Below are 230,686 nucleotides of genomic sequence, written 5' to 3'. Positions count from 1 at the left end.
CTTCAACTGATCCTGCAGCTCAAGATCTTCGACCAGGTGTATCTGATGACGGAGGGCGGACCATTCAATTCGACCTACGTGCTGCTCCAGCTCGTCTACCGCGAGGCTTTCCGTCTCAATCACGGCGGGCTCGGTTCCGCGGTCGCGGTCTTCCTCTTCGTGATCATCGCCAGCGTTTCGGTGCTGCAGTACCAGCTTTTGCGCGTGAGGGAGCGCTGATCCATGCAACGGAAATCCATCGGCAACATCCTGCTTCTGGTCCTCACGCTTTGCGTTGCCTGCATGTGGGCCTTCCCGATCTATTGGGCGGTGATTACCTCGGTGAAGCCGGAACAGGAGGTTGTCAGCAAGACGACGTTCATTCCTGACGTCTTCAATTTCTCGGCCTATTACTTCGCCCTGTTCGAGACCAAGCTCGCCACCTGGTATGTGAATTCGATCGTCACGTCGATCGCGGTCACCGTGGTGGTGATCCTGATCAGCGTGATGTGCGCCTATGCCTTGTCGCAGATCGTTTTTGCCGGGCGCAAACTGCTCTACGGCATCATTCTCGCGAGTTTCATGGTGCCCTCGCAGGCGCTCGTCGTCTCGCAATTCGTGCTGATGCACCGGTTCGGCCTGATCAATAGCTGGGGCGGCATCATCCTGCCGCAGCTAATCATTCCGGTCGTTGTCATCGTCTACAAACAGTTTTTCGATTCCGTACCGAAGGAACTCCGGGAAGCGGCCAAACTCGATGGCTGCGGCGATGTCCAGATCCTTTTCCGGCTCTATTTGCCGCTGAACTGGGGGATCACCACGGCGCTCGCCATCATCACCTACATCATGGCCTGGAACGCCTTCCTCTGGCCCTTCCTGGTGACAAGCTCGGAGGAAATGATGACGGTTACCGTCGGGATCACCCAGGTTGGCGATGCATTCGGCGTTAAATACGCCCGCGACATGGCGGTTGCGATCCTCGCGGCAATGCCGGTCGCGGTCGCCTACCTTCTGTTCCAGAAGCGTGTGACGCAGGCGCTGATGCTGTCCTCCGGGATAAAAGGATAATTGCGCGAGGGGGCATGCCGCTCCCTCGACAAGGAAAACAATGCGACAACTGGTGAATTTGCATGATATCAGCAGGCCAGCCAGCGCCGAGCCGGAGTTTCAGTAGCTAAGAATGGAGACGAAGCTTTTAACCGTGGATCCAATCAAGGATGTCGAGGTCGTGCAGGCCCTCGGCTCGGCCACGCGCATCGAAATTCTCAATCTCCTGCGCCTGAAGGGCCCGTTGAACGTCAACGACATTGCCGCTCATATGGCGATGCCGCAATCGACGGTCGCAACAAACCTCAAGTCGCTCGAGAAAGCCGGGCTGATCCAGACGCACACGATGAAGGCCTCGAAGGGCAACCAGAAGATCTGCTCGAGCATCTATGGCGAAATCCTGATCCGGTTCGACAACCGCACCAATCATTCGCCCGATATCGTCACCGTCAGCATGCCGATCGGCCTCTTCACCGAATTCGAGGTCGAGGCGCCCTGCGGTCTTTGCTCCGTCAACAATGTGATTGGCATGCTCGACGTTCAGGAAGTCTTCCTTGACCCGCAGCGCATGCAGGCCGCGCTTCTCTGGTTCACCCGCGGCTATGTCGAATACAAATTCCCGAACAATGCCAAGGTCAGCGGCCGGCCGGTCCGCAAGATCGAGTTCTCGGCGGAGCTGAGTTCCGAGACGCCGGCCACCAACGCCAACTGGCCGTCGGACATCTCCATCTGGATCAACGGTATCAAGGTCGGCTACTGGACCTCGCCGGGCGACTTCGGCGATCGCCGGGGCATCTATTCACCGGCCTGGTGGAAGCTCAGCGGCTCGCAATACGGCAAGCTCAAGACCTGGACCATCGACGACCGGGGGACCTGGATCGATGGCGCCATGGTATCGACCCAGACGATCGCGTCGCTTGGAATTCAGGATCATCACTCGATCCGGTTTCGCATCGGCATCGACGAGAGGGCCGAGAATCCCGGTGGGCTGAACATATTCGGCAAAGGCTTTGGCGACTTCGACCAGGACATCGTGATGACCATTCACTTCTGAGCTGCCGACGCGAAGCTCAACGTAAAAGAGTTGAGCATTCGCGGGAGCGGTCAGAGAACGCGGCCGCGCGCGATAATGGGCCAGATCGCCTTCGCCTGATTGCCTTCGACAATATGCACCGCATCGACCATGTTGGTCACCACGCAGGCGTGGTTCGGGACGATGCGCAGCTTTTCGCCGACCTTCAGCTTGATCGGACCGTCGGAGACGAGCCTGCCGTGCTCTTCCGAAAGCTGGTCGATCCTGATGTCGTCGCGTCCGAGCACATGGCCGTAGCCGGTAAGGCCGAGAAGGTCGGAAGTCAGGACCTTGCTGCCGGCATCGATGATCGCCCTGTTTTCGGCCGGAACCGAGACGACGGTCGCAAGCACCGTCAGCGCGCAATCGTCCCATGTCGCAACACCGCGGGCGACGAGCGAACGATCGTTGTAGATATAGGTTCCCGGACGGTGTTCGGTCGCGACGGAAGCACCAGCCGCTTCCATCATGCTCGGGGTGCCGCCGGAGGTAATGGTCGGGACGTCGATGCCGTCCGCTTCGATCAGTCGCTTCGCCTCGCTCATGAAGGCCTGAACGCCTTCCGTTCCTCCGGCCGGCGGATAGGTCATCAGTCCGCCGAAGTGCAAGCCGGGCGCATCGGCTATGCGCCGGGCGAGGCCTGCTGCCTCGGCCGGTGTCGCCACGCCGCAGCGATCGGCCCCGGTGTTGCATTCGACAAGCACTGTCAACGGTTCGGCTTCGCGGGCGAAACGGCCCGACAGGCCGTCGATGACGGTCGGGTTGTCGGCGACTACGCTGAGCGTCACGCGTTTGTTGAGCTCCGCGAGGCGCGCCAGCTTTTCCGCTCCGAGAATGTTGTAGGTGATCAGCACGTCCTTGATCTGCGGGCTGCCCTCGACCATCGCCTCGGCCTCGGTGACCTTCTGGCAGGTTATACCGACCGCTCCGGCTTCGAGCTGCAACTCGGCCATCTGCGGGAGCTTGTGCGTCTTTATGTGCGGCCGCACCCGAATGCCGTGGCGATCCGCGTAGTCCTGGAACGCGCGGATGTTGCGGCGGGCGATCGCGATGTCAACCAGCACCGCGGGCGTTTCGATCGGCAGGGTCATGCGGCAGGTTTCCTCTAGAGCAGTTCCAGGAAAGGTGTGTAACGGTTTTCCGTCCGGAATTGCGTGAATTCAGACGATCTACGGCAAATCATGGGTTGTGGCGAACTTGGAGCAATTCCAGGAAAAGTGTCAAACAATTTTCGTTCGGAATTGCGTCGTTTCCAGCTCATCCCGAGCCGCCTTCATGCAGGCCGCAGAGACCGGCCGCTCTCGGGATCGAACAGATGCAGCGCCGCCTCATCGAAGGAGAAGAGCTGCTGCGAACCGGTCCCAAAACGCGTGCGCGGCGGAAGGCAGGCGGTGATACGCTGTTCGCCGAGCTTTGCCGTCGTGACCAGTTCCGGCCCGGTCAGTTCCACGACCTCGACCTGCGCCTTGATGCCGGGAGCCGATGCGTCGGCGCTTGCGAGCCGCAACGCTTCCGGGCGAATGCCGACTTTGACGCGCCGGTCCTCCGCCGCAGTATTTTTGAGATCCGCCGGCAGCGGTAGCGTCTCCTCCGAGCCAACGAGCCTGAGAGCGTTACCGACAACGTCCGCGTCGAGAATGTTCATCGGTGGCGAACCGACGAAGCCGGCGACATAAAGGGTTGTCGGCCGGTCGTAGATTTCCTCCGGCGTACCGAGCTGTTCGATCCGGCCGTCGCGCATGACGGCAACGCGCGTCGCAAGCGTCATCGCCTCGATCTGGTCATGGGTCACGTAGACAACGGTCGTCTTCAGCATCTGATGCAGGCGCTTCAGTTCGGTGCGCATCTCCATACGCAGCTTGGCGTCGAGGTTCGACAGCGGCTCGTCGAAAAGAAAGACCTGCGGACTGCGCACCAGCGCCCGGCCGATGGCAACACGCTGGCGCTGGCCGCCGGAAAGCTGGCTCGGCTTGCGGTCGAGAAGATTTTCGATCTGAAGCAGCCGAGCCGTGTCGCGCACTGCCCTCTCGCGCTCGGCCGCCGGCACCTTGCGCATCTCGAGGCCGAAGCCGATGTTGCGGGCGACGCTCATGTTTGGATAGAGCGCGTAGGACTGGAACACCATGGCGATGTCCCGATCCTTGGGATGCAAGCCCAGGATCGAGCGTTCGCCGATAAGGACGTCACCGCCGCTTGGCTCCGCAAGCCCGGCGATGATGTTCAGGAGGGTCGACTTGCCGCAGCCGGACGAGCCCAGGAGCACCAGGAACTCGCCGCTTTCAAGCGCGATGTCGATGCCCTTCAGCGTTTCCACCTCGCCATAGCGCTTGTGGATGTCGCGGATTTCGAGTGCGCTCATGTCCTGGTCTCCTCAAGGAAGGCCGAAAGGGGCTTGCCATAGCTGCGCGGTAACGTGGAGATGGCTTCGGATGCGACAGTGACGCCGACCCCGAGACACTGTTCGAGCGGTAAATCCGCGGTAAGTGCGGCCAGGAAACCGGCGTTGAAGACATCGCCGGCGCCGATCGTGTCGACGACGTTCACACGAGGCGCGGGAACCGAGAACTGGGCTCCGGTCTGGTCTAGGGCAAGCGCACCATGGGGTCCGCGCTTGACGACGACGATCGCTTCGGAAGGCATCCGTGCCTTCAGGTGGCGAGCGGCCTCGCCGGGGTCGGTCTCTCCGGTCAGCGTCGTCGTCTCGACTTCGTTGAAGAGCGCGCAATGGCAGCGTTTCAGCCAGTCGAGAGTCTTGCGCTTGTTCGCCTCGGTCCAGCCCTCGAGCGGCCAGCCGGTGTCGAGCGCGACCGCAATGTCATGCGCGTCGGCCCAGTCGAAGAACGCGTCATAGGCATGCGTCAGCGCGTCGGTCAGGAATGAGCCGGCGAGCAGCGCACATCCGCCGCGAAGACGTTCGCCGTCAAGCATCGTGCGGACCTCGTCGAAGCTGAAGAGCGGCAGGTGGCCGCGCGTGGTGAAGAATGTGCGCTCGCCGTCCGGGTGGGTGATCCCGACCGACAGCGTCGTGCCCACGGCTTCGACGGGCCATTCCCGCGCCCGCCCGCCGAAGGCATCCTTCAGCCAGATGCCGAACTGGTCGTTGCCGACATTCGCGGCAATCGCGTAGTCGACGCCGAGCGAATCCCACGCAAGCGCGCTGTTGCCGGCGCAACCGCCGACGCGCAACTCGTCATGATCGACAATGATTTCCGTGCCAGCCTTCGGCCACGGCTCGGCCGGCCCGAGGATCAGGTCGATGTTGACGTTGCCGATGACTGCAAGCGGGCGCATGGCGTCACTCGCTCCGGGTGATCTTGGTGGAGCGTACCGGCGTGCCGGCATTGTCGACGCGCGCATCGGCAAAGGCGAGCATCAGCGACTGCGCGACGGGTAGCATGGCAAAGATGGCCGCCAGGCCTGCGGCCCGCCGGAAGCGGATTGTCGTGGTCCTTTCGACCGGCGGCTCACCGGAGGCATCGAACACGACCACCGGGGAGCCCGCCTCTGCCGCGGAGGTCGCCATCGCGGCGACGAGACCTGCCGTCGGATCGGCGGCGCGGAAAAGCACGACGCCGACATCCGGGCCGAGCATTTCCATGGGGCCGTGGCGAAGTTGTCCGCCCTCGAGCGAGAAGCAGGGTATGCGCGCCAGTTCGGTGAGACCGAGCCCGATCGCCTCGGCAAGGCCCTGCAGTCTGCGGCCGGAAGTAACCACGGCGCGCACTCCGGCGAGCGCGTCAAGCGCATCGTCAATCGCCGGGGTTTCCGGCTCGCGAAGGGCTTGAAGCGCGCCGGCCGGTTCATCACCGAGGGCGGCAAGGACCGAAAGGTGCAGCGCAAAACTGATCGTCAGGCTGCGGGTTGCCGCGAAGGCCTGTTCCGTGCCACCGGCGCCGATGAGCGATGGCGCGGTGCGCGCCAGAAACGAATTGCCTTCCAGCGTCAGGCCGAACGTATCCGGTGTGCCATTCGTCTCCTTGAACCAGCGCAGCACCTCGGCGCTTTCGCCCGATTGGGAGGTGATCAGAACGGTCTTTCCCTTGATTGCCAGCGGCTGGCCCAGCTGTTCGGAAAGCGGCAGTGCCACGGCCTCGATGCCGAGCGCCCGGTAGAGCGGTTCGACGGCGCGACCGACGGCGTGCGACCCGCCCATGCCCAACAGGAGTAGGCGACCCGTCGATTTCAGCGACGTGGCAATCTTCTGCGCCGGCGTCGCCGACTGTCCATAGGAGGTGATGGCATCGGCATGCTGGCGCGCCATTTCCTTGTCGATCGCGATGAGCCCGGCGGGCCTTTGCTTGGAAGCCTTCATGATCATCCTTTGACGCCGCCGCTTGTGAGCCCGGAAATCAGGGCCCGTTGCATTACGAGACCGATCAGCACCGGGGGCAGGGCGGCAAGCACACCGGCAGTAGCGATCAATCCGTAGTCGGAGACACGGCCGCCGGCGAGGTCCGCAATGGCGACGGTAAGCGTCTTGGCGCGCAGGTCGGAGGTGAAGAGCAGCGCGTAGAAGAATTCGTCCCAGGCGAGCAGAAAGGCGAAGAGCGCGGAGGTCGCCATCACCGGGGCGGCAAGCGGTAGCGTCAGCAGGCGCAGGATCTGGTCGAGCCGTGCGCCGTCGATCATCGCGGCGCTCTCGATTTCCCTTGGTATGGAATCGAAGCCCGATTTCAGCAACCAGGTGGTGAAGGGTGCGAGGATGGTGAGATAGACGAGCGCCAGGCCGAAGACGGAATTGAGCAGGCCGAGATAGGCCAGCCCCATATAGAGCGGCACCGCGAGCGCGACGGGCGGCAGCATATAGGTGGCGATCACCGCATAGAGCGACCAGGAGACGGTAGGCGTTCGCGAAACCGCCCAGGCGGCAGGAATGGCGACGGCAACCGCGGCCAGCGTCGCCATGCCGGCGACCTTCAGGCTGTTGAACAGCGAGGCGACGAAGGCGGCGCCGGCACTGTTCTCGACCGTAGAAAGCAGGGCACGGTAGCGCGAAAGATCGATTTCGTCCGGCCACCAGTTGAGCGGCTTGGCGGAAAGGTCCGCGGCCGACGAGATGCTCATGACGAAGAGCCAGGCGAGCGGCGCCAGGATGACGATCGCAAGCAGCAGCGCGCTCACATAGACGAAGGCGGTGAAGAGCGGGTTCTGGCGTTCCATCACGATGCTCCCGCGGCCTTGCGAAGCAGCGCCGCATAGGCAACCGCGAGAAGGGTCACGAGCAGCGTGACGATGAGCGCGAGTGATGCCCCGGAGCCTGCCCGCTGAAAGGAGAAGGCCTCCTGATAGACGAGGATCGAGAGCGTGCGCGTGCTGTTTGCCGGTCCGCCGCGCGTCATCACCCAGATGATGTCGAAGACCTTGAACGCCTCGATCGTGCGCAGCACCAAGGCCACCAGCAAGGGGCCCGCGAGATAGGGCATGATCACGTAGCGAAAGCGATTGACCGGGCCAGCGCCGTCGACAAGCGCTGCCGCGGTGATGTCGCGGGGAACGGCCTGAAGCGCGGCGAGCGCGATCAGCGCCACCAGCGGAAAATTCTTCCAGCAATCGGCGACGATCAGTGCGGTGAGAGCCAAGCCAGGCTCGCCGAGCCAGGAGCGATAGCTGTCGATAAGCCCGATCTGGGTAAGTGCGGCGTTGAGGGCGCCGTATTCCGGATTGTAGATCAATCGCCAGAGCGTGGCGTTGACCACCGTCGGCAGCGCCCAGGGCAGGATCATCAAGGCTCTGAGCGCCGTGCGGCCGCGAAATTGCTGGTTGAGCAGCAGCGCGGCGAGCACCCCGAGCACCATTTCGGCGGCGACGGACACGACCGCAAACCAGGTGGTCGTGATCAGCGCCCGCCGGAAGTTCGACCCGCCGAGCATTTTTGCGTAGTTGTCGAGGCCGACGAAACCGCCAGCGGTGCCGACAAGCTTGGCGTCGGTGAAGGAGAGCCGCACCGTGTCGACCAATGGCCATCCGATGACGGCGATCATGACCATGAGCAGCGGCAGCATCAAAAGCCAGGCGCGCGTTGTTATCCAGGTACCGGGCATCGGATGAGGACCCTTGCGGCCGTCCGGGCCGTTCATGCGATTCATTATGGCTCGGCCATGCCGAGGATTCGAAGAAGCCGCGGGCTTCGTTCACGTTCCGAGCGGCCGGGCCGCCCGGAACGAGATTTCGCCTATTCAGAGGCCGCTGTTCTCGGCAGCCGTCTTCAAGGCGTCTTCGGCGGAAGTCTGCCCGAGCAGTGCTTCCTGGATAGCCTGCTGCAGGGCAGTCGAGAGCTCCTGATATTTCGGCGTCGTCGGCCGCGGATACATCGCCGCGAGGCCGCGTTTGGCTGCCGCGATCAGTTCTTCCTGGCCTTTCGTCACGTTGGCGTCCTCGTAGGACGAGGCCCAGATCGGCAGGCTGAGCTTCGCATAGGCGTTCTGCGTCGGCTGAGAGGTCATGTGGACGATGTATTTCCATGCTTCGTCCGGATGCTGGCTGGTCGAGGTGATGCCGAGGCCCATCGAGCCGTTGACGGCCGAAACCTCGCTCTTACCGGCGACGCCCGGAGCCGGCACGACGCCGACCTTGCCGGCAACCTTGCTCTCCTTGGGGTCATTGGCGAGGTTGTACATATAGGTCCAGTTGAGCGCGAAGGCCGCCTCGCCGTTCTGGAACACCTTGCGCACGTCCTCCTCCAGGAATTCCTTGGAGTTCGGATTGGTGATGCCGGAGGTGTAGCTCGAAACCATGTAGTTCAGTGCATCGAGACCGCCGCCGGTGGTAAAGGCGGGCTTGCCGCCGTCGATGAACTTGCCGCCATAGGCGCTGACCAGCGTCGTATAATCGCAGATCGCGGCTTCGGCCTGCGACCAGCTCCAGGCGATGGGTGTTGCGAGCAGTCCCTTGTCCTTGATCGTCTTTGCCTGTTCGGCAAGCTCGTCCCAGGTCTTCGGCGGCGCGGTGATGCCGGCCTTTTCCAGGATCTCCTTGTTGTAGAACAGATATTTGGTATCAAGGATCCACGGCATGCCATAGCGCTTGCCGTCGTACTCGACCGTGGTCCAGGCACCCGGCAGGACACCTTTCTGCATGTCGTCGGTGATGCGGTCGGTAACATCGACCAACACCTTGTTGGTGGCGTATTCGGCTGGCCAGATGACGTCGAACAGGACGACGTCGTAACCGCCGCCGGAGCCCTGCGCCAGCACGGTCTTGTCGTGCAGTCCTTCATAGGGGACGAATTCGAGGTTGACCTTTACATCCGGGTTGGCCTTGGTGAAGGCTTCCGTCATGGCGCGAACATCGGCCTCGCTATAGGCGGCCTGAGCCATGAACAGCGCGTTCAGCGTCGTTTCCGCATAAGCCTGGCCGCTGAAGGATATTCCGACAAGGGCAGCGCCGAGCAGTGCATTGCGCGTCGATTTCAACATTGTTGCCTCCAATAACCGATCGTTTTCAGTTCCCGGCGCGGCGCATCGGCGCACCGGATGCGAAGAACCCGCCACTGCAGCGCCGCGCGTCAAACGCGCAAAGGACGCTGTAGCACTTTGCATTGCTGCATGTTTTTACCCTTAGATCGGCTACGATTTAAGGAAACATGCAGTAGCGCGGCGGCCGTCGACAAATCAATCGGAGCGTTTGCGACAGCATATCACCGTCGCCTTCGTTCCCCCGAGGTTCTTGCGACCCCTCAATAAGTCAATTGTCTTGACTTATTTCTTCGCCAATATTCTAACAGTGTCAAGCGGGATTTGTGGATGAACGAGATGCGCCCCATCCGGGCCAAGAGCGGGACCAATCAGGAAGGGACCAGCGCGCACAACCGCCGCGTGATGATCGACGCTTTGCGGTTGAACGGGCAATTGTCGCGCGCCGATTTGGCGCGGGCGACGGCGCTCACCAAACAGACCGTATCGAACATTATCGAGGAGCTCGAAAGCGACGGCCTGGTCACGTCTCTCGCCGCCGTGCGCAGGGGCCGGGGGCAGCCGTCGACGCCTTACCGGCTTGTTCCCGAAGGCGCCTTCGCGATCGGCCTGCAGATAGACCGGCATGTCACGCGCACGATCGCGGTCGATCTGATCGGCACTGTGCTCGCACGCGGCGAGGCGAACCTGCCTGCCGGTGGCCCGGCGACGGGTGTCGCGACCATTCTGGACTTGATTGCCAGGACGCGCCGCGACCTGACAGGGATCGCGCCGCAGTCGAGGGACCGCTTCGTCGGCCTCGGCGTTGCCATGCCCGGGCCGTTCGGCATCGAGGCGGACGCCGACGATCCCTGGATGATGGCGGCCTGGCAGAACTTTCCTCTCCTGGAAACACTATCGGTCGGCACCGGTCTCGACGTGCGTTTGCAGAACGACGCAGCCGCAGCCGCGACGGCCGAGAAGATGGTCGGCGCGGCGCACGGCGTCGACCAGGCGATCTGCATCTACCTTGGCTATGGCCTCGGCGCCGGGCTGATCCTCAATGGCGAGCTCTATCGCGGCGCCAACGGCAATGCCGGCGAGATCGGCATGATCTTGAGCCAGCCGCGCGCGGCGTCCGGCATCGAGCGAGCGCCGCTCGAACACCGGGCTTCCATTGCGTCGCTGAGCAAGATCCTTGGCCTTGATCCGGCCGATCCGGATCTTTATCGCCGGATCGACGAGATCGCGGGCGGACCGGACGCACGCGTCACCGCCTGGGTCGAAGACGTGGCATTCGAACTGCAGGCTGCCATTCAGGCGCTGGAGAGCATTTTCGATCCGCAAACCATTGTCCTGTGCGGCGGCATGCCGCCGGGCCTCGCCCGCCTGCTGATCGAGGCCATCCATCCGTTGCTGCCTTCGATCGCCGAGCATCGCGCAAGAAGCATGCCGCGCCTGCAACTGGGCTTTACCGACCCTTGGGCCGTGGCGATCGGTGCCGCCGCGGAGCCGATCAGCCGGACTTTTGACCCTCGTTTTTCCGCAATCCTGAAGACGCGCATCGCGGGTGCAGTCTGAACCGGCAGGTGTGTTGCTGGCCGGGATCGCCAGCGTAGCGCCTCGCGCTTCAGATATCACCGCAGCGGATCGCTTCCCCTCCATGGGATCAAGCAGGGGCAATCCTCGGGCGGTCAGCGCGCTGGGAAAAGGCTTCTAGCCGAAGGTAGCTGACGAGAATCATCTTTCGTGATGCTTGAAATATTAGCGATATAGCGTTTAAATGCTCCATCGTAATGCTCCGGCCTTATTTTTGCCGGTTGCAATCAATTAAACATTTAGACCACCGATGCCTTCAAGCGCGGCTTACTTAATCATTGCACGTATAAAAATTTAAATTTTGATAGAGGGATTGCGATATGTCTCTTTCCCATCTTCGGCGACTTGAAGCTGAAGCAATTCACGCCATTCGGGAAGTTGTTGCGACGTTTTCAAATCCGGTTGTACTTTATTCTATCGGAAAAGACTCTTCGGTCTTGTTGCATCTGGCGATGAAGGCGTTTTTTCCGTCCAAGCCACCTTTCCCTTTCCTCCATGTGGACACCACATGGAAGTTTCGCGAAATGATCGAATTTCGCGACAGGATGGCGAAGGAGCGCGGCTTCGATCTTCTGGTCCATACCAATCAGGACGGCTTGGACCAGGGCATCGGACCATTTTCGCACGGGTCGAATATTCACACGCACATCATGAAGACGGTTGCCTTGCGGCAGGCGCTCGACAAATACGGATTTGATGCAGCGCTCGCGGGCGCCCGGCGCGACGAAGAGAAGTCGCGCGCCAAGGAGCGCATATTCTCGATCCGCAATGGCCAGCACGGCTGGGATCCCAAACACCAGCGTCCCGAACTTTGGAAAACCTACAATACGCGCATTCGTCCGGGCGAGACGATGCGGGTGTTTCCGCTTTCGAATTGGACCGAATTCGACATCTGGCAATACATCATGACCGAGGACATACCGATCGTGCCGCTTTATTTTGCGGCGAGACGCCCGGTGGTTGAGCGTGATGGCATGCTGATCATGGTCGACGACGATCGCATGCCTCTTCAGCCGGAGGAGAGCGTGACCGAACGGCTTGTGCGCTTCCGCACGCTCGGCTGCTATCCGCTCACGGGCGCGATCGAGTCGGAAGCCGCGACCGTCGCCGACATATTGCGCGAGATGCTGACGGTGCGCACCTCCGAGCGACAGAGCCGGCTCATCGACCGGGACGAGGCCGGCGCGATGGAGAAGAAGAAGCGGGAGGGCTACTTCTGATGTCCTATCTTCCTACTCTTGCGCCGCTCGACATCCAGGCGCACCTGGCCGACCAGGACAACAAGTCGATCCTTCGATTTATAACCTGCGGTTCGGTGGATGACGGCAAGTCGACATTGATCGGCCGGCTGCTGTTCGATGCGAAGCTGGTCTATGAGGACCAGCTTGCCAATCTGGGGCGCGTCGGCGCGCAGCGCAGCGCGAACGGTGACGACATTGATCTCGCCCTTCTCCTGGACGGTCTCGAGGCCGAACGCGAGCAGGGCATCACCATCGATGTGGCCTATCGTTATTTTTCGACCTCGAAGCGCAAGTTCATCGTGGCCGACACTCCGGGACACGAAGAATATACCCGCAACATGGTCACCGGGGCCTCGACCGCGGCTCTTGCGGTGCTGCTGATCGACAGCCGCCAGGGGGTTCTCTCGCAAACACGACGCCACTCATACATTGCGTCGCTGCTCGGCATCCGCCATGTCGTGCTGGCAGTGAACAAGATCGACCTTGTGGGCTACAGCCAGACGGTGTTCGAGGGGATAGCGGAAGACTATCTGCACTTTGCGCGCGAACTTGGCTTTCAGAGCATCAAGCCGATACCCATCTCGGCGCGCTATGGCGATAACGTCATCGCGAACTCGGAGAAGACGCCCTGGTACCAGGGTGCCGCCCTTCTCGAATATCTCGAAACGATCGACTTCGATCGCCAGGAGGCGCAGAAGCCGTTCCGCTTTCCCGTTCAACTGGTCATGCGGCCCGACGCGAACTTCCGGGGATATGCGGGGCAGATAGCGTCCGGCAAGATTTCGGTCGGCGACCAGGTGATCGTCGCCAAATCGGGGCAGCGTACCTCGATCAGGAGCATCGTGACCTATGACGGCGAAGTTGAGAAGGCCGTGGAAGGCGAGGCGGTCACGCTGGTGCTTTCGGACGACGTCGAGGTCTCCCGCGGCAACATGTTGGCCGCGCCGGGCGCCCGACCCTTCGTCGCCGATCAGTTCCAGGCCCACATGATCTGGTTCGATCCGAGCCCGATGATCCCCGGGCGAAGCTATATCCTGCGCACGGAGACGGACAGCGTGAATGCGACCGTTACCGCGCTCAAGCACCAGGTCAACATCAACAGTTTCGTGCGCGAGGCGGCGAAGTCCCTGCAGATGAACGAAATCGGCGTCTGCAATATCTCGACCCAGGCGCCGATCGTCTTTGACGCATACAAGGACGACCGGACGACGGGGAACTTCATAATTGTCGACCGGATTTCAAATGCGACGGTCGGTGCAGGGATGATCGATTTCCCGCTGCGTCGCGCCGACAACGTCCATTGGCAGGCGACGGACGTCAACAAGGGCGCACGCAGCGCGATGAAGAACCAGCGGCCCGCGGTCCTCTGGTTCACCGGGCTCTCCGGTTCGGGAAAATCGACGATCGCCAATGCCCTCGACAAGGTTCTGCATGCGCGTGGCAAGCATACCTACCTGCTGGACGGCGACAATGTGCGCCACGGTCTCAATCGGGACCTTGGCTTCACCGACGAGGATCGGGTGGAAAACATCCGCCGCGTGGCGGAAGTGGCGAAGCTCATGGCGGATGCCGGCCTGATCGTGCTCGTATCCTTCATTTCTCCGTTCCGCGACGAACGGCGGATGGCGCGCGAACTGATGGAAAAGGGCGAGTTCATCGAGATATTCGTCGATACCCCCCTGGAAGAATGCGCACGCCGCGATCCGAAGGGCCTCTATGAAAAGGCGCTGGCGGGCAAGATTACGAATTTCACCGGCATTTCTTCGCCCTATGAGGCCCCCGAAAATCCGGAACTGCATCTTCACACGGTTGGCCACGAGCCGATCTCGCTGGCCCTCAAGATCGAGGAATATCTCGACCAGATGACGGAGGAGAAATGACGTCCTTGTGTGAGGTGCTCGAGCGCATCGCCATCGATGCCGGCGAGGCGATCCTTGGCGTCTACGACGCCGGTCCCAATGTTTGCTACAAGGCCGATCAGTCGCCCGTCACCGAGGCGGACGAAAGGGCCGAAGTCATCATTCTCGAACGGCTCTCACGATTGTTCCCCCTTGTCCCGGTGATCGCGGAAGAAGCGGTTTCCTGCGGCAGCGTTCCCGACATCAGCGGCGGTTCCTTCTTTCTGGTCGATCCCCTGGACGGCACGAAGGAGTTCATCAATCGAAGGAACGACTTCACCGTCAATATCGCGCTGATAGAGCGAGACGTCCCGGTTGCAGGCATCGTCTACGCGCCGGCCCAGCGCTGTGCCTATGTGGCAGCCAATGGCAGGGCTGAGAAGCTGCTTTTCGGCCAAGGCGGTACGATCGAGAAACGGGAGCCGATAAGGGTCAGGCCAAGGGGCGCAGTGCTGACGGCCGTTGCCAGCCGCTCGCACAACAGCTCCGAAACCGAGGCATTTCTGGTCGGGCACGGCGTCAAGGACTGCATGTCCATCGGGTCTTCGCTGAAGTTCTGCCTGGTTGCCGAAGGCAAGGCCGATGTCTATCCGCGCTTTGGCCGCACGATGGAGTGGGACACGGCCGCCGGCGACGCGGTCCTCAGGGCTGCGGGCGGTTCGGTCGTCCGCCTGAACGGCTCACAGCTGGCCTATGGCAAGAGGATGCAGGCGGATGACTGTGATTTCGCGAATCCACATTTCATTGCCTGGGCGGAAAATCCCTCGGTACTGTGAGGCCCGCTCCGCAAGACACGGTGATGGCTTCGCATCTCCGATCGGTCGCAGCGGCGTGCGCTTTTTAGGCGCCCCGCGGAATGATTTTTGTCGCCAGGTCAACGGCGCGGCGCAATTGGCGGTAGTGCTCCGGCAACTTTTGCGTTGACGAGGTGAAAGGCTTCGTTCAGTCTCGGGCTTTAAGATCATCGACGCCTCGAAGAACTTTCGCATTAGAGTTTGGTGCTGATACGAATTTTCGAAAGCACCGACATTTGGATGAGTGTCAACCCGATCGCTCAAAGGCTATTTTCATTCGTGCGAGAGTTGACGGCGCGCTTTCGGTTTTCTTTCAACGAAATGCTTATTTGGCCAGGAGGGACTCACCCAGTCGGTGACAGCCCGTTACCTGCCACACGAGATCCCAACTTGATCGGCGCATTGATGGCCACGTTCTTGAAGTACTTGCGATGTGCGGACTTGCAGGGCTGATAAATTACAGGCGCGGTCACCGCGAGGAATTGGTCGCTATCTTGCGGCAGATGGCGTTTGCCCTGGCGCATCGCGGCCCCGATGATGCGGGCATTTGGCTCGATCAGGACAACCGCGTCGGGCTTTGTCACCGCCGATTGTCGATCATCGACCTCTCCCCGTTAGGGGCCCAGCCGATGCAATCCGCCAGCGGCCGATACTCCATTGTCTACAACGGCGAGGTCTACGGATTTCTCGAACTGCGTGATGAACTGGAGGCACGCGGCTCCCGCTTTCGCGGACACTCCGACACCGAAATCCTGCTGGAGGCTGTCGAGATCTATGGCTTGGAAGGTGCATTGCGCCGCTGCAACGGCATGTTCGCCTTCGCTCTTTATGACAAGGTAGAGCGAAAGGTCCTGTTTGCACGCGATCGAATGGGAGAAAAGCCGCTTTACATAGGCGTGCACGACGGCGCTGTCGCCTTCGGGTCTGAACTGAAGAGTCTCAGAAAGCATCCATCCTTTGCCCATCCGGAATTGGATCGCGATGCCCTGGCGCTTTATCTCCGGCACAATTACGTGCCGACGCCCTATACGATATACCGGGGCATCTTCAAACTGCCGCCTGGCTGCTGGCTGAGCATTTCCGTTGATGAACCACCGCTCTCCATGGCTGCTGCCTTGGGATCGGTCCGGCCTTATTGGGATGCCTTCGAGGTCGTGGAGCGAGGCTATGCCGATCGGATCGAGTCTGCGGAAGAGGCCTTGCTGCTTCTCGACAACACCCTGAAGGCAGCTGTTCGCGAACGCATCGTCTCCGATGTGCCGGTCGGCGTCTTGCTATCGAGCGGCATCGACTCGTCCCTGGTGTCGGCGGTGATGCAGGAAGTGTCGCCGACGCCCGTAAACACTTACACCGTTCGCTTCCTCGAAGAGGACTACAACGAGGCGGATGCGGCGGCGGCGGTGGCGGGTTATCTGAAGACGGACCACACGGAAATCACGGCCGAGCCCGAAACTGCCTTCGGAATCATTTCCAGTTTGCCGGATATCTATGACGAGCCTTTCGCCGATCCGTCGCAAATTCCGACCTTAATGGTCGCAAAGCTCGCGCGAAAGACCGTGACCGTCGCACTTTCCGGCGATGGCGGCGACGAATTTTTCGGCGGTTACAAACGCTACCAGCAGATGATGGCATTCGATCGCCTTGCCAAGACAATGCCTTCGGTCGCCCTTCACGCAGCAAAAGGCGCACCGGACTGGTTGCTCGATATAGCATCAAGCCTTAGTCGATCGATGATTGCCGCGCCGCTTCGGGACGAGGTGACCGGCGGTCGCCTCCGAAGGCTCGCGGAACTGCTGCAAATCCAGGATCCGGACGACAGGTATTTGAACTTCGTGTCCCAATGGACCCGTCCAACCGATGTGGTGCTTGGCGGAAAGGAACCGAGCACGGCGTTCTCGTCGAAGAGAATTCCAGGCGGTCTCGGCTCGGTGGACAGAATGATGTTTCGCGACATGGTCGCGTATCTTCCCGACAATATCCTCGTGAAGATCGATCGCGCGTCCATGGCGGTCGGCCTCGAGATGCGGACACCGCTGCTTGATTATCGATTCATAGAATTGGCCTGGCGGTCGCCGCGGACACTTTGCTTCGCAGACAATCATAGCAAGCCGGCGCTGCGCAAACTGCTGTCGCGACGGCTGCCTGACAAGCTTATCAGCGCCAACAAGCGAGGCTTCGGCGTGCCGTTGAACGCGTGGCTTCGCGGCCCATTGCGTGAATGGGCCAGCGACATGCTATCGCCATCCCGCATGCGCCGAGACGGCATGTTCAAGGTGGAGCCAATAATGAACCGTTGGAAGGCGCATCTTTCAGGGAACCGCGACTGGGGACCGCAGCTCTGGACCGTGCTGATGTTCAATGCCTGGCTTGAACGGTGGATGGGTCTTTAGGGGATACGACCCATTCGGCGGCGCGAAGCTGTCGCTGTCCGCTATGGCGAGAGCTGCAGCCAATCGCCATCGGCCGCGATCTTTTCCACGCACGTCAACACTTAGAAAGCCGTGCGTTCGTGCGCACGCACGGCTTTCTAACACTCTGATTCTAGCCGATTTTCACGTTTTTCCGTGATGCCACTTGAAAGCGGGACGCTCTACAGCGCCGTGCGTCTTTTCAGACGCACAAAGGTCGCTGTAGCCCTTTGAATTGCTGCATGTTTTTGTTCTTAAATCGGCTACGATTTTAGGAAACATGCAGTAGAACAGCTGCCTGGTTCCGCATCGGTGCCGACGCGCGAAGCCATGCAGCTACGGGGCACGTCGGCTTACGCGAAAACGAAGTCCGCGCTGCTGAAGTTCGACACGCTCAGGTGGTTGGAGGGATCGTCGATAAGCACCGAAATGGTGCCGCCCGAGCCGTGTCCCTTGATCAGGATATCGCCGCCGGATGTTTCATAGGCGTACACGGTACCTGCCGCCCCTGAATTCGAATACTTCGTTATCCCGAGGTTTTCGAGCACGAGGCGATCAACACCGTCCTGGAAGTCCATGACGGTATCCTGTCCGGAATAGGCGGCCGCTCCCTTGAAGGCGAAGCGGTCGGCATCGGCACCACCCCAAAGTGTGTCGGCGCCGGCTTCGCCGATGAGAGTGTCCTGTCCGGCGTCGCCGCGCAGGGTGTCATTGCCGTCGCCGCCATAGAAACGGTCGTTTCCAATGCCGCCCCAAAGGATGTCGGCGCCGGCTTCGCCGCTGATGTTGTCGTCGCCGGCATCGCCGTACGCCACATCGTTTCCGCCGCCGACTTCGATCTTGTCGTTGCCGTTTCCGCCATGGGCCTCGTCGATGCCGATCTCGGAATCGAGGACGTCATTGCCGTCGCCGCCGTCGAGATAGTTGTTGCCATCGCCGCCGTCGACCTTGTCGTGGCCGATGCCGCCGTAGACCCGGTCGTTACCCGACTGGCCCTTCAGGGCGTCATCGCCGGCTTCGCCGTAGATCGTATCATTGCCGGCGCCACCGCTGACGGCCTGCTGGGTCATCTTGCCGGTGGCGGGGTCGATGCGGTTGTTGAAGCCGTCATTGCCGTCGCCAGCATAAATGATGTCGTCGCCGAGGCCGGCGTCGATCCATTCCTCACCAGCGCCACCGTAGATCTTGTCGTTGCCAGCATCGCCCTGGAAATGATCGTGGCCGTCGCCGCCTTCCATGATGTCGTGGCCGTCACCACCCTCGAGGATGTCGTTTCCGAGGCCGCCGAGAAATCTGTCGTCGCCGGCACCGCCGTCAAAGCTGTCATTGCCGTCGCCCCCGTCGGCGAAATCGTTGCCGATCGACATTTTGAAGAAGTCGTTACCGAGCCCACCGTAGAAAGTGTCGTTGCCGGCACCACCGTCGAGGTAATCGTTTCCGGCGTAACCCCAAATGAAGTCGTCACCATCGTATCCATTGATGGTGTCCACGGAATTCGTGCCATAGAGCTTGTTAGCCGCGCTGGTTCCGTTGATAGCCATAAATAACTCCTCTAGCTGTTAGCGGGGGGAGCGGGTAAAGTCGGAATAAGGCACAAAGGTGTCCCGCGACCGATCTAAATAGTATGGCGTTGATCTGATTAAGGAAAAATTTGAACATCCGGTAAAACGCGAAATTTATATCGCGGATTCAACCGATTATCGGAATTGGCGGCAAGGGGAGTTACCTTTTTGGGTGGCGGTCTAATGTTCCTTCGCCGGCGTTTTATTGTCATAACTCGGCGCCAGAGCTATTTGTAAGCTCCTAGGAAACTTGAATATTTTCGTTCGATCGCGGCGAGCGTGTATTCACTCTCGATGCGTTCGCGGGCGTTGCGAGCATAGCGCGCATATTCATTAGGGGAGAGATCGAGGATTGCGCACATCGCCTCGGCGAGGGCTTCGGGATTGCGAGCCGGCACGGCGATTCCAGCGTTTCCCGCGACGACGGCGGCATCACCGACATTCGTGGTGACGATCGGTTTGGAATAGCTCATCGCCTCGGCGATGACGTTGGGGAAGCCCTCGGTCCTGGATGACAGGACCAGGAGATCAATGCCGCGGTAAAAGCCGGCCATATCGGAGACCTCGCCTCTGAGATCCACCGACTGCGGCGGAAGCCCTGCTTCCGTCATGATCCTCATGACCTCCGGATTGTCGCGGGAAAGCCCGAAGCCGGCGGCCGCAAAGGTCGCCTGCGGGTGCGTCTCAAGCACGCGAGCGGCCGCGCGGAAGAATGTGGCGTGGTCCTTTTGTGGGTGGAAGCGCCCCGCGATACCGATCCGCCTGGCAGACGTCGCCTCGCCGGAAACGAGCGGCGGCAGTTCGAAGCCGTTTGGAATGACCGCGACGTGGCGATTGCGATAGCCGTAAGCCTCATGCAAGTCACGGGCGCGCGAACTGTTGTAGATCACGCCGGATGCCCTGGCTGACAGCAGCCGGCCCGCAGCGATCGCGATGCGCGAACTGCGTGACAGGCAAGCGGGATCGTCGAGCGATTGTCGAATATTCCAGAACACCGGCGCCCGGGTGCGCGCGATTCCTGCCGCGATCGTGCCGGCGATCATCGCGTGATACATCCAACACAGAATGACGTCGGGTTCTTCCTTGCGGATCAGTTTCGCAAGCTTGACCAGGGCGCCGGGCAGGCCGGCGGAGGACGCTGCCCCCAGCGGCGCGTAAACGACCCTGGGATTGTTGGCGAGACCGCGGTTCCGTTCCGATATGCCACGCAGAGAGGCAACGATGATGCGTTCATCGCAGGAGATCTTGAGCAGTCGCGCCAGCATCGTCTCCGCGCCTGCGCTGGCGGTGAAATTGGTGATGACATGCATGATCATGGCGGCGACCTTGTTGGCGCAGCGGGTTCGCTCCTCGGAAGCTGGCTCGTTCGGCTTGGCGGACCGGGCCATCCGGAGAGGTCCAATCGGGCTTTGGCGTACCAGGGGCGAGGGGGCAGCGGCGGCACTGGGACAGCCCAGGTTCAGTCCAGACGCATGCGATCGAGCAGCATCTGGTTGACCATATGGACGTCAAACCGGGCTTGCGCGATGTAGCGCGATTGCCGGCCCATTTCCGCGGCCAGTCTCGTATTGCGGGCAAACACCGACATGGCTTCGGCCAGGCCGAGCGGATCCCGAGGTTTGACGACCAATCCGTTCACGCCGGGCTGCACCGTGTCGCGGCAGCCCGGCAAGTCGGTCGTGACGATCGGCCGGCCGGTTGCGAGGGCCTCGAGTATGCTTCGTGGAATGCCCTCCCGGTAATAGGAGGGCAGAACGAAGACGCTGCACCCCGCGAGGTAAGGACGCACGTCCTGCGTATATCCGAGGTAGTCCAAGATGCCTTCGCGGACCCATCCGTCGATCTCGTCACGGGATATGGCGGCCGGATTGCTGTCGAAGCTGCCGAGCAGTTGGAATTTCGCGTCCGGGAAGGTGCGACGCACGATCCGGGCCGCCTCGACATACTCCACGATACCCTTGTCGCGCAAAAGGCGAGCGACGAGAAGAAAGACCGGTCCGCGCTGAGGTGGCGACGAAAAAGCGAAATGCTCGAGGTCGACCCCCGATCCCGGGATCAGACTGAGCACGGCAGTGCTGTCGAGCATCTGGTATTTGCAAATGTCTGCGCGATCGGCCTCGTTGTAGACGAATACGGCCTTCGCGCCGCGGAAGGCAATGCGGTACAGCCGGACGCACAAATGCCTGACCAGGCTCGACTTCAACGTGGCGGGTGTCTCGTTCGAAAAGACATGCCCGAGGCCGGTGACGAGGAAGCAGCGGTCCTTGATCCCGAGCATCCGGGCGGCAATCCCCGCGTAGATGATCGGCTTCATCGTATAGGGCAGGATCACGTCCGGCTTCAGCCGCTTGAAATGTTGCCTCAGCGACCAAAGCGTGCGCAGGTCATCCAGAGGATTGAGTCCGGTGCGAGCCATCGGGATCTGCACGAAACGGACGCCGAGCTGCGCGAGGTGCCGTTCGACGCGTTCGTCGTTTTCCGGAGCAAAGGCAACGACCTCATGTCCGGCCTTGACCAATCTCTTCAGCAGCTCCAGCCGGAAATTCGTCAGCGAAGCCGTCAGGCTCGCAACGACCGCTATCACGCGCTTCTGCGCTGGCTCCTGTCGCGCGTGGCAGGAGTCGGCGGGGAAGGCGAGCCGGATGTCGCCGCGTTCAACGTAGGGGCGCGAAGTAGACATGGTCGGGTTCAAGGCCGTCCCCCGCAAGAGCTTCTTCGTGACGCCGCGGGGAACTGCATCGAGCGACATGTGTCGCCAGCCTGGAGTGATGGAGTTCGGTTGTGCATCCCAGTCTCCGCGCTCGGCCTGCTATCAGACCACAAACAATGTTGCAGCTCTGCGCCTCGTACGACCGCTCATCCTGACCTACGTCTTGCCGCTCGACGCGAGCCACGCATTGCGCGCGATAGCAGGCCAGATTTCGCGGCTTATCGGTTCAAGATCCCGGCAGGCCAAGCTCCTTGCGCGCGCCCTTGTCGTAGCCGTTGCGCCGCGGACCTCCCTTCGCGAAATTCCGGCGAAGTGGCGTACGCTCCTGGAGCGGATGGCCGTTCGTGTGCACCGGTTCCGGCTCATAGCGGGGAAGCAACTCGCGCATGACCGCCTTCAGGCCCTTCTCGTTGCCCCGCTCGGCATGACGCTGCAGCCGGGTAAATGCATCGCTCAGCGTCGGCAGGGGTATCGGGTCCGGAACAGCCCCGAGGACGCCCGGCACCGGCGAATTGATGCGCTTGTCCGTTTCGTCGAACAGTTCCTCGAAGAGCTTCTCTCCCGGCCGGCATCCGATGATCTTGATCTCGATCTCGCGATCGGGCGTGAACCCTGCCAACTGGATCATGCGACGGGCGATATCGATGATCTTGATCGGCTCGCCCATGTCGAGAACGAAGATTTCCCCTTGGCCGAGCTGCTTTTCAAAGCCATATGCAGAGGCCTGCAACGTCAATTCGACCGCTTCGCGAATGGTCATGAAGAAGCGTGTCATGCAGGGGTCGGTGACGGTCAGCGGGCCACCACGGGCAAGCTGCCGTTTGAAAAGCGGGATCAGCGAACCGCTCGATCCGAGGACGTTTCCGAAGCGCACGGTCATGAAACGCGGACCCTTGGCGGTTTTGACGCCGTCCAGGTCGAGCGCCTGACAGTAAAGTTCCGCCAGGCGCTTGGTGGCACCCATGACGCTTGTCGAATTCACAACCTTGTCGGTCGAGATCTGAACCATTGCAAGCGTGCCGAATTTCTTCGCCGCATTGGCAACGTTCATCGTTCCGATGACGTTGGTCAGCACGCCTTCGCACGGATTCATCTGCACCATCGGTACATGTTTCAAGGCAGCCGCATGGAACACCAGTTCCGGCCTGTGCCTGTCGAAGATTTCATCGACGCGCTGGCTCCGTCTGACGCTGCAAAGATAGCTGAAGCGGGGGACGGTCGCGAAATTCTCGCTGAGCGTCATGTCGATCGCGTAGAGATTGTATTCGGTGTTGTCGATCAGCACGATCTCCGCTGGCGCGCAGGCGGCTATCTGGGAGGTCAACTCACTGCCGATCGACCCACCGGCTCCGGTTATCAATACGCGCCGTCCGCTGACGAGACGCCGAATGGCCTCCTTGTCGAGCGCCGCCTGCGGACGCTCCAGAAGGTCGGTCAATTCGATCGATCGAAGCTCGTAGGGATTTTCCGTTTTCGCACGCTTGAGCTCCGTCATCTGAGACAGGCGTGACACCGCGATCCCCAGCCTCTCGGCCGATTTCAACAGTTCGTCGGATGCTGCGTCCCCGAACGTCGAAGGCGCTTCGGTGAAGACGACGTGCCGCGGCTGCCGGTTCACCCGTTGCAGTTCGCACACGACATTCTCGAAATCCTCGATCCGGCCGGCAATCGGAACGCCGCGAAGCGTCATGCCGATGTGGTCGGCAGTCTTGTCGAGGCAGGCCACCGGCAAGTATGTGGTGTTTGGATCCCGAGCGAGGGCCCGCAGATAGAGATCGGCCGCGTCACCCGCCCCGACGATCAGCAGCGGTATGCGGTGGTCCGCCTTTCCCGCGCCATTGCGCGCAATCCTGAAAGCCGGTCGCGCCAGCGAAATCTCATCCGCGCGAAAGCTCAGGCGAGAGGCGGCGAGGCAGGCAATCAGCAGCAGCGATTGCAGCGGGACGACGGTTCTCGGGATCTCGCTGAGACGCGTCGAAAAGAACAGCAGCGAGACAAGCAGCAAGGACGTCAGCAAGGCTGCGCGCAGAATCGTGAACAGATCCGAAATGGAGCCGTATTTCCAGTTTCGGCTGTACAAACCGGACAGCGGGAAGACGAAGGCGCAGATTGCCACATATTGCAGGCCCGACCACATCAGAACGACGGTGGTATCCGGTCGGGCGCTGAGGCCGGCGATGCCATAGCGCAGCACCAACGCCAAGGCGAGCGCGATCGCCGCCGACCCGAGGTCTACAAGGTAGAGCGCTGAGCATTTTTGAGCGCTGCGAGCAGCTGTCGTCAGGCGCCGCCGACCGATATCGAGAGCGGCTTCTGCAATCGCCCAAAGCATTTTTCCGGAGGATTTGGCTGCTTGGCCCTTCCGCGACAGCGGTGGCCACTCGAGGAAATTGTCACGAAACGCCTTCGCGGCGGCGTATATACGCAGCATGACGGCCCCTTCCTAACAAGTGCAAGCCTTACCGCCCAGCCGCGCGACGACCACAGTTGCCCTCGCGCCCCATTACTGTGAGAGGGTCGTCGTCTATGAGTTTTGTCTGGTCGACAGGGTCGAAAGGCTAATATTCATTTTCAACAAAAAATGGTTGCCCCGCGATGGTCAAATCTCGGCGCAAAACTATACAGTCATATTCGAATTCCGTAATAAAAAAGCACGTAATTAACGAGTTGTAAATAGGTTTCGCGTGTCAAGCTAAATATAATTTCCCATTTGATTGCTAGAGTTTAGCGGTTACGACCGGTGCATCGATAAGTTGTCAAGCAGGCGAAATGCGCCTAAAAGGTTGATATGAGAGCGAATTCCGACTTGGCCCCTCCTTCAACCGGATTGCAGTCCCGCTAGGCCGGCTTCCAGCGCGTCGAGATCCGGCAAAACAATGTGCGGTTTGTAGGCCTCCTCGGGGGCTTCACCGCGGTGAACTCGATCGGCACGAGCCACTTGAACCGTCCACCATCCACGCGCACGGGGGGTCACGAAATCCTTGCGAGGATTGTCCGCCACGTAGGCGATACGTGAAGGGGGCGATTCCGACCACGCCTCGATCGCCGCAAAGGCGCGCGGGTGCGGCTTCCAGAATTCGGCGCCCCAGGCATCTGTGTAGATGATGTGTTCGACTAACCGATCGAGGCCGAGTGCCTGCACTTTCGCCAGTTGTGTGGCAGACGGCCCATCCGTAATCATGGCAAGCCTTTTCCCGGGGCGGCGTCCGCGAAAGAAGCGCTCGGCATCGGGCGCGAGCGCGATTGCGGGTGTGTGACCACGATAGACGGCAACGAGTTCGCCAACGAGAGCCTCGTCGACAGCCACGCCGAGCCCGCAGAGCGCCTCATCGAAGATCTTCGTCCTGCGACCCTCGTTGAAAAGCGCCTCGCAACGCTGTGCCAGCCCGTGCAAGCCGCTCCGACCGGCATACCAATCGCCGGCGGCCCTGAAGCCGCTGAAGGCGAAGTCCCGCTCGAGATAGAGTGTGTCGTCCAGATCGAATACCAAAACGCCTTCGCCGCCGGACACTGCCCTATCCTCCATAGACCGCTGCATCGTAGCGCAGCATCAATACGCCCTCGCGCCATTCGTCGTGGGCGCTGCTCGGCAGACCGGCGACTTCTTCGAGAAGCCAGCGCGCAAAGGTTGCACCGGCACGATCGACCAGCGGGTAACCGCCGCCGAACCGGGCATTGATTTCGATGACCTTCGGTCCGTTCTGGCGGTCGGCGATAATCTGGAAGCACAGGACACCGCGCGCTTCCGGCAGGGCTTCGGCAAGCCGGTGGGCGATTTCGGTGAAACGTGGATCGCGGACCGTCCTGCCCTTTTCCACCTCGCCCGCCCGGATGCTCAGCCGGTGATGGGCGACGGCGGCTTTCAACCTGCCTGTCGCATCGATGAAGGCATTGATCGTGTATTCCGGCCCGTCCAGAAACTCCTGCACGATCATCGGTTCCTCGATGTCCTGGGGCAGTTCGTCGGGTGTGCGCACGAGGCGGATAAGCCGGCTCGCGCTTCCATTGCGCGGCTTCATGAAGAGCGGCCATGGCCATTCGGCGGGCCGCGCGCGCACATCCTCGTACGTGCTTGTGGCCGGCACCGGCACACCGGCCGCGCCGAGCACGCGCATGGTCTCCGCCTTGTCGCGCGCGACGTTGATGACCGACGGCGGACTGACATGGACACGGGCGCCGATCGCCTCGAATTCACCGGCCGCAAGCGCGAGCGGCAGCAACTCCGGATCGATCGTGGGCACCACGAGCCGCACCTCGTGGCGAGCCGCGATGTCGCGTAGGGCGTCGGCGAAGTCCGGGTGGTCGATTCTGGGCACCTTGAAGGCCCTGTCGGCGACCTGGCAGGCCGCACTTAAATCGGGGTCGGCGTCACAGGCCAGTACTTTGAGGTCGAGACTGATTTCCAAGGCCGCCCGGCGGAAGCATTCGATCAGGCCGACGCGTCTGCCGGCGGAGGAAACCAGTATCGCTAACGATGCGCCCCTCATCTATGCGCCTCCGCTGAACTTGCTGTGGACCGGTGGGCGTTTGCCCGACGGGGACGTCCAGGCCGACACCTCGATGCATTGGTCGTCGCCACAAAGAACCACGAACCCATGTTCGGTATGGGCCTGGACCTGGCCGACGAGACCGATATAGCGCCCGCGATTGTCGAACACCGTGGCGGCGTCGATGCGGACTTTCTCGCCGTTTAGAAAGGTGAAGGCTCCGGGATAGGGTTCGCCGACGGCGCGGATCAGACGCAATACCGCTGCGGCCGGGCTGCGCCAGTCGATGAGGCCGTCTTCGGCCGTGCGCTTGGCGCAATAGCTTGCCTGCCCGTGGTCCTGCTCGGCCCGAGGCGCGTCTCCGGCCTCGACAAGTCTCACGGCTTGCACAACCATTTCGGCGAGGTTCGCAGTGTGTTTGGCGTAGAGACTGCGCGCAGTCTCGTCGGGCGCTACCGCGAATAGCCGCTGTAACACGATCGGCCCGGAATCGACGCCGTCATCCAGCCAGAACAGGGTCGAGCCGGTGGTGTCTTCCTGGCGCAGGATCGTCCAGGGAATGACGGCGCGGCCGCGAAGCCGCGGCAGCGCGGCCGGATGGAAGCCGACGGTGCCTTTTGCCGCAATATCGCGAAATGGCTGCTTGCAGATCTGCGACCAGCCGATGACAAGTGTCAGATCGGGCGCAACCGCCGCCATCGCTTCGAGGGTCGCGGGCGCGTTGATGCTGGTCGTGTGATGAACCGCACTGCCGGCGGCACGCGCAGGGCCGGAGATGTCGACGAAATCGGAATGCCTCGCCGCGGCTTCGGGCGGGAGGGTTATCGTCAGTGACGGCGCGCGACCGGCCCGGATCAGAGCATCAAGAGCAATACTGGAGCCTTCGACGGCGCCAACGAAAACAATACGCATCTTCTCTGCACCACAATAAAACGGGCGACTGATGCATTTTCCTTAAATCGTAGTCGGTTTAGGGAAAATGCCGCATTCAAAGTGCTACAGCGACCTTTGCGCGTCCGATAAGACGCGCGGCGCTGTGTCACGACAACGATCGGTAGGGCAAGACCACAACAAATGGTCGGGAAACGGAAAGCAGTGATTCATCCATTTTGCGCCTCAAGTGCGAAAGACCCATAGGCGGGCCATCAGATAATTCCAGACGAAGACCAGCGGAACGCTCAAGATCTTGGCGATCACCGCCGGCATGATCGTCGCGAACAGCGCGACGAGGCAGGTCGAGATCAGCAGCCCCGCCAAAGTCGAGGCAACGAATTTCAGCGCCAGAACGGGGCTCCCTCGCGCACCGAATGTCCAGGACCGGTTGAGAAGGTAGCTCACCAGTATGCCGCACGAGTAGGAGAAAAGGTTGGCAAGCGCGGGTATTGCGCCGATCGCCACAAGCGTGGTGAATAGGACAAAGTCCAACGCGGTCGTCACCGCTCCGACGACGGCGAACCGCGTCACGGTTCCGAGGCTCCCGCGTGCTCCGGCGCTCTGGCTGGTCGGCGGGTACTGCATCAAGGCGAACCCAATTTCGTCGCGACCAGATCACGATTGAGGCGGGCCTCGCCATTCAGGGTTGCCTCGATAATCGGCGTCGGCCGCCGCTTCGACTGCATGAAGATGCGGCCGAGATATTCTCCGATGATTCCGAGAAAAACAGCATTCAACGTGATCGAGAGCAGGATCAGAATCGTGGTCGTGGCAAAACCGGCCGGCCAATCCTGTCCGAGGACCAGTTTGCCGATCACATAGCCCATCAACAGCAGAAAGGTCGCGGTCCCCATGATGAGGCTTGCCATCGATGCGATCCGGAGCGGGGTCAGCGAATGGTTGAGAATGCCGTCGACGGCCAGCGACAGCATCGCTTTGACCGGGAATTTGCTCTCGCCGGCAATCCGCGCCTGGCGGTCATATTCGAAACCGATCTGGGAAAAGCCCATCGCGCTGATCAGGCCGCGCAGATAGGGGGAAGTGTCGTCGACCTGGCGCAATTCCTCCAGAATGCGGCGGTCGACGAGGCGAAATTCACCGGCATTGAGAGGGAGATCGTCCTCGCTCAACGCATTGATGCACCAGTAGAAGGCGCGTCGCATGAAGGCGGTCACCGCGTCATCCTTGAGCGAGCGGCGGATGCCGTAGACCACCTGATGGCCCTGTCGCCAGAGTGCGAGCATGTCGGGAATGAGGTGGGGGGGATCCTGGAGATCGCAGTCGATCTGCACTGAACAATCGCCGGTCGCCGCCTTGTAAGCGACCAGGAGGGACCGTTGGTAGCCGATGTTGCGGCTAAACCGGATGACGCGAACGCGAGGATCATCGCGCGCGATCTCCTGCAGGAGCTCGAAGGTGCGGTCGGTCGAATGATTGTCCGTGAAGATGATCTCGTAGTCGTAGCCTGGGAGCTCGCGAAACGCGTCGACAATGGCCGCATAAGCACGACCCACGTTCGTCTCTTCGTTGTACGCCGGCACCAGCACCGAGACCCTTGTTTTCATGTCGCTCACTGTCGCACTCCAGTCCTGTTCTCGCACGCACCGTCAAGGTACCCGGCCTTGCGGGGCGAGCCGCCAGCGCAAGTGTGTTTTCGGTACCATGCAACGGTCCGCGCGACGCCTTCCACGAGCGGAATGTGTGCCCGCCATCCGATGAGTTCGTGTGCCTTGTCCGCGGAGCCTCTAAGGTCCACGATGCCAGACGATTGATCGTCGGCGCCATACTCGATCAGGCGAGGGTCGGCACCGGTCTGTTCGACGACCATTTGCGCCACTTCGCGCATCGTGGGGGCGATGGTGCTCGCGATGTTGACGATCGTCGGGCCCGGCAGTCGGCTTTCTCCCAGTCGAAGGAGCGCGTCGACAACGTCGTCAATGTAAAGCAGATCACGCCGGTCCCGCGGGTGGCGTACTATCGAAGGCTCTCCGGTGAGGCATCGGCGGATGAGCGACGGCATAAGGTAATCGGTCGCTTGCGACGGCCCGTAGACAAGCGCCAAGCGCGCGGTGATCACGGGAAACGGCAGCCGCGTCTGGAGCCCGCCAATCAAGTGCGTCGCGGCCGCCAGCTCTGCACCGTAGGTGGTAACGGGCGTCTCGCGGCTTGTTTCGTGGTAGGGCGCCGGCGCCAGTCCGTATTCGGCGAGCGAGCCGGAGCGAATGAAAACCGCTGGTGGACGGCGTGTCGTTGCAGCAGCGCCGAGCAGGCTGACGAGCGTCTGCAGATGCTCGCGCACGCCCTCGGCGGCATCGGCGAAATCGGGACTTTCGCGCCGGCGCGGACGAGCCGCCAGATGAAAAATTCGATCCGGCTGCACCTCCGACAGGCAATGCTTCAGAGCGGCTTCGGACTGAAGGTCGAAGCCGTGGCGGACGATATCGTCGCCAAGCGGCCGCAGCCGCTCGTCGTCCGAGCCCGGACGCAGGACCACATGCACCTCGTGGCCGGCCGCAACGCAGACCTTGGCGAGGTGGGCGCCAATGAACCCTGCGCCACCGGTAATCAGAATACGCGACATCTTGTCAGCCCACTCATCGTCGTGCTCTCCGCCGGCCGTCTTGCGGCGGCGGAGAGAGCGTTCGTGTCACTTCGCGCCCGGTTTGCGGTCCGGAAGGCGACGCCTCGCTTCAGTTGACGAGGACCGGCCGCGGCAGCGGAACCAGGAACCGCCCTCCGCTGGCCGCGAAGTCGCTCTGCTGCGAACGGATTTCATCGAAGAAGTTCCATGCCAGCACGAGCAGCACCGCGGGCTTGTCCTCTTCCTTCAGTGCCTCCGGCGAGCGAATGGGAATCTTCATGCCCGGCGAATAGAGCCCCTGCTTCAAGGTGTTGCGATCCACGAGGTAATCGAGCAGCTCGGGACCAATCTTGAAGTAATTGAGGAGCGTGTTGCCCTTGGCGGGGGCGCCGTAGCCGGCGACCGCGACGCCGTCGGCTTTCAGTTGCTCCAGCATGGCGATCAGGTCGCGGCGGATTTCGTCCACACGTGCGGAAAAGGCCTCGTAGGTTTCGGCCGATTGCATGCCGGCGTCGCGCTCTTCGGCGAGCATCTCCTTGACGATCGAGGCCACCGCGGGAGCGCCCGCAGCCCGCTTGAGGAAGACGCGCATGGAACCGCCATGGACGCCAAGCCGCTGGACGTCCGTCACAGTCAGCCCGAAGAACTCGCCGAGCCGGACCAGCGACAGCAGGCTGAACTCCGAGACGTGCTCGTGATAGATCGTGTCGAATTCGTTGTTGTCGAGAAGGTTCTTCGCCCAGGGAACCTCGATCACAAAGACGCCGTCGTCGGCAAGCCAACGCACCACGCCCGCCATGAAGTCATGCAGGTTGCCGATGTGGTTGAAGGTATTGGTGGTTACGATGGCCTTGGCCGGACCGCGCTTCTCGACAAGCGTTTCGGCCGCCGCCGCGGAGAAATATCCGACGTCGACGTCGACGCCCCGGGAGCGGGCGATCTCCGCAAGATTGGCAGCCGGATCGACGCCGAGGGTTCGGCAGCCGATCTTGTTGCAGGCGGCGAGCAAGAGTCCGTCGTTGCAGCCGATGTCCACGATCAGTCCGTCACCCGCTTCCTTCTTGAGCACTTCGGCGAGCCCGGCGAAATGGCTGTGCATCGAGGTCGCGGCGGAGGGCACGTAGAGATAATGCTCGAAGAAGCCGTCCGGAACCTGGTCGGAGACCTGTATCAAGCCGCATTCGAGGCAGGCCTGTGTATCCAGCGGATAGACGGGTTGCTGCGCCTTGATGTCCTCGGGCCGCACGAAACTGTTGGCCGGCGGATGGTCGCCCATGCGGAGGAATGTGTAGGGTGTGGCTGCTAGGCACGCGCGGCACTGGGTGAGAAGGGCCATCGTCAAACTCCCGTAGCTTTTGCTGCGATTGGGGACTGAAAGGCTTGTCGTGCCGCGGGTCGCGTGGCCGGGAGGCTCGTGACGAACTCTCGGAACGAATTGTGTATGTGGTCGAGCTGCTCTTGCGTGAGGCCGTGATGGCACGCGAGCAATATGCCGCCGCGGGTGACATCATCAGCAACAGGATAGCCGCCGTCGGCAATGCGGCATTTGACGCCTTTCATCGCCGGCTGGCGCAGGATGTTGCCGGTAAAGACCGGGCGCGTCTGAATGTCCCGGCGCTCGAGGAAAATCTGCATGTCGCGCCTTGTGAACGGTGCGTCGGGCCGGATCGTGAGCGGAAACGCAAGCCAGCCCGTCTTCGAGCCGGGCAGTTGCCGCGGCAGCAGGAACCAGTCCTCGTATTCCTCGAAGAAGGCATACTGAGCCGCGAAGTTGCGTTCCCGCGCGGCAATGTTCTCCTTGAGCCTGTTGAGCTGGACGAGGCCGAAGGCGGCTCCCAGTTCGGACGGCTCCAAATTGAAGCCGAGCATCTCGAACACGAATTTCGCATCGTAGGAGACGCCATCAAGATCGATGTTGAAGCGGTTTTCGATGAGTTCGGAATCGACGAAGAGCGACGAGGTGCGCCCCCAGGAGCGCAGTAGCCGCGCGCGGCGCGCCAGTTCGTCGTCGTTCACGCAGAGCATGCCGCCGTTTCCGGCCGCGGTGATGACATGTGAGCCGTAAAAGCTGGTCGTGCTCACCTCGGAGCGGTTGCCGGTGCTCGTGCCATGAAGCGTTGCGCCGAGCGTGTCGCAACTATCCTCGATAACGACCAGGCCGTGCGCGTCGGCAATCGAGCGGATGCGATCCCAATCCGGAAGGTTGCCGATCAGGGAGGGGATCATCAGAGCGCGCGTTTGCGGCGAGATCATCCGCTCGATGAGATCGACATCGATGTTGTAGGTGGCTTCCGCCGCATCGACGAGGACCGGTACCAGACCTGCCCTTACGAGCGGCGCGATGGTTGTCGCGAAGGTCAGTGCCGGCGTAATGACCTCAGCGCCCTTTGGAAGGTTCAGCATCTCGATCGCGATATAATTCGCGGACGATCCGGAGTTCACCATGATGCCGTGTCGCTTGCCGAAGTGCGCTGCGACGCGCTCCTCCATTTCCCTGACGGCCTGACCCATCTGGGTCGATCTGCGCATGGCGTCGGCGACGGCTGCGATCTCTTCCTCGCCGTAAACGGCCTGCCCGTAGTTAACACGCATTTCACACTCCCCATCCACGGTTCGTCGGGCGCCAAACTCAGACTGTGTGGCCCCAGGCTGCTGCGTATTCGTCAAGCTGCTGTTGTGAAAACCGGCGTATCTCGCCTGGTTCTTCCAGATATTTCCGGTACCAGGCGACTGTCATGCCGACCGCGTCGTCCAGGCAAAGCAAGGGCCTCCAGCCGAGTTCAACGTGCGATTTCGTGCTGTCGAGCCGCAAGACGATTGATTCCTTAGGTTCGTCGGCACGGCGCTCGATGACATATTCAGGCGCGGCCGCGCCCCAGTGGGCGACAACCAGTTCGGCGAGCGTGCCGACATCGACGGTTGCCTCCTTTTCGGGGCCGAAGTTCCAGCCGCCGGCAAAGCGCGGACCGGCTTCGATCAAGCCGGCGGCGAGCATCAGATAGCCGCGGAGCGGCTCCAGCACGTGTTGCCAGGGCCTGATGTTCTTTGGGTTTCGCAGCCGCGCTGGCGTGCCCGTTTCCACGGCGCGCACCAGATCCGGGATCAGCCGATCCGCGCCCCAGTCGCCACCGCCAATGACATTGCCGGCACGTACCGTGGCAAGCTGCGGTCCTTCGGGATCGCTGAAGAAGGAAGCGCGATAGGCGGCAGCGACGAGCTCGGCGCAGCCCTTGGAAGAACTGTAGGGATCACGCCCGCCCATCGGGTCGCTTTCGCGGTAGCCCCAGACCCATTCGCGGTTTTCGTAACACTTGTCGCTGGTGACGACGACGACTCCCCGCAGCGAAGGCATGCGGCGAGCCGCATCCAGCACGACAGCCGTCCCGACGACATTGGTCAGATACGTGTCGACGGGTGTCTCGTAGGACGCGCGGACGACTGCCTGGGCGGCCATGTGGATGACGAGGTCGAAATCCTGGCCGTCGATGCTTTGGCCAAATCCGGTCTCGGTACGGATGTCGCCGATGCGCCCATCCACAAGGCCATCGAGATCAACGGCTTTGCAGAAGGAGGGCGCCACCGCCGGCAGGGCGATACCCACCACGTTCGCGCCGAGACGCCGGAGCCAGAGCGACAGCCAGCCGCCCTTGAAACCGGTATGTCCGGTAACAAGCACGCGGCGGTTGCGCAGTACCTGTGAAAGATAGGACTCGTCCACGGCGACCTCCGCGCTCTAGGCCGTTGCCTGTGGCTGCTGGGGCGAAGCGGTCGTGGAAACGGGGCTCCGTTCAAACTGCAGCCACGGCGGGTCGTCCGTTTCGGCGAGGCCGTTGAGGTAATCGCGGTCGCGCACCGTGTCCATCGGATGCCAGAAACCCTTGTGCTTGTAAGCGAAGAGCTGGCCGTCCTTGGCAAGGTTCGTCAGGGGCGACATTTCAAGCGGTTCCGCTGCACCGGGAATATAGTCCAGGACGCCGGGCTCGAAGACGAAGAAGCCGCCATTGATCCAGGTTTCGTGCTTGCGCACTTTTTCGGTGAACTCCACGACCTGGTCGCCTTCGAGCTCCAGGTTGCCGAAACGCGCAGGCGGTTGCACGGCGGTCACGGTTGCCAGACGACCGTGCGAGCGGTGGAAGGCGAGGAGTGCCTCGATGTCGATATTACCGACACCGTCCGAATAGGTCACCATGAACGTATCGCCGTCCAGCCAGTCGCGCAGGCGCAGCAACCGTCCGCCTGTCATGGTCGACAGCCCCGTGTCGACAACTGAGACGTTCCAATCCAACGGATGAACGGGGCGAAGAACCATCGAACCGCTTCCAAGCGCCACCGTGAAGTCCGCGGTCGACAGATGGAAATTGTGGAAGAAGTTCTTGATGGACATGCATTTGTAGCCGCCCGCCACGACGAAATCGTGGTAGCCCCAGTGGCTATAGATATCCATCACGTGGAGAATGATGGGCTTTCCGCCGACCTCCACCATCGGTTTCGGAATGCGAGTGGTTTCTTCCGCGAGGCGCGATCCAAAGCCCCCGGCGAAAAGTACGACTTTCATGACGGCCTCCAACAGGTCAGTAGTGGAATTCCGGTTGGGTCATCCAATCGGTGCCGTGCACGTGTTCCTTGAACACGCGCGCAAAGACGCCTTTATCGGCAAGTAAGTCAAAAGCAGCTGAAAGCCGGAAAGGCGCGCAGATTTTTGTATAAATACGACTGTACTTAAGGTAAATTTCGCTGAATAATACTCGGTAATTTGATATATGATGATTATGCTATCTGACCTTCCGTAAATCCGCAAGCCGCAGAGATGTCAGGATAAACCTTGCACACGTGTCAGGATTACTCCGGAAGGCGTTGAAACCAGCCATTTTCGATAATTGAAAACGCGAGCCGTGTTCACTTGTATAACATGAGTTCGCCAAAGATTTTTCTGTCCGGAGTATCTTTATGACAAATGTTGAAGAGATTTCCGTTTCAAAGATCGTTGGGCAATCAGTAAGGCCGAGAGCGCTGTTGTTTAGCGCCGGGATGGTTGTTCTTTCTGGTCTGCTTTTATTCTGCCTGCTGCTTCGCGTCATGAACTACGAAGTGCGCAAGGACGAGCAGCTCTACGTTCCACCAATCCGGCTGCTTGATCAATATCAGCTTTACACGGACTTCTTTTACAATCATCCGCCCGGTTCCGCGTGGTTATTCTACGGGATCGGCAAGATCGTCGGTTCGGATCATCTCATGCTCGCAGGCCGAGTTTCGATCTTCCTGACCTGGATTCTGCTCCTGGCTGTTATCGGCTGGATCACCTACGCGCTCACTCGATCGGCGCTTGTCGCCTGGTGCGCCGCGGTCCTGACGGTTACGAATGAGCTCTTCCTGTCGCAGACCGGCATGACTGCGACAAACAATTTGTTGCCGCTGCCTTTCTCGCTTCTCGGCGTCGGGCTCTTCGTGCTTGCCGTCAAGGATCGGCGCGCCTTGCCGCTGGTGGTTGGGGCGGCGGGTTTCTGCTTGTCGATTGCGGCGAGTTTCAAGATCAGTGCCGTCGCGTTCATCCCTCCTGTCGCGATCGCCGCCTTTTTCCTGCCGCGCGGTTACCAATTTCGCCAACGCCTCCTGCGCGTCGTCCTCCCGCTTGCGCTGGGGGGATTGCTCGGTGGACTTCCGATCCTCGTTCCGCTGGTCTCCGACCCGCAGATGTTCCTCGCCCATGTGCTCGGCTACCACACCGGTCCGCATCTGCAATACTGGCAAGACCCGGCGGTCGAATCAGAGGGCGCTTCGGTCTCGTGGGCTGCCAAGTTGCTGCTCGCGCAAAGTGTCTGGCTGTCGGCGACGGTTGCCGTTGCGATTTCCGCCGTCCTCACGCTATTTCTTGCCTGGTTTTTGTCGCCGGCCGGAAATGAGCGGCTGCTGGTTGCTCCGCTGCTCGTGGTCGCGGGAGCCTTTGTCTGCAGCGTCGCGCTGAGTTTGATTCCGACGCCCGGCTTCCCGCAATATTTCGGACCGCCGCTGATATGCTTGCCGCTGACACTCGCGCTGCTTTACGCGGGCCTCGGTCACGAAACGCGCCGTTACATGCAACCTGGTCTCATTGCTGCAACGATTGTCGTGCTCGCGGTCGCAGCGCCTCGCCTTGCACAGTATTTGCCGACCGTTTCGCATCCGGAGCGATGGACCGTGCTGCGGGTCCATGAGGCGGGCGAGACCGTTGCCGAGCGCCTTGCTGCCGCCGGCGTCAGTGGCAAGGTCGCGACGCTGTCGCCCATCTATCCGCTTGAAGGCGGGCTTCCGGTCTACCAGGAGCTTGCCACCGGGCCTTTCGCCTATCGGATTGCGGATATTGCCGACCCGAAACTTGCCGCTTTCTACAAGATGACGTCTCCGACGACGATTGGCGCGCTCTTCGATGCCGATCCGCCTGCGGCGCTGCTGCTCGGCTTTGACGAGGTTCTGGAGCGGCCAATGCTCGCCTATGCACAACGCAACGGCTACGTGGTTTCTGCCGACCTAGGGATCAAGGATCGATATGGGGCGCCAGTCCTGTACGTCAGACCTCAGGCAGATTGAAATGGCGATCATGTAGAAACTCAAATCTACAGCGTCCTTTGCACGTCTGATAAGACGCGCGGCGCTGTAGGTGACGGACGGCGTGAAACCGATGCGGCGATGGTGTCGTCCCAGAGCTGCAGTACCGACGACGTTGCGTAGCGCGTCGTTGCGGCGACGGCTCCAGCGCTTGCGAGCTTTTCCCTCAATGTTCCGTCCATGATCAAGCGGCGAATTGCATCGGCGAGCCGTTCCACGTCTGCCTCAGGCACAAGCAAGCCGGTATCGGGGCTGCTCAGGATTTCCGATGGACCCCAAGGGCAGTTGAACGCGATGACGGCGAGCCCGGCCGTCATCGCTTCGAGAAGCACGTTCGGAAAGCCCTCGAAACGGGAACTGAGGACGAAGGTATCGCCGGCGCTGATCCAATCAGCGGGGGACTTGGTGACGCCGGGCATCCGGACGCGGTCGCCGAGGCCGAGGTCGCGCACCTGCTGTTCCAGGGCAGGGCGCTGCGGCCCCTCGCCGAAAATCGTAAGCGTCGCAGCCGGCGCCACCGCCGCGACGCTTCGAAAGGCCTGGAGCAGGAGATCGAAACCCTTCTGCTTGTCCAATCGCCCGACGGCAATAAGCCTCGTGCCGTCGCCGGGAGCACGCGCGCAGGCCGCCGGCAGGGCGACAGGATTTGGGATGATGACGGCCTTGGCTTTCAGCTTTTCCGGCAGGCAGCGGGAGGCTTCGTTCGTTTGCATGACGAGGCTTGTTGCAAGACGCGCGGCGAGCGGCCGTGCAAGCCGCCAGAACACATGCATCTCCTGCGACCTGAAATTGTTGCGCTCCGACATGATGACCGCTGTGTTGAGGCCCCACGTCGCCAGCCCGACCAATACGTTGATCTTGGTCAGAAACGAGATCACGAGATCGGGCTGAAGGGCCTGCAGGCGGCGGCGAAGCGCCAGCAGCCGCCGGCCCATGCCGGAAGCTGGCAGGGGCTGGCGCTTCTCGTCTACAAGGGGTTCGACGCTGATCGCACCGTCGTATGGAAAATAGGACTCCGGGCCGGTCGCGTTGACGGCGATCACGTGGACGGTGTCCCCGCGAGCGAGCCGGTGATGCGCCACGAGGTTGACGATTTTCTCGGCGCCGCCGGCGCCCAGTCCGGACAGGACGAACACTATTTTCACAGGATCCCCCTCGTTTCGGCGACAGCCTGCCAGCGAGCCCTCGAGCGAGGCGAGCGTGGTCGCCGCCGCTGCCTCGCGTTGACGGCGCTGGGCCATCGCGCCAATTCAGGTGAAGTGCGGCCGCCGGACCGCAACGCGCCGATCGTGCATTCAGTTGACGCTCATCCAGCCATGCGTCAGGGCAAAGTGAACGATCTGCGCGCGTGAATGCAGGTTCAGTTTTTCGATGGCACGCGCCTTGTACGTTTCGATCGACTTGACGCTGATATTGGCGCGGGCGCCTATTTCCTTGTTGGAGTAGCCGAGCGCGACCAGCCTCAGCACATCCCGCTCCCGTGCGGTCAGCCCCGAAGCGTCGGCGGAAGTCGAACGGGTGGCATGCTGTTCGGTTGGCGGCGCGGTCATCTCCCGCGCCGTTGGCGGATCGAAAAACAGGCCGCCCAGCATGACCGAGCGAATGGCAAGAAGCAGGTTCTGTCCGGCCGAGCATTTCTGAACGAAGCCCTTTGCCCCGGCCTGAAGTGCTTGCTGGACATAGGAGCGGTCGTGGTACTGGGTCATGATGACGATGCGGCCCGAATATCCGCTCGCTATGATCTTCTCGGCGAGTGCGAGACCATTCATGTCCGGTAGCGAGACGTCCAGAACGGAGACGTCCGGCGCCTGTTCAGCGATAATCGCCAGCGCGTCGGCGCCGGAATTCGCTTCGCCGACGCAGATGATGTCTTCGCACGTGTCGATCAAGGCGCGGACGCCCGCTACGATAATTGGATGGTCATCGACGATGACTGTTCGAATTGGCGAGGTCATGCCAGCCCCCTCTCGCACTGCTGAACGTTCGAACGCTCCGTCGGAACTGCCACGGTGAGACGCGTGCCTCGCGCGGTTCGCTCCAGCGTCAGCGTGCCGCCAAGCTCGGCAACGCGCTCCCGCATGCCCGCGATACCGGAGGGCCGGTGGAAGCCCCGATCCTCTGGCACTGGCTGTCGCCCTTTACCAGTGCCATCGTCCTCGATTGTCAGAACCAGGCACGCCGCCACCTGCCGCAGACGAATTGTCACGAGCGATGCCGACGCGGCATGCTTGGCGATATTGGTGAGCCCTTCCTGGGTGATCCGGAAGAGCGTCTCCGCGGTCGCGTCATCGATCCGAAAATCCCTGGCCGCCTCGTGCAGGAAGCGCGTGGCGATCCCTATGTGATCTTCCCATCGCCCGATTATGCCCGACAGGGCCGTAATCAGATCGGCCCCACCCGGCGCTGCGCTCTCTGTACCGGACGTCACTGTCTCCAGTTCTCGGCTGAGTTGCACCAGCATCTCGCGAACTTCATTGCAGTGGCGCGACAGGGCTCCGTCCCCACTCGCGCGTTCCAGCGCGTCCAGGCGAAACAGGGCCGCAACGATATACTGGCCAGAAAGATCATGGATGTCGCGCGCCAGCCGCCGTCGCTCCCGCTCCACGGCACTTGCCGTCGGACGGTAGTCATCGAGTTCGGGTGCCGCGGAAATGTCGCGCCTCCCGGGGATTTCCATGTGATGCTTCGGGCGGACGTCATTTTCGAACGCGACAACCGGAAGGCGATCTGCAACACGGCTTGAAAAGTCTTTTCGTGACTTAGTCATGCAAGAGACCTCGCCAGGATATACAACAGGTGACAATCGCCCGGCAGGAGCGGGTCGGCTAAAATATTCAGGTCCCGACAATCAGGATCATTAAAAAATCAAAGTAATGCCAGTTCTTTTCAGAAGCCTAAAATAACAGATAGCGCCTAGGCGTCAACTTGGCCGCTCCGTGGCTTGTCGCGCCATCATGACGGGTGCAATGCGCCCGCGTTGCCCCGGTGAGCGCCTTCGTGGGGACGGCCCCTCAACCAGCCTGTGAGATCCCTGCCGACCAAGGCACCGAGCTTCTCCGTTTCGGCGGCATAGTAGTCGGCCATTCTGTCGCGAAGCTCTGTACTCAAAGGTGCGTATTGAACCTCACCGACAAACAGCGACCTCAGGTTCTTAAATCCCGTATTGTCTCTGAACCGGGCAGCGACCGGTTTCAGGGGGCGCAGGAGGCGCCGCAGGGTCGGATGGACCACCGGCTCGGCCTTGTCCTTGACCTTCGTGGGCAAGGGGGCCGATGCCACATTTGCGTCGAGCTTCAGGAAGTCGCGCACACGGGAAAGCTGCACATGAGCATCGACCTTCAAGTCTTCATAGAGCAGCACGAGAAGCTGGTCGCTGGGAAAGCGGTCAAGGTATCGTTGCAATTGCTGGAAATAGAGTCCGCCATTCAGGAAGCGTCCGCCGGCTCCCTGCCTGGGGTCGAGGTAACGCGCGATGTCGCGACCAGCCTCGCCCCGGCGATAGAGCATGCAGTAATCTGAATAGGCGCGGTCGACAGGATTGCGCAGCTGCGCGATCAGCAGTGCCCTGGGGAGCTTTTCGCTTATACGGCTGCAGGCTTCCGGCGTGTCCATGTAGGAGTTCGATTTTTCGCCGACGAGCCGGCCGTTCTTTTCGCCGTGGAAGTTCGACAGATACCATTGGTCGCCGCGATCGTAGTGGCGGCTGAAATAGTGCAATTCAGGACTTGGCATGTATATCCTCGGATCCTGCACCAAGGACTTCTGGAGCCAAGTTGTTGCGCTCTTGGCGGCGCCGATGATCAGGAAGTCAATCTCATCCATTTCCATTGTCGACCTCTTTGCCTCAAGCTCTTAGCGAACGAATGTCCAGGGCCGCTCCGGCGGCGTGCTCTAGTGTCGAGAAACCAATTGCCCGTGCATGGCCGGCGATTGCCGGGGTACGAGCGTCTCGTAGAGTCGGCTGATCCCTTCGACATGCGCTTTGTTGCCGTATCTGGCACGCGCATTCTCCAAGGCGGTCGAGCTTATTGTCTCCCACTGACGGCCATCGAACAGAAGTCGTTCCAGCGGCCCCACGAAGGCTTCCGGACATTCGGGCTTCACCAGATAGCCCGTCTGTCCATCGTCGATTGCCTCCGGATTCCCTCCGTGATTTGTCGCGACGACTGGCGTTTTCAAGAGCATTGCCTCGATGAGCGTGCGCCCGAACGGCTCATTGACAGCCGTTACGAGCAACGCATCGAGCGCGCCCATGCAAGGGGCGATGGGCGTGCGAAAGCCCATCAGGTGAATCCGGTCGGAAATCCCGAGCTCCTTGGCTCGCGACTTCACCGCACCATCGAGGTCCGGCCCATTGGCGGCGTTCGTTCCGAACAGCAGGCCCGCCAATGGGAAATCCGGATGGTGTTGTAGAAACGCGTGCACCGCTTCGACAAATTTCACCGGCCGTTTCCGCTCTATCAACCCGCCGACATAGCCGACAAAACGCGTGTCCGGCCGAAGCCCCAGTTCCTCGACGAACTTCCGTCGGCAGGCGTCGCGATCCGGAAGGTCGCTGGGATGATCGAACGGGCTGTGCAAGACGGTAATCTTGTGGGTCACCGGCACGATCGGCTTCGCGGGCCGGACGAAGTGCGAGACCGTCACGATGTGATTGGCCAGCAACGGCGCCATGATGTTCACGCCCCTTGCCATCGGGTCGCCCCGGTGATGCCAGAGAAGCTTTGCACCCGACATCCTGGCCGCCAACGCCCAGGTCGCATGCATGCGGCCGTCGTTGGTATGAACGATATCCACCCGATGGCGCCTCAGGAATGGGACGAGTTTCGCCGTCGTCCGCACCAGGCGCACGCCGTTCGCTACACTGGCTGCGAATCCGAGTTCGGAATCCGCTGAAAGAATACTGACGTTGGGGGCAAGCGTGAAAGGCAGTCCGAGCTTCTTTAGGTATTCCTCAAGTATTAGTCCGTTCTTATGAAGAATAATTATCGGTCTGAATTTGTCCCGGTCGAGCCCGCAGATTAGTCCTGCCGCAGAAATATGACTGCCGCCCAGTTCTCCACCAGTAAATGGAAACGCGATAACAATCTTTTGGGAATCCATTGCATTATTCCCTGCTTTTGCTATAAATTTAAATTGTGTTTCATTCTCGAAAATATAAAATATATTGATTAAAAGACGCGGACGTTCCGTTGGCTCAATTGCTATGGTTGCTTCAGGACAATCCCCGGTAGCGGAATTGCGGAATTTGCGCTAAAAAAATCCACGCGCGGAACCGCTGTCCATATGTCTGGCCAAGCACAACTGGACGCCGAGCTTTGTGGGAGATTTCACATGAAAAAGTGGTCCGAGGCAAGATGTTCCGTTTCTCAACACGGTTTCTTGAAATGGAGAGACGCTTCGGCGGGGCAGGCGTGCCTTTCGAAAGTCTTCTCTGCGCTGCTTTTACTTGCTCTTTCCCCGATCGCCGCCGACGGAGCCCGGGTTCACGCCGACGATACGGCTCAGACAGCGTTCCCAGGCGCGCAGGGCCACGGCAGATATGCTGCCGGCGGCAGGAACGGGGCGGTTGTACCGGTTACAAATCTCGATGACGCCGGTCCCGGCAGCCTGCGGGCCTGCGCGGAAATGCGGGGGCCGCGCACATGCATCTTTCGCGTTTCCGGCGTCATCCGGCTGAAGAAGTCCCTGGTCATCGGCCGGGGAAGCGGACAGGTTTCGATCCTCGGCCAGACCGCCCCGGGTGGGGGAATTCTCCTGACGATCGATGAGCGCAATGACGAAAAGAAACACACGCCTCTCGTCGTGAAGAGAGCCGACGACGTCATCATTCGCCACCTGCGCGTCCGTCCGCGCCTGCCCAACACGATCTCCAACATCGATGGCGTGACGGTCGAAGACAGCAAGAAGGTCTACATCGACCACGTGTCCACGTCCTGGGCCACAGACGAAAACTTCAATTCGCATTCCAATACCAGCGATCTGACGGTTGCGAATTCAATCTTTGGCGAAGGGCTCAACAAGCACAGCAAATGCGCGCTCATCGGCTCCGACCCGCGCGTGCCCCAGAACATCACCTTCATGCGGAATGCCTGCATTTCCAATCGGGACCGCAATCCCGACAACAATCACTACGCCAAATCGTGCGTCGAGATCGTCAACAACCTGTTTTTCAACGCTTTGTCCGAGTGGGGCGAAATCTTCTCGCAGTATCCGGGCGGCACGCCGATCGCGTTTGTCGGCAACTATTTCAAGGCGGGAGCAAGCACCAACGACCTCACCTATGCGATGGCCTGGGACCAGGCTGCCAGTGTCGACAAGCCGCACATCTATCAGACCGGCAATGTGACGTGGAGCCCGAGCAACAAGTCTGTCGTTCTCCTCTCTCCTGAGACGGAAGATGTCCTCGTCGACAAGCCGCCCTGTGCCCTGACCGTTTCAGAGATCTTGACGGCCGAGCAGGCCTACCAGGAGATAACCCGGAGTGCCGGCGCCTTTCCGCGCGATGCCGTAGACCAAAGGCTCATCAGTGAAGTGGGGCAAATGGGCGCCGAAGGCGGTGGAGAAATGGTGAAGGAGCCCGGCCCCTTGCCTGATATCGCCTCTGCGGAGCCCTACATCGACGACGATGGCGACGGGTTGGCCGATAGCGTCGAACCCCGGTTTGGTGCAAATCCCGAGAAGAGCGACGCGTGGGAAGATTCCGATGAGAACGGCTGGTCCAATTTTGACGATTTCATGCAATGGCTGTCGGAGGAACGTATTGCCGGACGCTATCCGCAGTAGGCCCCTGATCCGTGCCGTGAGCACTCCTGATCTGACGGTGCACTACAGCGCCGCGCGTCTTATCAGACGCGCAAAGGTCGCTGTAGCACTTTGAATTGCTGCATGTCTTTGTCCTTAGATCGAGGTCGATTTAAGGAGACATGCAGTAGGCGCTATTGTTTCGGCTGGCGGCGATAAACGACCATCATCGCCGAAAGCCAGATTGTCGCCATGACGATATGAGCCACGTTGGCGCCCATGGCGCCCATGACGGGGACCAGCAGGAGAGCGGTTGCGTGGAATGCAGCGGTGGCGATCAACACGCCGCGAAGAACCTGATCCTCGCGTCCCATGGCAAGAAGCGCCGATCGGAGGACGGTGCCGCAAAGCGTCATCGTCACTGCGATGGACTGGACGATGACCAACGGGGCAGCGGCAACAAACTCCGGACCTGCCGCCAAGCGCAGCAGCGGCTCGATCGCGATATAAAGCCCACCGGTCAGGAGCAGTCCGAAACCCAGCAGAAGCGTTTGCGTCTGCGCGATCGCGTGGCGGAATTCGTCCATTGCCTTTGATGCCCAGGCCCTGGCGAGTTCCGGATAAACGACGGTCTGAAGCTGGTCGCCGGCCTGTTGCGCTATCCGCCCGATGCGTTTGGCGATGTGGTAAAGACCCGCCGCGGCGGGATCGGCCAGATAACCGACGAGAAGGGTGTCGACCTGGTTGGCGCTCGAGCGGATGGTCAGGGATATGTTCGTCGAGATCGCGAATCTCCAGATGCCCGGAAATTTCGATGTCACGCCCTTGAGCGGAGCGGAGAGCAGTCCGGCGAGAAGCCCCTGTCTGTGCAGTTCCGCGCAGGCGAGACCGAGCACGGTCAGGGGGCCGACGATCTGCGATGTCATCCAGATCAGCATAAACTCAAAAAAACCGCCGCCGGTCATGATGCCGATCGCGCAGAGGACGACGCGCAGGATGCTCGTCGCAACATTGCCGTAGGCAATTGTCCTGAACCGGCCGAACAGCCGCAGCACCGCCATCGGCATTCCGGAGATCTGGAACGGCAGGACGGCGCAATAGAGCATGACCAGCCCGGACATCTCATCAGACACACCGAACCAGGGAGCGCCGATCAAAAGGAGAGCAACCGCGATCGGCCAGCCGGCCGTCGCCGCCGAAATATCGAGCAGCAGGCCGAACTTGAAAAGGGACTGGAATTGCGCAGTCTCGCCCGCATTCTGCGCTTCCGCGCCATACTTGATCAGCGGAAGCCACGACTGGAAGCTGATGAGCCTTTCGATAACACTGACGTAGGTAAAGCAAAGGGCGAGGGCCCCGTAATCCGACGGGCCGAGCGCCCTTGCCGTCAGCGCAAAGCCGATAAGCCCGAGCACGGAGCTCAGGACGTTCCCGGTCAGCAGATGCGCGACATTCTCGAGGCGCGTCCTGAGATTCTGTTCGCGGTCGAGGAACTGGTGCAGGATGCCGAGTTTTTTGCCAAGTCTTTTACTTATCGTCAAAGGAACCTTCCTACATCTCAATCGTGGGAGCAGGACTATGAATTCGTTTGAGAAAAAGCTGTTGCCGGGTTGCCCCGCGATTTTTTATCGATCGTAAATCAAATGCATTGCGGTGGGCGCCGCCCTGAAAAGCTTTGAATACCACGCACCTTGGTGGCGAGCCTGAACGAGACTGCCTCCAGACAATGTCAATCGACGCTTGCCCCCAGCGTTGAAGAGTACTGCCAATTTCCTTTGACGCGGCAGTGGCAGGGAGAATATAGTTGGCAAATATTTTTTGGTAGCGTTTTCTTAATTTGTTTTTTTGGGGGACTGTTTGAAGATGAGGACCCTCCGCGCAACAATGAGAATGAGTGCGTCGCTGTCCGACTGGGGAGCGCGCCTGGTGATCGCACTTCTGCCTGTCGCTTTACTGGCGATCATGTTCGTGGTGATCGGGCAGCCGCGTGCGCATGCGGCAGAGTACCGGCTTGCGGTCGGCGATGTGCTGACGTTCGACTTTCTCGATGACGCTGAACTGCCGGTCAATGCGACGATTTCCAATGATGGCGAGGCACCGTTCCCGCTGATCGGCGCCGTCAAGGTAGTCGGCCTCACGGTGACGGAAGCGGTGCAAAAGCTGAAAGACGAATACCGCCAGCGTGAGATACTGGTCGATCCGAAGGTGGCGTTAAACATTGCGAGTTTCAGGCCGATCTTCGTGCTCGGGGAAGTGAAAGGGCCTGGTTCATTTCCTTTCTACAGCGGCTTGACCGTCGAGCAAGCCATCGGTTTGGCGGGCGGCACGCAGGTCATCTCACAGAACCCGTCGGATCGGATCATAGCGCGCGCGCGCCTTCGCGCAGAGATAGAGGGTGCCGAAGCAGAGATCATTCACGAGGGCATCTATGCGGCGCGGCTGGTGGCGCAACTAAAGGCCCAGCCCAAAGTCGACCTGAACGATGTGCCTGAAATCGCTCGGGACTATATCAAGGACGCTTCGGTGGCGGGCGTGATCGAGCTTCAGGAGAAAATTCTCGCGGCCGACCTCGCCGCCAGAAAGTCTCAACTTCAGATCCTGTCGGATGGGATCGTGCAGGCCGAGGGCGGCGTCGAGATCCTGAACGAACTGGTGGCGCAGCAGAAAGAGGTTGTCACGAACAACGAGAAGGACCTGGAACGCATCAGTTCCCTGCGAAAGCGAGAGCTAAACACGGAAAGCGACCTTTCTCGCGCTAAGAACAATGCCCTTGCGGAGAAGGCCCAGCTTCTTCAGACGTTTGCAACGCTTGCGCGGTCGCGCCAGGAGTTGAGCGAACTGAAGCTGCAGCTGTCGAAACTCAGCGCCGACAGGGAGAAGGAAGTCCTGACCCTGCTCCAGGAGCGCGAAATTGCCATCAAGAAACTCATTGCAGAACGGCAGTCGGCCGAAGAGCAAATGCTGCTTATGGCCGCGGTGGACGCCGATGCATCGAAACAAAAGAAGATTTCATATTCTTATGAGATACGACGCAATCCGGTGGCAGGCACGCCGACCAGCATAAAGGCGTCGACCTTGACCGAAATGCTGCCTGGTGACGTCCTCGTCGTTGCCATTGCCGGAATTTAGCGACGCCGCGTTCGGCGTCGCCTCACAACTTTCAGTTGCGCTCTCATCCGTCCAAAGGAATTATGAGTTGAAGGCGAACCTTGATCGCGTGGTTTCCGTTCCCGCCTGGCCGTCGTTGCGACGGTCGGCAGCCTTCAGGCGCGCCATCGAGTCCCTGTTTGCGGCTGTCGCTCTCGTCCCGTGCCTGCCCCTGATGGGCCTGACGGCGATCGTCGTCTGGATCAACCTTGGCCGGCCGCTGCTTTTCACGCAGGTGCGTGCCGGCGTCGGGATGCGCGTCTTCACGATATTGAAGTTTCGCACCATGACGGATGCGCGAGGCGCGGACGGCGAATTGCTGGCCGACGAATTGCGACAAACGAAGCTGACAGCCCTCCTGCGGCGGCTGCGCTTCGATGAATTGCCGCAGCTCCTTTCGATCCTGCGCGGCGACATGTCATTGGTCGGGCCGCGGCCGCTGCCGTTGGCAACCGTTGCCGCATTCGGAGAACTCGGCCGTCTTCGTTGCCTCGTCCCGCCGGGGATGACAGGCTGGGCGCAGGTCAACGGCAACACGCGTCTGTCGGATGACCAGAAGATCGCTCTGGATCTCTGGTACGTTGGACATGCGAGCTTACGCCTTGATGGATTTATTCTCCTGCTGACACTGAAAACGATCGTCCTTGGCGAAAAAGTGCACCGCGCGCATCTGAAGATGGCGGAGGAGTACGTGGCAAGGCGCACCAATTTGCAAGGCTGACCGGAGGGGTCCGCCGCGGCCCGATATGGCAGTTTCAGCGATGATAAACCATTGAATCTAGCGGAGTAATTCTGATGAAGGTCATCAGCTTTGCCAAGGAGGTGCGATGCACGGGTTGAGATTGGCGTTTGGACGCACCCTGGTGATCGCGCCTCATCCCGACGATGAAGTGCTTGGTGCCGGCGGGACGATCGCAAGGCTTGCCGAGGAAGGCGAGGATGTGTTTGTTGCGATTGTCACCGAGGGCAAGCCGCCAGCATTCGCGGCCGATGCGGTGGCCAGGGTCCAGGCAGAGGCAAGCGCAGCCCACGCAGTTCTTGGCGTCAGGGATACGTTCTGGCTCGGGCTTCCGGCGGCCGGGCTGTCGGAGACGCCGCATACGAGCTTGAACGGCACGCTTTCCGACCTTGTGCGCCGCCTTGCGCCTCAGACGGTTCTCGTGCCGTTCGTGGGCGACATGCACATCGACCATCAGCTGACCTTCGCCTCTTCGCTGGTGGCCTGCAGGCCGCACCAGGCCGAGTTTCCCACGCGCATTCTCGCCTATGAAACCCTGTCTGAGACGAATTGGAACGCGCCCTACCTGTCGCCGACCTTCGTACCAAATGTCTTCATCGATATCGCCGCGCATATCGAAACGAAATTGGAGGCGATGCAGGCATTTGCTTCTCAGTTGCGCCAACCACCGCACGAACGATCGCTGACCGCACTGCGGGCGCTCGCCACCCTGCGCGGCGCAACGATCCTTCGGCAAGCGGCGGAGGCATTCGTTTTGGTCCGCCACGTCGCCTGAAGCCTTGCGGTGCGATCTGGAAAACGGGCGGTAGAGGAGTCGGCATTGGCGGGAACGCAATGCCATGGAACCGAAAGCGGTTTGGAGAGACAGAATGGGACGCTGGCCAGTTTACGACGAGGAACAGATCGAAGATGTCGTGTCGGTCTTGAGATCGGGCGAGGTGAACGCCTGGACAGGACCGCACGTGCGCAACTTTGAGGCCGCCTATGAGCGGTTCCTGGGGATGAAGCACGCCATTGCGCTGGCGAACGGAACCGTTGCGCTGGATCTTGCGCTCTACGCGTTGGACCTGCAACCGGGCGACGAGATCATCGTGACGCCGCGCAGCTTCATAGCATCGGCCTCCGCCGTGCCCATGGCAGGCGGCGTCGCAGTATTCGCCGATATCGATCGCGACAGCCAGAACATCACCGCCGAGACCATAAGCGCCAAACTCACACCGCGGACGAAGGGTGTCATCGTCGTCCATCTTGCCGGTTGGCCATGCGACATGCCGGCGATCATGGCGCTGGCGCGGGAGAAGGGCCTTTGGGTTATCGAGGATTGTGCTCAAGCGCATGGCGCCGAAATCGATGGCCGGCCGGTCGGCAGTTTTGCCGATATCGCAGCATTCTCCTTCTGCCAGGACAAGATCATCACCACCGGCGGGGAGGGCGGCCTTGTAGCCATGAACGACGAAGGCCTCTGGAAGCGTGCGTGGAGCCGCAAGGACCATGGGAAGTCCTATGACGCGGTCTTCAACAAGGAGCACCCGCCCGGCTTTCGCTGGCTGCACGAGTCCATCGGAACGAACTGGCGAATGACGTCCATCCAGGCTGTGTTGGGCCTGCGCCAGCTTCAGCGTCTTTTGAAGTGGCGTGATATACGTGCCCATAACGCGGCAATTCTCGCAAGGGCGACCGAGGGCGTTGAAGCCTTGCGGACACCATCGCCGGCCAGCCACCTCCAGCACGCCTGGTACCGCTTCTATACTTTCGTACGGCCTGAATATCTCAAGTCCGGGTGGAGCCGGGACAGGATCATCAGCGAGATCAACGCCGCCGGCGTCGCCTGTTTCAGCGGAAGTTGTTCCGAGATCTATCTGGAGAAGGCGTTCACCGAGATCGGCATGGGCCCGACCGAGAGGCTGTCCAATGCACGGGAACTCGGCGACACGAGCCTCGCCTTTCTCGTCGATCCCGCCCTCGATACCGTGGCCATGGAGAAGAGTGCGCATGTGCTGCGTGCCGTGCTTGCAAACGCCAGTGCGGAGGAAACGAGGCAGGTGGCATCGGCGCAGCGATAGCCGCGGCGACTGGCCCGTGCCTGAAATGACGGGCAGGATGTCCGGCTTTCTCAAGCGGGCTTGGATGAGCGATGAAGCGCGCGATATTGAGCCCGTACTACGGACCCTAATTGATCCTCATGAGTTTACAGCGCCGTGCGTCCTTCAGGACGCACAAAGGACGCTGCAAGTCTTTGAATCTACGCATCGTGCTTTCCGAAAATCGATTCCGATTTTCGGGCCGATGCGCTACTGCATGTCGCCTTTAATCGTAGCCGATTAAAGGACAAAGACATGCAGCAATTCAAAGTGCTACAGCGTCCTTTGCGCGTCTGAAAAGACGCGCGGCGCTGTAGACGCGGGACGCGGACCGCGCGCACTTTCCTTATCCCGCTCTATCTACGCTCCGGCCCGAAGAAGTGCGGCTGCGAGAACTGGCTATGCCAGCTCCGACAGTAGGCCTGCGCCAATGTGATCGAAAGGATGATCGGTACGGACCAGAACCGGCCATAGACATGTGTGAAAGCATTGACCGCCAACAGGAACATGCTCACGCAAACGAAACCGCATGCCGCGAAGGGAAGCCCTCCCGGTAATTTGAACGCTCGAACAATCGGCCCCAGGCCTGCAAGGAGCATGATCAGAAAGCCGCTCACGGCCACGATCCCCCCTTCGTTCCACATGAGGAGATAGACGTTGTGCACTGGCCGCCCGATGTAGCTTACGACCATGTATTGATCGGCGCCGAGTCCGACCCAGAAATTGGACTCGACCAGGCCCATGGCCTCGTGGATGAGCTCAAGACGGTGGTCGAAGGTCCCTGCCTGGCTCAAGTCGCCTGTTTCCAGCGCGCCAAGCACCCGTTTCTGGAAGATTGCCGGCAGATATTCGCGACCGGCGTCCAGCATGACCGCTGCTGCCGCAAGGGCGACGCCGCCGACCGCCAACAGCCGCTTCCAATTGGCCGTAATCAACAGGAAGACCATCAGTCCGTAGGCAAGGCAGGCGAGGCCGCTGTTGGATCCGGTCAACATGATGCCATAGCCCATGACCGGGACCGCAATCAGGACGTAGATCTTCCTCAGCTTGCCCGTTGTGGCGACAAGCAGCAATATCGGCACAGCCAAAGCAATCAGTGCCGCGCATTCGTTTTCTCGTTCGACAAAGCCTGTAAATCGGCCGCTGCCGCTTACGAAGGTCGTGTTCTTCTGTCCATCCCAGTGGATGAGATAGACCGCGTGGACGCACATGAGAAATACGGAGAGGATATAAAATTTCGCGAGTTTGATCGTCTCCTCCACCGGGCGCCCGGCGATGATAAGAAGGACGATGAAATACGCAAATATGTACTGACCGGGGACGACCAGCCCTCTTATCGGGTCTGGACTGACGAGGCTGCTGATCAGGAGGCCGAATGCGATGCAGCAAAGCCCCGACAGCCACACGACCGTGCTGACGCGGCCGAGCGGTCGCAATGGGATGCGTCCATTGATCAGGCCGAGGATCAACGCCAGGCTGAACAATGCATCGCTGAGCGTGAAATAGAATTGATTTAGGCGCAAAACATTGACCGGCGAAAAGAAGATCGCGGCGCCCACAGTCAGGAATTCGATGCGCTGCCAGACCTCTCTCTTGGATTTGGCCGGGACTGCGAATCTGGACTCAACCGCACTTATCATTGTCGGCTCGCGTAAACTCTTGCTTTTGTCCCCGGACGTCCGCTAACATCCGCTAAAATGTATTCGCGCGAAGAAAGCCAATATGGCAAAATCGCGCGAGCCGCGATTTTACGAGTTATAAAAATTTACTTGCTCATCCGGCGGATGAGATGTGTGTTAAGTACTTCAAGCTTTCTAACTTTGCACGCATTTGGCCGCCGAGTAAATATTGCATAGTAGCAACCTTTTCACATTAGGAATTTGACCCCAATTTTCAGTCTGGGCTTCGATGTCCGACGGGGTTGGAAGAGGGGCATGATGCTTACTTTTGATCGGGATTTCGAAGTTCGCGAAGAAGCCAGGAGGCTTGCAAACCTGGGCGGCGCGAGCCAACGAGAGGCGTCGATTCAGAGCCTCCATGACGTTTTGGACCTCTTGAGGCGCTACGCCAGGCTGATCGCTTCTGTGGTCGTCGTCGGCACGCTGCTTGCCACCATCGTCACCTATTCGCTCGACAAGGTTTATACGGCGTCGTCGACGCTGGTGTTCGACCGCAACGACACGCGCCCCTACGAGTCCGTGCTTGAGTTGCAGAAGCTCGAGCGTGACAAGTCCGCGATGGACACGGAGATGGATCTGGTCCGCTCGCGCGAATTCCTCGGCTTTGTCGTCGACGACTTGAAACTTCAGGAAGATCCTTATTTCAACCCGCGCCTGGCTGAAAAACAGGCTGCCTCCGAAACGACCTGGAGTTCGCTGACGGCTTTCTTCGGAGGCTCTTCCGATACCAGCAGCGCGCGCGGTCGCGAGGACCGGCGGGCAAACATTGTCGCTGGAGGGCGGTCGAGGGACCGTGCAATTACGAGGCTGCAGGCTTCCGTCGCTGCTGACCGCAGAGGCGACAGCTTGGCGATGACCATCTCCGTCCAGCACGACCTTCCGGCCCGAGCGGCCGAGGTCGCCAACGGCGTAGCGTCAAATTACGTAGCCTGGACATCGCGCCTGAAAGAGTCCGCAGCGCAAAACACCGTGAATTATCTGCGCCTGCAAGCCGGCGGCCTTGCAACTTCAATCGCGAAAAAAGAGCGCGAGATGGCGGAGTTTGCGGCCAGGAGCGATCTGGCTTTCGACCCGAGGGACGATGTACTGCGTGCCCGTACCGAGCAGTTGAATACCCAGTTTACCGTCGCGCGCGTCGACGAGGCGGGCGCATGGGCCAAATACAACGAGGCCAAGCAGCTGCTCGCTTCGACTGGTATCGATTCTGCCGGAAAGGTCCTGACCTCGGAATTACTCGGTACGCTCAGAAACGAGGAAGGACGTCTTCTGCGCGAAAGGGCGCAGCTCACCGCGAAGTTTGGGCGAAACCATCCCCTCGTCGTGGAATCGGACGCGCAGATCGTGTCCAATCGCCGCCTGATCAATGAGGAGGCAAACCGAATTCTGCGGGAGCTGGAGAACGACGCGAAGGTTGCGACGGTAAGGGCGAAGAAATTCCAGCAGGAAGTCAGCCAACTGCAAAAGGAGATGCAGGTCCGAAATCTTGATGAAATTCGCCGTCGTGAGCTCGAGCGAGACCTGCTTTCGGAGCAAAAGCGATATGACGAAGTTGTGCTGCGGCTGGGCTCTTTCGATCCGGAGCAGGAGGAGGTCAAGGCCACGGCGCGGATCGCGTCCTTTGCTGAAATCCCCCGCCAGCCGTCCTTTCCGCGGCCTGCACTTATAATTCCAGTGGCGGCAGTAGCTTCTCTCCTGTTGGCGGTCGTCGCGATGTTCGTCATGGATGGCCTGGACACTCGCATTCGCACGACGCGAAAGGTGGAGAGCATCATCAAGCGTCCGAACATCATCACGATCCCGGACGTGGAAGGGATTCTGGAGCCGGGACAAACCCCTTACCAGCATATGCTTGCCAGTCCCCATTCGCCGTTTGCGCGCTCGATGCGTTCCCTGTGCCTGGCCTGGCGCGCGCTGGAATTTGGCGCGGACGTAAAGGTCGTCATGTTCTTCTCCGCCGGTGCGGCTGAAGGCAAGACCACCTGCGCCCTCGGGATGGCGGCAACGGCCACTCTGAGCGGCCTGCGGGCCGTCATTCTCGATATCGATCCCAAGCCGAACGGCGCGGCCGGCATGCTCGGCATCAGCAACAGAAATCCAACGCTCGGCATGTTTCTGGACGGCACGACCGACCTTGAGTCGATCATAAGCGTCGCGCCTGAATATCCATTCCTGCGTGTCATCAACTCACGCCTCGGCCTGCATGACCATGAACGGCTTTTCCAGGAACTGCGCCGCCGCTTCGACCTTGTCATAATCGACCCGCCGGCGATCGCACACGACGACGACTCCGTGTGGCTGTCTTCCCAAGTGGACGCGGTTCTGGTGATGGTGGCGGCTGGAAGAACACAGGAGACCGAATTGCTTGAATCGGTCGAGCGCCTGAACATTGGCCGCGCGCCTATCGTCGGCAGCATCCTGAATTTCGCCGGGCGCCGCGGCGCAGGTCTGAAAACCTGGCGGCCCGAATCCCTGAAGTCCCTGTGGTCACAAATTCGCAACAAGTTCCGGCACATGCCCGCGGGCGGCCTGCCGGCCTTCAAGAAGCGCGATCGAGCGAGGGTGTGAGAGCCCTCCGGTCCTTGTCAGATCGCACCGCGGCCGTTGCGTCTCTTGAGACGCGGAATGCAACTATCTGCCTTTGATCTGGGTGAAGGCGACAGCATCGATCTTGCCGTCCTTCAAGCGATAGACCAGCGACTGCGATATTTGCGCGTCTGCGCCGGCTCCTTCATGAGCGTAGCGGACCAGGCCGCTCTCCGGTGCGTTGCCGAAGCGCTGTTGGAGGGATGCCTTGTCGTCGCCGAGCGTCGGGACGGGAATTGTCCAGTCCTGAACATCGAACTGCCCCTTGTCGCAATCGGGTTGATCCTCGGACGTCTCCTCGATCGCAATCATATTGACGACTTGTTTCGCCGCAGATGCTGCCTGCATGTCGTTGGCAATGAACCAGACATCCCGCTGGACCGATTGCGAGGCAAAGGTGTAGCACAACCACCCGACTGCAATATCCCCGGCCGAGCGCATCCGAACTTCACCGCCGAATGCAGCTTTGATGTCGTCGAGCGTCGTCTTGTCGAGGGCGATGGTGATGGTCGGCGTCTTGACCTCCTCGACGAATGGCTGCTCGAAATTGTACGTCTGCGCCTCGGCGGTCTGGCCGCCGAGGATCAGGGAAGGCAGGCCTGAAAGCCTGCCGTCCTTGGCCGACATGCCGCCGGCAGAGAAAAGGAGGAGGGCCGTCGCCAAGGCGCCGGTCAGCAGCCGCGTCGAGGCGATGTGGCCTCCATGGATGGCGCCCGTCTTCGCAATATTCTTCGGCATCGCGACTTCCCCTCTTTGCTCGGCAAATTCCCTTCCGGAAAAACTATGCGTGCAAGGGCCGGTTTCAAGTCCCCGACGGCTACACGCAGCGGGGACCACGGATATCGCATTGCATGCGAGCGAAACGCAGAACTGCTTTGCACGAGCGCATGCCCGAATTCGATCAATAACAGATCAGATCGCGCAGGATGGCGTTGCGCTGTGACACTTTTATTAGTCATCTTCTGTGTAGGATAGGGTGTAGACTAACGGCCTACTGCATGTTTGGTTAAATCGTAGCCGATTAGGACAAAAACATGCAGCGTTTCAAAGTGCTGCAGCGTCCTCTTGCGTCTGACAGGCGCGCGGCGCGGTTGGGGGTCGTCGTCGCGACAGGGAGGGCTGGTCTTATGCGTGCGGCTTCAAGTCATTGCAGGAAAGGCGTCATTCTCGCCTTCCTTGTCCTGTTTCTCCAGTTGATTTTCGCGCTCACCGGCCCCCTGGCCGCACAGGAACCGACGGCGGCGCCGCCGCCGGACAAGGTGCAGCAACTGATCAAGTTGCTCGACGATCCAGAGGTTCGTCAATGGCTGGCATCCAAACCGACGGCTACGCCCGCGGCGCCCGCGCCGTCGACCGGGCTTGCCTCCCAATGGGTCGCGGAAATCAGGAAGCACCTTGGCGGCATGCGGGACGCGGTACCACGCATGGCTCCCGAATGGCGGGCCGCGAAAGACCGCATCGCCAGCGATATGGAGAACCAGGGAACAATGCCGATTCTGCGGGGGTTCGCCTTCCTATTGCTCGTCGGCTACGGCGCCGAATACTTGCTGCGCTACTTCCTGCGCCGCAATGCGGAGCGCAATGCGGCCCAGTACGGAGGCGGCCTTGGCGCCTTCATCCGCATCGCACCTCTCGTCGCCTTTGCAATCGCCGCAATCGCCACATTTGTGCTTTCCGGTTGGCCGCCCCGACTGGAGGCCGCGATCGCGCCGCTGCTCATTGCCTGGATCGCGGCGCGCCTGCTTATTGCCGTCGCATCGGCAGTTTTCAAGTCGGCCGCCGAGGCCGCCCCGACGCCGGATGCAGAAGGGGAACAGGCGACGCTCGCCCCCAGCGCCGCCAGGTTCTGGTTCAATCGATCGGTGCTGTTCATCTGCGCATTGGCATTTGTGTGGGCGGTTACCGATGTCATGCAGGCGCTCTCGGTTGCGGAAGACGTTCGCAAACTTGTTGCCGCCACGATCGGGCTCGTGATTCTCGGCATGGCGATCGATACGACGCTTCGCCGCCCCGTTGAGACCACGACGGCGGCGCGGCGGATGTTCCGCAATGCGATGATTATCGCCTTCCTGGTACTGCTCTGGCTCCTTTGGGTCGCCGATATGAAGGTCCTGTTCTGGATCGGTATCTATGTTCTCGGCTTGCCGCCGCTCTTGCGTTTCACAAGCGCGACCACGAGGGCGGTGCTCGACACCTCGGCAACCGACGGCATGCGCGTGTTGCGCAACGTGTTGATCGAACGGGGCGCCCGGCTGGTGATCATCGCGTTGGCGGCCGCCTGGCTCGCCGTCGTCTTCCGTGTCAACGGAGCCGCCATGATGCAGGACGATGTCTTCAATCGCATCTTCCGCGGCGTTCTTGCCGGGGTGGTCATCCTGCTCGCCGCGGACCTCATCTGGCAACTGGCGAAGGAGTTCATCAATCTACGCATCAACCAGGCCAGTGTCGACGTCGCGGATCCGGTGCAGCTTGCGCGTAACACGCGGCTGCGCACACTACTGCCTATTCTGCGCAATTTCCTTGCAGTCTCCATCGCGGTGGTCGCCGTGCTCATGGTTCTTTCCGGACTTGGCGTCGCGATCGGGCCGCTGATTGCCGGTGCCGGGGTCTTCGGGGTCGCGCTCGGCTTCGGCTCGCAGAGCCTAGTTAAGGACGTTATCAGCGGCGTGTTCTACATGATGGACGATGCGTTCCGGATCGGGGAATACATCCAGAGCGGGAGCTATATGGGGACGGTCGAATCCTTCAGCATCCGCTCCGTCAAGCTCCGCCACCACCGCGGACCGGTGTTCACCGTACCGTTCGGCTCGCTCGGTGCAGTCCAGAACATGAGCCGCGACTGGGTGATCGACAAATTCAAGATCAACGTTTCCTACGATACCGATGTCGGCAAGGTGAAGAAGGTGGTGAAGGGCGTCGGCGCCGCGCTGCTCGAGGATCCGGAGCTCGCTCCCTTGATTATTGAAACGGTGAAGATGAAGGGCGTCGAGCAGTTCGGCGACTACGGCGTCACGCTCAGCTTCGCGATGAAGACGAAGCCGGGAAACCAGACCCAGGTGCGGCGGCGGGCGCAGGCCCTGATCAAGGAAGCCTTCAAGACGAACGGCATCTCGTTTGCTTCGCCGACGGTGCAGGTCGCAGGCGACGAAGGGCAGTCGACGACGGCCGCAGCCGCCGCGACACGCGATGCAATCGCCAAGAAGAATGCGGCCTTGGCGCAGGGCGGCGAAGCGGCGGCGGAATAAGCCGCGACAACGCGGAACGAGAGCCGCTCACGGCCTTCGAGCCCGTGCACGTGTCGATAATGCCAGCCGCTGCGCAGCCCGTTCCGACGTAGGTTGACATCCGATCGCGGAGGCGGGATAGCTCGCGTCGAATGAAGATCGCCTTTTACGCGCCTTTGAAATCGCCTGATCATCCCGTCCCTTCCGGTGACAGGCAGATGGCGCGCCTGCTGATCGAGGCGCTTCGGCTGGGCGGTCATGACATCGGCATCGCATCGCAACTGCGCAGCTTTTCACGCGAGGCATCCGACGAGCAACTTTCGTCGCTTCGAACGGAAGCCGATCTCGAGGTTCGCCGCCTTCGACGCCTCTGGCGCACCGAGGGGCCACCCGACACGTGGTTCTGCTACCATCCCTACTACAAGGCGCCGGACCTCATCGGTCCCCGCATTTCAGCGGAATTTTCCATTCCCTACGTGACCGCCGAAAGCTCCTACTCGTACCGGCGCAACGTGGGCGCCAGGAAGCCGGCCCAGGATGAAGTTGCGGCCGGCGCCAGGCATGCCGCAGTCAACATCTGCTTTACGCAGCGCGACCGCGAAGGGCTGGAAGAGGCCATCCCGGGTGGCCGATATGCGATGCTCGCACCCTTCATAGACGTGGCGCCGTTTCACGAACCTCGACAAGCCGATGCCGACATGTGCCGGCTACTGGCCGTGGCGATGATGCGGCCGGGCGACAAGATGGAGAGCTACCGGATGCTCGCCAAGGCTCTGGCGCTCGTGGTCGATCTGCCCTGGAGAATGTCGATCGTCGGCGATGGCCCGGCCCGGGCAGAAGTGCAGGAAGCCTTCGCCGGACTTCCCGCCGAGAGGCTGGATTGGCTCGGCGAGAAAGAGCCCGGCGCGATCGCCGAGATTCTTGCGCGCGGCGATGTCTATGTCTGGCCGGGCTGCGGCGAGGCTTATGGCCTCTCCTATCTGGAGGCGCAGGCGGCCGGCCTGCCGGTCGTCGCGCAACGAACTGCCGGCGTCCCGGAAGTGGTCAGGGACCGAGAAACGGGACTGTTGACGGAGGCGGGTGATGTCGAGCTGTTCGCTGCGGCGATCCGGCGCCTCATCAGCGACGGGGGCCTGCGCGCCCGGTTTGGTGCAAGCGCGCGCCGCTTCGTTGTCGAACAACGCTCGTTGCAGGCGGCCGCAATGCGCCTTGGCGAGATCTTCAAGGATTTCGTGAAGGGGGCGGCATAATGGACATGTCGATCTGGCAGCCGATAGTCGACAGGCTGGATCGTTTGCGCGCGGCCGGGCGGCGCGCCGATTTCTGGCTGCGCGACGACGATGCCGTTGCGCCGACGGGGGCGCTCGACCGGCTGGTGGAATTGGCGGATCGTTTTTCCGTGCCGATCACCTTGGCCGTTATCCCGGCGCACACGAGCGGCGAGCTCTCGCACTACCTCGCCAGCCGTGACGATATCAGCATTGCCGTTCACGGCTGGACGCATCAAAATCATGCGCCGCCGGCGGAAAAAAGGCAGGAGCTTGGCGGCCACCGGCCGCGAGAGGTCGTTCTCGACGAACTGGACAAGGGGTACTCCCGTCTCAGCGCGCTCCATCCGTCCTCTTTCGTTCCGCTTCTCGTCCCGCCATGGAACCGGATAGATCCAGGGCTTCTCGCGGGGCTGCCCGACATCGGCTTCACGGCCCTTTCGGTCTTCGGCGCCGAAAGGAGCTCGAGCAATCCGGATGGTGCAAAGACCATGAAGACCGGCTCGATCGCATCGGCTTTTCCCCGACCCGGTCTCAGCCTCGTCAACACGCATGTGGACGTGATGGACTGGCACGGAACGCGCGGCTGTCGGGATCACCTGGAAATCATTCACGACATCGTAAGGCGCCTGGACGAGATGAACCTCGACGAGGAGACGGTCGGCATCCTCACGCACCATCTGGTCCATGACGAGAGCGTATGGCAGTTTCTGTCGCGATTGTTCGAGCTCACCGCCGTCCACCCCGCCTGCCGCTGGCGCAGGGGAGGCGACCTCACAGCTCGATGATCTGGTGGTCGCGGGCTGCGAAGGCCCCGTCGAAAAAGGCCTGCACCTCCTGTTCCATCGCCGCGAGCTCGAGATCCGTCCGTGACGGATCGTGGTGGAACATTGCGAGGCGCCGCACGCCGGCCGCTTGCGCCAGCTTGGCGCCGTGCATTCCGGTCGAGTGCCCATAGCCTCGATAGGTTGGCATTTCCGACTCGAGATAGGTGCAGTCGTAGACCATAAGATCGGCGCCGGCGATGAACTCCAGGAGTGCGGGATCGAGAATGCCGGCCTCGTGTTCGGTGTCATAGATCAGGGCGACGGCCCGGCCGCCCCAGTCGATCCTGTAGCCCACGCACCCGCCCGGGTGATTGAGGCTCGTCGTGCGGATGGTAACTCCCTTGCGGGGTGCGAGCGCGTCTCCCGGGCGGAAGTCGACGGTCTCCATGCTCGCCTGACAGATGCCGGTATCGACCGGGAACCATGGCGGCCGCATGAACTCGCCGACCATTCGCTTGGTGCTCATCCGGCCGTAAAGATGACCGGACCAGAAACGTACGGCCGTGCTGCAATTATAGATCGGTTTGAAATAGGGGAGGCCGATGATGTGATCGTAGTGGCTATGCGTGAAGAAGAGGTCGAATGCCGAGACGCCCTCCAATGTGAGCGCCACGCCGGCTTCGCGCAATCCTGAGCCGGCGTCGAAGAGCAGGACTTCGCTGCCGCAACGGACTTCGATGCAGGGTGTATTGCCTCCATAGCGTAGAAATTGTTCGCCGGATACCGGCAAACTACCTCGCACTCCCCAGAACCGCACTCGAAAGGTGTTTTCCTGCATTCCCGTTTTGGCTTCGTCCTGCTCGCCTCGGCGCTTTTGCCTGCGTGCATTTCCTTAGACAAGCACAGATCATAAGGGTCCTGCAACGGCATAAGGTCCAATTAGATTGTAGGGGTTGCTTTATTTCTAAGTCATGCTCTCCAAAGGCTGTTTTGAAACTTTATCTTCCGATCTAACGTGATTTAGAGCGCAGTGAAGAAGAATAAAGCGATTCCCGGGCGCATTGGGCTAAAGTCGGAAAGGTTGGACGCGGTCATGGCGCAGGCAACTGGTATGCAGTTCTACGACAGCCTGCCCCTTTTCGAGGCATTCGAGGGGGTTGCCGACGAGGCCAACTATCGGCCCTTGCCGGATGGATGGGTGCTGGCGGTCGCGGACATCGTCGATTCGACCAGCGCCATTGCGGAGGGTCGTTACAAGAGCGTCAACATGGCGGGCGCAAGCGTCATATCGGCGTTGATGAATGCGCTTGGCGAAAGAAACTTGCCTTTCGTTTTCGGAGGCGACGGGGCGCTTGCGGCAATACCCGTATCAATGGCGCCTAAGGCGCGCGCAGCATTGGCCGCCGCGAAGACCTGGGTCGCGGAAGAGCTTGGCCTCGAACTGCGGGCAGCCCTTGTTCCGGTCGCCGACATCCGCGCCAGCGGGCGCGACATGCGCGTCGCGCGCTTCAAGGCGAGCGAGGAGGTCTCCTACGCGATGTTTTCCGGCGGCGGTGCCAGTTGGGCAGAGGCGGAAATGAAGGCCGGGCGCTACCAGATCGAGGCCGCGGCGGCCGGAAGCAGGCCGGATCTGACGGGGCTGTCCTGTCGTTGGAATCCGATTGTCTCCCGCCACGGGGCAATCGTCTCGATCATTGCTGTCCCGGGCCTGCTTGGCAATGGTCCGGAATTCCAGGCACTTGTCGGCGACATCGTGGCATTGGCCGAAGGCGAGGAACGAGGCGGGCATCCGGTGCCGGAAAACGGTCCCAAGCCTCGGCTCTCGATGCAAGGGGTTGCAGTCGAATCGCGCGCCGTGGCGCGGAAAGGCCGACGCCTTATCGCCTGGTCTTGGATCACCCTGCAGAGCCTGATGCTGTTCGTGTGCTTCAAGCTAGGTTGGAACATAGGCAAGTTCGATACCACGCAATACAAGCGCGACCTGGTCAGAAACTCCGATTTCCGCAAATTTGACGACGGGCTGAAGATGACGATCGATATCGGCATCGAGCGGCTGCGCCAGATCGAGGAACGGCTGAAGAGGGCTGCCGAGGCCGGCGTCTCCAGCTATGGGCTGCATCAGCAGGATTCCGCGCTGATGACCTGTATCGTACCGGCGGCCATGAGCCGCGATCACGTGCATTTCATCGACGGAGCAGCCGGCGGCTACGCCATGGCGGCAAAAAATCTCAAGGCGGCGTTCGCCCCGGTTGGCTGAAGGCGCCCGACCGCTCGCAACGGAGGTCAGGCCTTGACAACGTGGTCAGCAACGATGCCGAGCCGGGCAAAAACGTTGCGCGTATCGACGATCAGGGGCGCCCAATCCGCCAGGGACTTGTAGTCGATCCCGTCATGGTCGGTCGCGATAAGCACGGCATCGTACCGGCGCACGCTTTCCGCGTCGAAGGGGATCGATCGCCGGCCCCTCAAGGCGAGATGCTCGCGGGTCGAAGGGATCTCTTCGACATGCGGGTCATAGAAGGCAGCGCTGCCGCCGCGCTCCTCGATGAGCTCGATCAGCCTGAGAGAGGGGCTTTCGCGAATGTCGGGCACGTTCTTTTTGTAGGCGAGACCAATGACGAGAACGTTCGAGCGGCTGAGCGCCTTGCCCTGCCGCCTGTCGAGTGCCTCGGCGAGCCGGCTAACGACGTGGCGCGGCATCGCCGAATTGATTTCCCCGGCGAGTTCGATGAAACGGGTCGGCAGTTCGTATTCGCGGGATTTCCAGGTGAGGTAGAAAGGGTCGATCGGGATGCAATGGCCGCCGAGTCCCGGTCCCGGGTAGAAGGGCATGTAGCCGAACGGCTTCGTCTTGGCCGCTTCGATGACTTCCCAGATGTCGATCCCCATGGCCTCGTAGACGACCTTGAGCTCGTTGACGAGGGCAATGTTGACGGCCCGGAAGATGTTTTCGGTGAGCTTGACGGCTTCGGCCGTGGCGTTCGAGGAGACCGGGACGACGGTCTTGATCACGGCGCCGTAGAACTGCTGCATCAGGGCCGCCGCCCGCGCGCCGTCACCGGCGACGATCTTCGGGATGCTCGCGGTTTCAAAGGCGCGGTTGCCCGGGTCTTCGCGCTCCGGCGAAAAGCCGACGAAGAAGTCCTCGCCGGACTTCAGCCCCGTCTCTTCCAGGATCGAACGGACAATGCCGTCGGTGGTGCCGGGATAGGTGGTTGATTCGAGAACGACGAGCTGGCCGGGCCTCAGCGTGGCGGCGATCGAGCGTGCCGTTCCTTCCACGAACGAGAGGTCGGGATCGCGATGTTTGGTCAAAGGCGTCGGCACGCAGATGACGATCACGTCGCACAGGGCAAGATCGGAGAAGTCGGTCGTCGAGCGGAACCGGCCCGCGGCTATCTCACGGCCAAGCGCCTCATCGGTCACCGCCTCGATATAGGATCGGCCGTCATCCAGGGCGACGATCTTCGCGGGATCGATGTCGAAACCCGCCACCGGAAAACCGGAGCGTGCCACCGCGACGGCGAGCGGCAGGCCGACATAGCCGAGGCCGATGACGCCGACGCGTGCCTGGCGCGCTTTGATCGATTCAAGCAGCCTGTCGTGAGGAAGGGAGGTCAAGATAGGGTTCCATCTGTCAGGGGCAGGGCGGGCGATTGCGACGATCCCGATTGCCGGAAAATGTCGCCGTTTTGTTGGCGAGAAAGGCGTCGCAAGTCAAGCGCAGGGCCGACGCGTCGCGGGCGACCCCAACAATTGCAGGATTGCAATTATGCGATCAATCCCGTGTACCATCGATGCATGATCAAAAATTTCGAACGTCTCTGGAAATCGCGCCCGCCGGTGAATATCTCCAGGCAAGAAGATGCTGCGATTCAATCGCCGCAACAACTGCCGCCAGGCGCGGCAGACGCCGTTCGTTACAACGGGCATCACAGGTGGACGCGGCCTTGATTGCAGGGCCCGCGCGATAGCCGTCGGTGTTGACCGTCATGCCGATAGTGAGGAATGCCATGGGCCCGATCAACAACAGCGTTTCCGAGATTCTTCTGGACAAGGTCGCAGCCTGGCTCATGCGAGCCTCCTTGAGCGACGAGACGCTCGAGACCCTCGTGCGAGGCTTCTGCGAACGGTTGGCCGCCGCCGGCCTGCCGCTCATGCGCGTCCATCTATCCTTCTCGATGCTCCATCCGCTCTATGACGCGCTCGGTTTTACCTGGTGGCGCGGCAAGGGCGTCGAGGTCAGCGGTTTGCGTCATGAGGAACTGGCTCTCAATCCTGACCGGTTTCTGCGCAGCCCCTACTATTATCTGCTCAACAACAACCTCGACCACGTGAGGCGGCGCATTGATCTGTCGGAGCCCTCGGAGTTTCCGATTTTCGATGAACTGAAGGAGCACGGGGCCACCGATTATCTGGCCTTCATGCAGCCGCTCGGGACCGACTCCGAGCACGGAATGGTGGGGTCCTGGACGACGGATCGCCATGGCGGCTTCACCGACGACGTGATCGCGGCGCTGCTCAAGCTTCAGAACCATCTGGCGGTTGCGGCCAAGGTCGCCGTACTCGGCAAGCTCGCCGACAACATGCTGACGACGTATCTCGGCGCCAATGCCGGACGGCGCGTGATGAGCGGGCAGGTGCGGCGCGGCGACGGCGAGACGGTTCGCGCCGTCCTGGTGATGGCGGACATGCGGGGATCGACCATGCTCGCGGAGAAGGAGGGTCGCCAGGCCTATATCGAGACGCTCAACGGTTTCTTCGATGCGATCGCGACGCCGTTCAATCGAAACGGTGGGCAGATCCTGAGCTTCGTTGGAGACGGGTTCATCGCCGTCTACCCATGCGGCCGTCACAAGGAGCCGTCGGAAATTGCCAGCCGCGAGGCGCTCGCGGCGGTGAGCGCGGCGACGGCGCGTGTGGCGGCGCTGAACGCGGAAAGAAAGAAACAGGGGCGTGATCCGATCGGCTATGGAATTGGCCTCCATGTCGGCAACGTCATGTTCGGCAATGTCGGGCTTCGCGACCGGCTGACCTTTTCGGTCTTTGGCTCGGCGGTGAACGAGGTGCAGCGACTGCAGAACCTGACGAAGAAATACGCCCACAACGTCGTCGCAAGCGAGGCCTTCGTCAATTATTGCGGCGGCGATTGGGCGACGCTCGGACAGGAGAAATTGCGCGGCGTCCGGCAGAAGTTCACCATCCTCTATCCCAAGGATGCGGCGCTTGCGGCGATCGCGGAGGAGCGCGCCGACGATGCAACTCAGGATGGACTTTCCGAGGCGGAGCATGTCATGTTGCTCTATCGCAATACGAAGCAGTCGCCGGGGCCACGCGGCCTCATCGACAAGATGCTGCAATAGCTCGACAAGATTGCTTGGTTTAAGGAGGTTCGATGTTCCGCGTGGTTTTTCTGGCCGCAGCCCTTGCTGCGACAAGCGTTGCGCATGCCCAATCGACGGAACAGCAACCGACCCCGGGACCGACGCTGGTCGACGGGTTCGAGGGGAAGGATTTCGCCCCCGAAGGCGGGCTCTACTATCGTGACAACTTCGAACAAAGCGCCGGTTCCTATGTGTTCCAGAGCGACGTCAAACGCACCGGAAATGGCGGTCTGAAACTGTCCATCGTGCCGAAATGCCCGCCGTCGGACGACGGGTGCAGCGAGCGGGCGGAGATCTGGGAGAAGACCGCGTTGCGCGTGCCTTACGACAAGGGCGTCTGGTACGGCTTTTCGGTCAAGTTCGCCGATCCGGTCCCGAGTGGGGACCATCGCTACCTCATTGCGCAATGGAAACGCGAAATTGACAACGGCGCTAACGGGGACTTCAGCCCCTTTCTGGCGTTCCGCATGAGTCTGGGTAAGCTCTTCGTTACCGTTGAGACCAATTATCTGCCGCCTGCGTCGACCGGCCCGGCGGGCGTGGCGGCGCGCTGCGCGCCGGGAGAGGTTCCCGTCTGGCTGCGGCCCGAACTCAATCAGATGCGCATGCTGGTCGCGGCCGATGCAAACTGGAAGCCGGAAGATGGCCGGCTCTTCAATTCATGCACAACCGGGGTTACCGTCACCAATCATGGCAATCCCCTTCCCGATCCGAAGTCCGGCTGGATCGACTTCGCTGTCTTTACCAAGCCGGGTCCCGACGGGTCCGGACATATCGAGCTGTTTGCCAATGGTCAGCCGGTGATTACTGTGAAGGGACACATCGGCCATGCGGATAAGGGGCTCGGCCAGAATCAGTACTTCAAGTTCGGGCCTTATCGGGCGGCAGACACGACCGACTGGACGCTTTACTACGACGATTTCCGCCGGTCGACGCGGTGTGCCGACGTGCTGACGAACGGCATTTGCCCGTTCTCATAAGTCGCCTTGGCCGTGCAGCAGCGGCCCTTCCGACGCTTCCGGGGGCGTGCTGGACAGCCTGCTGAAGCTAGGCTACTCTTTTTTTGGTGTCGGACGCTATAGCATCGCCGAAGTGCGGAAACGCCCTTCGATGGAAACGATGCGTAGAACCAAAGAAGGAGAGCGTCCATGTGCGTTTTGGGACAACGTACGGCGCTCTGGGGTAGTGAGGGAAGCGTGCTGCAATGACATCAGGGGCGGACCTGCTGCGGGTTGAGGGTCTGCGGATCACATTCTCGGTGCTCGGCGGTGAAGTGGAAGCCGTCAGGGGAGCAAATTTCAGGATTCTTCCAGGGAAGGTCACTGCGCTCGTCGGTGAGTCCGGATCCGGCAAGTCGGCGATCAGCCAGGCTATCATGGGCATTTTGCCAAGCGTCGCGAAGGTTGGCGGGCGAGTCCTGTTCAACGACCCGGCGGTCGCGGGCAAGCCTGTCGATCTGCTCTCGCTCGAGCCTGACGGGCGCGACATCCAGGCCATTCGCGGCGCGCGCATCAGCAAGATCTTCCAGGAGCCGATGACCTCGCTGTCGCCGCTCCACACGATCGGGAACCAGATTTCCGAGGTGCTGACGATACATACGGACGCGGATAAGGAAGAGCGGAGAGCGAGGACCGAGCAGCTTCTTGGCTACGTCGGATTCTCCAACCCGCCGCGCGCTTACGACATGTACCCGTTCGAGCTTTCCGGCGGGATGCGCCAGCGCGCGATGATCGCAATGGCGTTGATCTGCCGGCCGGCGCTCCTGATTGCCGATGAGCCGACAACTGCACTCGACGTCACGGTGCAGGCGCAAATTCTGCAGCTCCTGCGCGAGCTTCAAGCCAAGCTCAACATGGCCATGCTGCTGATCACGCACGACCTCGGCGTCGTCGCCAATATGGCCGACGAAGTCGTCGTCATCTATCACGGCGATATCGTCGAGGCGGGGCCGGTCGATGCGATCTTCCGCAACCCGCAGCATCCGTATCTGAAGGGACTGATGGCTGCTGTGCCGCACTTCGACATGAAGCCCGGCGAGCGGTTGAAGGCGCTGCGCGAGGTGCCGGTCAAGGCTGAAAACCTTCTCGGAAATCGACCGGTGCGCAAGACTTCCAACTCCGACGTTCTCATCTCCGTCCGCAACCTGTCGAAAACCTTCACCACCCGCAGCTCGGGTTGGTTCGGCGGCAAGGGCGGCGCTTCCCAGCACCGCGCCGTCGACAACGTCAGCTTCGATATTCGCCGCGGTGAATGCCTCGGCCTCGTCGGCGAAAGCGGCTGCGGCAAGACGACAGTGAGCAAGATCCTGATGCGGGCGGTGACGCCGGATTCAGGATCGATAACCTACAATGACGGTGGCGGAGCGGTCGACGTCCTGAACCTCGAGGGCACGGCGCTGAAGGAGCTGCGCGCGAAAATCCAGATGGTCTTCCAGGACCCGGTCTCGTCGCTGTCGCCGCGCATGACGGTCAAGAACATTCTCAGTGAGCCGCTCGAGATCCACGGGCGTGGAACGGCGAAGTCGCGCATCGAAACCGTTCGCTCGCTGCTTCAGGCCGTCGGCCTCGATCAGCGTTTCATCAACCGCTATCCGCACAGTTTCTCCGGCGGTCAGAGGCAGCGCATCGGCATCGCCCGCGCGCTTGCGCTCGTTCCGGAGCTCTTGATCTGCGACGAGCCCGTTTCGGCGCTCGATGTCTCGGTGCAGGCCCAGATTCTCAACCTTCTCAAGGATTTGCAGAAGGAATTGGGGCTGACGTCGCTTTTCATCTCGCACAATCTGGCGGTGGTGGACTATATGGCGGATCGGATCGCGGTGATGTGCGCCGGACGGATCGTCGAGCTCGCGCCGCGTGAGGCGCTGATGCGCAATCCCGTACACCCCTATACGAAGTCCTTGCTGGCGGCGGTGCCCTATCCCGATCTCGACCGGAAGCTCGATTTCGACGCCCTCCAGGCAAGCGGAGGCTCGGACAAGCGCCGGTGGGGAGCACAGTTCTCGGACGATGGCGAGGAAGACGCCCTCTTTCCTGCAAATCTCGGCGGCGAGCATTTCGTCCTTGCCCGAAAGTCGGTGGATGCAAGGGAGCTACGCCCATGATCACCCGAAGAACCGCGCTGGCGATGCTGGCTTCCACGGTTCTGCCGCCGCGGTTGCTCGCGGCGGGGACCGAGGCTGAGGCGCTCGCGCCGCTGGTCGCGGAAGGTAAGCTGCCTCCGCTCAATGAGCGACTGCCGAAAACGCCGCGCGTGATCAATGTCGCGGCCATGGGGCGCAGGCCCGGCAAGCATGGTGGCGAGATCCGAAGCCTCATCGGCAGCGCCAAGGATATCCGCCTGATGACGGTCAACGGCTATTCCCGGCTGGTCGGCTTCGACGAGCAGCTGAACCTTCAGGCCGACGTTCTCGAAAGCTACGAAACGGTCGAGGACCGCATCTTTACCCTGCGTCTGCGCGAGGGTCATAAGTGGTCGGATGGAACGCCGCTTACGACGGAAGACTTCCGCTACTGCTGGGAGGACGTGCTGCTCAACGAGGACCTCTCTCCGGCGGGCCTCCCGACGGCGCTGGTGATGGATGGCGAGGCGGGCAAGTTCGAGATCGTCGACGACCGGACGGTGCGTTATTCCTGGACAAAGCCGAACCCGGATTTCCTGCAGAAGCTCGCCGCTCCGCAGCCGTTGGTCATCGCCATGCCGTCCGCTTACCTCAAGCAGTTCCACAAGAAGTACCAGGAAGAGGACAAGCTCAAGGCAACGATGAAGGAAGAGCGGGTCAAGAAGTGGAGCCAATTGCACATGCGCATGGCACGCTCCTATCGCCCGGAAAACCCCGACTTGCCGACGCTCGACCCCTGGCGGAACACCACGCCGCTTCCCGCCGAACAGTTCATCTTCGAGCGCAATCCGTATTTCCACCGGGTCGACGAAAACGGCCTGCAATTGCCCTACATCGACAAGTTCGTGTTGAACGTCAGCTCCTCATCGCTCATCCCGGCGAAAACCGGCACGGGTGAAAGCGATCTCCAGGCGGCGGGCATCGATTTTGTCGACTACACTTTCCTGAAGGATGCCGAGAAGCGCTATCCGATAACGGTCAAGCTGTGGAAGAAGACGCAGGGGTCGCGTCTGGCGCTGCTTCCCAATCTCAATGCTTCCGATCCGGTATGGCGTCCGCTGCTGCAGGATGTCCGCGTCAGGCGAGCATTGTCGCTGGCGATCGACCGGCGCGAAATCAATATGGCGGTCTTCTACGGCCTGACCAAGGAGAGCGCCGATACGGTGCTGCCGGATAGCCCGCTGTTCCGTCCCGAATTTGCAAGCGCCTGGGTGGCCCACGACCCGGAACAGGCCAACAGCCTGCTCGACGAGGCGGGGCTGGCAAAGCGCGGCGGTGACGGGATTCGCATCCTGCCCGACGGACGGGCGGCGCAAATCGTCGTGGAGACGGCGGGCGAAAGCACGCTCGAAACCGATGTTCTGCAGCTGATAACCGACTACTGGCAGAAGGTCGGCATTTCGCTCTTTATCCGCACCTCCCAGCGCGACACCTTCCGCAGCCGCGCGGTCGGCGGCGAGATCATCATGTCCATGTGGTTCGGCATCGACAACGGCGTTCCGACCGCGGACATGAATCCCGGCCAGCTGGCACCGACGGCGGACGACCAGCTGCAGTGGCCGGTCTGGGGGCTCAATTACCTGTCGCACGGCGAAATGGGAGAGGCGCCGGAGCTGCCGCCTGTGGTCGAGCTTCTTGACCTGCTCAAGCGCTGGCGGCATTCGAGCACCGACGCGGAGCGGACAGAGATCTGGAAATCGATGCTGTCGATCTACACCGATCAGGTCTTCTCGATTGGTCTCGTCAATGCATCGCTGCAGCCGATCGTCGCCTCCACGAAACTTCGCAATGTGCCGGAAAAGGCGCTCTTCGGCTTCGACCCGACGAGCTATTTCGGCGTTTACAATCCCGACACCTTCTGGCTTGAACAGGACACCTGAGATGCTGCGATACATCCTCTGGCGTATTGCGGCGATGGTCCCGACCCTCCTCATTATCTCCGCACTGGTGTTCACCATCATCGAACTGCCGCCGGGAGACTATTTCGAGAGCTACGTCGCCGAGATCAGGGCGCAGGGCGAAGGCGTCAACATGGAGCAGATCGAAGCTCTGCGCAAAGAATACGGCTTCGATCAACCACCGCTGCTGCGCTACATCTATTGGGTCGGAGGCATGCTGCAGGGCGACTTCGGCTATTCGTTCGAATATGAACTGCCGGTGAGCGAAGTCGTCGGAGACCGGTTGTGGCTGACGATCCTTGTCTCCTTCTTCACGATTATTCTGACCTGGATAATAGCCTTTCCGATCGGCATCTACGCCGCGACGCACCAATACAGCTGGGGCGATTACGGGCTGTCGCTGATTGGTCTCATCGGCATCGCCGTGCCCAACTTCATGCTGGCGCTGATTCTCATGTATTTCGCCAATATCTGGTTCGGCACCTCGATCGGCCATCTCATGGACCAGAGATTTCTTTCGGAGCCCATGAGCTGGGCGAAGGCCAGGTCCATGCTCGAGCACATGTGGATACCGGTGATCATCATTGGTGCGGCCGGAACGGCCGGCATGATCCGACGGCTGAGGGCCAACCTGCTCGACGAGCTTCAAAAGCAATATGTCGTCACGGCTCGGGCGAAGGGGCTCTCGCCTACACGGACTTTGCTCAAATATCCGTTGCGCATGGCGCTCAACTTCTTCATCTCCGATATCGGCTCGATCCTGCCGGCAATCATCTCCGGCGCGGAAATCACGGCGATCGTCCTGTCGCTTGAAACGACGGGACCGATGTTGATCAAGGCGCTGCAGAGCCAGGACATGTATCTCGCCGGCTCGTTCCTGATGTTTCTCGCATTTCTCACAGTCATCGGCGTGCTGATATCCGATCTTGCGCTCGCCGTTCTCGATCCCAGAATTCGTCTGCAAGGCAGGAGTACGAAGTGACGTCACCGATTCCGGCGCCCGGCGAACCCCTGCCGCATTATGTGTCGACCGCCCCGTTCGATCCCTATTCCGTCGAGGTGATGACGGAGGAGCAGGTGCGCGTGAACCAGGCGTCGCAGCTGCGACTGATGTGGTGGAAGTTCAAGCGGCACAAGGTGGCGCTCGCCTCCGGCATTTTCCTGGCAGCTCTTTACGTCATGATTCTCTTTTGCGAGTTTCTGGCGCCTTACAACCTGCATACGCGCAACGTAGATTTCATCTACGCGCCGCCGCAGGCTGTCCGTCTTTTCCATGACGGCGCATTGGTCGGCCCCTTCGTCTATGGCCGGACGATGACGCTGGACATGGAGACGCTCAGGCGGAACTATGCCGACGATCCTTCTGACATCCAGCGGATCCGATTCTTCTGCCGGGGCGACACGTATCGTTTCTGGGGACTCTTCGAGAGTAACCTGCATCTCGTCTGTCCTGCCGAGGGCGGACAGCTCTTCCTCCTGGGGACCGACAGGCTCGGACGCGACGTGCTGTCGCGTATCATCTACGGCGCGCGGATCTCACTGACGATCGGCCTTCTCGGCATTACCGTGAGCTTCGTGCTCGGCATCGTCATCGGCGGGCTTGCCGGCTATCACGGCGGCGTTTTCGATCTGTTGGTCCAGAGGTTGATCGAGGTGCTGCAGTCGATTCCAAGCATTCCGCTATGGCTGTCGCTGGCTGCGATCATGCCGGCGACATGGAGTCCGCTGCTCATCTATCTCGGTATCACCGTGATCCTTGGGCTTCTCGATTGGACCGGGCTCGCGCGTGCCGTCCGCTCGAAGCTGCTTGCGCTCCGCGAGGAGGACTATGTGCTGGCGGCGCAACTGATGGGCGCAAGAAGCAGCCGCATTATCGGGCGCCACCTCGTGCCGGGCTTCATGTCCCATCTTATCGCAACGGCGACGATCTCGATTCCCGGCATGATCCTCGGCGAGACTGCGCTGAGCTTCCTCGGGTTGGGCTTGCGTCCGCCGATAACGAGCTGGGGCATCCTTCTGACGGAAGCAAAGAGCGTCAGCGTTATTGCTTTCTATCCCTGGCTGCTGTTTCCGACTATACCAGTCATTCTTGTGATTTTGGCGTTCAACTTCCTGGGAGATGGGTTGCGCGACGCCGCCGATCCCTACAAATAAGGCCGGCACCTCCTTTGACTGCCCGCGGGCGCTGCATCCTGTTGCAGGCCCTTCCAATAATGAGCGAAAGGTTCTTCGCATGGTACGGCGTTTCGAGGATGCCCGGATCCTCATGTACAGCCACGACACTTTCGGCCTCGGTCACCTCAGGCGTTGTCGGACGATCGCGCATGCGCTCGTGGAAGACTACAGCGGGTTGCAGGTCCTGATCATCTCCGGCGCCACGATCGCCGGGGCTTTCGATTATCGTGCACGCGTCGACTTCGTGAAGATTCCGAGTGTCATCAAGCTCAGAAACGGTGAGTACACCTCGCTCGACCGGCATATCGAACTGCACGAGACGCTGAAGATGCGCCAGTCGATCATCCGCTCTACGGCCGAGACGTTCAAGCCGGACATCTTCATCGTCGACAAGGAGCCCATGGGCCTGCGCGGCGAGGTCGAGGATACGCTCACCTACCTGAAGACCCATGGGACGAAGCTGGTGCTCGGGCTTCGGGAGATCATGGACGCACCGCACCTGCTCGAAGTCGAATGGAAGCGCCGCGACACCATGCGCAAGATCGAGCAGTTCTACGATACGATCTGGGTCTACGGCCCCCCGGATTTTTACGATCCGCTGGTGGGCCTTGACGTGCCCGCGGCGGTCCGCGAACGCATGAACTTCGTCGGTTTCCTGCAGCGAAGCGTACCGCATGACGGACTGCCCGATCACAGGCCGGAGGGCGACTATATCCTCGTTACCACCGGTGGCGGCGGCGACGGCGCCGAACTCATTCATGATGTGATCCACGCCTATCAGCAGGATCCCGAATTGACGCACAATGCCCTCGTGGTGCTCGGGCCCTACATGCCGGCCAAGCAGCGCAACAAGCTGATCAAGAAGGGCGGTCGCATTCCTTTCATCAAGATAATCGAGTTCGACAATCGCATGGAGGAGCTGATCGCCGGTGCGCGAGGGGTCGTCTCGATGGGCGGATACAACACCTACTGCGAGATTCTCTCCTTCGACAAACCGGCCCTGATCGTGCCGCGTCTCGAGCCGCGCGAGGAGCAGCTGATCCGGGCGCGACGCGCGTCCGAGCTTGGTCTCGTCCAGATGCTGCTTCCCCATGAAGCCGAGGATCCGCTGCGGTTCGCGGCGGCGTTGAAGGCTTTGCCGGGACGTGCGCCCCCCTCGCGCGCCGCCAATGGCCTGAGGCTTGAAGGCCTTGTCCACATCTCCGAGCTTGTCGGCAGCTGGCTCGATCACAGATCGAAAGAGCACCTGAGCATCGTGAAGCAGACGAGCTGAGCCAGTGTCGCCAAATCGCAAGATTGCCGTCATCCTGAAAGGCTACCCGCGCCTGTCGGAAACCTTCATTGCGCAGGAACTGCTCGGTCTCGAAAGGGCCGGGCACGAACTCGTTCTCGTCGCGCTCCGCCGTCCGACCGATGGCAAGCGTCATCCCGTGCACGACGAAATTCGCGCCGACGTTCACTATTTGCCGGAATATCTGCATGAGGAGCCGTCGCGCGTGCTTCGCGCCGCGCTCCGGTTGATTGCGAAGGCCGGCTTCTGGCGCGCGCTTGGCCCTTTCCTTGCAGATCTCGTGCGCGATCCGTCGCGCAACCGCGTCCGGCGGTTCGGTCAGGCGCTGGTACTGGTCGCCGAGTGGCCGGGCGCGGCGACCTGGCTTCACGCGCATTTCATCCATACGCCCGCTTCGGTAACCGACTATGCCAGCATCATCGCAGGCATCCCGTGGACCTGCTCCGCGCATGCGAAGGACATCTGGACGTCGTCCAACTGGGAGCTTTCCGGAAAGCTCGACCGTGCCCGCTGGACCGTTACCTGTACGCGCAGCGGCTTTGAGCACCTGCAAACCCTGACGCCAGAGAAAGCCCGGGTGCATCTGAGCTACCACGGCCTCGATCTCGACCGCTTCCCGGTCTTTGGCGGCGATCACTCCCGCCGCGACGGCTCCGACCCGGCCGATCCCGTCAGAATTGTCAGCGTCGGACGCGCCGTCACCAAGAAGGGCTACGACGTCCTGCTGAGGGCGCTGTCGCTGATGCCGGACGATCTCAACTGGCGCTTCGATCACATTGGCGCAGGCGAACTGGCCGCCGACCTCAAGAAGCTTGCGACCGAACTTGGTCTTGCCGAACGGATCCACTGGAAGGGAGCGCTCGACCAGACCGACGTGCTGCAGCATTACCGCGACAGCGACGTCTTCGCGCTGGCGTGCCGGGTTGCCGCCAATGGTGATCGCGACGGCTTGCCGAACGTTCTGGTGGAAGCGTCGAGCCAGCGGCTGCCTTGCGTCTCGACATCCGTTTCCGGCGTTCCGGAATTGCTGACGGACCATCAGAACGGTCTCCTCGTGCCGCCCGACGACCCGCGGGCGCTTGCCCTGGCGCTCGAACAGCTGATGCGCGATCCCGATCTCAGGCGGCGGCTCGGCGATGCTGCCGAACAGCGCGTTCGCGCCGAGTTCGACCATCATTCGAGTGTCAGCCAACTGATAGGGCTCTTTCAAAGCGAGTGGAGCAAGGCCTCGTGAGCAAGCGTCGCGTCTTCTTTTACGTGCAGCATCTGCTTGGCATCGGGCATCTGGCGCGGGCAAGCCGCATCGCGAAGGCGTTGTCCGTCGACGGGTTCGATGTAACGATGGTAACGGGCGGCGCACCCGTCCCCGGGTTTCCGGGCGAGGGCCTGGCGACGATCGCGCTGCCGCCCGTAACGGCCGGGGACAAGGGCTTTTCGGGTCTCAGCGATGCCGACGGCAATCCGGTCACGGATGCATTCCAGCAGCATCGCAAGGACCTGTTGATCGAAGCGCTGCATGCCTCGAAGCCTGACGTCGTCATCATCGAGGCCTTCCCGTTCGGCCGCAGGCAGATGCGCTTCGAATTGCTGCCGCTGCTCGATGCCATCGCGGCAATGGAGCGGCGGCCGCTGGTGGCGACTTCGCTGCGCGATATTCTGCAGGAACGGGTCAAACCAGGCCGTGCCGAGGAGACTGTGGAACTGGTCAAGGCGCATTTCGATCTTGTGCTCGTCCACGGCGATCCGGCCTTTGCCCGTCTCGAGGAAACCTTCCCCCTTGCGGGCGAGATCGCCCAAAAGATTGCCTACACGGGTCTCGTCGCCCCACCGCCGCCGGCTGAAGCGAATGAGAAATTCGACATCGTGGTGTCGGCGGGTGGGGGTGCTGTCGGTAAGGATCTGATCAGTGCGGCACTTGGGGCCGCAACGGTGCTGCCGAAGACGCTTCGCTGGTGCCTCATAACCGGGCCCAACCTGCCGCAGAGCGATTTCGATGCTCTCGCCGCCGCGGCGCCCGACGGGGTCAGCCTCTTCCGCTTTCGCCAGGATTTTGCAGGCCTGCTCGCGGGCGCCAGGCTTTCCGTCTCGCAGGCAGGTTACAACACCGTGTGCGACATTCTTCGCGCCCGCTGCGGCTCGCTGCTCATTCCCTTCACCGCGGGCGGTGAAACCGAGCAGAGCACACGCGCGGCACGGCTTGAAAGGCTCGGCCTTGCGGGCGTTCTGCCGGAAGAAGGCATCACGTCCAAACGCCTCGCACGGGACATAGAGGCGATGCTGGTCCGGCCAAAGCCGGAGATTCCGCCGCTCGATCTCAGCGGCGCTGCCAGGACGGCGACGATCCTCAGGGAAGAGCTGCAGCAGCGGGAGTTCAGACCGTCCCGATCAGCATGAAGCGGTTGTATTTCTTCATCGGCAACGCGCCTGCGAAATCGAGCTTCGCAAGGCCGGCCCGCGTCTGGAATTCCTCGAGCGAGGAGACGCAGCTTATATGCGTCGGCTCGCTGAAATAGTCGTTTGACTGAAGCAGGACGCGGGTGCCCGAAGGAAGGAGCTCAAGCCAGCGCTTGAGATCACCAATGTGTTCGCAACTCGTGTTGACGATCAGGTCGGCTCCGATTGTCCGATAGTCGAGCGCATACATGTCCGCCGTGATGGCGCGGAAACGGTCACCATGCGCCGAATTGAGCGTGCGTGCGACCTCCTCCACGGCAGGATCGATGTCGTAGCTGTCGATGGCGCCGATGCTGAAGCGCGCGTCTTCGAAAAGCATCGCGGCCAGAATGCCGTACCATCCGCCAAGCACTGCGATTCGGTCGAAAGCCGAACCGGCGCTTTCGAGCAGCTTGTCACGTGCCCAGATCTTGCAGCCGACCTGCTTGTAGTTGAACGCGTTGGCGATGTCCGCATCCCGGTGTTTGGCGATCACCATGCCTATGCCCGCCACGACGGCGCTGCCGGAATAGGCGGCAATCCCGCGGACGAGATCATAGGCGTTCTCGTGCCAATCTTCGGGGGGCGTATGGGTGGCATGCATCATGAGGCTGTTGTAAGCTGACGGGTAGGCGAGTGCAAGCCACGCGCGAGTATGCCTCAAGCCGAGGATGCTCGCCACGTCTGCAAGGAACCGTCGGGCCTTGCCGAAGGGGCGATCTGTTCGAGGATGTTATTCGTGGTTCGTGTCCGCTTGACATGGGGCAGGTGTCTGCTCTCATGCCAGGCAGTCACGATTTCGTGGATCAAGCGCGAGTCCATTGACGATTTGATGGACTGAAACCATTTGCGACAGGGGTCCGTCGGCCGGATCGGCGATCCTGTATTTTAAGTTAGGTCACATTGCCAGAACATGGAAGCACGTCTTTCCCGCTACATCTGGACTCACACGAGCAAGCAGCAGCTTTGGATCCTGCTGGTCGTTGCGCTGTCGATGGTCCCTTATTTTCTGTCCTTCGATCTCCCCAAACAGATCGTCAACGGACCGATTCAGGGCGAGGGTTTCGAAGGTCCCGAGGCGACTCAGGCCTTCCTGCCGATTTCCTTCAACCTGCCAGGTTTCGGCGAGGTCAATCTGTTCTCGGGCTTTCAACTTGAGCGAGAGGGAATGCTGCTTGCCCTCAGCCTTGTCTTCCTGCTGCTCGTCATCATCAACGGACTCTTCAAGTTCTACATCAATACCTACAAGGGCCGGCTCGGCGAGCGCCTCCTGCGGCGCATCCGCTTCGAACTCGTCGACCGCGTGCTGCGCTTCCCGCCGAGCCACTTCAAGCGCGTGAAGCCCGCTGAAATCTCGACCATGATCAAGGACGAGGTCGAGCCTCTTGGCGGGTTCACCGGCGACGCCTTCGTGCAACCGGCGCTCCTCGGCGGCCAAGCTTTGACGGCGCTGGTTTTCATCCTGCTCCAGAGCCTGTGGCTGGGTCTCGTGGCGGCCTTCATAGTCGCGATACAGGCGGTGATCATTCCACGTATGCGCCGGCGCCTGATCGTTCTCGGGCGCGAACGCCAGCTGACGGCGCGCGAATTGTCCGGGCGCGTCAGCGAGATCGTTGACGGCATCGGGACCATTCGCGGGCACGACACGTCCAACTATGAAAGAGCCGACATAGCCGCCCGGCTCGGCCGCATATTCAAGATCCGCTACGACCTCTATCAGTGGAAGTTCCTGGTCAAGTTCCTGAACAACTTCCTGGCGCAGGTCACCCCATTCCTGTTCTATTCGATCGGCGGCTACTTCGCGCTCCAGGGCCGGCTCGATATCGGCCAGCTCGTTGCGGTGATCGGTGCCTACAAGGACCTGCCGGGACCGCTGAAAGAACTCATCGATTGGGATCAGGCGCGTCAGGATGTGCAGGTCAAATATGCGCAGGTCGTCGAGCAGTTCAGCGTCGAGCCGCTGATCGATCCGAGCGTCCAGGCGATCGCGGTAACCTCCGTGGCGCCGATCACCGGGGCTCTTGCGGCCGTCAATCTTTCCGTGTCCGATGACGGCGGTTCGAAGGTCGTGGAACACGTGTCGCTGCAGGTGCGTCCCGGCGAAGCCGTCGCGATCACGGGCGGCTCTACCGGCGGAGGAGAGGCACTCGCTGAGGCCTTCGGGCGGCTGACGTGGCCCGAAACCGGCAGGATCGTCGTCGGCGACGACGATATCCACGACCTGCCGGAATCGCTCGTCGGACGGCGAATCTCCTACGCCTCGTCGGAGGTCTACATCTTCCACGGGAGTCTGGGCGACAATCTGCTTTACGGCCTCAAGCACGCGCCGCTCACTGAGGTGGTTTACGAGGGCGACAAGGCTGCCCACCGTCGGTGGGAATTGCTGGAAGCAAAACTTGCCGGCAATCCCTCGCTCGATGTCAACAGTGACTGGATCGATTACGGGGCCGCAGGTGCGACCGGCCCGGATGATCTCTTCGCAAAAGTCAGAGAGGTGCTCGACACGGTGCTTCTCACAAACGACATCATGGCGCTTGCCGTCCGCTCGACCATCAATCCCGCGCAACACGAAGCTTTTGCGGGCGAAATCGTGGACTTGCGCGGGGCCCTTCGCAGGCGCCTCGAGGCCGAGAAACTCAGCGATCTGGTCGTGTTTTTCGAGCCTGGCTCCTACAATGTCGAGGCGACGGTCGGCGAAAACCTGCTGTTCGGGACGGTGACCGATCAGGCACGGTGGGAAAATGCACTTGAAAGCCACCCGTTCTTCAAGACGGTTCTGAAAAGGGCCGGCCTGCACGAGACCTTCTACCAGATGGGGCTGGAAATCGCCGGCAACGTCGTCGAACTGTTCCGCGATCTGCCTCCCGACCACCCGTTCTTCCAGCAACTCACCTTCATGGCGGCGGAAGAGATCCCGGTCTATGAAGCGCTTCTCCAGAAGGTGAGGGGACGGGCAATCGACGACGTTTCCGAGGATGATGCCATCAAGATCATCCGGCTGTGCTTCGGCTATATCGAGCCACGCCATCGCTTCGGTCTGCTGTCCGAAGATTTGATGTCTCAGATCGTCGAGGCGCGGCGCGAGTTCAGCGAAGGCCTGCCCGAGGATCTCGTCGGTATCATCGAGCACTATCAGCCGAACCGTTATATCGCATCGGCCAGCATCATCGATAACGTGCTCTTCGGCCGTATCGGCCACCGCCACACCGACGGCTCCGAGAGGATCCGCGCGATCGTGCGCGATCTCTTCGAGTCGCTCGGACTTTACAACGATGTGCTTGCCTTCGGACTCGACTTCAACGTCGGCGCCGGCGGCAAGCGGCTGACGGCTGGCCAGCGGCAGAAGCTCAATTTTGCGCGTGCATTGATCCGCATGTCCGATTTCTACATCTTCAATCAGCCGCTGCTCGCTCTCGACCAGCGTGCACAGGAGCAGATCACCCGCAACGCCTTCGCATTCTTGAGACAGGAGGATCGCAAACCGGCAATCGTCTGGGTTCTCGCCAATCCGGCTCTCTCCGAGTTGTTCGACCGGCAGGCGCACTTCGAAAACGGCCATCTCATGAGTGACGAAGCTGTGGAAACAGCTGCGAAAGACAGCGACTACAAGGAACTGGCATCTTGATGTAATATTAATGTGAGGGCGCAAGCATATTTTCCCGTTCGCACGGGGAGGGAGGTGCTTATGCTCGCGACACACTCGGAGAAACGGACTGTCATGCTCCTAAAAGACGAAGTGGAAATGCTGCGCCGGATCACACTGTTTTCCGGCTTGCCGCCAGCCAAGCTCAAACTTCTGGCATTCACCTCCGACAGGGTAATGTACAGCGCGGGAGAAAATCTGTTTCATCAGGGCGATATCGGCGATGCGGCTTACGTGATCCTCTCCGGGAGAGCCGATGTCTTGGTTGCGACGCCAACCGGGCAATTGAAGGTCGCCGAGGTAGAGCAGAATTCGATCGTCGGCGAGATCGCCATTCTCTGCAACACGCCCCGCACAGCGACGGTCAAGACCAGCACGGCGCTTGAGGCGTTGCGCATTCGCAAGGACGATTTCCTGAAATTGCTGGCGGACTTCCCGGAGATGGCGGTGGAAATCATGCGCGTGCTCGCCGATCGTCTCAGCCAGACAACCTCCGAACTCACCGAAGCGCGCAGCCGCGCCCAGCGGGCAGAGGCGTAAGCGCTATTGGGCCGTTAACCTCACGCCGGGCGGTGTTGCCCTAACACTTTGTTTACCCGCGTTCCGAGCCGCTTCACACGCCGCCCCGAAATGCACTAAAGAGGCGCGATGCGTGCGATAACCTATTTTCAGAAAACCGTTTATTTCCCCGACAAGCCGGAGAAGGCGCGCTTCTTTGCCCGACTGCAAGGCGGACAATGGGAGCCCGGCACATTTCGCAACATCGAGCGACTCGTCGACGCTACGACCACCTTCATCGACATCGGCGGCTGGATCGGCGTAACGCCCTACTGGGCGGCGCAGATCGCCGACAACGTCATTACCGTCGAGCCTGATCCGGTGTGCTACGAGATCCTCACCGAGATGCAGCGCGAGAATGCGGGCGACGTGAAGCTCCTCAACGCGGCGCTTTCAGAGGACCAATGCCTGGTGCTGCACTCGGTCGGCGGCGGTTTCGGCAGTTCCGAAACCTCTGCGCTGATTGCCGACGACACCGGCCTGGCGATCACGGCGCAAACGGTCACCATCGCGAGCCTTCAGGAAATGGCACGGACGGAGCGACTCTGCTTCAAGATCGACATCGAAGGCTACGAATATAAGGCGCTGGACCAGTTTCGGGCGATCGACCGCAAGAGAACCGCGGGCGTCCTGCTCGCGGTTCATCCGCAGATACTTGCCGCCTCGCTCTCCGGTCCGCCTTTGGTCCGCGCGCTTCGAACGATCTCCGCTACGGTGCGCCTCATCCGGAGCTTTCGCGGCTTCAGGCTCGAAAATCGGTCCGCCATTTGGGCGGCGATCCGCAAGTCGGTATCCCGGCGTGAGTTCAGGGGCTTCGATCTGCTTTTCGTTGAGAAATGATCCTCCTGCCGGGCCGCGCGTCTAATTAGACGCGCGGCGCTGTTGGGGCAGGTTTTTGGGTGGCGGGCTCTGCCGCCCTGGCGAGGGCTAAGCCTCGGTAACGAGAGGCCGACATGCTCCGAGAAATCCCTCCATTATCTTGATCGTCGCGGCTCAGTTTGTGGCCGTTTAAAGGAACAAGGACGGTCGCCTCACCGTTAGACAGGGAAATCCTGCGGCGAGGCACACCCGATGAACATGCGCTCCCAAGTCGCTCCGCGAATCTCGCTTTCGCGATTGCCACCGCGGATTTACTACGTGCATCCTTTGGTGCTGAAGGGGCTCGACGCGTGGAGAGAGGTCTTCACGCATGCGAAAGACCTTGGTTTTGATACAGTCCTGGCGGCGCCTCTTTTTGAACGTGGCCACTATGCCAGTGTCTTCGTCACCAGGAACTTCGATCAGCTCGATCCGGACCTGGAACTGGGTCGATCTGTAGAGGATGGCGTCAAGGCGCTGGTAGAGGCGGCTCGGGAAAATGATCTTGAATTAATGCTCGACCTCGTCGTGGATCGGGTGGCCGTCGATGACAAGCCTGCCAGTTCCATCATCGCCGACCCGCGCGTGGCACCGCAGGAAAGCCGTAGCCGTCCCGTCGATTTCAGGGGCGAAGCCAGGTACATTGAAGACTGGCGCAACCGCATGACTCGGCTCACGGGCCTCGGCATTGCTGGTTTTCGCTGCTTGGGCATCGGTCGCCTGGCGCCGGAGGCCTGGTGCGACCTTATCGTCGCGACCCGTAAGTCGGCGCCAGAAACGACCTTTCTTGCGTGGACGCCTGGCAGCGCCTTCGAAGACCGAAAGGCTCTCGACGGGACAGGGTTTGACGGCAGCTTCTCCTCGCTTGCCTGGTGGAACCTGGAGGAACGGTGGATCACGGATGAATACCAGATCCAGCGCCAGATCGGATATCAGGTTACCTTCCCGGAGGCGCCGTTCGGTAAACGGATCGCTCACGGCACCGACGGTTGTGAGGTGCTGCAGCGTAAGGCTGTCCGCGCGCTGAAGCTTGCTTCTACATTTGCCAGCGGGCTGATGATTCCAATGGGGTTCGAATACGGTGCTGCCACGCCGCTCGATCCGACTTATGGCGATGGAACCGGCCTGCTTGGCCTTCGTAAACAGGGCTCGTTCGATCTTTCCGATGATATCCGCGCCGTGAACGGCTGGACCAACAAGACGGCCGCCGGCTTCGCGCGGCAGCCGCTCAAGCTCATCTCCGCCAGCCAGACTCCGGCCGTCGCTCTGATGCAGACGGACGAGGAGGACGTTCGCGCCTCGCAGAAAATCCGCGTCGTTGTCCTCAACCGCGACCTGCGGCGCGTCGTCAATGCACCGTTCAACGTCTTGCGGGAGGCGGCGTCGCTGTTCCTTCCGCTCGTCAATCCGCAGGCCGAAAGCGAGGTTTTTGACGCCCGTCTCAAGCTGAAGCCAGGCGAGTTGCGCGTTTTCGAAGGACAGGCATCCGTACCGATCGTCGATACGGTTCCGGTACCCGATGCCAGCGAGGCCGCCGCGTCTCCGAGATTGGCAATCGAGAAGATCACGCCCGCGGTCGATGACGGTCGTTTTGTCGTCAAGCGCGTTGTCGGCCAGACAGTGAAGGTCGAGGCAGATATTTTCGGCGACGGCCACGACCCCCTTTCGGCTGTCTTGCTCTGGCGGGCGATCGACGAAAGCAGCTGGAACGAAGCGCACATGGAGCTGATCCAAAATGATCGCTGGTGTGCGGAATTCACGCCCAAGCGCCTGGGCCGGCACGAGTTCGCGGTCGAAGCCTGGCGCAGTCCCTTTCAGATCTTCCGCTACGAGTTCGTCAAGAAGCACGAGGCGCGGCTCGATCTCAGGCTCGAAATCCAGGAGGGCATCAACTTCGTGCTGGATGCGCTCGATTACGCGGAAGGCCGGGTCAAGACGCAGCTCAAAACGCTTTTCGACAAGCTGACGGCGGCGCAGGATGCCCAACGTACCGAAATCCTGCTGGCGACAGAAACAGCCGAGCTAATGGCGACGGCAGATCGACGCCCCCATCGTCTCCGGTCGCAGACTATCCCTCTTGATGCAGAGCGTCCGGCCGCCGCCTTCGCAAGCTGGTACCAGATTTTCCCACGCTCACAGAGCGGCGATCCGGCCCGCCACGGCACATTCGACGACGTCATCAAACGGCTCCCGGCCATTCGCGCCATGGGCTTCGACGTGCTCTATTTCCCGCCGATTCATCCAATCGGCACGACAAATCGCAAGGGCAGGAACAACAGCCTACGCGCGGCGCCGGAGGATCCAGGCAGCCCCTATGCTATCGGTTCGGCGGATGGCGGTCACGACGCGATCCATCCTGACCTTGGCACGTTCGAAGATTTTCGACGCTTGGTGGATGCCGGCAAGCAAGAGGGCCTGGAGATAGCGCTCGACCTCGCCATCCAGTGCTCGCCCGACCACCCGTGGCTGAAGCAGCATCCGGGCTGGTTCGACTGGCGACCGGACGGAACCATCCGTTACGCGGAAAATCCGCCGAAAAAATACGAAGACATCGTCAATGTGGACTTCTACAGCTGGGACGCGATTCCGTCGTTATGGATCGAGTTGCGCGATATCGTGCAGATCTGGGTCGACAACGGCGTGAAACTCTTTCGCGTCGATAATCCACACACCAAGCCTTTCCCGTTCTGGGAGTGGCTAATCGCCGATATCCGGTCGCGGCATCCGGACGTCGTCTTCCTGTCGGAAGCTTTCACGAAGCCGAAGGTGATGTATAGGCTCGCCAAGGTCGGCTTTTCTCAATCGTACACCTATTTCACCTGGCGCAACACAAAGTGGGAGCTCGAGCAATATATGCGCGAGATCACCACGCAGGAACCGAAAGAGTTCTTCCGCCCACACTTCTTCGTCAATACGCACGACATCAACCCCGATTTCCTGCAGAACGCCCCGCGTCCGGCCTATCTGATCCGTGCGGTGCTTGCCGCGACGCTGTCGGGACTTTGGGGTGTCTACAATGGTTTCGAACTCTGCGAGGGTCGGCCGGACGCCAAGCGCAAGGAATATGCCGACTCGGAAAAATATGAGATCCGCGCTTGGGACTACGACCGGCCGGGCAATATCAAATCGGAAATCACGATGCTCAACCGGATCCGAAAGGAGAACCCGGCCCTGCACTCGCATCTCGGTCTCCAGCTTCTCACCGCCTGGAACGACAACATCATCTTCTATGAGAGGATCAGTCCCGGGCGTGAGAACGCTTTGCTGATCGCCGTCAACCTCGATCCCTACAATGCTCACGAAGCGGACGTGGAAATCCCGCTCCGGTCATGGAACCTCCCGGACCATGGCACGCTTGACCTCGAAGACCTGATCGCAGGCCACAAGTTCAGTTGGACCGGCAGGGCCCAACACCTGCGGCTCGATCCGCACGCGGGTCTGCCTTTTGCGATCTGGCGCGTGAGATAAGACAGGAGAAACAAATGGACATGGTGACCACAAGCCGCGACCAGGAGGAGGATCAGACCAACCTGCAAGAACCTGATCCCCTGTGGTATAAGGACGCGCTCATCTACCAACTTCACATCAAGTCGTTCTTCGATGCCAATAGCGACGGTATCGGGGACTTCAGGGGCCTTCACGAGAAGCTCGATCATATCGCTTCGCTCGGCGCCAATACCATCTGGCTCTTACCCTTCTTTCCGTCCCCGCGTCGGGACGACGGATACGATATCGCCGATTACACCAATGTCAGCACGGACTACGGAACGGTGGAGGAGTTCAAGTCCTTCGTGGAAGCGGCGCATCAACGCGGCCTCCGGGTAATCATTGAGCTCGTCATCAACCATACGTCCGACCAACACCCATGGTTCCAGCGGGCGCGGCAGGCGTCCCCCGGCTCGCCGGAGCGCGACTTCTACGTCTGGTCGGATACAGATCAGAAGTTCCCCGAGACCCGCATCATCTTCCTCGATACCGAAAAGTCCAACTGGACATGGGATCCAGTCGCCGGCGCTTACTATTGGCACCGGTTCTATTCCCACCAGCCCGACCTCAATTTCGACAATCCCTTGGTAGTCGACGAACTTTTGGGTGTGATGCGCTTCTGGCTGGAAACCGGCATCGACGGTTTCCGGCTCGACGCGATCCCCTACCTGGTGGAACGAGAAGGCACGATCAACGAGAATCTGCCCGAGACGCATGCGATCCTGAAGAAGATCCGCGCGGCCCTTGATTCCACCCATCCAGGCAAAATGCTGCTTGCCGAGGCCAACCAATGGCCGGAGGATACGCGCGACTATTTCGGCGATGGCGATGAATGCCACATGGCCTTCCACTTCCCGCTCATGCCGCGCATGTACATGGCGATAGCCAAGGAGGACCGCTTCCCGATCACCGATATCATGCGGCAGACGCCGGAAATCCCGGAGACGTGCCAATGGGCGATCTTCTTGAGGAACCACGACGAGCTGACGCTGGAGATGGTGACCGACGAGGAACGCGATTACCTCTGGAACATCTATGCCACCGACCGTCGAGCCCGCATCAACCTCGGAATCCGGCGCCGTCTTTCGCCGCTCATGGAGCGCGATCGCCGTCGCGTCGAGCTGATGAACGCGCTGCTGTTTTCCATGCCCGGCACGCCCGTGATCTATTACGGCGATGAGATCGGCATGGGCGACAATATCTATCTCGGCGACCGCGACGGTGTGCGCACGCCCATGCAGTGGTCGCCGGACCGCAGTGGCGGCTTTTCCAAGGCCGATCCGGCACGGCTCGTGCTGCCGCCGATCATGGACCCGCTTTACGGCTATGAGGCAGTCAATGTCGAAGCGCAGGGCGCCGATGCGCATTCGCTGCTCAACTGGACACGGCGGATGTTGGCGCTGCGCAGCAAGCATTCGGCATTCGGGCGTGGCTCCCTAAGGTTCCTCTCGCCCGGCAACAGGAAGATTCTTGCCTATCTGCGTGAATATCGTGACGACACGATCCTCTGCGTTGCGAACCTGTCGCGCCTGCCCCAGGCTGTCGAGCTCGACCTTGCGAACTTTGCCGGCCGCGTCCCCATCGAGTTGACCGGCATGTCGCCATTCCCGCCGATCGGCCAGCTCACTTACATGCTCACTCTGCCCCCCTATGGCTTCTTCTGGTTCCTGCTTGCCCAGGAGGCGGAGGGCCCGGCCTGGCGCGCCGAACCACCGGAACAGATGCAGGACATGGTGACCATGGTGGTGCGTCGCGATCTGCAGGAACTGGTCGACGAGCCACGGCTGTCAGGCACGCTCTCGAACGAGATACTGCCGGCCTATCTTGGTAAACGGCGGTGGTTCGGCGGCAAGGGCGAGACGCTGAGGCATGCCTCGCTTGTCGCCGCCACGCCGCTTCCCTTCGCCCGCGACCTGTCGCTCGGGGAGCTGGAAGCTGAACTCGACGGCCACAAGGACATGTATCTGCTGCCGCTTGCGGTGTCGTGGGATGACAGACAGCCAACGGCGCTTGTGCAACAACTTGCGCTTGCCCGCCTCCGCCAGGGCCGTCGCGTCGGATTCCTGACCGACGGCTTTGCGGTGGAAGAGCTGGCACGCAGCGTCATCCGCGGGCTCCGCGAACGTTCGGTGATCTCCGACCGAGCGGGTACGCTTGAATTCCTCGGGACGGACCAGCTCGACAGCATGAGCATGAATGACGAACTGCCGGTGCGCTGGCTCTCAGCCGAGCAATCCAACAGCTCGCTCATCATCGGCGAGATCGCGATGGTGAAGCTCATCCGCCACGTCCTCCCGGGTGTCCATCCGGAGGTCGAGATGACCCGCTATCTGACGGAAGTCGGATATGGGAACACTGCACAACTGCTCGGCGAGGTCGCACACACGGCGCCGGATGGCCGCCGTAGCACATTGATTGTCGTACAAGGAGCGATCCGCAACCAGGGCGATGCCTGGAACTGGATGCTCGGCAACCTGCGCCGCGCGATCGACGAAGTGATGGTGACCGGTGTCGAAGTAGACATGGCGAATGAGTATTTCAGCCCGCTGGTGCAGTTCGCCGCGACCATCGGCAAGCGGCTCGGCGAATTGCACGTGGCGCTGGCTCAGCCGACCGAAAACGAAGATTTCAAACCGGTGCACATGTCCAACGAGGATGCCAAACGGTGGGGCGATGCTGCGAAGAAACAAATTCAGGAAAGCCTCGCCATTCTCGAGGAGTCCCGGGAGGGTCTTGCCCCTGAGTACGTCCAGCAGACGGGCGCACTGCTCGAAAGACGCGATGAGCTTTTGAGGGCGGCCGGGCATCTTGCGAAGGCCGCGGTTGGCACCTTGATGACCCGCAATCACGGCGACTTCCATCTGGGCCAGGTCCTTGTTGCGGAAGGCGATGCCTATATCATTGATTTCGAGGGCGAACCCGCCCGCGATCTCGCCGAACGCCGCGCCAAGACCAATCCGCTCCGGGATGTGGCAGGGTTGCTGAGATCACTTAGCTATCTTGCGGCGTCCGCCGATCTCGACCGGGAACTCGTAAGCGAGGTGGTTGATCAACGACATGCCGCGCTGGTGGTGCGCTTCATCGAAATGGCGGAACCCGCCTTCCTCGAAGGATACTTCGACGCAGTCGGCAAGACGCGAGAACTCACCTCACGTGCGGTTTCACGCGGTCGCATTCTCGACCTGTTCCTGCTGGAGAAGGCGGCCTACGAGATCGCCTATGAAGCGCACAATCGCCCCACCTGGCTACCCCTGCCGCTTGTCGGCTTCTCGGCCATCGCATCGAGACTGCTGGAGAACGTCGCATGAGATATGAGCGCACAGATCTGATGATCGGCACTGTCGCTGAGGGCCTCCAGGCTCTCGTCGAAGGCCGGCATGGCGATCCCTTTTCGATCCTCGGACATCATCGATATGACGATCTCGACGTCGTAAGGGCCCTGTTGCCAGGCGCGGTCTCCGTGGACGTGGTTGAGGCTGATACCAACCGCACCCTGACGCGGCTGGAGGTGATTCATGCGGGCGGGCTTTTCGCCGGTGCGATCGGGAGCGCGGCACGTTACCTCTTTCGCATCCATTGGCAGGATGCGGTGCAGGAGACGGAGGATCCTTATTCCTTCGGCTTGCTGCTCGGCGACCTCGATCTGCATCTGATCTCTCAGGGCACGCATTACGATCTCGGCCGCACACTGGGCGCCGTTCCGATGGAGGTTGATGGTGTTCAGGGCGTGCGTTTTTCCGTTTGGGCACCCAATGCGCGGCGCGTTTCCGTCGTCGGCGATTTCAACAGTTGGGACGGCCGCCGACATCCGATGCGACTTCGGCCGTCAGCCGGCGTATGGGAAATCTTCATTCCGCGCCTCACGCATGGAGAGCGCTATAAATTCGAGTTGCTCGATGCCCACGGCGATCTTCTGCCTCAAAAAGCGGATCCAGTGGCCCGCGCCAGCGAAGCCGCGCCCTCGACAGCTTCGATCGTCGCCTCGTCGAGACCTTTCCGCTGGAACGACGAGGACTGGATGCGTGCCCGCCGCGCCGACCGGGCGGGCACCGGTGCCATCTCTGTCTACGAGGTACATCCCGGTTCCTGGTTGAGGATCGCTGAGGAGGGAAACCGGCCGCTCGACTGGGTCGAGCTCAGCCAGCGGCTGATACCCTATGCGCGGGATCTCGGCTTCACGCACATCGAATTTCTGCCGATCATGGAACATCCTTTCGGCGGCTCTTGGGGCTACCAGCCGCTCGGCCTTTTTGCTCCCACCGGTCGCTACGGCATGCCGGAGGATTTTGCCTATTTCGTCGACCGCTGCCATGCCGCCGGCATCGGCGTTATCCTCGACTGGGTGCCGGCGCATTTTCCCACCGACGTCTGGGGGCTCGCCCGCTTCGACGGGACCGCGCTCTACGAGCATGAAGATCCGCGCGAGGGCTTCCACAGGGACTGGAACACGCTGATTTACAATCTGGGCCGCAACGAGGTGAAAGGGTTCCTGATTGCCAGCGCACTGGAATGGCTGGAGCATTATCACGTGGATGCGTTGCGCGTGGACGCGGTTGCCTCGATGCTCTACCGGGACTACAGCCGCGAGGAGGGCGAATGGATACCCAATCAATACGGTGGTCGCGAGAACCTTGAAGCAGTGGAGTTCTTCAAGCACTTGAACAGCATCATCCATGAGCGCTGCCCGCATGCCCTTACCGTCGCGGAAGAGTCGACCGCCTGGCCTGGCGTTACCAGGGCGCCCGAGGAGGGCGGCCTCGGCTTTGATTTCAAGTGGAACATGGGCTGGATGCATGACACGCTACACTACATGCAGGACGACCCGGTCCACCGCAAATATCATCACGGCGCGATGACCTTCGGCATGATCTACGCCTATTCCGAACGGTTCATGCTGCCGCTCTCCCACGACGAGGTGGTGCATGGCAAAGGTTCTCTGCTCGGGAAGATGCCCGGCGACCATTGGCAGAGGCTCGCGAATCTGCGCGCTTATTACGGCTTCATGTGGGGACATCCAGGCAAGAAACTGCTCTTCATGGGCGGTGAGCTTGCGCAGGAAGGCGAATGGAGCCATGACGGCTCCGTGCATTGGGACCTGCTTGACCGGCCCGACCATGCGGGCATTCTGCAGTTGATCCGCGATCTCAACAGGCTCTATAACCGAGAACCAGCGCTGCAGTTCAGCGACCTTGAGCCGGGGGGCTTCGAATGGGCGGTCGCCGACGACGCGGAAAACTCCATCTACGGCATGCTCCGCAGTCCGCAAGACCGCTCCTCATATATCTTGATAATATCCAATTTCACGCCAGTTCCGCGGCACGATTATCGCGTTGGCGTGCCGATGGAAGGGCGCTTTGAGGTGGTGCTCAACACCGACGCGGCGATCTATGGAGGATCCGATCTCGGGCAGGTCGAAGCCTGGGCTGAACGCCAGCCGGCGCATGGCAAGGACTTCTCCGTTCTTCTCACCCTGCCGCCGCTCGCCACGGTATTCCTGCGGTGGAAGCGGTAGGGCTTGCTCTTGCCGTTATTGCCGGCGTCGACTTTCGCAAATCGCAAAAACCGGTGGCACCTTGGGGGCGGCGGCCACGCTCATTAGCGCATCCGCCACGCGACCCCAGGCAAGCCTCAACGACGGCTGGCAGCTAGAGCATCGGCCCGAAAATCGGAATCGATTTTCGGAAAGCACGATCCGTAGATTCAAAGACTTACAGCGTCCTTTGTGCGCCTGAAGGACGCACGGCGCTGTAGGTGGTCGGTGTCACGTTCCAAGCCAACGTCGCCGACCTGATCGCGGCTGAGGCATTCAGCGGCTATCGGCCCAAAGCAGAAATTATGGCCGCGCCCGCTAGACTGGAAGGGAAAATCTGCTCTTGGCGCGCGTGGGTACCGAAAAGTGAGACATGAAGCCCCGACGCAGGCATCGCATTGCTTTGCACGAGCCAGTGCTAGAGCATCGGCCCACAACTCGGAAACGATTTTCGGAAAGCGAGGCTTCTAAGGGGGCGGCGACGTTGGTCCGACTGACAGCCCCAAAAATACCAATAGCGATGTACCACGAAACAAGTAGCTGACCCGATTTGCCTCCTGAGAGGAACATCTCGCCCGAAGCGCACCGTTTACCGATGCCGTTGTCGGCTCCGCATCGATGGACCAATGACCGCAGCACCCAACTCGATTTCGGTCCCGGCACGCCGTCCTAGTATGGCCCCGGCGTTTACCTGCTTTGTTCGGTTCAGATAACGAGAAATCCCTCGGGACTTCACGGATTGACATGAACGGTCACTTAAAATGACTTCCCATTACGCGCCAGTGCGGTCATGTGACTATCTGAGTTCGTCTGAGCCTTCGCTCGACGACCAACGGACCAAAGGGCCTGACAGCATGGAAAACCTCATCGCATTGAATCGCGTTGCGGAAAACAGCGTCTTTCGTAAAGGCGATGTTTTCGTCCTCTTCGGCGAACTGTTCGGTCGCGGATACGCGACCGGCTTGCTCCACGAAGCCCGGCGGGCTGGGATGGAGATCGTGGGGATCACGGTCGGACGGCGCGACGAAAACAACGCCCTGCGGCCTCTGGACCCGGACGAACTCTCTGCCGCCGAAGCCCGACTGGGCGGCCGGATTATCAACATACCGCTCATGGCCGGCTTCGATCTTGACGCTCCAGCCGGTGGCCCAACTCCGACCGATCTCCTTGCGACAATGACGCTGGAGAGCTGGCAAGATGACAAGCTCGACTGGGACTACATCCAACAGTGCCGCAACATCGCCACCGCGCGGTTCACAAGTTCGCTTTCGCGGGTCATGGCCGTCCTCGACGGAATGATCGCCGACGGCCGCAATGTCTTCTTCGCCCATACAATGGCCGGAGGCATCCCCAAGGCGAAGGTCTTCCTGGTCGTTGCCAACCGAATCTACAAGGGGCGTGGTCCCCGCCACATGTCGTCGCAAGCCCTGGTCGACAGTGATATGGGCAAGCTCATCCTGCAGAATTTCGACGAAGTCTCCGCAATCACCTTTCGACACCTCATCGACTTCAGCGCGGCGATCCGGGAGCGCGTCGAGGCATCGGGTGGTCAGGTCCGGTATACGGCCTACGGTTACCACGGAACGGCAGTGCTGATCGACGGGAGCTATCGTTGGCAGACCTACACCAACTACACCCAGGGTTACGCCAAGATGCGGCTTGAACAGATCGCGGAGGAAGCCTGGGCATCGGGTGTCAAGGCGGCAGTCTATAACTGTCCCGAAATCCGGACCAATTCGTCCGATGTATTCACGGGCATCGAGCTTCCACTGATACCGCTGCTGCTTGCGCTAAAGAAGGAGAACGGCGGCCAATGGGCAGAGTACCAGTGGCAGGCCTGCCAGCAGCTTCTGGCGCACGGCTTCACGATGAAGGATGTATTCCAGAAAATTACTGACATGCAGGCCAACGAGGTCATGCGCCCATTTTACGACTTCTCCGCGTGGCCCATGGCGAACAGTCAAGCCCAGTCCGATCTGACCATCGGCACGTCCAACGAGATCACGCAGATGCATCGGGACAGCAAGGCAATGATCAGCGACCTGCTGAGCGCTCTCGTGGTGGAGGCGACGGGGCAGCTGATTTTTGCCGAGTCCTCAGACCCCTCCGGTCCTGTCCAGTGGCTCAACCATGATATAGTGGCGCGCCGACTTAACGCTTCCCACGTGCAGTGGAAGCCCCCCGCGCTGCCGATCACCCACGGGGCGAAAGACCCACACCTTGAGGTGGCCTGACAGCTTTCGAGCCATGGAAGGCCGGCTCAACGATAGCTTCTGAAGGCGCGAAAGCTCCAGGCGGCTGACACTCCCGGGTCCACGAAAGGATCTTTCGCGGCGCGGTTCGACTGCCAGACGGGCTACCGGTGACTTCGTTCGACCTGACCACACCCCATTGGCTTGATGTTCTGGTTCAGGCAGAAGATATTCATCGGGTCGTACTTTGTCTTCAATTCGACAAGCCGCTGATAGTTCGGCCCGTAGGCCGCTTTCACGCGCTCCTGACCCTCGTCCCCGAGATTGTTCACATAGACCGCACCCGTCGAAAAAGGCCGTATTGCAGCCCATACCTCGCGGACCCAGCCGATGTTTTTCTCGTCACGGGCCGGATCGTCCCAGATGGCGATCGGGAAGCAGTCGAATTCCGCGTTTCGGCACGCATAGGCCGTTTCCGAAACCGGGACGCGCGCTATCGCTCCGCCGACCTGCTGAAGCACGAACAGCGCATTATCGCTCGGTGCCTTCCGGTAGACGTCCAGGAGAACGTCGATCGCATCGTCGGTTAGTTCGCGCATGAACTGCGCCTTCCACGCGTAGCGGCGTCCACGCGGGAACACGGCGTCGCCGGCCGACTGCACCGTAAGGTAGGATGTCCGCGCGAGACGCTCGTTCACCGTCTGGCGTCTGGCATATTCGAGTAGCGGGGCGACAGCCTTCGCAGCCTCCGCAGGTGGGCCCGAATGGAAGATCGAGATCGAGAACGTCCATTCGCCTGCCGATGTGACCAAGGCCGCATCGAGGCTGAGTTCATCCGGCGCCGTTCTCGCGAACTCGTCATAGAATCTCAGCGCGTCGCGCGCCTTTGCTTCCGGGAAGACGAGACCACCGGCGACGACCTCCGTCCCGATTGGATGGAGCCCGTACTCGAAGCCGGTCACGATACCGAAATTGCCGCCGCCGCCGCGCAGCCCCCAGAAGAGATCCGGGTTCTCGTCGGCACTCGCGCGAAGCACCCTCCCATCTGCCGTAACGACCTCCGCCGACAAGAGATTGTCGCAGGCGAGCCCGAAGCGCCGCCCGAGCTTGCCGAAACCGCCGCCCAGAGTAAGCCCGGCAATACCCGTGTCGCCGTTGACGCCCATTGTCGTCGCGAGGCCGCGAACCTGCGTCGCGCCGTCGAACTCGGCGAGTGTCAGGCCGGCCTCGGCCCAGGCGACGCACCGCTTGTCATCGACCGACCTGTTCTTCATCCGGGACAGATCGATGACGAGCCCGCCTTCGCACACGGAATTGCCCGCAACGTTGTGCCCGCCGCTCCTAACCGAAATCGTTAAGGCATTCTCTCGCGCGAAGGAGAGCGCGGCGACCACATCGTCCGTCCCGGCGCAATAGGCGATCGCAGCTGGCCGTTTGTCGACGAGGCCGTTCCACACTTGTCGTGCTCGCTGATAGCCGGGATCGCCCGGCAGCACCGCCTCTCCACGAAGCGTGCGACGCAGTCGGGCTTCATCCCGCAAGTTGCCTTTCGCGGCGAACGTCATATCGTCGGGCTGCATCTTCGCTCCCCCGTCCAAGTGTCTGCGCGTGAGCCTCTCACAAGGGAAGTGCAGTTGGCAAAATCGAAGAAATCACGTGATGGATGAACCGAATTCATCTACGCTCGAAGGATGAGGAAATTGCCTCCGCTCAACGCGTTGCGATCCTTTGAGAGTGCCGCCAGGCATCTGAGCTTTCGGCTCGCCGCGGCGGAGCTCGGTGTCACGCCGACCGCAATCAGCCATCAGATCCGCCTTCTGGAAGACATTTGCGGTCAGCCCCTGTTCCTCCGACGACCGCGTCCCCTTCGCCTCACGGCCGCCGGAGAGTTGCTCTTTCCGGTCCTGCGCAATGGGTTTGACTCCTTCAACGCGGCACTCGCGAATCTCTCCGAGGCTGTGACACGCCGGGCCCTGCGCGTCACCACGCCAAATGCTTTCGCCAGCAACTGGCTGGTGCCGCGGCTTCCGAAGTGGCGAAGCGTCCAGCCCGGGATAGCGCTTGAGGTCATCGGCACCGATCGCCCGTTGAATCTCGCGAGCGGCGAGGCCGATGTAGCAATCCGCTACACGCGGCGCATGCCCGCCGAGCACGTCGCGCAGGAGCTGTTTCGCGATACCTACTTCGCTGTTTGCCGCCCTGACCTGCTTCCCGACGGAAGGCCTCTCGCCGCGGCGGCCGATATGTACCGGCTGCCGCGCATCCACTACGACTGGATGAAAACGGATGCCGAGACCCCGAATTGGCGGCGCTGGTGGAGGGCGGCGCGCGAGCTGGACCCCTGCCTGCCGCGCGACGCGGAGACCTGCCAGCTGAGCTTTCGCGAGGAAGCGCATGCGATCGCGGCCGTGCTGGCCGGACAAGGCGTGGCGATCTGCAGCGATATCGTTCTGGCGCCCGAGCTGGCGCGGGGCGAACTCGTGAAGGCGCACGAGCTTTCGCTGCCTGGCCTCGGCTATTACCTGCTGCATTCGCCCGAGCACCCTCGCAAGCGCGCGATCGTGCTCTTCGCCGACTGGCTGCGCAGTGTGATTTGATGAGCCCGATGCCGCCCTTTACATTCACGCGGTTTGGGTGGAGTCTTCGCAAAACCAGTGCGCACAGGTCAGTTCGCTGCATCTCATGGACTTCAATTCGTGACCGCGCCATTCACAACGGTGCATACGAACGGCTGGCTTTCGTCGCCGAAGGAGAAAGCCAATGACGACAGCGTCCAACTCCCTTGGCGAAACCGACTCCGTAGCGACGCGCGCGCTACATGATCTGGAGCGATCCGATCCGGGATTGCAAGCAGATCCTCGACCTCTCGTCTCAGGCGAACTGAGCTCAGGCCACGAAAATAAGACTACGGAACTTGAAAGAAGCTGGTGGTCTTGCGTCTGGTCGCACCGCCCCAAACTCCTGTACCTAGGGCTTTTTGCTGCGGCCTACGTCTTGGGCGCCGGAGTTGCGCAGGCGCTCGCAATCGTACCTGGAACGGGCATTTCCATTTGGCCCCCGAGCGGGCTCTGCATTGCTACGCTTGTCTACACCTCCAGGTACAGCTGGCCGTGGTGGTTGGTGGCAGGCTGTCTGGCTGAAATGTTCAGCAATTCCCTGTGGTTCTTCAGTCCGCTACCTGCGGCCTTCCTGATCTATACCGGCAACGCTCTTGAGGCGGTGGTCGGCGCATGGCTCGTGAACTGGGCGTGCGGGCGCCCGGTTCGACTGGAAACCTTGCGTGAGGTTCTGGCACTGGTCGTGCTCGGCGCCGGAATAGCGCCGGTTGTAAGCGCGACCGTGGGAAGTGCGACACTCGCGTGGTTCGGCATAAAATCGCAAACCTTCGCGGCGGCCTGGCCTCTATTCTGGCTCGGGGACGCCACCGGGGTCTTGATCGTGGCCCCACTGGCGCTGGTCCTGTTCCAGAACTGGGGCGACAGGACCCAGCTCTCGGCCACACGTTGGATTGAAGCCAGCATCCTGGGGGTGATCTTTCTCGGTGTCGCCGCCCTTTCCCTCAGCGGTCACCTGGCCTCCGCCTACGTCGTCTTGCCACCGCTTCTTTGGGCCGCGGTCCGCTTCGAGTTCAAGGGGGCTGCCGTCGCCTTGACCCTCCTGGCCCTCATCACGGTGGTGTTCACGATATCGGGCGCCAGCCAATTTGTCGGCGATCCTGAGTTCCAGAGGCAATTGCAGTATGCGCTGCAGCTTTTCTTGGCTATCTCGGCATTTTCCGTGCTCATCGTGGCCGCCATCTCCCGCCAGCACCAGCAGGCACTGCTCACGCTGGGGCAAAGCGAGCGGGAACTGCGAGAACTCGTCGACGTAGTCCCAGTTGCCATCGCGCGTCTGGCGCCCGATGGCAATCCGATGTTCTTCAACAAGCGCCTGATCGATTTTCTCGGGCTGGACATTACGGATCTAGAAGAGCCAGGTAGGAGCCGACTGGCGGCAGCCGTCGCGACCGCCGTCCACCCCGATGACACAGCCGGGTATAAGGAAGCGCTTAACCACTCTCTCCTCACCGGTGAGCCATTTTCCAGAAGATATCGCCTGCGTCGCGCGGACAGCGTGTATCGCTGGGTGGAAGGCCGTATCGAGCCGCTGCGAGGTCAAGACGGAGCGATTCTGCAATGGTACGGGGTTTCTCTCGACATAGACGATCAGATGCGCCTTTACAGTGACATTCAGGAACGAGAATCGAAGATTCGGCGACTGGTCGAGTCAGATATTATCGGGATCGTTATCTGGGACCTGGACGGACGGCTTATCGACGCCAATGATGCGTTTCTCCGCATGATCCAGTACGACCGCCAGGATTTGCACGCCGGGCTTCGATGGTTCGATATGACGCCTCCCGAATGGCAAGAAGCGCATACGCACGAAGAGGCTGAAGAGCTCAAGACGACGGGCAAGATGCAGCCCCGCGAGAAGGAGTATTTCAGGAAGGATGGCAGCCGGGTGCCTGTACTGATCGGGGCTGCTTGCTTCGAGGGGGAGTCGAGGCAAGGGGTCGCCTACATTCTCGATTTGACCGAACGCAAGCGCGCGGAAGCGGCACAGCTGCGCGCCGAAGCGGCGCTGCGGCAAGCTTTCGACGGGCTCGCCAAGGCGGCACAGGCCGCCAGCCTCGCGGAGCTCTCGGCTTCGATCGCCCATGAGGTGAACCAGCCGCTGGCGGCTGTCATGGCGAACTCTCATGCCTGCCAGCGTTGGCTCACCGCCGAACCACCAAATCTCGAGCGTGCGCAAAAGACGGCGGAGCGCACCATTAGCTACGCGAAATCCGCCGCCGATGTCGTTAGCCGAATCCGCGCCCTGTTCAAACAATCCGTAGGGACGAGGAGTTCTACCGCGCTCAGCGGCGTTATCGCCGAAGCTTTGAAATTGGTGGCCGACGAAGCGGCGCGGCGGCGTGTCCGCCTGGATATCGACATCGAAAGGGACCTTCCGCCCATTGCACTTGATCGCATCCAGATTCAGCAGGTCCTGGTCAACCTTATCCGCAACGGCATGGATGCGATGACCCCTGTCATGGGCGACCGAGTTCTGCTGATGAGGGTAAGATCGGTGGATGCTGTGATCCAGACGGAAATCAGCGACTGCGGCCCGGGCATCGAGTTTCCCGACAGAATATTCGAACCGTTCTTCACGACCAAAGAAGACGGCATGGGCATGGGATTGGCCATCTGCCGTTCGATCATCGAATCGCACGGCGGTCGCTTGTGGGCGGAGAAAAACGAGCCGAATGGAGCGACGTTCGTCTTCACATTGCCGGTCGAAGCGACGGCACCGCAATAACGACGGACGACCATCGTACTCATTGTGGATAGCCTCCAACCTGAGGCGATCGAAACAATCGCGCCTTGGGAAGTGTCTGACCAACGTCGTGTCCGTCGTGAAGATAGACCGACTCCGGTCGAGGATTTCCCCCGAACGGGATAAAGCCGACCGCAGCCGCAACGCGACGCATCCGCGCATCGATGACCTGGTTGACGGGATCGCCAAGATCGAGGCGGTGATCGGCGACACGTGAAAGACGAGCGAAGTCCGATTGCAGGAAGCGGGCTTCGCTGCCGCGTCGATTGGCACGCTAGGTACGGGAGCAACGATCAATCAGGCGCGCCGAATGTTACTTCACCGGCGTGAGAACCGGAGCGTCCTTGTTCTTAAGAAGCACGACGATAAACTTCGCCGGTTCGGACGTGCTCGCATTGCGGCCGACAACGTGAACGTCGGAAGGACCTTCGTAGAAGGTCTCTCCCGGAGACAAGGTGACCTCCTTTTCTCCCTTGACCTGCATCACGATCGATCCCTCCAGAACATAGACGAACGCATGGGCGTCATGTGTGTGAATAGGATCGGAGGCTCCCGGCGCATACTCGACCGATATCATCAGCCCCTCCTTGCCGGGGTAGTCAGGAAGGTCCTTTTTCATCAGCGATGTGACGGTTACAGCGTCCGCGGCGACCGCCAAAGTGCTGAGCAGGCAAACCGTAGCCGACGCACAGAGCGATAACAAAGCTGACTTCATTGTCGTAATCCCTTCGTTTGTTGAACACGCGTCCTATGTTCACTGTTCCGCGCCCGCCGTCATGCTATCTGTGCGGATACTGGTAGGGCAACAAGCTGCGGGACCTGATCTGGGAAGGCTAAGCAGCGACCTCGCAAACAACCTTCTGACAGTCGAACTTACCCGATTGCCAGACACCCCGGGTCGAGACCGGGGTGTGCGATCTCTGAGACTTTGTGGCTTACAAGGGGGTCCAGCCTGGCGGCGAATCTCGCAGCACAGTCGGCCGCTGAAATCGCTTCGCCTGCTTCAGGGGCTAGCCATATTGGTCGACTCGACAAATCGAAGCCTTGTGGCATCGTGTTTGCTGCCTATATTGCTGGCAACAAGCTGAGCCCGCTCTGGGTCTCTCCCTCTCCGGCGGGCTCTCTTTTATTATCCATCGCTGAACTCACCTGACTTCCTTCCACTAGAGTGGTGAAGTCAGCAGTCCGGGACGGTGGGTAGCGGAATAGGCCTCTGGAATGTGCGGTGTAATCGCTTCCAACCGGGATCGTGCATATGGGCGTGCAAACCGGCCCGTTCCACGAGCGCCTTTGCTTCGGCTTCCCCGAAAGCGAGCGCTTCATACATGTCGGCCGTCAGTACAGTGCCTTGCTCCATGAGAACCCTGCCGTCGACGATCACCGTGTCGACATCGCTGCCGAGAACCTGATGGATCAGCCGGTGGACCGGCATCCAGTTCGGCGTCAGATGCGGCTTGCGCATGTCGATGATGACGATATCCGCCTTCTTGCCCACCTCGAGCGAACCGATCTCGTGATCCATGCCGATGGCGCGGGCCGCATCGATGGTGATCATCTCGAAGACCTTGCCCGGCGGCAGGATGTAGCGGTCATGATTGTGCAGGATGTGCTGGGTAGTTTGCGCGATGCGCGCGATCTGGAGCATATCGAAATGACGGCTCGGAGCCGCGCCGTCCGAGGTGATCGCGACCGGCACGCCCCGAGCCATCATCTGCATGATCGGGGTGTGGCGTCCGGGTGGCGCGTGGGTCACATGGGTGCCGGTTTCGGCCAGAATGTCGATCTCTTCGTGGGAAATACCCCAGCAATGCTGCAAGTGCACATCGGGGCCAAGCAACGCATTTTCCTTGTCCTGCCACGCCATGCGTATCTGTCCGGCGAAGGCATCGGAATGAATGCGCACGCCCCATTTGCGCGCAGTTTCGCGGATGCGCCGCGCCTGCATCCGGTCGTTTTCCGTGAGATTGACGGCAAGATCCGGCGTTGAGGCATTCGACGGTTCGACCGAGGGCACGATGGTGAATGGCGTCAAAAAGACCTTGATGCGCCCGTCGGCCGTTCCGTTCAGGCTTTCGATGATGGCTTCGGCGCCCTCGATCATCTCCTCGAAGGAAACGCTGCGCCGCTCCGGCTTGCCGCTTTCCCACCGCGTAACCGATTGCGGCCAGGGCAGGCCCGCGGAGCCGACGCAGATTATCTCGCGAAGACCCAGTCCCGAATAGGCACGAGCATGATTGATCGCAAAGACCGGATCGTCGCTGCGCGGCATCGACGTGATTATGCTGGCCGAGGTGGTTACGCCCGCGCGAAGTCTTTCCAGGCCGGAGACGAGGCCATCCGCATACCAGTAATCGCGGGTGACATAGTGATAGTAGGCCGGCGTCACGATGCGCATCCAGAGCGAATTGGTGTCGGCGCCAATGCTGCGGATCAGTGCATGGCCGGCATGTCCATGGGCATCGATCAGCCCGGGAATGACCATCTTGCCTCGGCAGTCGATTACTTTCTTTCCGGCATGACGAGGAGCCAGCGCCTGTGATGTGCCGATGTCGACAATCCTGTCGTTCTCGATCGCCAGCGCACCATCGTCGATGATCCGCCGTGTCTCGTCGACGGTGACGATCGTCCCGTGAAGCAAGAGCAGCCCATCCATTTCATAACCCCTTCATATTTCTTGTTGGCAGTATTCGATGCGCGGTTTGTGGAGCGCGGTCTTGTTTCAGACTGTTGATGTTCTGAACGATAATTGTCAACAATATCATTGACAATATCACGGCGGGTTACGATACTGCCCAAAAAATTCAGACCAACGAGCCTATCGTCATCATCAGGGGAAGAGCATGTCGCGTTTAAACAGGTTTCTCATATCCGCGCTGACCGCAGCGACGATTGCCGCACCGGTGCTGGCCACTTCGGCAAGTGCCGCCACGCTGCGCTGGGGCAGCCGGGCAGATATCTATTCACTCGATCCGGATTCCGTTCCCTCGACATCCAATCTGGCGTTCCTGAACCACATCTATGAGGGCCTGATCCGTTATGGCCCGAACTTCGAGATCGAGCCGGCGCTCGCCACCGAGTGGAAGCTGGTCGACAACAAACACTGGCGTTTCACGCTGCGCAAAGGCGTGAAGTTCCACAACGGCGCAGATTTCACTGCCGACGATGTGGTCGCCTCGATGAACCGCGTTTCGGACCCGACTTCGCCCCTACGCGGCAACATTCCGCTCTATGTCGGCGTCAAGAAGGTCGATGATTTCACCGTTGATATCGAGGTTTCGGCGCCGACCGCGCTGTTCCTGAACGACATGACCAATATTTTCATGTTCAGCGCGAAATGGCTGAAGGACAACAACGCAGAAAAGCCGACCGATATTGCGTCCAAAACCGAGAACTATGCTACGCACAACACGAACGGCACAGGCCCGTTCAAGCTTGAAAGCCGCGTTCCGGACAGCAAGACCGTTCTGGTCGTCAACGATCAATGGTGGGATCAGAAGAAGCACAATCTGGACCGGATCGAATATATTCCGATCTCGTCGGCGGCTACGCGTGTTGCCGCGCTTCTTTCCAGCGAAATCGATCTGCTCGATTCCGCACCCATTCAGGATCTTCCCCGTCTGGAATCCTCGCCGGGCATCAAGGTAAGCAAGCGCACGGAGCTGCGCACGGTCTTCATCGGCTTCAACGGCAAGGAGAAGCTTGAAGACGGGCGCCCGAACCCGTTCCTGGACGTTCGCGTGCGCCAGGCTGTGGATGCAAGCATCGATCGCGATCTCATCAACAAGAAGATCATGCGCGGTCTGGCGCGGCCCTCCGGCTCGCTCATCGCACCGGAAATCGCCGGCTACGCGAAGTCGCTCGACACTTATCAGCCTGTCGGTTCCGAGCTTGCCCTGAAGCTGCTCGAAGACGCCGGGCAAAAGGATCTCGCCTTCACCTATCTATGCATGAACGACGAGAGCATCAACGAGGAAGACTTCTGTTCGGGCATCGCCAACATGCTGAAGCGTGCCGGCTTCCAGCCCACCATCGACATGGGCCCCCGCGCCGTGCAGCAGCCGAAGCGCACCAATGGCAAGGCCGACATGTTCAATCTGAGCTGGGCCAACGAGCCGACACTCGATGCCTATTCGCTGCTCTCTCAGGTTCTCTCCACGCGCGGCGGTTCGACGGGCGTGTCCAACTACGGCGGCTGGTCCTATCCGGAGCTCGACGATCTCGTGAAGAAGGCGGCACAGGAACCTGATACCGCCAAGCGTCTCGCGCTGGAAGAACGGGCACTGAAAATCGCCAAGGACAAGGCGATCCTGATCCCGCTTCACCAGCAGCCGATCGCCTGGGCCATGCTGGATAGCGTCGAGAACGTGGATTTCCGTGCCGACAACAAGCCCCGCCACTGGCACACGCAAATGGCCGAGTAAGGCCTGACCTTCACCAGCCCGCAGCAATGAGAGCGTTTCACCCCCGGTGAGACGCTCTTTTGATATGCAGCGGCACCGAAATTCCATGAAGTCTGATCTTCCGGCCAGCTGTTCCGAGTCAGCAGCCCGAGAGCGAACCCTGATAAGCGCACAATGGGCGCTCGCCTGGCGCGATATGCCGGCCTGATCGCCAAATATCCGGATAGCAGTTGGCAGCATCCTCCTGTCAGGAAAATCGTCTCGCCGAGCTATCCGGTATGAATGGTCGAGTGGGAACCCAGCTTTTATAGTACTTTTGTCGACATATATGGCGTCGCCGATTGACAAATATTGTCTACAATCACGTTGACAACTTTTTGCCGATCGCCATACTACCCGCACGTGACCCGGGAGGCAGGCCATGTGCGGGGAGACAAATCACACCCAACCGGGTGCGCGCACATCCGGCGCAGGCACTTGAGAATGCCGCATCGGCGACGGATGCGGCGATGCATGACAACAGACCTCCGAAAAGGAGGCGCAAATTTCCAGAAGAGGAGCAAACGCATGTTGAAGAAACTTGGCCTCGCGGCCACGATGCTGGCGGGCCTTACCTTGTCCAGCCATGCCGAAACACTGAAATGGGGCGCGGCGCGCGATATCTACTCGCTTGATCCCTATTCCTATGGCGACAGCTATACGCTGTCCTTTCTCAATCACGTCTATGAAGGGTTGGTGCGCTACGACGCCGATCTGAAGATCGAACCGGCCCTTGCCGAATCCTGGGAAAATGTTTCCGAGACGGTCTGGCGATTTCACTTGCGCAAGGGTGTGAGATTCCATGATGGCGCGGATTTCAATGCCGACGACGTGCTCGCGTCCCTGAAGCGCGTCAGCGATCCGGTTTCGCCGCTGCGCGGCAACCTGCCGGCCTACAAGTCCTCCACGAAGGTGGACGACCATACCGTCGATATCGAGCTGAGCGGGCCGTATCCGCTGCTTCTCAACGACCTCACCAACATCCACGTATTCGATGCGGGCTGGCTGAAGACCAACAATTCGGACAAGCCGACCGATGTCGGCGCGAAGATCGAAGGCTACGCCACCTACCACACCAACGGCACCGGCCCGTTCAAGCTGGAAAGCCGAGTGCCGGATTCCAAGACGATCCTCGTGAAAAACCCGGTGTGGTGGGACAAGACCTCGAACTCCAACATCGAGCGTATCGAGTTCACGCCGATCACCTCGGCGGCTACGCGCGTGGCCGCGCTCCTTTCCGGCGAAATCAATTTCACGGAAAACGCGCCGTCGCAGGATCTGCCGCGGCTGCTGGCGCAGCCTGATCTGAAGGTCATGGAACGCACCGATCTGCGTACCGTGATGATCGGCTTCAACCGCAAGCAGCAACTCGCCAACGGTTCGGAGAACAAGTTCAACGATCTGCGCGTGCGCCAGGCTTTCGCCCATGCGCTCGACCGGGACCTGATCCAGAAGCGCCTCATGCGCGGCAAGTCGCGCACGGCGGGCGCGGTGGTCGCGCCGGAAATTCCGGGTTACGTGCCCGAGCTGGACACCACGCTGGGTTACGATCCGGCCCTGTCGAAAAAGCTTCTGGCCGAGGCAGGGGCTTCGGACTATCCGTTCACGCTGGTCTGCACGACCGACGCCTATGTGAACGAAGAGGAGCTGTGCCAGGGGCTGGTGAACATGCTGAGCCGCGCAGGCTTCAAGCCGCAGCTCGACATTGCGCCCACCGCAGCACAGGCGCCGAAACGTACGGGCGGCAAGGCCGACGTCTATCTCATCGGCTGGGCTACGGAACCGATGCTCGACAGCTATTCGATCCTTCTCCAGATGATCGAGACCAAGACGGCCAATGCCGGCGTCTTCAACTGGGGCGGCTGGAGCTATCCGGATATCGACAAGCTGATCGTGCAGGCATCGACCGAAATGGACCGCACCAAGCGGCTGGCGCTGCAAACGAAGGCGCTGCGAATGGTGAAGGACGAGATCGTGATGCTGCCCTTGCACCAGCAGCCGATGGCCTGGGTCATGTCGAACGAGATCGATAAGGTCGTGCAGCTGCCGGACAACAAGCCGCGCCACTGGCTGACGCACTTTGCCGAATAGTTCAATCAGGACGCTTCGGGAGGATTGCCCGAAGCGTCCTGTTATCGAGGAATTCCTATGCTGGTTTTTATCATAAAGCGTCTGGCAAATGCCGTCATGGTGATGTTGGCCGTCGCTTTGCTGGCCTTTCTGATTTTCCGGCTGGCGGGCGACCCCGTCGAGATGATGGCCAACGAGCAGATGACGCAGGCCGATCGCGATGATCTGCGCGAACGTCTGGGTCTCAACGATGGCCTCATGACGCAATATACCCGGTTCGTGGTCAACGCTGCGCAGGGCAATTTCGGCATTTCCTACCGTAACGGTCAGGACGTGTTGAGCCTGATCGCCGAACGATTTCCGGCGACGCTCGAGCTGGTGCTGGTTGCCACCCTGATCTCCCTGCTGCTCGGCCTTCCGCTCGGCGTGCTGACCGCGATCAAGCGTGGCAAATGGTATACGGAGGGCTTGCAATTTCTCTCCATTGTCGGCGTCTCGCTGCCGAGCTTCGTCGTCGGTATCCTGCTGATCCTCGTCTTCTCGGTTACGATCGGCTGGCTCCCGGCCTTTGGTCGCGGCGATGTCGTGCAGCTCGGCTGGTGGTCGACGGGCCTCCTGACGTCTTCGGGACGCGCGGCGATCCTGCTGCCGTCCGTCGCGCTTTCGCTTTATCAGGTCACGCTGGTCATGCGTCTGGTGCGCGCTGAAATGCTGGAAGTGCTGCGATCGGATTACGTAAAATTTGCCCGCGCGCGCGGCATTCCGCGCTGGCGTATCTATTTCCGCCATGCGCTGCGCAACTGCCTGATGCCGGTCGTGACCATGACCGCAATGAATGTCGGTTCACTGATTGCCTTCGCGCTCATCACCGAAACCGTGTTCCAGTGGCCGGGCATGGGAATGCTGTTCATTCAGGCCGTCACCTTCCTCGATATTCCGGTGATGGCGGCGTATCTCTGCATCATTTCCTTCATCTTCGTCGTGCTCAACACGCTGGTGGACATTGCCTATGCGGTAATCGATCCCCGCTTGCGTACAGCCCGCTGAAATGCCCGTTGAACCGACTGTGGGGCCAAGACCGATGAGCATCCAGACCTCTCAAACTCCGCCCGTCACCCGTCCTTCGCTCTTCCAGCGTATCCGCAAGAGCGATGTGTGGTGGTCGTTCACGCATAGCAAGACGGCGATGTTCAGCGCCGCGCTCCTGGCGATCCTGATCCTGACGGCACTGTTCGCCCCGCTGATCGCGCCGCAGAACCCCTATGACGGCGCAGCACTCGATATGTGGAAGGCGGAGCTGCCGCCGCTATGGGACGAAGGGGGCGAATGGCCCTATCTTCTCGGCACCGACACGCAGGGCCGCGACATGCTGTCGGCCATTCTCTACGGTACGCGCATTTCCATCGTCATCGGCATTGCCTCGGTGGCGCTCTCGCTGCTGATCGGCATGAGCGCGGGACTGATCTCCGGCTACTTCGGCGGTTTCATCGACAATCTGCTGATGCGCTTCGGCGACATAACCCTGTCCATTCCGACCATCCTCGTCGCCATTCTGGTCTCGGCAGTCGTGCGCCAGATGCTGCCCGTCAGCTTGCGTGAGGTCGGCGCGTCGGGGGTGCTCATTCTGGCCATCGCACTGTCCGCCTGGGTACAATATGCCCGCACGGTGCGTGCGCAGGCCATCGTCGAAACCGGCAAGGACTATGTATCGGCGGCGCGGCTGATCGGTGTGCCTGCCCGACGCATCATGGCCAAGCACATCCTGCCTAACACGCTGACGCCGATCATGGTGGCGGCGACGCTCAACTTCGGCATGGCGATCCTCACCGAAGCTACGCTTTCGTTCCTTGGCATCGGCATGCCGCCGAGCCAGCCGTCTCTGGGAACGCTGATCCGCATCGGCAACCAGTTCCTGTTCTCCGGTTCCTGGTGGATCGTGCTCTTCCCCGTCATTCAGCTCTGCCTGCTGGTCGTGGCCGTCAACATGCTCGGCGATTGGCTGCGCGATGCTCTCAATCCGAAACTGAGGTAAGTCCTATGAACGATCTTTTGCTCCGCAACGTCCGGCCCATGGCAGGCGAAATCCGCGATATTCTGATCCGGGACGGAAAGATTGCCGGTTTTGGCCGTTTCGAAGCAGAGCCTGGCATGGCCGTGGAAGATGGCGGCAACGCAATCGTCGCGCCCGGATTGATCGATGCGCATACCCATCTCGACAAAACCACCTGGGGCATGCCGTGGCATGTCAACAACCGCGCCGCGATCCTGCGCGAGCGCATCGATTTCGAACGCGAGCAGCGTCTGGTGATCGGCATCGATGCGCATCGCCAGTCGATGCGCCATGCGATCGGTCTGGCTGCCCATGGCGGAACGCATGTCCGCAGCCATGTCGATATCGATCCGGTTCACGGCCTGTCGCTGGTCGAGGGCGTCTGGGAAACGCGCGAGAAGCTCAGGGGCGTCATTGACATAGAAATCGTTGCATTTCCGCAGTCGGGCGTGATGGTCATGCCCGACACGAAGGAGTTGCTCGAAGAGGCGCTGCGTCAGGGCTGCGAAGTGCTGGGCGGGATCGATCCGTGTGGCATCGACCGCGATCCGAAAGGCCAGCTCGACATTCTGTTCGCGCTCGCCACCAAGCACGGCGTACCGATCGACATTCATTTGCATGAGACGGGCGACCTCGGCGCCTTCACAATGGAACTCATCTTCGAGCGCATCCGCGCCAACGGCATGGAAGGCAAGGTGGCGATCAGCCATGCCTTTGCGCTCGGCATGAACGATTATCTGCGCGTCGGCCAGCTGATTGAACAGCTCGCCGTTCTCGATGTCGCCATCCTCACCACGGGCGCGCCTTCGGCCACGGTGCCGTCGATCAAGCGCCTGAAGGAAGCGGGCGTGCGCATCGGCGGCGGCTGTGACGGCATCCGTGACACCTGGGGTCCATGGGGCCAGCCGGACATGCTGGACCGCGCCAAGGTTATCGGCATGAAGAACGGTGTGCGCTCGGATCACGATCTGGAACATGTGCTGCACATCGTCTCGCGGGGCGGTGCGGACGTCATGCGGCTTGAAAATTACGGCCTTGAGGTCGGCTGCAACGCCGATTTGACCCTGCTGACCGGTGAAACGCTGGCGCATGCGGTGGTGGACATCGCTCCGCGCCCGCTGGTCGTCAAGAGCGGCCGCGTCACGGCACGTCAGGGCGTCGCCGTGGTGGAGATGCCGTAGTGAGCGAAGCTTTCGATACTCTTCCCCTCGGCCGTCGTCCGGAAGGACGCACACTGATCACCGCTCGCTGGGTCGTCGGACATAAAGACGGCAGCCACCGGCTTCTCCGCAACGGCGAAGTCGTTTTCGAGGATGGCGAAATTCTGTTCGTCGGGCACCGTTTCCCTGGCGAAGTGGCCCGCCGAATCGACTTCGGCAATGCACTGATCAGCCCCGGCCTGATCGATCTCGATGCGCTGTCCGATCTCGATACCACCATCCTTGGCATCGACAACCACCCCGGGTGGGCCAAGGGCCGCGTCTGGCCGCGCTCCTATGTCGAAGCTGGTCCCTATGAAATGTACACGCAGGAGGAACTGGCCTTCCAGAAACGATTCGCTTTCGGCCAGCTGTTGTTGAACGGCATCACCACTGCCGCTCCCATTGCCTCGCTGTTTTACCGTGAATGGGGTGAAACGGTCGGCGAGTTCGATGCGGCTGCGGAAGCCGCGGGCGAACTCGGTCTGCGTGTCTATCTCAGTCCAGCCTACCGTTCGGGCGGCATGGTGCTGGAAGCACCCGGCAAGATGGTGCCTGTCTTTGACGAGGAGCGTGGTTTTCGGGGCCTGAACGACGCCATTGCCTATATTGAACGCCAGAATGGCAGCCATGGCGATCTGGTGCGCGGCATGCTGGCGCCGGACCGTGTCGAAACCTCGACGATCGGGCTTTTGCAGCGCACCGATGCCGCCGCACGCGATCTCGGCTGCAAATTCCGGCTGCACATGGCACAGGGAGCGATGGAAGTCGACACGGTGCACATGCTGCACGGCTCGACCGCACCGGTCTGGCTTCAAAAGCACGGTCTGCTGAGCGACCGCCTCATCGCGCCGCATGCCACCAACGCCACGGATGAAGACCTCGGTCTTTACGCGGCGAATGGGGTTTCCATCGTCCATTGTCCGCTGGTCTCGGGACGTGGTGGTTCGATCCTCAACTCCTTTTCGGCCTGCGCCAAGCGCGGGATCAATATTGCCATGGGCACGGACACGACGCCGCCCGACATGCTGATGAACCTGCTGGCGGGGCTAATCGCGGGCCGCATCGCCGACGGAGCACCGGACCGCCTGCGTTCGGCCGACCTGTTCGACGCGGCGACGATTGGGGGCGCGAAGGCACTGGGCCGTTCCGATCTCGGTCATCTCTCACCGGGGGCGCGTGCAGACATCGCGGTCTTCCGTCTCGATGACACCCTAATGGCTCCGTCCATCGATCCGATCACCACGATCGTCACCGGGGGGTCGGGCAAGATCACGCATGCGGTCTTCGTCGACGGCCGCGTCTCCATGCTCGATCGCCAACTGGCCGGCTTCGACATGCAAGAGGCGCGCATTCAGGCTCAGGCTCAATATGACGGGCTGATCGCCAAATATCCCGAGCGGAGCTGGAACAATCCTCCGGTCGCCGCAATCTTCCCGCCCAGCTATCCGATAGAGGGGGACGCAAATGGGTGACATACAGGAACCGGTCGTTGAAGTTCGTAATTTGCGCGTGGATTTTCCGGGCCGCCGCGGCACGGTAACTGCGCTGTCGGATGTCAGCCTGTCGATCCGCCCGGGTGAAATTCTCGGCGTTGTGGGCGAATCCGGCGCAGGCAAGTCCATGACCGGGCTCGCCATTCAGGGGTTGCTCGAAGCGCCGGGCCATATCGCCGGCGGCGAGGTCTGGCTCGGCAACAGTCGCATCGATACGCTCGATGACCGCGCCATGGAGAAAATTCGCGGCCGCGAGATCGGTGCGATTTTTCAGGACCCGCTTACCTCGCTCAATCCGCTGTTCACCGTTGGCGCGCAACTCATCGAAACCATCCGCCGGCATCTCCGTCTCAGCAAGACCGAAGCCCGCGTCCGCGCCGTGCAATTGCTGCGCGATGTCGGCATTCCTTCGCCTGAGGAGCGGGTCAACCAGTATCCGCATCAGTTCTCGGGCGGCATGCGCCAGCGTGTCGTGATCGCGCTTGCGCTTGCGGCATCGCCGAAACTCATCATCGCCGACGAACCGACCACGGCGCTCGACGTGTCGATCCAGGCGCAGATCATCTCGCTCCTGCGTAAGTTGTGCAAGGAGAAGCAGACCGCCGTCATGCTCGTCACGCATGACATGGGCGTGATCGCGGAAGCTGCCGACCGCATCGCCGTTATGTATGCCGGGCGGCTGATCGAGATCGGGCCTGTCGAGCAGGTGCTGCACCAGCCGCGCCATCCCTATACGCAGGGTCTGATGGCTTCGATTCCGTCGCTGGGCGCGCGCGTCGAGAGGCTCAATCAGATCGACGGCTCCATGCCGCGTCTGGACGCGATACCCAACGGCTGCGCCTTCAATCCGCGCTGCAAGATGGCGGGGCCGCGCTGCCTCCGCGAACGCCCGGAACTCATTTTTGCCGGCCAGAGTGCAAGCGCCTGCTGGCTGAACGCAGGAGGCACCGCATGACGAAACCGTTGCAAAAGGCCCCGGCCTTGACCGTTGACCGGCTGGTCAAGACTTTCGATGTGTCCGCTCCGTGGCTCAACCGGGTGGTGGAGCGCAAGCCCCGGCAGGATCTGCAGGCCGTCAACGATATCAGCTTCACGGTGCCCGCCGGCGGCTGTCTCAGCATTGTCGGCGAGAGCGGCTGCGGAAAATCCACCGTAGCGCGCCTTGTCACCGGCCTCTATCGCCCGACGAGCGGCGAAATGCGCTTCGCGCCAGGGAGGAGCGGCGTGCGTCTGTCGGCGCAGATGATCTTTCAGGACCCTTACGCCTCGCTCAATCCGCGCTGGCGGGTGAGGAACATCATTGCCGAACCGCTGCGCGAACTGAAGCTGCGCAAGACCGCTGCCGAAGTGACGGAGCGCGTCGAAGAGCTTCTGCGCACGGTCGGGCTATCGCCATCCGACGGCGAGAAGTTCCCGCACGAGTTTTCGGGTGGGCAGCGCCAGCGCATCTCGATCGCCCGCGCGCTGGCAAGCGAGCCGGAATTTCTGGTCTGCGACGAGCCGACCTCGGCGCTCGACGTATCAGTACAGGCGCAGGTGCTGAACCTGATGCGCCGTTTGCAGGACGAACTGGGGCTGACCTATCTCTTCATCAGCCACGACATGAGCGTCGTTCGCCAAATGTCGGACCGCATCGCGGTGATGTATCTGGGCCGCATCGTGGAGGAAGGCGACACGGAAGAGCTGTTCGCTCGTCCGCGCCATCCCTACACGCAGCTCCTGCTGCAGACGATTCCGAATATCGAGGCGCCGAACCGCAATCGCGAGCCTGCCAGCGGCGAAGTACCAAGCCCGCTGAAGCCGCCTTCCGGATGCGCCTTCCACCCGCGCTGCCCGGTCGCCAGCGCGCGCTGCTCCGAGGACGTACCGAAGATACGGATCCTGCACAACGGTACCCGCGTGGCCTGTCATCTGGCTGAGGACGCGATAGCGGAAAGCTGACCTGCATGGGCGGGAAGCCGCCTGCCGCGTCTCCGCCACGTCACGCCAGTGCTGCGCGCAGATCGTGCGAAAAGTCGCGTATCTCGCTCAAATCCAGCTCGGACTCCACATGCTCCAGATGATGCGACATGAGATGTACGGCCTTCTTGGCTTCTTTCGCCGAAATCGCCTTGACGATGTCGGCGTGCTCGTCCGGGCCGCAATTGAAGCGCGTGGTGTTCCGGTAAACGGCGGTAATCAACGAACTGCGAGCGATGAGGTCGCGCATTGTCGTAAACAGGAAATCCGATCCGGTCAGTTCGGCCAGCAAAAGATGGAAGCCGCCGGAAAGCTTGATGATATCCGTGGTGCTATCTTCGGCATTGGCGATCCGCTCTTTCTTGACATGATCGCGAAGCCGTTTCACGCCATCCTTCGACATCGAAGTGCAGAGACGCTCCACAACGCATCGTTCCACCGCCTGGCGAACGAAAAACACATCGCGAGCCTCTTCCACGGATGGCTTGCAAACAAAAGCACCGCGATTGGGGATGATCGTTACAAGGCCGTCACGTGCGAGAACGGTCAGTGCCTGACGGATGCGTGCGCGACTAACGTGAAAAATCGAGGCCAGTTGTTCTTCTTTGAGCTGCACGCCAGGACGCAATCGCCGTTCGGCGATGGAAAGCCATACCCTTTCTACTATCTGCTCGACCGACATCGCGGCTTGTTCGCTCATACCTGTTCTCCTTGCTGAAGAAGACAATCGCGAAGCGCGTGAAAAAGTCAACTCGCGGATTCAATTGGCTTGCAATATTGTAGATAATATGAAAGATTATTGTAGATGATAAGATCGACATTTTGGGACTGCGATGGAATTCGATTTTGAAGAGATTGAGCCGCAAAGCCGCTACAGGCTGCTGACGAATTTCATCGGCCCCCGCCCGATCGCGCTCGTGACGACACGCTCCGAACGCGGGCACAGCAATGCTGCGCCCATGAGCTTTTTCAACGTGTTTTCACACGATCCGGCCATCGTCGGCCTGGGTATCCAGCCGCGTCTTACCGGCGAGCCGAAGGACACGATGGTCAATATTCGCCGTACCGGCGAATTTGCCATCAGCATGGTCGACATGGAGTTGTCGCAACAGATGCTGATCTGCGGGCTCGGCTTTGACAGCGAGGTGGACGAACTGGAAGTGGCCGGGTTGAAGGCCGTCCAGTGCCGGAAGATCGATGTCGCCTATGCCGAAGAGGCGCCTTGCATCTTCGAATGCCGCGTCGAGCGCCTGATCGACTATCCGCGCCGCACGCTGGTGCTGGGCGAGGTGGTGCACATGCATGTGCGCCGCGATTGCCTCGATGCCGGAGGGCGTTATGTGGACCCGGAACGCTATCAGCCCATCGCCCGGCTTCATGCCGACAATTATATTACGTCTGACCGCCAATTCGTTCTCAAGGCTCCGCCGATCGCCGATGTCGTAACGCCGAAGAAATAGCTGAACGACAGGCAACCGAGAGTTTCACCATGCACATCCATCTCATCAATCCCAATTCCACGGCCTCCATGACCGCGCAAGCACTGGAAAGCGCCTTGTCCGTCAAGCACACCGACACACGCGTGTCGGCCTCCAATCCGGCCGATACGCCGGTCAGCATAGAGGGTGGCGCCGATGAAGCCATGTCGGTGCCGGCAATGCTGGCAAAAATACGCGAGGGGGAGGTGCAGGGCGTCGACGCCTATATTATAGCCTGTTTCGACGACCCCGGACTGCACGCAGCGCGCGAAGTCGCCAAAGGCCCCGTAATCGGCATTTGCCAGGCCGCGGTCCAGGTAGCTATGACGATCAGCCGTCGGTTCTCCGTTATAACGACCCTTCCACGTTCGGTTCCGATCATTGAGGATCTGGTAAGTGATTATGGTGCGGTGCGCCATTGCCGGAGGGTACGTGCTATCGATCTTCCGGTGCTTGCTCTCGAGGAAGATCCGAAAAGAGCCGAGTGGCTGTTAATCAAGGAAATCGAGGCCGCTAAGGCAGAAGATGGTGCCGAAGCGATTGTACTTGGTTGTGCGGGAATGTCATCGTTGTGCGACCGCCTCAAGGAGGCGACAGGAGTGCCGGTAATCGACGGAGTGAGTGCTGCGGTCAAGATGGCGGAAGCACTGGTTGGCGCAGGGTTTACTACTTCAAAAGTTAACACTTACGACTATCCGCGGATCAAAACCGCGATGAGTCACAGGGTTTGTGCTTAGAGAGCAATCCGCGTTCTTGTTGACAATGATGTAGCCGTTAAGCTGCTCCATGGTTGCCATAAGGTGAGATCCATGCTCCCGAACATGTCTGACGCGTGTCACGCTAGGCTGCCGTGGTACGGCATTAGGGGTGCTGCGCTCCGTTCGCCTTCACATAGATCGAGTAAAGCGACTGGGTGGCGGTGATGAAGAGGCGGTTCTTCTTCGGACCGCCGAAGGTGAGGTTTGACACCGTCTGTGGCACAAGGATCTTGCCAAGCAGCTTGCCATCCGGTGCAAAGCAATGGACCCCGTCACCGGCGCTGCACCACAGGTTTCCGGCAACGTCGAAGCGGAAGCCATCTGGATTGCCGTTGTCAATGGAGCAGAAATAGCTGCCGTTTCCCAGTGTGCCGTCTTCGGCCACATCAAAAACGCGGATATGGCTCGGGACCTCATGCTGGGCCGAGCCCGAGTCGGCGACAAAGAGCCGCTTTTCATTCGGGGAGAAGGCGAGGCCGTTCGGCTGAATGAAATCGGTGACCACCGCAAGGATTGCGCCCGACACGGGATCGATGCGATACACATTACGCGTCCCTTGTTCAGACTCTGTTTTGTGGCCTTCATAGTCCGAGATGATGCCGTAGGTCGGGTCGGTGAACCAGATCGAGCCGTCGGAGCGCACTACAACGTCATTTGGTGAGTTCAGCCGCTTGCCCTGGTAGCTGTCGGCGAGCACGGTAATGCGGCCGTCATACTCGGTGCGGGTCACGCGCCGGCCGCCGTGTTCGCACGAGATCAGCCGCCCCTGGAGGTCGCGGGTATTGCCGTTCACATAATTCGAGGGTGAGCGGAAGACCGAGGCGCCGCCGTCCGGCGACCAGCGCATCATGCGTTCGTTCGGAATATCGCTCCAGATCAGGACGTTGAGGTCGGAAAACCAGACCGGCCCTTCCGCCCACCGGCAGCCGCGATAGAGCTCTTCGAGTGCGGCGCTGCCAACGATCAGGGCACCGAATCGTTCGTCGCGAATCTCATAAAGCGGGCTTTCGGCCATAGCGCTGTTCCTCCCACGTTCTGCTGCCATTTCGTAGCGTCAAATCGCACAGGGTGCTACCGGCCCGGCACACAACAATTGTCTTAGAGGAGTATCAATCTGATTGCCGACACTCAAGCAAGCGCGTGCTCGCCGCGCCTGCTCGATCGTTTAAGCCGCGGAACCGCGCGAGAGCCGCCCTATGTAATGATCGCATCAGTGAAGCGTTACCGTCGAAAGAGACTGCGGAGTGATCGACATTGTGCAATGACTATGAACAACACATCCGGTATGCCGAATACTGCAAGACAATGCAGGACTTGGCGCTCGGCATACCCGCACATCAGGGCGAGGCTGACCTGCCGCAAGCCGATGACATCAGGATCGGTGACCTCGGTCCGGTAATGCGGGCGAGCGGCAATGTAATAGAACTCACCCAGATGCGGTTCGGCTTTCAACCCAAAGGCCGTGGTGGTCCGGTCTTCAATTTCCGCTCCGAGGGGCGGGACTTTTCCGATAGCAGGCGTTGCCTGATCCCGGCGAGCGCCTTTTTCGAGTTCACCGGCAAGAAATATCCCAAAGCCAAACATCGTTTCACGCTCGCGGATTACCCGATCATGGCGATTGCCGGCCTGTGGCGCGACGGCGAGGCAAACCAGCCGCCCGCTTTCACGATGCTGACGACCGCGCCGGGGCCGGACGTGGCGCCGATCCATGACCGGCAGGTCGTCGTTGTTCCACCTCAGCGATGGGCAGACTGGATCTATCTTTCAAGACCTGAGGGTGAATTGCTGGCACCTTCTCCGGCTGGCATTCTTCGCGTCGAAAAGGTCCGGGCCGGCAGCGATTGAAACAATGATCTTTTTGACTGCCGGCCCTCCTTGGCGAAGGGCAAAGCCGGAGACAGTGCATCTTTTCGACAGAGCGTCAGGCCTGCGACTAAGCTGCCGCCGGCTGCGGCTTGGCCGCCCGGCTGAACTGCGCCAGAGAGCGGACGTCGGCAGCTACCAGGTGCAAAGCGACCGCGACGTCGGTGTCAGGCGTGCGACCTCGATGCTTCGCCAGCACTGCCCGTCCATTCGTGGACAGACGTCATCGGTCCATTTGGGGTTCCGTCCCAAGCGCTCTCGATGGTGTGAAAAACTATCGCCGTCCTCATGGCATTCGAACCAGACAAGTACCGCCTCCCCCTCACGGACGGGAAGCCTCGGAAAGCCATTTACGCTACTCTCGGTGATGAAAACGGCATCAACGCGAGCGCCGGTATCCTGCAAAATCGGCAGCGCATTCTGGATGAAGAACTTGGCGAATTCGTCCTCTGTTCTGAGGGCGAGCGAGCAGATATTCACGACGATGAGACCTCCAGTATTGAGCTCCTCGCCTTTCCTCGGCAGATTGTGACTGAACGGTTGCACGCCGCGAACGGGTTTCAGGAGCAACACGTTATCCGAGTTGAGCATCGTGTCGTTGGCTGCCGGTCCATGTTCCTTCCAGATCGCGCTCGTATAGAAGGACTTGAGCGCTTCCGTTCGGGCTTCCATGTCCGCAAAGGACCGAACCCAGACGAAGGCATCGGGATCTTCGAGGTCGCGGAACTCGCCGACGATGCGCACACCCAGCGCTTCCTGTGGTTCAACGAATTCGCTGTCAAACAGTCGGATTAGAGGTTCCCTGCCGCCTGGACGGAGGCGGTAGCGGCGGAGTTCGAAAACGGTATGCGGTTCCATGATACCTCCAAACAGGTCGATTGTCCTGTTTTAATAACAGGATGATTGACCTGTTTTGTCAAGGCGCTATTGTTGCTCGAGTTTGTAGGGTGGCGACCGTGATCGGAAACAGAAGAACCAATGACCCCCAGGCAGTGCGTCGCAGGATTGTCGATGCAGCCTATGATGCCTTTGTTGCTCAGGGCTATCTCGCAACGGGAATGATGGAATTGCGTGAAAAGGCCTCGGTATCTGGCGGGGCCATGGCGCATCATTTTCCCGCAAAGCGAGAACTCGGATTGGCGGTTATCCGCGATCGGGTGGCCGACGCCGTTCGGCAGACCTGGATCGAGCCGCTTCAAGCCTGCGCGGACGCGCCAACGGCCATCGATCTCATCTTTGAAAACATCATCGGCGACCTGTCGCGTAAAGGCTCGGTCTCCGGCTGCCCCCTCAATAACATGGCGATGGAGGTTTCGCCGCATGATGAAGAGATGCGCGAGGCGCTCAGCGGTGTTTTCACCGACTGGCACGAGGCGCTGTCGGCAAAGTTTCAGGCGGATGTCGACTTGAAACGCGCTCTCGGCATAGATCCGGGCAGTCTTGCGACGCTGGTAGTCGCCGCCTACTCCGGGGCCATGGCGATTGCAAAAGCCAGCCAAGCGGTTCGCCCGCTCCTCGACTGCCGGCAGGAACTCGCGGTGCTCCTCGCATCGAAATATACCTTGGCGGGATAAGGCGGCTTTCGCTGCAACCACTCGCCGTCACGACGACGTTCTGTGAGGTGGGGCGGCAATGATGATGCGACCCGTTACACTCCCGGTCCGACCCCGAGCACTGATAAGGGGCGCTGGAACGGCACGGGCGCTCAACGAAAGCGAGTGATTAGAAGCTCGGAAAGCGAACCGCCCGATCGGAGAGCGGTCGCCGCGCTCATGCTTGCCACCCGCAGTTCGACGCGCGCGTCCGCCGGCGCCAGAGCAGGGCTTAGTTTGTTGCTCTCTTGATCGGCCCGCTCGCCGCGGCAGCAGGGTAGGTCTGCGGCGATTTTCGATAAGCTTCCTCGCAAAGCGGCGAACAGAACCACGGCCCCTGCGGGGCGGACCGTCTATAGGATGAATAGGGTGCATGCATTTTGCACACCGGGTCAATCCAGGCCGAGTCAGTCGACGGAGCAAGCTCGATCTCATAGAGATCGACTTCCCCGGCAACCGACCGAAGTGCGACCGGGCCAAGATCTCGGACTAGAATGCCCTTGGCGTCGGCCGCCTCGGCAATCGGACGAGTGGCGAGCAGTTGACCCGGGGATGCGAGCGCCGCAACCCGCGCCGCTATGTTGACCGTCGATCCAAAGAGGTCGCCTGCTCGGCGGACGACCGGCCCGTGATTCAGCCCCGTCCGTGTGAGCGGGAGCAGCGGTTGCTTGCGGCATGCCTGCAGCAGCGTGCCGAGTACCTGGATCGCAATTTCGGGCTCGGGAAAAGCGAGCATTGCCTCATCGCCAATCCATTTGATCGGCGATTGATGGCCGCTAAGGTTTTCATGGACCATGCCCTCGAACACCTCGAGAATGTCGACAGCAACGGCGTCCCCATAAACGTCCGCAATCGCGCTAAATCCGGCAAGGTCTATGAAAGCAACTGTGGCCGATGCGTTGGCGGAATTCTGCTTCGGCCTCATATGGCTCTCCACTGCTGCATTGTTTCAGCCTCTCTCCCCTTAACCTAACTCAAGCAAAGGAGGAAAGAACAGCCTTTTGCTGTCCCCCGTCGCACTTGCCCGGTCGCGCGAAGCATAACAATAAACCCTGACTTACCACGTCGTTGCGTGCTGACTCTCGACGCAGTGAAGGCCAATGCCCGACCAAACCAAGGCGGCGAATTCGGAACTGACGGCAGGCGCCAATGACCCCATTCAAAGAATGAATTTGAGATTTATCAAGTCGTCAAAAAGATTGGAGCGAACCTAAACTGCTGACGAAGCGAAGATAAGCGAAAGAACGTTATGAGTGAGGAGAATACCAGCGTAACCGCCGCTGAGTGGGTCATGGCGGTAGAGGCGAGCGCGTTGGCATCGGAGGATGCAATGCGGTTTACCCACAAGGGAAGGTGCATCGCTGTCTATAACTTGTCCGGCGAGTTCTATGCGACTTCCGGAATCTGCACACACGAGCATGCCTTCATGTCCGAAGGATACATCGATGGCGAAACCGTCGAGTGTCCGCTGCATCAGGGGCTGTTCAACATTCGCACGGGTGCCGCGCTTTCGCCGCCCGTCACCAAGAACCTGAAAACCTTCAAGACTAAGATTGAGAACGGTCAGGTCTACGTGTTGGTCGACTAGACGACACGTAGGGGGAGGTCGGTTCGTGCCCGGAGGAAATGGCACGACCGAATGGGACAATATTGTCCAATCATGGGAGGAAATAATGCTGAAATTCACAAGGCGCGCCGCCATCGGTGGCGTGATGAGCGTCGCTGTCTTCGCCGCAACCCAGGGCTGTCTGACCGCCCAGGCCCACGCGGACGGCGTCCATGACGTGCTGAACGGCCTGATCGCGTCCTATTCCGAGCATGCCAAGGAAGGAATGAGCAACAAGAGCGTTGGCGAACTCTTCGAAAAAGATGGTTTCCGCGACTATCTCGACGCCTACCCGGTGGGCGGGCTCGCCGACGGCTTCGTCTGGAAGCCGGGTATGGGAGCCACCTTCACCGGGCCCTATAGCAAGCTCGAGATCAAGGCGCCCTTCACCGACTACATTCCGCTTCCCGAGGGACCGGTGCTCGATCCCAAGAAGACCTACAAGATCGGCTTCGTCTTCCACGGGTTCAATCATCCTTGGCTGATCAGCCTTGCCGATGCCGCCGCATGGGAGGCCGCCCGCCATCCGAATGTCGAGATCGAGGTGATTGACGCCGAATTCGACGACAACAAGATGGGCCAGGTCATCGATACCTGGGTCGCCAAGAAATACGATGGAATTGTGCTCTGGCCGTCGCGTGAAGCGCCGATGGGGCCGCCGGTCGACCGCGCCATCGATGCCGGCATTCCGGTCGTCAGCGTCGACCGCCGGACTTCGTCGGAAAAGATCAGTTCCGAAGTTCTCGGAAACTTCTACGCCAACGGCCTGCAGGAGGGCCTCTATCTCAAAGAGGTACTGAAGGCCGGCAACATCGTACTCAACCGCAAGGACCTCGGCAGCACGGCGGACTCGATCCGGACGGGTGCCTTCCTTGAGGTGATCGGCAATGTCGATGGTTTCAACATCCAGGGCAACTACCATACCAACAGTCAGCGAACGCTGGCATTCCAGTCGACTGCGGATGCCCTTCAGGCCTTCAACGACATCTCCGTCAGCTTCAATACGGGCGGCGAGGAGGCGATGGGCGCTCTCGACGCCATCCGCGAGGCAAAACGGCTGAATTCCGCGCCGGACGGGAAGAAGATCGTCATCCTCGCCAATGACGACGCGAAGGAAGTTCTGAAGGAGATCGCCGACGGCAACATTGACATGGTCTCGCCCTATACGCCGCTGATCGGCGATATCGGCATCCGCGCCGTGATCAAGCATATCGGCGCGAAGGAAGGTCTCAACGACGCTCCGCCCAAGCTGATCATGACACCCAATCTGCCCATGATCACGAAGACCAAGATGGTCATCGAAGGGGTGGAGACGATGACGCCGGACGAATGGCCCTATGCCTACGGACCCGCCGTCAACTGATCGGTGATCTGTCTTCAAGACCGTGGCCCGCAGCCTTCATCGGCTGCGGTGCGACCGCCAGACATTCCGACTGGATCGTTCAATGACCATCATAGAAGAGAAGTCCTCCATCAACGCCGCTGGCGGCTGGGCGCAGATGCGTTTCCTGCCCGAGATCGGCGATCTCAGCCGCATCGTCGTCCTTGGCGTACTGGTCGTCGCAGGCCAGATCCTTTATCCCGGCTTCCTGTCGCCGGAAAATCTGCGCGTGGTGCTCACCGCCGTTGCAGGAATCGGGATCCTCGCTTTCGGGATGACGATGGTCGTCATAACCGGGGAAATCGATCTTTCGGTGGCTGGAGTCGCGGTGCTCTCCATCGTCATCGGCGGCTTGCTGCTGCCCACCGGTTCCCCCGCCTTGATCATTGGCGCCACTTTGCTTTGCGGTCTCTGTCTTGGGATCGTCAACGGGATCTTCGTAGCGAAACTCGGTGTTTCATCCCTGATCTCGACGCTCGCGATGCTGGGGATCGCCAGCGCACTCGCCAATATCTTCTCGGCGGGTCAGGCGACCTACCCGGAGAAGATCGCGGAATATATGTGGTTCGGGCGCGGAGCACTCCTCGGCGTGCCGGTGCCGATCTTCCTTCTCGCTGTCATGGCACTCGCCTGCGTTTTCATGACGAGAAGCTCGACGTTTGGCCGCAAGCTCTACGCTACCGGCGGCAATGCCCGCGCCGCGCTGCTGTCAGGCATCAGGATCGATCGCGTGAAGATCGTGGTCTTCGCATTCTGTGGCCTGTGTGCGGCAATCACCGGGCTCATCGAGAGCGCCAGGCTCGGCTACATCAATCCTGCCGCCTTTCCCGGTCTTGAACTCAAGGTTCTGGCGGTCACCGTTCTTGGCGGCGCGGCGCTTGCAGGCGGCACCGGCTCGGTATTCGGGACGCTCGTCGCGACGCTCATCATCGGCGTCGTCAACAACCTGCTCAACCAGATGGGTGTCAGTTTCTACATGCAGCAGGTCGTCACCGCACTTGTGATCCTTGTCGTCGTCGTGCCCGGCATGCGCAATCGGAGGTTCGTGAAGTGATCATTGCCGAAGCAACGTCTGCGCCGGCCGTTCGGGCGTCCGGACTCGCGCAAATCATCAGAGAGCCGATCCTGTGGCTCGTCCTGTCCATCCTAGTCCTCGGAGCGCTGACGTCGCCGCATTATCTCTCGGCGCTCAACATCCAGAACCTGTTGCGCAATGCTGCGCTCGTCGGACTGCTGGCGACCGGAATGACCATCGTCCTGATCACCGGCCGGATCGACCTGTCGGTCGCCGCGAACATGGTGTTCTCGGTGATCGTCGCTGTCGTAGTCACATCCTGGGTAGGTCGCGAGCTGGGATTACGGTGGATCGTAAAGGGCAATACGTTCGCAGGATCGCCTCTGATTTTCGTCGCCGTCTCCTTGTTGACCGGCACCGCCATCGGCGCGCTCAACGGCGTAGGCGTCGCCTATTTCAAGGTGGCCTCCTTCATCATGACCCTCGTATCGCTGACGGCGCTGCGCGGCTTGAGCTACCTCGCCACCAACGGCGCACCGTTCTATCTCAAGGGCGCGTTCTTCAATTGGCTGAGCGACGAGCTCTGGCTCGGCGTACCCGTCAGCTTCGTGCTTCTCGTGGTCCTGGTCCTGTTCGCGCATGCCTTCCTGTCCAGAACTGTCGCCGGGAATCGGCTGTTCGCGATCGGCGGCAACGAAACCGCGACGCTCTATTCCGGCATTACGACGAACAGATACATTGTGGCGTCATTCGCGTTGAGCGGGCTGTTCGCGGCGGTGGCCGGGTTGGTTTTCACTGCGCGGCTGAAGTCGGTCGAGGCAGCGCTCGCGCAGGGCTATGAACTGACTGCGATTGCGATCGCAGTGCTCGGAGGCGTGGCGCTCGCGGGCGGTACGGGATCGCTTTGGCGCGTCCTGACTGCAGCCGTGGGCTTTTCCGCGGGGCTCAACCTGCTGGCGATTTGGGGCGTGCCGACCTGGTACCAGAACCTCGCAATCGGAGCGGTATTGATCCTGGCGGTAAGCCTGACCCGCCTTAACCACAAAAACTAGTTACAAAAATCGTCTGGCATGGGAGGAAATTTTGGCTAGACATCTCACACTCGGAATCGACATAGGCACCACCAACGTGAAGGCCTGCGTGCTCGACACGCAGACGGGGAAGGTTGTGGCCTTCGGATCGCAGGAGCATCCGCTCTTCCACCCCAAGCCCGGTTGGGCGGAGCAGGAGGCAGACAACTACTGGCAGGCCGTGACTTCGTCCATCCGGCAATGTCTCGAGCAGGGCAATTTTGCCGACCAGATCGCCGGCGTCGCGATTTCGGGGCTCGTCGGCGTCACGCTTCCGGTCAACGACAAGGGCAGGCCACTCCGCCCCGCGATGATCTGGATGGATTCGCGTTCCGAGGAGGAATGTACCGACATCCGCAACACGATTGGCGAGAAGGAAATCAACCGCAACAATGGCAATCGCGTCGCGCCCTGGTTCATTGACCCGAAGGCGCTCTGGATCGCCAAGCATGAACCGCATGTCTTTGCCGCGACCCACAAGTTCCTGTCGCCCGCCGGCTACTGCACCTACCGGATGTGCGGCAACTTCACGATGAACACCGGCGATGCGGGCCTCGCTTATGCCTATGAATACCAGAAGGAGGCCTGGAACCCCGCGGTCGCCAACGCCATCGGCATCCCGATCGAGAAGTTCCCCAGGCTCTACAGGTCGCACGAAATCGTCGGCGAGATCACCAGCAAGGCTGCCGAGGAGACCGGCCTGCGCGCCGGCACCATCGTGGCCGCAGGCGGCACCGACATCAGCTCGGCGGCGCTGGGCGTTGGCGTCACGAAGGCCGGGGAGGCTTTCTACTCGATGGGAACGGGATCAAACCTCGGCATCATGATCCCGACGGAACAGACGGTGGACGAATACCGTATCCTGAAATGGCCGCACGTGCTGCCGGGCCTGACCATGTTCGACGCTCCGATGGCGTTCACGGGAGCCTCTCTCAAGTGGTTCCGGGATCAGTTCGGCGATGGCGAGTTCCGTCTTGCCGAGCGCATGGGCCAGAACGTATTCGATCTTTTCACGGAACAGGCAAAGCACGTACCGGCATGCTCGAACGGACTGCTCTACCTGCCCTATCTCGGCAATTCGCTGGCGCCCAACTGGAACAGCAGGGCGACCGGCGTCTTCTTCGGTGTCCAGCCGACCACGACGCGGGCGACGATGATCCGTGCGCTGATCGAAGGTGTCGCGTTTGATCTCCTCTCCAACTTCCGCATCGCCGAGGCGGCCGGAGCCAAGATCGACACGCTGGTTCTGAACGGCGGACCGACCAAGAGCCGGTTCTGGAACCAGATCACCGCGAACGTGGTCAACCGGCCGCTGAAGGTTCCGGATATCGGAGAGGCGGCCCCGATCGGCGACGCTGTTCTGGCTGCTGTGGCCGCCGGAATATATTCCGACCCCGTCACTCCGCTCGCGGATATCGTGAAGATCAAGGAAACGATCGATCCCGACCCCGTCGCAAACCGTCGCTACGTCGATTTCTTCGAGGAGTGGCGCGCCGTCTATCAGAGCCTGGTTGGCTCAATGGACCGACATCGCAGTCTGCTCGAGAAATATTCGGTGAGCTGAGGATATGGAAAACAGCGCGCCAATTCTCGAACTTCGCAACCTCAGCAAGAGCTTTCCCGGCGTCCGAGCCCTATCGAACGTGTCCTTTGACCTCAAGGCCGGGGAAGTCCACGCGCTCGTCGGTGAAAACGGCGCGGGCAAATCGACGCTGCTGTCCTGCATGAATGGATTGCAGCAGCCGAACGAGGGCGAGATCCTGATCGACGGCCGGCAGGTCACGCTCGCCACCCCTAGCGTCGCAATCGAACACCATCTGGCAATGGTCCACCAGGAGCTCGTCCTCTGTTCGAATCTCACTGTCGCGCAGAATATGTTTCTGGGGCGCGAGCCGCGCGGCGGCCTTGGCACGATCGACCGTGCAACGATGAATCGCAAGGCAAGCAAACTGCTCGAAACCATCGGAGTGCGCATCGACCCGAACCGGAAGGTCGGGACGCTCAGTCTCAACGAGCAGCAGATCGTCGAGATCTGCCGGGCCCTGGCAACCGAACCCAAGGTGATCGTGCTTGACGAGCCGACCGCTTCGCTGAACGACGACCAGGTGGCGCATCTGCTCGGCATCGTCAAAATGCTGAAATCGCGGGGCCTGGGGATCGTCTATGTATCCCATCGCCTCACTGAGGTGCTGGAGATTTCGGACCGCATCACGGTTCTCAGGGACGGCCGGGTCGTGACGGTGCTTCCTGCGGCGGGTTTGACCGAACCGGTACTGGTCTCTCACATGGTCGGCAAGGCCAAGGCCAACGCACACAGCGTCTATCGGCCCCGTCGGCAGGGAGAGGTACTGCTCAAGGTCGACGGCCTCTCCAAGGCGGGGAAGTTCAAGGATGTCTCCTTCGAACTCAGGAAAGGCGAGATATTGGGGGTAGCCGGGCTCCTCGGCTGCAATCGCGAGATCGTCGCCCAGGCCCTGTTTGGCGCGACGGAGACCGATGGCGGCAGGATTGTCATCGGAAACGCGGCAGTGAAGCTGAAAACTCCGCATGACGCGATACGGCTGGGCGTCGCCTATATGCCGGCGGACCGGAAAAACGAAGGCCTCGTTCTGGGCATGAACGTCGCGGACAACGCGTCGATGACCACCCTCCGCTCGGTCGGAAAGTGGGGCGTGCTTCGTCGAGGACAGGTCCGCCGCCTGGCATCGGATCTGGTCCGGCTGCTTTCCATCAAGGTGAGCGGGCTTTCGCAGAAGGCCTCCCAGCTTTCGGGCGGTAATCAGCAAAAGATCGTCATCGGAAAATGGATCGCCAGAAAGAGCGGGATCGTCATCGCCGAGGATCCGACCCGCGGCGTGGACATCGGCGCAAAGGCTGAAATCTGGGATGCCCTGCAGACGTTGGCGGAAGAAGGCAAGGCGCTCATCCTGCTGACGACGGAGCTGCAGGAAATGCTGCATGTCTGCGACCGCATCATCGTTATGAGCCGCGGCCGCATCACCGGGGAGTTCCAACGATCCGAGTTCTCGGCCGAGGCCATTACACAGCGGTTCTTCGCGTAAGCGACGAACCGCGTCGCCCGGGCAGGAACACTCCCTTGGGCCTGCCCGGGCCCTACCGGCAAGTCGCACGGGCTTTTGCAATGACCCTATCGGAACAATGAATTTTTCCCGCCGCAGATCAACCGGTAAAATAAGGTGAATATAACTCCGAGGTAGAGGACATCATGGAAGGAAATTCTTCAGCTAGTTACGCTGGCATCGGTGGCGTTGGAAGTAATATCTGGCCACTGACGGGGCCGGAAGTCGTTTCTCGCGAGAAACTCAAGGAACTGCGCGTACGGACGAATGGACCTGGACTTTATAATCTTGCCGTACATGTTCTGGCCCTAGCGGCGACAGCGTCTCTCATTTATTTAGCGTCAGATAATATTTGGCTGCAGGTGCCCGCGATGCTGCTCTACGGAACGGTCATCGTATTGATGTTTGCCCCGTTGCACGAATGCTCGCATGGCACCGCTTTCCGGTCCCGCTGGCTCAACCATGTCGTCGGATTCGCGATCGGCGCGATCACCATGCGCCCGTTCCTCTACTTCAAGTACCGGCACGCGGCGCACCACACTTATACCCAGCACGACGAACGTGACCCGGATATCGTGCCGTTCCCGACGAGCCTGAGGGAGTATTTCTCGATGATTGTCGGCGCGTCGTTCTGGCCGAAGCTTGTCGGCACGCTCGTCCGCGGCTCCACGGGCAATTACAACGAAGAAGAAAGGACGTTCCTGCCCGCATCGGTGCGGGGGCAGGTGTCCCTCGAAATCCGATTGCTGGTCCTGCTCTACGTGGTCACCGCCGCCGCCTCGGTCTATTTCGCGAGCCCGATCGCTCTCATCTACTGGTTTCTTCCTCGGGTTATCGGGGAGCCGGTTCTGCGTGCGATCCGCATGGCGGAGCATACCGGTGCGGACGAGAGCCCAGATCTTCTCGCCAATACGAGAACGACTTTGGTCAATCCCATTATCCGGCAGCTGTACTGGAACATGCCTTTCCATGCCGAGCATCATCTTGCATCCTCCGTGCCGTTCCATGCACTGGGCAAGCTGCATGACCATGTCGAGCCGCACCTGAAGCACGTCAGCAAGGGCTATATCCAGGTCCACCGGGAGATCCTCGGCGAGGTGCTGCGTCTCCAACGCGAAGCGCGGCGGGCGGCATGACAGGATCAAATCTTCCTGTCGTGATCGTCGGCGCCGGACATGCCGGCGGCAGATGTGCCGAACGACTGAGGCATTTCGGCTGGCAGGGCAAAATCATTCTCGTCGGAGACGAGCCCTGCCTTCCCTATGAACGCCCGCCGCTTTCCAAAGCGGTGCTGGTCGAAGAGGTCGAGCCTTCACCCTCCTTCGTGATCGATCCCGAAATGCTGGCGGCGCTCGACATCGAGCATGTGGCGGGCCAGGTCGTCCGGTCCATTGATCTGCGCAACAGGACAGTGCGTCTCGCTGACGAAAGGCACCTCGGCTATTGCAAGCTCGTTCTCGCGACGGGGCTGACCCCGCGCCGGCTGCCCATGCTGGATGTGCTTGGTTCGCGGGTCTGCTACCTCCACAAACTCGAGGAGGCGCGGACGCTCAGAAGCGCCATCAGGCCAGGTGCCAAGCTGCTGATCGTGGGAGCCGGCTTCATCGGTCTGGAAGTGGCCGCGAGTGCCCGCAAACTGGGCGCCGAGGTGACCGTCATTGAAACTGCGCCGCGACCGCTCGGACGTGTTCTGCCGGCGCGCATGGCCGATCTGGTAACGGAGCGCCATACGAACGCCGGCGTCAAAATACTCTGTAATGAGGCCATGGACGAAATCGTCCAGACGCCGGAGCGGATCTCCATAACGTTGCGCAGCGGCGAGACGATCCACCCTGATCTGGTTCTTGTCGGTATCGGCGGCTTGCCGAATGACCAACTCGCCCGGTCAGCGGGATTGCAGGTGGACAACGGTATCGAAGTCGATGATCGTTGCCGCACAAGCGACCCGGACGTCTATGCGATCGGCGATGCCGCCTCGCACCGGAATCCCCACTACGGCGGCCGCTGGCGGCTCGAATCCTGGATGAATGCCGAGGAAATGGCGTCGAACGCGGCGAGAGCGATATGCGATCAGCCGCGGAACGGGGCCTCCGTGCCGTATTTCTGGACCGACCAGTTCGACCGCCGATATCAGATCGCCGGGCTGCTGGAGCCGCAAGCGGAAATCTACGAGCAGGGCGTCGCCGGCGAAAGCGGCTATCTCGCCTGTTTCGTGGTGGGCGGAAAGCTGAGAGGGCTATTCGGTATCGATGCCGGCAAAGCCTTTCGAAAGGCGCAGAACCTGTTCCGTGGCGGCGCCGTAGCGACCCGCGACGAATTGCGCGCCGCCGGATTCCTGGCTGCCCGTGAAACTGCCGATGCATGAGGTGAACCGATGATCAATTCGCAAGCGGCGATCTGCGTGGCGCCCAACGAACCGCTCGAAGTCGATACGGTGACCGTCGATGGCCCCCAAGCGGGAGAGGTACTCGTCGAGATCGTGTCGAGCGGGCTCTGCCACACGGACTTGACTGCCCTTGAGGGAATCAATACGAGCAGTGTTTATCCGCTGATACCGGGCCATGAAGGTGCAGGCCGCGTGGTGGAAGTCGGTAAGGGCGTGACGAGCCTCGCGCCCGGCGATCACGTCATCCCGCTCTACGGCCCCGAATGCGGCGAATGCAGCATGTGCCGTTCGAAGCGAACCAATCTCTGCTGGACCATCAAGCCGACGCGGGACCGTGGCGTCATGCCGAACGGGTCGCCTCGCTTCCGGCGCGGACGGGAACCCGTCCATCACTTCATGGGGACGTCTACGTTTTCGCGCTATACGGTTGTGCCTGAAATCGCGCTGGCGAAGATACGCAAGGATGCGCCGCTCGACAAAGTCTGTCTGTTCGGCTGCGGCGTGACGACCGGAGTCGGCGCCGCGCTCGCACATGTGCGCGAAGGCGATGCTGTCGCAGTGTTCGGACTCGGCGGCATCGGTGTAAACATCATACAGGGCGCAAGGATCGCGGGTGCCTCGCGGATCATCGGCATCGATATCAGCCGGAGCAAGACCGAGCTCGCAAAGATCTACGGGATGACCGACTTCATCGTCCCCGGGGAGGACGCGCCCGATCCGGTCGCCGCAATCAGGGACCTGACTTCAGGTGGTGTCGATGTCGCGTTCGAATGCACCGGCGTGCTTAAGGTCATGCGGCAGTCTCTGGATTGCTGCAAGCCGGCCTGGGGCACCAGTGTGTTGCTCGGTGTCGAGCCGGCGGGTGCCGAATTGTCGTTTCCTCCCGTACAGGTGCGGTACGGAAAGTCTATCCTCGGCAGCTATTTCGGCGGGATAAGGGGACGAAGCGAACTGCCCGCACTCATCGATCGCTTCATGCAAGGCGAAATCGACATCGACAGGCAGATTACTCACCGCTTGACCCTTCGGCAGATCAATGAAGGCTTCGACCTGATGCGAAACGGCGTCTCGGTGCGAAGCGTCGTGATGTTCGAGTAAGGCGCCTGGCGTGGCACGGCTGGACGAACCCGATTACGTTTTCCGCGATCGCCATCCGGAGCGCAGCGATGTCTATGCGCTCTACGATAAAGAGAGCGAGCGGATGCGCCGAGAGGCTTTTTGCCTGCTCGATCTGCCCTATGGGCGTCATCCGCGCATGACCTTCGACCTCTTTCCGGGCGAAAACGATGCGCCCCTGGCGGTATTCTTCCATGGCGGTTATTGGCAGAGCCTGGATAAGCAGCGCTTCAGTTTTGTCGCAGGGCCGCTCCTGGCACGAGGTTTTTCAGTCGCCTTGCCGAACTACCCGCTCGCGCCAGAGATGTCGCCCGAAGCGATCGCCGCCGCCGCGAGGTCGTGTCTGCCGGCGATTTTCGCGGCGGTCACTCGACAGACGGGGTCGCCGCCGTCGTCATTTATGACCACCGGTCATTCGGCCGGCGGCCACCTTTCGATCTGGGCGGGCATGCAGGCCCCGGAGGACCCCGTCGTCGCGTCCGTTCCCTTCGCGGGGATGGTGCCGATCAGCGGCATCTTCGATGTACGACCGTTGGTCGGCACCAGTCTGAATAAGGCACTCAAGCTGACAGTTCGCAGGGCCGCACCGCTCAGTCCGATCCACCATGAGCTGCCGCCAAACCAGTATCGTATTTTCGTCGGTGCGGACGAAACGCTCGGATTTCTCCGGCAGGCGGCGCGCTTCACTGGCGGGCTGAAGGCTGCGGGACGCGATGCAGCCTTGTTCGAACTGACTGGACTGAACCATTATACAATTCTAATGGATCTTCTTTCCGCGAACTCGGCTATAGCTCGAGTGCTTGAAGGGATGGTTGGCATGGGGGGAGATTGTGCCGGCAGGCGAGACGATTACAAGAAACAGAATAAACTACGTCAACTTTAACCAGCTGCGTTCGTTTTACGCGGTTGCGCGCGAGCTGAGCTTCACCAAGGCGGCCGAACTGCTTTGCATAGGCCAGCCTACCGTGACTACGCAGGTGAAGGCGCTGGAGGAGACCTACAATCTTCAGCTTTTCGTGCGCGGGCCGAGCGACCTCACACTGACCGATGCAGGGGAGGCGCTGCTCACGGTCGCCAGACAGATATTTTCCCTGGAAGAGCGGGCGCATTCGCTGCTGAACACCGTCGGCAACCAATTCGCAGGTCGCCTCCACATCGGTACGGTCGGCCCCTTCTTCGTGATGAAGCAACTGTCCAAATACATCGACCGCTATCCGCTCATGCATGTGACCGTGGAGAGCGCCAACTCCGACTCCATTTACCAGAAGCTGCTGAATTACGAAGTCGATGTCGGCATCATCGGCAGCGACTACAGTGATCCGCGTCTGGACCTGGTCTGTCTCGGCAAGCACGAAGTTGTCATCGCCGTTCCCGTCTCACACCCCTGGGCGCATCGCAGCCAGGTCAACATCGAGGAACTCGATGGCCAGCGGCTCATCATGCGCGAGAAGGGATCGATGACCCGGCGTGCGCTCGAGGAGGTCCTCGCCGCAAACAGCATCCGCCCGAACGTCGTCATGGAATTGCCGCGCGACTCCGTGCTGGAGGCGACGGCGGCTGGATTGGGCCTCGGCATCATCTCGAATTTCGAGTTCTCGCGGGACCAGAGGCTTCGCACCTTGTCGATCGCAAGATACAGCCCGTGCACGCGCTCGTTCGCGGCCTGTCTGAAGGAGCGGCGGACGCTCCCTTCGATCGATGCGTTTATGAAGATGTCCTCGGAGTTGGTGGCCCAGTCACTGGATGCGGACTGCTCGAACAACAAGTCATAGACGACGCCGGATCGGCGGCGAACACTGGTTCGCCGTCGCGACGCCGCATCTTTGCTTGATGGGCGCTGCCGCTTCCGGTTTTTCAAGCCGGTCCGCGGACAGACGTATGGGCCGAGAGCGTGCGGGGAATGACGTGGTCAACGGCGGCAGGTCCGCCGACTACCGATATCGAAGAGCAGCCCGGCTCTGTACGACGGCGGTGCGCGACAGCGGGATCGACATCATCCTGCCCAGGGCCATCTTGGATAGCTAAATACCAAGCGGCGGCGAACGCACATCGGCAAAAACTAGCCTCCGCTTTCACACCGGATGATCGTGGCGCGGGTGCATCGGGGAAGGGCGTTGGTCCAAGAAAGGGTCGGCTTAGCAATTGTCTATGGCCAACCTGCCGGAATGCAGTGGCTGCGAGCGTGCTCATTAACCCCAGACTCACGTGCGGCAGCACCGTAGCTGCGATAGGTCAAGTTGTATGCATTTTCTGCACGGCCATTTAAATCGTCTCATCTACCGTTTGCGCATGAGTTTCGGAACCGGGAGTTCTAGCCATGAAAGCGCAAACAAGAATTTCGGTCGGATCAATCGACAGCCGTAGCGGCATAGTGCGGGGCGTTCTTGCACTGCTCCTTGTAGCAGCGGTGTCGGGATGTTCTGCCACCGTGGATCAGAGCATCCGCACATCGTCGCTAACGAAACAGGTCGGCTACCCGGCGTTAAGCAGCAAGCCCGTCGCGGCAAAGCAGGTCGTCGTTCAACGGGCAGCCAAGCTCGAACGGGCCGCCTATCTCGGGCGCGCGCCATATATTTGCACGCCGAGCGGTTTTGGCAGCACCTCGCGCTGCTTCCTTCGATAATGGCGGAGTTGCGCGCCGATTGGCGACGGGCTCATCTGCGGAGCCTTTTTGATGCGCTGACGCCAATAGGCTGCGCAACCCCTTCACTCGGTCAAGATCATTCGACCTTGCCGAGCCTGGCCTCGAAGCGGTTCAGCCGCGCGCTCACATAGTTGCCGCGGCGAAGTTTGGCGAATTCGTCATCAGGCTTTGCCGGCGTGTTCCTGAAGACATACCATTCGCCATTCGGTTCTCGTTTCTGGAGAATGCGGCTACCTTGCTTGCGATGGCTGAAGCATGTCGTTGCGGGGGCCGAGCCGTCCTTGCCACGCCAGTCGGCCTTGAAGCAGAGTTTTCCCGGCCCAGTGATGAACCAGCGGCCGACGCCGTATGAGGGCGTTCCGTTCTCGCGCGACCAGGCCGTAAACCGGCGCTGCCGCACCGAGAAGTAGCCGGCGCCCGCTTTCCAGATCCACGATTTCTGACCGTAGAGCTTGTAGAGCTCCTCGTGCGTCAGCGGCGTCGCTTTTTGAGCGTTCACGCGTCCGGTAGCGGCCTCGGCAACCGATCCCGTCGCACCGATGGCCGTGGCGATTGCGACAAGCAAAGATATTGTGCGTGGTGCTGACTTCATCTCATGTCTCCTGTCGGAATGCTGGCTAGTTGGTAGCTTCCCGGACCACCCGCCAATCGGGCCGTCCATAACCCCCAGGCCACGGGTAGATTTCGCGGTCGTTGAAATAAACAACTGCCGTCAGTTCCGGGAATTCGGCATGGCGCGTGGCCACGTTTGTCGCCCAGCTCGCCACATAGGATGCATCACCTTCGTAACCGAGCTCGGCGACCATGATTGGCTTGCCGTAGCTCTTCACCCGCTCATATCCGGGGGTCAGACGTTCAGAAAACGACAGGTCGCGGCCAGTCATGGCTCGATCGTATTGTTGATAGCCGAACACCGACAGCCCTACGATGTCGACGACGTCGTCCCCGGGATAAAACGCCTCCAGCCCTTGGTTCCCTTTGGGCGACCACATGAAGTTAGCGCTTTTCAGATGCGCCCGGCACACGCCCACCATGCGTCGGAAGGCCGCCTTGAATTCCGCACCCTGCCAGTGAGACCAGGAGAATTGGTTATCCGTTTCGTCCATTTCCTGGCCCCACCTTATGATGATCGGGCTTTTCAGCGTGGCGGCCGTCGAACACACCGCGGCCATGTTGTCATCGCGCTCTCCACTCAGAATGCTGCGCAGCAATTCCTGATCCGAAACGCGCCAGTCGGGTGACCAGGACCACGGCTCGATCGTGATCATCAGCGTGCGTCCGCGCGCTTGCGCATAATTGTCTGCAAGCGTCAGCGTCGACAGATCGACGTCTTCCCAAGGGAGGAAGAGATGTTCGATCTTGGATTGCGACTGCTCTCCAAAGTCGCCATGCGGATCATAGGCGCCGAAATCTATCGAGTCCGGCGTCAGCACCGGACGCTTGTCCGATGGTACTGCCGTGGTGATGGAGTTCGCGTCTGGAATTCCGCGAGGCATGCTGGCTGCGAGGACGGTACCCGACAGCAACAAGCCAAAAAATGTGAAGGCAAACGCCTTTGATCTCTTGTTCATTGCACACCTCCAACTTCGTTCGCCTTGGTTTGCGGGCGAACGCTATCCGTTTTTGCTTCCGCTTGGGCATTGAGGACCTCCCGGATGATCGGGAGCTTCGTTTCGACCAGATCCTCAACGATCAGACGATTGAACTCGTCATCGGCCGCCGACTTTGCGTGTCTGAAGACGTACCAGTCGCCGGCGGGCTCCCGTTTCTGATAGATCGTGCCGTCGAGGATCCGGTGCGTGAAGCAGGTCTTGTCGCGAGCCGCGGCGCTCTGGGTGTGCCATACGGCTTTCAGGCAGAGTTGACCGCCATCAGTTACGCTCCAGCGGCCTTCCGCCCATGTCGCTCCCGCCTCAGACTGCGCCCAGGCTCGGAAAACGCGGCCTTCGCCTTGCATTCGGCCGGCGCCATGCTCCCACTTCCACGTTTTGTCGCGGAAGATCATGTAAAGCTCCAGCCCGGTCATGGCCCGTGCTTTTTCGGGAACGACGATCTCCGCCGACGCCGGCGATTGGCTGAGGAGAAGGGCTGCTGGGATGACGCCAAGAGCAAGACGCCTGACGAACATCGCATAGCGGGCACCCCAGCGTTGTTTCCGATGAAATACGACTTTTTCTGTCATGGCTTTATCCTCAGTGTGCCCCACCGTTTCCCTGTTCCGCCGTGACGGAAATCCAGTGCGGCCGAAAGACGATCTTTCGCGAGTTGCTGCCGTTCTGCCCGGCCCCCGCTGCCGCATAGCGCTCCTCGAAGAGGCGGAGGTGTCCGGCACCCCATGCGAGCGCCTCAAGCCCGTCTTTCCCGTGTTCGGCGGTCGCAATACCGGGCAATGCGACGAGTGCCGAAAGACCTGCCGCCATCGCCGGGCGGTGAAAACGGGAGGGAACGGCGACCGCGTTCTCCTTCGAATGCCGGGCGACGATGACCAGCAGAAGCAGGCAGTACATCGCGGCATTCAGGATCGCGAAGAGGTAGAAGCCCTTGGCGTTCGCAGCATCGCCGACAAGGAGGACCGGCAGCACGGCTGCAATGGCCAGAACGACGTAAGGCGCGAGAACGCGGAACGGCAGCGGATCGACCTCGGATGCACCTTTCGGTGTGACGCGGAAATCCACGAAGGATCCGGTGAGCCAGTCGCGCACCGCGGCCAGCGTGCCAGCGAGAGCCCAAGGCCACCGCGCAAAGAGGAAGAGCGTGCATTCCCAACTCAGGATCTTGGCGTCATACGGCCGGAACGAACTGCTGGCGCGCCAGCGATAGGCCAAAAGCACGAGGATGGTCGAAAGCGGCGCGAAATGCGCGAGAAAATCAGGATAGGTCACCGCGACAAAGGTCTCGCCGCGCGCCAGCGCCATAATCGGCATCGCGAACATCAGCGCCATGAAGCACGCGAACAAAGGGTACCAGAGCTGCGAGAAGAGGAACTGGAACTTCAGCCGCAGCGGCAATCTGCCAACCAAGCGTGGCGAATACTGCAGCAGGAGCATCACGAGGCTGCGCGACCACTGGAATTCCTGGGTCACGAGGTCCCCAAAGGTGCGCGGCCCATCACCATGCGCGATCGCTTCGAGCGCGTGGACGCCGCGCCAGCCGGCGGCGTTCATCATCAGCGTCGTAGAATGATCTTCGGCCAGTTCGGGCCCGAGTCCGCCGATCTCCTCCAGCGCCGCCGTGCGGACCGCATAGTGCGATCCTATGCACAGCGGCGCCAGCCCCCCATTATAGCCAGCCTGAAGCGAGCCGTGCATGCTCGCCTCGGCATAAAGCCTTCCGCGCGCCGCCCAGCTCTCCGATGCGTTGCGGTCACAGATGCTTGGTGCGGAGACGTAACCAACCCTCGGGTCGGCAAAAGGCCGCAGCATCTCGAAAAGATAACCAGGCTCAGGAACATGGTCTGCGTCGAGCTGGGCCACGAAATCATAGCGATCATAGCCGTAATGATCGTAGAAGAAGGCGAGATTGCCTTCCTTGCAACGCGTGCGTCGCGGCCACGAGGTCCGATGATAGTCGGCCCGTCCTTTGCGGGTCGAGACGAAGACGCCATGCCTGCGGCACCACTCGAGCGTCGCCTCGGAGGGATCTTCGTCTGCGAGCCAGGTGTCGTGCGGGACATCCTGCGCGAGCATCGCCTTCAGTGTCTCCGACACGATCGAAAAGGGTTCCGATGGTGCCTTGGTCACGACCATCGCGACGCGGCTGCCGACCGGCAACCGCAGAGGTCCATTTGGTTTTGCCGCGCGGTAGAAGACCGCAATGAAATAGCCAGGCAGGAGGGTGACCCACGCGAGGACCGCGGTCACCGTAACGCTGCCCAAAGTGTCCAAGTGGTGGCGCGGCTCTAGCCACCAGGCCCAGAAATGAACGAGGGCGGCTAGCCACAGGCCGGCGCCGAGGAGATATTCCGCCCGGCGATAGCCGGTGAGCACCGGGACGAGCAAGGGCTCGTCGCTTTGCGACGTGTTCGTCCGGTCATCGGCAGAAAGGCGAGTCATGGCCGCGCCTCCAGTCCGAAGAATGGCGCAGCCGTTCGCACGATTGTCTCAAGATCGGAATAGCGGGGCAGGAAGCCCAGTGTCCGGTGGGCAAGCGCAGCATCGGCATAGAGCGCCGGCGGATCTCCGCAACGTCGTCGGCGAAACATCACCGGGACGTCGTGACCTGTAACCTCGCTGATTGCTTGAAGCACTTCCTTGATGGAACAACCACGGCCGGTGCCGAGATTGAGCGCAAGGTTCGCTCCACCGCTGGCGAGATGTCGATAGGCCAGCGCGTGAGCGCGCGCCAGATCGGCCACGTGGATATAGTCGCGCACGCAGGTCCCATCGGACGTGTCGTAGTCGTCGCCGAAGATCTCCAGATGCGGGATTTTGCCTGCCGCGGCCATGAGTGCCCGCGGAATGAGGTGCGTTTCCGGGTCGTGCCACTCCCCAAGATCACCCTCCGGATCGGCCCCGCAGGCGTTGAAATAGCGCAGCGATACATAGTTGAGTCCGAAGGCCGCCGCGTAGTCCGCAAGCATGTTCTCGGCCATCAGTTTCGTCTTGCCGTAGGGATTGATCGGTGCCTGCGGCGTGGCCTCGTCGATCGGCAACACCGCCGGTACGCCGTAGGTGGCGCAGCTCGACGAGAAGATGATCTTGTCGAGGCCCGTCTGCCGGCACGCATCGAGGAGCGACAGCGTTCCGCGGACGTTGTTGTTGTAGTACTTCGCAGGGTCTGCGACGGACTCACCGACATAGGCGGATGCTGCGAAATGGATGATGGCGGCCGGCTGATATTGTTCCATCACTTCGACCAGACGGGCCGTGTCCAGGATGTCTCCCTGGACGAATGGTCCCCAGCGTACCGCGGAGCGGTTCCCGGTCGACAAATTATCGTAGACGACAGGCTCGATGCCCTCCAGGCGGAGAAGCTTTGCCGTGTGGCTGCCGATGTAGCCGGCCCCACCCGTAACGAGAATGCGTGGCGCGTTCATCAGACCAGCTCCATCACTTTCCGATCGGAACCGGAGAGGAGGCCGTCGAAGTATTGGATCGTGCGCGCAAGACCTTCCGACAAATTGATCGTCGGGTGCCAGCCGAGCGCTTCCGTTGCAAGCGAAATGTCCGGGCGGCGCTGACGCGGGTCATCGACGGGCAGGGGCCGGCGGATGATCTTCGAGCGTGAGCCGGTCAAGTGGATCACCTGTTCAGCGAGTTCACTGATCGTGAATTCTCCGGGATTGCCGAGATTGACGGGGCCAGTGAGCGACGATGGCGACGCCATCAGGCGGGCGAAGCCGTCAATCAGATCGTCGACGAAACAGAAGGAGCGCGTTTGCGATCCGTCGCCATAAATGGTGATGTCCTCACCTTTGAGTGCCTGGACGATGAAGTTCGAGACGACGCGGCCATCGTCCGGACGCATCCGGGGGCCGTAGGTGTTGAAGATGCGAACGATCTTGATGTCGACGCCATGGACCTTATGGAAGTCGAAAAACAGGGTTTCTGCGCAACGCTTGCCCTCGTCGTAACAGGAGCGTGGACCGAAGGGATTGACGTTGCCCCAGTAGCTTTCCACCTGCGGGTGGACCTGCGGGTCGCCGTAGATTTCCGACGTCGACGCCTGGAAGATGCGCGCCCCCTTGCGCGCAGCCAGATCCAACAGATTGAGCGACCCGACCACACAGGTCCTCATGGTCTGGATCGGATCGGCCTGATAGTGCGGCGGCGATGCCGGGCAGGCGAGGTTGTAGATTTCGTCGACCTCCAGGTCGATCGGCTCCACGATGTCATGGGCGATGACACGGAAGGTGTCGAAGCGCTTCAGCTGCGCAACGTTGCGTCTCAAGCCGGTCGAGAAGTTGTCGATGCAAATGACTTCGTGACCGGCGCCAAGAAGCAGCTCGCAGAGATGTGATCCCAGGAAGCCCGCGCCGCCAGTGACGAGTATTCGCTTCAGATTCTTCGGGCGCCGCGAGAAATCATTGTCTTCGTTTGCATTGGTCAAAGTGTTTCTGAAATCATTACGAAAATAATTCACGGATAATCTCCACGCCACTTATCAAAAAACTAAGCACTGTTCGCCAACGGAAGGAATAACTAGGTAATTCAAATACTTTCGTTCGAAAATACCCTGGCTTTTGCCTCGCGCTATTTGAAATCGACTGTTGTCTCTTGATACAATCGCAGCGTGGTGAATGTCATTATCACCCAATCCGGATAGTTATCTTGCCGTGCATTTCTACTCAAAACGAGGTATAACTATCACTCTTGGGTGTACTCCGGCGGAACCGTTCCACTTTGGGGCGAGTTGCACCGGGGCAGAGATGGCCGTCTCAAAGCATTCGATCGCCTGCGGTTCACGCTCGAGGAGACCATTCACTGGAGGAGTTGCATGAGTAAGGAGTCCGGGTCAGGAGATAATCCGACGGAAACTCCGGCGTGGCCGGCGCATTTGGAGCGGCGCCGTTGGCCCCGTGAGCCGACCGTGCGAAGGGAAGCCGCCAACCACCCGGGACTGGTGCCCTCGCACTTCTCCACGCTCGCACTGCCGCCTGCCGAGCAGTTTGACGCTTGGCGCGGGCACATGGCGCCGCTGGTCGATGTTCGGTTGCCGGACGGCAAGTCTCCGGATGAGGGTTTCCCCGCAGAGCAGATAGGATGGCACCTTGGTGATTTGCTCGTCGTTCAACAGCGTACGCCGGGATACAGCTATGAGCGATCTCGCGCGATGCTGCGCTCCAGCCCGATCGACCATTGGAATGTTGGACTGTTCCGCAGCGGTCGGGCATGGACCGAAGTCGACCGCCGCGTTACGGAGACGGGGCCAGGAGAACTCTTTTTCCGGTCGCTCGGCTATCCATATCGCGGGCGCATGACGGAGTCTGCGGCCGTCTTTCTCTTCATGCCATATGAATTGCTGGCGGAGGATGCGAGCAAGTTCGAGGGCGCTAATAATTCCGTCTTGTCCGGCAGCCTGGCGGATCTGCTCATCAACTACATCAATGGCATGGAATCAAATCTCAGCAACATTACCGCGCCTGAAGTGCCGCGTATCGTGCGCACGATACGTGACATGATCGTCGCTTGCGCCGCATCGTCCACGCGGCCGGACGCGGCAGGGTCCCCGGTAAACATGGGAATGATGGAACGGGCGCATCGGTACATCCATCATAACCTTCATTCGGGAGAATTGTCCCCGGATGCCATCTCCCGGGCACTGGGCATTTCGCGAACACGCCTCTATCAACTGTTCGAGCCGAGCGGCGGCGTCCTTAATTATATTCGCCGACGCAGGCTTCTGCAGGCCTATGCGGACCTCAGTGACCCGACGAATAATCGGCCTATCTCCGAGATCGCGGAAGCCGCGGGCTTCGACGTGGCCGCAAATTTCACACGCGCCTTCAATCACGAATTCGGCGCGAACCCGCGCGATATCCGCAAGATGGCAGCCACCGAACGGCATGTCGCACCGCTCGCTCATTCCGAGCGCCATCGCGGAGCCACCATCGGCGACTGGCTTAAATCCCTTCAGGGCTGAGGCGTCAGCAGGCAAGCAAGCCCCAGCGTTGTCGTGCGGGCGCAATCGGCTGAACGGCAACCATCGCACTGGTCTACCGCGGCGATGCGCTTTGTCGGGGCAGGGCTTTCGTTGAGTGTCCCCTCAGGTCAGCCTGAGATCGACGCCCGGATGCAGTTTCTTGAGGTTTGGCAAAGACTTCGATTGCCAGGGATACTCCGAACTCCCGCGGACGGTGAATTGGATATTCGGCCGCTTGCGCGCTTCGATCGTGAGTTTTGCCAGCAGGTTGATCCCGGATGAATTGAGAAACTGCAATCCCGTGAGATCAACGGTCATGCGATCGGGATCGGTCTCAAGTACGCTCATCACCAAGGAAAAAATCGGGGCGTAGGCCTCCGTGCTGGGCAAGCGCATGCTCCCATCGAAATAGATGTCCTTGCCTTCCAACCAAACGCGATACTCGTCTTCTTTGATTTCCATATTTTTCGCTGTTCCATCAGTTCGAGAGATCAGGGACTGTAATCGAGGCGTAGGTTTCCAGCGGGATCTTGCTATCCTGTCTGTCGGATCCAAAAACCCAAGCGAAGTGGGCACCATAATCGCTCATAAGGGTCAGAAGTCCAAGACCGGAGCCAGCACCGGAGCCGGTCGCATTCGCTTCTATCCGTTCTATGAGCAACTCGCCCGGATCCCCCGCGGTTATCTCTGAAAGCAAGTGCTGGAACCGCTCGGCCGTATCAACGTCGATGAAATTGGAGACTTTTGTCCGAAAGGCGTTGGTCGCAATCGATGCTTCGACGACAATTTCGCCGGAAGTCCGAAACTTGACCGCGTTTTCTATAAGCTCATTAGTCAGGTAGCCGACATTGTGCCGCACTTCCTTGTAGAGGCTGCGGGACGTTCGATAGCGCAGCGCAACGAACTCGGCGACGAAATCCGACGTCATTGCGCAGTGTTTCCAGCTGAGATCGAGCGGTCCCTCGAAGAGCCGAAGCCTCGTCACATCTTCGCCCGTTCCAATCGCCACGTCTTCCAGTCCGTATAAGGTCGTCATCCGTTCACCTGTGTCTCATCACCACCAGCGTGATATCGTCATGGATCTTCTGCGTGCCGATATGTGTCATCAGATCTTCGATGATGCCGGATTTGACATCCTCGGCGCTTCGGCCGTAGTGCCGACGGGCGCTCTCGCAAAGCCTTTCGATACCAAAGAGTTCGCCGTTCCTGTTCTCCGCCTCCGTTACTCCGTCAGTGTGGAGAATGATCATATCCCCGCGGCCAAACGAGATGTCGCGGGTTGCCACGAAGGGTGAAATGTCTGGCTCCAACCCGATCGGCAGCCCGAGGTCGAGGGTGTCTATTCGCTCCACGTTTCCAAGATTCCTGACCACAATCAGCTCTTCGTGCTGGCCAGAGAGCGTCATGCGCGCGCCGTCGTAGTCAAGGAAAGCCAGCGAGAGATGCTTGTCGGTGCTGGTCCTGACGAGATTCTTGTAGATGGCGCGATTGACGCGGTTGAGGAATTGGGAAGGATCCATCTCGCCGGCTTCCTGCAGTGCCCGCGCGACAGATTGAACCATCAGCATCAAAACGCCGCTCTCGAGACCGTGTCCGGTCACGTCGCCGATCCCGATCTTCAGGCGCTTTCCGTTTTTCAAGACGTCGTAATAATCGCCGCCGACCTCGTCCGCCGGCCGCATGTAGGCGGCGATCTCCAGATCCGCGATCTCCTCAAGTTCACCGGCCTTCGGCAAGACCATCATCTGGATGCGACGGGCGACCGCCAGTTCGGCGCCAAGGCGCAAATTTTCACTGCGCAGCTGTTGGTTCAATGCTGAGATCTGCAGGTTAGCGTCTTCGATCTCCTTCGTTCGATCCTCGACGAGTTGCTCGAGATTCTCGGTATGGAAGCTGATCTGCTCCGCCATCCGGTTGAAGGCTGCGCCCGCCTCTCCGACCTCGTCGCGCGTTGGGATATCGACCCTGACGGAATAGTCCTTGGCTTGGATGCGTTTGGCGGCATCGGCAAGTGCACTGATGCCACCGGTGATCCGTTTGGATATGGCGAATACGGCGGCGATGACGAAACATAGTGACACAAGGAGCGCCAGGATCTGGTAGATCACGATCCTGTTCGTCGCCTCGGAGATTCCTGCTTGGGCAGCAAACAGCGACGCATAGATCTCCCGTTCCGGTACGACGATACCGAGCATCATGTTTTCGCGGCGAACCGGTCCGGAAACCCAAAGATTCGTCGGCTGCAACTGTTTCAAGACGACGAGGTAGGGCACCCTTTCGCCGTTTTCATCAAGGAGGATGTGCCTGAGCAATCCGTCCTCGCCCAAGGGCAATTGCGCGATCGCCGGCTGTATGCTTCTGCGCAGCGAACGATCGAGACCCGTTACACCTTCGCTGCCTGCAGCGCTCGATGCCCGAAGACCGATGACTTTCTCTCCGACCGGATTGATTGCCACGACGTTGCCGTCCGACATTGTTAGGAAACCGAAGCCGTTGTCGGCGACCTTGACATTCTCGACGATCTCCGCCAGCTGGTCGAGCGTGATATCCGCTCCGGCGGCGCCGGCCACCCGCATCCGGTCGCGTGACCACAGCGGTTGGAAGAAGCTGACGATGAGCTTGCCGGTGATTGCGTCCGTGTAGGGCGCCGTCTGGGTGGTGTCGAACCCCACAGGACGCGTTTCGGGATCGCGCGCCCATCCGTCCCACGATTCGTAGAGACCGGGAAAGAAGAACGACCAGAACTCCGAATTGTTGTGGCCAGGATAAAGCTTGTCGAAGGTCTGGGCCTGATCCGTGTAGGGCGCCGTCCTGAAGATCGGCCGCTCCTTGGGGCCGATGTAGTACATCTGCAGCTTCGACTGACCGTTTGCAAGAAGGCTTGGCGCGACGAGATCAAGGACCGCGCTGTTCTCGATATCCGTCTGTACGTCGGGAAGGGGAACGTGGTTCGCGTCGAGGAGATATCCCCAGACGCTTACGACCGACAAAGGGCCAGGCAGATTCTGAGCCCACCCGCCCTTCTGGTCGTATGCGACCGTAACGGCCCCTGGCGCCCCGCGCGCCATTGCGTCGCCGATTTCGGATTTTCTCACCGGTCGATCGATCTGCTCCTGGAGGACGCCTGCCAGTGTGCCGACGTCCGAGTGAACCTGATTAAGAAGCAGGTTGACGCGGGCCGCGGTTGTCTCGGCGTAGGAGCGGATAAAGTCCTGGCTCGCGTCTTCCAGGCCACGCCCGACCTCCGCCGCGGCGTCGCGGGAAAGCCTCTGCACGTTCCAGAGCGCCAGCCCGCCGGTGACGAGCAGGTCGAAGAGCACCGCCCCGCCGACGACGAGAACGAACTTGGCGCGGAACGAGCGAAGACCCAGGCGCTTGGTCTGATCACCGAGATCACTCATAGTGGTTTGCGCCCTGAAGCCGCCCAGATCGGCCAACCGGCGTAACCCTTCGGGTGAAGAGCCGCGAAGATGTGATCCCGGAAGCCCTGGCGGAAACGTTCGATGAACTCGGGAGGATCGCCGCGTTTCACTGCCATCTCCCCGGCATAAACATTCTCCCAGGCGGCAATGATGTCGGCGAAGTCCTGCGCGTCTCCGTCGAGATTGGTTACCATGAACGATTCGACGATGATATCGTCGAATCCCGCGTCGGCAAGATAGCGCCTGCTCTTTGGGCCGAGTTCGACATCCATCTCGAAATGGCTGAACAGCCTGGCAACTTCCTCATAAGTCCACTGAATGCTTTGTGATCGCGGTTCGCCGAGGCAGTGCGAATTCTTCTCGTTGGTGACATACACGCGTCCGCCTGGCTTCAAGATCCGATGGAGCTCCTTCAGGAGCACGTCCGGCTGGTTGAATATCTGCAGTGAATGCCGGCAGGTCACGAAATCGAATTGATTGTCCTCGAGCAGCATCTCGGACGCGTCGCCGTAGGTGTATTCGATATCGGTGATGCCGAACCCTGCAGCGACGTCGCGTGCATAGGCAAGGCTTGCCCTCGAATGGTCGAGGGCGACAATGCGCGCTGGCTGGAATTCTTTGCGGACAAGCATGGCAAAATCGCCGATGCCGCAGCAAATGTCAGCCATGGCGATCCCAGATCGCATACCGTGGCGAGGCAGGATAGCGCGCTCGTGGCGCCAGGTCATCTTCGTCTGCGTGCGCAGTATCGGAATGAAACTCGTATCCTCTACGAAGCTCTGGCCGGGATAGAACTTGGAGTCGTAAACCTCGACCGTGACCTGCGGCTCGATCTTGTTCAAGTGCCCGAACATGCGTTCGGTCCAACCCACGACACTTGAGGTCACGACCACGAAGCGGATGTCCGATCTTGAACGGCATGCGTCGAGAACCACGCGCGCGAAAGCATGAAAGGCCGTGTTGTTCATCTGAACCAGGCGTTTCACGTTAACGTAGAGGACGCCCCGCACCTCATCGATCACCTCTCTCAGCATCGAAATGCTCGCGGCGATTTCGTCGACCGAGCGAGGTCGAATTACCCCGGAAAGCGAAAACTCCTGGCTGTTCGGGTCGAATTCCACCTTGAAGGGGGCGGAAAGGGCTAGGGCTGCGGTGCTCAACTCACTATTCCCTCGAGAGGCAAGTCTACGACCAGCGTAATCGACGGCGGATCGTTCTCCTCCAGCCTGACCTCCGCATCAAAGTTGATCGCCAGGTCCAGAAGAACGGCATCCCGGCTCGGCGCGAGATCCGTCGAGATGGCATCGAGATACCGTGCGTAGGCGTTGCCTTTTCGGGTTTTCGACACCGCCTCTCGATAGAATTGCCTCTGACCAGGCGGGCACGGGAAAGTGAGCTTCACCCGCTCCGTCGGGCCGCGCCTATAAACGGCGCAGCCGATCCGCCCGTCAGGAGAACCGCCGCGGAATGACATCTCCAGGAGCTCATTGAGAGCGGAAGAAAAGAAATTCGAATGGCGGACTGGATCCGTCCGATTGTGGCTGATCATCCGCGCCATGAAGCTCGCCAACTGATCGCAATGGTGCCAGTCCGAAAGAAAGGCTCCCATCTCCATGTCGAACTGAAGCAGGGCTTCGAACGCGGATTCTGGCGCCTCCTTCTCAGCTGCGTCCATCTAACTTCCTCCTCCGCATGCAAAACCTGACGTGATGTTCCAAGGCAGTTGAGCCGCTTCTCGTGCTTATCCACTCACGTTCGCAAAACGCCTGCCACAGAAGCCGACGGCGACTTGCGGAGAAACTCGCCGATTGCCTCTGCGGGCATGGGGAAACCGAGGAGATGCCCCTGCAGGCGATCGCAGCCCTCGTTCTGGAGCCAGGCGGCCTGGCCCCTGGTCTCCACCCCTTCGGCTGTAACGTGCATGCCGAGGCCATGGGCGAGCGCTATGATGGAGCGCACGATCGTCTGGCTCTTCTCATCTCTCTCGAGATCTTTGATGAAATACTGATCGATCTTGATCGTGTCAAAAGGGAAATTCTTGAGGTAGCTGAGTGAGGAATAGTAAGTGCCGAAATCGTCCAGCGAAATCTGCACACCCAGCACGTTCAGGGTGTTGAGCGTATCGAGATTGTTGGTTGTTCGCTCCAGCAGCACCGACTCGGTAATTTCGAGCTCAAGACGGTCGGCGCGGATTCCAACCAAATCGAGCGTTTGCGCCACGCGATCCGTAAGACCCTCGTGCAGGAATTCGGCCGGTGAGAGATTGACCGCGACTGTGAAGTGGGATGGCCAGGTCGCTGCTGCCCGGCAGGCGCGCTCCAGCAGCCATTGACCTATTTCGCTCATCAGCCCGTCCGCTTCCGCCATTGGAATGAAGACATTCGGCGGGATAATGCCGATCAGCGGGTGCCTCCATCGCAAAAGCGCTTCGAAGCCCGCGACCGAAGACGATGACCTCATGAGCGGCTGGTATTCGATGAAGAATTGCCCCTCGGAGAGGGCGGTGCGCAGGCTTCGCCGCAGCATTTCGCGCTGCTCGAGCACAATGAGCATGGAGCGGGTGAACGTCCGCGCCCGCCCGCGGCCGTCCTTCTTTGCCGCATAGAGTGCAATGTCGGCAGCCTTCATCAACTGCTCGATCTCGTTTCCGTCTGCCGGAGCGACGGCAATTCCAACACTTGCCCCGACGAAGACATTAATGCCCTCGACAGTGAAGGGTGCTTGGAAGGCATTCACCAGCGCGTCGGCCAAACGCTCGGCCTCTTTGGGTTGATCGGTCCTCCATTGAATGACGGCGAATTCGTCGCCGGCCAACCGGTAGGCGAGTTCCCGTTCCCCGAGCACCCCCCTGATCCGTTCCGCCGCCATTTTGAGAACGGCGTCGCCGGCGCCGTGTCCTAACGTGTCGTTGATTGGCTTGAAATCATCGAGATCGATTTGCATCAGGGCCAGCCGCGCACCGTTTGCCACCGGCAGTGCGCTGCGTAGCTGATCGCTGAACCGTCGACGGTTCGGCAGACCGGTCAAGACGTCGTGTGTTGCCTGGTGCAACAGGAGCGCCCGATCGCTCTCGCTTTGGTTGGACGCCTGGTGGTACCTCCTTTCGGCTTCGATGATCCCGATACCGTGACCACTGCGAAAGATCATGAGTGTACGGCGATTTCCCGTCGCCGCATCGGCGATCTCGACGGTTCGCGGCAGTCCGCTTCCAACGACGAATTCGACGGCGGACTGCGGACCGGGCGCCAGCAGCTCGGGATAGATGTGCCAGAGCGTTGTCTCGATGAGCGAGTCGATGGCGTATGTCTTCCTGTGTTCTGCCGAACAGTCGACGAGGTGGAAGCTCTCATCGTACAAAGAGACGAGCTCGTCGGTATTGGCGGGAAGGTGGCTCTCAGCGGAAGATGAAACAGACATCGCCGCATCCGCGTCCGGCATCCTTGTCCTCCTCTTGTGTCTCACTCAAAATGGTCTGTCGTCTTGACTGAGCGGCAGACGGCCGATTCTTACCTAGCACAACTTCGACCAGCTCTGTGTCACCCTCCAACGGAGCGTTCGCTCACAATTATCGCGGAAGGTGTCTCGGTCAATGCCGCTCAGCCGGTGAGACAGCCCCGATTTCCACAGAATCACTATTGAAACAGTCAATTTTAAGGGTTGCTCGACGTGAAGGGGGGATGAATCCTGAACACGTGGTAGGTGTAAAGCGAGGAGGCGGCTTTAGTTCGAAGTGGCATGACGCTAGTAACGGTTGTGCCACTGGCAACGGAGCACCGTCGCAATCCGCGCCGCCGAGGCAGTGAGTAGAGGCGGTCCATATGATCCTGAATCATCGCATCACACGCATCACGGTCGGCATTCTGCTGCTCCTGCTTGTCGCCATCGTGCTGCTGCCGGGATTGACCGGCTTCACCAGCCTGGATGGCACCGTCAATGCGCGTTTCGCAACCATAAATGCGCCGATTGACGGCGAGATTGCTGGGGTGCCGCCGCGGATCGGGACGCCGGTAGCCGAGGGCGAAACACTTGCAAAAATTCGCAACGAACGCGTCAACCGGACCGTTCTGGCGTCGCTGCATGCCGAACACCGGACTGCCCTCGATCGCGTCACGGCGCTGGAGCAGGAACGCGATGAGCTTATGGGCCTGCGTAATCAGCTTGCCGAACGGCTTTCGGTCTTCCAGAGCGCCACCATCTCCAGCCTGGAAAGGGAGCTTCGAATACTGCGGAAGCGTGTCGAGGTATCGCGTGCCCAGGATGTGGTGGCAAAGGTGGATCTCGACCGTCGGCAAGAGCTGGAGTCGAAGGGAATATTTACCCGTAAGATGGTCGAGGCTGCCGAGGCGGCCGGCGCTGCCACCGGCGGCGAACTCGAGATCAGCAATCTGACCGTGGAATTGCTGCAGCAACGCCTGGACGCCGTGCGGCAGGGGATATTTGTCGTCGGCGATGGCCAGAACGATGTTCCATATTCCCGTCAGCGCCAGGACGAGGTGATTGTCCGCATCAATGATCTCAATACCCGCATTGCCGAGAACAGGACGCGAGCAAGTCAGACCGAACAGCAAATGATCGAAGAAGACAAGCGCGTTCGCAGTCTCGAATCGGCAACAATTCCATCACCGTTCGACGGCGTTGTGTGGGCGAGGAGTATCGTAGGCGGATCGAATGTCGTCTTGAACAACGAGATGATGCGCGTCCTTGATTGCCGCGAACTGTTCGTCGACATTCTCGTTCCCGAGGTCGATTACGACGAGATCTATCCCGGCCGCGCGGCGGAGGTCCGGCTCTTTGGACGCGGCGAAGTCTTCAAGGGACAGGTGCAAGCGCTCAAGGGCTCGTCGGCCGTCGCCGAAAAGGATTCCCTTGCTGCCAACGAGCCGGAAACGGACGAGCGCAACGCCCGGATTCGCATCCTGCTTCAACCGTCGGCACTGAACACGGACTTCGGCAATTTCTGCCAGGTGGGGCGCTCGGCGCAAGTGCGCATCGCCAAACACAACGTCCGGCTCACGCAGTGGATCAAAGGCCTGTGGTTCAGTCTCTTCTAGCGCTCGCCCCGACCTTTCTGGTCATCGCCTTCTTTCTTCTCGGGCCGTCCAACTGGTCGCGCCATCGGACGTGGGCGCGAGCGACCACCTGCGCCTTCGTTGCCGCCGTCGCTTTGCGTTATCTGGCATGGCGTTTTTTCGAGACCGTTCTTCCCCATCCCAATGATGGCGCCAACTTCTACTGGGTCTGGTTTATGTTCACCGTCGAGGTCCTCGCTTTCTCGGAGGTCCTGCTGTTCCTCGTCCTGATGAGCCGCTACGTCGACCGCAGCACCGAGGCGGACAGGCTGGCACGCGTGTTCTTCGCGGGAAGTGCAAGGCAGCTACCGACTGTCGACGTTTTCATACCAACCTACAATGAGCCTCTGGACGTTCTGGAAAGGACGATCGTCGGGGCGCTGGCGCTCGACTATCCAAAGGACAAGCTCACCGTTTATGTGCTCGACGACGGCCGCCGCGAATGGCTAAAGTCCTTCTGCGAAGGGCGCGGCGCGGTCCATGTGACCCGAAGCGACAATGCCCACGCCAAGGCCGGCAACATGAACAATGGCTTGCGCGTCAGTTCCGGCGATTTCATCGCTGTGTTCGACGCGGATTTCGTACCTTACCGCAACTTCCTCAGGCGGACATTGCCGTTCTTCTCGGATGAGGCGATCGGCATCGTGCAGACGCCGCAGCATTTCTTCAACGTTGATCCGGTACAGTCCAACCTTGGCCTGGAAAATATCTGGCCGGACGAGCAGCGCCTGTTCTTCGATGAGATCGCGCCAAGCCGTGATGGCTGGGATGTGAGTTTCTGTTGCGGTTCCTGTTCTATCGCCCGCCGCAAGGCGATCGATGTCATCGGGGGATTCCCGACCGAGTCAATCACCGAGGACCTGCTGACCACGCTCTCGATGCTCAACAGAGGCTATAAGACCCGCTACCTCAACGAGCGGTTGTCAATGGGCCTGGCGGCCGAGAACCTGGCCGGCTATTTCGTTCAACGCGAACGCTGGTGCCAAGGCGGCATCCAGACACTCTACCTGCATAATGGCCCGGTGCGCGGGCCTGGACTATCGCTCTTCCAGCGGATCATGTTCCTCCCCATGTCCTGGCTGGTACAATATCTGGTCCGCTTTAGCGTACTCGCGGTGCCAATCGTCTACCTTTGGTTCGGCGCCCTGCCGCTCTATTTTACGGACGTCACCGACTATGTTTCCAATCAGGTACCGGTGCTGGTCGCCTATTTCCTGCTGATGTTATGGATCACACCAACCCGCTACCTGCCGCTAGTCTCCACCGCGGTCGGCACCTTTGCCACATTCCGCATGCTGCCAACGGTTCTTTCAAGTCTCGTGCGGCCATTCGGCAAACCCTTCAAGGTAACCCCCAAAGGCAGCGGTAACGAGGAGAGCGCTTTCGACGCTTATACGTTCACCTGGATTGCGGCCTTCATCGTCGTGACGGCACTCGGCCTCCTGATCAACATCGTTCCCGAAACCGCGCACACGCGCGGCAGCTTTTCGACGATCGCGGCTTTCTGGTCCGGGATCAACATCGTCGTGCTTGTGATCGCCTCACTGATCTGTTTCGAGAAGCCGCGGCGCCTCCTTCAGGCCTTCAAACTCGACGAGGCGGTTGCGGTTGAGGGCGTTGCAGGGCGCCTGGTCAGTCTATCGCTCGACAAGGCTGTGGTTGCGGTTCCAGCCAACACCAGGTTCAAATCGACTCGCGTCATGCTCGATCTTGAAGGCTTCGCGCCGCTCGAGGCCGATCTAAGGCAGGTGACGCAGAGACGCGGGGACATTACCCGCTCGGGCGATGCGCGGCGTTACTACCTCCATCTCCACTTCGATCTGCATGGAGTGGAACGCGACAAGATGATCGTCAAGCTCTATACCGGGCGTTATTCCCGGGACATTGCCGAAATCGACAGGGTCGCGGTTTCGGTAAACCTGTTGCTGCGCGCTTTCGGGCGCATCCGCACAGCGTCGTGACGGGGATTGCTTGGACCGCGCCTCTAGGCTTTGCTCGGGAAAGACGGACGCTGTAGCACTGTGAATGGCTGCATGTGTCCTTAAATCGGCTACGATTTAAGGACATATGCAATAGATCATCGTGACTTGACCCGCACCGGGTCAACTCCGCTTCGGCCGAAGCGGGCGGGTTCCGGGACCTTGTCGGCGCTTACATCCGCTTCGGCAAGATCGTCGAGGATCGGGCAATCCGGCCGTTCGTCGCCGTGGCAATGGGTGGCAAGGTGCTTGAGCGTCCGGCTCATCGCCTTCAATTCCTCGGCTTTGCGTTCCAGGATTTCCACTTGATCGAGCGCGATCTTCTTGACCTCGCTGCTGGCGCGCGAGCGGTCGCGCCAGAGCGCCAGCAGATCCACCATCTGCTCGACCGTGAAGCCAAGATCGCGAGCACGACGGATAAAGCGCAGCGTATGGACGTCGTTGTCGCCATAATTGCGGTAACCGGATTCGCTGCGGCTGGCCGGGGGAATAAGGCCGATCGTCTCGTAGTAGCGGATCATTTTTGTCGAAACGCCGGAGGCGCGCGCGACATCGCCGATATTCATGACATCACCCTTCTTCTGGCGGCAGCGTAGCCGCTGATATAGGAGTTTCGCTCGCGGGGCGCCAATGGCGCCCGCGCTATCGACCAGCGGCAGATTCCCGCGAAAGGCCTCTGAACCGCTTGAGACGCAGCGCATTGCCGACCACAAAGACGCTGGAAAGCGCCATGGCACCGGCCGCGAATATGGGCGAAAGCAGCACGCCATAGGCCGGATAAAGCACGCCGGCGGCGACAGGTATCAGCACCACGTTATAGGCGAAGGCCCAGAACAGGTTCTCCTTGATGTTGCGGATCGTCGCCTTCGAAAGTGCGATGGCATTCGGCACCCCGAGGAGGTCGCCGGACATCAGCACGACGTCGGCGCTCTCAATGGCGACGTCCGTTCCCGTGCCGATTGCCAGCCCGACATCGGCGGCCGCGAGCGCCGGCGCGTCGTTGATGCCGTCGCCGACGAAGGCGACGTTGCGCCCTTCCGCCTTGAGCCGCATCAGAGCCGCGACCTTTCCGTCCGGCAAGACTTCGGCGACGACCTCGTCGATGCCGAGCTTGCGGGCGATCGCCTCTGCCGTGCGGCGGTTGTCGCCGGTGACCATCGCGATCTTGAGGCCAAGCTGATGCAGCATGCGGATCGCTTGCGGCGTCGTCTCCTTGATCGGATCGGCGACGGCGATGATCGCCGCGAGCTTGCCGTCGATCGCGGCGTAAAGCGGGCTCTTGCCTTCGTCACCGAGGCGGCGGGCGTGATCGGCGAAGACGGTGACGTCGATACCCTCGCGCGCCATCAGCCTGTCGGCCCCGATATGGACGGTGTGGCCGGAAACATTGGCGCGGGTGCCGAAACCGGGGATCGCTTCGAACTGCTCCGCTTCGACGATCGTCAAACCCGCGTTCCTTGCCGCGGATACTATGGCTTCCGCGATCGGGTGTTCGGAGCGTGCTTCGACGCTGGCGATGAGGGCAAGGACAGCATTGCTTTCAAAGCCCGCAGCCGCTTCAAGATCGGTCAGTTCGGGTCGGCCCCGTGTCAGGGTACCGGTCTTGTCGATCGCGATGATTTCGGCGTTGCGTAGCGTCTGCAATGCTTCTCCCTTTCGGAAGAGCACGCCCATTTCGGCGGCACGGCCGGTGCCGACCATGATCGAGGTGGGCGTTGCGAGCCCCATCGCGCAAGGGCAGGCGATGATCAGGACCGCGACGCCATTGACGAGCGCGAAGGTCAGCGCAGGATCCGGGCCGAAGACGAGCCAGACGAGGAACGTTGCAAAGGCGATTGCCATGACTGCGGGCACGAACCAGGCGGTGACGCGGTCGACGAGCGACTGGATTGGCAGCTTCGCACCTTGGGCCTGTTCGACCATGCGGATGATCTGCGCCAGCACAGTGTCCGCTCCGACCTTGGTGGCGCGGAAGCTGAAGGCCCCGGTCTTGTTGATCGTACCGCCGACGACGTCCGCGCCGTCCGTTTTCTGAACGGGGACCGGTTCGCCGGTGATCATCGATTCATCGACATAGGAACTGCCCTCGACGACCACGCCATCGACGGCGATCTTTTCGCCGGGGCGGACGACAACGACGTCGCCCGCACGCACATCGGCAATCGCAATCTCCACCGTCTCGTCATTGCGGATGACGCGGGCCGTTTTCGGCTGCAGCCCCATGAGGTGCCTGATTGCTTCCGACGTACGACCTTTGGCGCGTGCTTCAAGAAAACGGCCAAGCAGGATCAGCGTGACGATAACGGCCGCCGCCTCATAGTAGACATTGGCGGTGCCGACCGGCAGCAGGCCGGGCGCAAAGGTTGCAACCACGGAGTAACTCCATGCCGCAAACGCGCCGATCGCGACCAGCGAGTTCATGTCCGGGGCCGCTCTCAATAGCGCCGGAACGCCTTTCTGGAAAAAGCGAAGACCCGGCCCGAAGAGAGTGAGCGATGCGAGCACGAACTGCAGATACCAGCTTTCCTGCATGCCGATGCGGATCATGACGAAATCGTGGATCGCCGGAACGAAATGCGATCCCATCTCCAGCACGAAGATAGGGAGAGTGAGAAGGGCGGCGATCGCAAGCGACAGCTTCAGGCGACGGCCTTCGCGTTCGCGTTTCTCCGCTTCCTGGTCGATATCCCGCTTGTCGGCGATGGGCTTGGCGTCGTAGCCGGCGCCACGCACGGCTTCGACCAGCATGTCCACGGAGGCAAGCCCTTTGACGACACGAACCGCAGCCTTTTCGGTGGCAAGATTGACGTTTGCCTCCAGGGTTCCAGGCACAACCCTGAGCGCCTTCTCGATGCGGGCGACGCAGGATGCGCAAGTCATGCCGTCAATCGCGAGCTCGATCCGCTCTTCAGAGGCCCCATAACCCGTATTCTCGATTGCCTTGACGATATCGGCGGGGTTCGCTGCCGCGTCGAAGCGTATATCGGCCCGCTCCGTCGCGAGGTTGACGGAAGCCGACATGACGCCCGGAACCGCGCATATGGCTTTTTCCACTCTCGCGACGCAGGAGGCACAGGTCATGCCCTCCACGGCAATGCTGGCCGCACGTGCGGTGCCGGCAATCGGTTCGGCATTTCTTGTTTGGATTATCGTCGCGGATCCCATGATCGCGCTCCTTGCAATGCGTCTGCGAACTAGATCATTTCATTGAAACGGTAAGGACGATCGCCCGGTGGGTAATCGGGCGACCGGCGCCGAACCCTCTACAGCGGCAGACTATCGTAACCGGCTGCCTTCAAGGCCTCTACGATGACGCCGCGGTCTGCGGTCGTTTCGACACGCACTTCCTTCGTCCCGAGATTCGCGTCGACCTTGGCCACCGGATCGATCGTCCGGATCGCCTTTTCGATCGTGCCGACACAGTGGCCGCAGCTCATCTCGTCAATCTTGTAGCGTTGCATGCTTGTCTCCTTGGCTTCGTGATGAGAGGAACATGGGGCTTCCCATCGTTGGAAGGTCAAGGGCACAGCACAAGAAATTTCTGCTGCTGGGTAGTTGATGAACCAAATCTAAGTTGAAGCTAAGCCAAAAAAGATGATGCAAAACCAAAGAGTTCTGAACGAGTCTTGTTGCGCTCAGGCTTGCCCGCGATTTTGCCACATTTAATGGTGCTGCCGGCTGCATCTGCAGCACCGCAACTTCGCATTAGATGAGCGCAATAATCCAATCAATCCTGATGCGGTCATAGCTGCCGAATGCTGGTGCCCACGGCATTGACGATCGTGCCGCGGGCGGTGCCGCTCATGCGGGCGTCGGCGACGCGCACCATGTCCCTTGACGCCGGCGCGCGGGAGCTTGCCCGGGATCGGACCATGCATTTGAAAATGTTTGGTGCAGAATTCTCATAATTAAATGCCGGACAACAGGGCTCTAGCATCAGATGGAGGAGCTATCCGGGGTCACAGCACCGTTTATGAAACCGTGCGTCAACGTGGCCCAGGGATGGTGAAACCACCGTCAACGAGGATCGACTGACCGGTGATGAAGCGGGCTTCGTCAGTGCAGAGCCATACGGCCACGTCAGCAATGTCTTCCGGCGTTCCGAGTCGCTTCAATGCCGCCTTGGCGGCCAGGGGAGCACGGATTTCATCACCATGTTTCCGGAACATGGGCGTGTCGATAACGCCGGGATTGATATTGTTGATGCGGATTCCAGCCGGACCGACCTCTAGCGCGATCGCCCGGATCATCGCATCAAGTCCCGCCTTGCTGGCCGAATAGGCTGACGTACCGGCCGTCGCTGCTGTCGAGAGAAACGACGAGGTGTTGACGATCGCGCAGTCCGTGCCGTTCTTCAGCATTGATGGCAGCGCATATTTCGTCATCAGCCATACGCCTTTAAGGTTGATGGCGATGATCTCATCGAAGGCTTCCTCCGTCATCTCCACGATTGGAGCGCCATTCCCCTGAATGCCGGCGTTGTTGAACAGATGATCCAATCGGCCGAAATGCTGCACCGTTTCCAAAACGATGCGCCTGGCATCGTCCGCGCGCGACACGTCCCCAGCTATGGCCAAGGATGTCCCGCCTTTCGCCTTGATGCTTACGGCTGTCTGTTCGAGAACATCGTGCCGCCGGCCAACAAGGACCACGCTCGCGCCTTCCCGCGCAAATGCATGCGCCGCCGCAGCACCGATCCCGGTGCCAGCACCTGTAATGATTACGGTCTTGCCTGCAAGCCGTACGTTGTCCTTCGGTTCATTCATGCTTTAGCTCCGTTATCGTATTCAGCCGACGGCAAAGTCCAGCAGCCACTCTCGTGGGGCCAGGCCCGAGACTCTCTAATGGCCAACGTCGTTTTGCGAGAGGCTCACGGGGCATCCCTGATATCAAAACGGGCGATCTTACCGTTTTCCATGCGAAAGATGTGCATCACCGTCTTGTCCTTCAGCCCATGGGTCTGCCCCTTTAGCGGCTGGCCATCAAGATCGAATACGGACTGGATCACTTCCACAGCAACGTCATCATCCGTTGTACGAAACGCCACCGGTTCAACATGGGGACTGACAACAGCCCATTGCCGTGTCCAATAATCGCGCACAGCCTCACGCCCATGAACGTGGCCTCCATCCATGCCGTTCGCCCAGGCGACGTCATCGGCAAGCTCGGAGAGGACACCGTCGATGTCTCTGGCGTTAAAGCGCTCGTAGATACGCTTGATAATTTCAACGGGAGTTTCGGACATATCGTTTCCTCGAAATGGGTTAACCGGACTCATTGGGCGGCGGGGAGCCGAACTTGCAAGTCCGCCTGCCGAGATATATATGCACGTATATAAATCGGTCAACCACGAGAGAGGATATACGGAGGATGAAAAATGACGTGCTTTCTACGCCGGGGCATCTCATCAGTCTTGCAGCGCGGGGCTTTGCCCGTTTAAGCGAGGCACGCCTGAAACCGCTCGGCTTCGGCGTCGGCTACTTGCCGGTGCTAATCGCGCTGCAGAACGGGAAAGCAAGCACGCAACGCGATCTGGCCCGCTTCGCCAAGGTCGAGCAACCGCCGATGGCACAAATGCTCGCGCGAATGGAACGGGATGGTTTGATCCAGCGAACCCCTCACCCGGACGACCGGCGAAGCAGCCGCATAGTCCTGACGAGGGCCGCGCAGGCACGTTTGCCGGACGCAATTGAGACCTTGTTCAAAGGAAATCGCGACGCAATGGATGGGTTCACCGAAGAAGAAGCCGTTCAACTCGTCGCTTTACTCACTCGGCTGATCGAAAATCTGGATCAAATCACTACCGGCGTTGACGGGAACAAGCTACGCAACTGAGAATGAAATGTGCGGGAACTTCCGAACGACTATCGTCAGCGCCCTGGGGGAAGCCAGCGTTTAAGGAAACTTGGCGCTAAGCGCGTGCGGGGCGACGGCCTCAAGATCGGGCTTAGCGTTGCCCGGATCAGGAGGATCCGACCTCCGCTGGAGGATCATCGGCATTGCCCGGTCGCTGGCGCGGAGAGACATGAGGCCGACGAGCCGGTTGCGGGTTCCTGGCTGTCGGCGGTGGTGTAGCGTCGGATAAATCCGTGTCATCCGGAACTATCGCGCTCGCCAGCTATTGTTGCGCGAAAGGAGAGCGCCGATGACCACTGATATCCGAAACGCCAGGTTTTATGTATTGGAACAGGACGATCCCTCCACCGCCACCGATGCAATTCCCGTCAGTTTCGAAGAAGCCTTTAGGGAGGCTGAAAAGCTCACGGCCAGCGGTCGCCCTGTTCACGTTCTTTATACCGAGGAGGCAACTCAGATACAGTTAACTCGCTTTGCCGAGGCCGGCATCCGGACAAGCCTTGCTCCGCAAGGTTAGGGGAAATTACCTAGGACCAGCGCTGTCCTGCTAGCTCCATCGCCTGAGCGGCGCGAGTTCTCCACGAGACCGTGAGTCCGCTACCGCGGGCGCGGACTCGAGCCCAGCTACGGTAGCCGAGTGAGCTCGTGTCGAGGCCACCACAAGGCCGAGATCTCGTATTCGATTGGAACCCTGCTTCTGCTGAGCGGTTCTTCTTGTCGCAAACGCGAGCAACGAACCATGACCAAGCAAGCTGCTATTCCGCCCAAGAAGGACGCTCCGAAAGCGCGGCCCGTCCATCGTCCCGACCCTCAGGAATCGGCACCAAAGTCCGATGAACGCAAAAATTCGCCTCGGGACACAAGAGAGGCGCCGGCGCCAAACCCTGATGGCGAGCACGCCCCTTAACCTAGAGGGCACGGCACGCTGCCGTGCGCCCAGGACAGCTGACTTCGGTAGACTCATTGGTTAACTGGTGGGCGCGATCGGATATTCCCGGACCTTTATGCCCATTATAGATGGTGTTCGGCGCAGCGACACCGCACAGGCTCAGGCCGCTCGGCGATCCCTTTGGCCCTCATCGGCGAAGAACAGAAGACCGCATACGATCACACGTCAAAAAGGGTCGGAAACTGCTTGTGCATCCGGACACCACAGCAGAAGCTAAATGTCGTTCCGGGCAGTTCGGCAACTTGTATCCCGTTGCCCCTTCTCTAGCTCCTTCACGTATCCGCTCATCTGTTCCTCCTGTTGAAGTCGCGTTTGCCCCTGTTACGCATGAGGATTTCGGACAGGACCCTCCGGTCATCCCCGGACATGGCGGCAATCCACTGGTTGGTGAAATAGCGCAATTCGTGGGTGGAGAAGGGGGCCGGGTTCCTCGCGTAGGGAACGAGGGTGTCGATCAGAGTCTGACCCAACAGAAAGCGGTCCCGGTTCTCCTTGAATTCCGGCTCTGCTTCCTTCGGCTCGACCGCGACTACCCGTGGAACCATTTTGATCGACGCCCCGGTGAGAACCGGCCTGCCCTGCAGCACTGTCACGCTCTTGGAAGTCTCCGGCTTACCAAAAAACCATTCAATCAGGCTCATCTCTTGCCCTCCAACGTCGCGGCCACTTTCTCGCATCGGCACGTCGCGCGCGAAGGACGAAGCAGAAGAGAAGATCCTCCGTTGGTCGATCCTTCAGTGGTTGGGATTGCGCGACGCCAAGTGCGGCATCATAGGTCGGTCCGGATGCCTTTCGTTTTCCGCCGGCGCTGTGCCTCTGATATAGACTACATTAAACCTTTTGATTCATTCGGCCGGTTGGCCGATGCCCTGCCGGAGAGGGTCACCCGGTTGGCCTAGTCCGTCAGGTGGCTCTGCCGACCCCATAGCGGCGATGGACCTATGTCTGGTCTTCCATCGGCCTGCGCCTGGCAGTAGCCCGCCACACGCCGTGAAGACGGCGACTATTGTTGCCAGGCTTTTCAGAGCTGCCGCGAGCACCCGCCGGTTCGATGCGCGATTTCTCCGCGCGGGAAGCGGCCAGCTCAATCCTACCAGAGGAGCCCTGCAGGCGACCGACCGCCGAAGACATAGAAATCCGCTCAAGCGTGCATAGGAATGTCGCCGGCCGTGCAACTCTTCCACGCGATTGCAACGGCAATCGGAATCATGTGTCTCTAAAGCGACGCGTTGCTCGAATTCAGCGTCATTGGCTGCTTTCGTGCGAAATTTTCCGTGAGCACCGGCCAAGGTATAGCTACGATAGGCCCGTGTTTTGGGGGAATGAATGTTAGCACGTCGAATTCGCTCACACCTTCGTCTTCGGCCATTGCTGTTGGTCGCGCTTATCCTGCCTGGCTGCCAATCGGCCGCGCTGGACGACTTCGCGGCGTTCGGCGACAGCGCCAAAACCCTGGAGGACGATTCGGTCGTCGCCTTCTACAAAAACGATGAGTTGATCACGACGGGCAAACTGCAGTTCAAGGAAAAGAACTACGGAAAATCCTACGCTATCTACAAACGTGCCGTAGTCGTCTTTCCGGCGGATCCTGCCGCTTGGCTCGGGTTCGCAGCCTCTGCCGACATGATCGGTCGATTCGACACTTCGGATCGGGCGTATCAGCAGCTGTCGAAGATGATTGGCAACAGCCCAGTCTACTACAACAACATCGGCTATTCTCATCTCCTGCGCGGCGACTTGCCGACCGCCCGCCGCTATTTCCTGAAGGCGTATGAACTCGACCCCACCAATGAGACGACGGCAAGAAACCTCGAGCTGATGAAAAACAGCGTCAGGTTCGCGCAGCGATGACGTTGCGTAAGTCGCAGTGGCGCGCGCGGGCGCAAGCAGTTGGCAGCCGCAAATTTCGGATTTCGCAGCCACAGCACTTAACATCGCTGAACCTGGAAGAGCGGCGCTGCGGAACCTAAGGTCAAGCGCGGAGGGTTGCTACTGCACCTTCCGCAGGATCAGCTTGCCCTCCGGCGAAACGGATCGCTCATAGCGCGGCAGGTCGGCAACCGAGGGGCTCTCGGCATCGATTGCCGGCTGGCCATCATCCGCTGTAGCGCCAGAGCGCGCCTGCTGCGAAGGATCGAGGCGCTGCGTCACTCCCTTACCGGGTGCGCTCAAGATAACGGAGCCGCCGGCAGCGAGGAAGCCGGAACGCATCTGCTCGCTGAGGGCGGACAGGTCTTTCACCAATCTCTCGACCTGTTGGCGAATAGGCGCAGCGTCGTCGGCCCTGCCGATGTTGCGATCTTGCTTGTCGATCTGCAGCCTCAGACTGTCAATGGACCGTTTGACCGCAGCGAGCGTTTCGTGGCTCTCACGGACATCTGCTGCGTTCTTGGCCGTGTAGAGAAGCGTGCCGGCGTTCAGCGGGAGGAAAAGCAGGGCCAGGGCAATGAACGGCGCGTTGCTCATTCGCGCCTTTGCCGCTCGTAAGCCTCTCGCATCGCCGGGTTCGATTTCCACATTCGCCGAGTTGGTCATCATTTCCTCCGCCGCAGCCGCGCTGAAGTCCAAAAGCATCTCCGCTTTTCGGGCCCAGCATTTCTCCCTCGACATGCGCAATCACGTCAGTTTTCCGCGCCATTGCCGGACGTGCCGTTTGTCCCCATGGACGGGGTGGCGGTCGGAAGAATTACCGCTGAGGGCGCCGGTGCGGCGCCAGCCCCTTCGCCCTGATAGGTGCGGATCGCCCGGTAAATCACTTTGCCATCGCCGGGGATGCGTGTGTTCTGCGCCACCCGTGGAAATGGATCCTGAGTATGGATGCCCTTGTTGGCTTCCATCGCGTTTCCGAGCCCGAAGGTGATCGAATCCCTGTGGTTCATGTAGTCGGCGCAGCTCGAAAGAAGTGTTGCGGCACCCGCGAGCAGAAGGGCGCGATTACTTCTTGGAAAGGGCATGCGCGCCTCCTACGTCGAGATCGAGACGATGGCCATAGGGCCCTTTGACACCTTCGCCGTTGCGAAACCGGCGCAGCATGTCCTTGTCGACCTCCAGCAGGCCGAGAGCGAAAAGCTCGACGTCGTTCGACGAGCGCGTCTGGTCGAGCGGGCTGTAAAGGTCCTCGCCGGGCGCGGCCGGCCGCACGATATGCGGAGTGACAACGATGACGAGATCCGATTCTCTCTTCTGGAAGCTCGTAGAGCGGAACAGCGCACCGAGCACCGGAATTTGTCCCAGCCCCGGCAATTGCTGGATGTCCTTGGCGTTGACGGACTGCAGCAGCCCGGCCATGGCGAAGCTCTGCCCATCGCGCAGCGCGACCGTCGTCTTCGCCGCACGCGAGATGAAGCCGGGATTACCGTTGACGTTGATCGAGGTGTCGAGTTCCGAAACTTCGGGCTCAATCTTCAGGTTGATGAGTCCGCCGTCGAGCACGACGGGCGTGAACGTCAGCCGCACGCCGAAGGGCCGGTAGTCCGTTTCCGTTGCGACCGTCGCCCCGTTCGCGACCGTCGTCTGGATCGGTACCTCGCCGCCGGCATGGAAACTCGCGGTCTCTCCGCTCATGGCGATCAGGTTCGGCTGCGCCAGCCGGCGCACGAGGCCCTTCTGCTCCAGCGCATTGATGACGACGTCGATCCGGCCGCCGGCAATCTCCAGCACCTTGGCGATCAGCTGCCCGAAGGGCTGCATGCCGGTAGCCGCGCCCGCGGCGTCTTCAAGCGTGCGGACAAGGTTGCCATCATCATCAACGGCGATGCCCTGGCTCGTCGTGGCCTTGCCGATGCCGTTCTTGCCCTGCCCGGACCAGCCGATACCGAGGTCGCGGCCGGTCTGGCGCGAGGCCTCGATCACCCGCACTTCCAGCATGACCTGCTGGGAATCGGCAACGCGCAATTGGTTCAACACCGGCTGTTCTGAATAGGACTGGGCGATTTCGAGCACCCGCTGCAATTCGACCGCGTCACGCACCACACCCGTTAGCCGGATGCGATCGTTGGAGTTGAACACCCGAATCCTAGCTGAAGGTGCCGCGGAACGAATCGCGGCCGCCGCTTCGCTGAAGTCACTGGCGACGCGGATGTCGATGACGCCGATCAACGCCTTGTTATCATCATAGACCGAGATATTGGTGGTGCCGATCTGCTTGCCGCGGATGAACAGCGACCTCTCGGAGAGGGGCACGACATCAATCAACTCAGCGCTGCCTATCACGAGGTCGCCGAAGGACTTGCCGGTCCTGATCGTCATCGTGTCGTTCGGCGCTAAGGTCACGTGCTGCACGGTGCCTGTAAGGCTCACGAATTCTTCCTGGGCGTGCGCTGTACCAATGAGATCGGGGCTCGATAACGTGCAGGCGACTATCATCGCCGTCAACGCCGGACGGGTTCCGGCTCGCGCCAACCCGCTGGTCATATTCATTAGCATTCCCGCTCGTCCTCACCGCTCGGCGGCACAGCCGCACCTTGATTCTCCCCCCTCAACCCGACTCGATGCCCCTTACGCGAAGCCGCGCTGGAGAACGGTCGCCCATTTCGGCTCTACCGGCAAGGGTAACGGCGCATTTCAGTTGCAATCTCTAACTGTTTTCGCGACGTCGCCGCCTCACGCCTTGTCGATCCTGCGCGCCGCGGTCCTGGCCACGAACGGTCCGTCGGCACAATCACTGGGCTTGACGACTACCGCACGGGAACTACTTGCGGTCGAGATCAGTTAATCCGGATAACACAACCAGGCGGGGCTCGACTGCAGCGGAAGGGGCCTGCCGCCATCAGTCGAAGAGCCGTGGGATGAACGCTCCGATTCCCGAACGTTCGCCGAAGAAGTCGTATGACTTCTTTCAGTATCTTGTCGATGGCATTGCCGAACCGGTGATTGTCAAAGACGAGGCGTCGCGATTTGTTTTTATAAACAGCGAAGCATGCGTGCTTATGGGTAGAACGCGCGATGAGCTCCTCGGACGCACCGACTATGATTTCTTGCCACGCGAGGAAGCCGACAGGATTGTTGCGCTCGACAGCGTCGTCCTTTCGACCGGCCAGGACCGGCAGCTCGAAGAGGAAATCACGACACCGGATGGCGCCAAACGGACGCTGCTGACCAAGAAGCGCTGCGTGCGCATACCGGTCGGCGCAATGGAAGAGAGGTTCCTGGTCGCCGCAATCGTGGACATCACACACCTCCGTAAGATCGAAGCAACGCTGCGTGCCAGCGAAGAGCATTATCGGTCGCTCGTGGAGTTGCATCCCCAGGTTCCCTGGACGGCTGACGCCAGGGGCGAGGTGTTGGAGGTCGGGCCGCGATGGACCGAACTTACCGGATTGCGCGAGGACGAGACGCTCGGACATGGATGGGCAAAAGCCGTGTATCCGCAGGACGTCGGCATGGTCCACGCGCAATGGCAACGTTCCCTATCGAGCGGAGAGCCGCTCGATATCGAATTCCGGCTCTTGACCGCAACTGGTCATCATCACTGGTTCCGAGCCCGCGCAGTCGCCAAGCGTAACAGCGTTGGAGAAATCGTGCGCTGGTACGGTGTGCTGGAGGATATCCATGAAAGGCGACGAGCCCTTGATGCATTGCGTGAAAGCGAGGCGCGCTTCCGAGCGATTGCTGACGACGCCCCGGTTATGATCTGGGTAGCCGGCCCGACGGGCGACACCAGCTTCTTTAATCGATTGTGGTTGGAGACGACCGGCCAAACGGAAGTCGAAGCGCTCGGTTTCGGCTGGTTGGATGTGATCCATCCCGATGACCAGGAAAAGGTGCAGCGGGCATTTTTCGGTGCTGCCGCGGGAAGAGAGGCAGTCCGCAGCGAGTATCGGTTGCGGCGGGCTGATGGAAGCTGGGCGTGGGTGATAGATGTCGGCCAGCCCCGCTTTTCCGCCGATGGAACCTTTCTCGGATACGTGGGGTCCATTCTCGACATCACGGAACGTCGAGCCGCTGAGATCGCGCAACAGGAAGCGCAGGCCTTCATCAGAAGTATCTTCGACAGCAGTCCCGACTGTGTACGCGTGCTCGACCTGGAAGGGCGCCCGTTGCTGATGAACAAGGCTGGCCGGCGCCTCTTCGGCCACGGGGAGGGGGATCCGCTTACGAAAACGACATGGGACGTTATCGGCAGTGACGCGGACGCACAAAAGGTTCTCAAGGGTTGGACGAAAGTAAAAACCGGCGAGACGGCCCGCTTCGAGATCTCAGTGCGCGATGCCGAGGACACGGAACGATGCATGGACGTCATCGCGGCCCCCATAATGGGAAGTGAAGAAAAGCCGGTCCGAATGCTTACGATCTGGCGCGACATCACCGATGCGAAGCGCGTCAGCGAGGAAATCGCTCGCGCGCAAAGGAGAGCGGAAGCCGCGGCGGATCAGCTATCCTCGGTTCTCGAGAGCACCATGGATGGTGTCATGCTTCTCGATGCCGAATGGCGAATTCGCTACTTAAACGAGAACGTAAAGAGGCTATTTAACATCGGAGACGATACGCTCGGACGAGTCTTCTGGAAGCTGTTCCCCAAAGAGACGAAGGGGAATTTTGCCAAGCGCTGCCAGGAAGTCATGCGCCGGCGCGTCCGATCTTTCTTCGAAGACTACCTGCCGTCGCTCGACAAATGGATCGAGGCAAATGCATCTCCTACGCAAGACGGCATTTCTGTTTTCTGCCGAGATGTAACCGAGCGCCGTCGGGCAGAGGAGGACAAGCTTCTGGCCCAGAAGCAGATGGCCCACATGGCAAGGCACGATATGTTGACCGGGCTTTCAAACCGAATGTTCTTCCGCGAATCCTTCGATCGGGCGCTAGGCGAGAGGCACGCGTCTCAGCGCATAGCGGTGCTGTGCCTGGATCTCGACGGGTTCAAGGCCATCAACGATACTCTTGGGCATCCGGCAGGCGACGCTTTGTTGCGTCAGGTATCTTCGCGACTCGTCGAGTCTGTAAGAGCGACGGATATTGTAGCCCGCCTCGGGGGTGACGAGTTTGCCATCATTTACTTGGCAGCAGGCGCCTATGATGAGGCCTTTCGCGTCGCCCAACGGATAATCGACACGCTTTCCGAGCCTTTCATCATTGAGGATGTGAGCGCGACTGTCGGAGCGAGCGTCGGAATTGCTTTTGCACCGGATGACGGAACTTCCGCGGATGAATTGATCAAGGCCGCCGACATAGCCCTCTACAATGCCAAGTCAAGTGGTCGGGGGACTTATCGACGGTTCGATGTGGCCATGCACGCGCAACTGCAGGCGCACCAGAAGATGAAGATTGCACTCAGGGACGCCCTCGAAAGGAACGAATTCGAACTGCATTATCAGCCGCTGATCAGCTTAAAGTCACGGCGTGTAACGGGATGCGAAGCGCTGTTGAGGTGGCGCAATCCCGAAAGAGGGATGATTGCTCCGTCGGAGTTCGTCCCCATTGCAGAAGAAACTGCATTGATCGTGGCGATTGGCAAATGGATCCTCGCCGAAGCCTGCCGTGAAGCCGCACAATGGCCGGAGCATGTCAGCGTCGCCGTCAACCTCTCACCGGTCCAGTTCAAACATCGCAATCTCGTCAACGCAGTGGCCGATGCCCTCTCGTCTTCTGGGCTTGATCCAGCGCGCCTGCAATTGGAGATCACCGAATCAGTCCTGCTGGACGAGAATGAACACAATATCCAAGTGCTCCACGACTTGCGGAGCCTTGGTGTAAAAATCGCAATGGACGATTTCGGAACGGGCTATTCGTCGCTTGGCTACCTCAGAACTTTTCCCTTCGACAAGATCAAGGTGGATCAAGCCTTTGTCCGCGACCTTCCGCACGGGAAGGAATCACTTGCAATCGTGAGAGCCGTCGCAGGGCTCGGCCAGAGCCTCGGGATGACCACGACGATCGAGGGCATTGAGACCGAGGATCAATTGGCGATCGTGAATGCGGAAGGGTTCCATGAGGTTCAGGGCTTTATTTTTTCGCGCCCCGTGCCTGCAGCGGAAATCTCCAGCTTGATCAAGGGCTCGCTTTGAAGGCCGCGCGGCATGCATCGCGACCGCTTTGTGGGCCATACATGACCACGTAACCCTACGCGTCATGACGCGTGTGTGGCGCAATCACGAGGCTACTGCACGTTGAGAAGCAAAACACGGGAACGCATTCGCCGAGACGATCGTTAGTTGCAGAACCGCCAGCGGGCCCGAATTGATGGCCCGCAAGCGCCAGACAACCGGCGAGGAAAAGTAATGAACGCCTCACGCGTCGCACTTATTGCCGATGATGATGAATTCTTCCGGATCGCCCTTGGCTTCATCCTGAAGAGCAAACTGCACTTCACGGAGATCATTGAAACCGGGTCGCTCGATGAAGCGATTGAAAGGCTCAGTGAGCGAGCGGACATATCGCTGGCGTTGTTCGATTTGGCGATGCCCGGCATGCAAAGCATAGCCAGCCTTGCAGCCGTGCGCGACATCCACCCGGATCTAAAGGTCGTCGTCGTCTCGGCATCATCGCGCCGGTCGGATATCTTGTCTGCCCTCACTGCCGGGATAAACGGCTATGTGCCAAAGGGCCTCGGCGCAAGCGATGTTGCCGATGCAATCGGCGCGATTCTGAACGGCGCTGTCTACGTACCCCCGTCCATAGCGGGTCGCGCCTCTCCTTCCGAAGAGGCAGAGGTGCCCCAGGCCTCCCGGGGACACCAGGACGGACGCGCCCATCGCACGATCGAACTCCTTACCCCAAGGCAGCGAGAGGTCCTCCTCCTCCTCGTGCAGGGTTTTTCGAACAAGGAAATCGCCCGCAAGCTGAAACTCGGCGAAGGCACCGTGAAGATCCACATGGCAGCACTCTTCCGTAGTCTGCGGGTAAGAAACCGCCAGGAGGCGGCCGCCGCAGGGGCCCGCCTGTTACCCATGACCGAAAGTTAGCTCGACATAGTCCGGCCGGCTAGGCCGCCGTCTAAGCCATCCGGACGAGTAGCGCACATGCATGCCAGGACGTAGTGACGACAGTACCGAAATAAACGTGGAACCAAATGCGCCAGCCTGCTCCGACAGCCAGCTCAACCCAATCCCCGCTTCGTGCCTGCCCGGCAAATGAGCAAGGGGGTGCCCGGTGACAGTGCATGCGCAGTCATCAAACCTCGCTGAACAGGTAGCCTGCAGGCTCGGCCTCAGCTTTCCAGCATCCCGAAAAGAGGTCGTCGCGTCATCGATCGCGCGGCTCATGGTGCTGCGCGACATTGGCGACAGCCGGTCGTTTCTCGACCGGCTGTCGCTGGACGAGGATTTGACCGACGATGCGATCGCAGCGATCACGGTCGGCGAAACGCATTTCTTTCGAGGTCCGGATCAATTCCAGCTCATAAGGCAGACGATCCTCCCCGAACTGCGGCGACGGCGGTCCGACGGCTCTCGTGTCCGGATCTGGAGCCTCGGCTGTGCAACGGGTGAGGAACCTTACTCCCTTGCGATTCTGTGTGACGTGGAAGGTCTCTTGGAGGATGTAAGAATAAGCGCAGCCGACATCTCCAGAAGGGCGCTCGTCACCGCGAAGGCCGCCGAGTATGGCGAATGGTCCCTGAGGAATACCGATCACAAGCTAAGGAAGCGCTATTTCACCCCTTGCGAGGAACGTTTTCGCCTGCACGAAAGACTGCGCCGGAAGGTCGAGTTCGCTCACCTGAGCCTTGGTGCAGACGAACTTCCGGCACCCGAAAGAGACCTGGCTGGCTTCGATTTAATCCTCTGCCGCAACGTCCTGGTCTATCTCGACGCAATCGCAGTGCGTCGGATTGCGCGCCAGCTACACGCCTGCCTCGCCGATGGAGGCTGGCTACTGACGGCGCCGACCGATCCGCCCCTATGGAAGTGTGCCCCGTTTGAAACTTCGCTCACGGCGGCGGGCGTTGTCTATCGGCGCATGATAGCCCAGCACGCTACCAGGAGCCCCACTTCATGCGCGCCCCCCGTGCAAGGCCGACCCCATAAACCTGTTTCGCAGTTACCGCCCGCTCAAGTCTGTGTTGACGACCAGCGACGAGCGCCCGGCGACGAAACCCTGAAGGCCATTGCCCGGCAAATCCGCTCGCATTTCGATCTGGGTGAGACTCGCGAAGCCGCGCGGCTTGCTGTGCAAGCGACTGAAAGCCACCCGCTCTCAGCAGAGCTACATTTCCTTCAGGGGCTCTCTCAGATGGCCAACGAAGACAACGACGCGGCTGCCGCGGCGCTGCGACGCGTGGTTTATCTGGACAGCACACTAGCAGCCGCGCAATTCTTTCTCGGTGTCTGTCTCAAAAACAGCGACTCGCAAGCGGCCCTGCGTAGCTTCGAAAACGTGCGCCTGATTTGCATCTCTCGTCCGCCGCACGAACGCGTCGCCCTGATGTCCGAGGCGACGGCTGGAGAACTCGCGCAGCGTGCGCGGCGGGAAATCGGCAACATCCGGCGAAGTTCAGGGAGCGAAGTCCTATGACGACATCCTCCCGGCCCGTCGCTCGTCCGGTCGACTGGACCGCCGTCAGAAGGCGTATGGCGGCAGCGATAGAGCAGACGGAAGCGCTTTTGGAGACGGCACAACGAGATGCGCGCCCGCTGGATGAGCAAACATCACAATCGGCTGACGATGCATTCGCCGGACTGAGTGACGAGCAGGCCGTAGGCCTTGTGACCTTCATGCTGTCGGATCGCGAGTTTGCCCTGGAAATTCGCTACGTTTGTGAAATCGTTTCGAAGGCACGCGTCAGTCCGCTTCCTGGTATGCCCCCGCATGCCTGTGGCGTCTATGATTTGCGGGGCCACTTGCTTCCCGTCTTCGACCTGTGCGGGCTGCTTGAACTCACCCGACGGGCTGGCGCGGTCAATGGGTGGGCGATCGTATGCGGACGAACGCAGCCTGAGTTCTTGATCCTGTCGGAGGCCGCCCCGGCAATATTGATGCTTCCGCCGGAGAAAATCGGCACGGCGATGCCCGGCCCCGGCAACAAGGCTTGGTATCGCGGAAGGACGCAGGCCGGGACGGTCATTCTGGACGGCCACATTCTATTGAACGACCGTCAGTTCTTTCTTGAGGACGAGCAGACCATCGCCAGCGACCAGGCGGAAAGGACCGATATCCATGAGTCCTCGACTAGCGAATAGCCTCAATGGCGGATTGGCGTTGGCAATGCTGCTGTTGGTAGCCGCATCGGCCCTGCTTGCCGGGTTCAGCTTTTTTGCCCTGGAACGGGTTCGGGCCGATCTTGCGGCGACGTCCTCGCTGGGCAAAGAGCGTGTTGCCTACCAGACGATCCATGCAGCCGGAGGCTTGGAACGAGCAGATGGCCCCGCTCGCGCCGCCGCTGCCGAAGAGTTGCGCGGCCTCATAAGCCGCAACGAGCGGCTGCTTGCGAGTCTGGTCACTGGTGACGAAACTCTCGGGCTGGAAGCGACCACCGATCCTGCCGCCCTCGTGCAGCTTGAACGCGCCCGACAACAATGGCGCGAACAGGTGAGGCCCGCTTTGGAAAGAGCCATCGCCGATGCGCCGATCGATCACGCCGCATTGGATGAGCTCGACCCAAAGGTCAGAACCTTTGCCGCGCGAATAGACGAATTGATCGAGCAAATCGAGCAGACGGGAATCGCGCGGCTCCAGCGCTCACAGGTCTTGCAGCTTGGTTTTTCGGCTCTCGCGGTTCTGATACTCCTCCACGTGCTGCGCGTCACGCGCCGCCTCGTGCGGCGTACTCGCGCGCTCGCCGGCTCGGCAGAAAAGGTCGCTGCCGGCGACCTGACGCAGAAGGCCTCTGTGGAAGGCACCGACGAGCTCGCGATACTCGGGGACTCCTTCAATGCGATGACCGCAAGACTTGCCGGAATGATCGACAGTGAACGAAGCGGCAGGGAGAGGCTTGAAGAACTGCTCGCCATGATCTCGGAAACGGCGCAACACCTTTCATCGTCCGCCGCCGAGATCCTCGCCGGAACCACCCAACAGGTCGAAGGCATGCGTGAGCAATCGTCGGCCGTCGCCCAGACGGTTACGAGCGTCGACGAGGTACTACAGACGTCGGAGCAGGCAGCGCAGCGCGCGCAACAGGTTGCGGCCTCCTACGACCAGGCCGTCAAGATCAGCAATGAAGGCCGCCGGGCGTTGGACGACACGGTGCAGGTGATGAATACAGTGAGCGCCCGCACGGAAGCGATAGCCGGGGGTATTCTCTCGCTCGCGGAAAACAGTCTGGAAATCGGTGAGATAGTCTCGGTCGTCGCCGAGATCGCAGACCAGACGAACCTGTTGGCGCTGAATGCGGCCATCGAGGCTTCGCGCGCCGGCGAGCACGGAAGAGGTTTCAGTGTCGTCGCCAGTGAGATCAGGACACTTGCAGACCAGTCGAAGTCCGCGACCACCCGGGTCCGTCGAATTCTGATGGAGATCCAGAAAGCGACAAATGCGGCGGTCATTGGCGCCGAGGATGGGACGAAGAGCGTCAGTCGCGCCCTCGAGACGGTAAGCGAAGCGGGCGAAACGATCCGGCAACTGGAGTCGATCGTTGCCGACTCGGCGCGCTCGGTCGCCCAGATCGCCGCTTCCGCGGGCCAGCAAAAGGCGGGCATGAAGCACATTCACGACGCGATGCATTACATCGAGCAGGCGAGCAGCCAGAATCTATCCGCAATCCGCCAAGCGGAAGAGGCCGCGAAAGATCTGAACGAGCTGGGCTCGAGGCTGAAGGAAATGCTCGCTGACCACGGCAACTGACATGACGAAACCCGAAGAATTCGACCGTGAACTGCTGCACATGTTCACCCAGGAAGTGGGGGAACGTGCATCCGACATGGAGCGGGCTTTGCTCGCCATCGAGGACGCCGGCGGGCCCGACGAGAAGCTCCGCCTGCAAGAGCAGCTTCTAAGGACGGCCCATAGCCTCAAGGGAGCGGCTGGTCTGCTTCAGGTGCGAGGAGTGGAGGCAATTTGCCACTGGATGGAAGAGATCCTCTCCATCACCGTGAATGGGCAGCACGCGCTGGAAAAACCGGAGCGGGACCTGCTTCTGTCTGCTACCGACGCGATCAGCGACGCGGCTCGCCTCTTGGAGACCGGCGAGGCGCCGTCGCCGGCGCACGGCGAGAGCGTGGTCGACGCGTTGAAGGCTGCCACAGCGAAAGAGGCGGATCGCAGCGGCAAGCCGAAGCTGGATCCACCTTCGGGGGGATTGAAGGTGCAGGTTCGCACCAGCGATACTGACGGCTCGATGCGCGTTTCTGCCGATCGCCTGGATACCCTTCTGTATAGGAGTGGCGCATTGCTGTCTTTCAATGCGACCATGCGGCGCCACGCCGAGGAGGCGTCCTCGCTGCGGGAGCAGGCGCGGAAACTGCGTGGGATCGGCCCCGAGTTCACCGCACAGGCGGCCAGCATTGAGAGCGGACTGCGCGAGCTTGCGACATCTCTGCGACAGAACATGAGAGTGATGCACAGTGCCGCGACAGCACTTGACCGCGAGGTGCGGCACGCGCGCACGCAGCCCTTTGCGGAGGCCTGCAGGGGCTTCGACCGCGTCGTGCGGGACGTGGCGGCGGCATCGGGCAAATTTGCAGAGCTGGAAATCAAGGGCGGAGATATCGAGATCGATCGGTCCATCCTTTCGGGGCTTCACGATTCGCTTCGGCATCTCGTGCGCAATGCAGTCGCACATGGCATCCAGCCGCCGGAGGAACGGCGGGCAGCGGGAAAACCGGAAAAGGGCAGGGTGCTGATTTCGGCCTCCATAACCGGAGACCGCATGCAGGTGCGTGTAGAAGATGACGGCCGCGGCTTTGACGTCGCCCTGCTCATCAGGGCAGCGGGTGAAACTTTGGAAGAAGTGAAAGACGAAGCGGAACTGTTGCGGCGTGTATTCGACCCGGGCGTATCAACGTCGCCGACCGTCACAAACCTCTCGGGGCGTGGCATAGGTCTCGACATCGTCAAACGCAATGTCGAAACGCTGCGTGGCACAGCAGAGGTTTCCCGAGTGCCGACGGGAGGCGCCGCCTTTACTCTCACACTCCCCCTGACGTTAGCGACGGTTCGCACACTGGAGGTCATCGTAGGGGAGCATGTATTCGCCATCGACACGGCCTCCGTCCAGCGGGTGATATGGGTTCATGCGCAAGACTTCGTTATGTCCGGGGACAGGTGTGTAGTCAGCACGCCGATTGGCCCGATACCATTTGTGGATCTTGGTAATTGGCTTGGAGTGCGGTCGAGCCGAGGCGACAACATCCGGCAGACGACGCCAGCCATTGTGGCCGACGCTCCTGGCGGGCCGATCGCGGCGCTTGTCGATGCCGTTGCCGGTGAGCAGGAACTTCTGGCACGTCCACTCGGACCGCGGCTCGCGAACGTTCGCCGTTATAGCGCCGGCATGGTGCTGCCTGACGGGCGTATCGCCCTGCTCCTAAACGTCGCCGCGCTCGCCGAGGCTGCTGCCGAGACGCGATTGCCAGAGCGCGCGCGTGTATCCCAGCCGCTTCCGGCGGCCGGTCGCAAGGTGCTCGTCGTCGACGATTCAAAATACGTACGAACGTTGGTGAAGCTCATCCTCGAGGGCGCAGGTTACGATGTCACGATGGCAGGCAATGGCGAGGAAGCATTGGACCAGCTTCGTGACCGCGGCGCCGACATGGTCATCGCGGACGTCGACATGCCGTCCATGAATGGCTTCGAGCTCACCGAGGCCATTCGTCGATCGGAGCGTTTCACCGACACGCCCGTCGTCCTCGTAACGGGCCGGGAAACGCTTGAAGACAAAGTCCGGGGGCTGCGTGCTGGCGCAAATGCCTATCTGAGAAAGGACCAGTTCGATGCGCAGCACTTCCTGGAGACGATGCGCCGAGTCGTATGAGGACGAGGATGACGCGTATTCTTCTGGCGACAGCGACACCCGGCCTTGAACAACTCGTCAAAAGGGCGGCTGCGACCGACGCCGCGGTAGAGCTTGTGGGCGTCGCAAGAAGCGGCAAGGACGCTGTGAGGACAGCCGGTAGACTTTTGCCGGACATCGTCGCAATGGAGCTCCGCGACGACGACACCGCCGAAACCGTCAGGGAGATCATGATCATCGCGCCGACGCCAGTGGTGATGGTGTCATATCAGGACGGGTCGCAATTGGGAGCGATGTCCGCGCGCGCACTCGAGGCTGGCGCGCTCGCGGTCATCCCGGCGCCAATCGCATCCGGCACGTCCCTCGAACAAGCGGCCATCGACAAGTTCCTGTCGACGATCAAGGCCATGGCACAGGTCAAGGTCGTTCGCCAGTGGCGCAAGAAGACAAGCGGAGATTTGCCGGTCGAAGGCGCGACACGACCGGTCGCCCGCTCGCCGGTCGGCATTGTCGCCATCGCTGCCTCTACCGGCGGACCGGCCGCGATCCGCTCGATATTGCGGGAGCTCCCTGCGGATTTTCCCGCACCCATTCTCATCGTGCAGCATATGTCAGACGGCTTCATCGACGGTGTTGCCGCATCCCTCGACGCAACGGTTGCGCTTAAGGTGAAGGTTGGAGTGAACGGCGAACGGCTGAGGCCCGGGACGGTTTATCTCGCTCCGGATAGCCATCAGCTCGGCGTCTCGGGCAAATCGCGCCTGCGAGTCGCGGACGAGGCTCCCATCCAGGGCTTCAAGCCTTCAGGGTCCTATCTCTTCGGCTCGATCGCCCGCGCCTTCAGGGCCGAGTCCCTCGCGGTCATTTTGACGGGGATGGGTGATGACGGCACCGAAGGTCTTCGGGCGCTGCATGTGGCGGGCGGAAAGGTGATCGCTCAGGATGAAAAAAGCTCGGTCGTCTTTGGAATGCCGAAATCGGCGATCAGCGCCGGTCTCGTCGATTTCATCCTGCCGGTTGAAGAAATCGCCAGGAAGATTGCCGCTCTTGCTGAAGCCGATTGAGAATGGACCACCGCCGCCGAAACCAGTTGCGGCGCCGCACGCCGGACCGCGTGCAGCGCCGCTCTCGCCCCGCCCCAACTCTACCCGGGCGACCGCCTTGATACATCAGGCGAACTCAGGAAGGGCTTTCACGGTCGTCCGCCCACGTCATTCATCGCCTCCTACATATTCATGATCTGGATCGCCGCAGGCGTGATAATCACGGCGAAGAGCACCGGCAGAAAGAAAACGATCATCGGCACCGTAAGCTTCGGCGGAAGAGCAGCCGCCCGCTTTTCCGCCTCGCTCATGCGCATGTCGCGGTTCTCCTGCGCCATTATGCGGAGCGCCTGACCAAGCGGCGTGCCGTATTTTTCCGCCTGGATAAGGCTCGTTACGACGGCGCGCACACCCTCGACGCCGGTTCTCTGCCCCAGATTCTCGAAGGCCTGCCGTCGGTCCTGCAGGTAGGAAAGCTCCGCCGTCGTGAGTAGGATTTCCTCCGCGATCTCTGGCGACTGCGCGCCGATCTCCTCGCCCACTTTCCGGAAGGCGCTTTCGATGCCCATGCCGGATTCCACGGTGATCAACAGGAGGTCCAGCGCCTCCGGCCATGATCGGCGGATCGCCTGCTGCCGCTTGGTGATCCTGTTTTTGATGAAGATCGCCGGGGCGAAGTAGCCGAACGATCCGGTTCCGACCGCCATTGCTGCGACCAGTATCAACGGTGCCCCCGGCCGGATGACGAAGAGGAGATAGAGCAGGGCGGCAATGAAGATCGCCACCGGCGCAATCAACCGAACGGCAAGAAAGGTCGTCACCGGAGCATGGCCGCGATAGCCAGCCATGTTCAGTTTGCGGACGATTTCGCCATCCTCCGCCTGCTTGGCGAGATTGAAACGGTCGACGATCGCCTGGAAGAGGCGCTTGGGCTCTGCGCGCAGCGAAACCTTGCTCTTCCCGGCCTCCAATCGCGCCCGCTCGCGTTGACGGATACGTTCGCGTTCTCCTTCGACCCTTTTCATTCGCTCGGCCAACGCGTTGCGAAAGACATAAGGCCAGGAAACGACGACGACTGCGGAAAAGGCAGAAAGGCCCGCCATCAAAGCGGACAACTGCTCCGAATTGGGGATATGGGCGGCGAGGCTCATGTCGGCTCTCAGAAGTCGAAGTTGATCATTTTGCGCATGACAAGCATGCCGATGCCCATCCAAAGGCCGCACCCGACAAGCACGAGCTTTCCGGTCAGCGTCGTGAGCAGAAGCGTCATGTAGTCCGGGCTCGTCAGATACACGGTACCGGCGACGAAAAATGGCAGGGCGCCAATGATGCCGGCGGAGGACTTTGCTTCCGCGCTCATAGCCTTGATCTTGCTTTTCATCTTCTTGCGCTCCCGGAGCACCTTTGAAAGATTGCCGAGCGCTTCGGAAAGGCTGCCACCGGTGCGGCTTTGAATGGCGATGACGATGGCGAAGAAATTGGCTTCCGGCAGCGGCATGCGTTCACACATGCGCTGCACGGCCTCGTCAGCCGGGATGCCCAGCGTCTGGTCCTGGGCGATGGTGACGAACTCGCTTTTGACCGGTTCCTGCGCTTCTGCCGCAATCACCCGTAGACAATCGGTCATCGGCAGGCCTGCCTTGAGTCCGCGGACGATGACATCGACCGCGTTCGGAAACTCCGCAGCGAAGCGCGCGAACCGCCCTTTGCGCTTCTGGCTCACATAGGCGTGCGGCAGCAGCAAGCCGCCGGCGATGGCGAAGCCGGCCGCCACGAGCGGGCCAAGACCCAGCGGCAGCACGGCGGTCCAGGTGGCGAGGGCCACACCGGCACAAGCGAGGAAATACGTTCGGGTCGACCAGCGGAGGCCGGCCTGGCGGATCCTGCCGGCGAGCGACGGCCTGCGGCTCTTGCGCGCATTCGCCTGATGCTTTGCCTCGATCTCGCGCAGCGTCTTTTCGACCGAACGCCGGCGATCCCGGCCCTCTTCTTCCGCCCGTTCGCTCTGCTTGCGCTCTGCCACGGCCGCGATGCGCTCGAACCTTTGGCGATAGGCGCTTGCCTTGACAACCCGCGGATAGAAGGCGGCTATCATCACGGCGCCGATGCTGGTGGAGGCCAAGAGAAAGACAAATGCGGGAAAGAGCAGGGAGCTCAGCATCTCCGGTGAACCTTTGATCAGTCTTGGCTTACGCAGCCGCCTTCATTTCCGCAGCATCGAGGGCGGCGGCAAGCCGGGCCTCTTCGCCATAGTAACGGGCGCGGTCCCAGAATGCCGGGCGACCGATTCCGGTTGAGCGATGGCGCCCGATAATATTGCCCTTTTCGTCCTCGCCGAGGATGTCGTAGACGAAAAGATCCTGGGTCGTAATCACATCGCCCTCCATGCCGAGCACTTCGGTGATGTGCGTGATGCGGCGCGAACCGTCGCGAAGGCGCGCGGCCTGCACGATCACATCGACGGACGAGACGAGCATCTCGCGAATTGCCTTGCCGGGCAGCGAATGCCCGCCCATAGTGATCATCGCCTCGATGCGGGAGAGCGCCTCGCGCGGCGAGTTGGCATGCAGCGTTCCCATCGAGCCGTCGTGGCCGGTATTCATCGCCTGAAGCAAGTCGAAGGCCTCCGGTCCGCGCACCTCGCCGACAATGATCCGCTCCGGTCGCATGCGCAGGCAGTTCTTGACGAGTGCGCGCATGGTGATTTCGCCTTGGCCTTCGATGTTCGGCGGGCGCGTCTCGAGCCGCACGACGTGCGGCTGCTGCAATTGCAGCTCGGCCGCGTCCTCGCAGGTGATGATGCGTTCGCCACGGTCGATATAGCCGGTGAGGCAGTTCAAAAGCGTCGTCTTGCCGGAGCCGGTGCCTCCCGAGATCAGCACGTTGCAGCGCACCCGGCCGATGATCTTCAGGACCTCGGCGCCTTCCGGCGAGATCGACCCGAAGCGCACCAGTTGATCGAGCTTCAGCTTCTCTTTTTTGAACTTGCGGATCGTCAGCGAAGGTCCGTCAATTGCGAGCGGCGGCGCGATGACGTTGACGCGCGAGCCGTCTGCGAGACGTGCATCGCAGATCGGGCTCGATTCATCGACGCGCCGACCGACCTGGCTTACGATGCGCTGGCAGATGTTCAGGAGTTGCTCGTTGTCGCGGAACCGGATGCCCGTTTCCTGTACCTTGCCGCCGACCTCGATGAAGACGTGGTTCGCGCCATTCACCATGATATCGGCGATGTCGTCGCGTTCGAGCAGGGGTTCCAACGGACCGTAGCCCAGAATGTCGTTGCAGATGTCACTGAGCAGCTCGTTCTGCTCGGCCATGGAAACCCCGGCCTTCTTGGCCGCGACGATGTCGTTGATGATCGCGCCAATTTCGTTGCGCGCCTGCTCGCCGTCCATGCTGGAGAGTGCAGCAACGTCGATCGTGGCGATGAGCGCGCTGAAGATTTCCTTCTTCAGAGCATAGTATTGTTCGGCTTTTTCCGACTTCACAGCCGATTGAATTTCGATCGCCCTTGGAGCCGAGACTATTGCCGGCGCGGCTTGCGGTGCGCTTTCTGCCGCTGCCTCAGCCCGCGTGTCGGGACCTCTTTCCTCCAAGATGGATTTCTTGCCGAACATCGTTATCGCTCTTGGTTGCAGAGATGCTTGAGGTAGTTAAATGCGAAAGCGGAAGGCGATGCCCTCCGCTTCGCTTGGCGACCGGCGTCCAAATGCTGGAAACGGTCAGAGCGCGTTGGCGATGGAAGTGAACTTCGCGGCCAGGTCAGTGCCGATGGTCGTGACCACTCCGATGATGACGACGGAGATCAGACCGGCGATCAGGCCATATTCGATCGCGGTCGCGCCGGATTCGTTGCGGGCAAAACGGGCAAGAAGATTCTTCATGGTTCGGGTCCTTCAGTGGTTTGAGGTTGCGCCGACGCCAAGTTCGGCATCACAGGGCCGGGCCAGGTTCTGCCTCGTGTCCCGCTTGCTGTGTGGCCCTCATATAGACTTTATTAACCCTCGCGATCCATTCAGCCTGATGGCCGATGGCCGCCGGCAAACGGCTCGGCCGGTTGGCCTAGTCCGATCGTCGGCATTGCACTAGTTGCATGCTTTGCCAGACTCGTTGGAACGGATAACACATCCATCCGTTGAGATATCGGGAGCAACCAGTGGGAGTGATTCCAATGCGCACCGGCGCCGGGTGGCTTGTTCTAGCGGTTGCAACATGCGCCACCGTCGGCGCGGCGCAGGCAGCGGAAAATGTCACCCCAGCGGCCACCACCCTGCAGCCAACCCGCCAGACCGACGGTGTTGTCAAGGTGATCGTGGATTTCGCGAGAACGCTCCTGTTGGCGCGGCCTGCGAGCACACTCGTCATCGGCAATCCGGCTGTGGCGCAGGCGACCCTCAGCGACGACAAGACCGTAATTCTGACCGGCAAGGCGGCCGGTTCGACAAACCTCATCGTCATGGGGATCGACGGCGCGGAGGTAGCCAATATCATCGTTGACGTAGCGGCTGCAGGCGGCCGCCTGGTCACGGTCGACGAGGGCACGGGTAAGACAACCTATAGCTGTACTAGCCGCTGCGATCCGATTCAATCCGGCGAACAAGGCGCTCCGCAACCTCAGAGCAATGCCCCGCAGCCCGGTGAAGACACCAATCCCACGGGCGCTGGCAATCCCTGAACGATCACCCGATCGGAATGCGTCGCGAAAGCTGAAGGTTGAAAGGGCTCCCCGCCAACCCCGGCAGGACAAAGGTGAAGGGATACTGAATCGACAAAATGCGAAAGTCGATGCCGTCCACCGTTTCCTTGCCGGTGACGATTTGAAGCAGGGCCGGATCGCCGCCGTGGAAACTCTCTCGCACTGCCCTCGCGAGCTTCTGCTGCGCCTCGCCGTCGGGCGCATCGCGGGCGATTTGGCCAATCAAGACCTTCCGCGCCGCGAAATCGGCAGCGTATGAGAGATCATTGCGCACGTAAAAGGCGCGGCCGAACTCGATGATCCCTAGCATCAGCAGCAGCAAGGGGAGGCAGACGAGCGCAAACTCCACCGCGGTCGCGCCCGACTGGCTGCACCATAAAGGTCGAATGCCACGCCGCAGCTTCATCGGACCTCGACCTGCATCGAAGAATTGAGCTCGAAATCCGGAAGCACTTCCGGCACAGACATCGGCCGGTAGAGTGTGGCTGCGTCCAGGCGATAAAAGACGAGCTGCGGCACCGAATTCGCACACGGGGTCTTCCCGCATTCCGCCGCCGCCTCCGGTTTCACATCGGCATTTTCCGGGCAGGCGCAGTAGCGCTTCACCGCCGCAGCGGTGGCATTGGCCAGATTTGCGCTCTTGGCGAGCGTGGACTGCACCACCTTGTAGACCTGTGTCGCCCCGGGATCGGCCATGGCGGCCTGCGCGCCAGCGCGAAGGGCGTAGTCGAGCGTCATCCGTTCGTAGATCGCAAAGCCGAGATCCGCCATCGCCACAAGAGCAACGGCGAGCACCGGAGCGATCAGCGCGAATTCTACCGCTGACGCGCCCGCCTCTGATGCTTTAAGTTCACCCACTTTCTTGCGCAGTGCTGAGGACGCCTTTGGCTCGCCGCGCTTGAAGACGTTCCGCAGCAATGTCTTGAAGCCCTTCTTGTGCATCCGCCTCTCCCTCGTCCCGCCAACACGCCACGCCAATGCGACCATAGCCCGGCCCGCTTCGGAAGCCGGTGCCTGCTCGATGACGAGCTTGCCATCATTCGCCGCGGTGCCGAACAGGTGCGGATCGAATGGGACAGAGACGTTGTCCTGCAGGCCCACCGCAGCAACGAAGTCCCTTACCTTGATTTCCGGAAGCTTGGGCGTGCCAAGCTTGTTCAGCACGAGCCTCGGCGGCGGATCGTTCGGCCGAGCCTTCGCCAGGAAATCGATCAGGTTCTTTGCATTGCGCATGCTGGCAAGATCAGGCGTTGCAGTGATGACGATTTCGTCCGCTTCGAGCAGGATCTTCCGAGTCCACTGCGTCCAGATGTGCGGCAGGTCCAAGACGATGTGCCATGAGCTCGAACGCGCAACCTCGAGGAGATGATCGACGTCGTCTTCCCGCAAACTGAAGAACTTGTTGAAGTCCGTAGTCGCCGGAAGCAGATGCAGGCGATCCGTGTAGGTGACTGCCAGACGCCGCAAAAGCACGTCGTCCAGGCGATCCGGACTTTCCAGAACATCCATCATTCCGTTCGCGGCCTCGATATCGAAATTCAGACCAAGTGTGCCGGACTGAAGGTCGAGATCCGCGAGAAGTACATCGGCATCCACGCGCTTGGACATGGCATAGGCCACGTTATGTGCGAGCGTCGAGGATCCGGTTCCTCCCTTGGCGCCGACGAAGGCGACGATGCGACCCAGCTTCTCCTGCGTGGAGTTGCGAAAGCATCGGTGTACGGCAGCGACGAAATCCATGGGCTCGAACGGCGTGACGAGGTAGTCACTCACGCCGGTGTCCAGAAGTTTCTTATAGAGGCTGACATCATTCGAGCGGCCGATGACGATGACCTTGGTTCCGGTGACACATTCCACCGCCAGGGCTTCCAAAGCCGCCATCAGCCGAACCTCATCGTCGTAACTTTCCACGACGACGAGGTTCGGCGATGTGACGCCCCCATAGAGAGCTGCCGCTTCCCTTATACCTCCCGCCTTGATCGTCACCGTGGCGCGCGCCATGCGACGGTCGATCGCCGCCGTACGGATCGCCTCCGCCACCTCCTCCGATCGGCAGAAGGCGGCGATCTCCACTTTCGGTATGGGCAACAGCGGTGGAGCATCCACCGCCTGCGTTTCCTGGGTTTGGTTGCCGAGCTGTTTCATTTGTTCGAGAGTTCCATGAAAACCAATCAACTGCCGTTGGAGCGGGAGGGGACTTCGACCATCGACATGCGCCCACCGCTGATGATGCGCACCACGCCCGGTCGCTTCTCTTCCGTTTCGACCACCGATCTTTCGTTATTGTCGGCCACTGCTCGTAACGCCAGCGAAACCGTGCCGGAGGCTTCCGCAGCCGCGATGGTAGCGATCTGTTCAGGATCCGCTTCGAGCGTTGCAGTTTTTCCGATCACGGAAGTGCCATCGGCCGCTTCCGAAATAGTTTGATCGACGGCGAGCACGCGTATGTTGGAAAGGATCGCGCGGCTGATCACCTTGCCATCTTTACCGGAGGAGTCCGTCCGGGCGACCGTGTGGATGACGTCGACATGGTCGTTGGGCAGGATGAAGCCGCCGGCCGTGCTCTCCGCCGTCACGCGAACGGCGATCGCTCGTTTTCCGGAAGGTAGCATGCTCGACAGAAAGCCGGTGCCGCGTTGCGCGAGCTTGTCTTCGCGAATGGGTTCTCCCGGTACGAAGTCGCTCAAGGCGAGCGAGCCCTTGAGCGCCGTTATCGCGTCCGGCTTTGAACGGCGACTGATGAAGACCGCAGCGATATCCCCCTCCCACGGCTGCCAGCGCATCTGGCCCTCATCGAGCGTCGCACCGCGCTTAAGCTCCGCAGACGCGACCAGCACCTCCTGCGAGGGGGCCTCTTCAACGGTTGCGACCTCTACCGCCGGCTGGTCGGACGCGCCGAGTGCCAGCCAGGAGGCGGCGCCGCCAGATGCGAGGGCAAGAAGGAGAATGGCGAAGCGGATCATGGCCAAACCTTTTCAAGTGGTAAACGGGCCGCTGGTGCCGCCGTCAGAGAAGAGCGGAGAACCAATGGCTTTGCGGCAGCAGCAGAAGCGCCGCCGGCGCCATCGCCGCCCCATAGGGAATGCCCGTCTCGGGCGCGTGCAGGCGAGCGGACCAGGCGTTCTTCTTCAGAACCACCGGCAGGGGCATGCGCCGGAACTGAAGGAGCGCAAGCGTAAGTGCCGCGCCGATCACCGACGTGTAAAGGATGAAGTCGAGCGCGAGGTCGGGCCCAAGCCAAAGCACGGCCACGGGCAAGAGCTTTGCGTCGCCGCCGCCGATCCAGCCAACGGAGAAAAGCAGGAAGGTGCAGACCAGTACGCCGGAGCCAATCAGAATGCTCGAGGAGATGGTGGCTACGCTCAAGCCGGCGGCGGGCGCAAGGACGGCAAAGGAACCCGCCAGTGCGAGCACCAGGCGGTTCGATATGGTCATCGTGGCCACATCCTTGATGCCGGCATAGGTCATCATCCCGGCAAAGAGCAAGAATGCGAACCAAGCTGCGGATGTCGAGATCATGTTCGATGCCTTTCGTGCGCCGATTGGAATGTCGCGAATGTGCCCTTTGAACCGCGCAATAACCATTCGACCTGATGGCCTACGCGCGAGGAGCCAAAGGCGTGCGGCCCGGACTAGGCCAGGTGGCCGAATCGCCAATGACCGGCGAGACATATATCGTCCGGCCCCGAAACTCGGGTCTTGGGCAGCGGAATGGGCGAGAGAAACGACACGATCAACGTGGAAAGGGCGATGCCACTGCGGCGTGCTGGTATACGTCGATTCATAAAAGACGAAGGCGGCACGGTCGCAGTCATCGCGGCGATCGCGTTTCCGGTTCTCGTCGGTGCGATGGGGCTCGGGGCCGAGACGGGCTACTGGTTCCTGGAAGAGCGTAAGCTGCAGCATGCGGCGGACGTATCGGCACACGCCGCCGCCGTGCGCTTTCGCGCCGGAGATCAGCAAGGTGCGCTCGAAACCACTGCCCGCAGGATCGCGAGTGCGTCCGGATATACCCCCGGCAGCCTCACCGTCAACACCCAGCAGGGCCTTGGAGGATCCACCAAGCTCACGGTCGAGTTGGCCGAGACGCATCCGCGTCTTTTTTCGTCCGTCTTCGGCGGCGGACCCGTCACAATGAAGGCGCGCGCCGTCGCCGAGATCAAGGGCGGCTCCAAGGCCTGTGTGCTTGCGCTGTCTAACTCGGCGTCTGGTGCGGTCACCGTCACAGGCTCAACGGAAGTTCGCTTGTCCGGCTGCAGCGTCGTCTCCAATTCGAGTGCAGCCGACGCCTTCCTCATGAAGAACGGCAGCGCAATGATGTCGACGGACTGCGTCTACACCGTCGGTGAGGCCGTTACGACGACAGGCCTGACCCTTACCGGTTGCAGCGAACCCGTCGAACGGGTGCCGCCGACGGCGGATCCTTTTGCATCCGTTGCGGAGCCCGACAAGCTGCATGTCGAACAACTTCCCTGCCGCACGCTCGCCTATGTCTCCATTTCCACCTACACCTTTGACCGGCTTGCAAACGGGACGGAGGCGATCAGGTTCTGCGGCGGATTGCAGATCCAGAATACGATCACGCTGAAGCCGGGCCTATACGTCATAGATGGCGGCGACTTTACGGTGACTGCGGGGGCAAAGCTCTCGGGTGAAGGAGTGACCCTGTTCTTCACCAACGGAGCGGCGGCAAAACTGCTCGGCAACGGCGATATTGACCTGTCCGCGCCGACCAGCGGACCATTTGCCGGACTGCTTTTCTTTGGCAGCCGCCACGACACGGGTGTGATTCACCAGGTGACCGGTAATTCCGAATCGACCTTGGAGGGAAATCTGTACATGCCCAGTGGCCGTATCGATTTTACCGGCAACTCGACTGTGTCAGGGGGGTGCACACAGATCGTAGCGGACCAGATCACTTTTACGGGCAATTCGACGATGGAAACCTGCGCCTCGCCGACCGACGAGATCGTTGTAGGCCAAACGGTGGCGCTGATCGAGTAGTGTGCCTGACACGAATTGGAATCACGTGATCGGACACGCGACCCGATTTTCAAGATGCCGACGCGGAGCTCGATTCCGCGAGCGCAGGGCGGCGGCTGCGCGTAAAGCCGGAGCGGGCAACCGATGAGGCTTGCATGGGCGCAGTATGCGCTTGACGACCGCGATGCCATCTTCAGTTACATTGAAAGTGAAAATCCGAAGGCTGCGGTCCACGTTGACGAGGAATCGCGCGAGCCGTCCATCGCCTCCTCGATTTTCCGGAAAGCGGTCGACCTGGTCGAATTGAGGGAACGCCGGAGTTGGTAGCCCCGCGCACTCCATACATCACAGCCTACATGATAAACAAGGCATGGTTTGGCGGCCTGCGGGTCGACTCCATTCGGCGTGTACGAGGAAGTCAGCCAAACGCAGTCATTATCAATAGGATTGCGAGAGGTACGCCGAAATACCGAGCTCTCGTATGGCACGTCCGCAGATAACGACGCTGATCGACTTCATTGGACGACGTCGTCGCGTTGGATTTTGCGCTTCGCATCATCTCGCAGCATGGCGGAGCAGGTTCTTAAATCCCTGACCCGTTGAGCTCTTGGTCGTCGTCGCCTTCCCAGGGTGAGGGCATCGAGGTGCGATTGAGATTGGCCGAGGGCATCGGCATCCAGCACTTCAATTCCGGTTCGGCATATTCGATGACGCGGCCGGGTGAGGAATCAGAGGCGCGCCAACCTTCTGCACCGAACTGGTCGCCATTCGACCAATAGGCGAGATCAACTTCTGCCGCCCCCTGTTCGGACGGGCGGATCGTGACGAGGATCCGACTGCCGTCTTTCGGCGCGCTTGCCATGTGGCGCCAGCTGTCTGGCTCGACCATCATTTTCCTCCTGCCTTGCTGCAGGTTGCAAGTGTCGCCTCGCCAGCGGAGACGGTCAACGCAAACTTTGCACAACCCATCATCAACGGCGGCCGCCTTCAGGCGGGCTGTTCGGATTCTGTCCTTAAGCCCGCGAGCAAAGAGGCCTAACCGTCAGATGAAGGAATGAGCCTGGTCATAAATGAGTCTTTAGCAGGCCAGGGCCGAAGATCAAACGACACGCAGCCATCAAACCACTTTGATGACGTGCGCCGCTATAATGGGCAGGTCGGCGATTCTAATCCTCTCAAGGCGAGGGATGGCTTCACCTGAATGAGCAAGTTGCGCCAGGAGCGGTCATTGCCAGTCGAATGTTCTAACGTCGCGTTCGGGGCCGAAGAACGAACCCGCAGCGGGTTCGTTCTTCGGCCCTTTGCTGCCGCTCGAGGTCGATCCGAGGAACGGGCGGTATGTGCTAGAATGCGGCTGAAGGCGGAACGCGACAGACGCACTGCGAGGGGCGGTGTGATCGGAAATTCACGCGACCGAGAGCCGATGTTGTGCTCTTGGAGGGGGAGACGAGGACGATGCCGACACCAGAGCAACCCAGTTTAATAGTTCGACAAAAATCCCCACCGAACATCGAGTTTCCGTTTGCGTCGCTCTCCGATTGGCTGATCCCAACCGAGCTGTTCTTCGTGCGGAACCATTTCCCGTCGCCGGACCTCGATGCGCGAGACTGGAGATTGCGCGTTGGCGGGGCGGTGGAGCGGCCGATCGAACTTGACCTCGACAGCATCAAGGCGATGCGGAGCACGACTTCAACCGCCGTCGTCGAGTGCGCAGGAAACGGGCGCGTCTACTATGTGCCGCCGAAGGAGGGTTTGCAGTGGCAGAACGGAGCCGTCGGCAACGCCGCGTGGACAGGTGTTCTTCTGCGCGAGATTTTGGAAATGGCGGGCGTTAAGCCAACCGCACGTGAGGTTCTGCTCGTGGGCGCAGATAGCGGCGTCGTCGACACGAACAAGAAAACGGCTTCTCCCGGCCCCGTCGCTTTTGCGCGCAGTTTACCGCTTGAGAAGGCCATCGCTGACAGCACGATGCTTGCCTATTCGATGAACGAGGAGCCGTTGACGCGCGATCACGGCTACCCGCTACGCGCGGTGGTGGGTGGCTGGTTCGGCATGGCTTGGGTCAAGTGGATCACGCATATCACGGTCGTCGAGCAACCGTTCCTTGGCTACTGGCAGGCGCGCGACTATTTCCGTTGGGAGCGCAGCCTCGGGGAACCCAGGCTGGTCCCCCTTGCGGAGATGGAGGTCAAAGCGCAGATCGCGCGTCCCGTGCAGGGAGCGCAACTCATCGCCGGCCAACCGTATCGGATTTTTGGAGCCGCCTGGAGCGGAGAGGCTGTTATCCGGCAGGTGCAGGTCTGCACCGGAGATGGCAGGGGCTGGCGCGAGGGACGGCTCCTCGAAACAGAACGTCCCTTTGCATGGCGCTTGTGGGAGTACATGTGGACCCCCGAAGAAGTGGGGCGATATATACTACGCTGTCGCGCGATCGACGGGGTGGGGTGCGTGCAGCCCGACCTCCCGCGTTCCGACTGCGAGAGCTACGCGGCCAATTGGATCGTTCCGGTGGAGGTTACGGTCGTTCCCGAGCCACAGACGTACGAGGAGGAATTCGTGATCTAATCACCCGCATGCGGGCGGAATGGCGGCTTTTGGCGCAACTGCGACCCGCGTCGTGACTGCGTCATTCTGCTTTGCAGCAACGGCGACCTGTGGCTCGATGACCATTCTGGGGGCGCATAGCTGCTCCGTCAGTTTTCTCGTAGGGGGCCGCCGCGAGGCGCGGCCCCGCCAGGCGGAGCCGCACATAGTCAAATCTCTGTATGCTCTGCCAGTTCCAGCGCGTCCTCGATGTCCACACCAAGGTGGGCATTTGCTGCATAATTCCGGACCTTTCCCTGCCGAAATGTCTGCTTCTGAGAGACGGCCTGAATGCCTTGATTGCCGCTACGCAACATCAGCCACCCAAGCATAGAAGAACGGAATCCGCCCAAATAATTGGAAACGAGGAAGCAGGCACGACTTCTGAATGGTCGGCTACGAAGATTCAGGCTTCTGACCCCGGCGCTTATCGTTTCGAGACAGGTAGCCGTTCTCCGGCTCTCACCGCGCCTTTCAGTCGATTGCCCGATGGCGCTAATGGACAGGCATAGCGGGAAGAATAGGCGCACGAAGGAAAATAGGAGAAGTTGAAATCGAGCACTAGTGTGCCGTCTGGACGCACAACTCCGAGATCCGCTCCCTTGATGGTGTCGAGGAGATATCGGCCACCGCCATACGTCTCGGTCCCTGAGGTCGCGTCGACAAACGGCAGGAACACGCCACCGCCGTACCCCTCAATCCAGTAAAGGGTCAATTCGCCACCCAATCTGGTCTCCAGCCCCGTTGTACGGGAGAATGCACGCATTGACAGGTCACCATCCACTCCTGCTGCGATGGTTATCCGTTCCGGCGTTACCGGGACAAGTTGTACCGTCAAGCGCAACGAGGGATCATAAGAAAATGTCGTCGGCCCTTCGAACGTCGTGCGGTCCGCCGATTCAATTGGCGACTGAGGATGGTCGCGAAACAGGGTAGAACGGGTGTCGCACCAAAGCCCCCAGGCAGCAACGACGTCTGGGCTAGAACGTACCTCGTAGTAGAGATTTGCGATCTTCTCGCGCCATTCCCATAGTCGTTGAGTCTCGTTCAAATCATTTCCCCACATGTCGGAAATTACGCCGCTCTCCTTCATCGAAACGCTCGCCCAATCCTCGCGGCGCAACTATAATCAATCACGCACTGATCCGAAAGGTTCGGTCTAAACAGCGCTTACCCTGAATGGACGCTATGACCGGGATGGGGGCGCGCACCGGCCGAGGTCGGTGCTCGCGTTCGGCCGAGTTGGTCAAGCGCGAGTGTGCCTCAGTTGTCTTTTCGACCTCGCGAGATGCGGCCGCCACCGGCGACGGCGAGTTCACTACTGCATGTCTCCTTAAATCGACCTCGGTTTAAGGACAAAGACATGCAGCAATTCAAAATGCTACAGCGACCTTTGCGCGTCTGATAAGACGCGCGGCGCTGTAGGATGACGTGCGTTATAGAATCCCTCAATCTGCCTGCATGTAATCCGCCACGCTGTAGCAATGGCTCGCCTGATAGGCGTTCCGCCCGCGGTTCATGTGCGTGAGGTTGAACGTGCGAATGGCGCGCACCACGCGGCGGCTCCTGAGGAGTTTGCGGATCGAGGCAGAGCCGCACACATTGATGCCGAAAATGTCAGCACCACGCGGGAAGAAATAACTGATGTCCTCTGGCATCACGACGCTTTGCTCGAGAAAGGGTTCGTCCACCTGGCTCGGCGTTGCTGAACGATCTGTAGTGAAATCCGAAAGATGCACGATGAATCTGGCGCGGATATCGTTGCCTTGAGCATAGAGCGTGAAAAGCTCCATCCAGCTCGCATTGACGCGTACGAGCGGCTTGTCCGAGGTCGACGGCAGACAGGAAACCGACCAGTAGTAGCGCTCGGTCTTGCGCAGCAAGGGAATGCAGTTTGGACCGTATAGCCCGAGAATCTCCAGCACTTCCCCCGCTTGCGGGCGACTAAGTAGCTTCTCAAATCGAGCGACATATTTGAAGCGCTGTTCCAGGGACTCTGAGCGGTCGCCCGCGTCCGGCAAGTCGATCTTGCCCGCTATCCAATCGCGCTGCTGCTCAAGATCAAGGAATTGCCGCACACCGGCGGTTCTGGGGCGAGAAGTCGTGCCCATGTCAGGCACTCTGCGAAATTCGTGTGCTCGTCATCGGCCGACTCCTGTGTTGTCGCTTGGGCGGTTGGGATTCTAAGCATCGCGCCCAATGCGCCTCCTAATGATACGTGGCGGACGGAGAATTTGGAACAGCTGCGCGACCACGAGGAGAAAGTCGCCTCACCGTTCGTTGCCTTCGCAACGGCTCAAGGCTGATGTCGCCGGCTCTACAGAACGGCCGCTTCTGGGATCAGAGTTCGATCTACAGGATGGCCACAATGAGGCGCAAAGCGGAAATGATCTCGGCCGCGAGCTGCTGGCGCCCACTTGAGCAGAACGTCAATCCGCCCGAAATGTTCGACGGCGGCATTGGCAGCGGCCTTCGCCTGCTCCCCATCAGTCACGTCGAGCACGATGGGGAGAAGATTGGGATGGTCGCCCAGCCGTTCCGTCACCGTCCTGGGATTGCGTGCACTCGCGACAACGTTGTCGCCCTGCGCGAGCGCCAGTTCGGCAATGCGCGCGCCGAACCCGCGCGATGCACCGGTGATGAACCAGGTTTTCATGGATCTTCCCTTTCCGTCAGTTTGTCCCAGTTGCCGGTGCGACACGGGTCCAGAGTTCGTTGAATTCGATTGCGTCGAAGAAGGCCGATGCGCGGATGATCTGGCCGCCTCGCATCTCGAGGAACCAGGCATAGGTGTTGGCGTAGGGCTTGCCGTCGCGGGCCACGCCTCGCGCGCTGAAGAAGGCAATGACCGTGTCTCCGTCGGCGTAGAGGCTGCGGACCTTAGGCTTCAGAGGAGACAGCATTCGTGCGTTGAACGGCCGGACGACCTCGCGCGTGAAGTGCTCCTTGGTCGGGTAGGTTTTCGAGACGATCGAAAACCCTTCGATCGTCCAGCGTGCGTCGGGGGCGAGCAGATCGTACGGAGTGCCGGTGCCGGCGCGCCAGGCGTCGAAACTCGCCTGGATGGTTGCCTTGTTTCTGTCCTCCGTTTCCGATGACGCCTGCGAATTCCTCTCTGGTTGGATGGCGACGAGCGCCACTGCGGTTGCCGCCACACCGAATGCCGCGTCGAATACCTGGCGAGTGCGGTATCTAAGGTTTGCAAGCATGGTGGGGTTCCTCTGAAGAGTACCGGAAGGCGGCATCCTGAGGGGGCCGCCCTCCGAAGAAGGCACTCAGATGCGGTTTTCCCAGGCCTGGAGCTGGTGCTGCTTCAGCATGTCCTCGATGACCTTCGGCACGACATTGCGGAACTTGCCTTCGTCGGACGGCACGATCTCGATCATGCGCTCGATCATCTCGGCCGGATCCATCTTGCCCTCGGGCGTGGCGAAGAAGTCATCGAAGCCCTTGCGCAGATCGGCCCGCTTGGTGAAGTTGACCTCGTCATCGAGCCAGCGGAACGGATTGTCCGCCATGGTCTCGTTGTAGCCGGTGTAATAGGCACCCGGATTGATGGTCTGGACCTTGATCCCGTAGGCGGCCAGTTCCTGCTGCATCGCCTCTGCGAAGGCTTCCAGCGCATGCTTGGTCGAGACATAGGTGCCCCAGTTGGCCGGGGTGAACAGACCGCCCATGGACGAGGTGAAGACGACCTTGCCCTTTACGCCATCGCGCACCCAGCGCAGGACAACACCCTGCGTCAGTTGCAGCGGGAGGAAGACGTTGACCTCGTAGTTCTTGCGGACGAGATCGAGCGGGATCTCCCAGACCGGTCCGGCTTCGCCCATGCCGGCGTTGTTCCACAGGACATCGAAGTCCCACTTTTGTGCCTGCTTGATGTCATAGGGATCGGTGAGGTCGAGCCGCTCGACGCGGATCTTGTCCGAGAGGCCGAGGGCGGCGACTTCCTCGCGCAGAGGGGTCACCTGCGAGGAGACCTGTGCGGTGGCGATGATGTTGTGGCCGTTCTTGGCCATGCCGACAGCCGCGGCCTTGCCGAAGCCAGAGCCAGCGCCGGTGATGAGGATGGTCTTGGTGGTCATGATAGGATTCCTTTCGAGGTTCCTGGGTGGATGTTCGTTGATGTGATGAGGATTGGAGGTCAGTTGCCGAGTGCTGCCGCGGCAGCTTCGGCGACGTCGAGGTCCTGAGCGACCGCGCCGCCCGAGATGCCGACCGCGCCGATCAACTTGCCCTCGGCGTTCCGGATCGGGATGCCGCCAGCGAAGACGACGAGGCCGCCGTTGCTGTTCTCAAGGCTGGGCGAGGTGCCGCCAGGCTTGCAGAACTCGCCGATGTCTTCGGTCCGCATGCCGAACAGGGCTGCGGTGCGGGCCTTGCCGATGGCGATGTCGATAGAGCCCAGAACCGCGCCGTCCATCCGACTGAACGCCTTCAGCTGAGCTGCGGTATCGAACACCGCGATGTTCATGGAAACGCCGATCTGCGTGGCCCGAGCCTCGCTGGCGGCGATGACCGCGTGGGCCTGGTCGTTGGTTATCATTGTCGTGTCTCCTGCCTTGAGCGTCGAACCGGAAGCAATCTCCCGTTTCGATAAGACAGGTATAGACGGTCGCAGTGCGGGGTTATTTCCACTTCTTGCGCGGTGATGCGCAGATCTTGCGCTGTTGCAAATCCTGCGTCGCAGAGGCCTCGAAAATCGTGATCAGCGTCGGTGCAGTTCCCGGTACTGCCCGGGGGTCAGTCCGGTGACCTTGCGGAAGACGCGGATAAAGTTCGCCTGCGACCCGAAGCCGGTATCGAGTGCGATTTCGACCAGCGAAGAGTGATCGAGCGCCAGTTTTTCCCGCGCCGCCTGGACGCGGCGATCGGTGACATAGCGGTTCGGCGTGAATCCGGTCGCGTCGCGGAAGAGACGCGAGAAGTGGAAGGGACTGAGGCAGGCTTCGGCGGCGAGATCGTCAAGCGAGATGTCGGTCCCGATCCGGGCCTCGATGAAATCCAGCACGCGCTTCAGCCGTTTCGGATCGAGCGACGGCGCTTTCGGCGGCGGCTGCCAGCGGTCGGCTGCATAATTGCCCAGAAGATGCGCCGCCAGCGCGGTCTGCATGCCGTCGACGAATAACCGGTCGGTCGGCTGCATGCCCCGTCCAAGCAGGCTGCGAAACGCCGAGCCGATCTGGTGCAGCATGGGATCGGCAAGTCCGCCCGCATAGGCGAGTTCCGCTTTGGCCGGATCGATCGCGTAGTCCGCCAGCGCGCTCCGCTCGATCAACGTGGGCGGGAGATAGAGATGCAGGCATTCCATTGATCCGCTGAGCTCGATTTTGCTTTCCTCGGTCCCGATCGGGACGATCCAGCTCATTCCGGGTTGTGCAAGCACGTCCTGCGTCTGACCGTTACCGGTGCGGCTGACGCCTGCGCGACCGGAGAGCATCAGCACGACCTCCGTGCATTCGGGTGTGAGCGCGTTCTGCGGACCAGTCTTGAGGAGACGATGTTCGACACGCAAGCCGGGCCATTCGGCTGCATCGCTGAGGCGCTGGCTTGTCTGGTATTTCAGGTCCCCGTGCGCATGCAGAGTCATGATATCGAACCTCCCGCACTTTCTAATGCGGCAACGATCAGAGCATTGCAAGATTACTACCGCCTGGTGGAGAAGCACGAAGTTCCGGGCATCTCGACTGGATCCTGGAGAAGCTTCACCGATGCGGAATTCATTTCCGCTCGTGGCACAAATTCGTCGCTCACTCGAGGCGAGCTACGATGGCACAGTGCTGCCGTTCACAGAACAAAGCGTGGACGTCCCTTGGTGCCGAAGAGAGCCGCTCTTCCACGAGCCCTGTGTACGGCTTGTTACGAGGATGTTCATGTTCTGGTTGAAGAGGGCGTATGATTTATCAACGGGAATAGCGGACGGCAGGGGGTAGGGATAGCAGATTTAAGTCGCGTGGTTCACCCAGAGGCGTCGATCACTATCGCCACTCTTCGAAGATCGTCGTTGCGAAGCACGGCGTCGCAAATGAAAGCTCACGTCCAGAAACCACGAAGCGCGAGCCGGCGTGGCGGTTCAGTGTCCTATTTCAGGAAATCGGCGCGATGCGGCGTGAAACTGTCAATGAGGCGGCCTGCCTCCAGCGCTATGACGCTATGGACGACACCCGACGGTGCGATGAAGCTGTCGCCGGCCGAAAGAACCGTGCTGTGTCCGCCAACCGTGACTTCGAACTTGCCTTCCGCCACATAGCTAGCCTGAACGTGCGGGTGCGAGTGCGGCGCGCCGATGCCGCCCTTTTCGAAGGCGAATTCGACCATCATCAACTCCTCCGTGTGCAGGATCACCCGCCGGCGGTTACCCTGTCCGAGATCGGTCCATTCACCTTCATGACCTTGGGCGAAAAGCTTCGTATCCATCATCGTCTCCTCATCTCGCGAGCCAGCCGCCATCCACCGGAATAGTGGCGCCATGCATGTAGTCCGAGGCCGGAGCGAGCAGGAATACCGTCGCATCGCCGATGTCATCCGGCGTGCCCCAGCGACCGGCCGGAATGCGCTCCAGAATGGCGGCACTACGCTTTGCGTCTGCACGGAGCGCCTCGGTATTGTTGGTGATGATGTAACCGGGTGCCACCGCATTCACGTTGATGCCCTTGGCAGCCCATTCGCAGGCGAGGATCCTCGTGATTCCGAGCGCGCCGTGTTTGGATGCCGTATAGGATGCAACGCGCATGCCGCCCTGGAAGGAAAGCAGTGAAGCAATATTGACGATCTTGCCTCGCCTTCGCTCGGCGAGAAGGCGGCGGCCGTAGGACTGGCTCAGGAAGAACAACGATCTGAGATTGATATCAACCACATCATCCCAGTCGGCTTCGGTGAATTCCACCGCGTCGGCGCGGCGTATGATTCCGGCATTGTTGACCAGGCCATCCACTGGGCCATGTTTGTCCCACAGTCCGTCGATCAGCGAGCGGCTCGCCTCCCGATCCGAAAGATCGGCATTGGCCGGAACGAAGCTGCCACCAGCGTCAGCGACCTTTCCCGCGGTCTCGTCCATGGCTGAGCGACCAACGCCGATCACGGTGCCACCGGCGCGGGCGATCGCCACCGCAATTCCCTGCCCGATTCCCGTATTGGCACCGGTGACGACGATGCAGCGTCCGGCAAGGCTGAAGGCAGATGGCACGCTCATCTGAGTGCCTCCATTGGCACCATGTCCACATCCGTGTAGTCGACATTGTCGCCGGCCATGGCCCATATGAAGGCGTAGCTCGACGTTCCGCAGCCGGAGTGGATCGACCAGGGCGGTGAAAGCACCGCTTCTTCCTTCGCCATCACGATATGGCGGGTTTCTGCCGGTTCACCCATGAGATGCAGGACACGTGCGCCTTCACCGAGATCGAAATAAAGATATGCTTCCATGCGCCGGTCATGCACGTGGCAAGGCATGGTGTTCCAGACCGAACCCGCAGCAAGCTGCGTCATTCCGACGACGAGTTGGCAGGTTTTCACCCCTTCGGGATGAATGAACTGGAAGATCGAGCGCTCGTTCGAGGTGGCGGCACTGCCGAGATCGAGCCGCTTGGCATCGCCGATGCGGATGTGCTGCCTCGGCAGCGCCTGGTGAGCAGGTGCACTGAGGAGGTAGAACTTGGCAGGGGCGCCGGGGTCTTCGGACGAGAAGGTGACCTCTTCGCCCAAGCCCAAGTAGACCATATCGCGTGGCTCGAGGCGGAAGCTTTCCTCGCCGACATCGACGCGGCCTGGGCCGCCGATATTGACAGCGATGAGCTCGCGCCGGTCAAGAAAGCGCGGCGTGCCGGTCGGGCGGATGGTCTCTAGCGCCAAAGACCCATTTACCGGCATTGCGCCGCCGACGATCATACGGTCGTAATGGCTGTAGGTGAGGGCGATGCGGCCCGGCCGGAACAGCCCAGATATGTGAAAGTTCGCGCGAAGCGCTTCGGTATCCATGCGTGCGGCGGCCGCCGGGTCAACTGCGTGGCGGATGGCGTATTCGATATGGTTTGCGGTCATCGCTCACTGCCCTTGTAGTGATGAAAAGGAGATCAAATCTTGCGCCTGGTCGTGCCCCATTCTGCCTGTTGGCCGCTCAGCCGAGCGCGATAGCGTTCCTGGCTGGCAGTCAGGTGGGCGCGCATGGCGGCGCGGGCGGCGTCGGGGTCGCTGGCGGAAATCGCCTTCAGGATCGTCAGATGCTCGCGCTGCAGGCCCTCCTGATATTCACGCGTCAGCACACTGTCGGTAGCCCAGGGCGAGGCGATGTCGCATGGGATCGCTCGCATGCCAAGAGCATCGAGGACCTCGACGTAGTAGGGGTTGTTGGTAGCGACCGCGATTGCTCGGTGGAAGGCGAAATCACTCTTGCCGGTCGGCTCACCGGCCTCGAGCTTTCGGTCGAATTCGAAGAAAGCCTCCTGGATCTGCGCCTCCTGGGCAGCGTTCCGCCGGAGCGCAGCAAGCCCGGCGCTTTCGATCTCTAGTCCCATCCGCACTTCGAGCACATTTAGCGCGTGGGAGATCTTGTTGCCGGCATCGAGACCGATCGAGCCGAAGGCAAGGGTTGGGTGTTCCTTGACGAAGACGCCGGCACCCTGCCGCGCCTCGACGAGGCCGTCGGCGGCAAGCGTTGCTATCGCCTCGCGGATCACGGTGCGGCTGACGCCGAAGGCCTCCCTCATTCGGCTCTCCGTTGGCAGCTTCTCTCCCGGCGGGATTTCGCCCTTCAGTACCTGCTGCCGGATCGCGTTCGCGACACGCTCGGAAAGCTTCGGTTTGCGCTCCATCTTGAATTCGGCCAGTGAGCCCATGATGAGATTACCCTTTGAATACGCTCGGCAGCCAGAGCGAAAGGGCCGGAACATAGGTGACGAGCCCAAGCACAATCAACCCCGCCAGATAGAAGGGCCAGATGCTGCGCATTGCCTCCCAGACGGAGATTTTCCCGACCGCGCAGGCCACGAACTGCACAGCGCCGACGGGTGGCGTGTTGAGCCCGATGCCGAAGTTCAGGATCATGATCACGCCGAAATGGACCGGGTCGACGCCATAGGCCAAGGCCACCGGCAGGAAGATCGGCGTGCAGATGATGATCGTCGGTCCCATGTCCATGAAGGTGCCGAGGAACAGCATCAGGACGTTGATCAGGAGGAGCACGATGATCGGATTCTCCGAGATCGTGTTCATCCAGTCGATCAGTGAGGCAGGCACTCTTAGGAACGCCATCAGCCAGGAGAATGCGGCGGCCATGCCGATGATGAGCAGGACCATGGCCGTCGTGCGCACGGCTCCGAAGGTCGAATGGACGAAATCCTGCCAAGTCATCTGCCGGTAGACGAGGATGGTTACCGCGAGCGCATAGAGGACGGCGATGCAGGAACTCTCCGTTGCCGTGAATACGCCCGAACGGACACCCCCGAAGATGATGGCGATGAGCATGAGGCCCGGAATCGACACCATGAGGTAGCGGCCGACCCTGGCGAAGCCGGGAAAAGCCTCAGTCGGATAGCCGCGCCGGCGCGCCACGAAATAGGCGGTCACCATCAGCGCGGCCGCATAAAGGAGACCGGGAATGACACCAGCCGTGAAGAGGTCCGCGATCGATATCTTCCCTCCCGCCGAGATCGAATAAATGATCATGTTGTGCGAAGGGGGGAGCAACAGGGCGATCAGTGCCGCCATGGAGGTGACGTTGACGGCATAATCGGCGCCGTAGCCACGCTCTTTCATCTGCGGGATCATGAGCCCGCCCACCGCCGCCGCTTCTGCGACCGCGGAACCGGAAATGCCGCCGAACAGCGTCGCGGTGACGATGTTGACCTGACCCAGGCCGCCGCGGATATGCCCGACCAGCGAGGCAGCGAAGGCGACGATCTTCTGGGCGATACCGCCGCGCACCATCAGGTCGCCGGCATAGATGAAGAAGGGAATGGCGAGCAGCGAGAACACGCTCATGCCGGAATTCAGCCGCTGAAAGATTACCAGCGGCGGCAGCCCCATGTAGAGCACGGTCGCGAAGGACGCGACGCCAAGGCAGAAGGCGATCGGGGTGCCAATCAGCATCAGAGCCGTGAATACGCCAAAGAGAATCAGGATATCCATCGCTTCAGGCCTTTACTTCCGCAGTGTCGAATTCGGCGGCAACCTCCGCCGGCGGCATTTCGTCGAGAAGATCGTCGATCGGTTCGCCGGCGAGGCGCAGAACAATGCGCTCCAGGGCAAACAGGCTGATGAGAACACCGCCGGCAACCAGCGGCACGTAGCTCCAGCCGCCGGAGATGTGCAGCGACGGCAGAACGGTGTCCCAGGTGAGGCTGACGAGTTGAACCCCGTACCAGATCATCCCGATACCGAAGGCGAGCGCGACCAGATCCGAGATCATGCGCAGCCACTTCTTGCCGCTTTTGGGCACCACATAGAGAAGCACGTCGAAGCCGAGATGGTAATTCTCGCGTACGCCAACCGCAGCGCCCAGGAAAATGAACCAGCTCATCAGCATGACCGCGCCGGGCTCGGTCCAGCTCGGCGAGTCGTTCAGTACGTAGCGGCAGAACACCTGCCACGCGACGATGGCCGTCATCACGACGAGGCCGGTGCCCGCGAGCCACAGCGAAAGCGTGCTGAACCAGGACAGCGCGCGGCCTGTTTTCACCAATGTGGTAGACACGGTCATTCCCTCAAAAGAAACGGGCAGGCTCTGCAGCGCGGCGCTGTAGGCCCGCCCGCCGGTCTCCTCACTGAACCGCCTGCACGTCCGCGACCATCTTCTTTAGAACCGGATCGGTGACGTGCTTTTCGTAAACCGGCTTCATCGCGTCGATGAAACCCTGCTTGTCGGGGGTGGTGATCTTGGCCCCTGCCGCCTCGATCTTCGCGCGCGACTCGCTGACCTTGGCAGCCCAGAGCTCCCGCTGCTTGGCGACACTATCCTTGGCGGCCTGTCTGAAGATCTCCTGGTCTTCCGGAGTAAGCTTGTCGAAGGCCGCCTTGTTCATCACGAACACTTCCGGAAGAATGGTGTGCTCGTCGAGCGAGAAGTTCTTGGCTACCTCGAAATGCTTGGCAGTGTCATAGCTCGGGAAGTTGTTCTCGGCGCCGTCGATGACGCCTGTTTCGATCGCGGAATAAACTTCGCCGTAGGGCATCGGCGTGGCGTTAGCCCCAAGCGCTGCCACCATGTCGACGAAGATGTCGGACTGGATGACGCGGAACTTCAGGCCCTTCATATCGGCGACCGATGCGATCGGCTTCTGCTTGTTATAGAACGAGCGCGAGCCGGCATCGTAATAGGCAAGCACGACCAGCCCGGCGCTTTCGAAGGCCGTCTTGATCTGGTCCCCGATCGCACCGTCCATGACCTTGTGCATGTGCTCTTCCGAACGGAAGAGGTAGGGAAGCGCCGGAACGATCGATTCCTTCACCGTGCCGTTAAAGGGCGCCATCGAAACGCGGTTCAACTCGATAACGCCGGAGCGCACCTGCTCGATGGTATCTTTTTCCTCGCCGAGCTGGGCGGAATGGTAGACCTCGACGGCGTAGCGGCCACCGGTGCGCTCCTTGACCAGTTCACCGAAGTATTTGACCCCCTCGACCGTCGGATAGCCATCCGGATGTGTGTCGGACGAGCGAAGCACCGTCTGGGCGCTGGCCGCGCTAGCCATGAATGAAGCGGCAACCAACAGGCCCGCCGCCAGTTTGACTAAGTTTCTCATGCTCTCCTCCCTTTTCGCATGAACAATAGTTGTCTCAGGGCCGGCGCGCCGTCGTGGCGAGGCCATGGGCAAATTCCTGTGCGACCTTGTACGCTGTCCTCTCGCAGGCGGTATTCCGCGAAGAAGCGTGTGCGAAACGCACAGCCTGCTCTGCGCGCAATGTCGTGACACGCCGGTGACCTCGCCTTGCATGTAAGCAGCGCGTGCTTCTCCTCGGAAACAGAAATCTAGGTTGGTGGACCCTTCATCCCGGCACGCTTCTCCCATCAGGCCATTTATCGCTAGAGCTTGTCAGATATATTGTCAACAGACAAAATTGATCAGGTTGTATGATGAATTTTCTGTGCCATGCGGTCTCATCGGGTAGGCAGGACCCGGGGACGCCTTGGGGGAAATCATGTGTATGCTCCGGATCTTTGGCTGAGGGGGAGACTGAGATGGCAAAGCTGCGCATTGGTGTAATCGGTCTCGGCATGGCGTCGGCACCGCATGCTCGAAGCCTGCTCGACCTCAAGGACAGGGTCGAGGTCGCTGCCGCTTTCAGCCCTACGGGGGCAAGACGGAAAGCTTTTTCGGACACGTACGGTTTTCCAATTTGTGACGAGGCCAAAACGATATTCGCTGACCCATCGATAGCCGCCGTCATGATCCTAACGCCGCCCAATACACATCTCGAGTTGGTGCGGGAGGCAGCTAGAGCGGGCAAGCATGTGCTCCTCGAAAAGCCGCTCGAAATCACACAGGCGCGAGCAGAGGCGCTGGTCGAAGCGGCGGAGCGCGCCAGCATCAAGCTCGGCATCGTGCTCCAGCATCGCTTCCGCCCTGTTAGCGAGGCGCTTGCGAAGCTGATCGATGAGGGCCGCCTCGGCGAGATCGTCAGTGCATCGGCCCGCCTCCACAACTGGCGACCGCAAAGCTATTACGACCAGCCGGGACGCGGCACGTTGGGGCGCGATGGCGGCGGCGTACTCCTCACCCAGGCGATCCACACACTTGACCTTCTGGTCTCGCTCGCCGGCCTTCCAGAGGAGGTCAGAGCCTATGCAGCAACCAGCAAGGTGCACCGTATGGAGACCGAAGACCTGGCAATGGCGGCCATCCGTTTCGTAAACGGAGCGATAGGCACCGTGAGTGCTACCACCTGCGCCTACCCCGGTTATCCGGACGACATCGACATTATCGGTACGCGCGGTATGGCCCGTCTCGGCGGGCGAAGCCTTGCCGCCTTCTTCCACGATGGGGCTGAACTATTAATTGGAGACGAAATGGCCGGTGGTGCGGGCGCCGATCCCATGGCCTTCTCGCACCACCATCATCGCGCGGTGCTCGCCGATTTCCTCGATGCCGTCGACGCTGGACGAGAGCCGCGTGTGAACGGGCGCGAGGCGCTGAAGGTTCACCGCCTTATCAACGCAATCCTCGCCGCCGCCGAAAGCGGCCAGCCGCAACGTCTCTGAAACAGCCTCCACGCGCCAACGCTTCGTGGCGCGCGGCATAAATGTATCGAGTGTTGACCGGCCAGCCTGCGCGCGAACTGGCGTCGGCGCTTCAAGTGCCTGCGCCTGGCATGCTCATTTTACCTGTTGGCGCGGGCAGTAACGCCAGTTTTCGCCGAGCATCCGCAGCGCGGGGTTCTAGAGCTGTAGCATGTTTTCCGTTTCGCCTTTTCCGGCGTATTCGTGCGAGGTGAGAAGCTTATGCCACGCCAGCCGCTCTCATGGCAGGCTCGGTGGGGCGACGAACTGATAATACGCCCAGACCAGCATGATCCCTGCTATCACCGCCAGCCAGATAAGTACCTTCCGCTGCTGTGGCCTGACCGGCCCTGGACCCTTTTTTGGCTTCGGTCGTTCAAACTTGATGATGTTATTGTCGCTCATGCCGCCCGTCCGAGTCTCTCTACTTACCGCGGTGATTGGTCTGGTCAGGGTTTCGGTACCCTGTTCCCATGAAAGGATTGCCCAACGCGACGTACAAGACCTGACCCGCTGACGGCAATGCCCGGTTTTGGGGCCAGCACCGGAAATCCCGGACGGGACTCGCGATCCGATCTTCACCGCCCGATCGGGTTCGGCCCAGCTCAATGCCTAGCCCGCCGAGACCTGCGGGAGGAGCGACCCGAGCGGCAGCACCATCTCCTCCTTGACCGTCTTCGTGACGATGTAGGTGAAATAGCGGTCGATGCCGAGTTCGCGCTCGAGCAGAGCATCGACCAGTCGCTGATAAGCGTCGATATCGGCCGCCACCACCTTGAGAATATAGTCGACCCCGCCGCCGACCGACCAGCAGCCGACGATCTCGGGGATCGTTGCAATGGCGCGCTCGAAACGCTCGAAATCCGCCTGGCGATGGTTGCCGAGCGTGACCTCCATCATGACGTTGGCGACGGGTGCCACCCGACGCACGGCGACGCGTGCGTGATAGCCCGTTACGATCCCGGCCTTTTCGAGTTTTCTCAACCGCATCCAGCATGGCGTCGGCGAAAGGCCAGCCTTTTCCGCGAGTGCCAACTTGGTGATGCGCCCATCGGCCTGGATCGCTTCCAGGATGCGCAGATCGATTGCGTCGAGTTTCATTCGGGGCGTGCCTTCCGTCGGGCCTGATCGCTTCAAAATCCGGGAAAAGACATTGGGTGTTCACTTTTGCATTGTCAATTGAGCTGATTTTCAGCACTGTTCAAATCATGACAAATTGGACGCCCGACACAACGATCTTGCGCCGCCCGGCCTATCTCTCTTTGGCCGATCAGTTTGCCCGTGCCATTCAGGAGGGCAAACTGGAGGACGGCGTGCGCCTGCCGACGCATCGCAAGCTCGCGGACGACCTGAAGCTCTCCGTCCAGACGGTGAGTCGCGCCTATGACGAGCTCATCCGGCGTGGCCTGATCTCCGGCGAGGTCGGCCGCGGCAGTTTCGTACAGACGCGCCCGCGCGAACCGCAGCCGCCCTATCTGCCGGAGCGGCTGGGAGAGCTGATCGACCTCTCGATCCTCAAGCCCGTATGCGAGCAGCTCCATCTCGAAAAGATGCGGCAAGGCTTCGCCTGGCTCGCCGAAAACCTGCCGGCGAGTTCGGCGCTTTCGTTCCGGCCGAACATGGTGTTCCCGCGCCACCGCAACGTCGCCGCTCAATGGCTTTCGCGTTGCGGCCTTGATGTTTCTCCGCTCAATATCAGTATCACCAACGGCGCGACCTCGGCCATGACGGTGGCGCTGATGAGCGTGGCGCCGCCCGGCTCGACGGTTGCGACGGAGGCCATCAGCCATCATACGCTGGTCCCGCTTTCAACCTATCTCGGCATTCATCTTCAGGGGCTACCGATCGATCGCGATGGCATGATCCCGGCGGCGCTGGACGAGGCCTGCCGCAAGGGCGTGGTGCGCGCCATCTTCCTGCAGCCCTCGGTCATCAACCCCACCGCCATGCTGATGAGCGCTGAGCGGCGAGCGGCTCTCGCGGAGGTCGCCCGCAAGCACGACATTGCCATCATCGAGAACGACATTCTGGGCCCTCTGGTAGAGGAGCGGCTGCCGCCGGTCGCCGCGCTCGCTCCGGAGCGGACGCTCTATGTGACGAGCTTCACCAAAATCACCGTGCCGGGCCTCAGAATCGGCTACCTTGCGGCGCCGGACCGCTACGTTGCGGCCGTCGCCAATCGGCACCTCGTGTCGAACTGGATGGCCACCCCCTCCATCGCCGAGATCGCGACCCACTGGGTGAGCGACGGCACGGCGCTGGAACTCGTAACCTGGCAGCGGCGGGCTCTCGCCGCACGCCAGGCGATCCTCAAGGAGGCGTTTACGCACCTCACGCACCGGACGCATCCGCAGAGCCTGCATGTCTGGCTGCCGCTGCCCGAGGGGCACTCGGAGGACGCCTTCGTTTCCCAGGCCCGCCTGCGCGGCGTCGCGATCGCGCCCGGTGCATCGTTCCGTACCGGCGACGGGGGCTGGCATCCGGCCGTCAGGATATCGCTTGGCTCGACGACCGAGCAGGAATTGAAGACCGGCCTTGGCACAGTCGCGTCGCTGGCGCTCGGCGACCCGGAGGCGTTGTTGCTCGTGATCTGACGCCGATGCCTAAGCTTTGGGCATCGGTGGAATAATTGTCATGATATTATTATTAACATTGACATGATTTTGGAACCAGACCATCGTTAGGACATTACCTGTCTCAAAGGGAGAGAGACACGCATGGCCGAACCGATCATCCGCCTCGACAACATCGTCAAGAAATTTGGTCCCCTGACCGTGCTTGACGGATTGTCGATGGAGGTTATGCCGGGCGAGAAGCTCGCGCTCATCGGTCCGTCTGGGTCTGGCAAGACGACGATCCTTCGCATTCTGATGACGCTGGAGACGATCAGCGGCGGCTTCATCCAGGTCGACGGCGACCATCTCTACCACATGAAGAAGGCTGGCAGCCTTGTTCCAGCCGACGAGCGGCATCTTCACAAGATGCGCGAGAAGATCGGCATGGTCTTCCAGCACTTCAACCTGTTTCCGCACAAATGCGTGCTCGATAATGTCACGCTGGCGCCGATGCTGACAAAGGGAGTCGCGCGCAGCGCGGCGGAAAAACGGGCGATGGAGCTTCTCGACATGGTCGGCTTGGCCGACAAGGCGAAGAGCATGCCGGCGCAGCTTTCCGGCGGGCAGAAGCAGCGCGTGGCGATCGCCCGGGCGCTGGCGCTCTCGCCTAAGATCATGCTGTTCGACGAGGTGACCTCGGCGCTCGATCCCGAGCTCGTCGAGGAAGTCCTGAACGTCATGCGTAAGCTCGCCGCCGAGACCGACATGACGATGTTGCTCGTCACCCACGAGATGGGTTTCGCCCATGACTTTGCCGATCGCGTGCTCTTCTTCGATCGCGGCAAGATCGTCGAGGAGGGCAAGCCCGACCACATTTTCCGCAACCCGACACAGGAACGCACGCAGACCTTCCTGCGCAAAATCATAGCGGCAGGGCACCGCGTCTAAGCCTTACGGCCGACATTGCCTCAAACAAACAGCAAGAGAACGACAGAGGAGTTGGGAACGATGAAATTGAGAGCATGGATGGCAATGGCGGCCGGCGCTACTGCTTTGATGGCAGTTGCTGCAGCCACGCCCGCTTCGGCGGATGAGAACAAGCTGGAGGAACTGAAGGAACAAGGCTACGCGCGCATCGCGATCGCCAACGAGCCGCCCTTTACGGCAGTCGGCGCCGACGGCAAGGTCTCCGGCGCCGCGCCGGATGTCGCCCGCGAAATCTTCAAGCGGCTCGGCGTTCCGGATGTTGCCGCGTCCATCTCCGAATATGGCGCGATGATCCCGGGCCTGCAGGCGGGACGTCACGATGCGATCACCGCCGGCCTCTTCATGAAGCCGGAGCGCTGCGCCGCTGTCGCCTATTCCCAGCCGATCCTCTGCGACGCCGAGGCCTTTGCCCTCAAGAAGGGCAACCCGCTGAAGCTCAACAGCTACAAGGACATCGCCGACAATCCGGATGCGAAGATCGGTGCCCCCGGCGGCGGCACCGAAGAGAAGCTGGCGCTCGAAGCCGGCGTGCCGCGCGATCGCGTCATCGTCGTGCCGGATGGGCAGAGCGGCTTGAAGATGCTGCAGGACGGACGCATCGACGTCTATTCGCTGCCGGTGCTGTCGATCCACGATCTGGTTACGAAGGCCAGCGACCCGAACATCGAAGTGGTGGCACCCGTCGAAGGCGCGCCGGTCTACTGTGACGGTGCCGCCTTCAGGAAGGGTGACGAGGCGCTCCGCGACGCATTCGACGTCGAACTCGCCAAGATGAAGGAATCCGGCGAGTTCGCGAAGATCATCGAGCCCTACGGCTTCTCGGCCAAGGCGGCGATGTCGACCACGCGCGAGAAACTCTGCGCCGCGAAATAACCCGGAGCCGATCCCCAAGAATCGCCTTCTCTCCGCATTTCGCGGGGGGAAGGCACGACGTGGCGCACACAAGCGAAACCCACTCCGACTGGAATTATTGAACGATGATCGACTGGTCCGGCTATATCGGATTGATCCTGCAGGGCGCATGGGTGACCGTTGAACTGACCCTGATGGGCTCGGCGCTCGCCGTCGTGGTCGCCTTTGCGGCGGGGCTCGGGCGTGTCAGCCGCTTCATGGCCGTGCGTGCGCTTGCCACGAGCTATATCGAGTTCTTCCGCGGCACCTCGATATTCGTCCAGCTCTTCTGGGCCTATTTCGTCCTGCCCTTCGCCGGGATCACGCTGACGCCCTTGCAGGCCGGAGTACTGGCGCTCGGCCTTAATGTCGGGGCCTACGGCGCGGAGGTTGTCCGGGGCGCGGTGAAGGCGATCGGCCGCGAGCAGCGCGAGGCATGCGTTGCGCTCAATCTCACGCGCTTTCAGGCGATGCGTCACATCATACTGCCGCAGGCCTTGCCGCTGATGCTGCCGACCTTCGGCAACAACGCCATCGAGCTTTTGAAGGGAACCGCCGTCGTGTCGCTGATCTCGCTCACCGACATGACCTTCCAGGCGCAGGTAGTGCGCGCGCAAACGGGCAGCACGCTGATCCCGTTCGCCACCATCCTGGTGCTCTATTTCGTCATGGCCTGGCTGATCTCGCTCGGCATGCGCTGGCTGGAACGGCGCGTGACGCGTGGTCTCGACGGTGTGAGGGCCTGACCATGGAATGGGATTGGGAATTCGTCCGTCAGATCACGCCGACCCTCATCGAGGGGCTGCAGATCACCATCCTCGCCACCATTCTCGGCGCTGCCGTTGCCGCGGTGATCGGACTCGTCTTCGCCATCCTGCGCATGACGGCCCCGGCGCCTATCGCCCGCTCCACCGGCTTTGCCGTCGAGTTCATTCGTGGCACGCCGCTCCTGGTACAGCTCTATTTCGTCTTCTACGTCCTGCCGGACATCGGCATCCGCCTGCCGGCCCTGGTCGCCGGCGTCATCGGTCTCGGCATCCACTACGGTACCTATGCCGCCGAGGTCTATCGCGCGGGCATCGAGAACGTCCCGCGCGGGCAATGGGAAGCCGCCAAGGCGACGAACCTTACGGCGCGCCAGACCTGGATCCACGTGATCCTGCCGCAGGCGATCCCGCCGATGATCCCGGCGCTCGCCAACTACCTGATCGCCATGTTCAAGGAGACGCCGCTGCTTTCGGCAATCACGGTGCTCGAACTGATGAACCAGGCAAAGAGTATCGCCAACAGCAACTATCGCTACATCGAGCCGATGACGCTGGTCGGCGTGTTCTTCCTGATCATGAGCCTGATCTCCGTCTTCTTCCTGCGCTGGCTGGAAGCGCGCTATGCACGGGTGGATGAACGCTGATGCCGAACCCAGTCACCATTTCGCTCGCGTCGCGGGAGCCGCGCCTTGACGACCGGCCGCTCGACAAGCGCCTTGGCCTCATCATCCTCGCCACGGACCACACGACGGAGGTGGACTTCCAGCATCTGGTCGCGTCCGAACAGATTGGCGTCTATGTCGCGCGCATCCCCTATGCCAATCCGGTCACGCCGGAGAATCTGCGGGCGATGCAGCCTTCGCTGACGGCGGCCGCGGCATTGATCTTGCCGGACGAGGCCCTCGACGTTGTCATGTATTCCTGTACCTCGGCCTCCGTGGTCATCGGTGACGAGGAGGTCGCCGCTGCGATAAGGACCGCCAAGCCGGAGGCAGCCGTGGTGACGCCGACGGCGGCATCGGTCAAAGGCTTGCGGACCCTGGGTGCGCGGCGGATCTCCGTGCTTACCCCCTATACGATCGAGACAAGCCGGCCGATGGCGGATTATTTCGCCGCGCTCGGCTTCGAGATCGACCGATTCACCTGCCTGGGCCTGACCGACGATCGGGCGATGGCGCGGATTGCACCTGACGAGATCGTCGCTTTCGCCAGGGAAGCCATGGCGCCGGAGTCCGACGCTCTCTTCATATCTTGCACCGCGGTGCGCGCGGCCGGCGTCATCGCCGAAATCGAGGCGGCGATCGGCAAACCCGTGGTCAGCAGCAACTACGCCACCGCCTGGGCCTGCCTGCGCCTCTGCGGCGATCAGGAGCCGCGGCCGCAGCTCGGCCGGTTGATGGCGCTGCCGCTCAAGGGAGAACGGCTATGAGCGCTCCTCTTGCCGTGACGACCGAGGCTATCGAAGCCGCGTCGCGGCGCATCGCCGGCCGAGTCCTGCGCACGCCGTTCGTGCTTTCCGCGTCGCTTTCCGAGCGCTGCGGCGTGCCTGTCGGCCTGAAACTCGAACACCACCAGACGACCGGCAGCTTCAAGCTGCGCGGCGCCACCAACGCCGTGCTGTCGCTGAGCCCTGAGGAGCGGGCCCGCGGCGTCGTGGCCGCCTCGACGGGAAATCACGGCCGGGCGCTCGCCCATGCGGCGAAAGCGGAAGGATCGAGCGCGACGATCTGCATGTCGCGGCTGGTGCCGGAGAACAAGGTCTCGGAGATCCGGCGCCTCGGCGCGAATGTGAGGATCGTCGGCAGATCGCAAGACGAGGCCCAGCAGGAGGTCGACCGCCTGGCCAGCGACGAGGGGCTGGTTATGGTGCCGCCGTTCGACCATCCGGCGATCGTTGCGGGCCAGGGTACCTTGGGGCTGGAGATTGTCGACGACATGCCGGACGTGTCGACGGTGCTGGTGCCGCTGTCGGGCGGCGGGCTCGCGGCCGGTGTCGCCGCCGCGGTCAAGGCGCGCCGGCCGAAGGCGCGCGTGATCGGGCTGACGATGGAGCGCGGTGCGGCGATGAAGGCGAGCCTCGAGGCCGGCCGGCCGGTGCAAATCGAGGAAGAGCCAAGCCTTGCGGATTCGCTCGGCGGGGGGGTCGGGCTCGACAACCGGGTCACATTCGCCATGTGCCGCGACCTTCTCGATGACGTCGTGCTGCTTTCCGAGGACGAGATCGCCGCCGGCATTCGGCACGCCTACGAACAGGAGCGCGAGATCGTCGAGGGGGCGGGGGCCGTCGGCTTCGCAGCGCTTTTGGCCGGCAAGATCAAGAATATCGAGGGCCCGATCGCGGTCATTCTTTCCGGCCGCAACATCGACATGGGGCTGCATTTGCGCGTGATCAACGGCGAAACGGATCCGTTCCGCGAGGAGGCGGCATGACACGGATGACGATTTTGACCGAGGCGGAGCTGCGCCGGATCGTGCCGCTCGATCGCGAGGCGGTCGATTGCGTCGAGGGCGCGTTCCATGCGCTTGCCACCAAGGCCGTGGCAATGCCGCCCATCCTCAGGCTCGACATTCCGGAGTATCGCGGCGAAGTCGACGTCAAGACCGCCTATGTGCCCGGCATCGAGGGTTTTGCAATCAAGATCAGCCCGGGCTTCTTCGACAATCCGAAGATCGGGTTGCCGAGCACCAACGGCATGATGGTGCTCCTGTCCAGCCGCACCGGTCTCGTAGAGGCGCTGCTGCTCGACAACGGCTATCTGACCGACGTGCGTACGGCCGCCGCCGGCGCGGTGGCGGCGAAGCATCTGTCGCGGGCGGATTCCTCGGTGGCCGCGATCTTCGGTGCCGGGATGCAGGCAAGGCTGCAGCTTCAGGCGCTCGCGCTGGTGCGGCCGATCCGGGAAGCGCGCATCTGGGCGCGCGACGCAGCGAAGGCCGAAGCGACGGCGAAAGCGCTTGCCGAAAAGCTCGGCTTCCCGGTCAAGGCAGCAATCGACCCGAAGGCAGCCGTCACCGGCGCCGACATCGTCGTCACCACCACACCGTCGGAAGCGCCGATTCTCAAGGCCGAATGGCTGCAGCCGGGGCAGCATGTCACCGCCATGGGCTCGGACGCCGAGCACAAGAACGAGATCGAGCCGCGGGCGATCGCCGAGACAACCTATGTCGCCGACAGCCTCAGGCAGACACGCCGGCTCGGCGAACTGCACCACGCGATTGCGGCCGGGCTTGTTGCAGCCGACGCCGAATTCGCGGAGCTCGGGCAGGTGATCGCCGGGCTGAAGCCCGGCCGGACCGGGACGGAAGAGATCACCATAGCGGATCTCACCGGCACCGGCATTCAGGACACGGCAATCGCCACGCTCGCCTTTACGCGAGCCGAGGCGGCAGACGCCGGAACCACGTTCGAGAGTTAAGGCCGGCACGGCCGGAAAACGAGGGAAGAAGCATGACCCAACCCAACCTCAAATTTTCTCTTGCAGAATACGAAACGCGGCTGAAGAAGACGCGCCAGTCGATGGAGGCGAAGGGCATCGATCTCTTGATCGTCAGCGACCCCTCGAACATGGCCTGGCTGACCGGCTATGACGGCTGGTCGTTCTACGTGCACCAGGCGGTGATCGTACCGCCGTCGGGCGAGCCGATCTGGTATGGCCGCGGTCAGGACGCCAACGGGGCGAAGCTGACCGCCTATCTCAAGCACGAGAACATCATCGGCTATCCCGATCACTATGTGCAGTCGACCGAACGCCACCCGATGGACTATCTCTCCGGCATCCTTGCCGACCGTGGCTGGGGTTCGCTCAGGATCGGCGTCGAGATGGACAACTACTGGTTCTCCGCCGCCGCCTTCGCCGCGCTGCAAAAGCACCTGCCGAATGCCCGCTTTGTCGACGCGACGGCGCTCGTCAACTGGCAGCGCGCGGTCAAGAGCGAGACCGAGATCAAGTATATGCGCAACGCGGCCCGCATCGTCGAGGGCATGCATCGCCGCATCTTCGACAAGATCGAGGTCGGCATGCGCAAATGCGATCTCGTCGCCGAGATCTATGATGCCGGCACGCGCGGGGTCGACGGTATCGGCGGCGACTACCCGGCGATCGTCCCGCTGCTGCCTTCGGGCGTAGAAGCCTCCGCGCCGCACCTGACCTGGGACGATCGGCCGATGAAGAGCGGCGAGGGCACCTTCTTCGAGATCGCCGGCTGCTACAACCGCTATCACCTGCCGCTGTCGCGCACGGTCTTCCTCGGCAAGCCGACCCAGGCCTTCCTCGACGCGGAAAAGGCGACGCTCGAGGGCATGGAGGCGGGACTTGCCGTCGCCAGGCCGGGCAACACCTGCGAGGACATCGCCAAAGCCTTCTTCGCGGTCCTGAAGAAATACGGCATCGTCAAGGACAACCGCACCGGCTATCCGATCGGGCTTTCCTATCCGCCGGACTGGGGCGAGCGCACCATGAGCCTGCGTCCCGGGGACAGGACGGAACTCAAGCCGGGCATGACCTTCCACTTCATGACCGGGCTTTGGCTCGAGGACATGGGCTTCGAGACCACCGAAAGCATTCTCATCACCGAAACGGGTGTCGAGTGCCTGGCCTCCGTACCCCGCAAGCTGATGATCAAGGACTGAGACATGAGCGAGCAGCATCTGCGGCCGTCGCCGATCAGCGCGACGGTCGACTTCGAAGCCGAGGGCGTGCAGCACGGTTTCCTGCGGTTGCCTTACAGCCGCGATGACTCCGCCTGGGGATCGGTGATGATCCCGATCACCGTCATCAAGAACGGGGAGGGTCCGACGGCGCTTCTTACCGGCGGCAACCACGGCGACGAATACGAAGGGCCGATCGCGCTCTTCGATCTCGCCCGGACACTCGGGCCGGATGCGATGACGGGACGGGTCATCATCGTGCCGGCGATGAACTACCCGGCCTTTACCGCCGGCACCCGTACCTCGCCGATCGACAAGGGCAACATGAACCGCAGCTTTCCGGGAAGGCCGGACGGCACGGTGACTGAGAAGATCGCCGACTATTTCCAACGTGAGTTGCTGCCGCTCGCCGACATCGTGCTCGACTTCCACTCGGGCGGAAAGACGCTTGACTTCCTGCCGTTCTGCGCGGCGCACATCCTGCCCGACAAGGAGCAGGAGGCAAGGGCGTTCGAACTGGTCAAGGCGTTCGGCGCGCCCTGGTCGATGAAGATGCTGGAGATCGACGCCGTCGGAATGTACGACACCGCGGCCGAGGAGATGGGCAAGGTGTTCATCACCACCGAGCTTGGCGGCGGCGGAACGGCAACCGCCAGGAGCGCCGGCATTGCCAAACGCGGCGTCAGGAACGTGCTTCGCGCCGCCGGCATCCTCAAAGGTGCAGTCGAGACATCGAAGACCGAATGGCTCGACATGCCGGACGGGGACTGTTTTGCTTTCGCCGAGGAAACCGGGCTTGTCGAATTTCTGGCCGACCTCGGCGAGGTGGTCCAGCGCGGCTCCGTGATCGCGCGTATTCATCCGACCGGCCGAACCGGCGCCGAGCCGGTGGAGATACACGCGAGGATGGACGGGATATTCACTGCACGTCACTACCCTGGGCTGATCAAGGCGGGCGATTGTTGTGCGGTGCTGGCGATCCCGGTCTAGCTTTTCTTCTCGACTTGACCTCGGAATGCGTTCCCTCCACGGGATGCAGTCGCCGGATCGCGGAGATTTGGATCAGATAGATCCCATAACGCGATCGGTTCCAAGACGTTGGGCGCAAGCGTTGTCCCAGCCGGAGGGCGGTCAGTCCGCTAATTTCGGCCGTGGCACCCAGTTCGGCCGCGTTGCCTCGGGAACTCCGCTCTCCCGAGAACGTTATATGCATGCTCGTCATGTTACACTCGCCCGCGCTCAGCGGGCGTCTTTTTGTCCGGCCAAATTTCGGTCGCATACGACCATCGCCCTCTCCAAGCAGACGAGATATTGACGATTGTTACGGCCGACAGAGGTGGAGTTGACAACGCCGCGATAAAGATTGTCAAAAACCCCGCCTCGGCGGGGTTCCTTTGTGCTGGCGGACCCGCAACAGACACTCCGATCGAAACGATCGCCCCAAAGCCGCCTGTCACCTCATCGTGCGGTATCGCTCGCGCTCGAGTTCGATCTGGTCTTCCGTGTAGGGCGCCCCTGCGTCGTCAAAGCGCGTCCATCCCTCCTCCGTGTAGGTGCGACGCCGCGCCGTGGGATCGATCCAGTTTGATTTCTGCAGGATCGCAAGCACCTGTGGGGCGCGGCTGTCATCAATTCGTGCCGAGACGAGCGTTCCGCCGCGTCGGATTCCTTCGGCGTAGAAGTGGGCCTCTTCTTCGGCGACCCCGGAATCGGTTAAAGCGCCGATGATTCCACCCGCGGCACCGCCGGCCACTGCGCCAGCAGCGGCCCCGGCTGCCGTCGATGCCAGCCATCCTGCAGCGACGACTGGACCCACCCCTGGAATTGCCATCAGGCCGAGGCCGGTCAAAAGACCGACAGCGCCGCCGCCAGCGGCTCCCAGACCGGCGCCTGCTCCCGCCCCCGAGGCTGCTCCGGATGCCTCATCGGAATAACGTTCTCCGGCATTGTTTGCGACTATGCTGATATCGTCGGACGGGATGCCGGCAGTTTCCAATTCGCTGACGGCCGTGCGGGCGTCCTCATAGTCATCGAAAAGCGCTGAGACAGTTCTCATGCTTGCACTCCTTAGTGGATTTGGTTGAGTGGATTTGCTTGGGGCGTCTTCTGATCAGAGCGCCGTTACGTTCCCCTGATAGTCGAGCGCGACCGAAACGGATTTTCCATCCTTCATGGCGGTCGCGCGCCAGACCCCTTGATCATCAAGCTTCAGCCCCTTGACCTCGGTATAGCCGGCCTGCTCCATGCGTTCCTTGGCCTGATCTTGCGTAAAGCTGTTGGCGCCCTCCACGGGCGCGGACGGGTTAGTGCTGTCAGGCGCGGTGACTGCTGGCGTATCTCCCGACGGAGAGGCCGTCTGGCCAAACGCCGGCATCGTGGCGGCGCCCATCAACGCCGCCGCCGCGAATGTTTTATATTTCATCGGCTTACCTCTTTCTCGCACCCGGCCTTAGGGACCGGTCAGGTCCAAACTCATCAAGGAAGTTTTGGTTCCCGCGTGGCCACCGCTCTGCCGATTGTGATGCGTGGGTGTACCTAAGCCGTCGCGGGGCGTTCGCCTTCCTGTGGAATTCAGGGCGGCGAAACTCGGGGAGAGGATTGAGAACACGTCGGGGAACAAAATGCCGCTCCTTGTTTTCTCCAGAGAAGAAAGGAGACCATGATGGCCCGCACGAACCCGAAAGAACCTGCCCGCCGACCGGCCAAGAAACCCGACAAGGAAGGCGCAGAGACCCTGCCGAATTTCGCGCGCCCGGAAGACGCCAAGCCAGTGGATCAAGGCCGCATACCACCGGTCCGCAGTAAGGATGAGGCGAATGTTGATCCTGGCGACGTTCTTCCAGACGACGAGGAAGAGCAGTCGATTGCCGACAATCCGTCGCGGGAAGAGATCCGCTTTGGTAGCGTGAAGCCGCCGCGTGAGTAAATGGTCGCTGGAAACTCCGGTGTAGGTCGAGAATTTCATCGATCCGGGTCGGTGCGCGCCTGTTCCGAGCACCCAGTCCTTCCGCGGCCAATACTCTTGAAGAATGCCCACTCGCCAGAGACCGCAGGTTGCTGGAACAAAGTGTCGCGCCATCACGTTCCAACTCGTCGAACACGTCCGCACCAGCCGTTGCCAGGGTGTTTTCGAGAGTGAGGTCGCGTTATGGCGCCAAGAGCAAATTGGAAGGGTTTTCTGAAAGTCGCTGAAGTGACCTGTCCGGTCGCGCTTTACACCGCGGCGTCGACTTCGGAGCGGATCGCATTCCATACGATCAACCGCGCCACCGGCCATCGCGTTCATCGGGAATTCATCGACAGCGCCACGGAAAAACTGGTCGAGAAGGACGACCAGGTCAAGGGGTACGAGCTTGGGTCGGGTGACTACGTCGTGCTTGAGCCGGAGGAAGTCGCTGCCGCCGTTCCCGAGAGCGACAAGACATTGTCGATCGAGGCCTTCATCCCATGTGGCGAAATCGACGACGTCTACTTTGACAAGCCCTACTATCTCGCTCCCGCGCAGAGACACGCCGACGAAGCCTACGCTCTCATCCGCGAAGGCATGCGTAGGAAGAAGGTCGCGGCAATTGCCCGGGCGGTGCTCTTCCGGCGGGTTCGCACCCTTCTGATTCGATCCTATGACGATGGCCTGATCGCGACGACCTTGAACTTCGACTACGAGGTCCGCTCAGCAGAAGAGGCCTTCGACGATGTCCCGGATATGAAGATCAAGGGCGAAATGCTGGAACTCGCGGAGCACATCATCAAAACCAAGAAGGGCAAGTTCGATCCGAAGAAGTTCGACGACCGCTATGAGGCCGCGCTTGCCGAACTGGTGAAGGCCAAGCTTGAGGGCAAGAAGATCGAGGCGCGCAAGGAGCCAAAGCGCGAGAAGGTCGTCGATCTGATGGAGGCCTTGCGGCAGAGCGCCGGAGTCGAACGCAAGAAGCCGAAGGCGGAAACAGCTTCCCGGAAGAAAGCGGCGAGCGGGCGCAAAGCAAAGGAAGCCGCCCCGCGTCGAAAGGCAAGCTGACCCATGGGCCTCGAGACCTATCGAAAGAAACGAGATTTCGCCTCGACGCCCGAGCCCAAGGGACGCACGGCGCGCAAAAAGGGCCACAGCTTCGTCATTCAGAAGCACGACGCAACGCGTCTGCACTACGATTTCCGGCTGGAAATGGACGGCGTGTTGAAGAGTTGGGCGGTAACCAAGGGGCCGAGCCTCGTCCCTGGAGAAAAGCGTCTCGCCGTTCATGTCGAGGATCACCCGCTCGACTACGGAGGTTTCGAAGGCACCATCCCGAAGGGCGAATATGGTGGCGGCACGGTAATCGTGTGGGACAGGGGAACCTGGTCGCCGATCGGCGACGCACGGCGGGGCTATGCAAAGGGACATCTTGATTTCGAGCTGAAGGGCAAAAAGCTCGGCGGGCGCTGGCATCTCGTTCGCATGGCCGGAAAGCCCCGTGAGAAGCGCGAGAACTGGCTGTTGATCAAGGGGGACGACGAGGCGGCGCGATCAGAGAGCGACCCGGACATTCTTGAGCAACGGCCGGAATCGGTTGTAACCGGCCGCGAGATCAAGGACGTTGCCGGCGAGGAGCCAGGATGGTCATCGAAAAGCGGCAGGATTCGCCAGAGAAAAGGCGCCAGCAACAAGGCGGCGGGCGCTTCACAGATCGAGGAGCGCACCGCTACTCGCGACGTCCCCGATCCTTCGAAAATCAAGGGCGCGAAGAAGGCAGCTTTGCCTGACTTTCTTGATCCTTCCTTGGCGACGCTGGTCTCTACGGCGCCGGTCGGTGAGCGCTGGATCCATGAAATCAAATTCGACGGCTACCGACTGCAGGCGCGCATCGAGGCTGGCCGTGTCCGGCTGATCACCCGCGGCGGGCTGGACTGGACGAAGAAGTTCGGCAAGACGCTCGTGTCCTCGCTTGTCGACCTGCCTGCCGCAATGGCCCTGATCGATGGCGAGATCGTCGTCGAGAGCGGTTCGGGTGCATCCGACTTTTCCGCATTGCAGGCCGACCTGAGCGAAGGGCGAAGCAACCGCTTCCGTTTCTATGCTTTCGACTTGATGCATCTCGATGGCTATGACCTGCGCGCCTTGCCGCTGATCAAACGCAAGGAGCTCCTGGAGGAGCTGATTGGTCAGGGCACGGGATTGATACGCTACAGCGGCCATTTCGAGGAAGAGGGAGACCTGGTTCTGCGGCACGCCTGCAGGCTGAGTCTCGAGGGAATCGTATCCAAACTTCGCGACGCGCCTTACCGATCGGGTCGGAACAAGAGTTGGGTAAAATCCAAGTGCTCGGAGCGCCAGGAATTTGTCGTCGGGGGCTATGTCCCCTCGACCACATCGAGAAAGGCCATCGGTTCCCTCGTGCTCGGAGCCTACGATGGCGACGTACTTCATCACGTTGGCCGCGTCGGTACGGGCTATACCGTGGCTGTCGCGGAAGACCTGTTCAAGAGACTCGAGCGCTTGAGAGTCCCCTCCAATCCATTCGGCAAGCGTCTCAGCGCCGAGGAGGCTCGTCAGGTTCGATATGTGCGGCCCGAGCTCGTGGCCGAGGTCGAGTTTCGGTCCTGGACAGCCGATGGTCTGCTTCGTCATGCCTCCTTCCGCGGATTGCGTGAGGACAAGCCCGCGCGCGAAATCGTCCGAGAAGCACCGAAAAAGACAATCAATCAGCCCAAGGCGCCGCGTCGAGCCGTGAAGCTCACGCATCCTGACCGACTCTACTGGCCGGATGAGGGTGTCACGAAAGAAGGATTGGCGGACTACTATGCCGACGTCTGGCGCTTCATCGGCCCACACATCGTCGGGCGTCCGCTGGCATTGGTGCGATGCCCGAATGGAATAACAGGCGAGAAGTTTTTCCAGAAGCACGTCTGGAAGGGGCTGAACCCGAATATTGTCCTGGTGAACGACCCAAAGGACCCACCCGAGGAGCACTCGATCAGCATCCGAGATCTCGATGGCCTGATAGCGCTCGTCCAATCGGCGGTTCTGGAAATCCATCCTTGGGGCTCCACGGTCGCGGACTGGGAAAGGCCGGACAGGATCATCATGGATCTTGATCCCGGCGAGGATGTGCCGTGGGAGAAGGTGATCGAGGCGGCGTTCGAGACGCGAGACCGCCTGAACGATGCCGGTCTCGCTGCATTCCTGAAAACCTCCGGCGGAAAGGGGCTTCATGTGGTTGCGCCGCTCAAGGCCAAGGCTGAGTGGCCCGCCGTCAAGGCCTTCACCAAGGCGATTGCCGATGCCATGGCGTCCGACACTTCCGACCGATACGTGTCGACGATTACGAAGTCCAGGCGACGCGGCAAGATCCTGGTCGATTATCTGCGCAATCAGCGCGGAGCGACGGCCGTTGCGCCCTATTCGACGCGGGCGCGGCCGGGCGCAGCGGTGTCGATGCCGCTCGCTTGGGATGAGTTAAGCCCCGGGATCGGTCCGGCATATTTTACCGTGGAGAACACACCGACGCGGCTCGCCGCTCTGAGTGCGGATCCTTGGGAGGATTTCCAAGCTGCTGCCGTTCCGCTTGAGCGTTCAAAGACTAGTCGTAGGAAGGCTGCTTGAGCACGGCGGCAACTCGGGCGAATGCGAGCGCAAAGGCTGGAAGACGGCGATGCCTTCTCACCTGATCAAGAGGACGGATTACGATCCCGAGACACGAACGCTCTCCGTATGGCTTGTGACAAGCGAAAACCGATATGACTATGACGACGTGCCTCCGGAGACATACGCCGCCTTCCGCCGCGCCTTCTCCAAGGGTCGATTCTTCAATCGGCACATTCGGGATCGTTTCAGGTTCCGCGTGTCGAGGCCGGGGTGACGTTACCTGTCCTAATGACGCGCCAAGAGCCTAGGACTTTTTCTTTTTCTTTCTTTCGGAACTGATGCTTTTTCTGAGCGCGTCCATGATGTTGATGACATTGCTCGGTTGCTCGCCCGCTTCCGCCTTTGCCTTGGCCGGACGTTTGCGGCCCTTCTTCTTCGCCGAGATGATTTCGAGCAGCCGCGCCTGCACGGGATCGCTCACCATATCCGGGCTCCACGGCTTGCTGCGCTCTTCGATGAGCCTCGTAACGAGGTTCATTAGCTTTGGATCGTTTTTCCCATCGAGGTTGCCGAAGGCCTCCTCCGGATCCCTCACCTCGTCGCCGTAGCGAAGCGTCCAAAGGACTAGTCCCTTCCCTCTTGGCTCCAGCATCACCGCACGCTCTCGACGATACATGACGAGCCGGGAGACGCCGACGGTGCCCGTCGATTCCATCGCATCGCGGATGACGGAGAAAGCCTCTTCGCCGACCGGATCGTCGGGCACGAGAAAGTGGGGCTTGTCGTACCAAATCCATTGGATGCTGTCGGCCGGAACGAACATCTCGATATCGATGGTACGGGTGCTCTCCAGCCCGACGGATTCGAGTTCCTCGTCCTCAAGAAGCACGTAGTCGTCCTCGCCGCGCTGATAGCCTTTGACTTCATCGTCTTCGTCAACAGGCTTGCCGCTTGCAGCGTCCACATACCTCGAAACAACGCGGTTACCGGTTTTGCGGTTGAGCGTGTGGAAGCGAACCTTCTCGTTCTCTGTGGTGGCGGGTGTCATTGCGACCGGACAGGTCACGAGCGAGAGTTTCAGATAGCCTTTCCAGAACGAGCGCGGTGCCATTCTCGTGCCTCGTTGCGTGCTACGATTGAGCGGACAACGAAGCGAACGCCAAGTTTGTTCCTGTTGCCTATGCCGGCATCGCGAGGCCTCTGCCATGCACGAATCGCATGATCGAATGCTGCATGCCGTGCAATTGGCAGGCCCAGAGTGGAAATAATAGGCGGTTCTACGCTAACCCGGAACGGGCGTAATGACGGACGCGATTGGTGCGCGTGGCGTGCACATTTTCCTGCGGATCAAGTCGATACGGGGACTGACAGGCGGTCGGGCGCCGTCGGGCGGCAGGACGGTGCGACAGACGCTGCATGGTCACTTCATGCCGTAGGTTGCGTGAGAGAGCGCCCGTTCGATGCCCCGCAGTTCCGCCAGGCCCTTGAGCCGACCAATTGCCGGATAGCCGGGCTGTGCACCGCGGGTCAGGTCGTCGAGGATTTCCTGGCCATGGTCCGGACGCATGGGAATCTGATGGTCGGCCCGCCCCTCGGCCTTGCGGCGCCTTTCCTCTTCGAGCACAGCCGCGATCACCGCCACCATATCGGTGTTCCCCTCGAGATGCTCGTCCTCGAAGAACGAGCATGGCGTCGTCTCATCGTCGCGCGTCACGTTGCGCAGGTGAAGGAAGTGTATGCGTGGCGCAAGCTTTCGGATCATGGCCGGCAAGTCATTGGCAGCACGAGCACCTAGGGATCCGGTGCAGAACGTCACGCCGTTCGCGTGCAGGTCGACTGCCGCGAGCATGCCCTCGTAGTCCTCCAGGCGAGACAGGATGCGCGGAAGGCCGAGAAGCGGCCACGGCGGATCGTCACCATGGGCGCAAAGACGCATTCCGAGACTTTCGGCAACCGGTGCGACCTCAGACAGGAAATCGATGAGACGATGCCGCAAACTTTCAGCGTCGGTTCCCGCGTAGCGCTTGAGATGCCCACGAAGGTCCTCGAGCGAATAGACCTCTGCCGAACCCGGCAGTCCAGCGCCCACATTCTTCGAGATCGCCAGCCGCTTTTCCTCAGGCATGGCTGCGAAACGCTCTGACGCCTTTTCCACCAGCGCCGGTTCGTAATCGTTCGCCGCATCCGGCCGCTTGAGGAGGTGCAGATCGAATGCAATGAAATCGATCAGATCGAACCGCATGGCCCGGGCGCCATGCCGGGTTGCCCAGCGCAGATCGGTCCGGGTCCAGTCGAGGACCGGCATGAAATTGTAGCAGACGGTTTCGATCCCGCATTCGTGCAACCGCCGGAGCGTCTCCTGCCAGGCTGCGATATGCGCGCGGAAATCGCCTGTGCCGCTCTTGATGTCCTCAGACACCGGAATGCTTTCGACGATATCCCAGGTCAGGCCACCCGCTTCGATCTCCATCTGGCGCTTCCGGATTTCATCCGTCGGCCATGCAGTACCCGTCGGGACGTGGTGCAAGGCACTTACGATGCCTTGGCTCCCGGCTTGGGCGGCATCCTGCACGCTGACCTTGTCGACCGGGCCGAACCAGCGCCATGTATGTCTCATTGGAATTCTCCGGGTGTCAAAACGCGCTTGCCTGTGAGGGATCAGCCATCCCAGCCGAGATGGCTGAGGAAGTCGCGCGTGCGTTCGGCTTGCGGGTTGTCGAAGATCTGGGCGGGTGGCCCCTGTTCAACGATGCTGCCGCGATCGAAGACGATCACCCAGTCCGCCACGCGGCGGGCAAATGTCATCTCGTGCGTGACGACGATCATCGTCATGCCTTCTTCGGCCAGACGCTTCATGACGTTGAGGACCTCGCCGATCGTTTCCGGGTCGAGGGCAGAGGTCGGTTCGTCGAACAGCATGACCTCCGGTTCCATTGCGAGCGCCCGGGCAATTGCCACCCGCTGCTGCTGTCCGCCGGAGAGATTGGCCGGGTATTTCTCCACCTTGTCCGACAGGCCTACCTTCTCGAGCAACGCGATCGCCCGCCGGCGAGCCTCCTGCTCGGTAACCTTCAGAACTGTCAGCGGCCCAACCGTGATGTTTTCAAGCACGGTCTTGTGCGGAAAGAGCTCGAAATTCTGGAACACCATGCCCATGCGCTGGCGCACCTTGCGGATTTCCGGCTTGGAGGAGGGCAGGGGCTTCCCATCAAAATGCAGCTCGCCGCCATTGATGGTCTCAAGAGCATTCGTCGTACGCAGAAGGGTCGATTTACCCGATCCGGACGGGCCGATCAGGCAGACAACTTCACCTTTGTTGACGCGGGCTGACACCGATCCGATGGCAACGAACTCGCCATAGAGCTTGCGGATCTGCCGATACTCGACGACTGGCGTCTGGTTCGCATTCTTGCGGTTCTGGAGTTCTGCGGTCACGGCAGTCATTCCTTCACTCCCCATTTCTTGTAGATGCGGTCGACCAGCTTTGCCTGCGGATAACCGAGGACCCAGTAGATCACCGCCATGGCGGTCAGTATTTCCAGAACGCGGAAGGTCTGGGCGCGGATTTCCAGGGCGGTGTGGGCCAGATCGCCAACGGCGATGACCGATACCAGGGATGTGTCCTTGAACAGCGATACCCAAGTGCTCGCGAGAATGGGCAGGACGCGCCGCGCTGCCTGAGGCAGGACGATCTTGAGCATCGCTTCGGTGTGGCTCATGCCGAGTGCGATGGCCGCTTCGGTCTGTCCCTTGCGGATCGAATTGATGCCCGCGCGGAACGTTTCCGAATTGTAAGCTGAGACGTTCAGGGAGAGCGCCAACAAACCCGTCGCAAACGGTGAGAATGTGATCTCGGTGAACACCGGCAGGACATAGAATGTCCAATAGATCAGCAGAATGAGCGGCACGTTCCGAAAGAATTCGACCAAACAGGCGCTGATGCCGCTGACGATGCGGTTGCCGGAAAGGCGCATCAGGGCAAGGACAATGCCACCGGGAATGGCGATCAGCATTGTGCAGATCGTGAGCAGGATGGTGATGAGCACGCCTTGTGCCAGCGCGCCGGAATATTGCCAGACGACACTCCAGTCGAGATTCATGAGCGCCCCCTGTAGGAGATGTTTTTGTAGACAACGTCAATGAGACGCGTGGTCGGGAAAAGGATCAGGAAGTAGACGATCATCACGGCCGTGAAGACTTCCATCGGGCGGAAGCTTTGGCCGGAGACGGTCTCCGCCCGCTTCATCAGTTCAGGAACCGCGATGACGGCAGCGATCGCCGTGTCCTTGATCGTGATGGAGACGATAGACCCGATCGACGGCAGCATGCGGATCAAGGCCTGCGGAAGAATGATCTTCCGGACGACTTGGGCCTCCGACATGCCAAGGACGAGCCCGGCCTGCGTCTGGCCGGCGCGAACGGAGCCGATGCCGGCACGCACGATTTCCGCTACATAGGCCGAGATGTGAATGGTCAGTGCGACCAGCGCCGCCCAGAACGGCGGAAGATTGACGCCTGTGACCAGAGGAAGTGCGAAATAGATCCAGACGAGGACGACAAGCACCGGAACGGCGCGCATCGAGTCGATGTAGAACACGATCGGCACTGTCAGCCAGCGCGGCCCGTAGATCCGGCCTAACCCGACGGCCGTACCGCAAACGAGGCTCAGGATGACGGTCAGCACGCTCAGAAGGATCGTCAGGCCAAGTCCGCTTGCCAAGTATTGCCAACTGTCCAAGACAGCCGTGAAATCAAAATCCATGGCGCAGTTCTCCGCGCCCGCGCATCGCGCAGGAGCATGATTGTGAAGATTGGAGAGGAGGCGTCCGCGATCTGGAAATCACGGACGCGGTCCGAATTATTTCATCGTTTCGACGATGCGCGCTTCGTCGGCCGCGAGTTTCGGCTGCATTTCCTTTTCGACGGCACGAAGCCAATCAAGAAACGCCGTCTGACCCTTGTCGATCGCAAGGCCGACCGGCGCGGCCTTCTCCGAAGAGTCCTGGCAATTGTTTTCCTGCGGCAGGGCAGACAGGCCAGGAACTTTCTTGTTCAGAAGGACCCACTGAATGCGGTTGATCGCGGCGACATCCGCGCGCTTCGCCATGATCTCTTCGATCGGTGCCGGTGCGCTCGACGACGTCACGCCGCGCAACTTTGCATTCGGGAAGCGTTCCTTCACCCAGTTCTCCTCCCCGCCCCCTATGAAGTAGGCGACCGTGAAGTCCGCATTGTTGATTGCATCAACTGAGCCCGCGTTTGAGAATTTCTCGTTGTCCTTGCGGCCGAAGATGCAGACGCTGGTTTTCGAGTAGAGCACGAAATCGACAACCTTCAGGCGCTCCGGCGTTTCCGCGAGCGGCGTAATGCTGAGATCGACTTGGTTCGACGCCAGCACCGGCACCTTGGTTTCATGGCTGACCGGGACGGGCTGCAAGGTCACACCAAGCTGCTTTGCGTATTCCTGCGCGAGAATCCATGCCGGGCCTTCCCAAGGCTCTCCGGAGCCGGTGGTGTTCTCGACCAGCCAGGGCGTGTTTGCAAGAACACCGACGCGCAGCACGCCGGCCTCCTTGATCGCATCGATGCGTGGGCTAACGCCCTCCGCGGGAACGTCAGCCGCGAAAGCAACGCTGGATCCGAAGATCGAAGCTGCGAGCGTCAAAACGGAAATAAACTTGGAACTGATCATGGCATTGCCTCCCGGTAGCCGTTTCATCGTGTTGGCGAAATATTGGTCTGAGGTGCCGGGCTCCCTTCAAAGAGCTCGGGTTTGTTCTTTGCGAGACGTTCGATGGTGAGAAATACAGACTGCAAATGCTCGCGCATCGCAGCTTCCGCGCCGACGGCGTCACCCTCGATGACGCGCCTGACGATGACCTCGTGCTGGTCAAGGATGCGGTTCAGCCAGTCGCCGCTTTCGAGCGAGAGATAGCGAACACGGTCGAGTTGCGCCTTCACGCCCTGGATCAGCTCCCAAATCGATGGATATCCGGCGAGACCGATCAGGTAGGTGTGCATTCTGTCGTCAGCGTCGAAAAATCGTTCGAGGTCGTTGTCGCGTATGGCGCGCCGCTGCAGCGTCAGAAAGTCGTCAAGGTCGTCCTTCGCCCGGCCGCTCACGTTGGCGGCTGCGAGGTTCACAGTTCGGCATTCCAGCGTCTCTCTCACGAACTGGCTGTCATAGACGGCGCGCAACTGAATAGGAGCAACGAAGGTTCCGACCTGCGGCACGATCCGAAGGAGCCCTTCATCTGCAAGGCGCCGAAATACCTCACGCACCGGCGTTCGGCTGACGCCGAACTGCTCGGAATAGGGCACTTCCGACATGCCGGTGCCCGGCATCAGCTCTGCCGTCAAAATCCGATGGCGCAGGACATCGTAAATCTCTCGGACTGCGGGGCCGGACCGGCGGGCGGCTTCGGTAATGGCAGGCATTTGGTTTCTCCTCTTGTATACTAGTAACCAAGTTTCACTCGATGTCAATGACTACGGCTCATATGGCCGGTCGACTTCCGCATTGGTCTTGGCGGGACCGAACGGGCTGAGTTCGAGGAATCGCGTCACCGTCAGGACGACCAGCACGTGTTCGGCACCATGCTGGAGACCGTGGCCCATTTGTTTTCGGGGCATTGAAGAGGGATCTGATAGTGTGCATGTTTGTCAGATGGCATAGTCGCAGGTGAAGGATCGAGGACAGCAACATGTTTGTTACGAGAAGCATCGCTGAGGACGACAAGGGCTCCTTCTATCGCGAGCTCGCAAACCAACTGCGCGGCCTTCTCGCTGGAGAACGCGACGCGATCGCCAACGCTGCCAACCTCTCCGCGTTGATTTTCGACCTGGTACCCGACCTGAACTGGGCAGGTTTCTATTTCCTGAAATCCGGAAACGAGCTGGTGCTCGGCCCGTTTCAGGGAAAAGTCGCCTGTGTGCGCATAGCGGTGGGCAAGGGCGTTTGCGGCACCGCGGTCGCGGAAGCACGCTCGATGCTGGTTCCGGATGTTCACGAATTTCCCGGACATATCGCCTGTGACGCGGCCTCCCGTTCGGAGCTGGTGGTACCGCTGATCAAGGACGGCAGAATTTTCGGCGTGCTCGATCTCGACAGCCCTCTATCCGGCCGTTTCGACGCCGAGGATCAGGCTGGGTTTGAGGCGCTCGCTGCGATCTACGCCGAGGCGAGCGATCTGCAATAGGCCAGTCGACCGCGACGACCGCATCGGGCGTATATACGGGCGCGGCGCCAAGTCGCCTTTTCCAACGTCAACGACTACGCGTCGAGGCTCAATCGGCAAGGCGATCGCGAGTTCCTGCTCGAGCTCGTGAGCACGCACGTACAGAGCCGGCACAGCGGTTCACCTTCGGCATTGCCGACCTCGCGGACGGCTTCGACGGTTCTCGCCCATTCCATGCCAAGCCTTGCTCAAGGCTCGCGGATCGCGTCGTCGAGACCTCGCAGCAGCGGATAGAGGAAGTAGGAAATGACGGTTCGACGGCCGACCTTGATCTCTGCAGATACGGTCATGCCGGGCAGCAGACGGACGATCCCGGGCGGCGCGCGAAGCTCGGTGTCGCCAAGCGTAACGCGCGCCTTGAAGAACGGAGCGGCCGCGTGAACCGCTGATGCTTCCTGCTGGCTTGGTGTGAAGGCGTCGCGGCTGATCGTCCGGATCGAGCCGGACGCGGTGCCGTATTTCTGGAACGGGTAGGCATCGAATTTGATGCGGACCTCCTCGTCGGCAGTCACGCGCCCGATATCGCGGGCATTGATCTCGACCTCGGCTTCCAGGGGCACGTTGAGAGGCACGAGCGTGACAATCGGCTCCGCCTCTCGCACGACCGAGCCGACCGAGCGTTGCGCAAGATCGAGAACGACCGCGTCGGCCGGCGCCGTCAAAGCCACCATTTGTCGGCGCAGCTCCATCTTCTTCACTTCCGTGCTCGCCGTATCACGCTGGCCGCGCAGCTCTACGAGCTGCTCCGTCGACGTGCGGCGGAAGTCCTCGATGAACGCCTGTCGATCCGCCCTGAGCCTGGCCAAGGCATGTTCGGCTTCGGCTGACTTGCCGCGCAGCTGCGACAGATTGGCATCGACGTCGAGGCGTGCATCGCGCGAGCTGAGGAAATTGATCAGCGAACCCTTCTCCTTTTTATAGAGCGTCTCGCGTGCGTTCTCGATCCGGGTGAGGCTCTCGCGCCGGTCGAGCAGGATGCCCTCCTGATTCTTCCCGGCCTCGATTGCCGCCAGCTGTCCTGCGATCTGCTGATCAAAATTCTGGAGTTGCGCGACGTAAAAAGCGCGCCGCTGGCCAAAGAGCTGCAACTGCAGCCGTTCCTCGGGCGAATTGCCCGCGATCAAGGAATAATCGGCGTTGTCGAGTTCGGCTTCGATGCGCTTTATCTGCGCATCGAATGCCGCGAGCTTTACCCTCTGCTGGTCGAAGTCCGACTGGCTGAATGTCGCATCAAGCATCACGAGCGCTTGGCCAGCGCGAACCACCTCTCCGGTCGTCACGTCGATCGAACGAATGATGGAGGTTTCCAGCGGCTGCAGGATAATGGTCGGCCGGGTCGTGACCAGCTTGCCGGGAGCAACGACGACTTCGTCGATCGATGAGATCGATGCCCACAGAACCGCGGCGGCAATAAGGGCCGCAATGCCGTAGAGCGTCAGCCGAGCGATCTTCGGCGGTACGCGCTCCTCCAGTTCCACCGCGTCGGATTGAAATTCCGCAATGACCGGCGGCAGCGGCGGTCTTCCCGCTAGGTCGCGGTCGGAAATGATGTTTGCGGCTTGCGGATTGCGGGCGCTCATGCGGACTGCCTGGTCTGCTGTGACCACAGGTGGCGATAGGTCATGCAGCGTGAAACGAGCTGGTCATGGCGACCGATATCGGCGATCTTGCCGCGCTCGATGACGAGGATCGCATCGGCATCGACGAGCGTGGACAGACGGTGCGAGACGATGATGACGGTGCGTCCCTCGGCGATCTTCGAGAGATTCTGTCTGACGATCGCCTCGCTGTCGGGGTCGAGAGCACTCGTCGCCTCGTCGAGAATGAGTAATCTGGGATCGGTGATCAGCGCGCGAGCGATGGCGAGACGCTGCTTCTGGCCGCCGGAGAGATTGGAGGCATTTTCCTCGAGCAGGGTCTCGAAGCCGCGCGGCAGTCGCTCGATGAACTCCTCGGCGCCGGCAACGCGTGCGGCGGCGGCGATCTCCTCGATGCTCGCATCCGTCCTTGCCGCGGCAATGTTTTCGCGAACCGTTCCCCGGAACAGGAAGTTATCCTGCAGCACCACGCCGATGCTCTTTCTCAAGTGAACGAGATCGATCTCGCGGCTGTCGTGGCCATCTATGCGCACGAGCCCCTGCTGGTTCTGATAGAGACCCTGGATGAGCCGGGTGACGGTCGTCTTTCCCGAGCCGCTCTTGCCGACGATACCGAAGACGGAGCCCGCGGGAACCGTGAAGGAGACATCGTCGAGTGCAGGGGCGCCGTCGGGCCCGTACCGGAATGTCACCCTGTCGAACTCGATCAGCCCCTTCAGGTCCGGCCTGAGCCCGCGTCCACGCCCGAATTGTTCCGGGCGCTGGTTCATGATCTCGCCGAGCATGCGCACGGAAAGCGCTACTTCCTGGTATTCGTGGACCATGGTGACGATCTGGACGAGCGGTCCGGAAACCCGGCCGGCCAGCATGTTGAACGCGACGAGCGCGCCGATTGTCATTGTGCCGCTGAACACATCGAGCGCGCCCAGTCCGACGATCGCGACGCTCATCAGTTTTTCCAGGAGCCCTGTTATCGCCTGCGCGAAGGTCGAAATCTTCTCGACGCGGAAACGCACGGAGATCGACCGGGCCGAATGGTCGTCCCACACCCGGCGCTGGCGCGGCTCGAGCGCCAGCGACTTGACTGTGCGCATGCCGTGGACCGTTTCCACGAGCATCGCCTGTCGATCGCCTTCGGCCTGGTAGAGAGCCTGGAGCCGTCGCTGGAATGGCCCCACGAGCATCATCACCACGAGGCCCACCAGCGCGGCAAAGCCGAGCACCACGAAGGTAAGCTTGACGCTGTAGAGGGCGAGGATCGGCACGAACACCAGAAGCGAAAGCCCATCGAGCAAGGTGAGGAAGAGCCGGCCCGTCAGAAACTCGCGAATGCGCCCGGTCTGCTGCATATGCTTCACCAGGACACCGGCGGACGCCTGCTCGAAAAGCGCGATCGGCAGGTTCAGGAGATGCCCGAAGGTGCGCGTCGCTATTCTGATATCGATCTTGTTGGTCGCATAGAGCAGGAGATAGCGGCGCAGGAAGGAAAAGGCGGCATCGAAGACCAGTGCGACCGCGATGCCGATGGTGAGAACTGTCAGTGTTGCGTAGCTCTGATGCACCAGCACCTTGTCGATGACGAGCTGGAAGAAGATCGGCGTGGTGAGGCCAAGCCCGTAAAGGGCGACGGCCGCCAAGGCGACGTCCCGGAAAAGCCCGCGCTGGCGTATGATCTCCGGCAAGAACCAGCGGAACCCGAAGGGCTGGTCATCGTCGCCCAGACGATAGTTGCGCTTCAGGAGGACCGCCGAACCGCGCCAGGCCTTGGAAAACTGGCTTTCATTCAGGACGATGAATTCGGGCCGCGCCGCCAGCGGATCGAGAATCCGGATCGCCTCCTCCTCGCTGTCGGTCGCAACGCCGGCGATGACGACCCAGTTGCCATTCTCGAGTTCGGCAAGCACGGGATAGGCGCCGCCCATCTGAAAGAGCGACCGCCAGGTGAGATGCACGTGCCGGGCCCGCAAGCCGGCATCTTTCGCCATGCGCAGGAGCTGCCGGGTCGCGACCGGCTGGTCCCCCAATGCGTAGTCATGCAGCAGCCGTTCGGGCGAAAGGTCGATGCCATGGTGACGGGCGACAAGGACCAGACACTGAAGACTGGTATGCGGATTGGTACTCATCACCCGCCCCAGAAATAGCTGCGCTTCGGATCAATTGAAGTTCGGTGACGCGTTGGTCGTCATCTGCCCCTGCTGGGTGTCGCCCGCCGGAAGTTTCTGGATATCGCCGATCCTCCGAACCGCGCCCGCTTCGACGAGGCCGGCAAGCGCCTTCTGCATGAGGTCAACCGCATTGGCGAACGCGTCCACCGGCATGATGATCCGCTGCCGGAACGCTGGCTTCGGGTTGTTTTTCTCGTCCCGTTCGGTGGCGGAGAGAGACATCAGGTCGATCCTGACGATCGTTCCGGTGACAGTGATCTCGCCTATGCCGTCTGAATAAAGTTCGGTGCTCATCTTCTACTCCCTACTTTTGAGCTCATCATGCGGCAGGCGCGTGCTGCCATGTTGGAAACGGATCACGCAGGCCGCGCGCAAGCTGCGGATCGAAGCCGGTCTCCTCGCCGATCAGGCAGTCGTCGAGCGCGGCGCGGATCGCAGCTTCGGCAAGGTCCGCCCCGATGAACACGAGCTCCTGCCGGCGATCGCCCCAAACGGCGCTCCAATGCCGCTCGAGCAATGCGCGGAATTGCGGAAAACCGGGCCAGTGCGCCTTCGGCACTGACGCCCACCAAAGGCCCTTTGCCTCGGTGCGGCACTGCGTCCCCGCGATCGAAAGCTGTCCGATCGAGTCGGGGCGTGTTGCCAGCCAGAAATGCCCCTTGGCTCGGATGAGGCCGGTCCACTCCTTCGTGAGGAAATCGTGGAACTTCGCGGGATCGAAGGGACGCCGCGCCCGGTAGACGAAACTCGTGATCCCGTATTCTTCGGTTTCGGGAATATGGTCGCCCCAGCCATAGAGTTCTTTGTGCCACAGCGGGTGGCGCGCCGATTTCGTCTCGCTGAAAAGGCCGGTATCGAGGACCGTGGCGAGCGGCAGGCGGCCGAAATCGGTTTCCATGACGCGTGCGTCGGGATTAAGCGCGGCGATGATCCGCCGCACCGTTGCTCGCGTTTCGACGCTCACGTCCGAGATCTTGTTGATTACCAGGACATCGGCGAATTCGATCTGCTCGACGAGAAGATCGATCAGGGTGCGCTTGTCATCGTCGTCGCGAGCCTCGCCGCGGTCGGCGAGAAAATCCGTGCTCGCGTAATCGGAGAGCAGGTTCACTGCATCAACGACCGAGACCATCGTATCGAGACGGGCGACATCACAAAGGGCCGCGCCCTTCTCATCCCTGAAGGAGAAAGTCGCGGCGATCGGCAAGGGCTCGGCAATACCCGTGCCCTCGATCAGTAAATAGTCGAATCGTCCTTCTGCCGCGAGGCGACGAACCTCGGCAAGGAGGTCTGCGCGCAGCGTGCAGCATATGCAGCCGTTGGTCAGTTCGACCAGCGTCTCGTCCGTACGCGAAAGACCGGCCCCCCCGTCGCCGCGGACGAGGTCCGCATCGATGCTGATCTCGCTCATGTCGTTGACGATCACCGCGACACGATAACCCTCGCGGTTGCGGAGAATGTGGTTCAGGAGCGTCGTCTTGCCTGCGCCGAGGAAGCCCGCCAGCACTGTTACCGGCAGTCGATCGTCGCGCATGCTGCGAGCCTCCATGCCCATCTAGGCCGCCAGTTGCGGCCGGAACGCCACATCCACGTAATAGTTGGTACTGTTGAAGCTGCTGGTCGGGAATAGCCCGCTTGCGCCATACCGGTACACGCCATTGCCGCCGCTCAGCGCCGAGGACAGCGCATGCAGGTTGTTGTTGGTAACCTCGGAACTGAAGAAGTTGCCCGTCGCGGAATAGAACCCGTTGGTGCTGTAGGAGACGACGTAGGTCGTATTCGCCTGGATCGCGACCTGCTCGGCGAGGTTGACCGACTGCCAGCCGCTAGCGCTCTCGTTCGTGAAGGTCGCGCTTGCGAGCAGCGTACCGGACGATGTCCACAGATAGCCAGTATGCGGGCCCGTGTTGTTCGCGCCCTTGTAAAAGCGGAATCCGGTGATCCAACCGGCCACGTCCGCCTGGAACTTCATGCCGAGATTGACGGCGCTCGGATCGTTCACCGAAGCGATCGCGGGCGCGCTGTTTGCTGCGAACACGTTCTGTTCGGTACCTTGCTGAATGACGTCGAGCGAGACCTGGGCTGAGGCAGTGCCGCCGACTCCGTCGGAAATGGAGTAGGTGAAGCTTGCCGGGCCGGAATAGCCGTTTGTGGGAGTGAATGTGACGACGTTCGACTGGCTGTTGAAGGCGACGGACCCATTCACCGCATTGCTGACGCCAGTGACCGTTATCGTGTCGCCATCCGGGTCGTTGTCGTTGGCAAGCAGAGCGGAGGCCTGGATCGCGAGCGGCGCATTGGTACTCGTAGAGAAGCCAGAATCGTTGCTGGCCACAGGCGTCGTGTTCTGCGTCGCCTCTTCGTAGAGGACGTCGACCCAATAGTTCGTCGCGTTGTAGCTGGTCGTCGGAAAGATGCTGCCCGTACCGTAAGCGAAGACGCCGTTTCCGCCGCTCGTAGCGCTGGACGGCGCGGTAAGGGCGCCGCTTGAATGGCTGGTGCCGAAATAGTTCGGCGTTATCGCGTAACGGCCATTGGAATGATAGCTCGCCACATAGCTGGTGCCCGCCGAAACTGTGATCGGCTGCGAGAAGGCCACCGTCTGCCAGCCGCTCGCGGTTTCGTTGGTGAAGGTGGCGGAGGCAAGCAATGTCCCCGTGCTGGTCCAGAGGGAGCCCGTGTGGGTGCCGGTGTCCTGAGCGCTCTTGTAATACCGCAAACCGGTAATGGTGCCGCGCGCGGAGGCGACGAATTTGACCCCGAGTTCCACGGAACTCGCGTCGTTCGTGGCCGCGACGCTCGGTGTATCGGAGGCAGCAAACAGGCTCGTCGATCGGCTGACGCTGAGGCTCACGCTCGCCGACGACGTCCCGCCGCGACCGTCCGAGACGGAGTAGGAGAAGCCGGCCGGTCCGGTGTACCCGGTGGTCGGCGTGAAAATGATCCGGTTGTTCTGGCTGTCGAAGGTGACAGCGCCGTTCGTCGCGCCGTTCACGCCGGTAATCGAGAGCGCGTCGCCATCGACATCGACGTCGTTGCCAAGGACCGCGGACGCCGCGATTGACAAGGGCGTGTTGTAGTAGGCCAGGAAACCGTTGTCATTGGCGGCCGTCGGGGCGGTATTTGCCGTCGATTGGTTGAAGACGACATCCACCCAGTAGTTCGCAGCCTGGTAGTTCGACGTGGGAAAGACGGTGCCCGCTCCATAGGAATAGACGCCGTTGCCGCTGCTCGTCGTGGAGGCCGGGGCCGTCAGCGGTCCATTGGTGCGTGCAGTCGTGAAGTAGTTGCCGGTGGCATGGTAGGCGCCCGACGTGTGATAGGACGCGACGTAGGTCGTTCCGGCCGTAATCTGAATCGGACTCGAAAATCTCGCCGTCTGCCATCCGCTGAGCGATTCGTTGGTAAAGGTCACGGTGCCCATCAGCGTACCGGTGGAAGTCCAGATGGAGCCGGTGTGGGGGCTTGTATCGTTGGCTGCCTTGTAGAAGCGGATGCCGGTAATGGTACCGCTGGTGGAGGCGACGAATTTCATGCCGAGTTCGAGAGCACGGTTGTCGTTAAAGCTGCTGCCGGTCGGACCGTCCGTCGGTTGGAAGAGCGATACGCCGACGGGCCCTTCTTCCACCGTCAGGCTGACGCTGCCATGATCCGTCCCTCCTCGGCCGTCGGAAACCGTATAGCTGAAGCTCGCCGGCCCGACATAGCCGGCCGTCGGCTTGAAGATGACGTAACCCGTCTGCATGTCCAACGTTACCGTGCCGTTCACGGCATTGCTGACTGCGGTGATCGTCAACGCATCGTTGTTGCCGTCGGTGTCGTTCGCCACCAGAGCGGCGATCGGTATGGTCATCGTTCCGTCGCGAAATACGGAGAATCCGCTGTCGTCGACGGCCACCGGGACGATATTCGGGCCTGCATTGAAGACCACGTCGACCCAGTAATTGGCGCCATTGAAACTGTTTCCGGGGAAGGTCCCGGCGGTCGTGCTGTATGCAAAAACACCGCCATTCTGAGCAACCTTGATGGCACCATTGGAATAGGCGGAATTGAAGTACCCATCGGTCACCGAATAGTAGCCGCCGCTATGATAAGAGGCGACGTAGGTCGTTCCCGCCGTGATCTGGACCGGGCTGGAGAAAGTGACCGTTTGCCATCCGGAGATCGGCTCTCCCGTCGAGACGCCCGTGGCAAGAAGCGTACCGTTGGCGGTCCAAAGGCTGACGGCATGTTCGCCGACGTTGTAGAATCCTTTGTAGAAACGAATGCCTTCGACGAGACCATTGGTCGTCGTCTGGAAACGGACGCCGAGTTCCACGCCGGTACGATCGAGCGCAGTTTCCATGGCCGGTTTTGCAGCCAGTGTCCACAGGCTGGACGTTTGAGGGAGTGTCACAGTTACCTGCTTACCGGCCGACGGCGTCTCGAGATTGAGGCTGTCGTCGACGGCGCGTGACATGATCGTGTAGGTGCCGCTCGCCTGTACGACCCAGTTATAGGTCCAGTTCTCCCTGCCGGTGGCCTTGAACCAGTGCTGACCGCCGTCCGTGGAAACTTCGATGCCGGCGATGATGCCGCCGCCGGAATCCTGCGCCGTGCCCGTGACCGTGACCCGTTGCCCTTCCACGAAGGTCGCGCCGATGTTGGGGGACGTAATCGTCGAGGTCGGCTTGGTCGTATCGGTCGATTGGGTCGACAGGATCAGGCTCGCATCCAGCGTTTGCGGCTGGATGCCCATGTCGGCGAACATGTTGACCATCGCCTGCTGGACGTTCGGATCGGTGGGAGTTGGCGCCCCCTCATGATTGGCATCGAGGCCCCAGGACCAGAAAACCGTCCCGGCTCCGAAGACGAGTGCCCCGCTTTCGGCCCGGTACATCGTCAGGCTATGCGTCACATCAGCGGGGCCGATGGAGGTGCCGTAATCGCGCAGATAGGTGTCTACCGAGACCGTCGACAGCGAGAGGTTCACCAATCCAGCCGGCCGGAAACCGTTTTCGACATCGGAATCCCATTCGTATCCAAGAAGGTTCTGCACCAGGGAATAGGTCTGCCCTGGCTGAAGGTTCGCGACATCCGTGTTGCGCCAGAAGCGCAGGTTGGAATAGTCGTAGGGAATGGTGATCGTGTCCTGCCGATAGCTGTCCACCGTGAACATCGTGCCGGTCAGCGAGTTTTCCGGCTCCTGTCCCGGGTCGGCAAAACGCGGGTCGCGCCATGTGCCCGTGCCGACATTGCTCGGGTCGGTACTGGTGCCCCAGGTCTCCTTGTAACAGACCATCGTCCGGTAAGGCGTGCCGTTGCCGTCGATGCTCGTTTCCCAGCGAACCTTCCAATAGCACTCGTTGCCGCTCCAGAAGGCGAGATTGACGCCCGCGTCTCGCGCGGCTTCGACGTTTGCCCGCTGTTCAGCCGACCAGTACTCGTCATGCCCGACCGAAAGGAAAGCGTCGTGATTGAGCAGCAGGGTGCCGTTTCGTGTCGCATCGACGCCGGAGATGTAGGAGACATCGTAGCCGTTCTGCTCAAGCCAGCGGATCGCCGAATGCTCGGCCCCGAAAATGAAGTCGTGCGTGCCGCCGACGGGGCTTGTGTTGGTGATTATCGGTCGATTGTAGCTGACCGCGGAGGCCCTGCCGATCGCGGTCAGGCCGCAATTGCAGTTGGGGGGCATGTAGCCGATCATGTCGTTGGGATCGACCGGCACCTGTCCGTAGTACAAGCTCGCCCCGCCCCATGCGTTATAGGCCTGCCAAGTCGTATCGGACGTCTGGAAGACGATATTGCTGGTGGAGCTATCGTCACGGACGATGAACGGGATGTGGCTTGAGCCCGCCGTTCCATCCTCGCGGACGAGCTTGGCAACATAGACACCCGAGACCATGTCCTCGGGGATCGTCCAGCTTGCCGAGACCGACCAGTTGCCGCAGTCGATCAGCCCGCGCGCCATGTCGACGATCGGATGCGGCTGCAGCTGCGCCTGTGCGAGATTCACGTCGATCGTCGCCACTCTGCGGGCGCCGTCGCCGCCGTAATAGCCGAGCCGGTAGATTTCGATCCGGTAGTTGGCCGAATCTGTTGCGATCTTGAAATCGACCGTCTGCCCGACATTGGTGCTGATCTGCGTGGCAAAGCCTTGGATATTGCCGTCGCCATCACCGTCGATGCCCCATTCGCTGATGGGATTTCCCTGCTTCATATTTTCAAGGACGATCTTGTTCGGGGTCGCGGTGAGAGCCGTCGTCACTGCGGCAGTCGTCGTCGCCTGCTGGGAGATCCCGCTGAACAAGGCACTTGGCGAGAGACTGGATCCACCCCCGACCAGCCATGTTCCTGTTGCAAGATTGGATGCGGCCCCCACGGTCCATGACGGGTAGGAGGCCGTGGATGCCTGTGTGCCGCCATCGGTATCGGGAAACGACTTCTCCACTGAAACGCCGGCGGCAATGTTCTCGCCAAGCAACTTGCCGAGTCCGCCGGTGTTTTGCGGCGCCTTGCCGAGATCGGTTTCGCGTCGGTCTCTGCGGAGCCGGTCGCCGTCGTGGCGAGGCTCGTTCGGGTCCTTGTCGTCCCTCGGGAAATCGCCCAGTCCGCCGGTGTCCTGCGGGAATTCGCTCGCACCGCCAGTGTCTTGCGAGGGTTCCCCTCCTTCGTGGTCCTGGTGGGGCATGCCAGGCCCCGTGTCCAGCAGCTTAATGATTGTTTCTGCATCCTGCGGCTGCGAAGCGGCGCCGCCGGCATCCTGAGCGGAGCCCGTATCGCGCCTCCTTCGTCCGCGCGACGGGTCGTCTCCCTCCAGACCGACCCTGGTGCCAGGCGCGACAGTCACCGAGACTTCAGGCGAAAGACCCAGGTTCGCATGATAGGCGGCAGGCGTTGTGTAGACCCTGCTCCCGCCACTGAAAACGCTCAAGTATTCATGGTTCTTGAGATGCATCCTGAGCATAGCGCACCGCCCCGATTGGCCTTCGCGATCGAATGGACCCAAGTCTCTGCAAAAGCTGATCCTGACAGCTTTTGACCTTCAGTGAACGACAGCAATCGGTCTATGACCTTTTGCTAAAATTGGTAGCCGAGGGGCCTCCGCCTCCACCGATGTGATTAACCGGACTTGGCGCTGTAAATTTGCCGACAGTTGATCGGCGCGCAATCATGTAAGGCGTCGGATATCCAACGTGGTCGAAAGCCACCGCTGAAGACCATTCAAGAATCATCGGCAGCAGTAGCGCGAGCGTCCTGTCGAAATTGCTTCAGATCGTGAATAGTCTTCGCTGGTCAATCCGGCGCCGCAATTGCACTGAAGTTGATGCCAGAAAGGGGATGCCTCGATCGATCGACGTACTCTGCGCCTTACCCGACGTGCTTTATGTCGACTCGCCGTCGGATTGATTCTGTGGGCGAGCCGATCATATACTTTTAAAGCTATGGTCTTATTCGG

At 60.8% G+C, this 230,686-nt stretch carries 196 protein-coding genes and 3 pseudogenes (1 of these 199 only partly in view); 97 read left to right on the top strand and 102 right to left on the bottom strand.

Going from position 1 to position 230,686, the window contains the following annotated elements:
* The 3 genes from FKV68_RS31925 to FKV68_RS31915 all read left to right on the top strand — a co-directional run.
* On the top strand, positions 1–219 hold the 3' end of the coding sequence (locus FKV68_RS31925) for a carbohydrate ABC transporter permease (RefSeq protein ID WP_180943991.1). Its footprint begins 615 nt before the window's first position; the window shows 219 of its 834 coding nt (coding positions 616–834); its start codon lies beyond the left edge, outside the window; it ends in the stop codon at positions 217–219.
* A 3-nt stretch (positions 220–222) separates the two neighbouring features.
* Positions 223–1,047, top strand: coding sequence for a carbohydrate ABC transporter permease (locus FKV68_RS31920; protein WP_180942894.1), 825 nt, complete (start codon positions 223–225; stop codon positions 1,045–1,047).
* Positions 1,048–1,159: 112 nt separating this feature from the next.
* Positions 1,160–2,080 carry an ArsR/SmtB family transcription factor gene (locus FKV68_RS31915; protein ID WP_180942893.1) on the top strand — a complete coding sequence of 307 codons (921 nt, stop codon included), beginning with the start codon at positions 1,160–1,162 and terminating at the stop codon, positions 2,078–2,080.
* Between the two features lie 50 nt (positions 2,081–2,130).
* On the opposite strand, the gene FKV68_RS31910 is transcribed toward FKV68_RS31915, so the two are convergent.
* The 7 genes from FKV68_RS31910 to FKV68_RS31880 all read right to left on the bottom strand — a co-directional run bounded on the left by FKV68_RS31910 (position 2,131) and on the right by FKV68_RS31880 (position 9,513).
* The gene (locus FKV68_RS31910; RefSeq protein ID WP_180942892.1) at positions 2,131–3,189 is read right to left on the bottom strand and encodes a D-TA family PLP-dependent enzyme; all 1,059 of its coding nucleotides are present in this window, start codon (positions 3,187–3,189) and stop codon (positions 2,131–2,133) included.
* Between the two features lie 182 nt (positions 3,190–3,371).
* Positions 3,372–4,457, bottom strand: coding sequence for an ABC transporter ATP-binding protein (locus tag FKV68_RS31905; protein ID WP_180942891.1), 1,086 nt, complete (start codon positions 4,455–4,457; stop codon positions 3,372–3,374).
* Positions 4,454–5,389, bottom strand: a complete 936-nt coding sequence (locus FKV68_RS31900; protein WP_180942890.1) for a carbohydrate kinase family protein — start codon at positions 5,387–5,389, stop codon at positions 4,454–4,456. Before FKV68_RS31900 ends, FKV68_RS31905 begins: the two co-directional genes overlap by 4 nt.
* Before the next feature lie 4 nt (positions 5,390–5,393).
* Positions 5,394–6,416, bottom strand: coding sequence for an SIS domain-containing protein (locus FKV68_RS31895; protein WP_180942889.1), 1,023 nt, complete (start codon positions 6,414–6,416; stop codon positions 5,394–5,396).
* On the bottom strand, positions 6,413–7,258 hold the full coding sequence (locus FKV68_RS31890; RefSeq protein ID WP_180942888.1) for a carbohydrate ABC transporter permease: 846 nt from the start codon (positions 7,256–7,258) through the stop codon (positions 6,413–6,415). Before FKV68_RS31890 ends, FKV68_RS31895 begins: the two co-directional genes overlap by 4 nt.
* Positions 7,258–8,139: a carbohydrate ABC transporter permease gene (locus tag FKV68_RS31885; RefSeq protein WP_180943990.1), complete on the bottom strand. Its 882-nt coding sequence runs from the start codon at positions 8,137–8,139 to the stop codon at positions 7,258–7,260. Before FKV68_RS31885 ends, FKV68_RS31890 begins: the two co-directional genes overlap by 1 nt.
* Before the next feature lie 135 nt (positions 8,140–8,274).
* Entirely contained in the window at positions 8,275–9,513 is a 1,239-nt protein-coding gene (locus FKV68_RS31880) for an extracellular solute-binding protein (protein ID WP_180942887.1), read from the bottom strand.
* Positions 9,514–9,840: 327 nt separating this feature from the next.
* Between FKV68_RS31880 and FKV68_RS31875 the strand changes: the two genes are divergently transcribed.
* The 4 genes from FKV68_RS31875 to cysQ all read left to right on the top strand — a co-directional run bounded on the left by FKV68_RS31875 (position 9,841) and on the right by cysQ (position 15,003).
* Entirely contained in the window at positions 9,841–11,070 is a 1,230-nt protein-coding gene (locus tag FKV68_RS31875) for an ROK family transcriptional regulator (protein ID WP_180942886.1), read from the top strand.
* Positions 11,071–11,408: 338 nt separating this feature from the next.
* The gene (gene cysD / locus FKV68_RS31870; RefSeq protein ID WP_180942885.1) at positions 11,409–12,308 is read left to right on the top strand and encodes a sulfate adenylyltransferase subunit CysD; all 900 of its coding nucleotides are present in this window, start codon (positions 11,409–11,411) and stop codon (positions 12,306–12,308) included.
* Entirely contained in the window at positions 12,308–14,209 is a 1,902-nt protein-coding gene (nodQ, locus tag FKV68_RS31865; protein ID WP_180942884.1) for a bifunctional sulfate adenylyltransferase/adenylyl-sulfate kinase NodQ, read from the top strand. The genes cysD and nodQ overlap by 1 nt, the downstream gene beginning before the upstream one ends.
* Positions 14,206–15,003: a 3'(2'),5'-bisphosphate nucleotidase CysQ gene (gene cysQ, locus FKV68_RS31860; RefSeq protein WP_180942883.1), complete on the top strand. Its 798-nt coding sequence runs from the start codon at positions 14,206–14,208 to the stop codon at positions 15,001–15,003. Before nodQ ends, cysQ begins: the two co-directional genes overlap by 4 nt.
* Positions 15,004–15,365: 362 nt before the next feature.
* On the opposite strand, the gene FKV68_RS33505 is transcribed toward cysQ, so the two are convergent.
* Positions 15,366–15,605 carry a hypothetical protein gene (locus FKV68_RS33505; RefSeq protein ID WP_246452799.1) on the bottom strand — a complete coding sequence of 80 codons (240 nt, stop codon included), beginning with the start codon at positions 15,603–15,605 and terminating at the stop codon, positions 15,366–15,368.
* Here FKV68_RS33505 and asnB point away from each other — a divergent pair.
* Entirely contained in the window at positions 15,504–17,411 is a 1,908-nt protein-coding gene (gene asnB, locus FKV68_RS31855; protein ID WP_246452793.1) for an asparagine synthase (glutamine-hydrolyzing), read from the top strand. The two genes, FKV68_RS33505 and asnB, sit on opposite strands and share 102 nt — an antisense overlap.
* A 371-nt stretch (positions 17,412–17,782) precedes the next feature.
* Here the strand turns inward: asnB and FKV68_RS31850 are convergent, their stop codons facing one another.
* The 14 genes from FKV68_RS31850 to rfbF all read right to left on the bottom strand — a co-directional run bounded on the left by FKV68_RS31850 (position 17,783) and on the right by rfbF (position 34,257).
* The gene (locus FKV68_RS31850; RefSeq protein WP_180942881.1) at positions 17,783–18,970 is read right to left on the bottom strand and encodes a calcium-binding protein; all 1,188 of its coding nucleotides are present in this window, start codon (positions 18,968–18,970) and stop codon (positions 17,783–17,785) included.
* Between the two features lie 248 nt (positions 18,971–19,218).
* Entirely contained in the window at positions 19,219–20,307 is a 1,089-nt protein-coding gene (locus FKV68_RS31845) for a glycosyltransferase (RefSeq protein ID WP_180943989.1), read from the bottom strand.
* Between the two features lie 143 nt (positions 20,308–20,450).
* Entirely contained in the window at positions 20,451–21,740 is a 1,290-nt protein-coding gene (locus FKV68_RS31840; protein ID WP_245181811.1) for a glycosyltransferase family 4 protein, read from the bottom strand.
* A 187-nt stretch (positions 21,741–21,927) separates the two neighbouring features.
* Positions 21,928–24,033, bottom strand: coding sequence for a polysaccharide biosynthesis protein (locus FKV68_RS31835; protein WP_245181834.1), 2,106 nt, complete (start codon positions 24,031–24,033; stop codon positions 21,928–21,930).
* Positions 24,034–24,519: 486 nt separating this feature from the next.
* Positions 24,520–25,212: an HAD family hydrolase gene (locus tag FKV68_RS31830; RefSeq protein WP_180942879.1), complete on the bottom strand. Its 693-nt coding sequence runs from the start codon at positions 25,210–25,212 to the stop codon at positions 24,520–24,522.
* Between the two features lie 4 nt (positions 25,213–25,216).
* A complete protein-coding gene (locus FKV68_RS31825; RefSeq protein WP_180942878.1) occupies positions 25,217–26,188 on the bottom strand; it encodes an ATP-grasp domain-containing protein in 972 nt (323 codons plus the stop codon).
* Positions 26,189–27,100, bottom strand: coding sequence for a methionyl-tRNA formyltransferase (locus tag FKV68_RS31820; RefSeq protein WP_180942877.1), 912 nt, complete (start codon positions 27,098–27,100; stop codon positions 26,189–26,191). It abuts the gene before it with no gap.
* 204 nt (positions 27,101–27,304) lie between these two features.
* Positions 27,305–27,652 (bottom strand): GtrA family protein, encoded by a 348-nt coding sequence (locus FKV68_RS31815; protein WP_180942876.1) that lies wholly within the window; start codon positions 27,650–27,652, stop codon positions 27,305–27,307.
* A gap of 53 nt (positions 27,653–27,705) precedes the next feature.
* The gene (locus tag FKV68_RS31810) at positions 27,706–28,686 is read right to left on the bottom strand and encodes a glycosyltransferase family 2 protein (RefSeq protein ID WP_180943987.1); all 981 of its coding nucleotides are present in this window, start codon (positions 28,684–28,686) and stop codon (positions 27,706–27,708) included.
* A 5-nt stretch (positions 28,687–28,691) separates the two neighbouring features.
* Complete coding sequence (locus tag FKV68_RS31805; RefSeq protein WP_180942875.1) at positions 28,692–29,702, bottom strand: NAD-dependent epimerase/dehydratase family protein; 1,011 nt, start codon at positions 29,700–29,702, stop codon at positions 28,692–28,694.
* A gap of 109 nt (positions 29,703–29,811) precedes the next feature.
* Positions 29,812–31,038 (bottom strand): class I SAM-dependent methyltransferase, encoded by a 1,227-nt coding sequence (locus tag FKV68_RS31800; protein WP_180942874.1) that lies wholly within the window; start codon positions 31,036–31,038, stop codon positions 29,812–29,814.
* 2 nt (positions 31,039–31,040) lie between these two features.
* Positions 31,041–32,294 (bottom strand): DegT/DnrJ/EryC1/StrS family aminotransferase, encoded by a 1,254-nt coding sequence (locus FKV68_RS31795; RefSeq protein ID WP_180942873.1) that lies wholly within the window; start codon positions 32,292–32,294, stop codon positions 31,041–31,043.
* Between the two features lie 37 nt (positions 32,295–32,331).
* Positions 32,332–33,420, bottom strand: a complete 1,089-nt coding sequence (gene rfbG / locus FKV68_RS31790) for a CDP-glucose 4,6-dehydratase (RefSeq protein ID WP_180942872.1) — start codon at positions 33,418–33,420, stop codon at positions 32,332–32,334.
* A gap of 15 nt (positions 33,421–33,435) precedes the next feature.
* Positions 33,436–34,257: a glucose-1-phosphate cytidylyltransferase gene (gene rfbF, locus FKV68_RS31785; protein WP_180942871.1), complete on the bottom strand. Its 822-nt coding sequence runs from the start codon at positions 34,255–34,257 to the stop codon at positions 33,436–33,438.
* Positions 34,258–34,649: 392 nt separating this feature from the next.
* On the opposite strand from rfbF, the gene FKV68_RS31780 reads away from it, so the two are divergent.
* A complete protein-coding gene (locus tag FKV68_RS31780) occupies positions 34,650–36,266 on the top strand; it encodes a hypothetical protein (RefSeq protein WP_180942870.1) in 1,617 nt (538 codons plus the stop codon).
* Positions 36,267–36,292: 26 nt separating this feature from the next.
* Here FKV68_RS31780 and FKV68_RS31775 read toward each other — a convergent pair whose 3' ends face one another.
* The 5 genes from FKV68_RS31775 to FKV68_RS31755 form a co-directional block, all read right to left on the bottom strand.
* On the bottom strand, positions 36,293–37,525 hold the full coding sequence (locus FKV68_RS31775; protein ID WP_180942869.1) for a glycosyltransferase family 4 protein: 1,233 nt from the start codon (positions 37,523–37,525) through the stop codon (positions 36,293–36,295).
* 54 nt (positions 37,526–37,579) lie between these two features.
* Positions 37,580–38,239: a response regulator gene (locus FKV68_RS31770; RefSeq protein WP_180942868.1), complete on the bottom strand. Its 660-nt coding sequence runs from the start codon at positions 38,237–38,239 to the stop codon at positions 37,580–37,582.
* The gene (locus tag FKV68_RS31765) at positions 38,236–38,961 is read right to left on the bottom strand and encodes a sensor histidine kinase (protein WP_180942867.1); all 726 of its coding nucleotides are present in this window, start codon (positions 38,959–38,961) and stop codon (positions 38,236–38,238) included. Before FKV68_RS31765 ends, FKV68_RS31770 begins: the two co-directional genes overlap by 4 nt.
* Before the next feature lie 275 nt (positions 38,962–39,236).
* Positions 39,237–40,112 carry a sulfotransferase gene (locus FKV68_RS31760; RefSeq protein WP_180942866.1) on the bottom strand — a complete coding sequence of 292 codons (876 nt, stop codon included), beginning with the start codon at positions 40,110–40,112 and terminating at the stop codon, positions 39,237–39,239.
* A 63-nt stretch (positions 40,113–40,175) separates the two neighbouring features.
* The gene (locus FKV68_RS31755) at positions 40,176–41,081 is read right to left on the bottom strand and encodes a glycosyltransferase family 4 protein (protein WP_180942865.1); all 906 of its coding nucleotides are present in this window, start codon (positions 41,079–41,081) and stop codon (positions 40,176–40,178) included.
* Positions 41,082–41,618: 537 nt separating this feature from the next.
* Here FKV68_RS31755 and FKV68_RS31750 point away from each other — a divergent pair.
* On the top strand, positions 41,619–43,070 hold the full coding sequence (locus tag FKV68_RS31750) for a pectate lyase family protein (protein WP_180942864.1): 1,452 nt from the start codon (positions 41,619–41,621) through the stop codon (positions 43,068–43,070).
* Between the two features lie 152 nt (positions 43,071–43,222).
* On the opposite strand, the gene FKV68_RS31745 is transcribed toward FKV68_RS31750, so the two are convergent.
* A complete protein-coding gene (locus tag FKV68_RS31745; protein WP_180942863.1) occupies positions 43,223–44,569 on the bottom strand; it encodes a lipopolysaccharide biosynthesis protein in 1,347 nt (448 codons plus the stop codon).
* Between the two features lie 421 nt (positions 44,570–44,990).
* Between FKV68_RS31745 and FKV68_RS31740 the strand changes: the two genes are divergently transcribed.
* From FKV68_RS31740 to FKV68_RS31725, 4 genes are all read left to right on the top strand, one after another.
* Positions 44,991–46,157, top strand: coding sequence for a polysaccharide biosynthesis/export family protein (locus FKV68_RS31740; protein WP_342454827.1), 1,167 nt, complete (start codon positions 44,991–44,993; stop codon positions 46,155–46,157).
* A gap of 145 nt (positions 46,158–46,302) precedes the next feature.
* Positions 46,303–46,896, top strand: coding sequence for a sugar transferase (locus FKV68_RS31735; RefSeq protein ID WP_425347630.1), 594 nt, complete (start codon positions 46,303–46,305; stop codon positions 46,894–46,896).
* Positions 46,897–47,002: 106 nt separating this feature from the next.
* The gene (locus tag FKV68_RS31730; protein ID WP_180942860.1) at positions 47,003–47,689 is read left to right on the top strand and encodes a PIG-L deacetylase family protein; all 687 of its coding nucleotides are present in this window, start codon (positions 47,003–47,005) and stop codon (positions 47,687–47,689) included.
* Positions 47,690–47,783: 94 nt separating this feature from the next.
* A complete protein-coding gene (locus tag FKV68_RS31725; protein ID WP_180942859.1) occupies positions 47,784–48,977 on the top strand; it encodes a DegT/DnrJ/EryC1/StrS aminotransferase family protein in 1,194 nt (397 codons plus the stop codon).
* 374 nt (positions 48,978–49,351) lie between these two features.
* On the opposite strand, the gene FKV68_RS31720 is transcribed toward FKV68_RS31725, so the two are convergent.
* A complete protein-coding gene (locus FKV68_RS31720) occupies positions 49,352–50,635 on the bottom strand; it encodes an O-antigen ligase family protein (RefSeq protein ID WP_180942858.1) in 1,284 nt (427 codons plus the stop codon).
* A gap of 294 nt (positions 50,636–50,929) precedes the next feature.
* Between FKV68_RS31720 and FKV68_RS33930 the strand changes: the two are divergent.
* Both FKV68_RS33930 and FKV68_RS31715 read left to right on the top strand, forming a co-directional pair.
* Positions 50,930–51,283: pseudogene (locus FKV68_RS33930) on the top strand (Wzz/FepE/Etk N-terminal domain-containing protein); the annotation flags it as partial.
* A 237-nt stretch (positions 51,284–51,520) separates the two neighbouring features.
* Positions 51,521–53,239, top strand: coding sequence for a GumC family protein (locus FKV68_RS31715; RefSeq protein WP_245181807.1), 1,719 nt, complete (start codon positions 51,521–51,523; stop codon positions 53,237–53,239).
* A gap of 63 nt (positions 53,240–53,302) precedes the next feature.
* Here FKV68_RS31715 and FKV68_RS31710 read toward each other — a convergent pair whose 3' ends face one another.
* The gene (locus tag FKV68_RS31710; protein ID WP_180942856.1) at positions 53,303–53,995 is read right to left on the bottom strand and encodes a hypothetical protein; all 693 of its coding nucleotides are present in this window, start codon (positions 53,993–53,995) and stop codon (positions 53,303–53,305) included.
* Positions 53,996–54,384: 389 nt separating this feature from the next.
* Between FKV68_RS31710 and FKV68_RS31705 the strand changes: the two genes are divergently transcribed.
* The 3 genes from FKV68_RS31705 (at position 54,385) to FKV68_RS31695 (ending at position 58,537) form a co-directional block, all read left to right on the top strand.
* Positions 54,385–56,502, top strand: coding sequence for a mechanosensitive ion channel family protein (locus FKV68_RS31705; RefSeq protein ID WP_180943986.1), 2,118 nt, complete (start codon positions 54,385–54,387; stop codon positions 56,500–56,502).
* Between the two features lie 131 nt (positions 56,503–56,633).
* Positions 56,634–57,731: a glycosyltransferase family 4 protein gene (locus FKV68_RS31700; protein WP_180942855.1), complete on the top strand. Its 1,098-nt coding sequence runs from the start codon at positions 56,634–56,636 to the stop codon at positions 57,729–57,731.
* Positions 57,731–58,537: a polysaccharide deacetylase family protein gene (locus FKV68_RS31695; protein ID WP_180942854.1), complete on the top strand. Its 807-nt coding sequence runs from the start codon at positions 57,731–57,733 to the stop codon at positions 58,535–58,537. The genes FKV68_RS31700 and FKV68_RS31695 overlap by 1 nt, the downstream gene beginning before the upstream one ends.
* On the opposite strand, the gene FKV68_RS31690 is transcribed toward FKV68_RS31695, so the two are convergent.
* The gene (locus tag FKV68_RS31690; protein ID WP_180942853.1) at positions 58,524–59,354 is read right to left on the bottom strand and encodes an MBL fold metallo-hydrolase; all 831 of its coding nucleotides are present in this window, start codon (positions 59,352–59,354) and stop codon (positions 58,524–58,526) included. The genes FKV68_RS31695 and FKV68_RS31690 overlap by 14 nt on opposite strands.
* Positions 59,355–59,609: 255 nt before the next feature.
* Between FKV68_RS31690 and FKV68_RS31685 the strand changes: the two genes are divergently transcribed.
* The gene (locus FKV68_RS31685; protein ID WP_180942852.1) at positions 59,610–60,773 is read left to right on the top strand and encodes a DUF3095 domain-containing protein; all 1,164 of its coding nucleotides are present in this window, start codon (positions 59,610–59,612) and stop codon (positions 60,771–60,773) included.
* Positions 60,774–60,799: 26 nt separating this feature from the next.
* Here FKV68_RS31685 and FKV68_RS31680 read toward each other — a convergent pair whose 3' ends face one another.
* Positions 60,800–62,137: a nucleotide sugar dehydrogenase gene (locus FKV68_RS31680; RefSeq protein ID WP_180942851.1), complete on the bottom strand. Its 1,338-nt coding sequence runs from the start codon at positions 62,135–62,137 to the stop codon at positions 60,800–60,802.
* A gap of 184 nt (positions 62,138–62,321) precedes the next feature.
* Entirely contained in the window at positions 62,322–62,531 is a 210-nt protein-coding gene (locus FKV68_RS31675) for a hypothetical protein (RefSeq protein WP_180942850.1), read from the bottom strand.
* Between FKV68_RS31675 and FKV68_RS31670 the strand changes: the two genes are divergently transcribed.
* The 9 genes from FKV68_RS31670 to FKV68_RS31630 all read left to right on the top strand — a co-directional run bounded on the left by FKV68_RS31670 (position 62,530) and on the right by FKV68_RS31630 (position 74,776).
* Positions 62,530–63,879: an adenylate/guanylate cyclase domain-containing protein gene (locus FKV68_RS31670; protein WP_180942849.1), complete on the top strand. Its 1,350-nt coding sequence runs from the start codon at positions 62,530–62,532 to the stop codon at positions 63,877–63,879. The genes FKV68_RS31675 and FKV68_RS31670 overlap by 2 nt on opposite strands.
* 32 nt (positions 63,880–63,911) lie before the next feature.
* Positions 63,912–64,880 (top strand): polysaccharide lyase family 20 protein, encoded by a 969-nt coding sequence (locus FKV68_RS31665; protein ID WP_180942848.1) that lies wholly within the window; start codon positions 63,912–63,914, stop codon positions 64,878–64,880.
* A gap of 224 nt (positions 64,881–65,104) precedes the next feature.
* On the top strand, positions 65,105–67,000 hold the full coding sequence (locus FKV68_RS31660) for an ABC transporter ATP-binding protein (RefSeq protein WP_180942847.1): 1,896 nt from the start codon (positions 65,105–65,107) through the stop codon (positions 66,998–67,000).
* A complete protein-coding gene (locus FKV68_RS31655; protein WP_180942846.1) occupies positions 66,997–68,898 on the top strand; it encodes an ABC transporter substrate-binding protein in 1,902 nt (633 codons plus the stop codon). Before FKV68_RS31660 ends, FKV68_RS31655 begins: the two co-directional genes overlap by 4 nt.
* A gap of 1 nt (position 68,899) precedes the next feature.
* On the top strand, positions 68,900–69,898 hold the full coding sequence (locus tag FKV68_RS31650) for an ABC transporter permease (protein ID WP_180942845.1): 999 nt from the start codon (positions 68,900–68,902) through the stop codon (positions 69,896–69,898).
* Positions 69,895–71,070: an ABC transporter permease gene (locus FKV68_RS31645; RefSeq protein WP_180942844.1), complete on the top strand. Its 1,176-nt coding sequence runs from the start codon at positions 69,895–69,897 to the stop codon at positions 71,068–71,070. The genes FKV68_RS31650 and FKV68_RS31645 overlap by 4 nt, the downstream gene beginning before the upstream one ends.
* 79 nt (positions 71,071–71,149) lie before the next feature.
* A complete protein-coding gene (locus FKV68_RS31640; RefSeq protein ID WP_180942843.1) occupies positions 71,150–72,364 on the top strand; it encodes a glycosyltransferase family protein in 1,215 nt (404 codons plus the stop codon).
* A 4-nt stretch (positions 72,365–72,368) separates the two neighbouring features.
* Positions 72,369–73,616: a glycosyltransferase family 4 protein gene (locus FKV68_RS31635; protein ID WP_180942842.1), complete on the top strand. Its 1,248-nt coding sequence runs from the start codon at positions 72,369–72,371 to the stop codon at positions 73,614–73,616.
* On the top strand, positions 73,613–74,776 hold the full coding sequence (locus FKV68_RS31630; protein WP_246452728.1) for a glycosyltransferase family protein: 1,164 nt from the start codon (positions 73,613–73,615) through the stop codon (positions 74,774–74,776). Before FKV68_RS31635 ends, FKV68_RS31630 begins: the two co-directional genes overlap by 4 nt.
* Here FKV68_RS31630 and FKV68_RS31625 read toward each other — a convergent pair.
* A complete protein-coding gene (locus tag FKV68_RS31625; RefSeq protein WP_180943985.1) occupies positions 74,754–75,422 on the bottom strand; it encodes a class I SAM-dependent methyltransferase in 669 nt (222 codons plus the stop codon). The two genes, FKV68_RS31630 and FKV68_RS31625, sit on opposite strands and share 23 nt — an antisense overlap.
* A 306-nt stretch (positions 75,423–75,728) precedes the next feature.
* Between FKV68_RS31625 and FKV68_RS31620 the strand changes: the two genes are divergently transcribed.
* From FKV68_RS31620 to FKV68_RS31590, 7 genes are all read left to right on the top strand, one after another.
* Positions 75,729–78,440 carry an ABC transporter ATP-binding protein gene (locus FKV68_RS31620; RefSeq protein ID WP_180942840.1) on the top strand — a complete coding sequence of 904 codons (2,712 nt, stop codon included), beginning with the start codon at positions 75,729–75,731 and terminating at the stop codon, positions 78,438–78,440.
* Positions 78,441–78,533: 93 nt separating this feature from the next.
* Positions 78,534–78,998: a cyclic nucleotide-binding domain-containing protein gene (locus tag FKV68_RS31615; RefSeq protein WP_180942839.1), complete on the top strand. Its 465-nt coding sequence runs from the start codon at positions 78,534–78,536 to the stop codon at positions 78,996–78,998.
* Between the two features lie 108 nt (positions 78,999–79,106).
* The gene (locus FKV68_RS31610) at positions 79,107–79,856 is read left to right on the top strand and encodes an FkbM family methyltransferase (RefSeq protein ID WP_180942838.1); all 750 of its coding nucleotides are present in this window, start codon (positions 79,107–79,109) and stop codon (positions 79,854–79,856) included.
* A gap of 237 nt (positions 79,857–80,093) precedes the next feature.
* A complete protein-coding gene (locus FKV68_RS31605) occupies positions 80,094–83,342 on the top strand; it encodes an alpha-1,4-glucan--maltose-1-phosphate maltosyltransferase (RefSeq protein ID WP_180943984.1) in 3,249 nt (1,082 codons plus the stop codon).
* 20 nt (positions 83,343–83,362) lie between these two features.
* On the top strand, positions 83,363–86,668 hold the full coding sequence (gene treS, locus FKV68_RS31600; protein ID WP_245181826.1) for a maltose alpha-D-glucosyltransferase: 3,306 nt from the start codon (positions 83,363–83,365) through the stop codon (positions 86,666–86,668).
* A complete protein-coding gene (gene glgB / locus FKV68_RS31595; protein ID WP_180942836.1) occupies positions 86,665–88,872 on the top strand; it encodes a 1,4-alpha-glucan branching protein GlgB in 2,208 nt (735 codons plus the stop codon). Before treS ends, glgB begins: the two co-directional genes overlap by 4 nt.
* An 872-nt stretch (positions 88,873–89,744) precedes the next feature.
* A complete protein-coding gene (locus tag FKV68_RS31590) occupies positions 89,745–91,124 on the top strand; it encodes an enoyl ACP reductase FabMG family protein (protein WP_180942835.1) in 1,380 nt (459 codons plus the stop codon).
* Positions 91,125–91,246: 122 nt separating this feature from the next.
* Here the strand turns inward: FKV68_RS31590 and FKV68_RS31585 are convergent, their stop codons facing one another.
* Entirely contained in the window at positions 91,247–92,662 is a 1,416-nt protein-coding gene (locus FKV68_RS31585) for an FAD-binding oxidoreductase (RefSeq protein ID WP_180942834.1), read from the bottom strand.
* Between the two features lie 111 nt (positions 92,663–92,773).
* On the opposite strand from FKV68_RS31585, the gene FKV68_RS31580 reads away from it, so the two are divergent.
* The 3 genes from FKV68_RS31580 (at position 92,774) to FKV68_RS31570 (ending at position 96,660) form a co-directional block, all read left to right on the top strand.
* Entirely contained in the window at positions 92,774–93,679 is a 906-nt protein-coding gene (locus FKV68_RS31580; protein WP_180942833.1) for a LysR substrate-binding domain-containing protein, read from the top strand.
* A gap of 163 nt (positions 93,680–93,842) precedes the next feature.
* Positions 93,843–96,425 (top strand): MASE1 domain-containing protein, encoded by a 2,583-nt coding sequence (locus FKV68_RS31575; protein WP_180942832.1) that lies wholly within the window; start codon positions 93,843–93,845, stop codon positions 96,423–96,425.
* Positions 96,426–96,522: 97 nt separating this feature from the next.
* Complete coding sequence (locus FKV68_RS31570) at positions 96,523–96,660, top strand: hypothetical protein (protein WP_180942831.1); 138 nt, start codon at positions 96,523–96,525, stop codon at positions 96,658–96,660.
* 96 nt (positions 96,661–96,756) lie between these two features.
* Here FKV68_RS31570 and FKV68_RS31565 read toward each other — a convergent pair whose 3' ends face one another.
* The gene (locus tag FKV68_RS31565; RefSeq protein WP_180942830.1) at positions 96,757–97,158 is read right to left on the bottom strand and encodes a cupin domain-containing protein; all 402 of its coding nucleotides are present in this window, start codon (positions 97,156–97,158) and stop codon (positions 96,757–96,759) included.
* A 462-nt stretch (positions 97,159–97,620) separates the two neighbouring features.
* Complete coding sequence (locus FKV68_RS31560; protein ID WP_180942829.1) at positions 97,621–99,096, bottom strand: amidohydrolase family protein; 1,476 nt, start codon at positions 99,094–99,096, stop codon at positions 97,621–97,623.
* Between the two features lie 187 nt (positions 99,097–99,283).
* Between FKV68_RS31560 and FKV68_RS31555 the strand changes: the two genes are divergently transcribed.
* From FKV68_RS31555 to FKV68_RS31520, 8 genes are all read left to right on the top strand, one after another.
* The gene (locus FKV68_RS31555; RefSeq protein WP_180942828.1) at positions 99,284–100,864 is read left to right on the top strand and encodes an ABC transporter substrate-binding protein; all 1,581 of its coding nucleotides are present in this window, start codon (positions 99,284–99,286) and stop codon (positions 100,862–100,864) included.
* A gap of 546 nt (positions 100,865–101,410) precedes the next feature.
* Positions 101,411–102,973 carry an ABC transporter substrate-binding protein gene (locus tag FKV68_RS31550; protein ID WP_180942827.1) on the top strand — a complete coding sequence of 521 codons (1,563 nt, stop codon included), beginning with the start codon at positions 101,411–101,413 and terminating at the stop codon, positions 102,971–102,973.
* 57 nt (positions 102,974–103,030) lie between these two features.
* Positions 103,031–103,999 carry an ABC transporter permease gene (locus tag FKV68_RS31545; RefSeq protein WP_180942826.1) on the top strand — a complete coding sequence of 323 codons (969 nt, stop codon included), beginning with the start codon at positions 103,031–103,033 and terminating at the stop codon, positions 103,997–103,999.
* 34 nt (positions 104,000–104,033) lie between these two features.
* A complete protein-coding gene (locus FKV68_RS31540) occupies positions 104,034–104,984 on the top strand; it encodes an ABC transporter permease (RefSeq protein ID WP_180942825.1) in 951 nt (316 codons plus the stop codon).
* A 5-nt stretch (positions 104,985–104,989) separates the two neighbouring features.
* The gene (locus tag FKV68_RS31535) at positions 104,990–106,183 is read left to right on the top strand and encodes an amidohydrolase family protein (RefSeq protein WP_180942824.1); all 1,194 of its coding nucleotides are present in this window, start codon (positions 104,990–104,992) and stop codon (positions 106,181–106,183) included.
* On the top strand, positions 106,183–107,676 hold the full coding sequence (locus FKV68_RS31530) for an amidohydrolase family protein (protein WP_180942823.1): 1,494 nt from the start codon (positions 106,183–106,185) through the stop codon (positions 107,674–107,676). Before FKV68_RS31535 ends, FKV68_RS31530 begins: the two co-directional genes overlap by 1 nt.
* The gene (locus FKV68_RS31525) at positions 107,669–108,652 is read left to right on the top strand and encodes an ABC transporter ATP-binding protein (protein WP_180942822.1); all 984 of its coding nucleotides are present in this window, start codon (positions 107,669–107,671) and stop codon (positions 108,650–108,652) included. The genes FKV68_RS31530 and FKV68_RS31525 overlap by 8 nt, the downstream gene beginning before the upstream one ends.
* Positions 108,649–109,638, top strand: a complete 990-nt coding sequence (locus FKV68_RS31520; protein WP_180942821.1) for an ABC transporter ATP-binding protein — start codon at positions 108,649–108,651, stop codon at positions 109,636–109,638. The genes FKV68_RS31525 and FKV68_RS31520 overlap by 4 nt, the downstream gene beginning before the upstream one ends.
* Positions 109,639–109,678: 40 nt before the next feature.
* Here the strand turns inward: FKV68_RS31520 and FKV68_RS31515 are convergent, their stop codons facing one another.
* Positions 109,679–110,356 (bottom strand): GntR family transcriptional regulator, encoded by a 678-nt coding sequence (locus FKV68_RS31515; protein ID WP_180942820.1) that lies wholly within the window; start codon positions 110,354–110,356, stop codon positions 109,679–109,681.
* A gap of 133 nt (positions 110,357–110,489) precedes the next feature.
* On the opposite strand from FKV68_RS31515, the gene FKV68_RS31510 reads away from it, so the two are divergent.
* Both FKV68_RS31510 and FKV68_RS31505 read left to right on the top strand, forming a co-directional pair.
* Positions 110,490–111,116: a flavin reductase family protein gene (locus FKV68_RS31510; protein ID WP_180942819.1), complete on the top strand. Its 627-nt coding sequence runs from the start codon at positions 110,490–110,492 to the stop codon at positions 111,114–111,116.
* Between the two features lie 29 nt (positions 111,117–111,145).
* Positions 111,146–111,871: an aspartate/glutamate racemase family protein gene (locus tag FKV68_RS31505; RefSeq protein ID WP_180942818.1), complete on the top strand. Its 726-nt coding sequence runs from the start codon at positions 111,146–111,148 to the stop codon at positions 111,869–111,871.
* Positions 111,872–111,995: 124 nt separating this feature from the next.
* Here FKV68_RS31505 and FKV68_RS31500 read toward each other — a convergent pair whose 3' ends face one another.
* Positions 111,996–112,907, bottom strand: a complete 912-nt coding sequence (locus FKV68_RS31500) for an SMP-30/gluconolactonase/LRE family protein (RefSeq protein WP_180942817.1) — start codon at positions 112,905–112,907, stop codon at positions 111,996–111,998.
* A 239-nt stretch (positions 112,908–113,146) separates the two neighbouring features.
* Here FKV68_RS31500 and FKV68_RS31495 point away from each other — a divergent pair, with 239 nt between their 5' ends.
* The gene (locus tag FKV68_RS31495; RefSeq protein WP_180942816.1) at positions 113,147–113,737 is read left to right on the top strand and encodes an SOS response-associated peptidase; all 591 of its coding nucleotides are present in this window, start codon (positions 113,147–113,149) and stop codon (positions 113,735–113,737) included.
* Between the two features lie 153 nt (positions 113,738–113,890).
* On the opposite strand, the gene FKV68_RS31490 is transcribed toward FKV68_RS31495, so the two are convergent.
* Positions 113,891–114,613, bottom strand: coding sequence for an NIPSNAP family protein (locus FKV68_RS31490; RefSeq protein ID WP_180942815.1), 723 nt, complete (start codon positions 114,611–114,613; stop codon positions 113,891–113,893).
* 41 nt (positions 114,614–114,654) lie between these two features.
* Between FKV68_RS31490 and FKV68_RS31485 the strand changes: the two genes are divergently transcribed.
* Positions 114,655–115,329, top strand: a complete 675-nt coding sequence (locus FKV68_RS31485; protein ID WP_245181806.1) for a TetR/AcrR family transcriptional regulator — start codon at positions 114,655–114,657, stop codon at positions 115,327–115,329.
* Positions 115,330–115,579: 250 nt separating this feature from the next.
* Here FKV68_RS31485 and FKV68_RS31480 read toward each other — a convergent pair whose 3' ends face one another.
* Positions 115,580–116,272, bottom strand: a complete 693-nt coding sequence (locus FKV68_RS31480) for an adenylate/guanylate cyclase domain-containing protein (RefSeq protein ID WP_180942814.1) — start codon at positions 116,270–116,272, stop codon at positions 115,580–115,582.
* 324 nt (positions 116,273–116,596) lie between these two features.
* On the opposite strand from FKV68_RS31480, the gene FKV68_RS31475 reads away from it, so the two are divergent.
* The 12 genes from FKV68_RS31475 to FKV68_RS33500 all read left to right on the top strand — a co-directional run bounded on the left by FKV68_RS31475 (position 116,597) and on the right by FKV68_RS33500 (position 129,624).
* Complete coding sequence (locus tag FKV68_RS31475; protein WP_180942813.1) at positions 116,597–116,935, top strand: non-heme iron oxygenase ferredoxin subunit; 339 nt, start codon at positions 116,597–116,599, stop codon at positions 116,933–116,935.
* Positions 116,936–117,020: 85 nt separating this feature from the next.
* Positions 117,021–118,316 carry a sugar ABC transporter substrate-binding protein gene (locus FKV68_RS31470; protein WP_180942812.1) on the top strand — a complete coding sequence of 432 codons (1,296 nt, stop codon included), beginning with the start codon at positions 117,021–117,023 and terminating at the stop codon, positions 118,314–118,316.
* An 82-nt stretch (positions 118,317–118,398) separates the two neighbouring features.
* On the top strand, positions 118,399–119,388 hold the full coding sequence (locus tag FKV68_RS31465) for an ABC transporter permease (RefSeq protein ID WP_180942811.1): 990 nt from the start codon (positions 118,399–118,401) through the stop codon (positions 119,386–119,388).
* Entirely contained in the window at positions 119,385–120,401 is a 1,017-nt protein-coding gene (locus FKV68_RS31460; RefSeq protein ID WP_180942810.1) for an ABC transporter permease, read from the top strand. The genes FKV68_RS31465 and FKV68_RS31460 overlap by 4 nt, the downstream gene beginning before the upstream one ends.
* Before the next feature lie 31 nt (positions 120,402–120,432).
* Positions 120,433–121,983 carry a xylulokinase gene (locus tag FKV68_RS31455; protein WP_180942809.1) on the top strand — a complete coding sequence of 517 codons (1,551 nt, stop codon included), beginning with the start codon at positions 120,433–120,435 and terminating at the stop codon, positions 121,981–121,983.
* Positions 121,984–121,987: 4 nt separating this feature from the next.
* On the top strand, positions 121,988–123,481 hold the full coding sequence (locus FKV68_RS31450) for a sugar ABC transporter ATP-binding protein (protein WP_180942808.1): 1,494 nt from the start codon (positions 121,988–121,990) through the stop codon (positions 123,479–123,481).
* Between the two features lie 164 nt (positions 123,482–123,645).
* Positions 123,646–124,635 (top strand): fatty acid desaturase, encoded by a 990-nt coding sequence (locus tag FKV68_RS31445; RefSeq protein ID WP_180942807.1) that lies wholly within the window; start codon positions 123,646–123,648, stop codon positions 124,633–124,635.
* Positions 124,632–125,864: an NAD(P)/FAD-dependent oxidoreductase gene (locus FKV68_RS31440; protein WP_180942806.1), complete on the top strand. Its 1,233-nt coding sequence runs from the start codon at positions 124,632–124,634 to the stop codon at positions 125,862–125,864. The genes FKV68_RS31445 and FKV68_RS31440 overlap by 4 nt, the downstream gene beginning before the upstream one ends.
* Before the next feature lie 9 nt (positions 125,865–125,873).
* Positions 125,874–126,983 (top strand): zinc-binding dehydrogenase, encoded by a 1,110-nt coding sequence (locus FKV68_RS31435; protein WP_180942805.1) that lies wholly within the window; start codon positions 125,874–125,876, stop codon positions 126,981–126,983.
* Positions 126,984–126,993: 10 nt separating this feature from the next.
* Entirely contained in the window at positions 126,994–127,884 is an 891-nt protein-coding gene (locus FKV68_RS31430; RefSeq protein ID WP_180942804.1) for an alpha/beta hydrolase, read from the top strand.
* On the top strand, positions 127,832–128,773 hold the full coding sequence (locus FKV68_RS31425) for a LysR substrate-binding domain-containing protein (RefSeq protein WP_180942803.1): 942 nt from the start codon (positions 127,832–127,834) through the stop codon (positions 128,771–128,773). Before FKV68_RS31430 ends, FKV68_RS31425 begins: the two co-directional genes overlap by 53 nt.
* Positions 128,774–129,318: 545 nt before the next feature.
* Positions 129,319–129,624 (top strand): hypothetical protein, encoded by a 306-nt coding sequence (locus FKV68_RS33500; protein ID WP_245181804.1) that lies wholly within the window; start codon positions 129,319–129,321, stop codon positions 129,622–129,624.
* 97 nt (positions 129,625–129,721) lie between these two features.
* On the opposite strand, the gene FKV68_RS31420 is transcribed toward FKV68_RS33500, so the two are convergent.
* From FKV68_RS31420 to FKV68_RS31395, 6 genes are all read right to left on the bottom strand, one after another.
* The gene (locus tag FKV68_RS31420; protein ID WP_180942802.1) at positions 129,722–130,237 is read right to left on the bottom strand and encodes a DUF995 domain-containing protein; all 516 of its coding nucleotides are present in this window, start codon (positions 130,235–130,237) and stop codon (positions 129,722–129,724) included.
* A gap of 25 nt (positions 130,238–130,262) precedes the next feature.
* Positions 130,263–131,141, bottom strand: a complete 879-nt coding sequence (locus FKV68_RS31415) for a glycoside hydrolase family 26 protein (protein WP_425347629.1) — start codon at positions 131,139–131,141, stop codon at positions 130,263–130,265.
* A 71-nt stretch (positions 131,142–131,212) separates the two neighbouring features.
* Positions 131,213–131,827: a DUF995 domain-containing protein gene (locus FKV68_RS31410; protein ID WP_180942800.1), complete on the bottom strand. Its 615-nt coding sequence runs from the start codon at positions 131,825–131,827 to the stop codon at positions 131,213–131,215.
* Between the two features lie 10 nt (positions 131,828–131,837).
* Positions 131,838–133,697 (bottom strand): glycosyltransferase family 2 protein, encoded by a 1,860-nt coding sequence (locus FKV68_RS31405; protein WP_180942799.1) that lies wholly within the window; start codon positions 133,695–133,697, stop codon positions 131,838–131,840.
* Positions 133,694–134,680, bottom strand: coding sequence for a UDP-glucose 4-epimerase GalE (gene galE, locus FKV68_RS31400; protein ID WP_180942798.1), 987 nt, complete (start codon positions 134,678–134,680; stop codon positions 133,694–133,696). The genes FKV68_RS31405 and galE overlap by 4 nt, the downstream gene beginning before the upstream one ends.
* Positions 134,680–135,693, bottom strand: coding sequence for a UDP-glucuronic acid decarboxylase family protein (locus FKV68_RS31395; RefSeq protein WP_245181822.1), 1,014 nt, complete (start codon positions 135,691–135,693; stop codon positions 134,680–134,682). The genes galE and FKV68_RS31395 overlap by 1 nt, the downstream gene beginning before the upstream one ends.
* 387 nt (positions 135,694–136,080) lie before the next feature.
* On the opposite strand from FKV68_RS31395, the gene FKV68_RS31390 reads away from it, so the two are divergent.
* Positions 136,081–137,226, top strand: coding sequence for a helix-turn-helix domain-containing protein (locus FKV68_RS31390; RefSeq protein ID WP_180942796.1), 1,146 nt, complete (start codon positions 136,081–136,083; stop codon positions 137,224–137,226).
* Positions 137,227–137,349: 123 nt separating this feature from the next.
* Here FKV68_RS31390 and FKV68_RS31385 read toward each other — a convergent pair whose 3' ends face one another.
* The 6 genes from FKV68_RS31385 to FKV68_RS31360 all read right to left on the bottom strand — a co-directional run bounded on the left by FKV68_RS31385 (position 137,350) and on the right by FKV68_RS31360 (position 144,086).
* Entirely contained in the window at positions 137,350–137,688 is a 339-nt protein-coding gene (locus FKV68_RS31385; protein WP_180942795.1) for a slr1659 superfamily regulator, read from the bottom strand.
* Between the two features lie 16 nt (positions 137,689–137,704).
* Entirely contained in the window at positions 137,705–138,262 is a 558-nt protein-coding gene (locus FKV68_RS31380) for a slr1658 superfamily regulator (RefSeq protein WP_180942794.1), read from the bottom strand.
* Between the two features lie 4 nt (positions 138,263–138,266).
* Positions 138,267–140,627, bottom strand: a complete 2,361-nt coding sequence (locus FKV68_RS31375; protein WP_180942793.1) for a SpoIIE family protein phosphatase — start codon at positions 140,625–140,627, stop codon at positions 138,267–138,269.
* A complete protein-coding gene (locus tag FKV68_RS31370; RefSeq protein ID WP_180942792.1) occupies positions 140,624–141,808 on the bottom strand; it encodes a class I SAM-dependent methyltransferase in 1,185 nt (394 codons plus the stop codon). Before FKV68_RS31370 ends, FKV68_RS31375 begins: the two co-directional genes overlap by 4 nt.
* Positions 141,805–142,323 carry a ubiquinone biosynthesis methyltransferase UbiE gene (locus tag FKV68_RS31365; RefSeq protein WP_180942791.1) on the bottom strand — a complete coding sequence of 173 codons (519 nt, stop codon included), beginning with the start codon at positions 142,321–142,323 and terminating at the stop codon, positions 141,805–141,807. The genes FKV68_RS31370 and FKV68_RS31365 overlap by 4 nt, the downstream gene beginning before the upstream one ends.
* A 74-nt stretch (positions 142,324–142,397) precedes the next feature.
* Positions 142,398–144,086, bottom strand: a complete 1,689-nt coding sequence (locus tag FKV68_RS31360; RefSeq protein ID WP_180942790.1) for a putative bifunctional diguanylate cyclase/phosphodiesterase — start codon at positions 144,084–144,086, stop codon at positions 142,398–142,400.
* A gap of 380 nt (positions 144,087–144,466) precedes the next feature.
* Between FKV68_RS31360 and FKV68_RS31355 the strand changes: the two genes are divergently transcribed.
* Positions 144,467–145,699 carry an HlyD family secretion protein gene (locus FKV68_RS31355; RefSeq protein ID WP_180942789.1) on the top strand — a complete coding sequence of 411 codons (1,233 nt, stop codon included), beginning with the start codon at positions 144,467–144,469 and terminating at the stop codon, positions 145,697–145,699.
* On the top strand, positions 145,681–147,678 hold the full coding sequence (locus tag FKV68_RS31350) for a glycosyltransferase (RefSeq protein WP_180942788.1): 1,998 nt from the start codon (positions 145,681–145,683) through the stop codon (positions 147,676–147,678). The genes FKV68_RS31355 and FKV68_RS31350 overlap by 19 nt, the downstream gene beginning before the upstream one ends.
* A gap of 116 nt (positions 147,679–147,794) precedes the next feature.
* Here FKV68_RS31350 and cueR read toward each other — a convergent pair whose 3' ends face one another.
* The 5 genes from cueR to FKV68_RS31325 all read right to left on the bottom strand — a co-directional run bounded on the left by cueR (position 147,795) and on the right by FKV68_RS31325 (position 152,941).
* On the bottom strand, positions 147,795–148,262 hold the full coding sequence (gene cueR / locus FKV68_RS31345) for a Cu(I)-responsive transcriptional regulator (protein WP_180942787.1): 468 nt from the start codon (positions 148,260–148,262) through the stop codon (positions 147,795–147,797).
* A 76-nt stretch (positions 148,263–148,338) separates the two neighbouring features.
* Positions 148,339–150,861 carry a heavy metal translocating P-type ATPase gene (locus FKV68_RS31340; protein ID WP_180942786.1) on the bottom strand — a complete coding sequence of 841 codons (2,523 nt, stop codon included), beginning with the start codon at positions 150,859–150,861 and terminating at the stop codon, positions 148,339–148,341.
* Positions 150,862–150,959: 98 nt separating this feature from the next.
* A complete protein-coding gene (locus FKV68_RS31335) occupies positions 150,960–151,157 on the bottom strand; it encodes a heavy-metal-associated domain-containing protein (RefSeq protein WP_180942785.1) in 198 nt (65 codons plus the stop codon).
* Between the two features lie 525 nt (positions 151,158–151,682).
* Positions 151,683–152,462, bottom strand: coding sequence for an SDR family NAD(P)-dependent oxidoreductase (locus FKV68_RS31330; protein WP_180942784.1), 780 nt, complete (start codon positions 152,460–152,462; stop codon positions 151,683–151,685).
* Positions 152,463–152,566: 104 nt separating this feature from the next.
* Positions 152,567–152,941 carry a nuclear transport factor 2 family protein gene (locus FKV68_RS31325; protein WP_180942783.1) on the bottom strand — a complete coding sequence of 125 codons (375 nt, stop codon included), beginning with the start codon at positions 152,939–152,941 and terminating at the stop codon, positions 152,567–152,569.
* A gap of 125 nt (positions 152,942–153,066) precedes the next feature.
* Here FKV68_RS31325 and FKV68_RS31320 point away from each other — a divergent pair, with 125 nt between their 5' ends.
* Both FKV68_RS31320 and FKV68_RS31315 read left to right on the top strand, forming a co-directional pair.
* Entirely contained in the window at positions 153,067–153,531 is a 465-nt protein-coding gene (locus FKV68_RS31320) for a MarR family winged helix-turn-helix transcriptional regulator (RefSeq protein WP_180942782.1), read from the top strand.
* A gap of 310 nt (positions 153,532–153,841) precedes the next feature.
* Positions 153,842–154,069, top strand: coding sequence for a hypothetical protein (locus FKV68_RS31315; RefSeq protein WP_180942781.1), 228 nt, complete (start codon positions 153,842–153,844; stop codon positions 154,067–154,069).
* Between the two features lie 716 nt (positions 154,070–154,785).
* Here FKV68_RS31315 and FKV68_RS31310 read toward each other — a convergent pair.
* Complete coding sequence (locus FKV68_RS31310) at positions 154,786–155,142, bottom strand: hypothetical protein (protein WP_180942780.1); 357 nt, start codon at positions 155,140–155,142, stop codon at positions 154,786–154,788.
* Positions 155,143–155,827: 685 nt separating this feature from the next.
* On the opposite strand from FKV68_RS31310, the gene FKV68_RS31305 reads away from it, so the two are divergent.
* Positions 155,828–156,352 (top strand): tetratricopeptide repeat protein, encoded by a 525-nt coding sequence (locus FKV68_RS31305; RefSeq protein ID WP_180942779.1) that lies wholly within the window; start codon positions 155,828–155,830, stop codon positions 156,350–156,352.
* Positions 156,353–156,490: 138 nt separating this feature from the next.
* Here FKV68_RS31305 and FKV68_RS31300 read toward each other — a convergent pair whose 3' ends face one another.
* The 3 genes from FKV68_RS31300 to FKV68_RS31290 all read right to left on the bottom strand — a co-directional run bounded on the left by FKV68_RS31300 (position 156,491) and on the right by FKV68_RS31290 (position 158,914).
* Entirely contained in the window at positions 156,491–157,036 is a 546-nt protein-coding gene (locus FKV68_RS31300; RefSeq protein ID WP_180942778.1) for a hypothetical protein, read from the bottom strand.
* A gap of 86 nt (positions 157,037–157,122) precedes the next feature.
* Positions 157,123–157,455, bottom strand: a complete 333-nt coding sequence (locus FKV68_RS31295; RefSeq protein WP_180942777.1) for a pilus assembly protein — start codon at positions 157,453–157,455, stop codon at positions 157,123–157,125.
* Positions 157,436–158,914 carry a type II and III secretion system protein family protein gene (locus tag FKV68_RS31290; RefSeq protein ID WP_180943982.1) on the bottom strand — a complete coding sequence of 493 codons (1,479 nt, stop codon included), beginning with the start codon at positions 158,912–158,914 and terminating at the stop codon, positions 157,436–157,438. Before FKV68_RS31290 ends, FKV68_RS31295 begins: the two co-directional genes overlap by 20 nt.
* 374 nt (positions 158,915–159,288) lie before the next feature.
* Here FKV68_RS31290 and FKV68_RS31285 point away from each other — a divergent pair, with 374 nt between their 5' ends.
* The 7 genes from FKV68_RS31285 to FKV68_RS31255 all read left to right on the top strand — a co-directional run bounded on the left by FKV68_RS31285 (position 159,289) and on the right by FKV68_RS31255 (position 170,389).
* A complete protein-coding gene (locus FKV68_RS31285) occupies positions 159,289–162,504 on the top strand; it encodes a PAS domain S-box protein (RefSeq protein ID WP_180942776.1) in 3,216 nt (1,071 codons plus the stop codon).
* 213 nt (positions 162,505–162,717) lie between these two features.
* On the top strand, positions 162,718–163,401 hold the full coding sequence (locus tag FKV68_RS31280; protein WP_180943981.1) for a LuxR C-terminal-related transcriptional regulator: 684 nt from the start codon (positions 162,718–162,720) through the stop codon (positions 163,399–163,401).
* 187 nt (positions 163,402–163,588) lie between these two features.
* Positions 163,589–164,950: a CheR family methyltransferase gene (locus tag FKV68_RS31275; RefSeq protein ID WP_246452725.1), complete on the top strand. Its 1,362-nt coding sequence runs from the start codon at positions 163,589–163,591 to the stop codon at positions 164,948–164,950.
* Entirely contained in the window at positions 164,947–165,615 is a 669-nt protein-coding gene (locus tag FKV68_RS31270; RefSeq protein WP_180942775.1) for a chemotaxis protein CheW, read from the top strand. The genes FKV68_RS31275 and FKV68_RS31270 overlap by 4 nt, the downstream gene beginning before the upstream one ends.
* Positions 165,593–167,218: a methyl-accepting chemotaxis protein gene (locus FKV68_RS31265; protein WP_180942774.1), complete on the top strand. Its 1,626-nt coding sequence runs from the start codon at positions 165,593–165,595 to the stop codon at positions 167,216–167,218. Before FKV68_RS31270 ends, FKV68_RS31265 begins: the two co-directional genes overlap by 23 nt.
* A 1-nt stretch (position 167,219) precedes the next feature.
* Positions 167,220–169,346, top strand: coding sequence for a hybrid sensor histidine kinase/response regulator (locus FKV68_RS31260; protein WP_180942773.1), 2,127 nt, complete (start codon positions 167,220–167,222; stop codon positions 169,344–169,346).
* An 8-nt stretch (positions 169,347–169,354) separates the two neighbouring features.
* Entirely contained in the window at positions 169,355–170,389 is a 1,035-nt protein-coding gene (locus FKV68_RS31255; RefSeq protein WP_180942772.1) for a chemotaxis protein CheB, read from the top strand.
* Between the two features lie 161 nt (positions 170,390–170,550).
* Here the strand turns inward: FKV68_RS31255 and FKV68_RS31250 are convergent, their stop codons facing one another.
* From FKV68_RS31250 to FKV68_RS31235, 4 genes are all read right to left on the bottom strand, one after another.
* Positions 170,551–171,519 carry a type II secretion system F family protein gene (locus FKV68_RS31250; RefSeq protein WP_180942771.1) on the bottom strand — a complete coding sequence of 323 codons (969 nt, stop codon included), beginning with the start codon at positions 171,517–171,519 and terminating at the stop codon, positions 170,551–170,553.
* A gap of 8 nt (positions 171,520–171,527) precedes the next feature.
* Positions 171,528–172,529, bottom strand: a complete 1,002-nt coding sequence (locus FKV68_RS31245; RefSeq protein ID WP_180942770.1) for a type II secretion system F family protein — start codon at positions 172,527–172,529, stop codon at positions 171,528–171,530.
* Between the two features lie 28 nt (positions 172,530–172,557).
* A complete protein-coding gene (locus FKV68_RS31240; protein WP_180942769.1) occupies positions 172,558–173,988 on the bottom strand; it encodes a TadA family conjugal transfer-associated ATPase in 1,431 nt (476 codons plus the stop codon).
* A 105-nt stretch (positions 173,989–174,093) separates the two neighbouring features.
* Positions 174,094–174,255, bottom strand: a complete 162-nt coding sequence (locus FKV68_RS31235) for a Flp family type IVb pilin (protein WP_180942768.1) — start codon at positions 174,253–174,255, stop codon at positions 174,094–174,096.
* A 287-nt stretch (positions 174,256–174,542) separates the two neighbouring features.
* On the opposite strand from FKV68_RS31235, the gene FKV68_RS31230 reads away from it, so the two are divergent.
* Positions 174,543–175,046: a pilus assembly protein N-terminal domain-containing protein gene (locus FKV68_RS31230; RefSeq protein ID WP_180942767.1), complete on the top strand. Its 504-nt coding sequence runs from the start codon at positions 174,543–174,545 to the stop codon at positions 175,044–175,046.
* Positions 175,047–175,050: 4 nt separating this feature from the next.
* Here the strand turns inward: FKV68_RS31230 and FKV68_RS31225 are convergent, their stop codons facing one another.
* From FKV68_RS31225 to FKV68_RS31210, 4 genes are read right to left on the bottom strand one after another with little or no spacing between them, the layout of a single operon-like run.
* Positions 175,051–175,473, bottom strand: a complete 423-nt coding sequence (locus FKV68_RS31225) for a TadE/TadG family type IV pilus assembly protein (protein WP_180942766.1) — start codon at positions 175,471–175,473, stop codon at positions 175,051–175,053.
* A complete protein-coding gene (locus tag FKV68_RS31220; RefSeq protein ID WP_180942765.1) occupies positions 175,470–177,212 on the bottom strand; it encodes a TadE/TadG family type IV pilus assembly protein in 1,743 nt (580 codons plus the stop codon). The genes FKV68_RS31225 and FKV68_RS31220 overlap by 4 nt, the downstream gene beginning before the upstream one ends.
* 26 nt (positions 177,213–177,238) lie before the next feature.
* A complete protein-coding gene (cpaB, locus tag FKV68_RS31215; protein WP_180942764.1) occupies positions 177,239–178,030 on the bottom strand; it encodes a Flp pilus assembly protein CpaB in 792 nt (263 codons plus the stop codon).
* A gap of 43 nt (positions 178,031–178,073) precedes the next feature.
* Positions 178,074–178,586, bottom strand: a complete 513-nt coding sequence (locus FKV68_RS31210) for an A24 family peptidase (RefSeq protein ID WP_180942763.1) — start codon at positions 178,584–178,586, stop codon at positions 178,074–178,076.
* A 192-nt stretch (positions 178,587–178,778) separates the two neighbouring features.
* Between FKV68_RS31210 and FKV68_RS31205 the strand changes: the two genes are divergently transcribed.
* On the top strand, positions 178,779–180,071 hold the full coding sequence (locus FKV68_RS31205; protein WP_180942762.1) for a pilus assembly protein TadG-related protein: 1,293 nt from the start codon (positions 178,779–178,781) through the stop codon (positions 180,069–180,071).
* Positions 180,072–180,194: 123 nt separating this feature from the next.
* A pseudogene (locus FKV68_RS33495) lies at positions 180,195–180,550 on the top strand (type II toxin-antitoxin system RelE/ParE family toxin).
* Between the two features lie 83 nt (positions 180,551–180,633).
* On the opposite strand, the gene FKV68_RS31200 reads toward FKV68_RS33495, so the two are convergent.
* Positions 180,634–180,939 (bottom strand): hypothetical protein, encoded by a 306-nt coding sequence (locus FKV68_RS31200; protein WP_180942761.1) that lies wholly within the window; start codon positions 180,937–180,939, stop codon positions 180,634–180,636.
* Positions 180,940–181,505: 566 nt separating this feature from the next.
* Between FKV68_RS31200 and FKV68_RS31195 the strand changes: the two genes are divergently transcribed.
* Positions 181,506–182,615, top strand: coding sequence for a sulfite oxidase (locus FKV68_RS31195; protein ID WP_180942760.1), 1,110 nt, complete (start codon positions 181,506–181,508; stop codon positions 182,613–182,615).
* Positions 182,616–183,060: 445 nt separating this feature from the next.
* Here FKV68_RS31195 and FKV68_RS31190 read toward each other — a convergent pair whose 3' ends face one another.
* From FKV68_RS31190 to FKV68_RS31125, 14 genes and pseudogenes are all read right to left on the bottom strand, one after another.
* Positions 183,061–183,726 carry a DUF1684 domain-containing protein gene (locus FKV68_RS31190; RefSeq protein ID WP_180942759.1) on the bottom strand — a complete coding sequence of 222 codons (666 nt, stop codon included), beginning with the start codon at positions 183,724–183,726 and terminating at the stop codon, positions 183,061–183,063.
* Between the two features lie 355 nt (positions 183,727–184,081).
* Positions 184,082–184,744: a hypothetical protein gene (locus tag FKV68_RS31185; protein WP_180943979.1), complete on the bottom strand. Its 663-nt coding sequence runs from the start codon at positions 184,742–184,744 to the stop codon at positions 184,082–184,084.
* 311 nt (positions 184,745–185,055) lie between these two features.
* Positions 185,056–185,289 (bottom strand): annotated as a pseudogene (locus tag FKV68_RS31180) (SDR family NAD(P)-dependent oxidoreductase); the annotation flags it as partial.
* 16 nt (positions 185,290–185,305) lie between these two features.
* A complete protein-coding gene (locus tag FKV68_RS31175; RefSeq protein ID WP_180942757.1) occupies positions 185,306–185,842 on the bottom strand; it encodes a nuclear transport factor 2 family protein in 537 nt (178 codons plus the stop codon).
* Between the two features lie 66 nt (positions 185,843–185,908).
* Complete coding sequence (locus FKV68_RS31170; protein WP_180942756.1) at positions 185,909–186,718, bottom strand: SDR family oxidoreductase; 810 nt, start codon at positions 186,716–186,718, stop codon at positions 185,909–185,911.
* A gap of 59 nt (positions 186,719–186,777) precedes the next feature.
* Complete coding sequence (locus FKV68_RS31165) at positions 186,778–187,179, bottom strand: GlcG/HbpS family heme-binding protein (protein ID WP_180941915.1); 402 nt, start codon at positions 187,177–187,179, stop codon at positions 186,778–186,780.
* 162 nt (positions 187,180–187,341) lie between these two features.
* On the bottom strand, positions 187,342–188,223 hold the full coding sequence (locus FKV68_RS31160; RefSeq protein WP_180942755.1) for an AraC family transcriptional regulator: 882 nt from the start codon (positions 188,221–188,223) through the stop codon (positions 187,342–187,344).
* A 491-nt stretch (positions 188,224–188,714) separates the two neighbouring features.
* On the bottom strand, positions 188,715–189,053 hold the full coding sequence (locus FKV68_RS31155) for a cupin domain-containing protein (protein ID WP_180942754.1): 339 nt from the start codon (positions 189,051–189,053) through the stop codon (positions 188,715–188,717).
* A 7-nt stretch (positions 189,054–189,060) separates the two neighbouring features.
* Positions 189,061–189,825, bottom strand: coding sequence for a 2-dehydro-3-deoxy-D-gluconate 5-dehydrogenase KduD (kduD, locus tag FKV68_RS31150; protein ID WP_180942753.1), 765 nt, complete (start codon positions 189,823–189,825; stop codon positions 189,061–189,063).
* Positions 189,822–190,670 carry a 5-dehydro-4-deoxy-D-glucuronate isomerase gene (kduI, locus tag FKV68_RS31145; protein WP_180942752.1) on the bottom strand — a complete coding sequence of 283 codons (849 nt, stop codon included), beginning with the start codon at positions 190,668–190,670 and terminating at the stop codon, positions 189,822–189,824. Before kduI ends, kduD begins: the two co-directional genes overlap by 4 nt.
* Positions 190,671–190,702: 32 nt before the next feature.
* Positions 190,703–191,464, bottom strand: coding sequence for a FadR/GntR family transcriptional regulator (locus FKV68_RS31140; protein ID WP_180942751.1), 762 nt, complete (start codon positions 191,462–191,464; stop codon positions 190,703–190,705).
* A 7-nt stretch (positions 191,465–191,471) separates the two neighbouring features.
* Positions 191,472–192,755 (bottom strand): TRAP transporter large permease, encoded by a 1,284-nt coding sequence (locus FKV68_RS31135; protein ID WP_180942750.1) that lies wholly within the window; start codon positions 192,753–192,755, stop codon positions 191,472–191,474.
* Between the two features lie 4 nt (positions 192,756–192,759).
* Positions 192,760–193,320 (bottom strand): TRAP transporter small permease, encoded by a 561-nt coding sequence (locus tag FKV68_RS31130; protein ID WP_425347628.1) that lies wholly within the window; start codon positions 193,318–193,320, stop codon positions 192,760–192,762.
* Between the two features lie 67 nt (positions 193,321–193,387).
* Positions 193,388–194,365 (bottom strand): TRAP transporter substrate-binding protein, encoded by a 978-nt coding sequence (locus FKV68_RS31125; RefSeq protein ID WP_180942748.1) that lies wholly within the window; start codon positions 194,363–194,365, stop codon positions 193,388–193,390.
* A 437-nt stretch (positions 194,366–194,802) separates the two neighbouring features.
* Here FKV68_RS31125 and FKV68_RS31120 point away from each other — a divergent pair, with 437 nt between their 5' ends.
* Entirely contained in the window at positions 194,803–195,822 is a 1,020-nt protein-coding gene (locus tag FKV68_RS31120; RefSeq protein ID WP_180942747.1) for a Gfo/Idh/MocA family protein, read from the top strand.
* 258 nt (positions 195,823–196,080) lie between these two features.
* On the opposite strand, the gene FKV68_RS31115 is transcribed toward FKV68_RS31120, so the two are convergent.
* Positions 196,081–196,245 carry a hypothetical protein gene (locus FKV68_RS31115; protein ID WP_180942746.1) on the bottom strand — a complete coding sequence of 55 codons (165 nt, stop codon included), beginning with the start codon at positions 196,243–196,245 and terminating at the stop codon, positions 196,081–196,083.
* Between the two features lie 207 nt (positions 196,246–196,452).
* Positions 196,453–196,941: an Lrp/AsnC family transcriptional regulator gene (locus FKV68_RS31110; RefSeq protein ID WP_180942745.1), complete on the bottom strand. Its 489-nt coding sequence runs from the start codon at positions 196,939–196,941 to the stop codon at positions 196,453–196,455.
* A 107-nt stretch (positions 196,942–197,048) separates the two neighbouring features.
* On the opposite strand from FKV68_RS31110, the gene ehuR reads away from it, so the two are divergent.
* From ehuR to doeB, 10 genes are all read left to right on the top strand, one after another.
* Positions 197,049–198,434, top strand: coding sequence for a MocR-like ectoine utilization transcription factor EhuR (ehuR, locus tag FKV68_RS31105; RefSeq protein WP_245181803.1), 1,386 nt, complete (start codon positions 197,049–197,051; stop codon positions 198,432–198,434).
* Between the two features lie 123 nt (positions 198,435–198,557).
* Positions 198,558–199,343, top strand: a complete 786-nt coding sequence (ehuA, locus tag FKV68_RS31100) for an ectoine/hydroxyectoine ABC transporter ATP-binding protein EhuA (RefSeq protein ID WP_180942744.1) — start codon at positions 198,558–198,560, stop codon at positions 199,341–199,343.
* 60 nt (positions 199,344–199,403) lie between these two features.
* Positions 199,404–200,255: an ectoine/hydroxyectoine ABC transporter substrate-binding protein EhuB gene (gene ehuB, locus FKV68_RS31095; RefSeq protein WP_180942743.1), complete on the top strand. Its 852-nt coding sequence runs from the start codon at positions 199,404–199,406 to the stop codon at positions 200,253–200,255.
* A gap of 104 nt (positions 200,256–200,359) precedes the next feature.
* A complete protein-coding gene (gene ehuC / locus FKV68_RS31090; RefSeq protein ID WP_180942742.1) occupies positions 200,360–201,019 on the top strand; it encodes an ectoine/hydroxyectoine ABC transporter permease subunit EhuC in 660 nt (219 codons plus the stop codon).
* A gap of 2 nt (positions 201,020–201,021) precedes the next feature.
* A complete protein-coding gene (gene ehuD / locus FKV68_RS31085; protein ID WP_180942741.1) occupies positions 201,022–201,684 on the top strand; it encodes an ectoine/hydroxyectoine ABC transporter permease subunit EhuD in 663 nt (220 codons plus the stop codon).
* Positions 201,684–202,469 carry an ectoine utilization protein EutA gene (eutA, locus tag FKV68_RS31080; protein ID WP_180942740.1) on the top strand — a complete coding sequence of 262 codons (786 nt, stop codon included), beginning with the start codon at positions 201,684–201,686 and terminating at the stop codon, positions 202,467–202,469. The genes ehuD and eutA overlap by 1 nt, the downstream gene beginning before the upstream one ends.
* Complete coding sequence (eutB, locus tag FKV68_RS31075; RefSeq protein WP_180942739.1) at positions 202,466–203,470, top strand: hydroxyectoine utilization dehydratase EutB; 1,005 nt, start codon at positions 202,466–202,468, stop codon at positions 203,468–203,470. Before eutA ends, eutB begins: the two co-directional genes overlap by 4 nt.
* Entirely contained in the window at positions 203,467–204,456 is a 990-nt protein-coding gene (gene eutC / locus FKV68_RS31070) for an ectoine utilization protein EutC (RefSeq protein ID WP_180942738.1), read from the top strand. The genes eutB and eutC overlap by 4 nt, the downstream gene beginning before the upstream one ends.
* A gap of 32 nt (positions 204,457–204,488) precedes the next feature.
* Positions 204,489–205,670, top strand: a complete 1,182-nt coding sequence (gene doeA / locus FKV68_RS31065; RefSeq protein WP_180942737.1) for an ectoine hydrolase DoeA — start codon at positions 204,489–204,491, stop codon at positions 205,668–205,670.
* 3 nt (positions 205,671–205,673) lie between these two features.
* Positions 205,674–206,678: a N(2)-acetyl-L-2,4-diaminobutanoate deacetylase DoeB gene (doeB, locus tag FKV68_RS31060; RefSeq protein WP_180942736.1), complete on the top strand. Its 1,005-nt coding sequence runs from the start codon at positions 205,674–205,676 to the stop codon at positions 206,676–206,678.
* 463 nt (positions 206,679–207,141) lie between these two features.
* Here the strand turns inward: doeB and FKV68_RS31055 are convergent, their stop codons facing one another.
* Both FKV68_RS31055 and FKV68_RS31050 read right to left on the bottom strand, forming a co-directional pair.
* Positions 207,142–207,744, bottom strand: a complete 603-nt coding sequence (locus FKV68_RS31055) for a general stress protein (protein ID WP_180942735.1) — start codon at positions 207,742–207,744, stop codon at positions 207,142–207,144.
* Between the two features lie 54 nt (positions 207,745–207,798).
* A complete protein-coding gene (locus FKV68_RS31050) occupies positions 207,799–208,110 on the bottom strand; it encodes a PepSY domain-containing protein (protein ID WP_180942734.1) in 312 nt (103 codons plus the stop codon).
* Between the two features lie 240 nt (positions 208,111–208,350).
* Here FKV68_RS31050 and FKV68_RS31045 point away from each other — a divergent pair, with 240 nt between their 5' ends.
* The 4 genes from FKV68_RS31045 to FKV68_RS31030 all read left to right on the top strand — a co-directional run bounded on the left by FKV68_RS31045 (position 208,351) and on the right by FKV68_RS31030 (position 212,521).
* Positions 208,351–208,614, top strand: a complete 264-nt coding sequence (locus FKV68_RS31045) for a hypothetical protein (protein ID WP_180942733.1) — start codon at positions 208,351–208,353, stop codon at positions 208,612–208,614.
* Positions 208,615–208,836: 222 nt separating this feature from the next.
* A complete protein-coding gene (gene ku, locus FKV68_RS31040; RefSeq protein WP_180942732.1) occupies positions 208,837–209,703 on the top strand; it encodes a non-homologous end joining protein Ku in 867 nt (288 codons plus the stop codon).
* Between the two features lie 3 nt (positions 209,704–209,706).
* The gene (gene ligD / locus FKV68_RS31035) at positions 209,707–212,265 is read left to right on the top strand and encodes a DNA ligase D (RefSeq protein WP_180942731.1); all 2,559 of its coding nucleotides are present in this window, start codon (positions 209,707–209,709) and stop codon (positions 212,263–212,265) included.
* A gap of 49 nt (positions 212,266–212,314) precedes the next feature.
* The gene (locus FKV68_RS31030; protein WP_180942730.1) at positions 212,315–212,521 is read left to right on the top strand and encodes a KTSC domain-containing protein; all 207 of its coding nucleotides are present in this window, start codon (positions 212,315–212,317) and stop codon (positions 212,519–212,521) included.
* Positions 212,522–212,551: 30 nt separating this feature from the next.
* On the opposite strand, the gene ku (FKV68_RS31025) is transcribed toward FKV68_RS31030, so the two are convergent.
* The gene (gene ku / locus FKV68_RS31025; protein ID WP_180942729.1) at positions 212,552–213,358 is read right to left on the bottom strand and encodes a non-homologous end joining protein Ku; all 807 of its coding nucleotides are present in this window, start codon (positions 213,356–213,358) and stop codon (positions 212,552–212,554) included.
* Positions 213,359–213,548: 190 nt separating this feature from the next.
* Here ku (FKV68_RS31025) and FKV68_RS33590 point away from each other — a divergent pair, with 190 nt between their 5' ends.
* Positions 213,549–213,683 carry a hypothetical protein gene (locus FKV68_RS33590; RefSeq protein ID WP_269808474.1) on the top strand — a complete coding sequence of 45 codons (135 nt, stop codon included), beginning with the start codon at positions 213,549–213,551 and terminating at the stop codon, positions 213,681–213,683.
* On the opposite strand, the gene uxuA is transcribed toward FKV68_RS33590, so the two are convergent.
* From uxuA to FKV68_RS33585, 7 genes are all read right to left on the bottom strand, one after another.
* Positions 213,668–214,864, bottom strand: coding sequence for a mannonate dehydratase (gene uxuA, locus FKV68_RS31020; RefSeq protein ID WP_180942728.1), 1,197 nt, complete (start codon positions 214,862–214,864; stop codon positions 213,668–213,670). The two genes, FKV68_RS33590 and uxuA, sit on opposite strands and share 16 nt — an antisense overlap.
* A 41-nt stretch (positions 214,865–214,905) precedes the next feature.
* Positions 214,906–215,691, bottom strand: a complete 786-nt coding sequence (locus FKV68_RS31015; RefSeq protein WP_180942727.1) for an amino acid ABC transporter ATP-binding protein — start codon at positions 215,689–215,691, stop codon at positions 214,906–214,908.
* A complete protein-coding gene (locus tag FKV68_RS31010) occupies positions 215,688–216,347 on the bottom strand; it encodes an amino acid ABC transporter permease (RefSeq protein WP_180942726.1) in 660 nt (219 codons plus the stop codon). The genes FKV68_RS31015 and FKV68_RS31010 overlap by 4 nt, the downstream gene beginning before the upstream one ends.
* Entirely contained in the window at positions 216,344–217,009 is a 666-nt protein-coding gene (locus FKV68_RS31005; protein WP_180942725.1) for an amino acid ABC transporter permease, read from the bottom strand. The genes FKV68_RS31010 and FKV68_RS31005 overlap by 4 nt, the downstream gene beginning before the upstream one ends.
* A gap of 96 nt (positions 217,010–217,105) precedes the next feature.
* Entirely contained in the window at positions 217,106–217,939 is an 834-nt protein-coding gene (locus tag FKV68_RS31000; RefSeq protein WP_180942724.1) for a substrate-binding periplasmic protein, read from the bottom strand.
* 23 nt (positions 217,940–217,962) lie between these two features.
* Positions 217,963–218,685 carry a GntR family transcriptional regulator gene (locus FKV68_RS30995; RefSeq protein ID WP_180942723.1) on the bottom strand — a complete coding sequence of 241 codons (723 nt, stop codon included), beginning with the start codon at positions 218,683–218,685 and terminating at the stop codon, positions 217,963–217,965.
* 51 nt (positions 218,686–218,736) lie between these two features.
* Complete coding sequence (locus FKV68_RS33585) at positions 218,737–218,865, bottom strand: hypothetical protein (protein WP_269808473.1); 129 nt, start codon at positions 218,863–218,865, stop codon at positions 218,737–218,739.
* 86 nt (positions 218,866–218,951) lie between these two features.
* On the opposite strand from FKV68_RS33585, the gene FKV68_RS30990 reads away from it, so the two are divergent.
* Positions 218,952–219,446 carry a GAF domain-containing protein gene (locus tag FKV68_RS30990; protein ID WP_180942722.1) on the top strand — a complete coding sequence of 165 codons (495 nt, stop codon included), beginning with the start codon at positions 218,952–218,954 and terminating at the stop codon, positions 219,444–219,446.
* Between the two features lie 227 nt (positions 219,447–219,673).
* Here the strand turns inward: FKV68_RS30990 and FKV68_RS30985 are convergent, their stop codons facing one another.
* From FKV68_RS30985 to FKV68_RS30965, 5 genes are read right to left on the bottom strand one after another with little or no spacing between them, the layout of a single operon-like run.
* The gene (locus FKV68_RS30985; protein ID WP_180942721.1) at positions 219,674–221,065 is read right to left on the bottom strand and encodes an HlyD family type I secretion periplasmic adaptor subunit; all 1,392 of its coding nucleotides are present in this window, start codon (positions 221,063–221,065) and stop codon (positions 219,674–219,676) included.
* Positions 221,062–223,206 carry a peptidase domain-containing ABC transporter gene (locus FKV68_RS30980; protein WP_180942720.1) on the bottom strand — a complete coding sequence of 715 codons (2,145 nt, stop codon included), beginning with the start codon at positions 223,204–223,206 and terminating at the stop codon, positions 221,062–221,064. The genes FKV68_RS30985 and FKV68_RS30980 overlap by 4 nt, the downstream gene beginning before the upstream one ends.
* A gap of 30 nt (positions 223,207–223,236) precedes the next feature.
* A complete protein-coding gene (locus tag FKV68_RS30975; protein ID WP_180942719.1) occupies positions 223,237–223,542 on the bottom strand; it encodes a hypothetical protein in 306 nt (101 codons plus the stop codon).
* Positions 223,543–223,567: 25 nt separating this feature from the next.
* Positions 223,568–224,782 carry a GTP-binding protein gene (locus FKV68_RS30970; protein ID WP_245181882.1) on the bottom strand — a complete coding sequence of 405 codons (1,215 nt, stop codon included), beginning with the start codon at positions 224,780–224,782 and terminating at the stop codon, positions 223,568–223,570.
* A gap of 21 nt (positions 224,783–224,803) precedes the next feature.
* The gene (locus tag FKV68_RS30965; RefSeq protein ID WP_180942718.1) at positions 224,804–230,194 is read right to left on the bottom strand and encodes a DUF4082 domain-containing protein; all 5,391 of its coding nucleotides are present in this window, start codon (positions 230,192–230,194) and stop codon (positions 224,804–224,806) included.
* Positions 230,195–230,686: the final 492 nt, after the last annotated feature.

This window comes from Sinorhizobium mexicanum (assembly GCF_013488225.1).
In the GTDB taxonomy this organism is placed as follows: Bacteria; Pseudomonadota; Alphaproteobacteria; order Rhizobiales; family Rhizobiaceae; genus Sinorhizobium; species Sinorhizobium mexicanum.
This window is presented reverse-complemented; position numbering and strand designations above follow the sequence as displayed.

Excerpts from the sequence above, each read along its gene's own strand:
- FKV68_RS31880 (WP_180942887.1), bottom strand. The coding sequence starts at position 9,513 with ATGTTGAAATCGACGCGCAATGCACTGCTCGGCGCTGCCCTTGTCGGA.
- FKV68_RS31810 (WP_180943987.1), bottom strand. The coding sequence starts at position 28,686 with ATGAAAACAAGGGTCTCGGTGCTGGTGCCGGCGTACAACGAAGAGACG.
- FKV68_RS31505 (WP_180942818.1), top strand. The coding sequence starts at position 111,146 with ATGCACATCCATCTCATCAATCCCAATTCCACGGCCTCCATGACCGCG.
- FKV68_RS31670 (WP_180942849.1), top strand. The coding sequence starts at position 62,530 with ATGGGCCCGATCAACAACAGCGTTTCCGAGATTCTTCTGGACAAGGTC.
- FKV68_RS31650 (WP_180942845.1), top strand. The coding sequence starts at position 68,900 with ATGCTGCGATACATCCTCTGGCGTATTGCGGCGATGGTCCCGACCCTC.
- FKV68_RS31500 (WP_180942817.1), bottom strand. The coding sequence starts at position 112,907 with ATGGCCGAAAGCCCGCTTTATGAGATTCGCGACGAACGATTCGGTGCC.
- FKV68_RS31285 (WP_180942776.1), top strand. The coding sequence starts at position 159,289 with ATGAACGCTCCGATTCCCGAACGTTCGCCGAAGAAGTCGTATGACTTC.
- FKV68_RS31850 (WP_180942881.1), bottom strand. The coding sequence starts at position 18,970 with ATGGCTATCAACGGAACCAGCGCGGCTAACAAGCTCTATGGCACGAAT.
- FKV68_RS31890 (WP_180942888.1), bottom strand. The coding sequence starts at position 7,258 with ATGGAACGCCAGAACCCGCTCTTCACCGCCTTCGTCTATGTGAGCGCG.
- FKV68_RS31550 (WP_180942827.1), top strand. The coding sequence starts at position 101,411 with ATGTTGAAGAAACTTGGCCTCGCGGCCACGATGCTGGCGGGCCTTACC.
- FKV68_RS31835 (WP_245181834.1), bottom strand. The coding sequence starts at position 24,033 with ATGCTTTGGGCGATTGCAGAAGCCGCTCTCGATATCGGTCGGCGGCGC.
- FKV68_RS31450 (WP_180942808.1), top strand. The coding sequence starts at position 121,988 with ATGGAAAACAGCGCGCCAATTCTCGAACTTCGCAACCTCAGCAAGAGC.
- ehuD (WP_180942741.1), top strand. The coding sequence starts at position 201,022 with ATGGAATGGGATTGGGAATTCGTCCGTCAGATCACGCCGACCCTCATC.
- FKV68_RS31050 (WP_180942734.1), bottom strand. The coding sequence starts at position 208,110 with ATGAAATATAAAACATTCGCGGCGGCGGCGTTGATGGGCGCCGCCACG.
- FKV68_RS31560 (WP_180942829.1), bottom strand. The coding sequence starts at position 99,096 with ATGGATGGGCTGCTCTTGCTTCACGGGACGATCGTCACCGTCGACGAG.
- FKV68_RS31710 (WP_180942856.1), bottom strand. The coding sequence starts at position 53,995 with ATGCCGAAGAATATTGCGAAGACGGGCGCCATCCATGGAGGCCACATC.
- FKV68_RS31110 (WP_180942745.1), bottom strand. The coding sequence starts at position 196,941 with ATGAAACTCGACGCAATCGATCTGCGCATCCTGGAAGCGATCCAGGCC.
- FKV68_RS31120 (WP_180942747.1), top strand. The coding sequence starts at position 194,803 with ATGGCAAAGCTGCGCATTGGTGTAATCGGTCTCGGCATGGCGTCGGCA.
- FKV68_RS31190 (WP_180942759.1), bottom strand. The coding sequence starts at position 183,726 with ATGAAGGAGAGCGGCGTAATTTCCGACATGTGGGGAAATGATTTGAAC.
- FKV68_RS31720 (WP_180942858.1), bottom strand. The coding sequence starts at position 50,635 with ATGATAAGTGCGGTTGAGTCCAGATTCGCAGTCCCGGCCAAATCCAAG.
- FKV68_RS31270 (WP_180942775.1), top strand. The coding sequence starts at position 164,947 with ATGACGACATCCTCCCGGCCCGTCGCTCGTCCGGTCGACTGGACCGCC.
- FKV68_RS31115 (WP_180942746.1), bottom strand. The coding sequence starts at position 196,245 with ATGAGCGACAATAACATCATCAAGTTTGAACGACCGAAGCCAAAAAAG.
- eutB (WP_180942739.1), top strand. The coding sequence starts at position 202,466 with ATGAGCGCTCCTCTTGCCGTGACGACCGAGGCTATCGAAGCCGCGTCG.
- FKV68_RS31375 (WP_180942793.1), bottom strand. The coding sequence starts at position 140,627 with ATGAGTGATCTCGGTGATCAGACCAAGCGCCTGGGTCTTCGCTCGTTC.
- FKV68_RS31185 (WP_180943979.1), bottom strand. The coding sequence starts at position 184,744 with ATGGGCACGACTTCTCGCCCCAGAACCGCCGGTGTGCGGCAATTCCTT.
- FKV68_RS31590 (WP_180942835.1), top strand. The coding sequence starts at position 89,745 with ATGGAAAACCTCATCGCATTGAATCGCGTTGCGGAAAACAGCGTCTTT.
- FKV68_RS31235 (WP_180942768.1), bottom strand. The coding sequence starts at position 174,255 with ATGAAGAATCTTCTTGCCCGTTTTGCCCGCAACGAATCCGGCGCGACC.
- doeB (WP_180942736.1), top strand. The coding sequence starts at position 205,674 with ATGAGCGAGCAGCATCTGCGGCCGTCGCCGATCAGCGCGACGGTCGAC.
- FKV68_RS31030 (WP_180942730.1), top strand. The coding sequence starts at position 212,315 with ATGCCTTCTCACCTGATCAAGAGGACGGATTACGATCCCGAGACACGA.
- FKV68_RS30995 (WP_180942723.1), bottom strand. The coding sequence starts at position 218,685 with ATGCCTGCCATTACCGAAGCCGCCCGCCGGTCCGGCCCCGCAGTCCGA.
- FKV68_RS31445 (WP_180942807.1), top strand. The coding sequence starts at position 123,646 with ATGGAAGGAAATTCTTCAGCTAGTTACGCTGGCATCGGTGGCGTTGGA.
- FKV68_RS31155 (WP_180942754.1), bottom strand. The coding sequence starts at position 189,053 with ATGATGGATACGAAGCTTTTCGCCCAAGGTCATGAAGGTGAATGGACC.
- FKV68_RS31695 (WP_180942854.1), top strand. The coding sequence starts at position 57,731 with ATGGACATGTCGATCTGGCAGCCGATAGTCGACAGGCTGGATCGTTTG.
- FKV68_RS31005 (WP_180942725.1), bottom strand. The coding sequence starts at position 217,009 with ATGGATTTTGATTTCACGGCTGTCTTGGACAGTTGGCAATACTTGGCA.
- FKV68_RS31580 (WP_180942833.1), top strand. The coding sequence starts at position 92,774 with ATGAGGAAATTGCCTCCGCTCAACGCGTTGCGATCCTTTGAGAGTGCC.
- cueR (WP_180942787.1), bottom strand. The coding sequence starts at position 148,262 with ATGAATATCGGCGATGTCGCGCGCGCCTCCGGCGTTTCGACAAAAATG.
- FKV68_RS31520 (WP_180942821.1), top strand. The coding sequence starts at position 108,649 with ATGACGAAACCGTTGCAAAAGGCCCCGGCCTTGACCGTTGACCGGCTG.
- FKV68_RS31390 (WP_180942796.1), top strand. The coding sequence starts at position 136,081 with ATGAGTAAGGAGTCCGGGTCAGGAGATAATCCGACGGAAACTCCGGCG.
- FKV68_RS31510 (WP_180942819.1), top strand. The coding sequence starts at position 110,490 with ATGGAATTCGATTTTGAAGAGATTGAGCCGCAAAGCCGCTACAGGCTG.
- FKV68_RS31230 (WP_180942767.1), top strand. The coding sequence starts at position 174,543 with ATGCGCACCGGCGCCGGGTGGCTTGTTCTAGCGGTTGCAACATGCGCC.
- FKV68_RS33590 (WP_269808474.1), top strand. The coding sequence starts at position 213,549 with ATGACGGACGCGATTGGTGCGCGTGGCGTGCACATTTTCCTGCGGATC.
- FKV68_RS31205 (WP_180942762.1), top strand. The coding sequence starts at position 178,779 with ATGGGCGAGAGAAACGACACGATCAACGTGGAAAGGGCGATGCCACTG.
- FKV68_RS30980 (WP_180942720.1), bottom strand. The coding sequence starts at position 223,206 with ATGAGTACCAATCCGCATACCAGTCTTCAGTGTCTGGTCCTTGTCGCC.
- FKV68_RS31420 (WP_180942802.1), bottom strand. The coding sequence starts at position 130,237 with ATGAAGTCAGCACCACGCACAATATCTTTGCTTGTCGCAATCGCCACG.
- ehuA (WP_180942744.1), top strand. The coding sequence starts at position 198,558 with ATGGCCGAACCGATCATCCGCCTCGACAACATCGTCAAGAAATTTGGT.
- FKV68_RS31900 (WP_180942890.1), bottom strand. The coding sequence starts at position 5,389 with ATGCGCCCGCTTGCAGTCATCGGCAACGTCAACATCGACCTGATCCTC.
- ku (WP_180942732.1), top strand. The coding sequence starts at position 208,837 with ATGGCGCCAAGAGCAAATTGGAAGGGTTTTCTGAAAGTCGCTGAAGTG.
- FKV68_RS31675 (WP_180942850.1), bottom strand. The coding sequence starts at position 62,531 with ATGGCATTCCTCACTATCGGCATGACGGTCAACACCGACGGCTATCGC.
- FKV68_RS31885 (WP_180943990.1), bottom strand. The coding sequence starts at position 8,139 with ATGCCCGGTACCTGGATAACAACGCGCGCCTGGCTTTTGATGCTGCCG.
- FKV68_RS31795 (WP_180942873.1), bottom strand. The coding sequence starts at position 32,294 with ATGCGTGTTAACTACGGGCAGGCCGTTTACGGCGAGGAAGAGATCGCA.
- FKV68_RS31525 (WP_180942822.1), top strand. The coding sequence starts at position 107,669 with ATGGGTGACATACAGGAACCGGTCGTTGAAGTTCGTAATTTGCGCGTG.
- galE (WP_180942798.1), bottom strand. The coding sequence starts at position 134,680 with ATGAACGCGCCACGCATTCTCGTTACGGGTGGGGCCGGCTACATCGGC.
- ehuR (WP_245181803.1), top strand. The coding sequence starts at position 197,049 with ATGACAAATTGGACGCCCGACACAACGATCTTGCGCCGCCCGGCCTAT.
- FKV68_RS31665 (WP_180942848.1), top strand. The coding sequence starts at position 63,912 with ATGTTCCGCGTGGTTTTTCTGGCCGCAGCCCTTGCTGCGACAAGCGTT.
- FKV68_RS31625 (WP_180943985.1), bottom strand. The coding sequence starts at position 75,422 with ATGATGCATGCCACCCATACGCCCCCCGAAGATTGGCACGAGAACGCC.
- FKV68_RS31540 (WP_180942825.1), top strand. The coding sequence starts at position 104,034 with ATGAGCATCCAGACCTCTCAAACTCCGCCCGTCACCCGTCCTTCGCTC.
- FKV68_RS31845 (WP_180943989.1), bottom strand. The coding sequence starts at position 20,307 with ATGATCATGCATGTCATCACCAATTTCACCGCCAGCGCAGGCGCGGAG.
- FKV68_RS31780 (WP_180942870.1), top strand. The coding sequence starts at position 34,650 with ATGACAAATGTTGAAGAGATTTCCGTTTCAAAGATCGTTGGGCAATCA.
- FKV68_RS31895 (WP_180942889.1), bottom strand. The coding sequence starts at position 6,416 with ATGATCATGAAGGCTTCCAAGCAAAGGCCCGCCGGGCTCATCGCGATC.
- FKV68_RS33585 (WP_269808473.1), bottom strand. The coding sequence starts at position 218,865 with ATGGGCCACGGTCTCCAGCATGGTGCCGAACACGTGCTGGTCGTCCTG.
- nodQ (WP_180942884.1), top strand. The coding sequence starts at position 12,308 with ATGTCCTATCTTCCTACTCTTGCGCCGCTCGACATCCAGGCGCACCTG.
- doeA (WP_180942737.1), top strand. The coding sequence starts at position 204,489 with ATGACCCAACCCAACCTCAAATTTTCTCTTGCAGAATACGAAACGCGG.
- uxuA (WP_180942728.1), bottom strand. The coding sequence starts at position 214,864 with ATGAGACATACATGGCGCTGGTTCGGCCCGGTCGACAAGGTCAGCGTG.
- glgB (WP_180942836.1), top strand. The coding sequence starts at position 86,665 with ATGAGATATGAGCGCACAGATCTGATGATCGGCACTGTCGCTGAGGGC.
- eutA (WP_180942740.1), top strand. The coding sequence starts at position 201,684 with ATGCCGAACCCAGTCACCATTTCGCTCGCGTCGCGGGAGCCGCGCCTT.
- FKV68_RS31480 (WP_180942814.1), bottom strand. The coding sequence starts at position 116,272 with ATGAGGCCGAAGCAGAATTCCGCCAACGCATCGGCCACAGTTGCTTTC.
- FKV68_RS31875 (WP_180942886.1), top strand. The coding sequence starts at position 9,841 with ATGAACGAGATGCGCCCCATCCGGGCCAAGAGCGGGACCAATCAGGAA.
- FKV68_RS31210 (WP_180942763.1), bottom strand. The coding sequence starts at position 178,586 with ATGATCTCGACATCCGCAGCTTGGTTCGCATTCTTGCTCTTTGCCGGG.
- cysQ (WP_180942883.1), top strand. The coding sequence starts at position 14,206 with ATGACGTCCTTGTGTGAGGTGCTCGAGCGCATCGCCATCGATGCCGGC.
- FKV68_RS31725 (WP_180942859.1), top strand. The coding sequence starts at position 47,784 with ATGGGACGCTGGCCAGTTTACGACGAGGAACAGATCGAAGATGTCGTG.
- FKV68_RS31485 (WP_245181806.1), top strand. The coding sequence starts at position 114,655 with ATGATTGACCTGTTTTGTCAAGGCGCTATTGTTGCTCGAGTTTGTAGG.
- FKV68_RS31440 (WP_180942806.1), top strand. The coding sequence starts at position 124,632 with ATGACAGGATCAAATCTTCCTGTCGTGATCGTCGGCGCCGGACATGCC.
- FKV68_RS31045 (WP_180942733.1), top strand. The coding sequence starts at position 208,351 with ATGGCCCGCACGAACCCGAAAGAACCTGCCCGCCGACCGGCCAAGAAA.
- FKV68_RS30990 (WP_180942722.1), top strand. The coding sequence starts at position 218,952 with ATGTTTGTTACGAGAAGCATCGCTGAGGACGACAAGGGCTCCTTCTAT.
- FKV68_RS31775 (WP_180942869.1), bottom strand. The coding sequence starts at position 37,525 with ATGGCCCAGCGCCGTCAACGCGAGGCAGCGGCGGCGACCACGCTCGCC.
- FKV68_RS31690 (WP_180942853.1), bottom strand. The coding sequence starts at position 59,354 with ATGCAGGAAAACACCTTTCGAGTGCGGTTCTGGGGAGTGCGAGGTAGT.
- FKV68_RS31300 (WP_180942778.1), bottom strand. The coding sequence starts at position 157,036 with ATGACCAACTCGGCGAATGTGGAAATCGAACCCGGCGATGCGAGAGGC.
- FKV68_RS31325 (WP_180942783.1), bottom strand. The coding sequence starts at position 152,941 with ATGTCCGAAACTCCCGTTGAAATTATCAAGCGTATCTACGAGCGCTTT.
- FKV68_RS31765 (WP_180942867.1), bottom strand. The coding sequence starts at position 38,961 with ATGGAAATCCCCGGGAGGCGCGACATTTCCGCGGCACCCGAACTCGAT.
- FKV68_RS31910 (WP_180942892.1), bottom strand. The coding sequence starts at position 3,189 with ATGACCCTGCCGATCGAAACGCCCGCGGTGCTGGTTGACATCGCGATC.
- FKV68_RS31565 (WP_180942830.1), bottom strand. The coding sequence starts at position 97,158 with ATGAAGTCAGCTTTGTTATCGCTCTGTGCGTCGGCTACGGTTTGCCTG.
- ligD (WP_180942731.1), top strand. The coding sequence starts at position 209,707 with ATGGGCCTCGAGACCTATCGAAAGAAACGAGATTTCGCCTCGACGCCC.
- kduI (WP_180942752.1), bottom strand. The coding sequence starts at position 190,670 with ATGACCGCAAACCATATCGAATACGCCATCCGCCACGCAGTTGACCCG.
- FKV68_RS31410 (WP_180942800.1), bottom strand. The coding sequence starts at position 131,827 with ATGACAGAAAAAGTCGTATTTCATCGGAAACAACGCTGGGGTGCCCGC.
- FKV68_RS31265 (WP_180942774.1), top strand. The coding sequence starts at position 165,593 with ATGAGTCCTCGACTAGCGAATAGCCTCAATGGCGGATTGGCGTTGGCA.
- rfbF (WP_180942871.1), bottom strand. The coding sequence starts at position 34,257 with ATGAAAGTCGTACTTTTCGCCGGGGGCTTTGGATCGCGCCTCGCGGAA.
- cpaB (WP_180942764.1), bottom strand. The coding sequence starts at position 178,030 with ATGATCCGCTTCGCCATTCTCCTTCTTGCCCTCGCATCTGGCGGCGCC.
- FKV68_RS31175 (WP_180942757.1), bottom strand. The coding sequence starts at position 185,842 with ATGCTTGCAAACCTTAGATACCGCACTCGCCAGGTATTCGACGCGGCA.
- kduD (WP_180942753.1), bottom strand. The coding sequence starts at position 189,825 with ATGAGCGTGCCATCTGCCTTCAGCCTTGCCGGACGCTGCATCGTCGTC.
- FKV68_RS31310 (WP_180942780.1), bottom strand. The coding sequence starts at position 155,142 with ATGAGCCTGATTGAATGGTTTTTTGGTAAGCCGGAGACTTCCAAGAGC.
- FKV68_RS31615 (WP_180942839.1), top strand. The coding sequence starts at position 78,534 with ATGCTCCTAAAAGACGAAGTGGAAATGCTGCGCCGGATCACACTGTTT.
- FKV68_RS31655 (WP_180942846.1), top strand. The coding sequence starts at position 66,997 with ATGATCACCCGAAGAACCGCGCTGGCGATGCTGGCTTCCACGGTTCTG.
- FKV68_RS31915 (WP_180942893.1), top strand. The coding sequence starts at position 1,160 with ATGGAGACGAAGCTTTTAACCGTGGATCCAATCAAGGATGTCGAGGTC.
- FKV68_RS31260 (WP_180942773.1), top strand. The coding sequence starts at position 167,220 with ATGACGAAACCCGAAGAATTCGACCGTGAACTGCTGCACATGTTCACC.
- FKV68_RS31740 (WP_342454827.1), top strand. The coding sequence starts at position 44,991 with ATGTTCGTGGTGATCGGGCAGCCGCGTGCGCATGCGGCAGAGTACCGG.
- FKV68_RS31555 (WP_180942828.1), top strand. The coding sequence starts at position 99,284 with ATGTCGCGTTTAAACAGGTTTCTCATATCCGCGCTGACCGCAGCGACG.
- FKV68_RS31820 (WP_180942877.1), bottom strand. The coding sequence starts at position 27,100 with ATGCGTATTGTTTTCGTTGGCGCCGTCGAAGGCTCCAGTATTGCTCTT.
- FKV68_RS31805 (WP_180942875.1), bottom strand. The coding sequence starts at position 29,702 with ATGTCGCGTATTCTGATTACCGGTGGCGCAGGGTTCATTGGCGCCCAC.
- FKV68_RS31055 (WP_180942735.1), bottom strand. The coding sequence starts at position 207,744 with ATGAGAACTGTCTCAGCGCTTTTCGATGACTATGAGGACGCCCGCACG.
- FKV68_RS31200 (WP_180942761.1), bottom strand. The coding sequence starts at position 180,939 with ATGGTCGAGCCAGACAGCTGGCGCCACATGGCAAGCGCGCCGAAAGAC.
- FKV68_RS31800 (WP_180942874.1), bottom strand. The coding sequence starts at position 31,038 with ATGGCCCTTCTCACCCAGTGCCGCGCGTGCCTAGCAGCCACACCCTAC.
- FKV68_RS31825 (WP_180942878.1), bottom strand. The coding sequence starts at position 26,188 with ATGAGGGGCGCATCGTTAGCGATACTGGTTTCCTCCGCCGGCAGACGC.
- ku (WP_180942729.1), bottom strand. The coding sequence starts at position 213,358 with ATGGCACCGCGCTCGTTCTGGAAAGGCTATCTGAAACTCTCGCTCGTG.
- FKV68_RS31385 (WP_180942795.1), bottom strand. The coding sequence starts at position 137,688 with ATGGAAATCAAAGAAGACGAGTATCGCGTTTGGTTGGAAGGCAAGGAC.
- FKV68_RS31365 (WP_180942791.1), bottom strand. The coding sequence starts at position 142,323 with ATGGACGCAGCTGAGAAGGAGGCGCCAGAATCCGCGTTCGAAGCCCTG.
- FKV68_RS31380 (WP_180942794.1), bottom strand. The coding sequence starts at position 138,262 with ATGACGACCTTATACGGACTGGAAGACGTGGCGATTGGAACGGGCGAA.
- FKV68_RS31195 (WP_180942760.1), top strand. The coding sequence starts at position 181,506 with ATGCCGACACCAGAGCAACCCAGTTTAATAGTTCGACAAAAATCCCCA.
- FKV68_RS31705 (WP_180943986.1), top strand. The coding sequence starts at position 54,385 with ATGCGTGCGGCTTCAAGTCATTGCAGGAAAGGCGTCATTCTCGCCTTC.
- FKV68_RS30985 (WP_180942721.1), bottom strand. The coding sequence starts at position 221,065 with ATGAGCGCCCGCAATCCGCAAGCCGCAAACATCATTTCCGACCGCGAC.
- FKV68_RS31610 (WP_180942838.1), top strand. The coding sequence starts at position 79,107 with ATGCGTGCGATAACCTATTTTCAGAAAACCGTTTATTTCCCCGACAAG.
- FKV68_RS31760 (WP_180942866.1), bottom strand. The coding sequence starts at position 40,112 with ATGGAAATGGATGAGATTGACTTCCTGATCATCGGCGCCGCCAAGAGC.
- FKV68_RS31295 (WP_180942777.1), bottom strand. The coding sequence starts at position 157,455 with ATGCCCTTTCCAAGAAGTAATCGCGCCCTTCTGCTCGCGGGTGCCGCA.
- FKV68_RS31660 (WP_180942847.1), top strand. The coding sequence starts at position 65,105 with ATGACATCAGGGGCGGACCTGCTGCGGGTTGAGGGTCTGCGGATCACA.
- cysD (WP_180942885.1), top strand. The coding sequence starts at position 11,409 with ATGTCTCTTTCCCATCTTCGGCGACTTGAAGCTGAAGCAATTCACGCC.
- FKV68_RS31245 (WP_180942770.1), bottom strand. The coding sequence starts at position 172,529 with ATGCTGAGCTCCCTGCTCTTTCCCGCATTTGTCTTTCTCTTGGCCTCC.
- FKV68_RS31475 (WP_180942813.1), top strand. The coding sequence starts at position 116,597 with ATGAGTGAGGAGAATACCAGCGTAACCGCCGCTGAGTGGGTCATGGCG.
- FKV68_RS31405 (WP_180942799.1), bottom strand. The coding sequence starts at position 133,697 with ATGACTCGCCTTTCTGCCGATGACCGGACGAACACGTCGCAAAGCGAC.
- FKV68_RS31640 (WP_180942843.1), top strand. The coding sequence starts at position 71,150 with ATGGTACGGCGTTTCGAGGATGCCCGGATCCTCATGTACAGCCACGAC.
- FKV68_RS31905 (WP_180942891.1), bottom strand. The coding sequence starts at position 4,457 with ATGAGCGCACTCGAAATCCGCGACATCCACAAGCGCTATGGCGAGGTG.
- FKV68_RS30965 (WP_180942718.1), bottom strand. The coding sequence starts at position 230,194 with ATGCTCAGGATGCATCTCAAGAACCATGAATACTTGAGCGTTTTCAGT.
- FKV68_RS31165 (WP_180941915.1), bottom strand. The coding sequence starts at position 187,179 with ATGATAACCAACGACCAGGCCCACGCGGTCATCGCCGCCAGCGAGGCT.
- FKV68_RS31240 (WP_180942769.1), bottom strand. The coding sequence starts at position 173,988 with ATGTTCGGCAAGAAATCCATCTTGGAGGAAAGAGGTCCCGACACGCGG.
- FKV68_RS31360 (WP_180942790.1), bottom strand. The coding sequence starts at position 144,086 with ATGCCGGACGCGGATGCGGCGATGTCTGTTTCATCTTCCGCTGAGAGC.
- FKV68_RS31575 (WP_180942832.1), top strand. The coding sequence starts at position 93,843 with ATGACGACAGCGTCCAACTCCCTTGGCGAAACCGACTCCGTAGCGACG.
- FKV68_RS31730 (WP_180942860.1), top strand. The coding sequence starts at position 47,003 with ATGCACGGGTTGAGATTGGCGTTTGGACGCACCCTGGTGATCGCGCCT.
- FKV68_RS31435 (WP_180942805.1), top strand. The coding sequence starts at position 125,874 with ATGATCAATTCGCAAGCGGCGATCTGCGTGGCGCCCAACGAACCGCTC.
- FKV68_RS30970 (WP_245181882.1), bottom strand. The coding sequence starts at position 224,782 with ATGCGCGACGATCGACTGCCGGTAACAGTGCTGGCGGGCTTCCTCGGC.
- FKV68_RS31840 (WP_245181811.1), bottom strand. The coding sequence starts at position 21,740 with ATGTCGCTCGATGCAGTTCCCCGCGGCGTCACGAAGAAGCTCTTGCGG.
- FKV68_RS31465 (WP_180942811.1), top strand. The coding sequence starts at position 118,399 with ATGACCATCATAGAAGAGAAGTCCTCCATCAACGCCGCTGGCGGCTGG.
- FKV68_RS31290 (WP_180943982.1), bottom strand. The coding sequence starts at position 158,914 with ATGACCAGCGGGTTGGCGCGAGCCGGAACCCGTCCGGCGTTGACGGCG.
- FKV68_RS31135 (WP_180942750.1), bottom strand. The coding sequence starts at position 192,755 with ATGGATATCCTGATTCTCTTTGGCGTATTCACGGCTCTGATGCTGATT.
- FKV68_RS33500 (WP_245181804.1), top strand. The coding sequence starts at position 129,319 with ATGAAAGCGCAAACAAGAATTTCGGTCGGATCAATCGACAGCCGTAGC.
- FKV68_RS31535 (WP_180942824.1), top strand. The coding sequence starts at position 104,990 with ATGAACGATCTTTTGCTCCGCAACGTCCGGCCCATGGCAGGCGAAATC.
- FKV68_RS31225 (WP_180942766.1), bottom strand. The coding sequence starts at position 175,473 with ATGAAGCTGCGGCGTGGCATTCGACCTTTATGGTGCAGCCAGTCGGGC.
- FKV68_RS31280 (WP_180943981.1), top strand. The coding sequence starts at position 162,718 with ATGAACGCCTCACGCGTCGCACTTATTGCCGATGATGATGAATTCTTC.
- FKV68_RS31685 (WP_180942852.1), top strand. The coding sequence starts at position 59,610 with ATGGCGCAGGCAACTGGTATGCAGTTCTACGACAGCCTGCCCCTTTTC.
- ehuB (WP_180942743.1), top strand. The coding sequence starts at position 199,404 with ATGAAATTGAGAGCATGGATGGCAATGGCGGCCGGCGCTACTGCTTTG.
- FKV68_RS31545 (WP_180942826.1), top strand. The coding sequence starts at position 103,031 with ATGCTGGTTTTTATCATAAAGCGTCTGGCAAATGCCGTCATGGTGATG.
- FKV68_RS31770 (WP_180942868.1), bottom strand. The coding sequence starts at position 38,239 with ATGACCTCGCCAATTCGAACAGTCATCGTCGATGACCATCCAATTATC.
- FKV68_RS31160 (WP_180942755.1), bottom strand. The coding sequence starts at position 188,223 with ATGACTCTGCATGCGCACGGGGACCTGAAATACCAGACAAGCCAGCGC.
- FKV68_RS31335 (WP_180942785.1), bottom strand. The coding sequence starts at position 151,157 with ATGCAACGCTACAAGATTGACGAGATGAGCTGCGGCCACTGTGTCGGC.
- FKV68_RS31250 (WP_180942771.1), bottom strand. The coding sequence starts at position 171,519 with ATGAGCCTCGCCGCCCATATCCCCAATTCGGAGCAGTTGTCCGCTTTG.
- FKV68_RS31750 (WP_180942864.1), top strand. The coding sequence starts at position 41,619 with ATGAAAAAGTGGTCCGAGGCAAGATGTTCCGTTTCTCAACACGGTTTC.
- FKV68_RS31125 (WP_180942748.1), bottom strand. The coding sequence starts at position 194,365 with ATGAGAAACTTAGTCAAACTGGCGGCGGGCCTGTTGGTTGCCGCTTCA.
- FKV68_RS31330 (WP_180942784.1), bottom strand. The coding sequence starts at position 152,462 with ATGAATGAACCGAAGGACAACGTACGGCTTGCAGGCAAGACCGTAATC.
- FKV68_RS31700 (WP_180942855.1), top strand. The coding sequence starts at position 56,634 with ATGAAGATCGCCTTTTACGCGCCTTTGAAATCGCCTGATCATCCCGTC.
- FKV68_RS30975 (WP_180942719.1), bottom strand. The coding sequence starts at position 223,542 with ATGAGCACCGAACTTTATTCAGACGGCATAGGCGAGATCACTGTCACC.
- FKV68_RS31605 (WP_180943984.1), top strand. The coding sequence starts at position 80,094 with ATGCGCTCCCAAGTCGCTCCGCGAATCTCGCTTTCGCGATTGCCACCG.
- FKV68_RS31255 (WP_180942772.1), top strand. The coding sequence starts at position 169,355 with ATGACGCGTATTCTTCTGGCGACAGCGACACCCGGCCTTGAACAACTC.
- FKV68_RS31010 (WP_180942726.1), bottom strand. The coding sequence starts at position 216,347 with ATGAATCTCGACTGGAGTGTCGTCTGGCAATATTCCGGCGCGCTGGCA.
- FKV68_RS31920 (WP_180942894.1), top strand. The coding sequence starts at position 223 with ATGCAACGGAAATCCATCGGCAACATCCTGCTTCTGGTCCTCACGCTT.
- FKV68_RS31015 (WP_180942727.1), bottom strand. The coding sequence starts at position 215,691 with ATGACTGCCGTGACCGCAGAACTCCAGAACCGCAAGAATGCGAACCAG.
- FKV68_RS31355 (WP_180942789.1), top strand. The coding sequence starts at position 144,467 with ATGATCCTGAATCATCGCATCACACGCATCACGGTCGGCATTCTGCTG.
- FKV68_RS31470 (WP_180942812.1), top strand. The coding sequence starts at position 117,021 with ATGCTGAAATTCACAAGGCGCGCCGCCATCGGTGGCGTGATGAGCGTC.
- ehuC (WP_180942742.1), top strand. The coding sequence starts at position 200,360 with ATGATCGACTGGTCCGGCTATATCGGATTGATCCTGCAGGGCGCATGG.
- FKV68_RS31415 (WP_425347629.1), bottom strand. The coding sequence starts at position 131,141 with ATGCCTCGCGGAATTCCAGACGCGAACTCCATCACCACGGCAGTACCA.
- treS (WP_245181826.1), top strand. The coding sequence starts at position 83,363 with ATGGTGACCACAAGCCGCGACCAGGAGGAGGATCAGACCAACCTGCAA.
- eutC (WP_180942738.1), top strand. The coding sequence starts at position 203,467 with ATGACACGGATGACGATTTTGACCGAGGCGGAGCTGCGCCGGATCGTG.
- FKV68_RS31340 (WP_180942786.1), bottom strand. The coding sequence starts at position 150,861 with ATGGGATCCGCGACGATAATCCAAACAAGAAATGCCGAACCGATTGCC.
- FKV68_RS31320 (WP_180942782.1), top strand. The coding sequence starts at position 153,067 with ATGAAAAATGACGTGCTTTCTACGCCGGGGCATCTCATCAGTCTTGCA.
- FKV68_RS31170 (WP_180942756.1), bottom strand. The coding sequence starts at position 186,718 with ATGACCACCAAGACCATCCTCATCACCGGCGCTGGCTCTGGCTTCGGC.
- FKV68_RS31140 (WP_180942751.1), bottom strand. The coding sequence starts at position 191,464 with ATGGGCTCACTGGCCGAATTCAAGATGGAGCGCAAACCGAAGCTTTCC.
- FKV68_RS31585 (WP_180942834.1), bottom strand. The coding sequence starts at position 92,662 with ATGCAGCCCGACGATATGACGTTCGCCGCGAAAGGCAACTTGCGGGAT.
- FKV68_RS31490 (WP_180942815.1), bottom strand. The coding sequence starts at position 114,613 with ATGGAACCGCATACCGTTTTCGAACTCCGCCGCTACCGCCTCCGTCCA.
- FKV68_RS31000 (WP_180942724.1), bottom strand. The coding sequence starts at position 217,939 with ATGATCAGTTCCAAGTTTATTTCCGTTTTGACGCTCGCAGCTTCGATC.
- FKV68_RS31305 (WP_180942779.1), top strand. The coding sequence starts at position 155,828 with ATGTTAGCACGTCGAATTCGCTCACACCTTCGTCTTCGGCCATTGCTG.
- FKV68_RS31620 (WP_180942840.1), top strand. The coding sequence starts at position 75,729 with ATGGAAGCACGTCTTTCCCGCTACATCTGGACTCACACGAGCAAGCAG.
- FKV68_RS31515 (WP_180942820.1), bottom strand. The coding sequence starts at position 110,356 with ATGAGCGAACAAGCCGCGATGTCGGTCGAGCAGATAGTAGAAAGGGTA.
- FKV68_RS31220 (WP_180942765.1), bottom strand. The coding sequence starts at position 177,212 with ATGAAACAGCTCGGCAACCAAACCCAGGAAACGCAGGCGGTGGATGCT.
- FKV68_RS31315 (WP_180942781.1), top strand. The coding sequence starts at position 153,842 with ATGACCACTGATATCCGAAACGCCAGGTTTTATGTATTGGAACAGGAC.